Origin of the sequence: Pseudomonas sp. S12(2018) (assembly GCF_024355235.1) — a bacterium.
Taxonomy (GTDB): Bacteria; Pseudomonadota; Gammaproteobacteria; order Pseudomonadales; family Pseudomonadaceae; genus Aquipseudomonas; species Aquipseudomonas palmensis.
The window spans coordinates 1-226,050 of the sequence record NZ_QLAD01000006.1 but is presented as its reverse complement, the minus strand read 5'-3'; the positions used below and the strand labels follow the sequence as shown (position 1 = coordinate 226,050).

Below are 226,050 nucleotides of genomic sequence, written 5' to 3'. Positions count from 1 at the left end.
TGGTCTTGGCGGATACCCACCGGCGGGCCAAAGCGTTGACGCACCAGCACATCAGCACCACCGACCAATTGCTCGGCCTTGTCTTCGATCCAAGCCTGGATCGCTTCTTGATGCACAGAATCGTCTTCAGGCTCGGCGTTGTCGTAGAGCCACTGGGCTTTTCGTAGTGCTGACATTATCGCCTCCAGGGCGTGAGCAACCGCATTGGTCAGGAGCCAGGCGAAGGTGACCAAACCCACCGTGAACGGTGGCCTGGCGCCTGCCAATGCGGTCGATGTGAAGGGAAGGGGATGCAGAGGCCGGGCACTACCCCGGCAGCTGGCTTGGCGTGGACCCATCCAGCGGCGCAATTCGTTTACCCTCAGAGCGAGGGAAGGGACGTCCACAGGTGCTTCGGTAACCGCGCCCTGAGCTGGGCGCTTCTCTGCATCGGGGTGTGATCTGCACGAGGTCGTCACCTCTGGCATTGCCTGCCGCCGCACTACGTCGACGGTGCTCAGTGGCTGGCCCGATTACGAGTCGGGTGCCTTGCTCTGCTGCAGATCACACCCCGATGCAGCCTGCGATGGGGAGCAGGGCATCGGGCAGTTAACGTCAGGCTGACGTGGCGCTGGTTGTTCAGTCGTACAGGCCGTAGCTCAGGTCGTCCGGGTCGCAGTCGATCACCAGGATGGCGTTGCCGAAGTACAGGGAAGCCAGCATTCGCTCCCAGTCCGAGCGGACCCGCATGTTGATGGCCACTTTCTTTTCGTCGAGCTTGGCTGAATAGACCTCGCCGAACTCGTCGCACTTGCGCCAATGGTTTGCCGCATCGCGCTGGCCGGTGATGTGCACATGCATGCTGTGTTTCAACTGGTGGTTTTCGCGACGACGGTAGTAAGTGCTGCTTCGGTCTTCTGGTGCCGGATCGAAGTAGATATGCATCAACGTGGAGCCAGTACCGTAGCCGTCGCCCTCCTCGATGCGAATCTCTGGACGCTCCCACTGCTCTTCGGCGGCACTGTCTTTGTGGTCATCGATGAAGGCTGTAAGAAGCTTGTACAGCGAGACTTCGCCAGTGATGAGGCCTTTGCCGTCCAGTACTTCGGCGATAGATTTTTCGGCTTGCTCGATGATGGTCGAGTGTACGGCAGCTGCTTCCCAGCGCTGGCGAAGGGCATTGGCGACCAGGGCGTTGTAACGCTGGAGCTCGAAGACATCTGAGACGTTGGCCGGAAGAGCGGCTTTCACTGCCTCCTTGATGGCGCCGCCGAAGTCACCGTAGGAGCGGAACGTGTCGTTGACGACCTCTTTGAACAGCTTTTCGATGCCCTCGTCGATCAGCTCACGAGGGCGATCGGACTGGGCATATACGGCGACGCGTTCTGCGAGTAGCTCTTGCAGGGTTTGCTGGTTCATCTTGTGCTTGCTCCGTGCATTCGGTTGATTTCCCGTCTGGCCCTGTCGCCAAGGCCAGCCAGTGAAATCAGACGGCGCGCACCTTGCTGGCTCGCGCCTTTTTCTCCACGCCGTCCACGTCCACCACCAGATACTCACCGCCGCCCCGGCCATGGCCCAGGTTCTTGGTGCCCACGTACTTGCCCGGGCTTTCGGTACCGCGAGGGTTAGTGAAGATGACGGCCTGGCCTTTCGTGAATCCGCTCATGAGAGCTCCTTTCTGTTGGGGTGATTTCCCGGATGCCACTCGCTGAATGGCACCTGGTGAAATCCCGGCCTCGCTACTGGCGACAGGCCGGGGTACTGCGTCAGCGGTGTTGGCCAGCTTTCCGCTGTTGATTGCAGGGCTGGCCGGTCGTCTTCGTTGGTTTGGCGGTGAGCTTCCTCCCCATGGCGTCAATCAGCATCTGTTCGCCTTGGATCGCAGGTCCCTACAACATGCACGCTGCAGCTCGTTTGCCCGGTTGACTGGGCAGGGTGCATGAGGTCCGGCGCCCCTCAATGCCGAAGCTCGGGGCGCTAATTCAAATCGGCGTCTCTCCCTTCTTCCGCTGGGATTCGCGGGGCGCATTGCATGCCCGGGTCGTTCTCTCGGTTTAGGCGTTTCACCTTCGTCAGCCGTACAGGGTTCTCCCTGTCGTGGGCAGCCTTTCGGGGCTGTCTGATCGCCGGTCGCCGGTAGAGGCAATGCGGTCTGTTGGTTGTTGCGCTGGTTGTTAAAGAGCGGTGAGGCTTGAGGGCCTCCCGAGGGGCTGTGTAGCGCCTCGGTGGAATGAACGATAAGCCAATGCCTAATCCTTGTAAATAGGTAATGCCTAACTTTTTTCGTAAGTGCCTAATCCGCTTTCCGGGCTTGCATCGTTCGATAGCTCGGGTAAGCTCTGCCTAATACTGGATGGATGTACAGTTAGCGGAGGAAGGTATGGCCAAGCAGAAGAAGTCGACTCCACAAGCGCGCCAAGAAATGACAGCCCTCGAGCGGCTGGGCCTGCGGGTCTCGTCGATGATCAATCACCCGATCGCGCAATCGCAGCGCTGGGTGACGATCCATCGCATGGATACGGACGGGGATATGGAATGGGAGGAGGTGATGGGGCTGCTATCCGAGACGCCCGAGCTTGACCTTACCTTCAACGACGACGAAAGCGTGACGGTCAGGTGGGAGCAGCAAAATGCTGAAGATCGTGACGACCTGATCGTGGAGAAGGGCTGGGAGGTGGAGGTGCCTTTCTGATGGGCATGAAAAAGCCCGCCAAGGCGGGCTGTTGTTAAGCTGCTTCAGTCCCTCTGGCTCGCTGAGAGTCGCGCTTGAACAGTGTTTTCAGATCCCACACCCCTACTGCAAGTAAAGCGATGCCAGCCATGAAAAATGCAATGCTGGAATCAGCAAGCTTGGGCACATAAGTGCTGTCGACCGTGCAAAGTAGGAATGCAATACCATTGGGAAGGGCGCTCCAAGTAGCTGCTCGTGCCACACCATCGATGAGAGAGCTATCGAGGCTGCGCTTTACCCAGCACGACACAAAGAACGCAATGACGCCAGTAATCATAGTGATTGCTGGTAGCTTGGCGAAGTACCACACCGAGAACTCAGGCATGTCGGCGTGCTCCCGAGCGATCTGAAATGATTTTTCCCAGCACAAACCCGAGTAGAGCCGCCGGTATTGCAAGCTCTTTCGGGGTAGAAGAAGCGGAGAAAAGGCTCCACGCTACGCTCATCGCTGAGCCAGTGAAGCAGCCAAGTCCTACCATGATCGCCAAGTCATGAATACTCAGATCCAAGAACCTAGTCATGTAATCAGCCCTCCGATTGGCTTGAATGCATGCTGGACGTGTGACCACGATGACGGGATCCACCACGTCCACATTTATGATTCTACCAAAAACAGGAACGTCCCCTGTGGAATCTCCGGCTATTGAGCGAAATCTCATAGCGTTTTCAGATTTCACTGCGCTGGATCGATGAGTGGTTACCGTCGAAAAAACGTCAACGCACATCGTAAGAGCAACTGCCATGTCACTTTTCCAAAATTTTCGATGCCACGAAGGGTGCATGGAAGAAAATAGTATGCCCGCAGTTTAGGCAGGACGCCGAATAAAGCCACATTCCTAAGCCTTTGACGTGCGGAACCGGCGTCGAGACAAGGGGGGCGCACTCGCCACTCGGATCGGATGCTATCCCGTAGTCACCATGTTTACAGAAGGAGCAGGTGGCATCTTCGTTTTTGGAGTTAAGGTAATCCAGCAGCATCGCTGGCGTGACCGATCGCTCCTTTGGCGTGGGCTTCGCTTCGATCTGTGGAGCACCGGAATTCCGCTGTCCGTGCTTGTTTGTTGACATTCCCTTCTCCGCTAATATTTTGATCGTGCTGCATATTTTATTGCCATCACCGCTCTTGATACTCTGTCGCCGACGGAGGTGATGTCACAGAAATGTCTGTACCCAATTGGTCGGCTCAAACTAGGTGCGCATTCCAGACCAGCAACACCCGGGCTTGGATGTAGGTCATGTCCCGGCGGATCAGCCGATCCTTGTGCCGCGGGTTGTCAGAAATCATCTCGAAGTGCTCCTCATCTGCCACCTGCAGGCGCTTGATGTAGAGCAGGTCATCCCAGACGAATAGATAAACCCCATCACCCACGAAGTCGCGGACGTTGATATTCACGATCAGCGGGTCGCGATGCTTGATGGTGGGCTCCATCGACTGGCCCCAGCCGGTGACCACCTTCAGGTGGTAGTGCTCCTCGAACTCGACGCCTATTTCCCGCAGGTGGCTGGGGCTGACGCGAATGTCCTTGAGCATTTCCGGATAATCGTGCGGGATCTGGCCGCCACCCATTGCTGCACGAATATCGTAGTGGGCGATCCGGACCTCGTCGCCGACCAGTCCGGGCCGGGAGAAGTCCGCTGTAATCACATTTCCCTCATCGGTCGCTTCGGCGGCTGCGATCAACTGCGCGCGCGCCGAATCCGACAAGTTCTTGCCTTGTTTGGCGAGCATGGCGCGAACCATATCGGCAGCTGAGGTTGGCGCCGGCTCTGCAGCAGGCTCAGAAGTGACGTCCTGGATGCTCTCGTAGGAGAAGCCAGGGCGAAGCCCCCAGTGTTCAGGGCCAACCACGTCAGAAAAGTAAGCGATCACGTCCATCAGCTTGGACTTGTCGATCCGGCCGTTTTTCACCCAGCCCTGCACCGACGGAGGCTTCACCTGGAAGTCGTCTGCGAGCTGTTTCTTGGATACGCCCTTGGCGATCCGCGCAGCATCAATGGCTGCGCCTAGTTCTGGTCCGGTAAGCATTGCCTAATTAGGCCTATCGCTAGCACGGTTAGGCAATGGCTTGTGCGAGATAAGGTAATGCCTTATATTCATCGGTAAATCTCCAGGAGAGAACTCATGAAATCAGCAGAAGCAGCCAAAGAAGCATCCCGCGTGCTGGGCAGCCAGGCGGAATTGGCGCGCCGGCTGAATGTTGCGGCACCCACCGTCAATCAATGGTGTTCAGGAGAGCGCACGGTCCCAGCCAAGCGCGCATTACAGATTGAGGCGCTTACGAATGGCGTCGTGAATCGTGCCGATCTGTGCCCTTCGTTCCCATGGGGCCAGATCGACAGCAACCCGACCCACGCGCTTTCCGCCGCTTAACCACTTTCAACCACAAAGGAACCCACCGTGTCGTACTTCGACCCCGACCACCTGCACAACAAGCCCACCAAGGTTCGCTTGGATGAGGCTGCCGACGATCTGCTGTCGGCGATGGCTCGCTTCAAGCGCACGCAGAAGGCAGTTCTCGCCAGGGAAATTCTGGAGCGCGGTCTCGACCAGATGATGCAAGAGCTTAACGCGAACACTGACGCGGCCTGAAGTGGCCGAGGAGGCCCTGTGCCAGAAAGCAAAGAGCTGGGAATCCAGCTCGACGGGAAGGGCAATTCAGATCTGGAGTTTCTTGCCAGGCAGAAGGGCTTAACCCCTGAGCAACTGGCGGCACGAATCATCAACGAGGCTCTCGACCGGATGACGAGAACAGAGCCCGGCCGAAGCAATGTTCGGTCGTTTCGAAAGGGCTGATAAGCCCCTGAGGGACTCATGAGGAACTGCCGTTGAAAACACCAACACCCAAACCGCAGACGCAAAAAAGCCGGTGGCTAGACCGGCTTCTTGTACTGCATTCGTAACGCTTGTGTGAGGTCATCATATATGCACCAGACCATCCAAAGCAATACCGTGGCCCTCGCGCCACAAAATGCGAGCCACGATTTCGTGGCGCACACAGTAAACCTGTTCAATTTCGAGGGGTTCGGCGTTCGTGTCGTGCTCGTTGATGGTGAGCCCTGGTTCTCTCCCCGCGATGTTGCTGAAGGTCTCGGCTATTCCAATCCACAAAAAGCCGTGCGCGACCACTGCAAAAGCCCGCGCCCGGTGGGGGTGAACGATTCGTTCACCCTTGGCCCTTCGGCAAACATCATCCCCGAGCGTGACGTATACCGGCTGGTAATGCGCTCGAAGATGCCTCAAGCCGAACGCTTTGAGGAGTGGGTGGTGAGCGAAGTGCTGCCCAGCATTCGCAAAACGGGTGGCTATACCGCCCCCGCCCAGCCCGCCGACCTCAGCAAGCTGGAAATCCTCCAGATGGCCCTGGAGTCGGAGAAAGCCCGCGTGCTACTCACAGTCCAGGTCGAGGCCCAGGCCAAGAAGATCGACCACCTCGAGAACCTGTTCAAGGAGGGTATGAGCCACGTCCAGTTCTGCAAGGGCCTCAATGGGGTCAACGTCATGCAGATCGGCCACTACCTGGAAGACCGCAGCTGGCTCTACAACGAGAGCAAGACCAGCACCCGCTGGCGCGTCGGCTCGTACGCCCGCGACAAGTACATGACCGAGCATCAGCAGGAGATCACCCCGCACGGCCGGGAGCCCTTCATCAGCTTCACGCCGATCCTGCTGCGCAAGGGCGCCGTGCGCCTGTACGACCTGTACCTGGCCGGCGAGCTTCCCATGAAGAAGAACTGGGACGGCCTGCACACCCACGACAAGGCCGTGCGGGGTGCAGCATGAACCCAGAAGACCGCGATCGCATCCAGCAGCTTTTTGACGATCAGCGTGCCCAGACGATTGCCAACTTGATTCGCGCTCACAAGGCTGAGGGCGATGCGCGAATCTTCCGCACGCTCGCGCTGACAGGGTGGTTCATCGTGATTGGCCTGGCCCTTCAGTGGGGTATTTCGTCATGAGCATCATCCGCGCGCCTCGCCCCGAGGCCAATTTCTACATGCTCAACAAGTCGATCAGCGAGGACGGCCGCCTGAGCTGGGCTGCCCGTGGCCTGCTGGTCTTCCTGCTGGGCAAACCTGACCACTGGGCCGTGTCCGTAACCCACCTGCGCAACGAGACCGCCAAGTCGTCGAAGCCTACCGGTCGTGACGGCGTGTACGGCCTTCTGCAAGAGCTGATCGCTGCCGGTTACGTCGAGCGCCGGCAGGAACGCGGCGAGTCCGGTTTGCTGGGCGAAACCCACTACGTCGTGTCGGAAACACCGCTTCCGGCTTTGCCGTATCCGGTTGAACCGCTTCCGGCTCAGCCGTATCCGGCAAATCCGACACTAGTAAGTATTGATGGTGAGCAAGGACTGAAAAAGCGAGCAAGGACTGAAAAACCTTCGCCCGCGAAGGTCGCGGGTTTCGATCCGATTCAGGTATGCCCGGCCAATGTCAGTCCTGATACCTGGGCCGACTGGTGCCAGCACCGCAAAGAGATCCGCAAACCGCTGACCGCCACCACCTGCGCGAAGCAGGCCAAGACCCTGGCCGGCCACCACGCGCCTGACGCCGTGATCAACCAGTCGATCAGCAACGGCTGGACCGGCCTGTTCCCGGAGAAGGTGCTGCCGGGTGCACAGCAACGCGGTACCCGCTCCAACGAACCCGACTTCAACGACTCGACCTGGGCCGAAGGGCTGATGGTGCGCACATGAGATCAGCCAACCAACTGATGACGTCAATGAACAACCGGCCACCAGAGCTGCATGGCGGCCCCGTTGTGGTCTCCCTGGAGACCGCTGAGGTGGTTAACGGCCTGTTCAGGCGCCTACGGGGCATCTTCCCTGCTTGGCGCCAAGCCTGGCCCTCCACAGAGGCTCTGGCGGCCGCCAAGGAAGAATGGATCAAGGAGTTCGCCGCTCAAGGCATCCGCACCATCGAGCAGATCGAGTTCGGCATCGAGAAGTGCCGCAAGCTCAAGAAGCCTTTCGCGCCGAGCGTGGGCGAGTTCATCGCCATGTGCCAGCCGACGCCCGAGGACTTCGGTATGCCGGCGCCGGCCGACGCCTGGATTGAGGCGCTGATGGGCATGTACAGCCACGAGGGCGTGAAGATCGCCGCCGTGGCCACCGGCCTGTTCGACCTGCGCGCCGCCCAGCAAAGCGACAAGGGTCTGCAAGCGCGCTTCGACCGCGCCTACCAGATCGTGCTGCGCCGCGCCCAGGACGGCCAGCCACTGGACGGCAAGATCGCCACCGGCATCGGCCACGACAGCCAGAAGAGCGCCGCCGAGCTTGCCGAAGAGCATGCAAGGCAGAAGCAGGCCCGCCTGCTCGAAGTCCAGCAGATTCCCACTGGTGCCGCCGCGTGCCGTGCACACCTGCTGGCCAAGTTGAACATCAAGCGCGCCGGGCAGCCGGCAGGGGAGGGGGTGTGATGAATTCCCTATGGCTGGCCTTCGTCTTTGCGCTGTGCGGGCTTGGCGGCTGGGTTGGCGCTCACGAGAATCAAGAACGACTGCGACCGCATTGGTGGCTTCTACATCGGCAACACCACCTACAACTGCACCATCGGGAGGGCTAGGCCATGACGACTTCAATCCTGCTCTATGGATGGGTGCAAACCACCTTCTTCGGGCTTCTGGTTGGCCTGGCGGCCGAGGAAGCAAAAAACTGGAAGCACTACGCGTTCCTGCTGGTGCTGTCGTTCGGCTGGCCAGTGATCGTTGCCTGGAAGCTGCTGTGCAAGCGCGGGGAGAAGCACTGATGGACACCAACAAGATGCGCGACATCAGCCGCGAGCAATTCGAGGCTTGGCACCGCAGCGTGGTAGATGGCGAGCCACCGCACGAGAAGTACAGCAACGGCGACTACCGCAACCAGCACGTGCAGCGGTATTGGCTCGGTTGGCAGGCCTCCCGCGAGGCCGTGGTGGTGGAGCTGCCGCCCAAGATCAGCGCGCACAACACCACCGAAGGCGGTTTTATTCGGCCAGAGGCGGAGCACTACGACGAAGCCGTCGACGACTGCCGAGAGGCCATCGAGGCCCAAGGCCTGCGGGTGAAGCCATGACCATCGACAAAGCAAAGCTGAAAGCCCTGGCTCAGGCTGTTGCCGACCTTGAAGACATTCCCGAGCGCGAAGACGAGCACGCCGAAGCCGTCGATGCTCTCTGGCTGAACATTCACTGCCACACCATCCTGGCCCTGCTCGCGGAGATCGATCGGCTTTCGCCGCCGGCTGGCCAAGTCTCCTACCGGCAGCAAATGGAGGCATGGAAATCAGCGAGCAGTCAGGATCTGCGTGCACGGGGAGAACTGATGATCCAAGTGGACGAGCTCAAGGCCGAGAACGAGGCGCTGCGCAAGGATGCCGAGCGGTATCGTGCGATCCGTGACGAGATTCCCCACGTCGATCTCGGACGGGCAATCCTCGATGTGCAGACGGCAGACGAATACGACTCAGCTGTGGACGCAGCCATGGCCAAGGAGGCGAGCCATGGCTGACCTGATGCTTCGCACCGAGCAAGATCGCGCTCGCCTGATTGGCTACCTCACCGGCCTGGACCTGACCAAGCCGCGCCGCTTGACCATCGTTGAAGTGCGCAACAAGCGCAGCGACGCCCAGAACCGCCTGCTGTGGATGTGGAACGGGCTGATCCAGGCGCACCTGCGCGACTCGCACGGCCAGCTGGCCAGCGCCGAAGAGTGGCACGAGATCCTCGTGGCCAAGCTCTGGCCTGCCGAAGTGCATCCGGTGGAACTACCTGACGGCACCCGGTACCGCGTAGGCCGGGCCAAGACCCGCAAGTTCAACACCCAGCAGATGACCACCTACCTGGAGCTACTGGACGCCTACAGCGCCGAGCATCTGCAGCTCCTACTGCCGCACCCGGATGACCTGATGATGGCGATCTACGGCGAGCGCCGGGGGAGGGCCGCATGAGTCTCCCGGCCAAACAACCACGCCCGAAGAAGTGCAAGAACCCCGCGTGCGGCATCAGCTTCTCGCCGCGCCGCCTGGGCCAGGCCGTCTGTAGCCCAGCCTGCGGCCTGGCCATCGCGCCGGCGAACCTTGACAAGGCCCGCAAGGCCATCGACCAGCGCGAGCGCCGCGAGATCAAAGTGCGCAAGGAGAAGCTGAAGAGCAGGACGGATCACCTCAAGGAGGCGCAGGTGGTGGTCAATCAGTACATCCGCCTGCGTGACGCTGACCTGCCGTGCGTGAGTTGCGGCCGTTTCCATGACGGCCAATGGCACGCAGGGCATTTCAGATCGGCCGGCGGCCACCCGGAATTGCGTTTCGAGCCGCTCAATATCTGGCGCCAGTGCGCCCCATGCAATACCCACAAGTCGGGCGACCTAGTGAATTACCGGGCCGAGTTGGTGCGCCGCATAGGGGCCGAAAGGGTCGAGTGGTTGGAAGGACCTCATGAGGCCAAGCGCTACACCGTCGACGACCTCAAGGCCATCAAGGCCGAGTACCGGGCAAAGATCAAACAGCTGAAGGAGGCTGCATGAGCCAGATAGCGATGATCACTGGGCCTGCGAGCACAGCCGAGCGCGGTTGGCTAAAGCCTGCCTTTCCATTCTCTGTACGGGCGCACTACTTCATGCGGGAGCGGTCCGCCAAAGACGTTGATGGCGGCCAATGCTACGCCTGGAGGTCTCTCCGTGGCGTTGATGCATTCACCAGCGGACGGGCGCCGATGTTTGAGGCCGGAAACTGGACCCGCTGCAAGCGATGCGAAAACCAATTGAGCCGGAGGGCTGCAGCATGACTTGGACCATCACCGATACGGCCTGCATGTTCCTGCTGGCCATGGCAATCGGTTCCACCTGGTGCCTCGGTCGCGGTCAGTTGATCGCGATGAAGCGCAAGCGCGAGGAGGGCGGCCCATGCAACTGAACAGCGCGCGTCAGGCTTGGCACGATTGCCTCTACACGCCTTGGGATAGCCAGGGTGCATTCATCGAGCAACTGGGCCTGCTGGGCGCCATGGTGCAGACCACCGACAAGCAGCGCAGTGCGAGCCACGCGGTGCACCAGGCGCTGGCCGGGCGAGTGCAGTCGGCGATCGGCAAGCTGCACAGCCAGGTCCGCTCCTTTGGCAACTTCATGTACAACCCGCGCCTGGATGACGACACCCGAGAGACAGCAGAGGAAGTGATCTTCAGCCTGGTGCAGAGCAAGTCGCCGCGCATGACCGCCGCCAAGCGCGAAAAGCTCGAGTACGTAGTGAAGGGAGTCATGACCCGGTACCGCTACATGCACCAGGGCGGCCAGTCGGCCAACGATGACCCCCTGGCGTCGCCGGAAGGTTTCAGGGCCTGGCTGGATGCTCACTACGGGGTAAGACTGGAATCAGCCAACTGGGAGCGCGACTGGGGTGGGTTCGTGAGGCTGGCGTTCGACTGCTGTGAGGATGTGGATCGGATGGCGCTCGGACCAGTTGCGGCCGTAATTTACGAAATGAAGAGTGCCGCTTGAGGGCCTATTGCGTTCCCGTGCGGCTGGTGATACCGTATCGCCACTGTTAGAGTTTTGCCTATGGCAAATTACTCTTAAGATCCAACAAAGCCCAGCCGTCGTGCTGGGCTTTTCGTGCGGCTTGCAAGCGGAACGACACAGGCGAGCTCAGGCCTACAAGTCAGGGTTTTTTGTCATTGAGGGGCTCACTCTCACGTCTGAGATACCGAGCTCCTTCGCCAGCTGAATGTGATCCAGAGCTGAGGTGCGAGGCAGATCGACGCGCAACACCTGGTCCTCATAGGACATGTGGAGCGTGATGAGTGCGAGCAAAGCATCATCGAGCGATAGGGTGTCAGTTGATGCCTCGCAGCACCACCATCGCTCCTTTCCCCTCAGGAAATAGTCAATTCTAAATCTCATCACGATTCCTATCATGTCGGTCTGGGCTGCAGTCTAGGCAATGCCGAGGATCTTGGCTGTGTCGGCCGTCCCGTTTTATGCAGATGACACGCCCAAGCAGCTGGGCTAAGTCGGTAGTGGCATCGATCAAAGCCTTGCGCGCCCTGATCGGTTACGCGATGAGGGGCTGGGGTACGTGACCCAGCGATCCAGCCCATCAAGCCGGGTAAGCACCGGCCCTCTGCATCCCTTGAAGTCAACCAGCGAGTTGCCCACACATTTCACTGAGCGCAGAATGCAGCTTTGAGTGAAGGAGCGTTCAGCATGGTGTTGCGTGGCATGGCGCAGATGCATTTCGATGACTTGGCTGAGAGGTTCCAAGATCTGGTTCGCACTTTCGGTGGCTCTGAACCGGTAGAGTTCGTATGGGTTGTGTTCTACCAAGGTCGGGTGTTTGGCGCTTATCCGCTCGCAGAGCAGGCCCTCGTGAAGATCACCGAGATTGAGCACTGCATCAGCGTTGATGAAGTTCCCGCCCCGCAAGCGTGAAGCTCTATCTGCGTTGAGCTTTTGCGGTTCACCGGTGACGTGCGTCTCCAGCTGACGTGGCGGATGCAGCGATTACCTGGCAGTATGTATATCCGAACTGCACATGCTCGTGGCAACACGGGTCGGCAAGGCGGTTCGGGATACCCGGTCGAAAGGCCGGGTTTTTTATTGAAGCCTCGGCATTTGCCGGGGCTTTTTCGTTTCCGGAGTTAAGAATGGACCCTACCGACCTCGGCCCAGGCACAGCCACCTGGCTGGGCGGAACGGGCACCGTATTGCTGGGTGGCTTTCTGTGGCTGCGCAAGTTCCTCTCCAAGGATGCTGCTGACCGCGCGATGGATAACGCTGACATCGGCACCGTGCGCCGCCTGAACGAGCTGCTCGACTCCGAGCGTGAGGCTCGCAAGCTTGCCGAGGCCCGCGCCGACCAATTTGCCAAGGAGCGCAATGACCTGGCCGCAACCGTTGGCCGCATGGAAGGGAAGATCGAAGCCCTGACCAGTCAGGTCGCCAACCTCACAGAGCGGGTGACGCTGCAAAGCGACGAGATCGCCCGCCTGCGCATCAAGCTGGGAGGTACTACCTGATGGACAAGTGCGCAATCCAGTTCATGGCCCGCCACTGGTGGCGCCGCGTCGAGGTATGGTTCATCGCCATGCTGCTGGTGACCGGCGGGGTGTTCTTCGGCCTCCAGCTCGGACAGTGGGCGCTGGCTGATTCCTACCGTCAGCAGGTCGCAGAGATCCGAGCCGCCTACGACGAGGCAACCCGCCAGCGTGATCACCGTCTGGATGAGCTGACTCGCAAGACTAGCACGGCAGCCGAGAAGGCCACCAAGGCAGCCGATAAGGCTGATGAGGCCCTCAATCGGGTATCGCCGTAACCTCGCCGTTCTGACCACTCCTGCGAGCGCGGTACTCGGCCACGCCGAGCATGATCGCTGCAGTCAACCCGGGCATGAGGAATGTGAATAGGATCGTGAGATCCCAACTAATTGCCGCGCTGCATGGGAAAGCCCAGGCAGTAGCCACGATGACCGAGGTGATAACACGCCAGTCACGTGGGTGTTTGGGTACGCTCGCCATCGCTGCAGCATAGGCTTTCCAGCACCCCCATAGGCTCGGTACAGAGATGGCGATTATCGTCACTGGCAAGGCAAGCTTATCCATATAGACGATGGCTATCACCAAATAGAGTAGTCCCCAGAGGAAGATAAACGTCACCGGAACGATTCCGACGATCGCACCAAGCGTGAGGGCAATACGAATCTTGGTAAGTCTCGTCATCCCGATCCCTGTGGAGTAATTCCTTCGCGGATAGGATAAGTCCACCGCGCCACGAAATCGACATGCGCCATCTCGTGGCGCGGGAGTAGCTATGAGCAACGTCACCCGCATTCGCCAAGATCTGCCGGTGAGCATGGATATCGTCAATGCTGTGGCAGAGTTCGATGCGGCTCTCGTGAAAGCGATCGACGCTGCCAAGGAGGCCGGGCTGCCGCAGGGGTTGCTAGTTGGCCTGCTGCACGGTCACGCTCACGCTGAAACACACAAGATGGTCAGTGAATAGGAGCCAGCCATGGGTGATGTCGTTCAGATGGAAGACATGCGGCCCCATGTGGTAGTGCACGCCGCCGATGCTGCGCATGTCCTGCCCGTGTCTCTGCTGGAGGATGTCGCCAAGGGGGCCAAGCCATCAGCGATCCTCACCGAGCCGGTCATCCGGCGAATCATTGAAGAGTGGCTGGAGCTGACCAAGTGAATCGACAACAGATCGCAACAGCTGAAAGACTTTTCGGCGAGCGTGACCGCCTGGAAAGCCTATTCGACAAGGCGTCTGCAAAGGGCGGAATTACCCTTCAAGTTTGCGGCACCTACCAGGACGATGATGCTGTCGCCGCGGCCAGGGGGCCGGTGCTGGATCTTCTCCGCAAGAAAATCAACTCCATCAACGCCCAGCTTCAGCAGTTGGGTTGGGATGGCAAGTAGGAACAGCCATGACAACCAAGCAACCCGACTGGGAGGCGATCGAACGAGCCTACCGGGCCGGCGTGCTTTCCGTGCGAGAGATCGCAGCAGCCCATGAGGTTTCCCATACCGCGATCAACAAGCGCGCCAAGCGTGATGGTTGGGACCGAGACCTCAAGGCGAAGATCAAAGCCAAGGCCGATGCGCTGGTTTCCAAGCGTGAGGTTTCCACAGAGGTTTCCAGCAAACAGGCGGAAACCGAAAGGGAGATCATCGAGCTCAATGCCGAGGTCATCGCCAACATCCGGATGGCGCACCGGGGCGACATTTCACGCAGTCGCCGCCTGACCAACAAGCTGCTGGATGAGCTGGAGTCGCTGACGGACGAGCAGGGGACCATCAAGGAGCTGATCGACCAGCTCAAGGATGGCGGTCATGAAGACGGCGAGGCGATGGCTGACGTGCTGGCTCTGGCCAAGAAGATGAGCGCGCTGCCTGCTCGGACCAAGACCATGAAGGAGCTGGCCGAGACGCTGAAGACTCTCGTTGCTCTGGAGCGCCAGGCCTACGACCTCGATGTGAAGCAGGGTGGTAGCGAGGAAGAGACCCTATCCAAGCTAATGGATGAACTATCGAAGGATGCCTGACCATGAAGCCCGAGCACATGAAACTGCTCCGGGACCGGTTCTGGCGGCTGAACAACCTGTACTTCATCACGGACAAGCAGGGCAAGAAGGTCCGCTTCCGGATGACGCAGGAGCAGGTCGATTACTTCCAGGGGATGCACACCCGCAACATCATCCTCAAAGCCAGGCAGCTGGGCTTCACCACGCTGGTGTGTATCGTCCAGCTGGATGCCGCGTTGTTCGAGGCCGCCAAGTGCGCCCTGATCGCACACACCCTGAACGACGCCAAGCGCCTGTTCCGCGAGAAGATCAAGTATGCGTATGACCACCTTCCCAAGGAGATACGCGCCGCTAACCCTGCTCGCAACGATGCTGCTGGTGAGCTTGTGTTCAGCAAAGGTGGATCGCTCTACGTGTCCACATCCTTTCGGGGCGGGACTCTACGGTATCTGCACGTATCCGAGTTCGGGAAGATCTGTGCCAAGTTTCCGCACAAAGCCCGAGAGATCGTCACCGGCGCCTTTGAGGCTGTCGCCGCAGAATGCTTCGTTACGATTGAGTCGACGGCGGAGGGGCGGGCGGGCTACTTCTTCGATTACTCGCAGAGCGCAGAGAAGCAGCAGCTGGCCGGCGTGCCCCTGGGCTTGCTGGACTGGAAGTTCTTCTTCTTCAGCTGGTGGCGCAATCCGCTCTACTGGCTGGACCCGACCGACGTCACGATCCCGGATCGCCTGACCAAGTACTTCGACGAGCTGAGCGCTAAGCACGGCATCGTCACCAACCCAGGCCAGCGTGCCTGGTACAGCGCCAAGGAAAAGACCCTTGGCGACGACATGAAGCGCGAGTACCCGTCGATCCCTGCCGAAGCATTCCAGCAGACGATCGAAGGTGCCTACTACGCCAAGCAGTTCACCAAACTCTACGCCAGCCAGCGCATCGGCAAGCTGCCCGACAACAGCCACCAACCGGTGCACACGTTCTGGGATATCGGCGTGGGCGACTCTACGGCCATCTGGTTCGTCCGGATCGTCGGCGATGAGTACCACGTCATCGACTTCTACCAGAACAGCGGCGAGGGCCTGCGGCACTACATGAAGGTGCTGAAGGATCGCGGCTACGAGTACGGCGAGCACTGGGGCCCCCACGACATCGACAACCGGGAGTTTGGTAGCGACGGCAAGACTCGGCGCGAACTCGCGCGGGAGGGCTACGAGATCGACGGCCAGGTATATCGAATGACCTTCAAGGTAGTGCCAAAGCTCGGTGTAGACGAAGGCATCGAGCAAGCTCGGGAAATCCTCCCGAACTGCGCCTTCGACGAGGCCAAGTGCGAGGAGGGCATCACCGCCCTAGAAAGCTACCGCAAGGAGTGGGACGACAAGCGCGGGTGCTGGAAAGACAAGCCGCTTCACGACTGGTCATCCCACCCAGCCGACGGGTTCCGCTATTTCGCCGTTGCCATGGCTCGACGTAAACGCACAGGCGGCACCCGCCGCATCGGAGGTTTGGCGTAATGCCTGTTCAATCAACCAACCCAGACTACGACGCTCACATCGAAGAGTGGCGGATGATGGACGACGCCCTGGAGGGCGAATGCGCCATCAAGCGCAGCCCGCGCAATTTGCCGAAGCCAAGCGGTATGGTCGAGGCAGAGAAGCTGGACGGTGCGGGCAACGCCTACCTCTATCGTAACTACACCGACCGCGCCCAGTACGAGCACTGGGTGCGTGACTCGCTCCGCTCGATGATGGGCCTGGTATCGCGGTTGATCCCTGAAGTGAAGCTGCCCTCGGGGCTGAAGGGCCTGGAGGATAACGCCACGGCCGATGGCTTTGGCCTGACCCAGCTGTTCCTGCGGATCGTACGCCAGGCCATATCCCATGGCCGGGTACCACTGGTGGTCAACATCGATGATGCGGGCCAGCCGTACTTCGCCACCTACGCGGTGCGCAATGCGATCAACTGGGACACCGCCGATCAAGGCGGCCGGCAGGACCTGGTACTGTCAGTGTTCCGCGAGTTCAGACGCAAGGAGCAGGACCGCTACAGCCATGAATGCGAGACGGTCTATCGCGAGTTCTACATGGACGGCACGGTCTGCCGCACTGGCGTACGCAACGAGGCCGGAGAGCTGGTAGAGGCTGATCGGCCATTGGGTGTCGTAGACGGCAACGCCAAACTGGTACGGGGCCTGGGCTACATCCCGGTCATCTACTGCGGCTCGACCGACAACTCGCCGGACGTGGACGAGGTCCCGTTGCTGACCATGGCCCGGGCTGCGCTGAAGTCGTATCAGCTCAGTGCCGACTACTTCACCGCACTGCACCAGACCAGCCACCCGCAGCCGTGGATCTCTGGGTTGGACGAGAGTGTGGATCTCAGTGTGACGGGGCCGTCAGCGGCATGGGATCTCGGCCCCAGAGGCCAGTGTGGCTATCTGGAGTTTCAGGGCGCCGGCATCCAGGCAGTTCGCACCGCGATGGAAGACCAGAAGAACGCCGCGCTCGAAGCTGGCGCCAAGGTCATGGACGTCTCCGGCACTGAGTCGGGCGAGGCCCGCAAGACCCGGCAGAACGACCAGCATGCAACGCTGCATAGCATCGTGATCACCGCTGCAGAGGCCATCGAGCAGGCCCTGCGGTACGCCGCAGAGTGGACCGGCTTCAACCCGGACGAGGTGGTATTCACGGTCAAGCCTGAGTTCGTGATCCCTGAGGTCAGCGCCCAGGTGCTGGCCGAGCTGCAAAAGAGCGTCATGGCCGGCACCATCAGCGCCGAGACGTATTGGCAGTACCTCACCACTGGCAAGCTGCCCGAGCGGGCGTACGACGAAGAGGCCGAGCTGATCAGCGACGAGCGCGAGTCAGCCGGCATCAACCTGGACCAAGACGATGGCGACGACACCGACACAAACGGCGGACGAGATGCTGCTGGAGCAGGTCAGTCGGCACGCGGTTCTGCTGGAGCGACTGAAGGCGGGTGAGGTCAAGAAGTTCGAGACGGTCCTGCGCCAGGTGGATACGCAGGTGCGGGACCAGCTGACCCGCAAGGAACTGACGACGTACAGCCGATCCAGGCTTGAGGAGTTCCTGGGCCGGGTGGGCGGCAAGCTGCTGGGGCTCTACCAGGCGTTCGGCGACCGCATGCAGTCCGATCTGGTCGACATTGCGCTCTATGAGGCAGCATTCGAGCGCAGGAGCCTGGCCGAGTCGCTGCTGATCGACGCTATCATGCCGACCGATGCCCTGATCCGAACGGCGATCAACACGCAGCCGTTGCAGGTTTCGGGGATTGACGGCGGCACGCTGCTGAAATCCTTCCTCAACGGCTGGACGCGCACCGAGTCGACTCGGGTAACGAACGCCATACGGCTCGGCGTCGTGCAGGGTCAGACCAACGCCGAGATCACCCAGGCCATTCGCGGTACTGCGGCACAGAACTTCACTGACGGCGTATTGGCGGTAAGCAACCGCAACGCCCGCTCAATCGTTCAGACCGCAGTTCAGCATGTGTCCACCACGGCGCGCATGGAGACGCTCAAGGCGAACTCCGATGTCATCCCTGGCTATCGCTGGGTGTCAACGCTTGACCGCAAGACCAGCACCCTTTGCAAGAGCCTGGACGGTCAGGTGTTCGAGGTAGGGAAGGGCCCGTTGCCGCCGGCGCACGTCAACTGCCGCTCGACTACTGTGCCGGTAACCAGGCTGTCGGCGCTGTTTGCCGAAGGCGCAACGCGGGCGTCTGTGGGGGCTGGCGGCGGTGCGCAGGTATCGGCAGGGCTCGGCTACTACCAATGGCTGAAAACGCAGCCAGCGGCTTTTCAAGACGCCGCGCTGGGCCCCGTCCGCGCAAAGCTGTTCCGAGATGGCGGCCTGCCAGCTGAGCGCTTCGCCGCGCTGCAACTGGACAAGAACTTCAAGCCGCTGACGCTGGACCAGCTCAAGGAGTTGGAACCCTTGGCGTTCGCAAGAGCCGGTTTATAAGCCTGGCAACGTCGTATGCGAGTGAGGAGCCGAATGGCCTTAGTACTTGACGAAACCGGGCTGGGAAATGGCCTCTATGATTTCATCGGATAGCACTCTGCCGTTATGAAAACGATGGGCGCTATTAAGCTTCTCAAGCTCTACGAAATGGCGCTTTGTAGCATTTCGGTTGATGATGAATTGCTTTTCGATGACCAGAAACTTGTCATGCGGTTCGGCACGCGTATTGATGATCTGGCTGTCTAAGGAAATTGGTACCTCAGTATCACAGGGAGCATTGTCTCGATTGATCTCCTCAAGCCTCGCCATGTGACTCTCGGTGGCCCCGGTACTCATTATGTACTCGCCACCCTCCACATATCCGATGTGCTCAAATTCTCCAAGGGAGGGGGTTCCCTGAAACATCAAGATGTGCCCGTTCTGGTGCGAGCGGCCCACGATTAGCCCTCCATCGCGCGCGTCAACGATCCATCCGTTTACGAAGCATCGGGTGAAACCATCCTGAGATAGGGTGAAGCGTTCGTCGCTCATGTTCTCTCCGAAATGTAGATGGCGGTGCAGTCTGGAGGCATCGACATTAGCAAATTTCACAGCCTCGGCAACGCCGGGGCTTTTTTACGCCCGCCAGGCGGGCCAACCAATCCCCAGGGGATCGCCACATGCCTTTTGTCTTCGACCCGGCCGCCCACGGCCTCACCCTCGACGAAACCCAAACCGCCGCGCTGAAGGCAGCGCTGGGCGGCGAGGTGCAGAAATTCCTGGACGGTGAGGTCTCGGGCCTCAAGACCAAGAACCAGGAGCTGATCGGCTCCAACAAGACCATCAAGACCGAGCTGGACAAACTGAAGGGTCAGTTCGAAGGCCTGGATATCGAGGCAGTGAAGGGCCTGCTGGCCAAGGTTGGCCAGGACGAGGAGACCAAGCTGATAGCCGAGGGCAAGCTGGACGAGGTTATCACCCGCCGCACTGAGCGTTTGCGCACCGACCTGGACAAGCAGGTCAAGGCCGCCAACGAACGCGCGGATAAGGCCGAGGCCTTCGCTGCCAAGTACAGCGACAAGGTACTGGCCGACTCCATCCGCGCTGCCGCCATCAAGGCTGGCGCGCTGCCCGAGGCTGCCGAGGACATAATTCTCCGCGCCCGCGGCACCTTCAAATTGAGCGAAGACGGCGAACCAATCGCCACTGACCGTGCCGGCGAAGTCGTGTATGGGAAGGACGGCAAGACCCCGCTGTCTCCCCTCGAATGGGCGGAATCGCTGCGCGAAACCGCTACCCACCTGTGGCCAAGGGCTCAGGGTGCCGGGCAGACCGGCGACAACGGTGGCAAGGCCACGAAGAAGTGGGGTGAGTACACCGAGACCGAGCGCGCTGCGATCGCTCGCGACAACCCCGAAGCATTCAAAAAACTGCAAGCCACCCAAGGAACCTAATCCATGGCCACGACCCAGCTGTCGGACATCTTCGTCCGCGACTACTACGGCGCGCTGGCGCCGGTGAACACCCCTGAAAAAACTTCCGTCTTCGAATCGGGAATCGTGACCCGCTCGCCGACGCTCGACAATATCGCCAACAACGGCCAGGGCACCTCCGAGATCAGCTACTGGCAAGATCTCGACGCCGACGAGGCGCCGAATATCTCCAACGACAACCCGGATGACTTGGGTGAGGTCGGCAAGGCCGAGCAGGGCAGCATGCGGGCCCGTACGCTTTACCTCAACAAAGGCTACGGTGTTGCCGACCTCACTGCTGAGCTGGCCAATAGCGAGCCCATGCAGCACATCCGCAACCGCTTCGGCACGTACTGGACCCGCCAGTGGCAGCGTTATCTGCTGGGCGCTGCACGAGGCATCATCGCTTCGAACATTGCCAACAATGCCGGTGACATGGTCAAGGACGCAGGTGCCACCATCAGCGCCACCGCGTTTCAGGACGCTGCCTTCACTGCCGGTGATGCGGCTGACATGTTCGGAGCCATTGGCGTGCACTCGGTGGTCATGAACCAGATGGTCAAGCAGGACCTGATTGAGTACCTGCGCGATTCGACCGGCAAAATCATCCTGGCCACCTACCTCGGCAAGCCGGTGTTCATGGATGACAGCCTGACCTATGCGCCCGGTCAATTCCTGTCGGTATTCTTCGGCCAAGGCGCTTTCGGTTATGGCGAGGGTGCTCCGCATGTGCCGGTCGAGCTGCAGCGCAAGCCGGACGGTGGCAATGGCGGCGGTGCCGAAGTCCTGTGGGAACGCAAGACCTTCATCCTGCAGCCCGCAGGTTTCAGCTGGAAAGGCAGCAACAACCTTAACCTGAGCCCGAACGCCACCCAGTACGCCAGCGCTGCGAACTGGGAACGTGTGTTCGACCGCAAGCAGGTGCCGTTCGCCGCCGTCATCAGCGGCACCGCCACCCCTTGACCCATGATGCGGGGCGCCGACTTGGCGCCCTGCGCAGGAGATCACCATGAAAGTTATCTACACCGACAAGCCAGGCCGCGAGCGCGGCGTTTGTTACCGGCTCCTGAGTCAGTTCTTCGGGGTCATAGACGGCGCAACGCATGTTGTGGTCGAAGGCGAGGCGCCTGAGATCGTCGAGGCCTACGAGGCTGCGGGTATCAAGGTTGGCGAGCAAGACGGCCAAGAAGAGGCCGAGACTGACCCGCGCAAGATGAACGTTCCCGAACTGAAGGAATGGCTCACTGCCAAGGGCATCGACTTCGACGCCGGCGCGAAAAAGCCCGACCTGCAAGCCCTGATCCCCCAGGAGTGATCCATGACTGACTTCATCACTGTCGCTGACGTTGACGAAAAGCTCGGGCAGGGCTGGGCTGGCGCCGGTGATGCGGTCCTTGCCGTGGCCATGGCCAACGCCTGGCTGACGGCCAAGATAAAGCGAATGGTGCCAGACCCGGTGCCGGACGCCATCGTGAGTGCTGGCGCGCAGGTGGCCAAGTTGGCCGCCGCCGGCCAGCTCTACAAGGACACCCAGCGCGAGATCCAGAGCAAGACTGTGTCGGCCCAGGCTGGCACCTCGACCAGTAAGACCTACGTCGCGGGGTCTGTCGATCGCTCGACCGGCGAGAACTTCGCTCTCGACCTCATCGCACCCTGGACCCGCCGCGCCGGCACCGTAATGCTCAAGAGGATCTGACCCATGGGCATGCGCGAAGAACTCCAAGCGGAGCTGGCGGAAGCGTTCGATGATCCAGACGGCCTTGCTGACGCGGTGAAGCCTGTAGCCGGATCTCGCACCGTGAAGGGCGGATATGACCCCGAGATCGGCGGCACTGTCCCGGCCTCGACCATCAATTACGCCGGGCGCGGTGTGTTCGGTAGCTACCTGGCCAAGGAAATCGACGGCTCGCGCATCCAAACCGAGGACGTGAAGCTGTTGGTGCTGCAGAACGAACTGTTCGAAGGGCGGGCCGATGCGGTGGCCGCCACCCCGGCCGTGCCGAAGATCGGCGACCTGATCAGCGGGTTCCGGACGCTCAACGTATCCGAAGACCCAGCCCAAGCCACCTGGACCGTCCAACTGAGGAAGTGACATGCCCCGCGGATCACACATGACCCAGCGCTACGGCGGCTTGCAGGGCGGCTTTGCCGAGGCTATCCGGGCGTTCGCCGAGCAGGCCGAGCAAGCACTCGACGCTACCTTCCGCGAAATCGTGATCGAGATCGGCAGCAGCGTTATCCGCATGTCGCCGGTAGGCAACCCTGAGATATGGGCGGCCAACGTGGCCCATCGGGCCAAGGCAACCAGGGCCGCCGATGACTACGACTTCAAGGTCGCGGTCCGCAACACCATGATCAACCTGAACCAGGACAACTTCACCAAGGCCGGCAATCTGCGCAATGGCGTCAAGTACGCCAAGCCCCTGACCAAGACTGAGCGCGAGCAGAACTTCGCCGTGAACGGCCTGGTGGCGGGCCAGGGCTACGTCGGCGGACGGTTCGGGGGCAACTGGCAATTCTCCATCGATGCTCCGGCAACTGGCGAGCTCGACCGCATCGACCCGTCTGGCAGCCAGGCGATCGCTGACCTGCAGGCCCAGGTGCAGGCCCTGACCATTGGCCAGACGGCCTACATCGTGAACAACCTGCCTTACGCCATCCCCCTCGAATACGGCCACTCAACTCAGGCACCAAGCGGAATGGTTCGGGTGACGCTGGATCGCTTTCAGGGAATCGTTGACGAAGCTATCAGGAAAAATCGCGTATGAGCCATGCAAGAGCCCGCCAGGCCATCGAAATCAAGCTGGCCGCGTGGGCCGCGGCGCGCCCGATCCGGGTTGCGCACATGGAGGAGGACTTCGAGGCCGATCCGGGCGAAACCTACCTCCGGGCCTTCCTACTGCCGGCCAGCACCACGACCCAATACTTGGCTGCTGAGGCCTATGAGTACCGGGGTATCTACCAGATCAGCATCGTCTGCCCGGCAGGCCAGGCCATGGCTACTGCTGAGGCCCTGATCGACGAACTGAGCATCTTGTTCCGCGTCGACACCGAGCTCAGCCGCAACGGCTTCGAAGGCTTGATCGTCGAGCCGCTGGAGCAGGGGCCCACCATCACCGAGCTTGCGACCTACACGGTCCCGGCCAGCTTCACCTACCGCGGCGTCGCGGACCAATAGCCAGATGTAGATTGCCGGGAGAGCGGCGCCAACCATCTGGTCCATCTCAAGCCTCTGCATTTGCGGAGGCTTTTTTGTTTCTGGAGATCCACAAATGCGCGGCTCGATCCAATCCGTCAACTACACGCCCAAAACGCCATGCGGCAAGAAGGGTTCCGGCTGGAAGCTCGATCTGGCTTCAGGTGACTTCGAGATCAATTCTTGTGCCTTCGGCAGCGCCTCTGCCGCGCCCGAACGCCAGATGGTGTCGGTCGAGGTGGCCAGCTGGAGCAAGCACGACTTGCCCAAGAACGCTGCCAACCTGCTCCAGTTCTTGCAGGTCGAGCTGCAACGAGTTCCGGAAGAGTATCGCCACGCCGCAGAGTTCGAAGAGTTCGATGCGGGCTACGGCGATGAGTCGTTCAATGCTCGCTTGTTCCTTAGCTACTCCCGCCTTGAAACCGAGGAGGAGCTGGCTGATCGCCTGGAGAAGGCGAAGGTGGCCGGCACTCGGACAGTGCACGCCGGTGGTTGCACTACTGTGATTGTCGACGGAGTGGTTCGGTATCGTATTGGCAACTTAGACGCGCCGCTGCCAGAGCCTGAACAGCCAAAGACTTTCAAGGTTGAAGGCGGTCAGGTCTATATCAGCGAGGCGTTTATTGATGAAGGCTCGATCGGCATCGGTCCCGTCGCTATGCCGGGGTCGCAGTGCGTGGTGTCAGCTCACGGGTTCGCAGTGAAAATGCAGGTCAACGCCCAGGGCCACTATGTTGTTGCTGGTATTGGGGTAGGCGCAAATCAAGACGAGCCCTCACCAAATGAATGGGTCCGGCAGATCCTGCGCGAAGAGCTTCAACCTGGCGGAATGTTGCACCGCAACTGACTGTTTCATATTGCCCGCCTTGAGCGGGCTTTTTCGTTTCTACCCAAGAGGAAAACACCATGGCCGCACGCTTCCCGCTGCCTAACGGCGCTATCGTTGAGATCGCCATGACCCTGGGGACTGCCATCCCCTTCACTGCAATTTCCAACGCTGCGCCGCCAGTTCTGACCGCCGAGGACCATGGTCTCGACACGCAGGACGTGGTGCTGATCGACTCCGGCTGGGCCAAGCTCACCGACCGCGCCGCCCGGGTGGCCAACGCGCTGACTGACAGTTTCGCGCTGGGCGGTGTGAGCACCGCTGACGTCGATACCTTCACCCCCGGCGCCGGCCTGGGCTCCGTCATCCCCGTAACCGACTGGGTTCAAATCTCCAAGGTCACCGGCTTTACCCCATCTGGCGGTGAACAGCAGTTCCTGACCGTCGGCTACCTGGAGGACGACGATGACCGTCAGATGCCAACCAACCGCAACCCGATCAGCCTGGCAATTGTGGTCGAGGACCAGCCCACCGCCGCCTATGTTGGCGCTGTAGAGGGCTTCGACGAAACCAAGGAGCTGACTGTGGTGCGCCTGAAGCTGCGCAACGGTGACCAGATTCTCTATCCGGGCTATGTGAGTATCACCACCACCCCAACCATGGAGCGGAATAACCTGATGACCCGCACCATCAGCGTAGGCCTGTCCGGCCGCCCATTGCGCTACCTGAAAGCGGCCTAAGGAGACCCCCATGGCGAAGATCAAGATTGCGCAGAACCCGAAGTTCACTGCCCTGGTTCAGGTGCCGCGTATTGGCGGTGAGGCGGTGCCGGTGGAGTTCACTTTCCGCTACATGGATCGTGTCACCCTGGCCGAGATGTTCGACCGCTGGAACAAGGCGCGCGATGCCTGGGCGGAAAAGGCGAAGGAGGAGGGCGTCAGCTGGAAGGACGCCACTGACGCCGAGATCAAGCTTCAGGCTGATCAACTGAAGGATATCGTGGTCGGCTGGGATCTCGACGACGAGTTCAGCAACGACGCCATCCTTGACTTGGTGCGTACCTGCACTGGCGCTCCGAAGGCCGTCATTGATGCCTACCAGGCAGCCTATAGCCCGGCTCGCCTGGGAAACTGAGGGCGGCGGCACGGGCGCTGTACGAGCGGGGCCCGTCCGCCGAACAGTTGGGCGCACTGGGGCTGACGCCTGACGACATCGAAGCGGTCGGGGTGGAGGTCTGGCCCGATGCCTGGCTCGGCTTCTGCCTGTTCGAGGCAATTGGAACGCAGTGGCGCCTTGGGCCGGGCGGGCCTTCCGGGCTGGACTACACAGCGATTCCGGCCGCCGCATCAATGCTCGGCATCAAACGCCAAGAGCTCACCAATATTTTTCCTGACCTCCGCATCATGGAGCACGAAGCTCTGGCCGTTATGGCTGAGGCGGCGGAGTAGGGCAACGACTGAAGCGGCCATGCCGCAGGAGATACGCATGGGTGAGAATGTTGATCTACAAGAGAAAGCCGACCTGTTTGAGCGCCGGCTGTTTAATCTTGAGTCCGCAGTTGAAGGATTTCATCGCGCCGACGAAGAGATCGCGGCTCAGGCAGACAAGCTGCAAAAGCTCATCGGCGAACTTTCGGTTGCTCAGTGAGAATCAGGCATGACGACTTTGCCGTTTCGATGACTTGGTTGTAGGTTTTGTTTTTTCCGCTTTCGTCCTCCTGACGGCCTTCGCGTAACTTTTCCAGCAGTTCGTTGAACAACGTTAAGTCGAGTGCGTCCTTTTTTCGAACTGCTGCGATCAATGACGCAATGATGTCGTCATGTGCTATTACCATCTCTCTAAGCGCATCGTTTGACACATTGACCTCCAGGTCATAAGCGCCGACATTGGCGCAGCCCCGGCCCATGGGCTTTCCGGCAACGGACCGGGGCGGTTCGCTGGTTATTTCGTTTGAGTTCTGACAATCAGCTGCCACAGCACCTCAGCGGTTGAGTTGGGGTGCTGATGCTTATTTTGGGGTGGGAAATTATCACCCTTGTTGGAGGTGATCTCGTGGCCACATCCCGTGCAGCGGTAGATGCCGGAGGCGGGAACTGGAGCCCCGATACCATAAGCATTGCTCCACTCTGGATCGCCACCTATGAGCGTGGTGTTGACCTGTTTGACGTGCAGAGCTGTATTCGCAGTAACTTCAGCCATTGCCAACCCCTCTCGAGGATATTCAGGAGGCACAACGCTACTACGGTCTAGGCAAGCCTTGGTACTGGCTTTCCATCCAGCTCGGATGACCTAGGGGCGTTCGGCTATCCTAGGTCTTTCTCTTTTGGATCAAGCGGATGGAAATAGGGAAGGTTTCACTGGTCGACGCGATCACTTTGGGGATAGCACTTTTAAGCCTGTTCGTAGCGTGGTGGGCACTCAGAAGGACAAGGATGACGGAGCTCTTTACCCTTCGGCAGAGCGTAGTGATCAAGGCTGAGCAAGCACGATCGGAATGGCACAAGCTTAATAGGGAGAACGAATCCCTGATCAGGGATGTGAGACATCGATTCACTGCCGTATTGCCTGAGGTGGCTGCTCTGTTGGAATTCCTGATAGGTCAACGCGAGCATTTTGTGCTTTGCCTTCGAGATTCGGCTGCCCTAGCGGAGGATGTCCATGCCACTGTAGATACATTCAATGAGAAGAAATGCCGCCTCTATCTTCGGGATATCGAGCCCAGTCTCGAGATGCTGGCGCGCAATCAGGGCGTTTCGACAAAGAGGTACGAGGAGATAGTACTCCGAATGCAGGATGCCGTTCGTCCTGAGCCTAGAGCTTAGACTTTGATCCACTGGCTTTCCGTCCAGGGTGGATGGGCGAACAGGATGGTCGTCGTAATGACTTCGGAGGATGATGGCGCATTGCCTTTTTCAAGGAGTCGAGTCATGGCGTTGCGTTTTCGAAAGAGCTTTAAGGTCGCCCCGGGTGTGCGGATAAACCTCAGCAAAAGCGGAGTCAGTACTTCGGTTGGCGGCAAGGGTTTTACCGCCAATCTCGGCAAGCGTGGTACGCGGTTGACTGCCGGAATTCCTGGCTCGGGATTATCGGCATCCAAGCTCTATAGCTCTGGCAAGAAGGGCGCCGCCCCGGCCGCACCGACACCAATGTGGGCGCACGTCGTCACTTGGCTGATGATTGCAGGCGTTCTTTGGTGGGTTTTCAGCTGACTCCATAGACCAGCCCCGCGCTGGTTTTCTGCGTCTGAGCCAAGCGCCTTACTAGAGCTGGGCTTTGGCGCTTCCTGCTGACGGTGGTAGATTGCCCGCATCGACAAGGAGGGTAAGGAATGCTGGTGCGTGCTTCGATTTTGGTGTTGACGATACTGCCAACTGTTTGCCAAGCAGGATGGGTAAGCAGCGAAATTAAGGATGAGATGCGCTCGTCTAGCATCCAGATATACACACAAGAGGCCAGCCCTCTAAATGGTTCTGGGCCTAAGCTAACGGTTAGAGTTTTTGATAAGGGGGATGGCGCTCCCTCTGCAATGCTTGACCTTTCCGGGTCTCGGGTCGATGGATGTCCAGAGCGGGGTGAAACTACTTGCGAGCTTCAAGTTAGGTTTGGCGATGGGGCGGTGAAGAAAGTCCTGTTCTCAACGGAAGATGGTAAGCAGTTCATACCCACGGAAATGGGGGCATTTTTCGGCGCGGTATACCATGGGGACAAGCTATTCGTAGAAATGCATGTTGATGGTTACCCGTATCAGTACAGATACACTCTAGATAGCCTGCCGACAAAGTACGTCCAGCATCCCGAGGTTGAAATCTTAGGATTTAAGCTCGGGTCCAAGTATCAAGCAGAAAGACCAACCCTTGAAGCAAGCAAGGTCGATGGTGATAAAGAGTGCTTCTGGGGAGAGAATGCCCAGGACGTGTTCAAGGGAACGAAGGTCGAAAAGGTCTCGATGTGCTTCTACAAGGGGGTCTTTTATCAAGCGATCATTACCCCCGGGAACCAAGCCGCTTACCAGGCCGGCTACAGCCTCGTAGTGAAAGCATTTGGTAAGCCAGACCCAGATGGCGTCTACCCCCGCTGGCCAGATGATAAAGATCTTCGAATCAATAGAAACATCAGATCTGCAGCATATATGGCGATCAAAAAAGGCGACTATAAAGCACCATTCTTGATTACCGATGACTCATGGGATCTGCTGGTGCCAGCCTCCAAATAACTGTCGTAGGACTCATTAAACCGCCCAAGGGGCGGTTTTTTGTTGCCTGGAGAAAAACATGACCAACATCGCCTCTCTCGGCATCCAGGTCGAATCCGGCGATGCCGTAGAGGCCAAGGATAATCTCGAACAGCTGGCTCAGGCTGGCCAGAAAGCGGAAAAAGCTGCTGAAGGTCTGTCTGCCAGCTTCGACAAGGCATCTTCCTCCGCAGGAGCTTTGGCGTCGGCAGAAGGGCGGGTTGCCGAGTCTACTGATGAGGCGATGACTCGCCTCACGGCAATGGCCAAGGCATCCCTGGAAGCCAGCGATTACCACAAAAGCTTGGCGGCGAGCCTTACCAACACCTCCTCGGCAATGGGCTCTGCAAGCTCTGCAGCGACGGACTGGTCCGCGTACCAAGCCGAGATCAACGCTCGCGCTCGAACCTTGATGGAGACCGAGGAGCGTCTCGCCGACTCAGTCCGCCAGGCCGCAGTAGCTACCGGGGTGCAAGGAGAGGGCCTTCAGGCTCTACTGGGCAAGATCAATCCGACTTTGGCTGCTTTAGATAAGCTCGATCAGCAGCAAGCCGCTCTTCAGCAATACAAGAATACTGGTGCGCTTGATGCTGAGACATTCGGGGAGTATCGAGCAAAGATAGATCAGGCTCGAATAGCTCTTGGTAACGCCGATGCTGCGCTAGGGAAAACCGGCATGACTGCCAAAGCTACGGCTGCGGCGCTGCGTGGAGTTCCTGCACAGTTTACGGACATTTTTGTATCTCTACAGGGCGGCCAGGCACCGCTGACTGTGTTGCTGCAGCAGGGCGGACAGCTCAAGGATATGTTCGGCGGCATCGCGCCGGCGGCGAAGGCGCTGGGTGGCTATGTGCTTGGCCTGGTCAACCCGTTCACCGTCGCAGCAGCTGCCGCTGGCGCGCTGGCCCTAGCCTATTACAAGGGCAGCCAGGAGGCTGACGAGTACAACAAGGCAATCATCTTCACCGGAAACTCCGCGGGCACCAGCGCCGGGCAGTTGGCAGCTATGGCTCAGCAGGTGAGTGCCACTGTCGGCACAACTGGCGCAGCAGCTGAAGTGCTGGCCAAGCTCACCGGTAACAGCAAGATCGCCAGCGGGAGCTTCGAAGAGATCACTGAAGCAGCGCTCAGCATGGAAAAGGCCACTGGCCGCTCAATCGATGAAACGGTTGCCGAGTTCGCCAAGATCGCCAAGGACCCGGTCGCAGCCGCCAAAGAGCTGAACGACCAGTACAACTTCCTGACCGCGTCGGTCTACTCGCAGATCGTAGCCTTGAAGGACCAGGGTGACACCATCGGCGCGGCCAAGCTGCTAACTGATACCTACGCCGACACCATCAGGATCAGAACCGGCGAGGTCACCGAAAACCTCGGCCTGATCGAGAGCGCCTGGAAAGGAATCAAGAGCGCCGCTTCTGAAGCTCTCGACGCCACGCTGAGTGTCGGCCGGACACAGACCCTAGAACAACAAGCGGAGGTGATTCGCCAGCGGCTACAGACAAATCAGGGCCGTGGCGGGCGTGCTGCTGCCATGGGGATTGAGACCCGGGACACCGAGAACGACAAGAAGGAACTTGCCTACCTCGAGATGCAAATTGAGGCAGAGCGGAGTCGTACCAGGTTTGTAGCAGATCGGGTGCGGGTAGAGCGAGACGGTATCGATGCAGCTGCACGCCTCAAACAAATCAGCGATACCAACCTCACCAATGAAGAGAAGCGCAACAAGCTGATCAAAGAGTATCGGCGGGATGTCGAGGCGCTGCGAAGGGCCAACCCGAATGACCCGTTGGTGCAGGCTGATGTGGTCGCCAAGACCATTCAGAACATTAAGGACAAGAACAAAGACCCGGTGGTTCGGGCCGCAGCGGTAAACCTGTCGAGCTTCAATGACTCCAAGAACTCGCTCGCGGCGATACTCGCTGAGTACAAGAACGCCGAGAAGGAGCTGGATGCATCCCAGAAGGCCGGCATCATCTCCCAAGAGTCATACGCGGCCCAGCGCGCGGCTATCATCGAGCAGCGAAAGGACGAGGTGACCAACGCCTACCAGGCGGAGACCGCGGCGCTCGAAGCTGCCAAGGGCAAGGCCGGCACTTCGGCCGCCCAGCGCATCCAGCTGGACCAGAAGGTCGCCGATGCCCGCGCGAACATGGTCAAGGCGCAGAAGGATGCCGATTCGGAACTGGCCGTGCTGGCCACTAACGAAGAGGGGCGGCTGCGCAAGCAGGCCCAGGCGGTGCAGACCTACACCAGCGCGCTGGATCAGCAGGTGAAGGCTCTGCGCTTGCAGGGCCAGCGATCTGCCGAAGGACTCGGCCTGGGCGACCGGCAGCGCGGCCTGCAGGACCAGCAGAACGGCATCGCCGACCGGATCAACCAGCAGAAGCTGGACCTGGCCAACCAGTACGGTGACGGCTCCCGCGGCATGAGTCTCGACGAGTACAACCAGAAGCTCGCAGCGCTCGACAAAACCCAGCGTGATCTGCAGGAAACTGCGATCGCCAACTACAACGACATGACCACTGCCCAAGGCAGCTGGAGCGCCGGCGCTTCGTCGGCATTCCAAAACTACCTGGAGTCGGCCCGTGATGTCGCCGGCCAGACCAAGAGCCTGTTCACCAACACCTTCAGCTCGATGGAAGACTCCGTCGCGAACTTCGCCATATCCGGCAAGTTCTCGTTCGCCGACTTCACCAAGTCGATCCTGGCGGACATGGCGCGGATTGCCACCCGGCAGGCTACCTCAGGGCTGCTGTCGAGCATTGCCGGCAGTGCGCTGGGCGCCTGGTTCAGTGGCGGCAGCGCACCTACCTCTGCAGGCTCAACCCAGGCCGGCTACAGCCCGGAGATCATGGACAACTTCGTCTCCGGCCAGCGCGCTGCTGGTGGCCCGGTAGCGGCGAATTCACTGTACGAGGTCAACGAGCTGGGCCCGGAGCTGCTTAATCAGGGAGGGAAGACCTACCTGATGATGGGGGCCGAGGGCGGCACGATCACGCCGCTGGGGGCTGGGCCTACTTCAGCTGCTGCGGCTGGCGGTGGTGCCTCCACGTCCATCTCAGTCAATGCGCCCGTGAACATCAGTGTTCCGGATAGGAGCGGCGAGGGAATGGAGCTGGACCATGGCCTACTGCAGCAGAACATGCAGAAGCAGATGGAAATCGCTGCCCAGAAGGCCGTAGCAGAATCTTGGCGACCGGGCGGAATCAGCCACCGAAACGCAACGCGGAGAACCTGATGGCCATTGAAATCTTCCGCTGGGCTACTGAGCGCGGCGAGACCCCTGATATCCAGTACAGGGTGCGGGATTCTCGCTTCGGCGGTGGATACCGACAGGTCGTCGGCGATGGCCCGAACAACAAGGAAGACAGCTACCCGGTGACCATCACCGGCAGGAAGAGCCGGGTGCTGGAGGTCATGGCCTTCTTCGATCGGCATGCCGGCGCGAAGGCGTTCCTATGGAGTACCCCGCTCGGCGAGCTGGGCCTGTTCACCTGTGTCGATCCCAAGCCGACCCCGATGGGCGGCGAGCAGTTCAAGGTCACCGCCACCTTCCAGCGGGCCTTCCACCCGTAAGGAATCCTCATGTCACTGATCAAAGACATCCAGTTGCTCCAGCCGGGCAGCGAAGTGCTGCTGTTTGAGCTGGACGGCTCGGATTGGGGGGCTGATATTCTGCGCTTCCACGGCCACGCCATTCCCCATACACCTGAAGAGCTGGCGGCGGCCGGCGTCAACGCCGACCAACTGCCGGCCAAGTCGATCTGGTGGCAAGGCAATGAGTACGGTGCCTGGCCCATCCAGGTCGACGGTATCGAGGCAAACTCGGACGGGACTGCGGTACGCCCAACGATCTCGGTCGGCAACGTCAACGGTCGGATCACAGCGTTGTGCCTGGCCTTCGACAACCTGCTGGAGTTCAAGCTGACGATTCGGCAGACGATGAGGCGGTACCTGGACCCGATCAACTTCCCGGGAGGCAACCCAGAGGCAGACCCGACCGAGGAAGCGATTGAGGTCTGGTACATCGACCAGAAAGTGTCGGAAAACGGCACCACCGTGTCGTGGGAGCTGGCCAGCCCCGGTGATGTCGGCGGCGAGAGCATCGGCCGCCAGATGACTCAGCTGTGCCACTGGGCCATGACGAACGGCTACCGGGGGCCGAACTGCGGGTACACCGGGCCGTACTTCGACTTCGACGGCAACCGCACGGATGACCCGGCCAAGGACCAGTGCAACGGTTGTCTCGACACTGGCTGCGTGGTGCGCTTCGGCCAAGGCAACCAACTGCCCTTCGGCGGCTTCCCTGCCGTCTCCCTGATCGCCAGGAGCTGATCATGCTGAAACACATCCTTGCTGCCGTGCAGAAGCACGCTGCGGCGGAGTACCCGCGCGAGTGTTGCGGGCTAATCTTGGCCGTGGGCCGGAGGCAGGTGTACTTCCCCTGCGCGAACGTGGCAACCGAGCCGACCGAGGAGTTCCGCATTGCGCCGGAGCAGTACGCCGGCGCGGAAGACCAGGGGCAGGTGATCGGCGTCGTTCACTCTCACCCGGACGCCACCAGCAGGCCTTCGCCGCGTGACCTGGCCATGTGCGAGGCCACCGGGCTGCCTTGGCACATCCTGTCCTGGCCGGAAGGTGACCTGCGGACGATCACACCCACCGGCGAAACCCCGTTGCTGGGCCGGCCATTTGTGCACGGCGCCTGGGATTGCTGGCAAGTGTGCGCCGACTGGTACCAGCGGGAATGGGGCGTGGAGTTCCCAGCCTACGCCCGAGAGGATGGATGGTGGGAGCAGGCCGCGGGCCCGAGCCTTTACGAGCAGACCTACGAGTCTGCCGGGTTCTACCAGGTGGACAGGCCAGAGCGCGGCGACATGATCGTCATGGCCGTAGGGCGCACCGTGCACCCGAACCATGCCGGTATCTACCTCGCTGGCGACCCGAAATTGCCGGGTGAGCAGGCCGAACTGTACGGCCCCGGGCCATTTCTGCTGCACCACCTGTACGGCCGTCCATCCGAGATCATCATCTACGGCGGCCCCTGGCATGACCGCGCCCGCCTGATTCTGCGGCACAAGGAGGCCCGATGAGCACCATCGTCTATGCACCCATGACCATCATCAAGCTATCCGGATCGCTGGCCCAGAAGTTCGGGCGCACCCACCGCCGACAGATCGATAGCGGCGAGGTGTGGGAGGTATTCAAGGCCCTGAAGGCAACGCTGGAGGGGTTTGAGGCCGAGATCCAGCGCCTGGATGGAATGGGTTTGCGGTTCGCCGTGTTCCGCAACCGCAAGAACGTGGGCGCCGAAGACTTCGGCCGTGGCGGCACGCGCGAGGTGCGCATCGTTCCGGTGATCGGCGGCAGCAAGCGCGGCGGTCTTCTCCAGACTATCGTCGGCGTGGCCATGGTGGTAGCTGGCGCTGTTACAGGGCAGGCATGGGCTATGCAAATCGGCGCGGCCATGGCGCTCGGCGGTGTAATCCAAATGCTGAGTCCGCAGGCGAAGGGGCTGTCTCAGAGCGCAGCGCCCGAGAACAGACCTTCATACGCCTTCGGCAGTGCGAACAACACCACCGCCAGCGGAAACCCCGTGCCAATCTGCATCGGCGAGCGCCGGTGGGGTGGGGCGATCATTTCCGCGTCCATCTACGCCGAAGACAAGGCGTAGCCTTAGAACAGACGACAAGCCGCCTTCGGGCGGTTTTTTATTGCCCGGAGGAAAGCATGGGCGCAGCACTCCCACCTGACGTCACTGGCGCCAAAGGCGGCAGCAAGAAGCCCAAGGCTCCCTACGAGGCCCCCGACAGCCTGCGGTCAACCAACATCGCCAAGATACTTCTGGCGGTGGGCGAGGGCGAATTCGACGGAACGCCGACAGCGCGCGATATCTACCTCGACAACACACCAATCCAAGATGCCAGCGGCAATATGAACTTCCCGGGCGTGAAATGGGAGTTCCGTCGCGGCACTGTGGAGCAAAGCTACATCAAGGGTATTCCTGCGATCGAGAGCGAGACCTCGGTTGGCGTTGAACTGCGCAGCGAACAGCCATGGACGCGTGCGCTGAGCAACACTCAGTTGTCGGCAATACGCCTGCGTTTCAATTGGCCACGCCTGCTCAGCCAAGACACCAGCTCTGGCGACACCAACGGCTACACCATCGAGTATGCGATCGACATCGCCACCGATGGTGGCGCATTCGTTCAAGCACACCGCAACTCGGTAAGCGGCAAGACCAGCAATGGCTACCAACGGTCAGTGCGCGTGGATTTGCCGGCCGCGACCACAGGATGGGTTGTTCGCGTTCGCCGCCTCACACCCAATCGGAACGCTGGCAACATCGCCGACACCATGATGATTGCGGCTTACACCGAGATCATCGACCAGAAGCTGCGCTATCCGAACACTGCGTTGCTCTACATCGAGTTCGACGCTGAGCAGTTCCAGAACATCCCGTCTGTGACGGTGAAGTGCAAGGCGCGCCGCTGGCCAGTGCCTACCAACTACGACCCGATTGCCCGCACCTATACCGGTACATGGGACGGCACCTTCAAGCAGGCGTGGACCAACAACCCTGCATTCGTCACCTATGGCCTGTGCGTGGAAGACCGGTTCGGCCTGGGCAAGCGCATCAAGTCGTGGATGGTCGACAAGTGGGAAATGTACCGCATCGCCCAGTACTGCGACCAGCGGGTGCCAAACGGCGTCGGAGGGCAGGAACCTCGCTTCCTGTGCGACCTGAACCTGCAGGGCAAGGCCGAGGCCTGGACGCTGCTGCGTGATCTCTCTGCCATCTACCGAGGCATGGTGTACTGGGCGCAGGGCGCGCTGTTCATGCAGGCCGACATGCCACGCGCACAGGACTTCGACTATGTGTTCACTCGAGCGAACGTCATCGATGGCGAGTTCACCTATGGCGGCGCCGAGCGCAGCACGCACTACAGCCGGGCCCTGGTCAGCTACGACAACCCCGGCAACAACTACGACACGGACGTGATCCCGGTCACCGACCTGACGTTGCAGCGCCGCTTCCAGGATCGTCCGATCGAGATCTCGGCTATTGGTTGCACCAGGGCCAGCGAGGCCCAGCGCCGCGGCAAGTGGGCGCTGCTGAGCAACAACCAGGATCGGACTGTCACCTTCAAAACTGGCATGGAGGGACGCATTCCGCTGCCTGGGCACGTCATTCCGGTTGCGGATGAGCTTCTTTCTGGCCGCCCGAACGGCGGGCGCATCGCCGCGGCTGTCGGCAAGGTCGTGACCTTGGACCGCGACACCCAAATCAAGGCCGGCGACCGCCTGATTATCAACCTGCCAAACGGCAGTGCCCAAGGCCGTACCGTGCAGTCGGTTGCCGGACGCGCCGTGACCGTGACCACGGCCTACAGCGTGCAGCCGGAGCCTCAGTTGCAGTGGGCAATCGATGCCGACGACCTGGCCATCCAGCTGTTTCGCGTACTGAAGACTGCGCGCACCGCCGAGGGCGAGTACGAGATCACCGGGCTGGAATTCAACCCGAGCAAGTTTCCAGCGATCGACACCGGCGCCAAGCTTGAGGAGCGCCCAATCAGCGTCATCCCGGTGACCACTGTTCCGCCGCCGGCGAGCGTCACCCTGACCTCGGACTACGCGATCAGCCAGGGCCTGGCCGTCAGCACGATGACCATTGCCTGGCCTGCGGTGGAAGGGGCCGTGGGATACGACGTCGAGTGGCGCAAGGACAATGGCAACTGGATCAGGCTTCAACGCACCGGCCCCGCGTCAGTCGATGTGGTTGGCATCTACGCCGGTCAGTACCTCGCCCGGGTTCGCGCAGTCAGCGCGTTCGATATCTCGTCGATCTGGCGAGACTCGATACTCACTGACCTCAAGGGCAAGGAGGGGCTACCGCCGGCGGTGTCGTACCTGAACGCATCGAGCGAGCTTTTCGCCATCGGCCTGCGCTGGGGCTTCCCAGAAGGCGCAGAAGACACCCAACGCACAGAGATCTGGTACAGCCCAAGCAATGACCTGTCGGTGGCCACGAAACTCACCGACCTGGCCTACCCGCAGCGTGACTTCATGCTGCAGGGGCTGGCTGCGGGCGTGTCGTTCTTCTTCTGGGCACGCCTCGTCGACCGCACCGGCAACATCGGTCCATGGTATCCCGTGGACAACGGCGTACTGGGGCAGAGCGGCATGGATGCTTCGCCGATCCTCGACCTCATTGCAGGGCAAATTGGCGAGACTGAGCTGGGCAAGGAGCTCATCGACAAGATCGATGGCCTGCAAGACCAGATCGATGCGCTGGACGGGCTCAAGGCATACGACCCATGTGAGCCATACGTGAAAGACCAGATGGTCGTGGTCGATGGTCGGATCTACCAGGCAAAAGGCCCTGTTCCTGCCGATGCCTCGGGTGCAAATTCTCCGCCGAACGCGAACCTCTGGATCGATGTTGGTCAGTCTGTGCAAGCGGCCAACGGCCTTGCACAGCAGGTCACCGCCAACACGACGAAGATCGCTGAGGTTGACGGAAAGACCACGGCGACAGCCGAGAGCCTGCAAGCCCTGCGCGCGTCGGCTCGCGACGACGATGCCGAAGGCGATCTGGCCGGCGCGCTGCACCAGTGGGACGCGACTGCGGCATTTGCAGAGGAAGTGAAGGTCAGCGCCTCTCGCGATGAAGTCATCGTGCGCAAGACCGAGACGCTCGAAGCAACGATGAATGATACGACGGCGGCCGTGCAGACGATCAGCCAGGCCCAGGCCAATGCCGATGAAAAGGCCTCGACGATGTGGGCTGTGAAGATGCAGCTCAACTCGCAAGGCAAGTACGTTGTCGCCGGTATCGGCCTAGGCATCGAGAACGGACCAGCGGGCCTGCAGAGCCAGTTCATCATCAATGCCGACAGGTTTGCCGTGGTCAACGACATCAACGGCACTCCCGCATCGTTTTTCGCGATCCAGGATGGGCAGACGTTTATCCAGGCAGCCTTCATCGCTGACGGCACGATCACGAACGCCAAGATCGGGAGCTTCATCAGTTCGACGAACTACGTGCCGGGCGTCCAAGGCTGGCGACTGAACAAGGACGGAACGCTCGAGATCAACGGCGCTATCGCGGGGCAGGGACGGCTCACGATCACGCACCGTGCCGTGAAGGTTTTCGACAGCAATGACCGGCTGCGCGTGCAACTTGGAGATCTGACGGCATGAGCTACGGTCTAAGGACATTCAGTGAAGATGGTGTTGTAGAGCTTGATACCGACAGCTTCACCTATCAAGTGCTTCACAGCCAAACCTACACGCTGACGGGAAATGGGGCAGTCGTTTCTGTCCCCATTTCAGGGTTCAACCCGGCAACATGCACGGCCGTGATCCTTCCAACAACTGCACGCAAAAACGAGTTCAACGAAAACGCAATGCCCTATATGAGGGTGGCTGTAGGCAATGTGACCGTGCGATCAAAGCACCCGAACCAGCCCGGCACTGAGGATTCCGGCTCGCACATTCAATTTCGTCTTCTTGTAATGAGGTTCAAGAATTGAGCTTTGGACTTTACGTTAGAAATGACGATGACTACGTGCAGATCGACTCCGACAACCCCAGGCTGTGCGCGCTGTACAGCGGGACTTACTCCGCGACAAGCTCAAGCACTGTAGTCGTCTCATTCCCGGCCCCGATAAGAACGACCGAGCCGCCCTGCATCTTCATTCGTAACTCGCCGAGCCAGCCAGACATTCTCTATCGGGAAATGACAATTACCGGCTCTCCAGGCAACTGGACAGGCTTCAGGCTCGAGAGCGGCAATGTGACCTGGCGGCCCACCGGGAAGTGGTTTGCAGCTGTATTTGCCAGCCGCTCAGCAGCGAGTTGGGGGTTGAGGATGTGGGACGAGGCCGGAGTCATCATCTACGACTCCGGGTCAACTCCGATCATATTCACCAAGGCCACAAACTCATGGAGCTATCAGGGCATGGTCCAGCTGGCACTGGGGAATGCCTACTACTACCTGTGCGCCGCTGTGGGGGCTCTGGCTTCGGACGAGTACTTCATGATCAACCCGTTTTCTCGTGGGCTCATGGCGCCCAACCAGATCCTCACAAATTGGTGTGGTGCAAGATTCAATTACTCAATCAACCGGCTGCAAATCTATTCAGTCGGGACCACGGGCTGGAGTGATCTGGGTCAGCCCGGAGCTGTTTTTGCCCGCTTGCCAGGGACATAACAGTCGCATTCGAAAATCAACATTACCCGCCGCAGCGGGTTTTTTATTGCCTGGAGAATTTATGCCTTGGTACAGAGAAGGCAAGGTCGCAATCGCGGCAGGACAAACCACCGTAACCGGTGCCGGTACAAACTTCGCAGCGAACTCTCGCGTCGGCGATGCTTTGCAGGGGCCTGATGGCCGTTGGTATGAAGTAACGAACATCGCAAGCGGTACAGTGCTTTCAATTTATCCTGCCTATCAAGGTGCCACCATCGCGGCCGGCACCTACGGCCTCGCGCCCATGCAGGGGTATGTCAAAGAAGCAGCCGACCGCCTTCGGCAGATCGTCGAGCAGTTCGGCTCGACTCTGGCGGTGCTCGGCGTCGCCACGACTGCACCGAAGCTTCGGGAAAACATCGGCGCCGCGGCGCGCGGGGCCAACAACGACATCACCTCGCTGTCTGGCTTGACGACGGCGCTCAGCGTGGCCCAGGGCGGCACTGGCGGCACCACTGATGCGGCAGCAAGAGCCAACCTTGGCGTAGTAGGGGTGAGCACGACCCAGGACGTAGGCGGCCTTAAAACGTTCACCAACGCCATTCGAAGCAAGACCGGCGCGCCGGGCCTTTGGATGGAGGACACCACCGAAACCAACAACGGTGTCTACCAAGTACTCAACGGCAACGCCTTTCAGTTCCAGCAGCGTCTCACCGGTTTTGGCAGCGTTGTCAGTACGATGATGTCCTTTACCATCGCTGACTCGCTGGCGAGGTTCGCATTCAACCCTGTCCCCTCGGCGAACAACGGTGTGGGGTTGGGCAGTGCAACTTATAGATGGTCTCAGGTGTACGCTGTCAGCGGCACCATCAATACTTCTGACGCACGGAAGAAGACGCCTGTTGAGGGGCTCACCCCAGACGAGATCAGTGCCGCCAAGGCTCTGAGTAAAGAGATTGGCACCTACCGATGGTTGGAAATGGTGGAGCAGAAAGGATCTGATGCTCGTTTACATGTAGGCATGACGGTTCAGCGCGCCATCGAGATCATGCAGGATCACAATCTTGATCCGATGGCTTATGGCTTCATCTGTTACGACCAGTGGGATGCCGCTGAAGAGAACGTCCAGGTTGAGCGTGTGGGAAAACTGTACAGCGTCGACGAAGAAAGTGGCGCAAGGGCGCAGATTCGCGATGACGCCTTCGATTGGGAGGCAAACGAGGCTGATGGGCTTTTGTGGGAGTTCACTCACGAACGCTCCTGCGTCATTGCTGAAGCGGTTCCAGCTGGCGATCTCTACTCTTTCCGCTACGACGAACTGAGCCTGTTCATTGCCGCCGGCATCGAGGCACGCCTGGCTGCGCTTGAAGAGGCCATTGCAGAGCCCGACTGACCCGCGCGCACTCAACCCACCGACCGCCACCTGGCGGTATTTTTTTGCCTGGAGAAAACCATGGCCAAGATTTCCGATTCTCTGGCGGGCAGCAAGAACGCGCTCGCCTTCCTCGACATGCTCGCTTGGTCCGAAGGCACCTCGATCAGCAAGCACACCCGCGACGACGGCTATGACATTGTGGTTGGCGGCATCGACAGTCCGAACACCTTCAAGAGCTACAGCACCCATCCTGGCGTGCTGGTGACCGTGAACAACAAGGGCCTGAAGTCCACGGCCGCAGGCCGGTACCAGCAACTCCAGCGCTACTGGCCGCACTACCGCGACCTGCTCAAGCTGCCCGACTTCGGCCCAATCAGCCAGGACAAGCTGGCACTGCACCTGGTCAAGGAGCGCGGCGCCCTGGCGGACGTGCACGCCGGCCGCATCCAATCCGCGATCACGAAGTGCCGGAACATCTGGGCCAGCCTGCCGGGCGCCGGGTACGGGCAGCATGAGCGCAAGCTGGATGACCTGCTGGCGCACTACATCGCGGCCGGCGGGAGGCTGGTGTGATCGCCTGGGGCGCGCGCGCGCGGGCCTTGCTACTGGGGCTCGCGATGGGTGGCATTGGCGCATGGCTATGGCAGGCCAACGCTTACGAAACACTGCTGGCCAAGCAGGCCGAGACTTACGTGACTGAGCGCGAGGCAGCGGCGGTCGCTGTGCTCGATCAGTTGCAGCAGGATCAGGAGCGCCGTCGGGCCCTGGAGGACCGCCTGCAGGCGGATGAAAAAACCAAGCACAAGGAATTACGCGATGCACAAAAAGCCCGGGATCGCCTGCGTGATCGGCTGGCTACTGCTGATTTGCGGCTGTCAGTCCTACTCGCCGCCACCGCCCAGGGTAGTGGCGGTGGGGTGTCAGCCGCCACCGGCACCTGCGACGTGGTTCATGGAACCGCGCGAGCCGAACTTGACCCAGCGCATGCTCAACGAATTGTCGCCATCACCGGGGATGGTGACGACGGACTAATAGCCCTACGAGCGTGCCAAGCGTATGTCAGAGATATCGGACGGTGAACTGGGAGAGGCAAGTCCAGGCGGCCGCTTACGACCCAAAGCGGACCGTCACGACAATCAAGTCTTGGCTTGCTGCCTGTTGACGGGGTTGGAGGTTGGCGTAAAATCGCCGCCCCCAAAAAATAGCGCGTATGGCGAGAAGGAGCTTAGATGCAGCGGGTGATGATTATTGGTCAACCTGGGTCGGGCAAAAGCACTTTGGCGCGTGAGCTTGGTCTGCGCACGGGCTTACCTGTCGTTCATATAGACACTATCCACTGGCAGCCAGGGTGGGTTGAACGAAGCCGGGACGAGAAAACACGCCTTTGTTCCGAGATCGAGGCTCGTGCGCGCTGGATATTCGAAGGCGGCCATTCCGTTACTTGGGAGAATCGGGTAGCGCGCGCAGATCTTTTGATATGGATTGATCGTTCGGCGACGCTTCGATTTTGGCGCGTGCTGCTAAGAACGCTGATTCAGCGCGGCAGCTCTCGGCCCGATTTGCCGGACAACTGCCCCGAACTGCTGGCGAATCTGCCAGAGTTTTTGAGATTTATGTGGCGGACGAAAAAAACAGCGCGAGTGAATATGCAGCAGCTGGTGGCGACGGCGCCATCAACATGCCGCGTCGTTCGGCTGCGCTCTAATCGAGATACCAACGTGTTTCTTTCGAGCATTGGCTATTTGAGCGGTCAGATTCCACGAGATTGATCGACGGCTGACGGCTGCGGTATGGAAACTACCGATTGCGAGCGGCTGCTACTGGCCGGTTAGCGACGGCCTGACACCGACCGTCGCCATGCGGCCATTCACTTCCAAGGCTGATGGCTGCGTGTTGCAAAAATGTTCATGACTTATCCTCCGCGTTGAGTGAGAGCGAAGCTGGATAAGTGCGAAGCGGGCTTGCGCTGGTTCCGCGCTGTCATTGCCCGATGGGGTAATCGTATCGATCCTGTATGCGCTCCAATTCGCCCGAGTGGCGCAGTTGCTCTAGGGCGTGGGCCCAGGAGGCTACCAGTTCGTCGTCACAGTCGCGGCTGAAGGCGATGTACAGCGATGAGCGATAGAGCTCGATAGGAATCTGCCGCAGCGTGCCGGGGGCGATGTTCAACTGGCGGCTGTAGTAAACCACTCCCGCATCGGTGTCGCCTATGATGATATCGGTGCGCCCGGCTAGCAGCATGCGATAGAGCTGCAGGCTCTGGGTTGCACTTTTTTCGAGGTTGTTGAAGCCCCGCGACTGAAGAGTCTCGGGTATCAGGCCGGCATGTCTCGTCGTAATTTTTGGGGCGCGAAGTAGCTGCTCCAAGGAATTCACCGGCTGCTGCGCATTGGCTAACTGATAGGGGTGAATGGACTCTTCCACGATCGGTCCGACCCACTTGTATAGCGGTTCGCGCTCTGCCGTGCGGAATAGTGAATACATGATGGTCTTGGGCCGGGTCTTCAATGCACGGGCGCTTCGCATACTGGGCAGCAGCACCATCTCAAAGTCATCCCCGGTCCGCGCCATTATGGCTCGAACGATCTCCGTGGCCATGCCGGTGAGCTGATTTTTCTGCTGGTAGTTGTACGGCGCCCACTCTTCAGTAACGACCTGATACTGCTCGGCCCTGACGGGAGTGCCAAGTAATAGGCAGAGCAGCGCGGCAGTAAGTGTCGAATGTTTCACGTGTTCTGCCTGGTGGGCTGTGCGGTGATTAAGGGTGAATCTGATCAAAAGAGCGAAATTAGTATAGACGCTGACACACGTCAAACGCCTGATGCAGTCCCCTAAACCGTCAACACGGCGATTGATACATACGAACCAGTACGCATGGCATAGGTTTCTCAAGAGCGTTTAGGGGATTGCCTCTTATCGATATCAGTTGGAACATGTTGTGACCGTCCGGTTCTGGCCGTAAGCGGACATTGATGCTTTTGCCCTTTTGCAGAGCCCAATAGGCGTTGACCTATAGTGCTCTCACCGAAACCGGAGGACAGCATGGACGACTTGCAGGAGAAGATGGCGGCGGGTGAGCCGCTGATGCAGCAGGCGATGGATGCGGTGCGGCGCTATCACGAAGCGCTGGAATTACTTGCTCCTGCTGAGGATGTCGAGTGCCTGCGCCTTGAGGCAGAGTCACTTATGCAGGCTGTGAGCGAGTACCAGCTGAGCGCCTTGGGCGGGCGGCCCGCAACTCGTCATTGAGACGGCGTGTCCATGGGACAGTAGTGTGCGAAATATACGTCGAAGGATACTCGGTTGGAGAAGGTGCAGCAGAGTAAATCGTCGGCTCGCTTTGCAGCGGCCAAGCGAGATCGCCGAGCTTCTGCCGCTTAGATGAACCCCTGTTTTATCACGCAAGCTTGGTTCAGCTGACGCCTATAGAACGAGCGCGGCTTAGCTATGCTGAATTAGCTGGCTTTCTTTAAAAAACAATACTTAGCAACCATCCGATCAAGCCACTGCCCAATACAATTAACCAAGGAGGAGCCTTCCAGAACATTAAGGCAACAAGGGCTATCAGCGCCAACCCGAAGTCTTGGGGAGCTAGTATGGCACTCGTCCAGACCGGGTTGTACAAGGCCGCCAGGAGAAGCCCGACCACTCCCGCGTTGACCCCTGCAAGCGCCGCCTGAGTGCGAGAGCTATGCCGCAGTTGCTCCCAGAAAGGCAACGCGCCAATCACGAGGAGGAATGAAGGTGCAAAGATAGCGATGAGGCACACCGATGCGCCCACCCAGCCAGAAGGCTGGACGTTCATGGAGGCACCGAGAAATGCTGCAAAGCTAAAGAGTGGGCCCGGTACTGCCTGCGCTACGCCATACCCAGCCAGGAAAGTGTCGTTGGCTACCCAGCCGTTGGGTACCGTTGCCGCCTGAAGTAACGGCAGCACAACATGCCCCCCTCCGAAGACTAATGAACCGGCCTGGTAAAAGTCGTGCAGCATAGCTAGCGTTTGAGAGGGCCAAACCTGCATCAATAATGGAAGGCCAAACAACAAGCTGAAAAACACCACCAAGGAGATCGCACCCACCTTCTTGGTGATCGAGATCGCCAAAGATTCCGCGGCTTGGCGCTGTGTGGTTTTAAGCAGCATCAAGCCGACGAGGGCGGCGCAGACGATCACACCAATCTGTCCCAATGCATTGGGCCACAGGAGTGCAGCGCAGGCAGAGAATGCGGCGATAGTCACGCGAAGCACATCGGTACAAAGATTGCGGGCCATTCCCCAGACTGCTTGAGCGACGACAGCGACCGCGACGATTTTAAGGCCGTGCAATAGACCGCTTGGGAAAGCACTTCCCCAAGTGGACATACCCTTAGCGAACAGAACCAGCATTAGAGCCGATGGCAATGTGAAACCTGCCCATGCAGCAATAGCTCCAGAAAATCCGGCATGAGACAGTCCCAATCCTATGCCAACTTGGCTACTCGCAGGCCCCGGAAGGAATTGGCACAAAGCGACCAAATCGGCATAACTGCGGTCGCTAAGCCATTGGCGCCGGGCTACGAACTCTTCACGAAAGTACCCCAGATGGGCAACCGGGCCGCCGAAAGACGTTAGTCCCAAGCGCAAAAACACCAGAAAAACTGACCACGCGGAATCAGACGTAGCCATCTTGATGTGACTTTCTGGTGACAATACTCATGCTCCCAACGGTGACTGATATAGCGGGATTGACAAATATCATTCAAGCACAACTCGAGTATTCAATCAGCCCATTTGACGAGTGAGCAAGCTCAGTACCTGCTGGACACCCATTCAATTATGAAAGGTGCGTTGGGCGGACGCTCAGAATGCCGCACGCCAAAGCTTGTGAAGCTGCAGCAACAAAAGTTAATGAGAGTTGGGATGGAATTGTCGGCAGGACGCCAGTGGCACGTTGAAGTGATACCAATTCTGATACCAATCACCGAGTTTTGATGGGGTGTAGGGGGGGATTTGGCCCAATAAAACCGACCTATAAGCACCCTTTGAGCCCCATGCAGGACGGCATGGTGATGTTAGCGGTAGAAATCAAGTGCTTATCCTGCGGGGTGTCCAGAGGTGTGTTTAGGTGCCGCCGACCTTTGGGGGCCGATTTTGGGCCCGTCAGATACGGGACGGCAGCTTCTCCAGCTCCTTCCAATCCGAGGAGGAGCTGATCCATTTTGCGTAGGTAGAGAGCAACATCTCGACGCTGTGGCCGAGTTGGCTCGCGATGAACGCAGGGTTCATCCCAGCCATTAGGCACATAGTTGCGTAGGTGTGGCGCGTGTCGTACTGCCGACGTTCACGGATGCCCAGCGCCTTGAGCGCGAGCTTTAAGTGCCTGATTGTAACACCTGCCTGCCTGATCCACATCCCGCCTTTACCCGGCTGGAACACAAAAGGACTGGTGGGAGTGGCTGATTTCGATGCCATTTTGCGCAAACCCGGTACCACGGCCTGTTGCTCCTCAGCGTGCTCATCCCCGGGTTTCTTCCTTTTTGCCCGCATGCTTGTCTGCGGGCCGCTACTGCCGTCGTGCTTGCACGCCGCCACAGCGGCCCGGCCAGTTCTTCGTTGGCCACGGCAACAGTTCCCTAGGCCCGCGCCTTTCGGCGGACTGATGTGTTATAAAAAAGTATGTCAAACAGGAGGTTAGATATGGCCAATAAAGCCAAACCGTTCTACTACGCTGCGGCGCCACTGATTGCGATCGGCGCCGCGTTCGCCGCAGTCGGCGCCTCTGGGCAAGCTGCTTTTGGCTACACCGCGGTCGGCTTTCTGGTGCCTGGTGTAGTGCTGCTCGTTACCGGATATCGCCAGCGGGCTTGACGTGTGCGGTGGGGTCAAGCTGCAGGCCATTCATGGTGATCCCCAGCGACTTTTCGCGCTTGCCGGCCTTGTGACCTAACAGGGGCTTTTCATCTGTTTGGGGCCCACGTTGTATATCGGGTGGAATGCAACAAGTTCTCAGGGAAAGACTCTTATGCAAAGCCCCGTCGGTGTTGAAAACACAGAGAAGTTAATCGAAGCACTGGGCTACTGGCCCAGTTTTCATGATGCAGAAATCATAGAGATATCTGCCATCAGGGCTATGGCAGGGGAGCCGGCTGCCACGTCTGCAAGGCTACGCGTCAGTATTTGCGAGTACAAAGAAATTGGCGCAGGAACCGCAACCTACGAGATGGTGTGCTCGAAAAACCTCTTGATTGATTTCCTGTTCTACGATTTGCATTATCTTTGCTTTGAGGATTTCAACCATCAGAATGTGGTTGACGCTATCGCGTTCAATCTATTGGAGAACCAGTTAATCGAAGTCACTGTAGCCTCCATATTCGGAATAGGTGGTGTTATCAGGTGCGCGCGGGTCGAGGTAGGTGATGTCACCAGCCAGCTTTGAATTCTATGTGACTTGCAGCCAAAGCCTAAGCCTTTAGCGGCACATGCCTTCCAATGCCCCCTCAGTCATCATCTGCACTTGTTCGAAATAGGCGCCAAAGCCCGTGTACTGGGCTTTGGCGCCTTTTTAGCTTAATACTCCAGCACAATCGGGGTGTGCTTATATCAGCTCGGACAATGCCTTTGCTTTGCTTCGCGCCACATCTTTTTCGTAGCTACGACGAAGCTTTCCACGCAGCTCTCGAATTTTGGCAGGACTCTTCAAGTCGCCTTTGTAGTCGAATTGGTCACCCGCACTCTCAACCTCGAAGTTAAGGTCGATGATTAAGGAGTCTAAGACTTCTTCAATGGACTCCAAGAATTTTTTCAGATTCTTAGAGTCGAACAGCAGTCTTGGGTTTTTGACTATTTCCGCTGACTGTTGGTCGGAACGCATAAGGTCTGCAAGCGTTGATAGCAAAAAGAATCGTGTCAGTCCGTATTTTGATAGGGGCTTGTACTTGATTTTTTCACTGGCGCGAATAATCACTTCCATGATTTTCTGTAGGAAGATTATTCGGTGTGCCGTTACTGCTGGTCTTGCAAAGATATCGTTATATTTATCATCAAAGAGCTTATACACCTGATGGCATGATTCAGGTTCTAAAAGGTCGAACGCCAAGAGTAGGCGGCCAGCTTCCTCGTTAGTGATTACCTCTTTATCAGGCTTTATTTCTTGTCCGCGTTTGATTTCATAGGCGTATATCCCGCCTTCTACTTTTTGGAACTCTTCGAGGAGACGAACTTGGACCTCGTTGTTTGACTTAAGATCACGGGGTTTGATGGCGTTTTGATTGTTGCTATTGATCGTGATTTTTTTCGCAAGGCTTGAGTCTTCGATTTTTATAATCTTCGCGAGAACTCGCAAATCTTGGCTCAGATGGTTCATGGATTTTCTGAACGTTGAGATGCTCTGGGCGCCGTTAACGACTACATAGTTTGTGATAACTAATTTTTCACCATCAGAATGAGCGTCATTGCACAGGATGGTCACGCCGTTATGATAAAGAGTAAAGTTTTCGTGTTCGGATTTATCTAGAACGCTCTCGCGCAGTGCCTTGTTGACTTTAGTGTTTCCAAGGGAGTGACGCACGTTCTGAGAAAATAACGAACCGTCGTCAATACCTTCTAGTCGAACGAGCTCAATTGCCTGAACCGGAAGGATATAAGTAACTACTTCCGCGCCAGTGTTTATGGTCATCGGTGAAACGTAGGAGGTATCGAAGGAGAATGAGCCCTGAACGCCCCCCTCCTTGTTAATGTCAATGTATTCGCTAGCAATGACGTTTCGGTCGTAAACTCTCATTGCTTGGTGCTGCTTTAAAAATTCTTCGCCGTTAACGTCAAGAGGCTGATTGCAGATAAAGGCTCCCACCACAACATATCCGTTGGTGATAAGACTTTTAATGTCATTTCGGAGGAGAGCGGTTTTAAGCTCTTGGTTGGCCCCCCCATCAAGCAGAGCTTGTACCGATTCAGGGGTGTCGAGCTGGCTAATAGTTCCGGCCAGCTCGCGTAGGGGGGCGTCGCCGATCGATGATTCTTTTTGTTTTAGTTTGCCTTGTAGGATAATGATTTCTTGCTTTGTGTGATCCACATAGATCCCATCAATACCTCTGTCGTTAGGCCGGTCACAGATAGCGTCGTCTGCGTCAACGGGGTCAAGCCTAAAGATGTTCTCCAAGAACCAGTTCAGGAACGCTATTGATTCGCCCCTTTCTTTTGCCTCGTATGTGCCGAGTATTTTTTGAAGATTGGGGTACTGAAGTTCGTCTGGAGTCATAGCGCGTCCTCTGCAAGCTAGATGTTGCGAGCGAGCATAGCCTAGTCACAGGTAACAGTGAATCTAGGTTGGGGTGCGAGGCACGATTTTGTAGCTCAGGCTTACGTAGCACGGGTTAGCGTTCGTAGGCTGATCCAAGCAGTTGATGCAAAAATGGTACGGAGCTTAGATTGCTGGCTTGTAGCCCTTGATTGATGGGGCCTGAGATAAAACTGTGCCCAATCCATCATTGGCCGTGGTAATGACGAGCGATGCCCGGGATAGCATATGAGCGATGCGGCCAGTGGGGCCGAACCGGCATTAGGAATGGGCAAGGCTCACGGACCAGTTTTCGGTCCAAGAGGTGCGTTTCTGAGGGAGACCGCGGGGGATTTGGCCCAGCAAACACTACGCTTCAACCCCCGCCAACCCCCATGCCTTAGCGCATGTTGATGTTAGCGGTGGAGATCAAACGCTTATCCTGCGGAGTATCAAGAGGTGAGTGTAGATGCCGGCCAATGACAGTCGACAGCTTGTGCAGCGCCCCAAATCCAAGGAGGAGCCGATCCATCCGGGCAGGTAGAGGCCATATCTCGACCCACTTGCTCTGGCGTTCGCATGAACCATTAGCGACGAGCATTGCGCGACCGACCTTCAAATGCACGAATCAGATAGGCCTCAAGCGCTGAAGCCAAGTGGCTGTGCCGCGCCTCGAAGCCTATGGTGTGTATCGAGGTTATGGACTCCCAACCTGGGCGCAGCTTCAACCAGCCCGGGCCGCGCTCCTTGTCCAGGCGGTACACATGTGAGCTCAGCCGGCGTGATATCCCATGATCACAATACAATCCACCCCCTCGGCTGGCGCCCAGGCCGATGTACTCAAGATCGTCCCCGGCAAACAGCGCATAACAGCCCCCCAACTGATAGTTCGGTACAGACCCCTTGAACTCCCGCCAGACATGCCAGGCAGGCGGTTGAATGCCGAGCACGTCGGTGTTCCAGTGCATGCCAAAGAACGTTTCGGTTTCAGCTTCAAGCTGAGCCAGGGTGACTGGCTTTCGATCATTCATGCTCTTGATTCCTTTCAATCCGGTTGCGAGGCAAGCGTCGGCTTCCATCTTTGGCGTGCGGCCCCGGGCAGCAGTGTCGACGCTGGCGAACACATGTGCAATCGCTGCGATAGCCCGTGCAACCACAAAATGGAAAAAGACCGAATCGACCCAAGTGGGGTAAGCCAAGGCTGCGGTACTTGTAAGCGAACGCTGTTTGTCCCCTCAAATCTTGATTTCTGATATGTCCGTGCTTTATTGGCTGATGTTTGTCGTCATTGACGATCAAACACTATTTGTCATTACCGAGCCAGGTGCTTGCACGTTCGCTTGAAGGCCTGGGCTCGCGCGTGTTGATAATCAGTTTGGTCAAGGAAATCAAAGGAATGAAACTTTCACCCGCAGCAAAAGGAATTGCACTGGCCCTGGTCGGTTTCTGTTCATCGATACCCGTGGTGCACGCCTGCACGCGGCTGGTTTTTCTTGGAGATAACCAACAGATCATAACGGCACGCTCAATGGACTGGGCGAAGGATGTGGAAACCAACCTGTGGGTGTTCCCCCAGGGCATGAAGCGCCACGGTGAGGCAGGCCCCAATTCGGTTACCTGGACGTCGAAGTACGGCAGTGTCATTGCGTCCGGCTACGATACTTCCACCACCGACGGCATCAACGAAGCCGGGTTGTCTGCAAACCTGCTGTGGCTGGTGGAATCAGAATATCCAGCACTCGAACAGGGCAAGCCAGGGCTCAGTATCTCGGCATGGGCTCAGTACGTATTGGATAACTTCAAGACCGTGGCTGAAGCGGTCGAGGCGCTCAAGGCCGAACCGTTTCATGTGGTGACATCCAAGGTTCCGAAGGAAACCCGCCTGGCAACGCTCCACCTTTCAATGTCCGATGCCTCGGGTGATAGCGCAATCGTTGAATATATCGATGGCAAGCAAGTCATTCACCACGACAGAAAATATCAAGTGATGACGAACTCGCCGAAGTTCGACGAGCAGTTGGAAATGTATGCTTATTGGCAAGGCATTGACGGAACACAGATGTTGCCTGGCACCAACCGCTCGCCTGATCGCTTTGCGCGTGCGTCCTTCTACGTAAATGCCGTGCCCAAGCATGAGGATGCGCGGCTGTCACTGGCCAGTGTGTTCAGTGTGATTCGCAACGTCTCGGTGCCGTACGGCATTACAACGCCAGATCAGCCCAATATCTCATCCACGCGCTGGCGCACCGTGGCGGACCATAAACACAAGCAGTATTTTTTCGAGTCCGCAGTCACGCCCAATACGTTCTGGGTTGACTTGAAGAAGCTGGACCTCAGCCAGAAAACCGGCAAGGTGAAGAAGCTGGACCTGGGGCCGAACCAGGCAAACGTGTATGCCGGCGAAGTGTCCGCCCGCTTCGAAGAGTCAACACCGTTCAAATTCGAGGGGATTTGAATTGCACCAGCGACTTGATCCCTGACATTTACACTCAGGACGCAACAGCGCTCGCCTCGGCAATCATGAGGTCGAGCGCTTTTGTGTGCGTTGAACAAAAGGCGGCTCGGTCATCAGCCTGCCTGTGACAACCCAAATCCCAGACAAAGAAAAGCCCGCGATGGGGGGGAGCGGGCTTAAAGGTTTCTACTAGGAGCTGGGTCAACCATAAGCCTTCGAATGTGAAAGGCTTGTGAAAATTACGGGATTGGTCTGAATGATTGCTATTTCACCGTGCAGGTCCAGCGGTGATTGTGCCGGTAGGGCGCGCGCATGAAGGTGATGTCCGAGACGCGGGTCAGGCCGCGTTTGCGCAGGGCGTCGGTCAGTTGTACGAGTGTCTCTGCTTCGATAGTCATTGCTGTTACCTCGTCAGATTTACTGCGTTCATAGGTCTGGACCGGGCGGGTGTCGGGCTAATTCAATTTTTTTGCCCGTGTATCGACGACCGCAAACAGGCCAGGCAAAAAAGATGAACCACCCACGCCGCCACGCGCTCACATGAACAGCGGTACCTCAAACGCAGTTCCCGAAAAACAGAACGAGGATTTCATGATGAATACCCTGTTGCGAAGCAGCGCTTTTGCGCTGGCGTTTACCCTGGCAGGCGCGGTACACGCGGCCCAGGACGCCGACGATTTCGTGGAAGACGCCTCGGCCAAAGGCATCGCCGAAGTGGAAGCCGGCAAGCTGGCCCAGGAGAAGGGCAGCGCCAGCGACGTGAAGGCCTTTGCCGACATGATGGTCAAGGACCATACCGCAGCCAACGAGAAGCTCAAGGCCATCGCTGCCAGCAAAAAGCTGGAAGTCTCGGATGATGCCATGCTGGTGGACAAGGCCAAGGCGATGATTCTGGAGCTGCGTAGCGCCAAGTCGTTCGACCAGGCCTATGCCAACAACCAGGTCAAGGCGCACGAGGCCACCATCGAGCTGTTCGAGAACTATGTGAAGGACGGCACCGATGCCGAGCTCAAGGCGTTCGCCGAGAAAACCCTGCCCACGCTGAAAGAGCATCTGACCAAGGCCAGGGCACTTGCCAGCGCACATGGCGGTGATGCAGCCCAACCCTGAGTGAATGCCCGCTGGCCAGTGCGCAGGCGCTGGCCATTGGCAATGCAGTACGCACCGTTCCAGTCGTAGAGGAGAGGTGACGATGAACGACACGGACAAAAGGCAGGCGTTGCAGAACTGGCGACAGGCGTTGGTCCACGAGCATGCGTCACTGGACGCCGAGCAGCGTTACGACAAGGCGTTGATGGCCGCCGATGCACTCGAGGTGGCGGGCATCATCAGCAGTCGCGAGTGGCGCGAGCTGGTGAAGGAAGCCAATGCCTTTATCTTCCACTGAGGGGCGTTGCCAATGCCGGCAGTGCCTGGAGGTTAGCGTCATGAAACTGACCGCGTTGGCGTTGCTGGTCGCCAGCCTGTCGATGCTGCAAGGGTGCTTCAACGAGCCCGAGCATGTCGACAAGGATACCGATCGCAGCAAGTCTTCCCTGCAGATGCAAAAGCCCGACACGCCCCCTGCGGAGCCGGCGCCTCGGCAACCCCCCAACAACTAGCTTGAGCGAGCGTGCGCCCCAGTCAGCCGAGGCTTGGGGCGCAGAGCTCAGAAGGTGGGCGGGGTGATCACCCAGATCACCACCGCATCCACTTCACCCGGGTTGCCGTACTTGTGCGGCTCCTGGCTGGAGAAGCTGAAGCTGTCGCCTTCACCGAGTTCGAAATGGCGATCCCCCACCCACAGTTCGAAGCGGCCGGACAGCACGTACCCGGCTTCTTCGCCCTCATGGCTGTAGCTCTGCTGGCTGTAGGTGCCTGGCGGAAAGCGCGAATGGAGCATCTCCAGTTCGCGGTTGGGTTGCGGGGTGAGCAACTGGTCGACGATGCCGTCTTCGTAATGCACGCTCAGTCGGCTCTGCCGGCGCACCACGTAGCCGCTGTCCTCGGGGGCGGTGACCGCCTCGCTGGCGAAGAACCACTGGATGGTCACGCCCAGGCTGCGGGCGATATTGAACAGTGCCGGTATCGAGGGGTACGACAGGTTGCGTTCCAGCTGGCTGATATAGCCGGCGGTCAGCTCGCTCTGTTGCGCAAGCTCGGTCAGGGTCATGCCGCGACGCTTGCGAAGCCCGCGAATGCGCGTGCCCAGAAAGTGCGGCGCGGCGCTGCCGTCCTCGGCGGTGGGCGGCAGCTTGCTGTTGTTGCTCATGGCGTTATCCGATCAGCCCTGCAAAGGCCCGGAGTATAAACAGCCTCACAGGCTCGCGGCGACTTTAAGGCCTTCATAGATGGCTTCCTCGGCGGTACGTGCCGCCAGGCAATCGCCAATGCGGTGTACTGCGGCCAGGTCCTGGATCTCGCCGGCCAGGGTGTCGACCGGGTGATGGCCGTGGCACAGCACCAGGGTGTCGATGCCTTCGAAGATCATCGCCTCGCCGCTGGCGGTGTGCTGCAGGTAGACGCTGCTGTCGTCGCAGCCATACAGCCGCGCATAGGGCGTGATCGGGATGCCCAGCTTGTGCAGCTCGCCGGCCATCTGGTCACGCACATACAACGGCAGGCTCTCGCCACAGTGGGTACCGTTGACCGCCAGTTGCACCTGATGCCCGGCGCGGGTCAGGCGTTCGGCGATGCCCGGCCCGATCCAGTCGCAGCGCCAGTCCATCACCATCACCGAGCGACCGACCTGTACCTGCTCGCGCAGCACCTGCCAGGCGTCGACCACCTGCAACTCGCCGCCGCGCTCGAACGCCGGCCAGTAGGGCGCGGCACCGGTGGCGACGATCACGGCATCCGGCTGCTCGCGCGCGACCAGCGCGCGGTCGACCCGGGTATTGCGCACCACCTCCACGCCGGCCAACTGCATCTCGCGTTGCAAGTTGGTGCTGGCACCGCCGAATTCGCTGCGCCGTGGCAGCAGTTGCGCCAGCAGCACCTGGCCACCCAGTTGGGCGGCAGCCTCATACAGGGTGACCTGATGACCACGGGCCGCCGCTACTGCGGCAGCCTTCATGCCGGCCGGGCCGCCGCCCACCACCATCACCTTCTTGCGCAGCGTGGCAGGCTGCAGTTGGCCGAACTGCCGCTCGCGCCCGGTCTCCGGATGCTGGATGCACGAAATCGGCAGGCCCTTGTGGAAGTGCCCGATACAGGCCTGGTTGCAGGCGATGCAGGCACGCACGTCTTCGGCCCGGCCGCTGTCGGTCTTGTTCGGCATCTGCGGGTCGCAGATCAGCGCGCGGGTCATGCCACACACGTCGGCCTGGCCGCGGGCAAGTATCAGCTCGGCCTCCTGGGGCTGGTTGATGCGCCCGGTAACGAACAGCGGAATGTCCAGGCTGGCCTTGAAGGTGCCCGCCTCGCGGGCCAGATAGGCGGCCTCGATGGCCATCGGCGGCACGATATGCACCGCGCCGCCCAGGGACGCCGAGGTGCCGGCCACAATATGCACATAGTCCAGTTGCCCCTGCAGGGCCTTCACCGCGCCGAGCGATTCATCTTCGCTCAGGCCCTCGGCGTCGCGTTCATCGGCGCTGATGCGCAGGCCAATGATGAAGTGTTCGTCGGTGCTGGCACGCACCGCGGCGATGACCTCGCGCACAAAGCGCAAACGATGTTCAAGGTCGCCGTTGTAGCCGTCGCTACGCCGGTTGACCCGTGGGTTGATGAACTGGGCGGGCAGGTACCCGTGGCTGGCCACCACCTCCACGCCGTCCACGCCCGCCTGATGCAGGCGCCGCGCCGCCGCGGCATAGCCGGCCACTATCTCGTCGATCATGCCTTGGTCAAGCTCGCGCGGCATCACCCGGAATCGTTCGTTGGGCACCGCCGAGGCCGAGTAGGCCACCGCCAGCAAGCCGTCGCTGGACTCCATGATCTCGCGCCCCGGGTGAAAGATCTGCGACAGCACCACGGTGCCGTGGGCATGGCAGGTCTCGACCAGCCGGCGATACCCCTCGATGCAGGCGTCATCGGTGGCCATCAGCACGTGGGAGGTGTAGCGGGCGCTGTCGTGTACGCCGGCCACCTGCAGCACGATCAGCCCCACACCACCTTCGGCCCGGGCCTGGTGATAGGCGATCAGCTGTTCGTTGACCAGGTTGTCGGTGGGCATCGAGGTGTCGTGGCCGCTGGACATGATGCGGTTCTTGAGGCGCTTGCCACGGATCTGCAACGGGGTGAACAGGTGCGCGAAGGCGGTCGACATGGTGGTCAGGCTCCAGCGGGGGTGTTGTTATTATTTTTCTATGAAAGTGTACCGACAGTAAAAAATCAACTTGTTTTTTTACTTGGGTTTGATTAGCGTCGAGTCACCCCAGTGCAGGGGCTTACCTCACAAAAACAAGAAAGTGGACCACACCGGCGCCAGGCCGAGTGGTACCCGCAGGAGGATCCATCGATGAAAGCGTTCCCGCGTAAACCAGGCCTGTATGCAGTGCTGCTTGCCCTGGGCCTGGGCAGTGCCCAGGCAGCTCCGCAGATGGTCGTGGTGGGTTATGGCGGTGCCGGGCAGAAGGCCCAGGACGTGGCGTTCTTCCAGCCGTTCAGTGCCCAGGACAAGAGCAAGCTGATACAGAGCGAGTACAACGGTGAAATGGCCCGCATCAAGGTCATGGTCGACACTGGCAATGTGGACTGGGATGTGGTGCAGATCGAAGGGCCTGACTTGATGCGCGGGTGCGACGAAGGCATGTACGAACCCCTCGACTGGAAGCAGCTGGGGCATGCCGACGAGCTGATCCCGGACGCTGCCCAGGCGTGCGGCTCGGCGGCGCTGGTGTGGAGCGTGGCGATCGCCTATGACCGCGACAAACTGGCCCAGGCGCCCACCTCCTGGGCCGACTTCTGGGACGTGAACAAATACCCGGGCAAGCGCGGCCTGAGGAAGCGTGCGGTGTACAACCTGGAGTTCGCACTGCTGGCCGACGGCGTCAAGGTCGAGGACGTCTACAAGGTACTGGCCACCCCCGAGGGCGTGGACCGCGCCTTTGCCAAGCTGAGCGAGCTCAAGCCCAACATCCAGTGGTGGGAGGCAGGCGCCCAGCCGGCGCAGTGGCTGACGGCGGGTGACGTGGTGATGACCTCCACCTACAGCGGGCGCATCGCCAGTGCCGCGCAGGCCGGTGCGCCGTTGGCGGTGGTATGGCCCGGCAGCCTGTACGGCATGGACTACTGGGCCATCATCAAGGGCTCCAAACATGTCGACCAGGCCAAGCGGCTGATCGCCTACACCAACGACCCGGCAGCGCAGGTGCGCTATGTACAGCAGATTCCCTACGGCCCGACCAACACCCAGGCCGCGGCAAAGCTGGACCCGTCGCTGGCCAGCTGGGTGCCGACCTCGCCGCAGAACCTTCAAGGGGCGCTGTCGATGAACGTCGAGTTCTGGGTCGATCATGGTGACGAACTGGAGGAGCGGTTCAACGCCTGGGCTACCAAGTAGCCGTTGCAGCCCGTCTCCTGCACCGTTCTGCAGGAGCGGGCTCAGCTGTGAAGGGGCGCGCGGCGCCCCTTCAAAGTCTGGTTAAATACGCGCTTACCAGAACCGCCGGCGAGCCCGTTCCATGCACGATGACGACGATATCCACGAACCCGAGCACGACCACCTGCTCGACCACGAATTTCACGATCAATACATTGCCCCCGAGCCAGAGGCGGGCGGTATGGATGAGGATGACGAGGACGATGATGCCTGGGGTCTGCTCGACGATGACGATGACCAGCCCGAAGACCCATAGCCCTGCCGGCTTCACCATTCGTCGCGTGTGCTGCACCCTGGCCCCGGCCTGACCTCCAACTGACAGGGCCCGGATGTTCCGGGCCTTTGCTGGCGAGGTGTTCCATGACTGACCAAGTGACTGCCCAAGCCCAAGACCCCACCCAACCGACGACGGCTCCCGAAGACGTCGATCCGCTGGCACGCCCACCGGTGTTCACGCCAGATCGTCCCGAGGACTGGAAAGACCCGGCCAGCGGTGATGGCGTGCCCGATGACGAAGACATGCCGCTGCCCAATGATTGAGCGCAGGGGCGTCTGCCAGGGGGCTGGGGGGATCGCTGGCAGACACCCGGATGCCTGGCCCCATTCGACGACGTGGAGGTATTGATGACCGGTAATCAGCACAAACCAGAAGGACCGCATTCATCCGAGCACGCCTCTGAACGGGACACGCTGGACTTTGATCCCGATTCGCCAGACCTGGATGACCCGCAGGTGGATCCGGTAGGCCCGGCCAAGGCGCCCAAGGGCGGGCCAGAACCACGCAAGCCACCGCTTCTTGGCGAGTAGCCGCAAACAAAGGCCCGGCGCAATGCCGGGCCTTTTTGCAATCAGCCGTGCAATCAGCCGCCGGCTGCCTTGGCCGCGGTCACACCCGCCGCACTGAGCTTGATCGGGTAACGCACTGACGGTTCATCGTCGGCCCCAACGGTGACCGCACCGTCCTGGATCAACCCCTTGTCCTGCAGTTGCTTGAGCGTCTCGGCCACCGCCTTTTCGCCTTCGAAGTTGTCCAGCACTTCCTTGCCCAACCCGTTCGGGTGGGCGTGGTACAGCCGGGTGAGTACTTCGTTTTGCAGTGTTTGATTGGTCATTGCCTGCCTCGCAGTGTTCATGGGTATGAAGGGCGTTGCACAGCTTCCGACAGGCCAGGGCGGCAGGGATTCCACCGGATGTCGCGAGGGGGCGACCGGTTGCGTTACAGCAGGTTGCGGGGTGGGGGCGGGCAGCAGGGCCCTGAAACAGAACTGCCCCGGGCAACGCCGCGGGGCAGTGGGTCAAGCGCTACGCCGGGGCGTCAGGGCTTGTTGTTGAGCTTGCGCAGTTCTTCGTAGGTGGCCGACTGGACGAACCAGAAGCCGGAAACGATGCACCAGGTCAGCGTACCGACAATCAATGTGCCCAGGCCAGCCAGGAAGCTCTGGCTGAACATGAACAGGCCGGAAATCCAGATGACGGCCAGTGCCACGTACAGCACCACGTTGTTGACGCTGATAACAAAATCTTTCACGAGTAATCCTTCCCGAGTCATTGTCCACTGTCGCACGAACGGCGTGCGACAGGCCGCTATCATATTGATATTGCGACAACAATTCCATCGGAACGGGCGATGCGCCTGCCTGTCAGCGGCTAGCGAAAACGCGGCAGCGGTCGGTCCAGGGTGAGGGAGGTCAGGGTCTTCTTCACCAGCACCTCGTCGGCTTCGACGGCCTTGAGGGTGTCGCGGATCTTGCCCGCCACCGGTACATCGCCCTGGCGGTCGATCCAGTCGGCGATCTCCTTGCAGGCCACGGCCAGGCGGTCCTGACGGTGGTTGATCAGGGTCAGCAGGGTGGTGATCTCTTTGTCGGACATGGCGCATTCCTCCCTTCGGCGAATTAAGTGTAGCAGTGCGCCGGCAGTTGGCCCCCCCAGCCTCAATCGGGTTTGCCGCGCACGATGCGCCCGTCCTTGACCTCGTCGGCATAGGCCTTGAGCTTGTCCGAGTCCCGGTACAGGCGGTTCATCAGGTGCAGCACCGCCACCACGTCGACGTCCTTGATGCGCTCGGCCAGCTTGCTGATTTCACCGGCGGTACGCTCAAGGTCGGTGGCGACCAGCTTCAGGTCACGTTTGAGTTCTGCGGAGGACTTCTTGATACCCATGGATACCTCGGATGGGCTGATTGCGTTCAAATGGGTGCATTCTAGCAGGCGACACCATCGGCAACAGAAGAGGGGAGGCACAGCATGAGCGCCAGGGTGCAGGTACGGGCCAACCGTCGTGGCCGCGATATCGCGGTGGGCGATGTCCATGGGCACTTCCAGCGCCTGCAGCAGGCACTGGATGCCGTCGGGTTCGATCCGGCCATCGATCGGCTTTTCAGCGTGGGCGACCTGGTCGACCGTGGGCCCGACAGCGAACAGGCGCTGGCATGGCTCGATCAACCCTGGTTTCACGCGGTGCAAGGCAATCATGAAGCGTTGGCCATTGCCCACGTGCGGGGCCACTGGCTGGACCAGGCGATGTACCGCGCCAGTGGTGGCGGCTGGTTTCTCGACCTGGATGCGCAGGCCCAGGCCCGCTTTGTGGCCGCCTTCGAACAGATGCCCCTGGCGCTGGAGCTGCAAACCCCTGAAGGCCTGGTCGGCCTGCTGCACGCCGACTGCCCGTTCGCGCATTGGCAGACACTGTGCGAGCACCTGGCAGGCGAACCTTCAGCCGATGTTCAGGAAGTGTGCCAATGGTCGCGGCGACGCTTGCAGCAGGGCGACACTGGCGAGGTTCAGGGCTTGCGTGCGCTGATCGTCGGGCACACCACGCTGCGCGAGGTGATGGTGCTGGGCAATGTCTGGCACCTCGATACCGGCGGCTGGGCAAGCGGACACTTCAGCCTGCTTGATCTTGCCAGCCTTGAGTTACTGCAGACGCCTAGATGAACCACCACGGGTCACCGTTGGGCTTGGTGGGGGTTCGCCTGAGCTGGCGTATCGATACCCATGCCAACGCGATGCCAACCAGCAGCATCAGGCCACTGAACACCATCTTGAACAGGATCGCGGCATGAAACGCGTCGGGGTTGTCACGCAGCGTATGGGTCACGTGGTGGACTGGCCGGATACGGTTGCTGACCATACTGGTCACGCTGCCCGCCTGCAGGTCTTGCAGGTTCAGCAGGGCCATCGCCAGTGCACCCAGAATCAACAGGAAGCCAGCCATCAGCAAGACCATCATATGGCCGCTGCCCACGCTGTTCTGGCGCATGGTCGCCTCCTGGCAGATTTCGAGAAGCGCGCGATCATACATGACTTGACGCTGGCCGGCAGGGCATTTGAAACTCGTTGCCCCAGCCACCGGAGCCCCTCATGGACCTGACCACCCTCGCGTTATTCATCCCGGCCTGTTTCGCCCTGAACATGGCCCCTGGCCCCAACAACCTGCTGTCGCTGAACAACGCCAGCCGCTACGGCCTGCGCACGGCCTGCCTGGCTGGCGCCGGCCGCCTGCTGGCGTTTGCCGGCATGATCGTACTGGCCGCCATGGGCCTGGCGGTGGTGCTGCATACCAGTGAATACCTGTTCCTGCTGGTCAAGGTGCTGGGCGCCGGCTACCTGTTCTACATCGCCTGGCAGTTGTGGCGCGCACCGGTCGGCGAGGCCGCGCAGGTCGGTGCACGCGGCGTGGGTACCCTGCGCCTGGCGCGTCAGGAGTTCCTGGTGGCAGCCGGCAACCCCAAGGCCATCCTGATCTTCACCGCGTTCCTGCCCCAGTTCGTCAGTGTGACAAGCGCCACGCCGGTGGCCGAGCAGTTCGCCGTGCTGGGGGCGATGTTCCTGGTACTGGAGTGGCTGGCCATCGCCATCTACGGCTGGCTGGGGGCGTACATGCAGCGCTGGTTCAACCAGCCTGCACCGCGTCGGCTGTTCAACCGGGTCAGCGCATCGTTGCTGGGCCTGGCGGGGTTCGGCCTGCTCGCCGCACGCCGGGCCTGAGCCCTACCAGCTGATGCGCAGCCCCAGGGTGCCGCCAATCGATTCCTGCTGGCGGCTATCAAGGTTGGCGCTGTAGGTCATTGCGCCGTACACCGCCACGGCGGGGCTCAGCCGGGCGTCCAGGCCGGCGCCCACGTCCATCCAGGTGGCGGCCTGATCAGTCCTGATCGGCTCGCCCCCGTCGAACCGCAGGGTGTCGCGCCCGCCACTGCTGCGCCATACATTGCTGCGCAGGTAGGGCTCCAGCGGCACGCTGCCGGCCAGGTAGCTGCCCTTGATTCGTGCGCCAACGCGACCGGTCCAGTTGGTCTGGCTGTCCTGGGTGACCGTTGAAATGCCATCGCTGCGCGTATCGAAGTCGACCTTGCGGGCGATCACCTGCACCTGGGGCTCGACCACCCAGCGCGCGCTCAATGCCAGCGGATAGCCGGCCTCCACCGAGGCCGCCAGGGCATGCCCATCCAGATCGAGCTTCACGCCGCGATCGGAGCGGGCGCGGCCGTCCAGATCGGTGTACTGCAGCACTGTGTCCACGTACCACTGCCCGGGACCGATCAGCGTCCAGTAGGCGCCGACACTGTCGCCATCGAGGCGGACATCGCCCACCGCATTGTCTTCGAAACCCAGCGCGAAGCCTTTGACATCGCCATCGAGCCGGCTATGGCTGACATACACCCCGGCGTGCTGGCGATAACCGCCGTCGGTGTGCGTCGCATACAGGTCATGGCCCACCTCGAAACCGCTCAGGTTGCCGTCCAGGCTTGGCGACACCGTGCCGGACCACTGCTGGCGCAGGTGCTCGCCAAAGGTGCGGGCCCACCCGGCGGCCACCGGGCCTTGTTCGTCGAGCAGGCGTTGCTCGCCCTGGCGCTGGTGGAAGGTGCCCAGGGTCGACAGGCTGATGATGGCCGCGGCGCGGCTGGCCACCGCGTACACCGGCACTTCGGCGCGGTACAGCACGATGGCCTGCCCGGCGACCGGGGTGGGCAGTGGCGGGGTACCCGGGGCGGCCACGGGCGCCGGCACCACCGGTGGCGGTGGCTGGCCGGGCAGGGGCGGCGCCGATACCGGGGGCGCGACCACGCTCGAGCGCAGGTACCAGCTGTTCTCGCTGCCAGCGCTGACCCCGCCCTTGAACAGGTAGTACTGGTAGGCCCCGGCCGACAAGGGCTGGCCAAGGCTGAACGCCGTGCTGGTGCTGGTGGTGCCAGGGCCGGCCTCGACCACCTGGATGCCATCGGCCGCTGTCAGCGCGCCGCTGCCGCCCAGGTTGTTCACCTGCAGGGCGGTGCTGCCGGCCAGCGAGCCCTGGTTGACCACCAGCCGGTCGGAGGCGGCGCCGTCGCCTTCGAGCACGCTGTCGACCTTGAGCACGCCGTTGCTGCCTGCGTAATTCCCGTCGAGGGTCAGGCGGCCCAGCGCATTGGCGCCGGTGCTGAGGTCGATGAGCCCGGCGTTGTTCACGCTCACCGGTGTGCCGCCGGCAAACGCCGTCACCCGGCCGGTGCGCGCCACCAGCTGGCTGGTGGCATCGATCAGCAAGGTGCCGGTACCTGTGCCCTGGTCTCCAAGAACCAGGTGGTCATCCAGGTTGAAGACCGAGGCGTTGGTCAGGGCCATGCGCTCCCAACCGGTATAGCGCGCGCCCAGGCTGCTGCGGGTATGGTCCAGTACCAGGCTGTCGCTGCCCAGGCCGCCGTCCACCTGACGCACCAGCCCCAGGCGGCTTTCGTCGAGGTTGGCCAGCAGCGCCTGGTCGCTGCCGTCGCCCATCAGCACCGCACCGCGCACGATGCCGTCGTCGCGCCAGGTGAAGCTGTCGTCGCCGAAGCTGAGCAGCACATTGCCCACCACCTCGCCACCGCTGATGGTCACGCTGTCGTCGCCGCCGCTGACGCTGATGTTGCCGCCGATGCGTCCGCCACTGACGATGACCGTGTCGCGGTCAAAGCCTGTGACCAGGTTGGCGTCGATGATGCCGCCGGACATGTCGAACAGGTTGCGGTCCAGCTTCATGTCGACGCGCCCGATGCGCCCGCCGCTCATGTAGGCCACATCACCATCTTCGAAGGCGCCGATGATGCGTCCGCCGCTCATCTGGAACAGGTCGCGGCCGTTGCCCTGCTGCAAGGCCTGCAACTGCCCGCCGGTCATGATGAAGGTGTCGATGCCCGCGCCCTGATCGAGCACGCCGGTGATGATGCCCGACGCCATCTCGACGCGGTCGGCGCCGGGGCCGAAGGTCACGCTGCCGGTGAGGGTGCCGCTGCCCCCGGCCGGCAGTATCAGCGTGTTGTCACCGCCAGGGTCGACAAGGGAGGTGCCAATGCCGCTGTCGCAGACATAACGATCGTTGCCGCCGGTAGGGGCGAAGGTGCAGTCCGCCTGACTTGTCAGGGCCCACGGGCTCAGCAACGGCAGGCACGCCAGGGCAACGCGGCTGGGCGGGCTCATTTCGTCCTCCTTGGGCTAGCGATCGGCCCAAGCGATACAGGGCTGCGACGGCGGTCGCAACTGGCAGAAATGATAGGTGGTCATCGGAAATGTGCACATTGGCGCAAAAACGCCTGACCGATGGCACGCCTGTCGATCAGGGCAGAGGGCTCAATCGCGGTAGAACACCTGCACCAGGTGGTAACCGAATTTGCTCTTGATCGGGCCGTGTACCACCCGCAACGGCTTCTTGAAAATCACCTGGTCGATGGCGCCCACCATCTGTCCCGGGCGTACTTCGCCCAGGTCGCCGCCGCGTTTGCCCGACGGGCAGGTGGAGTACTTTTTCGCCAGCACATCGAAGGCTTCGCCCTTGGCGATGCGCTGCTTGAGCTGTTCGGCTTCTTCGGCGGTCTTGACCAGGATGTGACGGGCCTGTGCTTTCATGTTGCCTCTGTTACGGGTAAAACCGGCGATTATGCCTGATTCGGGGCAGGGCGGCTTGGCGCGCCGTGCCCCGAACCCACGCCTTGGCGGGTTACTCCACCGTGGCGCGTTTCACGTCGCTGGAAGCCGACCAGATGCGATAGCGCACTTCCACGTCCTTGGGGGTGTAGACCACCACCGGCAACTTGCTGTTGTAGCGCAGCAGGAAACCATCGCCGACCACCGGCACGAAGGCGTCGATCTTCTTGTTGTCGGGGCAGCCCATCAGGGTAGAGACAGGGCCCATCACCTTGTCCAGCCGGTAGTAGCTATAGCCCCAGCCTTCGAGGGTCTTCTCTTCGAGGTTGCCACCCAGGCGCTGCAGGTTGCAGTCCACCTTGAGGGTCTTGCCGGCCAGTACCTCGACCTTGAATGCCGACTCGTCCTTCTGCTCGGGCAGGTGGATCACCTGGCGCACAAAGCCGTTTTCGGCTTCGGGATAAGGGGCCACATCCTTGAGGCTGGCTGCGAGAACAGGGGCGCTGAAAGCCAGGGGCAGCATGAACAGGGCGGTCAGGGAAAGCGGTCGCATAAAAGCTCCTTGCGGTTTGAAAATGACAGTCGTAGCCGGCCAGCGGTACCTGCGCCCCAGGCCGATGGCTACTGGGCCAGCCAGCCGCCATCGATGTTCCAGGCGGCGCCGCGTACCTGGCTGCCGGCTTCGCTACACAGAAACAATACCAGCTCGCCCAGGTGTTGCGGTGTGACGAAGGCGTGCGAGGGCTGCTTTTCGGCCAGCAGGTCCTGCTGGGCCTGCTGCGGATCGACCCCGCTGGCGATGCGATCGTCGATCTGCTTCTGTACCAGCGGGGTGAGCACCCAGCCGGGGCAGATGGCGTTGCAGGTCACGTTGCTGGTGGCGGTCTCCAGGCCCACCACCTTGGTCAGCCCGACCACCCCGTGCTTGGCCGCCACATAGGCGGCCTTGCCTACCGAGCCGACCTGCCCGTGCACCGAGGCGATGTTGATCACCCGCCCCCAGTTGCGCTGGCGCATGCCGGGCAGTGCCAGGCGGGTGCTGTGAAACACCGCCGAAAGGTTGAGCGCGATGATCGCGTCCCAGCGTTCCACCGGGAACGCCTCCACCGGGGCGACATGCTGGATGCCGGCGTTGTTGACCAGGATATCGACCCCGCCGAACTCGCGTTCGGCATAGGCAAACAGGTCGCTCAGCTGTTCCACGCTGCCAAGGTCTGCCGCGTGGTGCCCCACCCGGGTGCCATGCCGGCCCACCTCGGCAAGCGCTGCACTGGCGTCGCCGAAGCCGTTGAGAATCACATCGGCGCCAGCGCCGGCCAATGCCTGGGCGATACCCAGGCCGATGCCACTGGTGGAACCGGTAACCAGTGCGACTTTTCCTGCAAGGCTCATGGAAGTCTCCTTAGACAATGCCTGTAGCGTAGAAGGTAGCGATCACCACGAAGACTGCCAGGGTCTTGATCAGGGTGATGCCGAAGATGTCCTTGTAGGCTTCGCGGTGGGTCAGGCCGGTCACCGCCAGCAGGGTGATCACCGCGCCGTTGTGCGGCAGGGTGTCCATGCCGCCGCTGGCCATCGCGGCCACTCGGTGCAGCACCTCCAGCGGAATGTTCGCCGCGTGCGCCGCACTGATGAAACTGTCGGCCATGGCCGCCAGCGCAATGCTCATGCCGCCGGATGCCGAGCCGGTGATGCCGGCCAGCAGGGTCACGGTGATGGCTTCGTTGACCAGCGGGTTGGGAATGTTGCGCAGCGCATCGGCCAATACCAGAAAGCCTGGCAGCGACGCGATCACCGCGCCGAAACCGTATTCCGACGCCGTGTTCATCGCCGCCAGCAGGGCACCATTGACCGCGCTCTTGCTGCCCTCTGCCAGGCGCGTGCGGATGGCGCCGAAGGCGCTGACCAGCACCAGCAGGATGCCCAGCAGCAGGGCGGCCTCGACTGCCCAGATGGCCGTCAGCTTGGCGATTTCGGTCTGTACCGGGGCGCTCATGCCGGGCAGGCTCAGGCTGTGGGTCTTGCCGTACCACGCCGGGATCCAGTGGGTGAACAGCAGGTTCATCACCCCCACCAGCAGCAGTGGCGACAACGCCAGCAGCGGGTGCGGCAGGGTCAGGTCGGCGGCGGTTTCGGGCTCGTTGCGCAAGTCGCTGCCGTAGCCTTCACCGGCGCGCTGCGCCTTGTTGCGCTGGCGCTGCAGGTACAGCATGCCGGTGCTGAACACGAACAGCGTACCGATCACGCCAAGCCATGGCGCGGCCCAGGCGGTGGTGTTGAAGAAGGTGCTGGGGATGATGTTCTGGATCTGCGGGGTGCCCGGCAGGGCGTCCATGGTGAACGAGAACGCACCCAGGGCAATGGTGGCTGGTATCAGACGTTTGGGGATATCGCTCTGGCGAAACATCTCGGCGGCGAACGGGTACACCGCGAACACCACCACGAACAGCGACACGCCGCCATAGGTGAGCAGCGCGCACACCAGCACGATCACCAGCATGGCCTGGCGTGTGCCTAGCAGGCGAATGGCGGCAGCCACGATCGAGCGCGAGAAACCCGAGAGCTCGATCAGCTTGCCGAACACGGCGCCGAGCAGGAACACCGGGAAATAGAGCTTGATGAACCCGACCATCTTTTCCATGAACACCCCGGTGAAGGCGGGCGCGACGGCGGAAGGGTCGGTAAGCAGCACCGCGCCGAGGGCGGCGATGGGGGCAAAAAGAATCACGCTGTAGCCACGGTAGGCCGCCAGCATCAGCAGCGCCAGGGCTGCCAGGGCAATGATCACACTCATCGAGTGTCTCCTTGGGTGCATCTTGTTTTTGTTGGGATGCAGCCCTTAGCGAAGACCGTGCCATGTTAATAAGCTATTGATTTATAAAAATAAATATTAATTCCAGTAGAATTTATCGAATGATTGTCTCTGGTTTGAGACTGGCTGTGCCGTGCGTGCGCTTGCAGCGCAGGAGGATCTGCACACGGGGTCTGCCTGACACACCGTGCACCCTAGTTTTACGACCGCTTCGCGCCCGTTCGCCGGCAAGGCCGGCTCCTACGCCTCTGGCCGGCAGGCCGTAGGAGAGGGCCTTGCCCCGCGATCTGGTGCGCAGCGCCAGTAAAACCTGCATATGCGGTCTGCCTGATACATCGCGCGTTCGGGCCTTGCGACCGCTTCGCGCTCGTTCGCCGGCAACGCCGGCTCCTACGCTTCTGGCCGCCAGGCCGTAGGAGCGGGCCTTGCCCCGCGATCTGGTGCGCAGCGCCAGCAAAACCTGCACATGCGGACTGCCTGACACACCGCGCAAACAGGTCTATGACCGCGTTGTGCCGATTCATCAGCAAGGCCGTCTCCAGGTTGAGATGCAAGTCTCTCTATTGAGACTTGATCCCCAGAGCCGCCAGCTTCTTGTACAGCGTCGAACGCCCCAACCCCAGCTCACGTGCGGCTTGCGGCACATTCCCGGCGCAGCGGGCAAGGGCGTTTTCCAGCAACTGGCGCTCGAATGCTTCGCACGCCTGCCTGTAGTCGGTTATGGGGTCGGTGTCGACTGTAAGGGGCGTCAACGGGCCCAATGCCGATTGCACCTGGGCGGCAGTCAGTTGCTGCTGGTCAGCCATCAGCGTGGCCCGCTCCAACACGTTGCGCAGCTCGCGAATGTTGCCCGGCCAGGCATGTCGGGCCAGCAGCGCCTGTGCCGGTGCCTGCAGCTCATGGCGGCTGCCCAGCTCCTCCAGAATCGCCTCGCTCAACGCCGGGAGGTCATCGAGCCGGGCACGCAATGGCGGCACCTCGATCGGCAGCACGTTCAGGCGGTAATACAGGTCGGCGCGAAACTCCCCGCGGGCCATCGCTGCCGAAAGGTCGCGCGAAGTGGCAGCAATCACCCGCACATCGCTCTGCAGCATCTGGTTGGAACCCACCGGCTCGTATTCCTTTTCCTGCAGCACGCGCAGCAGTTTGCTCTGCAGCGCCAGCGGCATGTCGCCGATCTCATCGAGAAACAGCGTGCCGCCTTCGGCCACCTGCAGCTTGCCCGGCCGGCCCTTGCGGTCGGCGCCGGTGAACGCACCCGGCGCGGTGCCGAAGAATTCGGCCTCCAGCAGATCGTGCGGGATGGCGGCGCTGTTGATGCTGACAAACGGCTTGTGGGCGCGGGGCGAGGCGGCGTGGATGGCATGGGCGAGCAACTCCTTGCCCGTGCCGGTCTCACCCAGTAGCAGCACCGGCGAATCGCTGCTGGCCCCACGCCGCGCGCGGCGTTTGACCTCAAGGCTTGCGGCGCTGGTACCGATGAACTGCGCAAAGCTGTACTTGGCCTGGCGCGCACGCAGCAGCGAACGGGTCGAGGCCAGTTCCTGCTGCATGCTGGCATAGCGCTTGAGCAGCGGCGAAAGGCTGTGCAACTCATCGAACAGGGCAAAGCCGATGGCGCCCATCACCGCGCCCTCGGCATCGTGGATCGGCAGGCGCATCACCACCAGCGGCTCCTTGGGCGTGTCGAGCATGTCCAGCAGAATCGGCCGGCCCTGGGTGATCACGTCGCGCATCTGGCTGCCGGGGATCACGCTTTCACACGGCTGACCAATCGCAGCACTGGCGTCCTCCAGGCCAAAGCGCCGTGCGTAGCGCTGGTTCATCCACACGATTCGTGCATCGCGATCGACGATGATCGTGCCCTCGCTGGATTGCTCGATGATCTCGAACAGCGAGCGGATCGCCAGTTGGCGCACGCGCTGGTAGTCCTTGAGGCTGTCACTGTCTTGCATGGGCCGCTCCGCCGTAATGAGGCTGCGATTATGCCCGTGGATCGAACGCCTCGCGCAATGCGTCGCCGATGAACACCAGCAGCGAAAGGATCAACGCCAGGGTGAAGAATGCGGTAAACCCCAGCCATGGCGCCTGCAGGTTCTGTTTGCCCTGGTTCACCAGCTCGCCCAGGGAGGCGCTGCCGGCGGGCATGCCGAAACCGAGAAAATCCAGTGCAGTGAGGGTCGAGATGGCCCCGGTGAGAATGAACGGAAGGTAGGTGAGCGTGGCGTTCATCGCATTGGGCAGAATGTGCCGCACGATCACCAGCCGGTCGGGCAGGCCCAGCGCCCTGGCGGCCTGCACGTATTCCAGGTTGCGCCCGCGCAGGAACTCCGCGCGCACCACGTCCACCAGTGCCAGCCATGAAAACAGCACCATGATTCCCAGCAGCCACCAGAAGCCGGGTTCCACAAAACCACTGAGAATGATCAGCAGGTACAGCACCGGCAGCCCCGACCACACTTCCAGCAGGCGCTGGCCGATCAGGTCCACCCAGCCGCCGTGGTAGCCCTGCAGGGCGCCGGCGGCCACGCCGATCACGGTGCTGATGGCGGTCAGCAGCAGGGCGAACAGTATCGACACACGGGTGCCGTACAGCACCCGCGCCAGCACGTCGCGCGCCTGGTCGTCGGTGCCCAGCCAGTTGGTGGCGGTGGGTGGGCTGGGGGTGGGTACCTGCAGGTCGTAGTTGGGGGTGTCGGCGCTGAAGGGGATCGGGGCAAACAGCATCCAGCCACCCTGGCCCTCGATCAGCTGGCGCACGTACTGGTTGCGGTAGTCGGGCTGGAACGGCAACTGGCCGCCGAACTGCTGTTCGGTGTAACGCTTGAAGACGGGGAAGTACAGGCTGCCCTGGTAGCCCAGCAGCAGCGGCTTGTCGTTGGCCACCAGCTCCGCCCCCAGGCTGAGCAGCAACAGCAGCCCGAACGCCCACAGCGAGAACCAGCCGCGGCGATTGCGCCGAAAATTCGCCAGCCGGCGCCTGGACAACGGCGACAGGCGCCGCATCAGTGTTGCCTCGTGGCAAAGTCGATACGCGGGTCGACCAGGGTGTAGCACAGGTCGCCCAGCAGGCGGATCAACAGGCCGAACAGGGTGAAGATGAACAGCGAACCGAACACCACCGGGTAATCCCGCGACACCGCCGCCTCGTAGCTCATGCGGCCCAGGCCGTCGAGCGAGAAGATCACTTCGATCAGCAGCGAGCCTGCGAAGAACACCGTGATCAGCGCCTGGGGAATGCCCGCCACCACCAGCAGCATCGCGTTGCGAAACACATGCCCGTACAGCACCCGACGCTCGCTCAGGCCCTTGGCCCGCGCGGTGACCACGTACTGGCGGGTGATCTCGTTGAGGAAGGCGTTCTTGGTCAGCAGGGTGAGGGTGGCGAAACCGCCGATCACCAGCGAGCCCACCGGCAGCACCAGGTGCCAGAAATAGTCGGCCAGCTTGCCGGCCAGGCTCAGCTCGGCAAAGTTTTCCGACACCAGCCCGCGCACCGGAAACCAGTTGAGCGAGGTCCCACCGGCAAACAGCACGATCAGCAACAGTGCGAACAGAAACGCTGGCAGCGCGTAGCCGATCACGATCAGCGCACTGCTCCAGGCATCGAAAGCGCTGCCGTGGCGTATGGCCTTGCGAATGCCCAGCGGGATCGACACCAGGTAGGTGATCAGGGTGGCCCATAGGCCCAGTGAGAGGGTGACCGGCAACTTGTCCAGGATCAGGTCGGTGACCTTGGCACCGCGAAAGAAGCTGCTGCCGAAATCCAGCTGGGCGTAGCGAGTGAGCATCAGCCACAGCCGCTCGTGGGCCGGCTTGTCGAAGCCGTACTGGCGTCTGATGGTCTCCAGCAGTTTGGGGTCCAGCCCGCGGCTGGCCCGCGAGTCGCTGTGCAGCGTGTCGCTGCCGGCCCCCGGCGCACCGCCGCCGATACCCTGCAGGCGCGCCACGGCCTGTTCTACCGGGCCGCCCGGTGCCGCCTGGATGATCACGAAGTTCACCAGCAGAATGATCAGCAGGGTGGGCAGTATCAGCAGCAGCCGGCGCAGGATGTACGCGGTCATGGCGCAGCCTCCAGCCGCTCGGCCATCTGCGCCGTGGTCAGCGGGGTGGGGCTGACCTCCCACCAGGTGTCCAGCGCCGGGTCATTGCTGGCTTGCACCCTGGGGATGCCGAAGCGGTTCCACCACACCGTGGAGGCGCCGGGCGGGTAGTAATTGGGGATCCAGTAGTAGTTCCATTGCAGCACCCGGTCCAGCGCATGGGCATGGCGCAGCATATCGGCCGGGCTCGCGGCCTTGACCAGGCCGTCGATCAGGCTGTCCACCGCCGGGTCCTGCAGGGCCATGTAGTTGTTCGAGCCAGGGTCGGTAGCCGCCGCCGAGCCGAAGTAGCTGTAAAGCTCCAGCCCGGGCGAGGGCGACACCGGGTAGCCAGTGACGATCATGTCGTAGTCACGGGCCATCAGCCGGTTGACGTACTGGGCCGCGTCGATGCGGCGTATGTCCAGGGTGATGCCGATCTGCGCCAGGTTGCGTTTCCACGGCAGCAGCAGGCGCTCCAGGCCCGACTGGCCATTGAGGAAGGTAAAGCTCAGCGGCTCGCCCCGGGCATTGACCAGTTGATCGCCCTGCGGGCGCCAGCCGGCCTGCTGCAGCAGAGCGAGGGCTTGCAGCTGCTTGTCACGGATCAGCCCCGAGCCGTCGGTGCGCGGCGCCTCGAACACCCGGTCGAATACCTCGGCCGGCACCTGTGCACGCAGGGGTTCGAGCAGGGCGAGCTCTGCGCGGTCGGGCAGGGCGCGGGCGGCCAGCGCACTGTTGGCGAAAAAGCTCTGCTGGCGGATGTACAGGTTGCGCATCATCTGCCGGTTGCTCCATTCGAAATCCCACAGCAGGCCCAGTGCCTGGCGCACGCGCCGGTCCTGGAACACCGGGCGCTGCAGGTTGAACACATAGCCCTGGGCATTCTGCGGCGCCCCTCGGGCCAGGTGCGCACGTTGCAGGCGCCCGTCGTCCAGGGCCGGGCCGTTGTAGCCGATCGAATAGCCGGTGGCGGAGAACTCGCGGTTGTAATCGTAACCGCCACCGCGCAGCACCTGGCGTGCCACGTCGGTGTCGCCGAAATACTCGATCTTCAGCTGGTCGAAGTTGTAGCGCCCACGATTGACCGGCAGGTCCCGTGCCCACCAGTCGCGGTTGCGCTCGAAGGTGATGCTGCGCCCGTTGTCGACCCGTGCGATGCGGTACGGGCCGCTACCCACCAGCGCCTGGAAGCCACCGCCGTTGGTGAATGTATCCTGGTCGAGCGCGTGCTCGGGCAATACCGGCAGCGACGCCAGGTCCAGGGCCAGGGTACGGTTCTGATTGTTCTTGAAGTCGAAGCGTACCTGCAGGGGCGTCTCGACCACCACAGCAGCCACGTCGGCAAACTGCGTGCGGTACTTGAGGTTGCCTTCACGCAGCAGCAGTTGGTAGGTGAAGCGCACATCCTCGGCACGCACTGGGCGGCCATCGGCAAAACGCGCACGCGGGTCGATGTAGAAGCGCAGCCACAGCCCATCGGCGCTGCGCTCGAGCTTTTGCGCGATCAGGCCGTACACGGTATAGGGCTCGTCCAGTGACCGAATGGCCAGCGGTGCATACAGCCAGCCGTCCACCTCGCTGACCCCGGTGCCCTTGTCGATGTAGGGCAGCACATGGTCGAAACCGCCGATTTCCAGCGCCGAGCGACGCAGGCTTCCACCTTTCGGGGCTTGCGGGTTGACGTAGTCGAAATGGCTGAACGAGGCGCGGTAGCGGGGGGCTTCACCATAGACGGTGAGGGCGTGGCTGGGGGCGGCGATCAGGGTTTGCCAGGGAGGCAGCAGAAACAGCAGCGGGGCAAGGACGAACAGCACAATGCGGGTCAAGCCCGCTCTCACAGGAGCGGGCCGACCCTCGACACGGCCGGCAGATGCGGCCAAGGCCGATCAGTCCTGGCGGCTGGTCACTTCCAGCAGGTGGTAGCCGAACTGGGTCTTCACCGGGCCTTGAACAGTGTTCACCGGTGCGCTGAACACCACGGTGTCGAACTCCTTGACCATCTGGCCGGGGCCGAACGAGCCCAGGTCACCGCCCTGGCGGCTGGAGGGGCAGGTGGAGTTGGCCTTGGCGATTTCGGCGAAGTCGGCGCCGGCTTCGATCTGTGCCTTGAGTTCGTTGCACTTGTCTTCGCTGGCGACAAGGATGTGACGGGCGGTGGCTTTTGCCATGGAGAATGCTCCTGGTGAGTAAAGGTGCAGCCTAGCGCAATCGGCGCGCGATTTCCTCCCCCGGTGTGCACGTGCCTTGGCCGGGCACCTGGTATTTGTGTCAGTTGTGCGCCTCGTACATTTTGCCTTTGAATCATTTCCAGCCCATTCCCCCGTTCAAACCTTTCGGGCTTCCTGGATTGGAGAAAACTTCATGACGAACAACTTGATTGTCCCCGGGACCCAATCGGGCTTGCAAACGATGATCGACCTGTTCAATGCCATAGTGGGAGGGCCGCCGGCATTCGGAGGATTTGCAGCCGGCACCCTGGCCCTGCGACGCATCTACATTCCAGGTTACATCACCCCGGTATACACCGAAGGCGCCCAGGTTGGCGTGAACAAGGGGATGGTCAATTCGGTGCGCGGAATGCAGGTATTCGTGCAGCCGTATCCGAACATGCTGGCGGGGGATCTGATCGAGGTGTTCTATGGCACCAGCAACATCGCGGCGGTGAAGGTCAGTGTCCGCGAGGAGCAGCTCGGCCAGAACATCGAAACCTACATCCCGGCCAAAAAGGTGCTGGAGGGCGTGCACGACCTCTACTACGTGATCACGCGTGCAGGCTCCACCAACAAGGAGTCTTCGCTGGTGCTCAAGGTACTGGCACGCCTCAAGTACCCCGGCGGAAACGACCCTGAACCCGATCGCGCCGGGCACTACAAGCTGCTGCCACCGTTTCTGACCAGCCCTCCAATCGGTGGCGTGGTGGGTGAAGAAGACATCAAGGACTTCCTTGATGGCGAGCTGTATGGCGTGGAAGTCACCGTACCGGCGTACCCGAACATGCGCGAGTACGACACAATTCGCCTGAGTTGGGGCGGCTCGATCGTCGAGTACATCGTGCAACCTGACGAGGTGGGCAACGACCTCGTCATCGAGGTGGATGCCGAGCTCATCTACGAGGCCGGCGACAGCGAAAAGCTGGTGCTTGTGTACTGGATCTGGGACGAAGTGTTCAATCCCGCAAGCGACTGGTCATTGCGCGGTTACATCGAGGTATCGATCGACCCCAACAAACTGTTGCCGCCCATCATCGTCAACCCAGACTCGCAAGCCGTGGAGGGCGACCCGATCGATGTGGCGCTGGTGGCGCAAGATGGCCTGGAAGTACAAGTGGCGGCGCTGTCGGTGTTCGGCTTCAAGGCAAGGGATGAGATTACCCTGTACTGGGTAGGCACCACGGCGCAAGGCCAGATCATTGCCCTGAATTACTCGCAAAAGTTGAGCAGCCCCCGGATATTGGTATTCAAGATTCCCTATGCCCACGTGCAGATGCTGGCGCGGGGTTCTGGCAGAACCTGGTTCACCAGAAAGCCTGATAAAAGCAACGTAGTACAGACCTCCCGGCGTGTGGGCGCAAACTTTATCGGCGCCGCCGTCAAGCTGCCAAGCCCGCAAGTGACCGAAGCGGTCGACGGCGTGCTGGAGGCCACACTGGCAACGGCGACCGTGGTGGTACCGGCAGCGGCCCAGCTGGAGAAGGACGACTTCATCGAGATCACCTGGCGAGGCACCGGTTCCGATGGCAGCACGTTGCTCTACAAGGACGCCAAAACGGTCACCAGCGCCAGCGCAGGAAAAGACATCTCGTTTGCCGTGAACGGGCCGCAGAACATTCAGCCGCTCAGCGGCGGTTCGCTCGAAGTCAGCTACACCGTAAGCCGGCAGGGCCTGGGGCGCCCTCTGGAATCACAGGCTCTCACGCTGCAAGTGGGCGTGGCGCAGTTGGAACTGCCGGCACCCCGTTGCCCGCAGGCACAAGACGGTGAACTGGATCCTGATGTCCTCGCCAGCGTCGATGTGATCATCGAGCCGTACACCGGAATGAAACTCGACCAGACCATCAGGGTGGTGTGGTCCGACGCGGGCGGTACCTTCTTCGACGATCTGATGAAGGTGACCAAGAACAATCTCGACAAGCAAGTGACGTTCACCTTCGAGCACGCCGAGTGGAGCAACTACCTGACAGTGGCAGCCGATGTGTACTACCAGGTCATCGAAGACCGCCAGCCGACTCGCGTGTCTGCCATGCTTTCGTTGCGTCGCAAAGAGCGCCAGTTACTGCTACCCGACCCGGTGGTGGAGGGCGCGGTCAATGGCACGCTGCGCCCTGTGGGCGATGCAGTGGTCACGATCCCAGCCGAGGCCCAGCTCAAACTTGGCGATGAAGTGGAACTGCTCTGGGATGGCGATGCCCCCCAAGGCTCGACGAGCGTCACCCTGTACATACTGGAAGATCAGACACGTGAGCTTAAGCAGTCTATCGATGCACGGTTCGTACTGGCCAACATCGATGCCAATGTACGGGTCAAGTATGTGGTGTACCGCTTCGATGGCCGCGAGCAGACGTCCGGCACCGTCACGCTGCGGGTACAGCGTGCGGCGCTGCCGCTGCCGATATTCGTGCAGGCGACCGCCAACAACCAGCTGAACCCGGACGATGTACGCAATGGTGCAACGTATCGGATCGACACCGTGGCCAGATTGCTGCGCGGTGACAGGGTGACCGTACGGGTGTACAGCGAGCTGCCGGCAGGCAACTTCAACCGCACGATCGTGGTAACGGCGGGCGACGAGGGCAAGGCCCTCGACGTGTCGGTACCCTATGCCACGATCAACGCCAGCAATCGCACCACGATCAAGCTCGAATACACGCTGCAGCGTAGCAGCGGCGGCCCGGAGGAACGCTCGCCGTCCAACAGCTATTTCGTAAACCGTGTGATAGGCAGCGGCAACCTGCGTATTTTCGGCGCCCGCTACGGCGCGAGCACCTACCGCGCCTCCAGTACCTCGCGAATTCTGAGCGCATTCAATGCGCAAAGCCTGCAGCCGATCCTCGCCGAATGGCGTTACCTGGACGAGCCCACCTGGACCGCAGGCACTACCTGGATGGACAAGCAGCCCTGGAAGGCGCTGCGCGTGCGCACGCAAACCGATGAGGTGCAGCTCAACCCGGCCAACATCATCGGCAACGGAATCGACGCCGCGGTCAATGGCAGTGCAGCGTTTGTCGCCCTGCGCAACGAACGCTCAGGGGGGGATCGCGATATCGTCGGGTGGGGCAGTATTGCCTATGGGGCAGTTATTCCGCAGACATTGGTGGGCCGCGACGACATCGCTGAAGTCAGTTGCACGCGCAGCGCGTATGCCGCACGCACGACCGATGGCACTGTGGTGTGCTGGGGCCAGGCGGGCGAGGGCGGTACCATGCCTAAAGGTGAAACCGGAAATTTCGTCGAAGTGCGCAGCAATGCCAGGGCGTTTGTCGGACGCAAAGCCGACGGTCGCCTCATTGGCTGGGGTGTGGGGCCCGAGGGTGCGACCATTCCGCCGGGGATCCTCAACCTGACGGATTTCACCGCTGTCTACGGTGCCGGCAGCGCTTTTGCAGCGCAGCGTGCCGACGGTTCGCTGGTAGCCTGGGGCAGTGCCGCCAACGGCGGCAACTTGCCCAAGAATATCGCCGACCTCAAGGACATCTACTACGTCAAGGGCAACTTTGCCGCCTTTGCCGCACGGCGCACCAACAATAGTGTCGTTGCCTGGGGAAATGCCGGATATGGCGGCACGTTACCGGCTGCAATCGCCGATTTCACCGATATCGTCACCCTGGAGGGGGCCACGGCCCAGGCATTCAGCGCCTTGCGTGCCACCGGCCAGGTGGTGGCCTGGGGGGCTGGCAGCCATGGCGGCTCGGTGCCGGAAGAAATTGCAGCTCTGACTGACATCGTGGAGGTCACCAGCACCTGGCATGCCTTCTGTGCCCGGCGCAGGAACGGTGCGGTGGTGGCCTGGGGCAACGCGAACAACGGCGGCAACATGCCAAAGGCTGTGGCCGACCTGCGCAATGTCATTCAGGTCACCGGCAGCGCATGGGCGTTCGCCGCCCTGTGCAGCGACGGTACCGTGGCGGTCTGGGGGCGTTCTGAAGCCGGCGGCGATATCAGCCGGGTGTCCGACCAACTGAAGCATGTGCGTGCGGTGTACGCCAACTCCAACGGCTTCGCCGCATTGACGTCAGACGGGCGCGTGGTGACGTGGGGCCAACCGCAGGGCGGTGGCGACAGTGCGGCGGTGCAGGCGGCGCTGCGCAACAAGGTGACCACCGGCCACCGGGTAGATGTCAATGCCGAGGCCGACGGCGAATGGGCTGGCGCGCCAGGCGCCTGAGGCCTTTGAGCGATATGACCCTGCAATCGGCGCTGCCTGGCGCCGGTTGCCTACCTGCGGGAGTTTGACGACATGACCGACTACACCGTGCCAAAGATGAACGACGTCAGCGAAGGGGCACTCGACCTCGGTACAGTGGGTGAATTCACCCGTGCAGAGGTACAAAGAAGTGCCAGCTGGCACAACAAAGTGCTGAAGCTGTTTGTGCTCGACGAGCAGAACAAGGTGCTCTACGACGAGGTAAGGCCCACCCCGAACAACGACCGACTGGCGGTTTGGGAAAATATTGCGAAAAGCACATTGCTTGGCCGTGAGGGCCAACAACTGCGCGTGTATTACGAGGTCGACGGGGTGAAGTCGCAGGTACTGACATTCACCATCAAGGCGAACTTCGCTGCGCCCCTGACAGTCGACCTCAGCGGCCACAACTACATCGTGTTCCGCACCGCCGCCGAGGAGCCCAGCCCGCCGCCAGAAGTGCCCGACTACGCACAGTTCACCCGCACCACCGCACAGGCCGTCAACTACGAAAGCAGCGACACCAAGGTTGCCCGTGTCGACAGCAGCGGCAAGGTCAGCCTGCTGGGCAATGCAGAGGATCCGCCGGTCACCATTACCGCACTGGACGCTGCCGGTGCCTCGGTCGGCAGCTACACACTGACGGTCCGAGGGGTCAGGGGGTTGTACCTGTTGAGCTACGACCACGAGCTGCAGGCCCCAGGCGCCGCACTAGCCGCCACCAGCTATGGCCTGGACGTGCCGACAGCCGACGACTTCAGTCGCTTCAGCGCTGTGTACGCGGCGGCAAAAGACGACCTCGCGGGCTATCTGAACGCGCAGAACCTGGGCCTGCCGGACATGACGGAAAAAGGCTTTCTGGGTGTTGTTACTGATACGAGCGGCTCGCCCACCTACCTGGACCTGGCAACGCTGCAGGTAAGCAGCGCCAGCCCAAGCCAGAAAGGCTACGCGATAGGCATCAGCCAGCCCCACTGACTCCATGGCAGGAGCAACCGTTGATGGACGCAATCAGACGTACCTATGCGGCACTGGTGTTATGCGTTTGCGCGAGCATGTTCAATGCGCATGCAGACACTACCCAACCTTCGGACCCAACCCTTCGCCTGCCCGAAGTGGCAGCCTTGCAGGGCGCCGAGCTGGACCCTGAAAAGGTACCGGCCACGGGGCTGAACATCACCGTCCAGGGGGTTGATAACGATAACGCGGTAGTACTGGCGTTCCAGACCACCTTGACGATCTACCTTGCCGATGCGCAAGGCCAGGCGATCACCACGATCAGTTGGCCGATCTCGGCGCGCAATGCCGGCAAACCCGTCACCTTGCCGATCGAAAAGCGCTATGTCGAGGCCAATGTCGGCAAGACCCTGCAGGTCTACTACACCGCGCAGGCGCCGCGCTCGGCGCCGCGCAGATCGGGCGTGGTCACCCTGCTGATCAAGGAAGGCTTCACTGCTGCACAGGCACTCAACCTGGCCAGCCGACGCTATGTCGTGTTCTTCGACGAGCACAACCTGGCCAGGACGCCACCGACCATCCCCGACTATGCCCGCTACACCCGTGCACAGCCAGGGGCCACCGGCTATAGCGTGGACAACACGGGCATTGCCAGGGTCGATCCCGATGGACAGGTCTCGGTATGGGGCAATGGCGACATCACCGTCACTGCGCAGAACGCGGCAGGGGCCAGTTCCAGCTACGTGCTCAGTGTGCGCGGCGTGCGTGAGCTGCGCCTGCTCAGCTCGGCGTATCGATCCACCTGGGCACAGGCGCAGGCCAAGGCCCGCGACGAGGGCTACACCCTGCCGAGCAACGAGGATTTCGAGGCGCTGGCACGGCTCTACCCATCGCCGGCCAACAGCCTCGCCCAGGCACTGAACCTGGCTCCGTACCGGGTGTGGGGCATAGGGTTGGGCGCACAGACGGCCGTGTACTTGGACCTCTACGACAACCTGGTCAGTTCCGAAGTCACGACAGAGTATGAGCTGGGCTACCCGGCCGGCATTCGTTGAACAGCGGCGCGCCATGGGAGGCGACCTGTATGAACGTTGCGAGCAAACTGATTTGTGGCATCGCATTGTGCGTTTTGCTGGGCAGCGCCCATGCCGTCGGGAGCCCGCAGGTAGCGATGCAGTTGAATGCGCGCTACAGCAGCACACCGGCACAGTGCTTAGGACGCGCACCGGCCTTTGCCTGCAGCGGCGTGTTGCTACGCGCAGTGCCAGCCAGCGACGTCGAAACGTTCTGGAAGAAAGACGATGCCGCGCAAATGAGTTTTCTGCGCAAGGACCGTGCCCTCGACGGGCTGGCAGCACCTTCGGGGTTCGTGCTGTTCGACCGGCTGACGGCCGTGGGCCTGGGCAAGCCGTATCAGGCCGGCAGCAGTGCCGGTGGCGTGGTGGTCAGTACCTGGAATGCCCAGGTGCCCGCGCAATTGCCCATCCAGGCCATCTTCTACGACGTCACCCGGGCCGGTGCCCTGGCGGCAGCCCAACGCAGCCAGCGCGCCTACTTCGACGCCACGGCCCAGTGGTTGCCGGTGGTGCGCCTGCACCTGGGCGATGGCAATGGTCTGGTGTTCGGTTTCAGCCAGCAGGATCAGCTGGACAATGGCTACAGGGTCACCCGGCGCCTCAACCAGCGTTACGCCGACACCCGGCCTGCCTGTATCAGCGGCCGCTCCGGGTTCGATTGCAACGGGGTGCTGTTGCGCTCGACAGGCACGGGCAACTTCAAGGCCTGGAATCCGGCCCCCCGTGCGCTGAAGAACGGCGGCGTGTCCTTCAGCTACCTGCGCAGTGACATGGCCATCAAGGTGGTGGTGTGGCCGCAAGGCTATCTGATTCGCGAAACCGCCGCCCCTGTAATACACACCCTGCCTGCCGCATGCCTGTACGTCGCCGACGGCGCCACGCACGATGCGGTGTCAACCAACACCTGCACCTTTCGTGGCTGGTGCGACGAAAAACAACCGCCCGTGAACAGCGTCGCCACCTGGTCCGCCTCCACTGCTGGCAATCGGTACAGAAGCTGCGCGTTCCGCGCCGACGCCACGGCCTTGCAACTGATGGTCGAGATTCGCCAGAAAGTCCCGGGGCTAACCGGTTGGAATGAAATCATGGTCCCTACCTGGCCGCAGGACATTGCAGCGCAATTGCCGATCGAAGCGTTCTTCTTCAGCGCCACTGCGCATTACCTGGGGCAGGTGGGGGGTACCAACGGCCTGGCCGGGGGGCAGTCGTTCCAGCAGGACTACTTCAAGGAGACCAGCCGCTGGCTACCGCTGGTCAAACTGGACGTGCAGGCCGCCAATCGGCAGCCCTTCACCTATGACCCCGCTGTGCAGCAGCTCAAGTGAGGTGCACACACATGGGCATCTTGAGACTGTGCGGTGTGCTGGCGCTGTGCGCCTGCCTTGCGCCGGTGCACGCGCAGGAAGGCACCCGCACGGCGCAGTGGCTCAATGCACGCTTCACCAACACGCCGGAACAGTGCGTGGGCAGAAGTCCTGCCTTCGCCTGCAGCGGCGTACTGGTGCGCAGCGTACCGCAGAGTGCGAACGCAGATTTCTGGACGCTCAAGGACGTTGCCGGCAGCGACCTGCGCTTTGTCTTCCTGCGCAACGACCGTAGCATGGCGGGCCTGGCGCTCGGGTGCGGCTACCTGTTGTTCGATGGTCTGAGCGCAGCAGCGCTTGGCAAGGCTTTTCAGGCTGTGCAAGACCCGGTATCGCCCGGGGCGGTCCTGGTGTCTGGCTGGCAGGCACAGGCGCCGGCGCAGCTTGCCATCCAGGCACTGTTCCATGACAGCGCGCAGGCCGGGGGCCTGCGCTGCGCTCAGCGCAATCAGTTGGCTTATTACCAGGCCACCGGCCTCTGGCTGCCGATCCTGCGGATTGCGCCTGGCGATCCGCAGGCACAGGTGTTCGGCTTCGCGCAGCAAGAGCAGCTCTACAATGGCAGGCGCGTGGCCGAGCGCCTTGAGCACCGCTATCGGGATGCCTTGAGCGAATGCCGCGACGGGCAGGCAGCCGCCTACTGTCGCGGGGTGCTGATCCGCGCAGTGAATGGCGCCTCCGGTTTTCACGCATGGAACCCCAGCAGCAACTCCGTGACACGCAACGGCGTGTCGTTCTCCTACATACGTGCCGATGTCGGCACGCAGCGCCTGGCCGGTACCGAAGGGCTCATCTACCGCGAGCTTGCAGCACCCGCACGCCAGACACTGGTAATGCGCTGTGCCTACCCGGCCAATGCCAGTAGCAGCGCCATCCCCAACAGCTGCCGGGCCAGCTGCGCCTCGCAGAACATCAACAGTGTCAGCGCCTGGCGCAGCCGCTATGGTGCCAGCCCCGTCAGCAGTTGCGCCTTCGACCCCAGTGCTGCGGCCTTCGAGTTGAACATCGAAGTGCGTGCCCATGGCGGCGCCTGGAACGAAATCATCATCGCGCCCTGGCCGCAGAACATCGGCCCGCAGCTCACACTCGAAGCTGCATTCCTTATCCGTGGCAGTGGCGGGCTGAACGGTGCCCGGTACATCCAGCGCGATTACTACCAACAGGCCGGCAAGGTCATTCCTGTGCTACGGGTCGATCTGACGGCGGCCAACGGCCAGGTGTTCACCTTCGACCCCCTGGACCAGAACCTGTGACAACGCAAGGCATAGGGCATGGAGGTAACCAGGGGGCTTCACTGCGACCGACAAGCGTGGCAGCACGGCGAGCTACGGAGTGAGGTGAGCAATCGTACCTGAAACCCTCTGCTGGCACTGCCTTCTCGGGGCGGGCGGGCGAGTACGAACCAGGCTATCCAAGCCGGTATCCACTGATCGCAGCCACGCTGCCAAGGAGTCGACGATGAGGAACCTGATGCGTTCACTGTGCCTGGGCTGCACCTTGTGCCTTGTACAGAGTGCAGCGTATGCCCTTGGGGGTGCACAAACCGCCGCGCTGCTGAATGCGCGCTACGCCAGTACCGCGTCCCAGTGCGTGGGGCGCGCACCTGCCTTTGCCTGCAGCGGCATCGTGCTGCGCACGCTGATGCCCAACCAGGCCGAGAAGTTCTGGGTGCCTGACGCCGCCGAAGGCACTGACATGCGCTTCATCTTTGTGCGCAAAGACCATGTGCCGACGACATTGGGCTCGGGCGCGGGGTTCTTGCTGTTTGATCGCTTTACGGCGCTGGCCCACGGCAAGCCGTACCAGGCCACCCAGCCAGCGGCCAACCTGGGCGAGGTGGTGGTGAACGGCTGGAATGCGCAGGCGCCGGGGCAACTCGCGATCCAGGGCGTGTTCTATGACCCCGGGCAAGCCGGCAGTCTGTTGCGCGCCCAGAGCAGCCAACGCGATTACTTCCAGGCCACCGGTACATGGCTGCCGCTACTGCGCTTGCAGCTTGGCGAACCGCAGGGGCAGGTCTTCGGTTTCAGTCAGCAAGACCAACTGGACAATGGCTACCGGGTGGCGGCACGGCTCAACACACGCTACCTCGACACCGGCAATGGCGACGACACCTGCCGGGGCAATCGGGGCGCCTTCTACTGCCGTGGTGTACTGCTGCGCACGACCGATGTCGGCAACTTCCGTGCGTGGAACCCGAGCTCCAATTCGGTACGCGGCAATGGCGTGTCCTTCAGTTATTTTCGCGCCGACAGCAAGGTGCTGCGTACCTACAAGGCGCAGGGGCTGGTGATACGTGAAGAAGCGGCACCGGCGACCAGACCCTTGTCTCTACGGTGCGTGTACCCCTTCGATGGTAGCACTGGCGGGCGGGCCGATATGTGCGACTTCCGGCTTTCTTGCGCCTCAGCGGGGATCGATTCGGCAGCGGCATGGTTGGCGCGCTTCCGTGGCAGCCCATACTCAGGTTGTTGGTTCTCCCCGGCGGCGCAACAATTTCGGGTGGCCAACGAGATCCGCCAACAGCTCAACGATGGCCTTGGCTGGAATGAAATGGTTGTAGCGGCCTGGCCCGCCGGTGCGCCGCTTGGATTGCCGCTTGAGGCGCTGCTCTACAGCAGGGCCAGTTACTTTGCGGGCGATGGCCTGGCAGGTGGCAAGCGGTTCCAGACCGACTACTTCGCCGATACGGGCCGTACCTTGCCGTTGCTTCAGTTGCGCCCGATGCCCACAGATGGACGCCTATTCATCTACGACCCGAACGATCAGGCCCTTCGGTAATCGACGCGACAGCGGCCAACCCACTGCCCCTGGGCAAGCTGGAACGGCAGGACCAGTACGTCTGACCTGCCTGCCCCTTAACATTCTGCCTATGTGAGGGGCGACAGGTGTCTACCCGCGTTGGCTAGTGGCCGCTTCGCTCAACAAGGCTTCTGTGGCCCCCCAGCCCAGGCAGCCATCGGTGATCGATACACCGTAGCGCAGGGGGGCCTTGCCCAGTGCCTGGCAACCCTCGAACAAATGGCTTTCGAGCATCATGCCGATGATCGAGCGGTCACCCTGCAAGCGTTGCTGCAGCACCTGATTGAACACTTGAGGTTGGCGCAGTGGGTCCTTGCCGCTGTTGGCATGGCTGCAGTCCACCATCAGGCGTGGGCGGATGCCGGCCTTGTGCAGGCCCTGGCGTGCCTGCTCCAGGCTGGCGGCATCGTAGTTGGGGCCCTGGTGGCCGCCGCGCAGCACCAGGTGGGTATCAGGATTGCCAAGGGTCTCGACGATCGCCGGATGCCCCTGGGCATCCAGCCCGAAGTGGCGGTGGGCATGCGCGGCACTGCGGATGGCGTCGCAAGCGATACCCACGCCGCCGTCGGTGCCATTCTTGAATCCGACCGGCAGCCCCAGGCCGCTGACCATCTCGCGGTGAATCTGCGATTCGGTGGTGCGTGCACCGATGGCCGCCCAGCTCAGCAGGTCATCGAAGTAGCCTGCTGCCATCGGCTGCAGCAGTTCGGTGGCCACCGGCAGGCCCCGTTCGAGCATGCCCAGCATCAGCTGGCGAGACAGCGCAAGGCCACCCTGCATGTCATCGCTGCCATCCAGGTGCGGGTCGTATGCCAGGCCTTTCCAGCCCACCGTGGTGCGGGGCTTTTCGACATAGGCACGCATCACCAGCAACAACTGGTCATCAACCTGGCGGGAGAGGGCAGCCAGGCGTTCGGCGTATTCAAGGGCAGCGTGGGGGTCGTGCAGCGAGCAGGGGCCGACAATCACCAGCAGGCGATCATCCTCGCCGTCGAGAATCGCCTTCACCGCCTGGCGGTGGCGCTCGACCTGGCCGCCAAGGGCGCTGGACAAGGGCAGTTGCTGCTTGAGCTGAAACGGGCTGGGCAGGCGCAGGTTGAGGCTACTGTTGGCTGCGATAGCCTGGGGTTGGGACAGGTTCAGGGCTTGGGTGGACGCTTGCATGGTCGGGTTTCCTTGGGCGGAAGGCGGGTTCGGTCCCGCGCCTTCGGCCCTAGCGAGATGTTCGATTTCGTGTCGGTGTTTGCGTGCCACCTGTACTGGACCGGTCGGAGGCGGCTGGCTGGCCCGAACGGCAGTGGCTAAATCGCCAGGCAAGGCTTTGGTAACGGTAATAGGTGCTGTGGTTCATGGTGCAATCCTCATCGATGTCGGTGGTGTACGGCGCCCAAAACAAAACCCCCGGTGGGCAGGGCCGACCGGGGGTTGAGTATTCTCGTGTTCGGCGGCCCTGGGAGTGGGCGCCGGTGTGGGTATCAGCGGCGCCTGTGGCTAAACCAATACCCAAAATAAAAGCCGCTGGCAGACAGTGCCGCGCACGCACGCACAGCCGCCAGGTGCGATACGCGACCTGTGTGCAGTGCTTGAGTGAGGGAAATAGACGACATGCTGTGCTCCAGTTGATTGCCCGAGCTTACTTCAGGCGCGCAACTGGATGCAACTGGCAAATGGCGTTAGGCTTGCGCCCGATTGCTGGCACCGGAGCGTTGTCAGCGCACGCCGCACAGACGTGCATACCACCACATGGAGTCTCCCGATGCATGTGAACGACTACACATCGGCCATTACCACCCGCACCACCGGTGCAAGCCCCCTCCCTACCAGCCTTGGCATCAACCATGGCAACAGCAGCAGCGCCAGGGCCCTGAATGCCTACGCCGGCCAGGACACCAGCAGTGTCTCCAACCTGGCCCGTCAACTGGCCGCAAGTGCCACCCGTGCCAGCGAGCGCGATACCGGCCTGAGCCATTCGGCACTCGGTGCGTTGGCCAGGTCGCTGCTCGACAAGATTACCGGCGCTGCGTATTCGGCCAACAAGGCCGCCCACGACAAGGAAGTACCGGCCACCGATGACCCCGAGCTGCTGGCCCGGGCCGAACAGGCCACTGCGTTCGTGAACGCGACGCTGACCGTGGGCAGCAAGACCGTTGAAAACCCGTTCGCCGGCCTGTCGCGCGAGCAGCTGGCGCTGATCACCTACGATGACAGCGGCACCTTCACGGTCAACGAACGGCGCGCCGCGTTCGAGGAGTCCACCCGCCAGGAGCAGGCGTGGCGTCGCGAGGTCAGCGACAAGGCGCAGCAGGAATACAACACCACCGGCCGCATGACGGACTTCTTCAAGCAAGTGCAGGCTCACTACAACAGCCTGCCGGCAATCGAGAAGGCTCAGTATCCGGCCGACTATGCGGCGCAGGTGCAACAGCACATCGATGCCGACATCAACTACAAGGCGCAGAACGCCAAGGACATGATCGTTCCCATGACCCTGGCCGAAACCCTGTTGACGATGGGGCCGGTGGGCAGCGGCAAGACCCTCGCGCTGCCCGGCGCCGGCTGATCAGCGCCGCAGGTAGGCGGTAAAGTCGATATCGCCGGCACTGAGAATCGCCTGCACCCGGTTGTGCACGTTGAGCTTGCGCAGAATCGCCGAGACATGGGCCTTGACCGTGGTCTCGGCGATATCCAGGTTGTAGGCGATCTGCTTGTTCGACTCCCCCTTGGTCATGCGCTCGAGCACCAGCAACTGCTTGCGGGTGAGCGCCTGCAGCAGCTCCGGGGCAAAGCCTGCATGCTCGCTCTGGTTGCGCCGGCCGGTGCTTTTTTGCGTGCGGATGATGTCGGGCGGCAGGTACACGTTGCCGTTGAGGATCTGCTCGATGGCATCGGTCATCTGCGAGCGCGGCGACGACTTGGTGATGAACCCCACCGCGCCATAGGTGATTGCCTGCAGCACCACCTGCTTGTCCTGCTCGGCCGAGACGATCACCACCGGGATCGTCGGCGCCTCGTTGCGCAGGTTGATCAGCCCGCCAAGGCCATGCATGCCGGGCATGTTCAGGTCCAGCAGGATCAGGTCCAGGTCGTCATGCTGGCCGGTCAGGCTCAGGGCGCTGTCCAGGTCGGCGGTTTCCATGACCTCGCTGCCAGGGAAGCCGTCAGTGATGACGTTGTGGATCGCTTCGCGAAACAGCGGGTGGTCGTCGGCGATCAGAATCTTGTACATGGCTTTGCACCTTATTGTTGTGGTTGACCGCTAGGCAGACAGTAGTCAGGGGAACGCTTCGGGTGTCGCGGGGTGTACCGGCAGCCCGGCATTCTCCCAGGCATCCAGGCCATCACGGTACCAGTACAGCCGCGTGTAGCCCAGTGCATCGGCGCGCTTGACCGCATTCCAGCTCAGCCAGCAATCGGAGCGACAGTAGAAGACGACGGCGCGCTGCTTGTCGCCATGGCTCAGGCGTTGCAGGTGGCGGCTGAAATAGCGGGCCCAGGCGTCGTCCAGCTGGCCATCGCCGGTGTTGGCCAGCCAGTGGCTGTGGGGGAGGTTGGCATGCGGCTCGCTGTCGATGAACCGTCCATGCAGCCAGGGGCGCTTGTACACGTCGATCAGCAACGGCGGTGGCTGCTGTTGCAGCAGAGCCTGCAGCTGCGCGGTATCGAGGGTCTGCGCCGGCGGCGCCTGATCGGGGGTAGGGCTGCGGTACAGGGTGGCGCGGTAGCCGTCGGCAGTGAACAGCGCCGTGTCGGCGCTGGCGGGCACCGCCAGGGTCAGGCAGGCAGAAGCGAACAAGGCACGCAGCAGCATGGTCGGCAGTCTCGTTTTTGTTATGCCTGGTATTACAGGCCAGTACTGGCGCTTTGTGAATGCGACCATCGACAGCGCGGGCAGTACCAAAGTAGTAGCGGCCGTGCTCGCCAGCGGCTCTAGCATGGGGTATAGCCACTACAGGAGTACTGCGCGATGGGCATCTTGCTGGTCGACGACCACCCGATGATTCGCCTGGGCCTGGCCCACTTTCTGGGCGAAGGGCTCAATGGCCTGCCAGTTCGCGAGGCCGGCAGCGGCGAGGAGGCCCTGCAGCAGGTGCAGGAGGAACTGCCCGGCCTGGTGATCATGGACTTCGACCTGCCCGGCATCAGCGGCCTGGAAACCACCCGGCGCCTGCGTCAGCGCCTGCCGCAACTGCGCGTGCTGTTTTTCAGCGAACACACCGAGCTGGGCCTGGTTCGCCAGGCACTGGACGCGGGGGCCTGCGGGTTTCTGTCCAAGGCGGCAGCGCCGGCGGTGGTGCTTGAAGCCGTGCGCCGGGTACTGGCGGGGCATGCCTACATCGAGCAACCGCTGGCCACCCAGCTGGCCTGCCAGCCGCACCCGGGGCAGGGTGGCGGCAATGCTCGGCTGCAGGGGCTGACCCAGCGCGAGATCGAAATCTTCCTGATGCTGGCCAAGGGCACCCCAACCCGGTTGATAGCCCAGCAGCTGTGCATCAGCGCCAAGACCGTCTCCAACTACCTGACCTTGCTCAAGAGCAAGCTGCAGGTCAGCTCCCATGCCGAACTGGTGCACCTGGCAATCGAAGCCGGCCTGCTGCGTATAGCGGCGTAGGCTGTGTACGCAGGCACCTAGTCCCAGGTGCTCGGGCAACCCTGGCAGCCTTCCATGTTGCTGTCCTGGAAGTTGGCGTAGTGCTGGCGAGTGCCGCGCAGGTCGGCTTTCTCCAGGTTGCTTTCACCGAACTTGGCTTCCTGCAGGTTGGCATCGGCCAGGTTCGCCCCCACAAGGTCGGCCCTGCTCAGCCAGGTCATTTCCAGGTCGGCGGCTTGCAGGTTGGTATTGTGCAGCTTGGCGCCGGACAGGCGGGCAAACTCCAGGTAGGCGGCGCTGAGGTTGGCACCATTGAAGTTGGCGCCCTGGGCGTACATGCCCCAGGCCTGGACCGCGATCAGCGTGGCATCGGTGAAGTTGGCCACGCGCAGGTTGGTTTGCTGCAGGCTGGCACGGGTGAGGTTGGCGCCTTGCAGGTTGGCTTTCTCCAGGTTGGCCAGGTCGAGCTTGGCGTGACGCAGGTTCGCGCCACGCAGGTCGGCACCGGCCAGGTTCATCTTGCGCATGTCCTGGTTGTTCAGGTCGGCATTCTGCAGGTTGGCGCCGGGGCACTGGCTTTCAGGCTGGATGATGCAGCCGTTGATCTTCAGCGGCTGTGGTTCCAGTTCGTCGTCGGCAGCAAAAGCCGGGGACAGGGCGACGGCGAGCACTAGGGGCAGATACTTCATGGGAATCTCCTTGGCAGTTTGAAAGCAGACGCGGGTCAAGCCCGCTCCCACAGGTTTGGTGATCCCTTGTGGTGGCGAACTTGACCCGCGAAAACGCTCAGATCAACGCTTGGCGGTCTTGGTATCCCAGGCCGGGATCTTGAACACCCAGAACGATCCACCCTGTGCCACCGGCTTGGTCAGCTCGGCCATGTCGCCACCCCACAGCGGTACTGCACCGCCGTAGCCGACGGTCACGCCGATGTACTGCTCGCCATCCTGTTCCCAGGTGATCGGTGGCGAAACGATGCCGCTGCCGGTCTGGAATTTCCACAGCTCTTCGCCGGTCTTGGCGTTGAAGGCCTTGAAGTAGCCGTCGCCGGTACCGGTGAACACCAGGTTGCCCTTGGTGGCCAGCACGCCGGCCCACAGCGGCAGGCGCTCGTTGTGCTCCCACACCACCTTGCCGGTGGTCGGGTCCATCGCACGCAGCGAACCTACGTGGTCCTCGTACATGCGCTTGATGCGGAAGCCCATGCCCAGGTAGGCCGACCCTTTCTTGTAGTTGACCTCTTCGGTCCAGTATTCCTCTTTCCAGTGGTTGGCCGGTACGTAGAACAGGCCGGTGTCCTGGCTGTAGGCCATCGGGTTCCAGTTCTTGCCGCCCAGGAACGGTGGCGAGACTTCCACCGGCTTGCCCTTGGTTTCGCCTGGCAATGGCTTGGCAGGGCGCTGGCCTTCGTTTTCGACCGGGCGACCGGTCTTGAGATCGATGTGGCTGGCCCAGGTGATGTTGTCCACGAACGGGAAGGCGTTTTTCAGCTTGCCGTTGGTGCGGTCCACCACATAGAAGAAGCCGTTGCGGTCAGCGTGCGCGGTGGCCTTGTACTGCTTGCCGTCCTTGTCCTTGTAGTCGAACAGCACCAGTTCGTTGTTGCCCGAGAAGTCCCAGGCATCGTTCGGGGTGTGCTGGTAGAACCACTTGACCTCACCGGTGGTCGGGTCGACGCCGACCTGGCCCGAGGTGTACAGGCTGTCGAAGTCGTGCGGGTTGCCGTCCTTGGAGGTACGTGCCCAGGTGTTCCACGGGCCAGGGTTGCCGGCGCCGACGATGATGGTGTTGGTTTCGGGGTCGAAGCTAGCGCTTTGCCATGGGGCGCCGCCACCGTGGCTCCAGGATTCGACCTTGCCGGTCTCGGTGGTCGGGTCGTCCGGCCAGGACGGGGCCTTGACGTCGCCGGTAGGGGTGCTGTCCTTGCCGTTCAGGCGGCCCATGTGGCCTTCGACGAACGGACGCATCCACACTTCTTCACCGGTTTCCGGGTCGCGGGCATACAGCTGGCCGACCACGCCGAATTCGTCACCGGAGCTGCCGTGAATCAGCAGCACCTTGCCGCTCTTCTGATCCTTGATCAGGGTCGGGGCGCCGGTCATGGTGTAGCCGGCGCTGTGATCGCCGAATTTCTTGTTCCATACCACTTTGCCGGTGTCTTTGTTCAGCGCGATCACGCGGGCATCGAGGGTGCCGAAGTAGATCTTGTCGCCGAAGATGGCAGCGCCACGGTTGACCACGTCACAGCACGGACGAATGTTGTCCGGCAGGCGATGGTTGTAGGTCCACAGACGCTTGCCGGTCTTGGCGTCCAGGGCGAACACCCGCGAATAGGAGCCGGTGACGTAGATCACGCCGTCGTTGATGATCGCCTGGGATTCCTGGCCGCGTTGCTTTTCGTCACCGAAGGAGTACGACCAGGCCGGGGTCAGCTTGAACACGTTCTTGTCGTTGACCATGGCCAGCGGGCTCCAGCGCTGGGCATTGGTGCCCATGCCGTACTGCAGCACGTTCTGGGTGTTGAGGTGGTCGTTGGCGATGTCTTCCCAGGTCACCGGCTTGGCGTTGGCCGCCGGTGCCAGGGCCAGGCTCGAGACCAGCAGGACGGCCTGCACAGCCATGGACAGTGGGGAAAGCGCGGCGGGTAACGATCTTATTGTCATAGTGGGTGTTCCCAATGGAGGTTTTGTGCCTGCCTAGACTGGATCGTCGCCGCCTGCGCAGATACGGAAAAACTCCCGCCCTGAGCGGGAAAATGTCCCAGTCGGCGCATGATTTGGCACTGCCCCACAAGCCCTACTACCAAGGGAGTAGCACGCGACCACCAAAGCAGCATGGGGGCGCTGGAGTGCGCTTTCTAAGATGCCCGGCAGCACCCCGGTATCGCGAGGTGCCTGCGTGCAAACCGTACAGACAAAGCAGTCGAGGGCAGAACAATGACAACAGTGAAAAACGCCTGGATGAGCGCCGTGCTGATGGCCGGCCTGATGAGTACCGGGGCGGTGTTCGCCCATGGCAACGTGACCCCGTCGGCGGTCAACACCGGCACCCTGGAAAAACTCGGTGACGAGTGGCGTGAAACCAACCCCTACCGCAACGGCCCCAACCATGACGAGGCAGTGTCCATCGGCGCCTCGGCTTACAACCAGAACTGCGCGGCCTGCCACGGCCTGGAAGCCAAGTCCGGCGGCATCGCCCCTGACCTGCGCCTGCTGGACGAGGGCGAGGCGGGCGATGAATGGTTCGTGGAGCGGGTACGCAACGGCGCGGTGCGTGACGGGCGCGTGTACATGCCCAAGATGGCCGACTACCTGAGCCAGGAAGCGTTGTGGGCGGTGCGTACCTACCTTGACAGCGTGCACATCGAGGAATAGGCCATGCGCCGGGTACCGTTGCTGTTGGCCGCGTTGCTGCTGGCCGGCCCGGCCTGTGCAATACAGCCGGGTGCCGATCCGGTGCCGTCGGTGATGTGGGAGTTCTATCGCAAACAGTGGCTCCAGGATGAGCCCTACGTCTTTGATGAGCGCGTGCGGGTGATTGCCCCGCCATTCGCCGAGGACGCCCGACAGGTGCCGTTGCAGGTCGATGCCCGGGCGTTGCCGGGCAAGGTGCAGCGTATACTCGTGTGGGCCGAACTCAACCCGATACCGCGGGTCGTCGATTTCCATCCCGGCCCGCAGGTTCTGCCGTGGCTGGCTGTGCGCATACGCATCGAGCAGGCCACCCCGCTGCGTGCGGCCGTGCTGACCGATGACGGTACCTGGCACATCGGTTCGAGCCTGATCGATGCCGCCGGCGGTGGCTGCACGGCGCCCAGCGTGGTGCGCAGCCAGCCCGGCTGGGAAGAGCGTCTGGGCCAGGTACTGGGTGCACGCTACCCGCGCGATGCCTTCAGCCGCGTGCGCCTGGACGTGTCGCACCCGATGGATAACGGCCTGACCGGCGGCATCCCCGAATTCTTCATCGAACACGCCGAGCTGTTCGATGCCAAGGGCCAGTCGCTGGCCACCCTCGAACTGTTTCCTGCCGTGAGCGAGAACCCCAGCCTGGGCTTCGACCTGCTCAACCAGGGGGCTACCCGCCTGGTGCTGCGTGACAACAACGGCAACCAGTTCGACGCTGCCATCGAGTGAGGACCGTGATGCGAGCACTGTTGCTGTTGCTGGCGTGTGTCAGCCTGCCGAGCCTGGCCGACCTGGACTACCGCCTGGCGCCGCGCCAGATCGCGGCCGACACCTATGTGCTGGAGGGCAGCACCGAGCACTTCTCCCGTACCAACGGCGGCAACATCGTCAATACCGGTTTCATCGTCACCGAGGCTGGCGTGGTGGTGATCGACAGCGGTCCGTCGCTGCGCTATGGGCAGGCCTTGCGCAAAGCCATCGAAAGCGTCACCGACCAGCCGGTGGTGCAGGTGCTGCTGACCCATCACCACCCCGATCACGCGCTGGGCAGCCAGGCCTTTGCCGGTGTGCCTGTCGGTGCACTGCCTGGTACCACGCAGTTGCTGGAGGAGCAGGGGGATGGCCTGGCCGAGAACATGTACCGCATGGTGGGTGACTGGATGCGTGGCACCCAGGTGCGCCTGCCCGACCAGCCGGTGGCGGCGGGTGAGCGTGCGTTTGGTTCGCACCGGTTGCGGCTGCTGGCCTTGACCGGTCACAGCGGCGCCGACCTGGCGGTGTTCGATGAAAAGACCGGAGTGTTGTTTGCCGGCGATCTGTTGTTCTACCAGCGTGCGCTGACCACGCCCAACACCCCTGGCCTGGCGGTGTGGCTACAGGATCTGCAGCGGCTAGAGGCGTTGCCGTGGAAGGTGCTGGTGCCGGGGCACGGCCCGCTGGCCACGGACCGTGCGCCGTTTGCACAGATGGTTGATTACCTGGGGTGGCTGGACAAGGTGATGCGTGAGAGTGCGGCGCAGGGGCTGGACATGACCGAGGTGATTGCCACGCCGATACCCCAGCGGTTTGCGGGCATAGCATTGAGCCAGTACGAGCTGATTCGCAGCGTGAGCCATCTGTACCCGCAGTATGAGCGGCAGGTGCTCAAACGGGTGGACCGCTAGAAGGTCTGGGGCCGGGCCAACAAGGCTGACAGGCCATGGTGGCCCGGCATCACATCAAACCGCGCCTTTACAACGGATAGTGCTTCAACTCCCGCGCAATCAGCATGCGCTGAATCTCGCTCGAGCCCTCATAGATCTGCGTGATCCGCGCATCGCGGTAGTATCGCTCCACGGGGTAGTCTTCCAGGTAACCATACCCACCATGCACCTGGATGGCCTTGGAACACACCCGTTCGGCCATCTCCGAAGCAAACAGCTTGGCCTGCGAAGCCTCGCTCAAACACGGCTTGCCCGCACTGCGCAAACGCGCCGCATGCAGTATCAACAACCGCGCCGCATTGAGCTGTACCTGCATGTCGGCCAGCAGGTTGGCCACACTCTGGTGCTCGTTGATCGGCTTGCCGAACTGGATGCGGTCACGCGAATACACCAGCGCCGCCTCGAACGCCGCACGCGCAATGCCCAGCGCCTGAGCCGCAATGCCGATACGCCCACCCTCAAGGTTGGACAGCGCGATCGCCAGGCCCTTGCCACGCTCGCCCAGCAGGTTGGCTGCCGGCACACGGCAGTTGTTCAAGGTCACCGCACAGGTGTCCGAGGCGCGAATGCCCATCTTGTGTTCGCTGCGATCGACCACGAAACCTTCGTTGTCGGTCGGCACCAGAAACGCCGATAGCCCTTTCTTGCCCAGCTCCGGGTCGGTCACCGCAAACACGATCGCCAGGCCCGCGCGCCGCGCATTGCTGACGAACTGCTTGGACCCGTTGATCACCCACTCGTCACCCACACGCTCGGCACGGGTGCGCAGGTTGTGCGCCTCGGAGCCGGCCTGGGGTTCGGTAAGGCAGAAGCAGCCGATCACCTGGCCGGTGGCCAGACGCTCCAGCCAGGTCTGCTGCTGCAGGTCGCTGCCATAGGCGAGCAGGGGGCCGCAGCCAACCGAGTTGTGGATGCTCATCAACGCCCCGGTGGCGCCATCGCCGGCGGCAATCTCTTCCACCGCCAGTGCATAGGCCACGTAGTCGGTGTAGCTGCCGCCCCATTGCTCGGGCACCACCATGCCCAGCAAGCCCAGCTCACCCATCCTGGCCACCACGCCATCGTCGATCCAGCCGGCCTTTTCCCAGGCCTGGGCATGCGGGGCGATCTCGTTACGGGCGAAGTCGCGCGCCATGTCGCGGATCATGATCTGTTCTTCAGTCAGTTCCAGGTCTTGCATGTGCGTACTCCGGCCCTCACAGGCCTTCGAAGAATTGATCCACCCGCGAGCGTGAAAGCTCGGCGACGGTGGCGGGGTTCCAGCGGGGCTGCTTGTCCTTGTCGATGATCAGCGCGCGTACACCTTCGATCAGGTCGCCGTGCTCGAACCATTGCCGGTCCAGGTGCAGCTCCATCGCAAAGCAGTCCTCCAGGTTCAGGTGGCGCCCGCGACGCAGCATCTCCAGGGTCACCGCCATCGCCAGGGGCGAGCGCGTGGCCAGCAGGTCGGCGGTCTTGAGTGCCCATTCGTGGCTGTCGCCGACGGTCACGGCACGCAGTTGCTCGATGATGCTGGCCACATCGGGCAACGCGAAGAAGTGGTCGATGGCCGGGCGCAGCGCAGCCAGGGGAGGGTTGTCCAGGGCCTGGGTGCCCAGCCTGGCCAGCACGCCCTGCAGGTCCTTGAGCGGGTGTTCGCTCCACTTGAGCGTGTTCAGGCGTTCATCCAGGGTGCTCAGCCTGGCGCTGTCGACATGCCAGTCGGCCAGCCCGCAGTACAGCGCGTCGGCCGCCTGGATCTGCACGCCGCTCACCCCCAGGTAGGTGCCCAGTTCGCCGGGGATGCGCGACAGGAAATAGCTGCCGCCCACGTCCGGAAAGTAGCCGATGCCGGTTTCGGGCATGGCCAGGCGGCTGCGCTCGGTGACCACACGCAGCTCCGCGCCCTGGGCCAGGCCCATGCCGCCGCCCAGGGTAAAGCCGTCCATCAGGGCAACGATGGGCTTGCGGTAGTGATGAATGCACAGGTCCAGCGCGTACTCCTCCACGAAGAAGTCGCGGTGCAGGCTGTCGCCTGCCTTGAAGCTGTCATGCAGCGAACGGATGTCGCCGCCGGCGCAGAAACCCTTGGGGCCTTCGCCACGCAGTACCACTGCGTGAACCTGCGGGTCGACGGCCCAGGCGTCGAGCTGCTGCTGCAGCTGACGCACCATCGGCAAGGTCAGGGCGTTGAGGCCGGCGGGGCGGTTGAGGGTCAGATGGCCTACATGGTTGCGTACGGTAGCCAGTACGTTGGTATCGACCGGGGAATGCGCTTGCGCGGTCATCGCTGTCTCCCTGCTTTGTTATTGATTTTCCACATGATTTGTCGCGCCGTGGAGATGAATTCAAGGATCGTCGGATCGTAACAGTGCAATTTTGCCCATTACAATCGACAAAACTGCAGTGCCTGTCTGCATTTTTGCATGGTGCTCTCGGCCATCCGGAGCGGGTGCTGGCACTTTAGCCTTGTGACACTGGCGGACACAGGATTAGTTCCCCGGTGCCTGGCACCTCGCGCCTCGCCAAAGCAGCAGCGCCTTGCCCCCAAGGCAGCGTAGGGCGCGCGGCGCCGCTTTTCGATAATCGCCTCCGACAACCGTCCACCCGTTTGCGGAGAGCGTCATGCACAACAATAAGAATGCCCATACACGTTTCCTGCCCTTGGTGGCGAGCCTTGCCGCGCTGGGCCTGACCCCGCTGGCCCAGGCCGAGATCATGCTGTACGACAAGGACGACACGACCTTTTCCACCGACGGCTACATCAACGCCTTCTACGTCAACAGCAAGGTCGACCGTGACGGCGAGCAGTTCGACCGTCGCCAGTCCCGGGTCAAGATGGGCTTTCTGCCCAACTACCTGGGTTTCAACATGACCCGTCAGATCGACGACCTCAAGCTGGGCGGGCGCGCTTCGTTCTGGGTCACCATCAACGACAGTGAAACCAACGGCACCGACACGGCCATCGACGTGCGTCAGTTCTACGGCACCGTGACCAATTCGGAGTGGGGCGAAGTACTGATCGGCAAGGACTTCGGCCTGTTCGCCCGTTCCAACATCCTGCTCGACGAGCTGCTGGCCGGCTATGGCCAGGTCAGTGACACCCTCGGCCTGGTGGACGGTGGCGGTGTATCGTTCGGCAACATCGGCACCGGCTACCCGTACCCGTTCCCCACTGCGCAGATCACCTACCGCACCCCGGTGATGGATGGCCTGCGCATCGCCGTGGGCATCATGGACCCGGTCGATACCAACGATGACAGCGCGGTGGGCAAGGCCTACCAGAAGAATCCGCGCACCGAGAGCGAGATCACCTACCAGTTCGACCTGGGGGGAGCCAAGATCTACAGCTGGATCAACGGTGGCTACCAGACCTCGGACAACACCGATCACAACGTCGACTCGGTGACCTCCAAGGGCCTGGGCTATGGCGTACAGGCCAAGATGGGCGCCTTCTCGCTGACCGGTTCCGGCTTCACCGCCAAGGGCATCAACCCGTTCTTCACCAACAACGCCGGGGAAGCCACCTTGCGCGAGGTCGACAGCAAGGGCTACCTGATGCAGGGCTCGTACAAGTTCGGCAAGAACCGCCTGGCGTTGTCGTACGGCAAGACCAAGGACGACGGCAACGGCGCGGTCAACACCGGCGCCGACTACGAGACCCGCGGCATCGCGCTGTTCCGCGACATCAATGCCAACCTCACCCTGGTAGCCGAATACAACCAGTTCGAAATCCGCGGGCATGAGGGCAGCAGCCAGAACGAAGACACCGATACGCTGGCCCTGGGTGCCGTGCTGACCTGGTAAACCGCGTCGCCCTCTTCGCTGGCAAGCCGGCGCCCACAGCGATGCCACTGTTCTTCACGTCAGTGGCAAACCTGTGGGCGCCGGCGTTCCAGCGAAAGGGCACCCCCCTTGCAAACCTACAACCAATGCCACCCCCACCCACTACCCAAGTAGCATTCGACCCTCTCCAGCCCCTTCGTACACTGGGCCCATCCGTTAAAGCCCCCGCCGGAGGCCGTCATGCACCACCCCCCCGCCGAGGGCATTGTCAGTGCCGTCTCGCGCGCCAGTGTCGCCGAAGAGGCCGCACAGGACCTGGCCCGTCAGCTGCTGCACCCGCACCTGGGCTTCGTGCTGTTCTTCTGCTCCGCCGAATACGACCTGCCAGCCTTGGCCCACTCGCTGCAACAGAGCCTGGGCGGCATCCGCCTTGCAGGCTGCACCAGCGCCGGCGAAATCACCCCCGAAGGCTACGGCCGCGGCTGCATCACCGCGCTGGGCTTCGATTACCGGATGTTCTCGATTGCCGCCGAACTCATCGCCCCCATGCAGTACTTCAGCCTGATCGACGCGCAGCAGATGGTCGAGCGCCTGGTCGGCGACTGTCGCAGCAACACCCTGGCCCCGATCAAGGGCCACAGCTTCGCCCTGACCCTGCTCGACGGGCTGTCCAGCCGTGAGGAAACCGTGCTTGCCGCCCTCAGTGCCGCCCTGGGCGACATCCCGCATTTCGGCGGCTCGGCCGGCGACGACAACTACCTGCACCACACCCATGTGTACTTCGACGGCGCCTTCCACAGCAGCGCTGCCGTGGTGCTGCTGGTCAATACCTGCCTGGATTTCGAGGTGTTCACCACCCACCACATCCAGCCGCGTCAGGAAAAGCTCGTGGTCACCCGCGCCGACAGTACCCTGCGCCGGGTCTACGAGCTCAATGCCGAACCCGCCGCTCAGGAATACGCCGCGCTGATCGGCGTGCCCCCCGAACAGCTCGACCACCGCACCTTCGCCGCCCACCCGCTGGCGGTGCGCATCAACGAGCGCTACTACGTGCGGGCCATCCAGCAGGTGCACGACGACGGCAGCCTGAGTTTCTACTGCGCGGTGGAGAACGGCATCGTGCTCACCGCCATGCGCCCCGGGCCCCTGCTGCCCAACCTGAGCGCGTTGTTCGACGGCTTGCGCGAACGCCTCGGGCCGTTGCTGCTGACCATCGGCTGCGACTGCTTCCTGCGCCGCCTGGAGCTGGAAGGCAGCGCCGAGTTCGAAGCCGTCGGCGCCTTTTTGCAGCAGCAGCCTGTGGTGGGGTTCAACTCCTATGGAGAACAGTTCAATGGCATGCACATCAACCAGACGTTCACCGGCGTCGCCATTGGCCAGCCCCGTGCACGCCGTGGACATTGACCAGGCCGCGCTGATCGCCCGCTTGCAGCATGAAAACCGCAAGCTCAGCCGTATCAACGCCGCCCTGATCGAACGCCAGGAATCGGGCGCCGCGCGCCCGGACGACTCGTATGCGGCGTTCCAGCACTCGGTGGTGCTGGCCGAGCAGGTGCGCGAGCGCACCGATGCGCTGAACCAGGCCATGGCCGAACTCAAGGCCAGCAACCACCTGCTCAGCGATGCGCGGCTGCGCGCCGAAACCGCGCACCAGTACCTGGTGGACGCCATCGAAAGCATTTCCGACGCCTTCGTGCTGTTCGACCCGCAGCAGCGCATCGTGCTGTTCAACCAGCGCTTCAAGGCGTTCTGGGCCAACAGCCGCATCCGCATCATCGGCGGCATGCGTCTGGCCGAGATCAAGCGGCTGATGCAGAGCACCGGGCTGTTCTGCGAAGAACAACGCGGCCCCAGCGCCGAGCACATGGTGTACCGCCTGCAGGGCGGGCGCTGGCTGCAGGTCAGCGAGCGGCCGACCCAGGGCGGCGGCTGCGTGATGCTGTTCACCGACATCACCCAGATCAAGCTCAGCGAAACCCAGCGCCGCGAACAGGCCGTGGCGCAGAAGTCGCACCTGCTGCAGCGTGCGGTCGACAACCTGTCCCAGGGCGTGGCCATGGTCAATGCCGACGGCGTGCTGGAGTTGTGGAACCGGCGCTTTCTGGAACTCAGCGGGCTGGCCCCGATTGCCGCCCATCGCGACTTTGCCGAGGTGATCGCCGACAGCGAGCTGGCCTTGCTCACCCCGGCCAGCACCGATGCCAACGGGCGCAGCATCCATGAACTGGAGCAGCGCCTGTTCGACGGGCGCATGCTCGAAATCCGTACCCATCCGCTGCCGGCCGGCGGTTTCGTCAACACCTTCACCGACATCACCGAGCGCTATCAGCATGCCGAGGCGCTGAGCGAGAGCGAGCGCTGGATCCGCCTGATCACCGACCACGTGCCGGCGCTGATCGCCTACCTCAACGCCGACCTGGTCTACGAGTTCACCAACAAGGTGTACGAGCAGTGGTACTGCTGGCCGCGCGGGGTAATGCTCGGCCAGAGCCTGCGCGAGGTGCACAGCGCCGAGCATTACCAGCGCCTGGAGAGTTACGTGGAGCGGGCACTGTCGGGCGAGAGCGTGACGTTCGAGTTCGCCGAAACCAACGCCCACGGCCAGGAGCGCTACATGCTGCGTTCCTATGTGCCCAACCAGCTGGCCAGCGGCGAGGTGGTGGGGATCTTCGTGCTGATCCGCGACATCACCGAACGCCGGCGTACCGCCGAAGCCCTGCACCAGGCCTACCAGAACCTGGAGTTGCGGGTGCGCGAGCGCACCGCCGAACTCACCCAGCTCAACCAGCAACTGCTGCGCGAAATCGAAGAGCGGCGCCGCGCCGAAGCGCGCCTGCGCGAGGCCAAGCAGGAGGCCGACCAGGCCAACCTGTCCAAGACCAAGTTCCTTGCCGCGGTCAGCCACGACCTGCTGCAACCGCTCAACGCCGCGCGCCTGTTCACCAGCGCGCTGCAGGAGCAGAACTGTGCAAGCCCGGCGCTGGTGCGCAACGTCAGCAATTCGCTGGATGACGTCGAAAGCCTGCTGGGCACCCTGGTCGACATCTCCAAGCTCGATGCCGGGGTGATCAAGGCCGATGTCGCGACCTTCGCGGTCAGCGACCTGCTCGACAACCTGGCCGCCGAGTACGCCCATGCCGCCGCCAGCGAAGGCTTGCGCATGAGCTACGTGCGCAGCAGCCTGCGGGTGCGCAGCGACATCCAGCTGCTGGCACGCATCCTGCGCAACCTGCTCAGCAATGCCATCCGCTACACCCCGCAGGGGCGCCTGATGCTCGGGTGCCGGCGGCGTGGGCAGCGGGTGTTCATCGAGGTATGGGACACCGGCATCGGCATCGCCCCCGACAAGTGCGCCGAGGTGTTCCAGGAGTTCAAGCGCGGCGACCTGCAGCGTCCCGACCAGGATCGCGGCCTGGGCCTGGGCCTGGCCATCGTCGACAAGATCGCCGGCATTCTCGGCCACCGCGTGCACCTGCGCTCCACGCCGGGCAAGGGCTCGGTGTTCTCCATCGAGGTGCCGCGCAGCAAGCGTGCGCCCCGGCGCGAGCCGCAACCGTCACAGGTCGAGCCGCTGACCGAACGCCTGGACGGCGCACGTATCTGGGTGGTGGACAACGATGCGGCGATCTGCGCGGGCATGCGCAGCCTGCTGGAGCAGTGGGGCTGCTCGGTGGTCACCGCCCTGAGCGAGCAGGACCTGGCCCGCCAGGTGGCACTGGACAGCGAGTGGGCCGACCTGCTGATCGTCGACTATCACCTGGACAACGACCGCAATGGCCTGGAGGCGGTCGGGTCGATCAATACGCAGCGGCACACGCCGTTGCCGGCCCTGATGATCACTGCCAACTACAGCGTGGAGCTCAAGCAGCAGGTGCGCGACCTGGGCCACAGCCTGCTGCACAAACCGGTGCGGCCGATGAAGCTCAAGGCCGCCATCAGCCACCTGATCGGTTGCGAACTCAGCGTGGCTGGCGCCCGCTGACGAAGTGCGCCGCGTCGTTGTAGCCGTGGGTGGAGGCATGCCCGGGGGTAACCAGCGAATCGATGAAAGCTTCGTCTTCGGCGGTGATCTTCACCTGCAGCGCACCGCCATAGGTGTCCCACTGCGCTTCGGTGCGCGGGCCGACGATGGCGGAGCTGACGTGCTGGTTGTTGAGCACCCAGGCAATGGCGAACTCGACCATGCCCACGCCCTTGGCCTGGGTATAGGCGTGGATCTTCTGCGCGATGGCCAGTGACTCGCTGCGCCATTCGGTCTCGAGGATGCGCTTGTCCTGGCGCCCGGCGCGGCTGTTGGCGTCCGGGGTGGCGTCGGGGGCGTACTTGCCGCTGAGCACCCCACGCGCCAGCGGGCTGTAGGGCACCACGCCCAGGCCGTGAAAGGCTGCAGCGGTGAACTGCTCGGTTTCGGCCTGGCGGTTGACGATGTTGTACAGCGGCTGGCTGATCACAGGCTTGGGGATACCCAGGCGTTCGGCCAGGTTGCACACCTCGGCGATGCGCCAGCCGCTAAAGTTCGACACGCCCCAGTGACGGATCTTGCCCTGGCGCAGCAGGTCGCCGATGGCTGCCACGCTGACCTCCAGCGGGGTGGCGTGGTCTTCGCGGTGCAGGTAGTAGATGTCCAGGTAATCGGTGCCCAGGCGCGTGAGGCTGGTGTCGATGGCATTGAAGATATGCTTGCGGCTCAGGCCGCTGCGGTTGGGCAGGCCGTCGACCGGGCCGAAGCCGACCTTGGAGGCCAGCACCCAGTCGTGACGGTGGCGGGCGATGGCTTCGCCGACGATTTCTTCGGAGCGGCCGGCGTTGTACACGTCGGCGGTATCGATGAAATTGATGCCCTGGTCCCAGGCCTTGTCGATGATACGCAGCGAGTCTTCGGTGCTGGTCTGCTCGCCGAACATCATGCTGCCCAGGGTGAGGGCGGAAACCTGCAGGCCACTGCGGCCCAGGGGACGGTAGATCATGTTCGAGCATCCTTTTGCGGGAGGGGGTCGAGCTGTTTTACAGGGTTGAAAGCTTCGTCGGCAAGGCCGGCTCCCGCACAATCGTGTGAACGGCCCTCAGGCCCGTAGGAGCCGGCCTTGCCGGCGAAGCGGTCGTCAGCTGGAGCGCGACACCCGCAGCGCCACCAGGCTGCCCACCACGATCAACCCCGCCAGCGAATACAACGCCACGTCGGTCGAGCCGGTCTGGTCCTTGATCCAGCCCACCAGGTACGGGCTGAGGAACCCGGCCATCTGGCCCACCGAGTTGATGATCGCCAGGCCCGCCACCGCAGTGCCCGCGGTGAGCAGGGCAGTGGGCATCGGCCAGAACATTGGCAGGCCGGTGAGCGCGCCCATGGTCGCGATGCTCAGGCCCAGTATCGCGATCACCGGGCTGTGGGCGAAGTTGACCGCCATCAGCAGCCCCACCGCGCCCATCAGCATCGGCACCACAAGGTGCCAGCGCCGCTCGTTGCGCAGGTCTGCCGAACGCCCCACCAGCAGCATGAACAGCCCGGCCAGCAGGTACGGGATGGCGCTCAGCCAGCCGATCAGCAGGGCATCGTCGAAACCCATGTTCTTGATGATCGATGGCAGCCAGAAGTTGATCGCATACACGCCGCTCTGGATGCAGAAGTAGATGAAGCCGAAGGTCCAGATCAACGGGTTGGCCAGCACCGACAGCAGGCTGTCGCTGGCGGTTTTCGGCTTGGCTGCCGCATCCGCATTCAGGTCGGCCTCAACCGCCTGGCGCTGCGCCGGGGTCAGCCAGCCGGCCTTGGCGTAGCCATCGCTGAGCAGCACGATCGCCAGACAGCCGAGCACCACGGTAGGCACGCCCTGGATCAGGAACATCCATTGCCAGCCGGCCAGGCCGCCCTGGCCGGCGGCGAAGTGGTTGAGAATCCACCCCGAGAACGGCCCGCCCAGCAGCCCCGACACCGGGATCGCCGACATGAACAGCGCCATGATGCGCCCGCGCCGCTGCGCTGGGAACCAACGCGAGAGGTACAGCACGATACCCGGGAAGAACCCCGCTTCGGCGGCGCCGGTGAACAGGCGCAGCACGTAGAACTCCATGGGGGTGGTGACGAACAGCAGGCAGGTCGACAGCGTGCCCCAGGCGATCATCATCAGCGCGATCCAGCGCCGTGGCCCGAAGCGGTTGAGCGCCAGGTTGCTGGGCAGGCCGCACAGCACGTAGCCGATGAAGAAGATGCCGGCACCCAGGCCGTAGATGGTTTCGCTGAACTTCAGCGCGTCGAGCATCTGCAACTTGGCGAAGCCGACGTTGACGCGGTCCAGGTAGTTGAACAGGTAGCAGATGAAGATGAACGGGATCAGCCGCAGGGTGATGCGCCGGTACAGCGCGTTGCGGTCGATGTCGTGGCCTTGGTCAGGGGCAGGGCGGTATGACATGATTCTCTCTCTGTTTTTATGTTTATCGCCGCAACTGCGTCGAGGCAGTTGTCATGACGAGTCTGTTTGAGCCAGAGGACGCTGTCTTTGTGCTTTTGCACAGCCTTTGCGCTGCACCGCTGTGCCCTCGACCAACCATTGCGACCACAAGGATCCGCCCATGTTCGAGCTCGACCACGACCTGGCACAGGATATCGTCGACCGTGCGATGGCCATTCTGCCCTACAACGTCAATGTCATGGACAGCCAGGGGTTGATCCTGGGCAGTGGCGAGGCGCAGCGTATCAACACTCGTCACGAAGGCGCGCAACTGGTGCTGGCCAACGCGCGCATCGTCGAGCTCGACGAAGAGGCCGCCAGATGCCTCAAGGGCGTGCAGCCGGGTGTGAACCTGCCGCTGCTGCTGGACGGGCGCCTGATCGGCGTGCTCGGCATCACCGGCGACCCGCAGCAGGTGCGCACCTACGCCGAACTGGTGCGCATGACCGCCGAGATGCTGCTGACCCAACGGCACCTGCAAGTGCAGCAGCAGTGGCGCAAGCAGCGCTGCGACGACCTGCTGGCCTTGCTGCTGGGCGGCAACGGCGACGCCACCCGGCTGGTGGACGAGGCTCGGCAACTGGGGCTCAAACCCCAGCTCACGCGTATCCCGTGCCTGTTCGAGCTGGAGGAGGGCCCGGCGGCCGAGCCGCTGGCGGCCTGGCTGATGCTGCGCTACCCCGACAGCTGGTGCGTGAGCCCGGCACGTCAGTCGTTGCTGTGGTGCCGCCCGGCGACGGTGGCGCTGGACGAACAGCGCCTGCTGGACAAGATGCAGGCCCAGGGCTGGACCGTGCAGCGCCTGGCAGTGGCTGGCCCGGCCGAAGGGCTGGACAACCTGCGCCGCGGTTATCGTCGGGTGCGCGACCTGCTTGCCTACGGGCGCGAGGTACTGCCCCGTCAGCGCCTGCTGACCCTGGCGCGCTATCGGCTGCCGGCGCTGTTGTGGCGTCATCGCAACGACGATGCACTGGACGAACTGCTGCAACCGCTGCAACGACTGCGTGCCAAGGACAGCAACGGGCAGCTGCTGGCCACCCTGCGGGCCTGGTGCGCCCACGACGGGCAGAGCCAGGCGTGCGCCGAGGCGCTTGGCATTCACCGCAACAGCTTGCGTTACCGACTGGAACGGGTGGCCGAGTTGAGCGGGGTGGACCCGATGCGGCTGGAAGGGATGCTGAGCCTGTACCTGGGGTTGCAGTTGTTGCCCGTGAACAGTTGATTGCCTGTGCGGGCCGCTTGGTCGGTTCATTGTCCAACTGAACAAATAACCCTGCGCCCGCCTGTGCATCCGACCGACGCCCGCCGCCGGCGCAACTGTCAGCATGCAGCTCATCTGGATAAGGAGCACACCACATGAAAATCGTCATCGCCCCCGACTCGTTCAAGGACAGCCTGAGCGCCGAAGACGTGGCCGCTGCCATCGCCCGGGGGCTGGCCGATGCCTTGCCACAGGCCGAGCTGGTCAGTTGCCCGATGGCCGATGGCGGCGAGGGCACCCTGCAGGCCCTGGTGGCGACCTGCAGCGGCGAACAGCGCAGCCTGCAGGTGCAGGGCCCGCTCGGCACACCGGTACTGGCCCACTGGGGCTGGCTGGCCGACAGCCACACCGCCATCATCGAAATGGCCCAGGCCAGCGGCCTGCAACTGCTCGGCCTCGCGCAGCGCGATGCTTGCCGCAGCAGCACCTATGGCACCGGGCAGCTGATCGGCGCGGCGCTGGATGCCGGGGCACAGCGCATCATCCTGGCCATCGGCGGCAGTGCCACCAACGACGCCGGCAGTGGCATGCTGCGAGCGCTGGGGCTGCGGCTGTTCGATGCCCAGGGCGCTGAACTGGCACCGGGCGGCCTGGCCCTGGCGCACCTGGCCCGGCTGGACAGCAGCGGGCTGGACCCGCGCCTGCTCGACGTGCAGGTGGAGGTGGCCGCAGACGTCGACAACCCGCTGTGCGGGGCCAATGGTGCCTCGGCGATCTTCGGCCCGCAAAAGGGGGCGAGCCCCGCCCAGGTCGCCTTGCTCGACCATGCACTGGGGCACTTTGCCGACCATTGCGCCGGCCTGCTGGAGGAAGACGTTCGGGCGTTTCCGGGCTGTGGCGCAGCGGGCGGCATGGGCTTTGCGGCCAAGGCCTTCATGGGCGCGCAGTTTCGTGCTGGGGTCGAAGTGGTGGCCGAGCTGGCCGGGCTGGAGGCGGCGGTACGCGGTGCCGACCTGGTGATCACCGGGGAGGGGCGCTTCGATGCGCAGACCCTGCGCGGCAAGACCCCGTTCGGTGTGGCGCGCATAGCCAGGCGTCACGGCGTGCCGGTGGTGGTGATTGCCGGCACCCTGGGCGAGGGCTACCAGGCGCTGTATGAGCATGGCATCGATGCGGCATTTGCGTTGACCAGCGGGCCGATGAGCCTTCAGCAGGCGTGCGAGCAGGCAGCGCCGCTGCTGCGCGACAGGGCGCGGGACATCGCGCGGCTGTGGGCCTTGCACCAGGGTCTGTAACAAGCCCACTACTGCTTCGCCGGCAAGGCCGGCGCCTACAGACAGCGGCCAACCTGTAGGCGCCGGCCTTGCCGGTTATATACATAGATCAGCAACTGGCAACTGTTCGCCTGGCAACACCCTCCCGACACTAGCCCTCGAATACAACACTCGATTACTTGCCGCTTTATAACTAAACCCCTTTAAACAAGGCACTTCGCCAGTTGGCACGCTCGCTGCAATAGTCCCTGTGAGATTGACTATACCAATAGAAACTCGCCTAATTTTAATCAGGTGGGGAGCAAGACCTTGAAACGCGTGCATTGGGCAACTTCGGCAGTATTGCGACATTCATCCCTGTTCGCTGTAAGCAGCGCACTATTAACATTCATCCCGTTGGCCTCGGCCGCCGACACCGACACCAGCGGCGACAAGCGCCTGGGTACGGTCACCGTGCAGGCCGCCAAACAGAGCCCTGTGCAGGCGGCGCAGAGCAAACTCGACGAGGTCGCCGGCGGTACCAGCCTGGTCACCCAGGCTGAAGTCGAAAAGGGCCGCTCGGCCACCCTGGAAGACACCCTGGCGTACCAGCCCGGCGTCTACGCCCAAGCTGCCGGTGGCAACGATGCCATCAAGATTTCCATTCGCGGCTCCGGCGCCAATACCTCGCCCGGCTATTTCCGCGAAGGCACCAAGTTTCTCTTCGACGGCCTTGCACTGACCGGCGCCGGTGGCACGCCCTATGAACTTCTGGATACCCAGGGCCTGAACTACACCGAAGTACTGCGCGGTGCCAACGCCTTCGAATACGGCGCACTTTCACTGGGGGGCGCGATCAACTTCGTGACCAACTCCGGGCTGACCGCACCGGGCAACCGCATCAAGCTCGAAGGCGGCAGTTTCGGCTGGCAGAAGCAGACCCTGAGCACCGGCGGCGTGGCCGGCAATGCCGACTACTACGTCAGCGTCGACAACGCTCGCCGCGATGGCTACCAGGACTTCACCTTCACCAAGGCCAAGGGGGTGGTCAGCAACTTCGGCTACCGCTTCAACCCCAAGCTCGAAACCCGTCTGTACATCCGCTACCGCGAGGAATACCACGAGAACTCGGGCACCCTGACCCTGGCGCAGCTCAAAAAGAACTCCAAACAGACCAACGCCGCCACCTACGCCACCCGTGGCGACTCCACCAAGCGCGGCTCGACCTGGGTCGGCAGCAAGACCACCTACACCTTCGATGACGATGCCACCCTCGAAGCCGGGCTGGTGTACCACAACTACCCGCAGATCCTCAGCCGCAAGAGCACCGTCAACCCCAACTACTGGGACTGGCGCGACATCAACTACTCGCTCAAGTACAGCCGCACCGACCAGCTGTTCGGCCTGCCCAGCACCACCACCGCGGGCTGGAGCAGCACCCAGCACATCCGTTCCGGCGCACGCACCTACAAGGGCGACAAGGACCTGGGCATTCTGCAGAAGCAGGTCGAGTACGACGGCTCGTTCGACCATGTGTTCACCCTGGGCAACGACCTGGGCCTGACCGACAACCTGTACCTGGCCACCGGCGTGTCGGCGATCGAGATCAAGCGTGACATCAACGTCACCTACAGCGACCGCCCCAACACCAGCGGCCTGCCCAGCCACTACAAGTACGACGAGTGGAAGCTGGCCCCGCGTATCGGCCTGCGCTACTACATCGCCCCGGACGTGCAGCTGTTCGCCAACGCCAGCCGCACCATCGACCCGCCAAGCTCCTGGTCCAGCTCCGGCTCCGGGGTCACCAGCAACTACGCCAAGCCACTGGTGCCGCAAGCGGCCAACACCGTGGAGTTCGGTATCAAGGGCAAGTCGGGGATCTTCGACGGCAGCCTGGCGTTCTACAAATCCTGGGTCAAGAACGAGCTGCTCAACGTCGAAGTGCTGCCGGCCACCGCCACCTCTGCTGCGGTGGTGTCCACCTCCAATGCCACGCCCACCATCCACCAGGGCATCGAGGCCGGCCTGAGCACCCGCCTGTGGGAAGGCGCCAACGGTGACAGCCTGACCTGGCGCCAGGCCTACACCCTCAACGACTTCCACTACGAGAACGACCCGCTGTTCAAGAAGAACGAACTGCCGGGCCTGCCCAAGCACGTGTATCAGGGCGAGCTGCAGTACCAGTGGGCCAGCGGTTTCTACGCCGGGGTCAACGTGCGCACCGCGTCCAAGACTTCGGTGGACTACGCCAACAGCTTCTACGCGCCGTCCTACACGCTGTGGGGCGCGCGCCTGGGTTACGACGACCCGGGCAAGACCTGGCAGGTGTACCTGGACCTGAAGAACATCACCGACCAGGACTACGTGACCGCCGTGCTGCCGACCTACAACTCCCAGGGCAGGGACGTCGCGTCGCTGTACCCGGGCGACGGCTTCGGCGCCTTCACCGGCGTGACCTACAACTTCTAAGCCAGCGCGGCCAGCACCGACGTGCACCTGCACGCGGTGCTGGCGGAGGAAGCACATGACCCTGATCACAAGGCTCGCACGCCTGGCCGTACTCGCCAGCGTGGTGGCGCTGGGCGCCTGCAAGCCGGCCAGCGAAGCGCCGCGCAACAGCGTATCGAGCGCCGACGGCGTGCTGCGCGACGGCAGCCTGAGCTACGCCGCCGAGGACTACCGCGAAGCCGCGCCAGGCAAGCCGGGCGGCACGCTGCGCATTTCCACGGCGTCCGACACCACCACCCTGGACGTGCATTCGATTTCCCACGGCAACGTGCAGTGGCTGGGGCGCATCCTGTTCGACTGCCTGCTGTACCAGGACGAGCAGGGCAACATCTCGCCGTGGCTGGCCAAGTCGTGGGACATCTCGCCGGACGGCAAGACCTACACCTTCCACCTGCGCGATGACGTGACCTTCAGCGACGGCGAGAAATTCAACGCCCGCGCCGTGCAGATCAACCTGGAGCACATGCGCGACCCGGCCACCAAGTCGCCGCTGGCCGCCGCGTACATCGCGCCCTACGTGGACGGGCGCATCGTCGACGAGTACACCTTCGAGGCGCACCTGCGCGAACCCTATTCGCCGTTCCTGGACGTGCTGGCGCAGTCCTGGCTGAGCATGATCTCGCCGCGCCAGATCCTCGAGGCGCCCAAGTCCATCGCCGAGCACGCCATCGGTTCGGGGCCCTTCGTGCTGGAAAGCTACACCCGCGACCAGGGCGCCACCTTCGTCAGGCGCAAGGGCTACAACTGGGCGCCCCCGGTGACCCGGCACAACGGCGAGGCCTACCTGGACCGCCTGGAGCTGAGCATCGTGCCCGAGCCGATGATCCGCTTCAGCGCGCTCGAGTCCGGCCAGTCGGACTTCACCGTGGACGCGCCGGCGCAGAACGCCAGGGCCATTCGCAGCAACCCCGACCTGCAGATGAGCAGCCGCATCCGCAAGGCCAACCCGTTTCGCAGCCTGACCTTCAACGTCGAGCAGTTCCCGTTCCAGGACGTGCAGGTGCGCCGCGCCGTGGCCAAGGCCATCGATCGCGACGGCCTGGCCTGGATCACCGGCTTTGGCGAGTACCAGCCCAAGGGCGATTTCCTGGCCGCCAACACCCGCTACTACGACCCCGCGTTCAAGGATGTGCTGGCTTATGACGTGGCCGAGGCCAACCGCATTCTCGACCAGGCCGGCTGGGGTGAACGTGACGCCAGGGGCTACCGGGTCAAGGACGGCCAGCGCCTGTCGGCGCGCCTGCTGATGTACGAGACCGGCGCCTTCCCCGGTAGCGTGGCAGTGGCCATCCAGGCCGACCTCAAGAAGGTCGGTTTCGAGCTGGCCATCGATCTGCTGCCCCTGGCCCAGGTCACCGAGCGCCGCTATGCCAGCAACTTTCAGGCAATCGCCGGCGGCTACTGGCACACCAACACCCCCGACGGGCTGTACATCCTCTACCACAGCAATGCGATCAGCACGCCCAAGCTCATCGGCCAGAACGCCGGGCGTTTTCGCGATGACGCCCTCGATGCGGCGCTGTCGGCGGCGCGCCGTTCCACCGACCCGGTGGAGCTGGCCGCGCTGTACCGCACCGCGCAGCAACGCCTGGTGGAAACCGTGCCGGCCGTACCGGTGTACGAGAGCCATGTGCTGGTGGCCTACCGCAAGGCGGTCAAGGGCGTGATCTTCGATACCTCGCACAACACCCCGTTCTTCACCAGCATATGGCTCGACCAGGAGGCCCGATGAACACCCTGCGCCTGATACTCCGTCGGCTGCTGGCCGGCATCGGCGTGCTCTGGGGCGCGGCGACCCTGACCTTCCTGGCCTTGAACCTGAGCGCCGGCGACCCGGCACTGGCCATCCTCGGCGGGCCGGAGGCGATGCCCAGTGCCGAGCTGATCGCCCAGGTGCGCGCCGAATACGGCCTGGACCAGCCGTTGATCGTGCAGTACGGCCATTACCTGGGGCGCCTGGCCCAGGGCGACCTGGGCGAGTCGTACCGCCTGCGCATCCCGGTGGGGCAGATCATCGCCGGGCAACTGGGCGCCACCGTGCAACTGTCGCTGGCTGCGGCGGTACTGGCGGTGCTGCTGGCCGTGCTGGTCGCGGTGCTCACCGCCAATCGCGCGCCATGGCTGCGCTCGCTGGTGTCGGGCACGGAGCTGGTGCTGTCGTCGGCGCCCTCGTTCGTGATCGGCCTGGGCCTGCTGCTGGTGTTCGCGTTCGGCTGGCACCTGCTGCCGCCGTCCGGCTCCAGCGGCTGGCAGGCGCTGATACTGCCGAGCGTGGCGCTGGCCTTGCCGGTGGCGGCGGTGCTCAGCCAGGTACTGCGCCAGGAACTGGAAGACATTCTCGAACAACCCTTCATCGCCATGGCGCGCGCCCGCGGCATGTCCGAAACCGGCGTGCGCCTCAAACACGCGCTGCGCCATGCACTGGTGTCGCTGGTGACCCTGTCCGGCTTCGTGTTCGCCAGCCTGCTCGGCGGTGCGGTGGTGATCGAGCTGCTGTTCTCGCGCCAGGGCATCGGCCGGCTGATGCTCGACGCCGCAACATCCAAGGACGTGCCGCTGCTGCTGGGCATCACCCTGCTGGCGGCGGCGATCTACGTGGTCGTGAACTTTCTCGTCGACCTGATCAATCACTGGGTGGACCCGCGTGCCAAGGCCGTGTGATGCCACCCCCAAGCAAGGACCTGTCATGACCCAATCCAATTCCTACGCTGCGCTGCAGGCGCGCTTCAAGCCGCTGTTCGCACAGATCGGCGAGGGCGCGGTGGCGCGTGAACAGCAGCGCGAACTGGCCTTCGAGGCCGTGGCGTTGCTGCGCGATGCCGGCTTCACGGCGCTGCGCGTGCCCCAGGCGCATGGGGGTGCCGGCATCAGCCTGCCGGTGCTGTTTGGCCTGCTGATCGACCTGGCCGAGGCCGACTCCAACCTGCCGCAGATCGTACGCGCGCACTTCGGTTTCGTCGAAGGGCGGCTGTCGGCCCGCGAACCGGCGTCCCAGGACTACTGGTTCGCCAAGGTGGTGGCCGGGCAGCTGTGGGGCGCGGCAATGGCCGAGCGCAGCGACAGCAGCACCAACTCGGTCAGCCTGGAGGCCGCCGAGGAGGGCTGGCGCCTGAACGGCGAGAAGTACTACTGCACCGGCACTATCTACGCCGACTGGGTGGCGGCCGTGGCCATGCACGACAAGGACTTCGTCAGCGTGGTGGTGGCAGTGGACGCCCCCGGCGTGACCCGTGAAGACGACTGGGACGGTTTCGGCCAGCGCCTGAGCGGCAGCGGCACCACACGCTTCGAGCAGGTGGCGGTGCCCGAGCAGCATGTGCTGCGCCGCTTCAAGCCCGGTGAGCTGCGCGCCGAGTCGTACATCTCGGCGTTCTACCAGCTGTTCCACCTCGCCACCCTGGCCGGCATCGCCCGCGCCGCGCTGCGTGATGCCACCGCCTTCGTCCAGGGCCGCACCCGCGCCTTCGGCGTGCCGGGCCAGTCCAGCCCCAAGGACGACCCGCTGGTGCAGCGGGTGATCGGACGCCTGTCGAGCCTGGCCTATGCCAGCGAAACCCTGGTGCTGGCTGCCGCCGAGGTACTCGAGCGGGTACACCAGGCCGAGCTGAACGACAGCGCCCAGGAAGCCGACTACGTCGAGGCCGATATCCGCACCTTCCAGGCCCAGCAGATCGTGCTGGAGCAGGTGCTGGAAGTCACCACCCTGCTGTTCGAGGTGGGCGGCGCGTCGGCCACCAGCCAGGCCCGGCGCCTGGACCGGCACTGGCGCAATGCGCGCACCCTGGCCTCACACAACCCGGCGATCTACCGCGAGCGCGCGCTGGGCAACTACTACCTCAACGGCGTCAGCCCCGGTGCTGCCTGGCGTGCGCTGCATGCCCAGGACGGCACCACCGTGCGCGACGAAGCCAGCGCGGTGTAACCGCCTTCATTCAGGAGCAGCAGCCATGAGCCAGACCGCAAGACAGATGAGCATCGGCATGAACATCCTCGGCTTCGGCGCGCATGCCAGCGCCTGGCGCAAGGCCGAAGTACCGGCCAACGCCTACCTCGACGTCGAGTACTACCGCAACATCGCGCGCATTTCCGAGCGGGGGTGCCTGGACGCGATCTTCCTCGCCGACGGCCCGGCGCTGGCGGGCGACATCGCCCAGCACCCGGCCGGGCGCCTGGAACCGACCGTGCTGCTGACGGCCGTGGCCCTGGCCACCCGGCACATCGGGGTGATCGCCACCGCGTCCAGCAGCTACAACGACCCGTTCAACCTGGCGCGGCGCTTCAGCTCGCTGGACCACATCAGTGGCGGCCGGGCGGCCTGGAACGTGGTGACCAACGCCGGCGACGCCGCCGCGCAGAACTTCGGCCTGGCCGGTGCGCCGCGCCATGTGGACCGCTATGCGCGGGCCGACGAGTTCATCGACGTGACCCTCAAGCTGTGGGACAGCTGGGAGGACGACGCGATCATCGGCAACGCCGCCAGCGGCCAGTTCGCCGACCCGCACAAGGTGCACAGCATCGATTTCGTGGGCGAGCATTTTTCGGTCAAGGGGCCGCTCAACCTGCCGCGCTCGCCGCAAGGCCGGCCGGTGCTGGTACAGGCCGGCTCGTCCGAGGGCGGCAAGGCCCTGGGCTCGCGCTATGCCGACGCGATCTTCACCACCCAGACCACCTTGCCCGACGGCCAGGCGTTCTATCAGGAGATGAAACAGCGCGCACGCCAGTGGGGCCGCAACCCCGATCACCTGAAGATCATGCCGGGGCTGTCCACCGTGATCGCCAGCACCGAGGCCGAAGCCCGTGCGCGCTTCGATGAACTGAACGCCTACAGCGGCGAGGCGGGGCTGGTGCAGCAACTGGCGTTTCGCATCGGCCTGCCCCCCGACGAACTGGACCTGGACGCGCCGCTGCCGTGGGAGCGTATTGGCCCGGTCAGCGAATTCGAGCGCGGCTCGCACGGTTTTCTCGAAGCCCAGTTGAACCTGGCACGGCGCGAGAACCTGACCATCCGCGAACTGTCGCGGCGCATCCTGGTGGGCCACCGCCTGCTGGTGGGCACCCCGGAACAGGTCGCCGACACCCTGGAGCACTGGTTCCGCGCCGGCGCCGCCGATGGCTTCAACATCATGCCCGACATGTTCCCCTCGGGGGTCGAGGTGTTCGTCGACCAGGTGGTGCCGCTGCTGCAGCAGCGCGGGGTGTTCCGCCGTGAATACACCGGCAGCACCCTGCGCGACCACCTGGGCCTGCCGTACCCGGCCAGCCAGTACCAACGTGCGGCAGAGGCCGTCTGAACCGATTAGCGAGGCACACCCCATGAACTACCGCACACTGGGCAACAGCGACATCAAGGTCAGCGTCATCGGCCTGGGCACCATGACCTGGGGCCACCAGAACAGCGAGCAGGACGCCCACCAGCAGCTGGACCTGGCGCTGGACCACGGTGTCAACCTGGTCGACACCGCCGAGATGTACCCGACCCCGACCCATGCCGACACCTGGGGCAGCACCGAGCGCTTCATCGGCACCTGGCTGGCCCGGACCGGCCGGCGCAGCGATATCGTGCTGGCCAGCAAGATCGTCGGCCCCACGCGCAACCCCGGCAGCGGCAGGCATATCCGCGATGGCCTCAGCCGCCACGACCGCGCCAACATCGTCGCCGCGCTGGACGGCAGCCTCAAGCGCCTGCAGACCGACCACCTGGACCTGTACCAGCTGCACTGGCCCGACCGCAGCACCAACTTCTTCGGCCAGCGCGAGTACCCGTATGTCGACGACCCGCAGGCCATTGCCATCGGCGAAACCCTGCAGGTGCTGGCCGAGCAGGTGCAGGCAGGCAAGGTCCGCCATATCGGCGTGTCCAACGAAACCCCGTGGGGGGTAGGGCAGTTCCTGCGCCAGGCCGAGGTGCTGGGGCTGCCGCGCATCGTCAGCATCCAGAACCCCTACAGCCTGCTCAACCGCCTGTACGAAGGCGGCCTGTCGGAATTCAGCCACCGCGAAGGGGTGGGCCTGCTGGCCTATTCGCCGCTGGCCTTCGGCGCGCTCACCGGCAAGTACCTGGGCGGCGCACGGCCTGAAGGTTCGCGCCTGTCGTCGGTGTACCGCACCTTCAACCGCTACGACAGCGCGTCGGCGCAGCAGGCCATTGCCGCCTACGTGGCACTGGCCCGCGAGCTGGACGTGAGCCCCGCGCAACTGGCCCTGGCTGCGGTGATCGGCAAGCCGTTCGTCAGCAGCACCCTGACCGGGCAGACGAGCCTGGCGCAACTGCGCGAGAACATCGGCGCGCTTGAGCTGCAACTGAGCAGCGAGACCCTGGCGCGCATCGAGCAGATCCACGCGCACACCCCGAACCCGGCGCCCTGAGCCGCAACCCCTAGCCTGTGGAGGTGCCCATGGCGCCCATCAATCAAAGCGCGAGCGTCGGCCTGATTGCCGCCGAGCCGCTGTTCGTGGCCCGGCGGCGCAAGGTGCGGCGCTGGGCCATCCGCCCGGGCCTGGTGCTGGCCGGGCTGTTCGTGCTGCTGCTGGTGATTGCGGCCATCCAGCCGCACTGGCTGGTGGCGGGCGACCCGCTGGAGGCCAGTGCGCGCCAGGCGTTTCGTGGCCCCGACAGCCTGTACTGGCTGGGTACCGACGAAAACGGCCGCGACATCCTCACCCGGCTGGTGTACGCGGTGCGCCCGTCGCTGGTGCTGGGCCTGTCGGCCACCGCCATCGGCCTGCTGCTGGGCACCCTGTTCGGCCTGGCGGCGGGGCTCGGCCCGCGCTGGCTGGACGGTGCGGTGATGCGCGGGGTGGATGTGCTGCTGGCATTCCCCGACCTGCTGCTGGCCCTGGTGATCATCACCTTCTTCGGCCAGGGCCAGTTGAACACCATCATTGCCGTGGGCATCGCCAGCGTGCCGCGCTATGCACGCCTGGTGCGCGCACAGGCCCTGGTGGTGCGCGGTGCCGGCTACGTCGAGGCCGCCACCACCCTGGGCCTGGGCCGGCACGCGGTGATCCTGCGCCATGTACTGCCCAATGCCATCAAGCCGATCCTGATCCTGGCCACCATCGGCATCGGCGGCAACATCGTCTCGGGCGCGGCCCTGAGCTTTCTGGGCTTTGGCGCGCCGCCGCCGGAGCCGGAGTGGGGCGGCATGCTCGCCGTGGGCCGCAACTACCTGGCCAACGCCTGGTGGCTGGTGGCCTGGCCCGCCCTGGCAATCACATTGACCGTGGTCTCGATCAGTACGATCGGCCGCGAACTGCTGCGCCGCAGCGAAGGTAAACGCCCATGAGTCGCGCACCGCTTATCGATGTACAGGACCTGCACGTGCGCTTTGGCGCCCAGGCCGTGCCCACCCTCAAGGGCATCAGCTTCCAGCTGCACCAGGGCGAGTGCCTGGCGCTGGTGGGCGAGTCGGGCTCGGGCAAGAGTGTCACCTCACGCACGCTGGCCGGGCTGACCGGCGCCCATGCCCAGGTGCAGGCCAGCCGCCTGGACTTTGCCGGGCACGACCTGCGCGAGTTCGACGAGCGCACCTGGCGCCAGGTGCGCGGCGCGCAGATCGGCTTCGTGATGCAGGATGCCCTGGGCGCGCTGGACCCCTTGCGCCCGGTGGGCAAGGAGATCGCCGAGCCGCTGCAGTTGCATACCGGGCTCGACCGCGCGCAGCGCCAGGCCAGGGTGATCGAGCTGCTGCGCGCCGTCGGCGTGCCGCAGCCGGAACTGCGCGCCCGCCAGTACCCGTATCAACTGTCGGGCGGGCTGCGCCAGCGGGCGCTGATCGCCTCGGCCATCGCCTGCAACCCGCGCCTGTTGATTGCCGACGAGCCGACCACCGCGCTGGACGCCACGGTACAGGCGCAGGTGCTGAGCCTGCTCGAATCGCTGCGTGGCGAGAACACCGCGATGCTGATCGTGAGCCACGACCTGGCGGTGGTGTCGCGCCTGGCCAACCGCGTGGCGGTGATGCACAACGGCGTGATCGTCGAGCAGGGCAGCGTCGAGGCGGTGCTGCACGACCCGCAGCACCCCTACACGCAGTTTCTGCTGCGTGCCGGCCGGGCGGTGCACTTTCGGCGCACGCCGGGGGCAGCACGAACGCCGTTGGCTATCGTGGCGCCGACCCAGGAGCCACCGCTGTTGCAGGTGCGCCAGCTGAGCAAGGCGTTCAAGGGCCCGGACGGGCAGATGCGCACCGTGGTCAACCAGGTGTCGCTGCAACTGCGCCGCGGCAAGACCCTGGGCATCGTCGGCGAGTCGGGCTCGGGCAAGACCACCCTGACGCGCATGATCCTGGGCCTGGAAACCCCCGACAGCGGCGATATCCAGATCAAGGGCCAGCCCTGGCTGAAGCTTTCCGAGGCGCACAAGCGTCAGTTGCGGCGCAGTATCCAGGTGGTGTTCCAGGACCCGCTGAGCTCCTTCGACCCACGCTACAACGTGCAGCGTGTGCTGTTCGAGGCGCTGGAGGTGGCCGGGCACAAGCGCGCCGACTGGCGCAGGCGGGCCGAAGAACTGCTGGGCCTGGTACGCCTGGACGCGGCGCTGCTCGACCGGCGCCCCATCGAGCTGTCGGGCGGGCAGCGCCAGCGCATCGCGATTGCCCGCGCGCTGGCCGCCGGGCCGCAGATTCTGGTGTGCGACGAGCCGGTGTCGGCGCTGGACGTGTCGGTGCAGGCGCAGATCCTCGAACTGCTCGACGACCTCAAGCAGCGCCTGGGCCTGGCGTGCCTGTTCATCTCCCACGACCTGGGGGTGATCAACCAGGTCAGCGACGAGGTGCTGGTGATGAAGGACGGCGTGGCGGTGGAGAGCGGGGCGGTGCGCGACGTGTTCGACCACCCGCAGCATCCCTACACCCTGGCCTTGCTGGAGGCCATTCCGCACCTGGAAAGCGGCCGTCGTACCTCGTTCGAATTCCTCAAGTTGGCGATCTGAACCATGAGCCTGCATTTCTCGACCCGCCACACGCCGCGACGACGGCTGCACCACTGGAAGATCGACCACCTGCCGGACACGCCGCTGGCCTTCGTGCGCCTGTGCATCGGCAATTACAAGGTCTGGTACTCAAGCATCCTGCTGTTGCAGTGCATCGCCGTGGTCAGCGCGGTGCTGATCCCCTGGGCGCTGGGCCTGATCACCCGGCAGGTGACCGAGGCCGCCTCGGTGCATGCCGCGCTGCCGGGGCTGGTGGCGCCCCTGAGCCTGTTCGGCACGCTGCTGGTGCTGGAACTGCTGAGCGCCCGCAGCGCCGCCGCCTGCCACATCAAGGTGCTGCCGCTGCAGCGGCGAACCGTGACCCATGCCTTGTTCGCCTACCTGCAACGCCATTCCCAGCGCTTTGTCAGCAGCGAGTTCGCCGGGGCGCTGGCGCACCGCATCGCCGAGGTGGCGCTGGGGGTCAACCAGACCCTGGGCATCCTGCTGTTCGACATGCTCGGCCTGGCGCTGACCCTGAGCCTGGCCACCGCCTTGCTGTGGAGCGCCTCGGGCCTGCTGGCCGCGTTCATGCTCGGCTGGTCGCTGCTGTTCATTGGCATTTGCTATGTCCTGGCGCGGCGCAGCCACCCGCTGGCGCAGCAGTATTCGGCGGCGCGCAGCACCAGCAACGGCAAGGTGGTGGACGCGGTGAGCAACCTCACCAACATCCGCCTGTTCGCCCGCCAGCCGTTCGAGCACGGCTACCTGGGGCACTACCTTGACCGCGAGGTGGACGCGGCCTACCGCTCGTTCTGGTACATGGAGAAGATCCGCTGGTTCCAGTCGGCCGGCGGCGTGGCCCTCAAGCTGGGCATGCTGGGGCTTGCGCTGCAGCAGTGGTACGTGGGGCGCATCGACATCGCCACCTTCGTCATGGCCACCAGCCTGTCGCTGCTGATCATCAATGACGTGAGCAACCTGTCGCGGCGCTTTCTGGAGTTCTTCGAGGCCACCGGCAACATCGCCAACGGCGTGCGCACCCTGGTGCGGCCCCACGAGGTGGTGGACCTTCCCGGCGCACGGGCGCTGCCGCCGGTGCGCGGCGACATCGAGTTTCGCGACGTGAGCTTCGGCTATGCGCCCGACAAGCCGATCTTCCAGCACCTGAACCTGGTGATCCCGGCGGGGCAGACCGTGGGCCTGGTGGGCACCTCGGGCTCGGGCAAGTCGAGCCTGCTCAACCTGCTGCTGCGCCTGTACGACGTCAACAGCGGCCAGGTGCTGGTGGATGGACGCGATGTGCGCGAAGTGACCCAGCATTCGCTGCACCAGCAGATCGGCCTGATCCCCCAGGAACCTGGCCTGTTCCACCGCAGCATCGGCGAGAACATCCACTACGGGCGCCTGGAGGCCAGCTTCGAGGACGTGGTGCATGCCAGCCGCCGCGCCGGCGCCGACGACTTCATCGACAGCATGGAACACGGCTACGACTCGCTGGTGGGCGAGCGCGGGGTCAAGTTGTCGGGTGGCCAGCGCCAGCGCATCGCGATTGCCCGGGTGCTGCTCAAGAACGCCCCGATTCTGGTGATGGACGAAGCCACCTCCAGCCTGGACTCGCTCACCGAGCGTTTCATCCAGGAAAAACTCGACGAAATCATGCACGGCAAGACCGTGCTGGTGGTCGCGCACCGTTTGTCCACGGTGGCGCACCTGGACCGCATCCTGGTGTTCGACAAGGGCCGCCTGATCGAGGACGGCAACCATGCACAACTGCTGCGCCAGCGCGGCCAGTACCACCGGTTGTGGAGTCGCCAGGCCGCTGGCCAGTTCGACGAAACACCCGCTACCGAATCTGCCTGAGAGTTTTCAAACGCCCAAGGAGGCGCCCATGCCGCATTTGTCCGAAGTCCCCAAACACGCCCCCCAACACGCACTGACCAGCGTTGCGCACCTGCATCAACGCCTGGATGCCTTGCTTCCCGAGATTGCGGCCGGTGCAGCCGAGCGTGAACGTGAGCGCCAGCTGCCGTATGACGCCATACGCCAGCTGGCCGCCGCAGGGCTCTATACCGTGCGCATCCCGCTCGCCTACGGTGGCCCCGGCGGCTCGGTGAGCGACGTGATCGGCCTGCTGCTGCGGGTGGCCTCGGTGGACTCCAATGTGGCCCAGGCCCTGCGCCCGGGCTTTGCCTTCGTCGAAGGGCTGCTGGCCGCCGACCATAGCGGTGCAGAGCAGGAACGCCAGCGCTGGTTCGCGCGCTACCTGGACGGCGCCGTGCTGGGCAACGCAGGCTGGGAGGTGGGCGGCGCCAATGGCGCGATCAGCGCACGCATCGTGCCCGATGGCGAGCACTTTCGCGTCAGCGGCAGCAAGTACTACAGCACGGGCGCGCTGTACGCCGACTGGGTCAGCGCCGTGGCGCTGGACGAACAGGACAGGCCGGTGTCGTTCGTGCTGCCGCGCGATCGCCAGGGCCTGGAGCTGGTGGACGACTTCGACGCCATGGGCCAGCGCCTGACCGCCAGTGGCACCACGCGTCTGAACGATGTGCAGGTGCTGGCCAGCGAGATTCGTCCGCGCACCGTGGAGGAGGGCAAGCGCACCATCGTCACCCCGTTTCTGCAGTTGTTCCTCGCCACCGTGGAGGCCGGCATCGCGCGCAATGCCCAGGAGGATGCAGTGCGCTTTGCCCGCGAGCATGCGCGACCGATCAAGCACAGCAGCGCCAGCCAGTCGGTGGACGACCCCTATGTGCAACTGAGCGTGGGCGAAGTGGCCGCGCGCGCCTTCACCGCCGAAGCGGTGGTGCTCAAGGCCGCAGCGGTGATCGACCGCGCCTGGGCCCTGCAACTGGACCCGCAGGCGGTGGATCAGGCCGCCATCGACGTGGCGCAGGCCCAGTACATTGCCGCCGAATCGGCGCTGCGGGCCGCCGAGCTGCTGTTCGATGTGGGCGGTGCGTCCACCACCGGGCGCAGCCACAACCTCGACCGGCACTGGCGCAACGCGCGTACGGTGGCCAACCACAACCCGCGCCACTGGAAGGCCTCGGCGGTCGGCACCTGGTACCTCAAGGGCACGCCGCCGCCGACCTCGGGGCTGTTCTGAGTGACCATGGCCGAACCCCTGCCGGCCTTGCGGCCGGTTTCGCGCAAGGTGCCGATGATCATCGGCTGCGCGCTGTGCATGGAACTGATCGACTCCACCGTGGTGATGACGGCCTTGCCGCAGATGGCCAGCGACTTCGGCGCGCCGAGCGTGCGCATGAACCTGGTGGTGTCGCTGTACATGCTGGCCGCCGCGCTGTGCGTGCCGGTCAGTGGCTGGGCCGCCGACCGCTTCGGCCCACGACGGCTGTTCGTGGTGGCGATCGTGCTGTTCATCGTGTCGTCGCTGGCCTGCGCGGCATCCACCTCGCTGCTGCAGCTGTGCCTGGCGCGCATGCTGCAGGGCGCGGCGGGGGCGATGATGGTGCCGGTGGGGCAGGTGATCCTGCTGCGCTGGTCGCCGCGCGAAGACCTGATGCGCAACCTGTCGTACCTGACCATTCCGGCGCTGATCGGGCCCATGATCGGGCCGCCGCTGGGCGGGCTGATGGTGACGTTCGTGTCGTGGCACTGGATCTTCCTGATCAACCTGCCCATCGGCCTGGTGGGCATCGTGCTGGTGCTGCGCCATGTACCGCATTATCCCGGGGTTCGTGCGCGGGCACTGGATGTGCGCGGGCTGCTGCTCAGCGGCACCGCGCTGGGGGCGCTGGTGTTCGGTTTCGAGGCGCTGGGCCACGGCCTGCTGCCGCGAGCGTGGGTGGCGGTGATGATCGGGGCGGGGCTGCTGTGCGGCGCGTGGTACATCCGCCATGCACGGCGCTGCGCCGAACCGCTGCTGGACTTGTCGCTGCTGCGCATTCCCAGCTACCGCATCAGCTTCTGGGGCGGCAACCTGCTGCGCCTGGGTACCTCGTCTGGCCCGTTCCTGCTGGTGCTGATGTTTCAGCTGTGCTTTGGCCTGAGCCCGCTGCATGCGGGGCTGCTGACCCTGGCGGGCGGCGCGGGGGCGTTTCTGATGAAGCTGCTGGCAGTGCGGGTGGTGCGCCGCTTCGGCATCCGTCGCACGCTCACCGGCAATGCGCTGCTCACCGGGCTGACCCTGGGGGCCTGTGCCAGCTTTACCAGCGATACGCCGTACTGGGTGATCGTGCTGATGCTGTTCGCCAGCGCAGTGATCCGTTCGCTGCAGTTCAGCACCCTGGGCGCGCTGACCTATGCGGATGTACCGGCGGCGCTGAGCAGCCGGGCCAGCAGCCTGTCGGCGATGACGGTGCAGTTGAGCATGAGCCTGTCGGTGGGGCTGGCCGCCTCGCTGCTGGGGGTGCTGATGAACCTGCGCGGGCACGCCACCCCCGTCACCAGCGACGTGGCCTGGGTGATGCTGCTGTGCGGGCTGGCGTGCATGGCCTCGGCACTGGTGTTCCGGCGCCTGGCAGCAGACGCCGGCAATGCGGTGTATGCCGCGCGTGGCTGATCAGATCGACAGGTTGAGCACCCGCTCGCCCTGGGTGGCGCCAGTGGGCCGGCGGCGATTGACCGCCAGTTCGCCGATCTTGATCAGGCGGGTACGCGTGACATTGCGGGTCAGGCCCAGCAGGTTGGCGGTGTGCACCTGGTTGTAGTGGCTGAAGCGGTAGGCCGCGCGCAACAGCGCGTCCTCGACCTGTTCGTGCAACGCGCCGGCCTGTTCCTCGAAGAGTTTCTGGAAGGCCCGCTCGAGCAGCGCCTGGGCCGAGTCGTCCTGGCTGGGGCTGTCGTCCTGGCGTTCGATGCGCATGTTCGACAGGCGCAGGTCGTCGTGCTCGATCAGGCCGTCGCGGCAGATCAGCAGGGTGTGGTGGATGACGTTTTCCAGCTCGCGGATGTTGCCCGGCCAGCCGTAGGTGCGCAGCTTGTGCTCGGCCTGGGCGCTCAGGCGCACCTGGCCGTAGCCCAGGCGCTGGCTGTAGGCATCGATGAAGTGGCGGGTCAGCGGCAGGATGTCGCCGGGGCGTTCGCGCAGCGGCACCAGCTCCAGGCTGACCACGTCCAGACGGTAATAGAGGTCTTCGCGAAAGTGCCCGGCATTGATCGCCTTTTCCAGCTGCACGTTGGTGGCGGCCAGTACCCGCACATCGATGGGAATGCTCTTGCGCGAGCCCAGGCGCACCACTTCGCGCTCCTGCAGCACGCGCAGCAGCTTGACCTGGATCGGCATCGGCAGGTCGCCGATCTCGTCGAGGAACAGGGTGCCGCCGTTGGCCTCTTCGAACCAGCCGGCCTTGGCCGCCAGGGCGCCGGTGAAGGCGCCTTTCTCGTGGCCGAACAGCTCGGCCTCGACCAGCGATTCGGAAAACGCGCCGCAGTTGACGGCCACGAACGGCTTGTCACGTCGCCCGCTCAGGTTGTGAATGTGGCGCGCCACCAGCTCTTTGCCGGTACCGGTCTCGCCGATGATCAGCACGCTGGCTTCGCTGGGCGCCACCTGTTGCAGGTGCGCCAGCAGCGCACGTGACTTGGGGTCTTCGAACACCTGCGCGGTGGCGCGGATCGAGGTGGCCAACGCGGGCGAGGGCGGTAGGGTCAACAATTGCATGGCAGTCACACTATGAATAGAACGTCGGAATCGGCAGGCGCTGGTTCAAGGCCCAGTCGCCCAGTTCGTGGAGTTTGTAATCCAGCGGGTCGTGCAGGCTCTGGGTGCGCAGGTTGCGCCAGTGCCGGTCGAGCCCCACCGAGGCCTGCGTGGCGCGGGCGCCGGTGACCTCGAAGACCTTGCTGCACAGCTCCAGGCCGTCGCGGCTGGCCGCCACCTTGGCGGTGGCGATGGCCACCGCCACGCGGCCGCGCTGGTCTGCGCCGAGCGCGGCGCCCTTGGCCCAGGCCCGGTCGAGTTCGCCGGCGGCGTTGTCGAGCAAAAGCCGGGCGCCTTGCAGGCGTACCCAGAAGTCGCCGAAGTGGCCCAGTACATAAGGATCGTCGCGGCTATCAAGGGCTGTGGACTTGAACCAGGGTCGGGTCTCGTTGAGGGTGTACTGGCGCGCTTCTTCGAACGCGCCTTCGGCGATGCCCAGGCAGATGTTGGCGAAATGCAGCTGGGCGATCAGCGGCCGCAGGCAGGCGAACGGCGTGCTCAGCGGGCCGGGGTCGAGCAGCAGGTCGCCTTCCTCCACGCGTACCCGTTCGAAGGTGGCGCTGCCGCTGTCGGTCTGGCGCTGGCCCATGTTGTGCCAGTCGTCGTGCAGGGTGATGCCGGTGCGACCGCTGGGTATCGCGGCAATCAGCAGCTTGCCCCCGGCCGCCTCGTCCACGGCCGAGGCAATCAGCATTTGTGAATCGCTGGCGCCCGAGCAGAAGCTCTTCTTGCCGGAGAATTCACGCCAGCTGCCGTGGTGCTTGACGATGGTGCGGGTGTCGAGGGGGTTGAGGGCATTGCCCCAGAACCAGTTCTTGCGCGCCGTCAGCTCGTACCAGGGCTGCCATTGCGAAGGTGCGCCGAACAGACGCACGGTGGCCAGCATCAGGTGGTGAAAGCCGAACACATGGGCAATCGAGCTGTCGACCCGGGCGAATTCGCGCACCACATCGAAGGTCTGGCTCCAGGTGGCGTTCAGCCCGCCGAACTCGCGGGGGATGCTCAGGGCCAGCAGGCCGCTGGCACGCAGGGCATCGCGTTCGGCCTTGGGCGTGCCGCCCTTGCGGTCGCGCTCTACCACGCTGCGGCTGAATGTCTGGGCCAGGTCGCGGGCAATCTGCAGCGGGGTCGATCGAGGGGTATGCAACGTGGCGCTCACGCGGGTTACCTGTGCAAAAAGGTTCGGGCCTCAAGGCCGGGCCCTGTCGATGCTAAATGATCTAAAAAACCTTAAATAAATAACGTTTAGGAATGTTGATATACAGCTTTTCATATTCCATACGGATCTATATTTGTCGTTATTTATTCTTTTTGATTTTTATCTTTGCGGTGCACTCTGCATTCACGCACTGCAACGACGGTGCTCCCAACTGCTAAGGAGCCACACCATGACCATCAAGGCGATCAACGTACGTAACCAGTTCAAGGGCACCATCAAGGAGATCATCGAGGGGCCGGTGGTCTCGGAAATCGACGTGCAGACCCAGGCCGGCATCGTCACCTCGGTGATCACCACGCGGTCGGTGCATGAGCTGGAACTGAGGATTGGCAGCGAGGTGATCGCGTTCGTGAAATCGACCGAGGTGTCGATCGCGAAGCTGTGAGAGGGGTGTGACGGTGAGCGCCGGGTGGCCTCACCGCAATGCTCAGTCGGCTGTCAGCACGTCCCTTCTGGCCGGCAACACTCCAGCTCCCCGAACGACACCGACGCATCCACGTAGCGCATCGCCGATTTCACGTCGCGCCAGCCCACGTGGGCCATCAGCGCTTTCATGTCCCAGCCATTGCCACTGGCCCAGGTGGCAAAGCCACGACGCAGCGAGTGGCTGCTGTAGAGGCTGGCGGGTAGCCCGGCATCTGCAAAAATCCGCCTCAGCAGTACGATCAGGCTGCCACTGTTGAGCGCCTGCTCGCCCAGGTTGCCCCAGCGATCGAGCTTGCGAAACACAGGCCCGCGGGCGATGCCCGCCACGCTGATCCAGTCGATGTAGGCCTGTACCGGGCACAGGCTCTTCAGGGCAGGGGTGCGATGACTGACCCCGCGGCCCTGCCGGTCCCCTTTGCTTTGCGCCAGGTACAGCTGCATGCCCACGCCCGCCTGGGCCTGAATGTGCTCCACGCGCAGGCGCGCCAGCTCATCGCCCCTGAACCCTCGCCAGAACCCGATCAGCAGCAGGGCGACATCGCGCCGTGCGCGCAGCAGCTCGGGCAGGCAGTGCGCCTGTTGCGCCTGTGCGGCTTTGGCGTGCAGTGCGTCGACCGTGCGCTGCAGGTGTTCCAGGGTCAGGGCTGCTGCCTGGCGCTCCTGCGCCGGATGCACCGCGCGTATGCCCTTGAGCATCTGGCGCACCAATGGCGCCTTGGTGGGGTCGGGAAAGCCCTGGCTGGTGTGCCACTGGCCCAGCGCGGCCAGGCGTTGGCGCAAGGTGTTGATCGAGTGCTGCTCGGCGTAATCGGCCAGGTAGCGCGCGATGCTGTCGGCCGTGGCCGGTAGAAAGCCACCCCAGCTCACCTCGAAATGCTCCACGGCCGCGCGATAGCTGCGCCGCGTGTTGTCCCTTACGGCTGCGTCCAGGTAGCGATCGAGCTTGTTCATCGGCAGGTTCTCCATCGGTGTACGGCTGAGCGACTGCAACCGGGCGTTTTTTGCCTATCACATGTGATAAGCCGTGATTATTTCATCTTTTATTCTGATTTCTATAGGCATTTTTTCAATTTCATTTAGTATGTATCTACATAGTACGTACCACATTACGAAATAGTAGGAGCACCCATGGCCCGTGGCGGTATCAACAAGGCAATCGTGCAGAAGGCGCGTCAGGCGCTATTGGCCCGTGGCGAACACCCCAGTATCGATGCCGTACGTATCGAGCTGGGCAACACCGGGTCCAAGACCACGATTCACCGCTACCTCAAGGAGCTGGACGCGCAGCAACCGACACTGGCAGCGGACAAGCCGGGCATGAGCGAAGCCCTGGCCAACCTGGTCAGTCAGCTGGCCCAGCAACTGGTGGAGGAGGGCGACGCACGTATCGAAGCGGCGCAGAACGTGTTCGACCATGAAAAGGCGGCGTTGCAGGGCGAACTGCAGGCGATCCAGCAGGCGCTGGCGACCCTGCAGCAGCAACACCAGATTCAGGCCGAGGCGCTGGCGGGTGAGTCGGCGCAGCTGGCCACGACCCGCAGTACCCTGCAGACCGAGCAGACGCGCAATGCCACCTTGAATCAGGCGGTAGGTGAGTTGAACCTGCGCCTGAACGACAAGGACGAGCAGATCCAGTCGCTGGAAGACAAGCACCAGCATGCCCGCGATGCGCTGGAGCATTACCGCACCGCCACCCGTGAGCAGCGCGAGCAGGATCAGCGCCGCCATGAGGCGCAGGTACAGCAGTTGCAGGTCGAGGTGCGTCAGTTGCAGCAGAGCCTGATCGTCAAGCAGGACGAACTGACGCGGCTCAACCGCGACAACGAGCGCTTGCTGGTGGAGGCGCGGCAGGTGCAGCGTGAGCGGCAGGCGCTGCAGGACCAGCAGGCGCAACAGGCACAGGAGATCAAGACCTTGATGGCCAGCCTGGCGCAGTCGTTGGGTGCGCGGGAGGAGCTGCTGCGGCAGAACCAGGTGCTGGGGCAGCAGGTGGAGCAGGGGGCGGGTGAACAACGCCAGCAACAGCAGGTGATTGAGCAATTGCAGGCGCAGGTCGAGCAGCGCGATGCAGAGCTGGAGGCCTTGAAGGCAAAGGAGCAAGCCTCAGACCGAGCTGAAGCCGAGCAGACAGGGCTGCCGACTCACCCCTGACAGGGCAGGGTGCGTTGCAGCGAATCTAGGAGCCGGCCTTGCCGGCGTCTTGGGGGGCGCCAGTTAGTCGCGCAATGACAAGCGCATCGCACACCGCCCCTGCAACCCTCGCGAAGCCTCGTACGCCATCTGCCGGCGCAACATACCGCTTAACGACGCCTCTTCCAGCCTCTCGAAACCCAACCGTGCATAAAACGGTGCATTCCACGGCACCGCCACAAAGGTGGTGAGGGTCAGGGCCGCGAAGCCCTGGGCCTCGGCATGCGCGCGCACGGCCGCAATCAATCGCCGACCCAGGCCCTGGCCTTGCTGCGCATGATCCACCGCCAGCTCTTCGATGTGCAGCGACTCATCGAACGCGCTGGCACACACGAACCCAATTGGGCGGTCCCGCCCATCCACCACCACCCACTCGAGCCCGGCAGCCACGAACTCCAGGTGCTCGACGCTGCTGAGCACCGTGTGCTCGGCAATCCACGCCAGTGCCGGCACTTGCACAAAGGCCTGGGCCGCAGAGCGCTCTATGTCAGGCAGCAGGGGAGCATCGGTAGGGGTGGCCAGGCGAATGGAAAAGGACATCGGGCACGCTCTGCAATGGGAACCCACGCAGTCTGTGCAAAGCACCAGGGTTGTGCAAGCGCCCCCGGCATGGGCAATACGGGGGCACGCTTTTTCCTTGCCAGTGGCGACATAAATCATAATTTCGCTAATACCCGGCGGCGCACAGAATGCGGGCAACCCCCTCATGCAGAAGCGCACAGCCATGACCGTTGAAAAAACCCGAATTGATACGCTTGTAGTAGGCGCCGGTCAGGCCGGCGTGGCCATGAGTGAGCACCTGGGCCGCCTCGGGGTGCAGCACCTGGTGCTGGAACGCAACCGCATCGCCGAAGCCTGGCGCACCGGTCGCTGGGACTCGCTGGTGGCCAACGGCCCGGCCTGGCACGACCGCTTCCCGGGCCTGGAATTCGAAGGCCTGGATGCCGACGCCTTCGCCGGCAAGGATCAGGTGGCGGCCTACTTCGAGACCTATGCCAAGAAGATCGACGCGCCCATTCGTACCGGTGTCGAAGTGCTCAAGGTCGAACGCAACGAAGGTCGCTCGGGCTTTACGGTGCAGACCTCCATGGGCCTGATCGAGGCCAACCAGGTGGTGGTGGCCACCGGGCCGTTCCAGCGCCCGGTGATCCCGCCCATCGCTCCGCAGCTTCCCGGCATTACCCAGCTGCATTCGGCCGACTACCACAACCCCCGGCAATTGCCCGAAGGCGCGGTGCTGGTGGTGGGCGCGGGCTCCTCGGGTGTGCAGATCGCCGATGAACTGCAGCGCGCCGGCAAGCAGGTGTACCTGTCGGTGGGCGCGCACGATCGCCCGCCACGTGCCTACCGCAATCGCGACTTCTGCTGGTGGCTGGGGGTGCTCGGCCTGTGGGACGCCGAAGGCGTGCAGCCCGGCAAGGAGCACGTGACCATCGCGGTCAGCGGTGCCCGTGGCGGACATACCGTGGACTTTCGCAAGCTGGCCCACCAGGGCATCACGCTGGTGGGCCTGACCCGCGCATTCGATCAAGGTGTGGTCAGCTTCGAGGCCAACCTGGCCGAGAACATCGCCCGCGGCGACGAGAACTACCTGGCGCTGCTCGATGCCGCCGACGACTACATTGCACGCAACGGCCTGGACCTGCCCGAAGAACCCGAAGCACGCCACATGCTGCCCGACCCGCAGTGCCTGACCCAACCGATTCTTGAGCTGGACCTGGCCAAGGCCGGTGTCAGCTCGATCATCTGGGCCACCGGCTACTCGACCGACTACAGCTGGCTGAAGGTCGATGCCTTCAAGCCCGACGGCAAGCCACAGCATCAGCGCGGTGTGTCCCGCGAACCGGGGATCTATTTCGTCGGCCTGCCGTGGCTGTCGCGCCGTGGCTCCGCCTTTATCTGGGGCGTGTGGCACGACGCCCGGCACATCGCCGAGCACATCGTGAAACAGCGCACCTATTTCGACTACCGCGACGCCGCGCAACGCGAGGCTGCCGCCCACTGTGATTCCAACGTCCAGAAACTGGGAGTACGTTGATGCCTACCCATACCCGCATCCGCATGTTCAACACCAAGGATACCTACCCCAACCAGACCCTGGACAACGATCTGTGCCAGGCCGTGCGTGCCGGCAACACGGTCTACGTGCGTGGCCAGGTGGGCACCGATTTCGACGGTCAACTGGTCGGCCTTGGCGACCCGCGGGCCCAGGCCGAGCAGGCCATGCGCAACGTCAAGCAACTGCTCGAAGAAGCCGGCAGCGACCTGAGCCACATCGTCAAGACCACCACCTACCTGATCGACCCGCGCTACCGCGAGCCGGTGTACCAGGAGGTCGGCAAGTGGCTCAAGGGCGTGTTTCCGATTTCCACCGGGCTGGTGGTCAGTGCCCTGGGCCAACCGCAATGGCTGATGGAAATCGACGTGATCGCGGTGATCCCCGAATAAGGAGCGGCACATGACTTTTTCTATCGTCGGACGCTGCGCCGAAACCGGTCAGCTGGGTATCGCCATCAGCTCGTCGAGCATCGCCGTGGGCGCGCGTTGCCCATGGCTGCGCGCCGGCGTGGGCGCGGTGTCGAGCCAGAACATCACCTTGCCGGCGCTGGGCCCGCAGATACTCGATGGCCTGGCCGACGGGCTGGCACCTGCCACGGCCTTGGACCAGGCGCTGTCGAGCAATGGCTATGGCCAGTACCGTCAGGTAGCGGTGGTGGATGCCCAGGGGCGCACCGCACTCTTCAGTGGCAGCCACGCACTGGGCACCCACAATGCAGTGGCAGGCGATCAATGCGTGGCCGCCGGCAACCTGCTGGCCAGCAGCGCGGTGATCGAACGCATGGTCGAGGCCTTCGAGCGCAGCGAGGGCTGCCTGGCCGCCCGGTTGCTCACGGCATTGCAGGCGGGGCAGGCCGCAGGCGGCGAGGCCGGGGCGGTGCACTCGGCGGCACTGTCGGTGGTCGGCGACCTGACCTGGCCGATCGTCGACCTACGGGTGGACTGGGCCGACGAGAATCCCATCGGCGAACTGCACAAACTGTGGACCGCCTATGAACCCCAGTTGCAAGACTACCTGACCCGCGCCCTGGACCCGACGCAGGCGCCCAGCTACGGAGTGCCCGGCGATGAGTGAATGGCGCAGCCGCACCCTGCTGGCGCAGCTGGTCGGCTTCGCCACGGTGAGCCGGGATTCGAACCTGGCGCTGATCGAGTTCGTGCGCGATTACCTGGACGATCTGGGGGTGGACTGCGAGCTGATCTACAACGCCGAACGCACCAAGGCCAACCTGCTGGCCAGCATCGGCCCGGGTGTGGAGGGTGGCGTGGTGCTGTCCGGACACACCGATGTGGTACCGGTGGACGGCCAGGCCTGGACGGTGCCGCCGTTCGACCTGAGCGAGCAGGACGGCAAGCTGTACGGCCGGGGCACTGCCGACATGAAAGGCTACCTGGCCTCGGTGCTGGCGGCGGTGCCGCTGTTTCTGGCAAGCCCGTTGCGCCGCCCGGTACACCTGGCGTTTTCGTATGACGAAGAGGTGGGTTGCCTGGGGGTACGCAGCCTGCTCGAGGTGTTGCCACGGCGTATCCCGATGCCGGCGCTGTGCCTGATCGGCGAACCCACCGAACTCAAGCCGGTGCTCGGGCACAAGGGCAAGCTGGCCATGCGCTGCCATGTGCACGGCGCGGCCTGTCATTCGGCCTACGCGCCCTATGGCGTCAACGCCATCGAGCAGGCGGCGCGGCTGATCGGCCAGCTGGGCGCAATCGGTAAGCGTCTGGCGGCGCCGGAGCTTCACGACGAACGATTTGACCCGGCATTTTCGACCGTGCAGGTGGGCACGATCCAGGGCGGCACGGCGCTGAACATCGTGCCGGCCGATTGCCGTTTCGATTTCGAGGTGCGGGCGCTGCCGGCGTTCGCCCCGCAAGCGGTGGCCGATGAATTGCAGGCGTTTGCCGCGCGTGAAGTAGTGCCGGCGATGCAGGCGGTCAATGCCGACAGCGGCATTCGTTTCGAAGCGCTGTCGAGCTACCCGGGGCTTGCCACGCCACCGGACAGCGCGGCGGCGCAGCTGATTGCCCGGCTGTGCGGCAGCGATGCCTTCAGCACGGTGGCCTTTGGCACCGAAGGCGGGCTGTTCGACCAGGCCGGGATACCGGCGGTGGTCTGCGGGCCGGGCAGCATGGACCAGGGACACAAGCCGAACGAATACGTCAGCGTCGAACAGCTGGCTGGTTGTGACCGGTTGATGGAGCGTCTGGCGGCGTTTTTGAGCGAGACATAACACACAGATCGGCATACGAGCCGGCCAACGTTGCACCTTTTACTGCCGTAGAGCAGGACGACCGTACCCGCGGTCGCCTAACAAAACCCCGCCGGCGCGCACGAGCGTGCCGGCCTAGTCGAGGAAGTGAGCCATGACCCGATCCTTGCGTTGCAGCGTTCCGTTTGCCCTGGCCCTGTTGAGCAGTGCCGTGTTTGCCGCCCCGCAGAACCTGACCGTCATCTCGTTTGGCGGCGCCACCAAGCAGGCACAGGAAAAGGCCTACTTCCAGCCATTCAATGCCAGCGGTGCGGGCACCGTGGTGGCAGGCGAGTACAACGGCGAGCTGTCGAAAATCAAGGCCATGGTCGACGTCGGCCACACCAGCTGGGATGTGGTCGAGGTCGAAAGCCCCGAGCTGTTGCGCGGCTGTGATGAAGGCCTGTTCGAGAAACTCGACCCGCAACGTTTCGGTGACCAGGCCAATTTTGTGCCCGGCACCTTCACCGAGTGCGGCGTGGCCACCTATGTATGGTCGATGGTGATGGCCTACGACCATGCCAAGCTGGCCAAGGGGCCGACCTCATGGGCGGACTTCTGGAACGTGAAGGACTTCCCCGGCAAGCGCGGCCTGCGCAAGGGAGCCAAGTACACCCTGGAGATCGCCTTGCTCGCCGACGGCGTCAAGCCCGATGAGTTGTACAAGGTGCTCGGCACCCCTGAAGGGGTGAGCCGCGCGTTCGCCAAGCTGGACCAGATCAAGTCCAACATCCAGTGGTGGGAAGCCGGGGCGCAACCTGCGCAGTGGTTGATTGCCGGCGATGTGGTGATGAGCGCGGCGTACAACGGGCGCATCGCGGCTGCGCAGAAGGAGGGCATGAAGCTGAGCATCGTATGGCCGCAGAGCCTGTTCGACCCTGAATACTGGGCGGTGGTGAAGGGTACGCCGAACAAGAAACTGGCCGAGGATTTCATTGCGTTCGCCAGCCTGCCACAGGCGCAGAAGGTGTTCTCGGAAAACATTCCGTATGGCCCGGTAAACAAGCAGACCCTGGGTTTGCTACCAGCCGAAGTACAGAAGCAGTTGCCCACTGCCGAAGCCAACCTGGCCCAGGCGCGAGCAGTGGATGCGGCGTTCTGGGTTGACCATGGCGAGGAGCTGGAACAACGCTTCAATGCCTGGGCGGCGCGCTGATTCGAGCCAATATCCCACCCAGGCCTTAGCCCCCGCTACTGATACTTCTGTCAGTAGCGGGCTGGTGTTGCTCACCGTTACTGTTTGCCTTGCCGTTGGGCAGACAGTGGGAGAGCGACATGAACACCTTGCGACATACGCTGGCCCGGCCTGTCCGTACCGAACAAGCCCCCCTGGAACATCGAGACGCGCCGCCCGTATGCGCGTCACCAGCCCGCAATGGCAGCCAACGGCAACCCCTGAAGTGTGATCGACATGGGCAATCCTGCCAAAGGAGCCGGTGATGCCCATCCATCTTGCCACCAGAGCTTGTTGTTTGCTGGCAGCAGTACTGCTGACTGGCTGCATCCATCCGAGCCAGCAGTCGACGCCTCATGCGCCAGGCACCCAGGCGTCGAGCAGCGAGCTTTCCTCCGTCGACGCTTCGCCTGGCGAAGCCGCTGCGCGCGCACGTTGCACGCGCTACTTCGAGTCGGGGCAGTGGAGCTACCGCTACGACCCAGGCATCCGCAAGAACGCCTGGACCCTGGAGCTCACGCCTACCTATTGCGGACGACGCATCCGCCAGGACGAAACCAACGCCGCCTACGCGGAACTGTACAAGCGCTACGGCAGTGACTGGCGCTGGCGCCTCGACAACGGGGGCGGCATGCGTCGTCAGTTGGTGTGCCACCTGGCCACCGCCCGCTACAAGAAAACCTGGAACCTGGAGCCTTTTCGACCCGATGTGTCTCATCGCGTATCGGTGGCTGCCGGTTGCAATCCGACGCCACGTTGACAGGCAGTTTCAGCACTGCAGCACAAGGAGTGGACCATGAACAGGTTAAAGATGTTGATGTTTCTGGGGTGCGTAGCAGCCAGTGCGCCGGGGTTGGCACAGTGGGCGCCTGGCTCACCACGCAGCTCGCTGGAGGACGGCAACGCCACCGTAGCCGACCTCAGGTACAACTACAGCGCAGGCAACTCGCATTGCGGTGATTCAGGCAAACCGCCGTTTCTATGCAGCGGTGTCCTGATGCGCGTCACCCAGCGGCCGCAGAACCCCGGGGCATTTCGCATCTGGGACCCTAGCCCGACCTCGGCGAGAAGTGGCGGAACGTCGTTCTCCTACATACGTTACGACGCAAGGTTCAGGTCAGTGGCGTGGGGCTTCAACGACGGTCTGATCATGTATCCCCAGGACCGCAGGCCAGCGGGCAAGGACCTGCTGATGGTGCAGTGCGCCTACAGCATGGATGGCTGGAACTGGTTCAGGAACACACCCTGCGGCACCATGGTCTACGAGGGAGTTGTTTACCCACACAGTCGGCCATGCCAGAGCCAGGGCGTTACCACGCCACAACAATGGCTCGGGATCTGGTACCAGCCCGCCAAGTACCGCCCGCTGAATCAATGCGGCTTCGACATGCGCAGGGGCGTTGCCAACAGTGCCGGTTACTTCATGCTCATGCTGCAGATGAAAAACATACTGGCCGCAGAAGGGTTCAGCGAGCAGAACGAACTTGTTGTTACGACATGGCCGGCGGGTCGTGCCAGAACCCTGCCCATCCAGGCATTCTTCTATATGCCAGTGGGTGTGCCTGCCCACTGGCCGGCAGGGGTACCGAACGGGCTGGCCGCTGCCAGGCTCAACCAGAAAGAGTTTCGGGCCGACACCGGCATCATCGTGCCCATTGTGCGGCTGACGCCACCTGCCAACATCAATGATCACTTTCGCTTCGACTTTATCGTTGCCGATCAAGCCGAAACAGGGTCGACCGGGGTCGTGCCTCCGAAACCGGTGCCAGGCCGCTGCCCGCGCTACATAGACTCGGTGAAATGGGGCGCGATCAATGGCAACCAGTGGAGCCTGGAAATCAAGCCTTCCGCCTGTACCCGCACTATCGCCGCAGACCAGACCGACCTGGCGTTCCAGGAGCTGCTGAACAAGGCCGGCAGTGACCGGCAGTGGAGCAACACCAACAGCATGCGTCGCCAGTTCGTCTGCCTGCTGACCACGTACCGAACCAAAGCATCCTGGTTCATCGAGCCGCATCGCCCTTATGTGTCCCACGAGGCGGCGGTCAAGGCCAACTGCAACCCCTAGGTTGTTGCAGGCCCGCACTTTATTGCGGCCGAGCACAGGTCGTGAGTTGTCGCTTTATTGATACCTGCTGAAACTAAGCACTTGGCAGGCAGACGCAGTTACAGCGTGCAGTGATCGGCCCGCTTTCACGCCAGCCACAGCCTGAACTGCTCCTTGCAGTAATCCACGAACAACTGCGCAGGCTTGGTCAGCTGCGCACGTTTGAGCCAGGCGGCCACCAGTGCCGAACCGGTCACGTCTTCGGCGATATCCACGCACACCAGTGGCTGGCCGTCATAGCTGATGGTGGAACGTGGCCGCGTCACCAGCAGTGCGAAACCGAAACCCTGGCCGACCATGCCGCGCACCATCTCGATAGAGGGCGAGCCGAACACGATGTTCGGGTTCAGGCCCAGTTCCTCGAAAATGCTCACGAAATAGGTACGGCTGGGTTGCACGTCCAGCAGGATCATCGGCTCAAGTACCAGGTCGCGCAGCGAGACCTGGGCTTGACCGGCGAAGCGATGGCCAGCAGGCAGCAGGGCGTAGGGCCTTTGCGGCGCGGTCAGCGGCTCGGTTTCGATGGTGCTGTCCAGGTCATGCTGGTAGAAGATCGCCAGGTCGAAGCGGCCGGCCGTCAGCCCCTGTACCAGCTCTTGCTGCTCGCCATCGCGCAGGCGAATTTCCACGCCCGGAAAGCGTTGGCGAAACCCGGCGATCAGCCGCGGCAGATAGAGTGGGGCGACGGTTTCGAAACAGCCGATGTCGATCTGCCCACTCACCACGTCGTTGTCCGCCAGGGCGTTCTGCTCGAACTCATGGGCCATGCGCAGCAGTTCCTGAGCCTTGCGGTAGAACCGCGCACCGCCCGGGGTCAGTGAAACCCCCTGGGCATGATGCCGAATCAGCAACTGTACGCCGAACCCGTCTTCGAGCCCCTTGATGGCCGTGGATATCGATGGCTGTGCGATGTACAGCTTGCGCGAGGCTTCGGCCACGCTGCCGCATTCGACCGTGGTGACGAAATATCTAAGCTGACGCAGGGTATAGGACGCCACGCAAACACCTCAGGTTGTAGTTTTTGCCTACCTTACCGCGTGCTGGCCTTGCGTGCCCCGCAGGTTGCAGCGGATTTTGCGGGGCACAGAGCATATTTTTCCTTCGCTGGCGGGTACGCGGCCCCTGACCATTGATCGGCTGGCTGGCACCTACCACGTCCAGGGGCCTCGAAAAACTGCAGGGCCCGCATTTGTCGGACCACGACCTGAGGTGACCGCCATGGCTATCGATCCACGCCCGCAGGATGACCCCCTGTGGAAGGACCCGCTCAACGACCCGCGACGCGAACACGACCCGGTGACTGACCCGAATGTGCGTGGCGACGACGATCGCCGCGAACACCCTAACGACGTCGAGGGTATTCCCGACACCAACCCGTCAGTGCCCGAACCTGACGAGCCGACGCCACTGTCGGATGAACGACGCTGAACCTGTACTGGAGGACGCCAAGCATGATTCATGACCCGCGCAACCGCGAGCCCGTTGCTGAAGACCAGCCACAACCGCTGCCGCAAACCTGGAAACGCCCGGACGATGGCAAGAGCCTGCCTGAACGCGATGTGGAGGTGCCGTTGCAGGATGCCGGACGCCCGGACGAAGGAGGGCAGGAGCAGAGCAATACACCCGAACCTCACAAGGAAAACCCCTACAGCCCTGACTTCAAGCCACAACGTGAGCGCAAGCCGCGCACTGATGCCGATATCGATACCGATGGTGGCTAGCACGCGATTTTGTGCTGCGATGATTTTAACGAACCGTTGAAAATTAAACTTTATGTTGATATTTTCTCGGTTCGTTTTTTCTTGTGGTGCGCTCGATGGCCCTCGATACAACCCCTGAACGCCAGCTGGTGCTGGGCGTACTGCACGCAACGGTGCAGATGCTTGGCACTGTGCTGGGACGCACCACCGAGGTGGTCCTGCACGACCTGACCCGGCCGGAACATTCGGTGATTGCCATTGCCAACGGGCATGTCAGTGGGCGTCAGATCGGCAGCCCGGTACTGGCCGGGCCTCGTGAAGACCAGGGGTTCAATGCGGTGCTGCAGGCCCTGCGCGACAAGGGCAGCCATACCCCGGTGGTGGTGGGCAACTACCCGAGCCTGGGCCGCGACGGCAAGACCCTGCGCAGTGCCACTGCGGTGTTCCGCGACGCCTTGGGCGAGCCCTATGCCAGCCTGTGCGTGAACACCGACTTCAGTGGCATCGCCGCCGCCCAGGCGTGCCTGGAACAACTGCTGCCCGGCACCGGGGCAGCCCCCGGCGAGCCCACCGAGAATCAACCCGACCTCGAGCAGTTGATGGCGCAGATCATTGATGCCGCCCTGCACGACGCACGCAGCCAGGGCCGGCGTATCGCCAAGGCGCAGAAGCTCGAGGCGGTGCGCCAGATGCACGATGGCGGACTGTTCATCGTCAAGGGCGCCGTCGAGAAAGCTGCCGCCGCACTCGGGGTGACACGCTACACCATCTACAACTACCTCGATGAAATCCGCAACCGCTGAGCAAGCGTTGAAATTCAATCGATCGTCGAACTGGCCTGACCTGGAGCCTGGTATGTCCCTGCATCTCGAAACCCCTTTGGTGCCTTCGCGCCCGCTCAGCCTGGCCAGCGGCCAGGACGTGTGGCTCAAGCTCGACGCCCTGCAGCCCTGTGGCTCGTTCAAGCTGCGTGGCGTGGGCCTGGCTTGCCAGGCCTATGCCAGGCAAGGCAAGCGCCGCTTCGTGTCCTCGTCGGGGGGCAACGCCGGTATTGCGGTGGCCTATGCGGGCCGCTGCCTGGGCTTGCCGGTGACCGTGGTGGTGCCGCAAACCACCACCGAGCGCGCCAGGCAGCTGATTCGCCAGGAGGACGCCGAGGTCATCGTGCACGGCAGCGCCTGGCACGAGGCCAATGCCTATGCGCAATCGCTGCTCACCGACGACGCGGCCTTCATCCACCCCTTCGACGATCCGCTGCTATGGCAAGGCCATGCCAGCCTGATCGACGAGGTGGTCATCAGTGGGTTCAAGCCCGATGCGATCGTGCTCTCGGTGGGCGGGGGCGGCCTGTTGGCCGGGGTGTGCGAGGGGTTGGCACGTAACGACTGGGCTGACGTGCCGGTATTTGCCGTGGAGACCGACGGCGCCGCCTCGCTGGCTGCCGCGATGGCCAGCAAGGCCCCGACGGCCCTGCCCGCAGTGACCAGCGTGGCGACCTCGCTGGGGGCCAAGCAGGTATGCCAGCAGGCCTTCGAACTCAGCCAGCAACGGCCGATTCACAGCCATGTGGTGACTGACGCTCAGGCGCTGGATGCCTGCGAACGTTTTCTGCTCGACCACCGTATCCTGGTGGAGCCGGCCTGTGGTGCAGCGCTGGCGCTGGCCTATGCACCGAGTGAGGCACTCAAGGCATATCAGTCGGTGCTGGTGGTGGTGTGCGGCGGGGTGACGGCCACCCACGAACAGATCCGCGAGTGGCGCGCCAGTTGCTGAAGCGGGTCAGTCCGACGCCAGCTCGAATACCTGCCAGCGTACCGAACTGACGCCTTTCTCAAGGCTCACCCGGCTGGCCAGGTGCTCGAGCTGCGAGGGCGCCTGCGGGTCGCCCATCAACTCGGCCCGCACCTCCAGCTTGGCCGGGTTGGGCAGGTCTTCACTGTGCAGTGATTGCAGGCGCAGGCCGCTGCTGCCAAAGCTGTGCAGCATCAGGCTGCGTACCTGGATCTCGTCTTCGGCGCGGCATACGATGCGCACCTCGTAACGCTGCTCGGCCTCGCTGGCCGGTAACACATCCTGCTGGTTCAGCCGCTGGGCGATGTCACGCAGCAGGATGTTGGCGCATAGCACCATCAGGCTGCCCAGGCTCGCCTCAAGCAGTAACCCCAGGCTGCACAGCACACCGACGGCGGCGGTACACCACAGCGTGGCAGCGGTGTTCAGGCCGCGCACGTTCATGCCGTCGCGCATGATTACGCCGCCGCCCAGAAAACCGATGCCCGACACCACATAGGCCGCCACCCGCGAAGCGTCGGCCGGGAGCATGCCCGGTACGGCCTGGGTCACCAGCACGAACAGGCAGGCGCCGGTGCTCACCAGCGCATTGGTGCGCAGCCCGGTGAGGCGCTGACGCAGTTGACGTTCAGCGCCGATCAGCGCCCCCAGTACCAGCGCGACAGCCACGCGCAGCAAGAATACTTTCCAATCCATGAACCACCTCAAGGCACCGGCAGACAGCCGGCGTCAGCGCACTTGTGCGCGTAAAGATTTCGGGGATGGCAACGGGTACGAGCAGCCGACACACCTCGTCACGATGAGGGGCGTCAAGCGGGGAGGGGAAATGAAGATGCGTCATCCCGCCAGGAATGCGGATCGCCACTGACCACCGTGTTCGGCGAGCAGTGGCAGAAGGGTCTGCTGGACTAGCTCGCCGGCTGTACCTGTCGCAATCGACTAGGGCAACTGTCCAATGCAGGACTCCTGTGCAGGCTTGCAAAAATGCGGGCGAGAACGTAACGCCATGGTGCGAGCCGGTCAAGGCTTTTGTTGCAAGTGAATGAGTGTGCCGGCCTGGGCAGAGGGTTCAGCACGCGTAACTTTCCCCGATGGCGTCAACTGGGCCAGCAATGGCATCCGCAGATCAACCTTGATCGATAGAGAAACCATGTGATTCTCGGCTTTTGCTTTGGAATAAATGATCAGGCATTGAGGTTCTACAAGAACCTGGCACCGGTGACGAGTTACGTACCGTAGGGTGCTGGGTATGGAAAACTAGGTACGTAACGGCAAATAGGGCAACAGGCGTTGGGTTTCACTGCGCACCACCGCATAGCATTCACAACTCAGTCGTTCCAGCTGCGGCCGATCGAGCACCTTGATGTGCCCGCGGCTGTACTCGATCACCCCCAGGCGCTGCAACTTGCCGGCCGCATCGGTGACGCCTTCGCGGCGCACGCCCAGCATGTTGGCGATCAGCTCCTGGGTCATGTTCAGCTCGTTACCGGTCAGGCGGTCCAGCGACAGCAGCAGCCAGCGGCACAACTGCTGATCGATCGAGTGGTGGCGATTGCACACGGCGGTCTGTGCCATCTGGGTGATCAGCGACTGGGTGTAGCGCAACATCAGCAGCAACAGCTCGCCATGGCGGTCGAACTCGTCCTTGAGCCGCTGGCCCGGCAAGCGGCAGGCAAGCCCGGCACTTTGCACCACGGCACGGTTGGAGGTGCTTTCGCCGCCCATGAACACCGCAATGCCCACCAGCCCCTCATTGCCCACCACGCAGATCTCCGCCGAGGCGCCGTTTTCCATGACGTACAGCAGCGAAACGATGGCATCGGTGGGAAAGTACACATGCGTCAGCCTGTCGCCCGGCTCGTAGATCACCTTGCCCAGCGGCAAGGCAACCTGCTCAAGGTGCGGCAGCAGCCGCTCGCGTACCGGGTCGGGCAGGGCGGCGAGCAGATGGTTCTGCCCGCTGGCTGGATCATGGGACATGGGGCCGGCATCCATAGGGTAAGGCCCTAGGGTACTCCCTTTAGCAAGGGTAACGTCGCGGTTGCCGATGCAGCGCACAGCAAGGTGACCTGATGCTCGGCGCCATCATCGACCAGCGACAGGCTTGTGCCGTCGATCACCCCGCCATCCAGGCTCAGCACCTGTACGGCCTGTGTGCCCCGGTGCACATCGATGTGATAAACGCTGGCGCCATACCGGTACTGCAGGCTGAAGCCCGACCATTCTGGCGGCAGCAGCGGTTGCAGCAGCAGGGTGTTGCCCTGGCGCTCCACCCCCAGCAGCGATTCGACGATCAGCCGGTACATCCATCCGGCCGCACCGGTGTACCAGCTCCAGCCGCCGCGCCCGGCATGGGGCGCCACACCGTAGACATCCGCCGCCATCACGTAGGGCTCCACCTTGTAGGTGTCGATGCGGGTGGCATGGCCCTGGCTCTGGGGGCTGATCATGCGCATCAGTTCCCAGGCGCGGGCGCCGTCGCCCAGGCGGGCGAATGCCATGCTCGCCCACACGGCGGCGTGGGTGTACTGGCCACCGTTTTCACGAACCCCCGGTACATAGCCCTTGATGTAGCCGGGGTCGAGCGTGCCCTTGTCGAACGGCGGGTCCAGCAGCAGCACGATGCCGATATCACGCCGCACCAGGTGGCGGTCCAGCGACGCCATGGCACTGCGGCAGTGATCCAGGGGCGCGGCGCCCGACAGCACCGACCAGCTCTGGGCGATGGAATCGATGCGGCACTCCTGGTTGCTGGCCGACCCCAGGGGCTGGCCATTGTCGAAGTACGCACGCCGGTACCAGGCGCCGTCCCAGGCATGGGCCTGCAGGTTGCTGCGCAGCCGCCGCGCCTGCTCGCCGCAGCGCTGGGCAAAGCGGGCATCGCCATGCAACTGCGCCGTTTCGGCGAACCGACGCAGCACCTCGTGGGCGAAAAAGCCCAGCCATACGCTTTCGCCGATGCCGTGCTCGCCCACCTTGTTCATGCCGTCGTTCCAGTCGCCGCTGCCCATCAACGGCAAGCCGTGGGCCCCGACGCAAAGGCCGTGCTCCAGCGCGCGCTGGCAATGCTGGTAGAGGGGCTCTTGCAGGGGCGAATGACCGGGCAGGTCGTAGTAGGACTCCTCGCCGTTGTTGAGTGCGCGACCGTCCAGATAGCCGACGGGCTCGTTCAGCACCGCAGTGTCGCCAGTGATCTGCACATAGCGGCTGGTGGCCAGGGCCAGCCAGAGCATGTCGTCGCTGCAACGGGTTCGCACGCCGCGATCCATCGGCGGGTGCCACCAGTGCTGCACGTCGCCCTGCACGTACTGGTGGCGGGCACACAGCAGCAGGTGGGCGCGGCTGCTGGCAGGGTCGGCGTGCACCATGGCCATGCTGTCCTGCAACTGGTCCCTGAAGCCAAATGCACCGCCGGACTGGTAATAGCCGCTGCGGGCATGGAAACGACAGGCAATCACCTGGTACATCAGCCAGCCGTTGACCAGCACGTCCAGCGCAGGCTCCGGGGTGTGGATGCGCAGGCTGCCCAGGGTGGTGCGCCAGTGCTGCGTGACCCGCGCCAGTTCGACGTTGGCGGCGCGTACTCCGCGGTACTGCTGCACCCGCCGAGTGGCGGCCTTGGCATCCTGCTCGGCGCCCAGGCGGAACACCACTTCGCGGCTTTCACCAGGCGCCAGCTCGACGCTTACCTGCAACGCACCACAGGGGTCCATGCCGCCGCCGAGGCGCCCCGAAAGGCGCGCCCGGCGCAGGGCTGCCGGGTCGGCCAGGGTACCGTTGCGCCCCAGAAACTCGACCCGGTCGCCACTGAGGCCGGCCTGGGGCCAGTCGCAGTCCAGAAACCCCACGCGGCCCGAGAATTCGATGGAGTAGGCGTTGCGCGCAAACAGTGCGCCACTGAACGGGTCGGCTTCGGTGACGACGTGCATGGCCGACTTGCTGCGCAAGTCCCCCAGCACCCATTCCACGTAGCAGGTCGCTGACAGGCGTCGCGCACGATCGCCGGTGTTGCGCAGCACCAGGCGCGAGAATTTGACCGGCGCATCCAGCGCCACGAACACCCACAGCTCACTGTGTATGGCGTCCTGCACATGCTCGAACACGCTGTAGCCAAAGCCGTGGCGGGTTCGGTAGGCGCCGCTGCCCGGGCAGGGCGCCGGGGTCGGCGACCAGACCTGCCCGGAATCTTCGTCGCGCAGGTACAGCACTTCGCCGCCGGGGTCGCTGACCGGGTCATTGTGCCAGGGGCTCAAACGGTACTCGTGGGCGTTTTCGTACCAGCTGTAGGCACCGCCGGTTTCCGAGACGATGCTGCCGAACCCGGGGTTGGCCAGCACGTTGACCCAGGGCGCCGGGGTCGGCTGGCCCGGGCGATGATTGATGATGTATTCACTGCCGTCGGCGCTGAAGCCGCCGTAGGCGTTGCCCAGCGTGGGCGCCATGGCCAGCGGCTGCAGCGTGTAGCCGGCACTCTGCGGCCCTTGCAGCAGGCTGGGGGTGAACGGCGCCAGGGCCGGCTCGATGCGCCGCCGGTGGACCTGCTCGGCCAGGCTGCCATGGCTGTCGTTGAGTATCAGGCGTGCCACCGAGCGCATCAGCGTGCGGTCTTCGCTGGACAGCTGCTGCGCAGGACGCACGAAGATGCCGCCCGGGCGGTCCAGCAGGGCCGCTTCGACCCCGGAGGTCACCAGGCCCATGATCAGGTCCTGCAGTTGCTGGCGGTAGCCGGCCTGGTCTTCGTTCCAGATCACCAGGTCCACCACCAGGCCTTTCTGGCGCCAGTAGGCATGGGCCTGGACCATCTGCTGCACCAGCTCGATGTTGGCCGGGTCGGCGATCTGCACCAGCACGATGGGCAGGTCCCCGGAGATCGCCTGGCCCCACAGCCCCGACTGGCTGCGCCGGTTGCTGGCCAGCACGGCGCTTTCGGCGCGCAATGCAGGGTTGGCATACAGCACCGAGGCCGCCATCTGCTCGAACAGCCGGGCATCGGCCATCGAGGTGTTGAGCTGGCGCAACAGCACCTGGCTGTGGGTCCAGGCCAGGTCGAACACCCGGTCGGCCAGGTGCCGGTCGCGGTATTTGTCGATCAGGTGCAGGCAGGCCTCGCGGCTGTCGGCCACCCCGGTGACCAGGTCGATGGTGGCGCTCTGGCCAGGCTCCAGGCTGATACGGCAGCGGATGGCCACGACCGGGTCGAGCACCGCACCGGCAGTGCCGGACAGCTGCTCGCAGGTGTCAGTCAGCGCGGCCGGCGCCTGCAGGGTGCGGCCGCGGCCGATGAAGCGCGCACGGTCGGTTTCGTAGGAGATCTGCTCGATGTCCGCCCCGTGGGCTGCCAGCAGGTGGCACATCCACGGCACGGCTTCGTCACTGGCACGCGGACGCCGGCTGCACAGGATCGCCTGCAGCGGTCGCACCAGCTCGGTTTGCACGAACAGCTTGCTGAACGCCGGGTGCAGCGCATCGCTGATGGCCGAGGCCAGCACCACTTCGGCGTAGCTGGTCAGCTCCAGGGTGCGCCGGGTACGGGCGCGGTTGGTCAGGTGCAGGCGACGCAGCTCGATATCGTCCTCGGGGGACACCACGATCTCGGTGTGGCAGTCGAAGTTGAACTCGCGCACGCGAAACTCGGCGCGGGCATCGGTGAACACGGTTTCCTGGCTGTGCGCGCGATGCTGGGTGGGCTGGTAGGTCGTGGACCAGAAATGCCCGCTGGCCACGTCGCGCAGGTAACAGAAGGTGCCAAGGCTGTCGCTGGCGATGTCTTCGCGCCAGCGCGTCACCGCCATGTCGTTGCAGCGGCTGTAGCCGCCACCGGCATTGCTGACCATGACGTGGTAGCGCCCGTTGGACAGCAGTTGCACGGCCGGCCGACGACGGTCCGGGTCGGTGAACACGCGCAGCTTGGTTTCATTGCCCTGGCTGGCATCGTCGACGGTAGGCGCCTGGGCTGCATGCAGGTATTGCGTGGCGCGTTTGGGCACGCGCTCCTGCAGCAGCAGGGCACAGGCCTGGAAGGCCGGCTCGGCGGCAAAGCGCCGCTGCATGGGCTGACCCAGCAGCAGCGAGGTCAGGGCCAGCAGGCTCATGCCCTGGTGGTGTGCCATGAACGAGCGCACCACGGCAGCATCGGAGCCAGGGGGCAGGCGTGCCGGGGTGTAGTCGACCGCCTCGTACAGCCCGAACCGCCCGGCCACCCCCTGCCTGGCCAGGCGCCGCAGGTTGTGGCAGGCGGCCGCGGGCGCGACCATCAGTGCCAGGGCACTGGCGTAGGGCGCGACCACGTTGTCCTCGCCCAGGCCACGCTTGAGGCCCAGCCCCGGCACGCCGAAGGCGCGGTACTGGTAGTTCAAGTGCGCATCGACGGTGTTGTAGCCGGACTCCGAAACGCGCCAGGGCGTGCCCAGCTGGCTGGCATGCTCGATCTGGCGGGTGACGGCCGCCTGGCAGGTCTGGTCGAGCAGTGTGCCTTCGTAGCTGGGCATCACCAGCATCGGCATCAGGTACTCGAACATCGAGCCGGACCACGACAGCAGCACCGGCACCCCGGCATTGCTGGTCAGCAGGCGCCCCAGGGCAAACCAGCTTTCCTGAGGCACCTGGCCCTGGGCGACGACCACGAAACTGGTCAGGCGAACTTCGGATGCCAGCAGGTCGTAGAAGGCGCTGTCCAGGCGTCGCTCATCGACGTTGTAGCCGATCACGAACAACTCGCGGCGGGCATCGTAGAGAAAGCCGAAGTCCATGTCGGCCATGGCCTCGACGCGCTGGGCAAGCTGCGCCGCCTGCTGCATGCGCTGGCGGGCCAGGGCCTGTACCTGCAGCACCTGCGGGCGATCGGCAGCGCACCACTGCTCGGCGTCCAGCCGCGCCAGGTCGCGCCAGCAACCGGTCGGCGGCCGCTTGCCCGGTTCGTTGGTGGCAGGCAGGGCAAAACGCAGCAGTTCGTCGCGCTGCTCGGTGCACTGACGTTGCAGGCTGTCGAACCAGAAGCGCGCATCCGGATCGTCGGCGGGCGCCGGCAGGTCGAGTGCGTCCTGCAGCAGTTGCAGCAGATCGTGCGGCTGAGGTGCCAGCAGACGCCGGCATAACGCCTGTACCTCGGTGGCGGGCAGGCCGGCACTGGTCAAGGCCTGGCCGAAGACTTCCAGGGTATCGAGCAGCCCCTGGGCCTGGCGCGGGTCATCCAGCGGTGTGTCGGCCAGGCCCAGCAGGCCGGGCTTCAAGGTCAGCAGCAGACCGGCAAGATTGCCGCTGTCCACCGTGGAGACGTACAGCGGTGGCAGGGGTTTCAGGGTGAGGGTGTCGTACCAGTTGTAGAAGTGGCGCTGGTGACGCTCCAGCCCGTCCATGCTGTCGAGCATGGACTGCAGGCGCTCGAGCAGCCGCCCGCCGCCCAGGTAACCGAAATCGTGGGCGGCCAGGTGGGCCAGCAAGGCCATGCCCATGTTGGTGGGCGAGGTGCGGTGGGCAATGCGGGCAACCGGCAGTTCCTGCACGTTGTCGGGGGGCAGCCAGTGGTCGTCGGGGCCGACGTATTGCTCGAAAAACGCCCATGTCTGGCGCGCAAGGTTGCGCAGAAAGCGCAGGTCTTCGGCAGTGGGGTCGAAGTGCGCGCGCGGGGAGGGGCGGCTGATCCACCAGGCCAGTGCCGGGCTGGCCAGCCATGCCAGCAGCAAGGGCGCCGCCAGGGCCAGGGTCATGGGGCTTGGCAGCAGGCACAGGCCCACGACCAGGGCCAGTATCGGGGCGCTGCACATGCTGCGGTACAAGGCCCCCAGGCGATTGACACTGGTGCGTTCGACTTCCCGTGACGGGCTCCATTGCAACAGGCGCTGCTTGCTGACCAGCATGCGCCACAGCGTGCGCACGATGGCGTCAAGGCTGTAGTAGGCCTCGTACGGCAGCCAGGCCAGGTGCAGGCCGGCGCGCGCAAAGTGCAGGGCGCAGCCGCGCAGCGCCGCCCACAGGTGCTGCGCTAGGGGTACGTCGACAGGCTTGCGCAGCATCTCCAGCAGGGTGGCGAGCACCGCGTGGGTCAATACCAGCAACAGCGCGGCAAGGGTCCACAGCCCGGGCCGGCCCGAGGCCAGCCAGCCCCACAGCAACAGGCACAGCAATGCACCGGGCTCCAGGCTGCGGCGCAGGTTGTCGAACAGCTTCCAGCGGGCCAGGGCATCCAGCCGGTTGCGCGCATAGGTGCCGCCAGCGGTGGGCGCCCAGGGCAACACCCACGGCAGCAGTTGCCAGTCCCCGCGAATCCAGCGGTGGCGGCGCTTGACGTCGGCGCTGTAGCGGGCCGGGTACTCTTCGAACACCTGAACATCGCTGAGCAACCCGCTGCGGGCGTAGCAGCCCTCGATCAGGTCGTGGCTGAGGATGCGGTTGTCCGGCAGGCAGCCTTGCAGCGCCTGCTCGAACGCATCCACGTCGTAGATACCCTTGCCGATGAACGAGCCTTGTTCGAACAGGTCCTGGTACACGTCCGACACTGCGCGGGTGTACGGGTCGACGCCGGCGTCGCTGCCGAACAGTCGCGCATACAGCGAGCGCGCCGCGCTGGGCAGGCTGATGCCGACCCGCGGTTGCAGGATGGCGTAGCCGCGGCCAGCCTGGGCGCGGTTGAGCGGGTGCTGCATGGCCCCGACGAACTGGCGGGCCGCATTTCGCGGCAGCTGGGTGTCGGTGTCCAGGGTGATGACGTAACGTACCGCCTCCAGCACCTGGACATCCCCCACCTGCAACATGAAGCGCCCCTGACCATGCCCGCGCAGCAGTGCATTGAGATCGGCCAGCTTGCCACGCTTGCGTTCCACGCCCATCCACACCTGCTCGGCGGGGTTCCAGCGCCGCGGACGATGCAGCAGCACGAAGCGCGCATCGTTCGGGTACTTGTGGTTCAGGCCCTCGATCAGGCTGGCGGCCAGGGCCATCAGCGCGGCGTCTTCAGGCAGGGTTTCGCTGGGCGCATCGAGAAAATCGGTCAGCAGGGCAAAGTGCAGATAATCGTCACGATTGGCCAGAAAGCGCACTTCCAGCCCCTCTGCCAACTCCTCGATATCGGCGGCATTGGCCATCAGCGTGGGCACCACCACCAAAGTACGCGCCTCAGCGGGCAGGCCCTCGCTGAAATCCAGGCGCGGCAGCAGGCGGGGCGTCACGCTCAGGGTCACCAGCCAGTTGACCAGGTCGATGGCCAGGCGGCTGGTCATCACCAGCGTGGGCAGGGCCAGCGCAAGCAACACTGCCAGTGGCCAGCCATCGCGCAGCGTGGTGTACAGCAGCGGTGCGCTCAGGCCCAGCGTGAGCAGCGCCACCGGGCCGAGGAAGAACGTGAGTGGCGCGCGATGCAGCAGGCGCCGCCAACGCTCGCCCAGCGCCACGCCGGCGTGCACGCGGCGCTCGAGCTGCGCTCGCCCGGCGCCGACCAGGTAGAACCCCACATGGGTGGTGGCGCTGGCGTGTGGCAGCGGGCTGGGTGCACCGGCGGCCAGTTCGACGGCGGCGCGGGCGATTGCCGCCTGCGACTGTGCGCTGTGCCGGGACAGGCGTTCGATGACATGCCGGTAATGATCGCGGCTGGCGAAGTCCATGGCTGGGTAGATGCCGGCAGGATCGCTGCGCAGCACCCGTTCGACGTGGCTCATGTGCTCGACGAATTCGCGCCAGTCGCTGGTGGCGAGCAGCCGCAGGCTGGCAATGCTGTTGCTGACCGAGACCTGGTCGGCTGCCTGCTGCTGGGCATCGAGCTGCACCTGACGCTCGATGCTCAGGCCGGATTCGGCGAGCATCTGCTCCACCCAGGTCAGCGGCTGGATCAGCGCGGCGCTCTGGCCTTGCAGGCGGCGTGCGAGCTCGGCGACGAAGGCGGCGGTCATCGGCGGCTGCGAGCGCGCCATGTCGGCCAGCACCAGCACCACGCTCTTGGCGTCGCGCCCGGCGGTCTCGCGCAGGCGGTCGGCCCAGTCGTTGGCCAGGTTGCGGTCGGCCCAGCTGGCCATGACCCGCGAGGCAACCCGGCGCAGGTTTTCGATCAGCGCCAGGCGCAGCATGATCGGAATGGCCCACAGCTCGCCCAGCGCCAGGGAGGTGACGCTCTGGTAGGCCTCGACGAAGTGGCTCAGGCTGTCCACGTCGACGCGTCCATCGCCATGGGCGATGGTTTCCAGGGCGATGTCATACACCCGCGGCAGCCCGCTGGACACGCCGTTGGCCAGGCGTGGCAGCTCCCGGCTGTAGCCTTTGGGCAGGTGGGTCTTGGCGATGCGGATGTGTTCTTCGACCAGGTAGTAGTTGTCCAGCAGCCATTCGGCCGCCGGCGTGACCCGTCGTGCGGTGGGCTGTTCGGCGATCAGCACCGCGCAGCTGCTGGCCAGGGTCCGTTCGTTGTCGGCCAGCCGTGCCAGCAGGGTGTCCTTGCCGCTGCGGGGGCTGAGGGCGTGATGCTGGGCCAGAAAGGTGCCGTGGGCGGCCATCTGCTCGGCGCTGAACAGTTCGGAGCGCAGGATGGCTTCGTATTCGAACTTGCGGGGTGTGGTGCGCCAAAGGCCTGCGTTGCGCAGGCTGGCGCGTGCACGGCTCCAGTAATTATCCATAAAGGCCTGTAGGTGCTCGCGTCGCGGGGTCTGGCCCCCAGTGTGGCGACACATGGCGCAGGCGTCTGTTCGCTAGCGAACACAGTGGGCTTTGTGCCCTGCAACCCGGTAGGCGCAGGCCATGCCAGCGAAGGGCAGCGCGCACCTTGCGGCAACGGCGTCGGTGCCTTCGCCGGCAAGGCCGGCTCCTACAGGGCGCCGGTAACGCCGCTCAGCTGTCGGGAAACTCGACCGACAGCAGCCACTGGGTGAACGCCTGCAGCGCTGGCAACTGCTGATAGCGCGTGGCGTAGGTGAGGTAGTAGCCACGCCCGCTGTCCACCGGCTCGAACAAGGCCACCAGCTCACCGCTGGCGATCTCGTCCTGCACCAGGATGCGTGGCACCAGCCCGATGCCGATACCGGCCACCGCCGCCTGGATCAGGTGGGCAGTCAGCTCGAAGCCCGGCCCCATGCGCATGGCCCGGTGCTGCAGGCCGTTCTGTTCGAACCAGTCGGCCCAGGCATGGGGGCGTGACACCACGCTTAGCAGAGCCTGCTGCGAGATGTCCGCCGGCGTCAGGCTGGCGTAGCCGGGCAGGGCGCCAGGGCTGGCCACCACCACCAGCGTCTCGGACAGCAGCCGATGCGCCACATGACCGGGCCAATGCCCGGTGCCGACACTGATGAAGGCGTGCATCTGATCCTTGTCCTGCTCGGCCGGGGCAATGCGCGAATGCATGTGCACCAGCACGCCGGGGTGGCGGCGGTAGAAGTCATTCATGCGCGGCAGCAGCCACTTGGAGCCGAACGTGGGCAGCACCGCCAGGTGCAGCGGCCCGTCGCCGGCCTTGTGGGCGATGGTCTGCAGCGTCGCGTTGCGAATGCGGGCCAGGGCCGCGGCCAGCTCGTGGTGATACAGGGCGCCGGCGGCGGTGAGCTCGATATGCCGGCCCACGCGGCTGAACAACGCCACCTCCAGTTGCGCCTCCAGCGCCTGCACCTGGCGACTGACCGCACTCTGGGTCAGTGCCAGTTCTTCGGCCGCCTTGGTGAAGCTGCCATGGCGCGCCGAGGCCTCAAACGCGATAAGCACCGACATGGAAGGGGTGAGTCGTCTTGGATTCATTCATAAAGCTCATGCAAAAGTCACACGAAATTCAGTTGTAGGCCCGCGCCGCACACGGGAACATAGCCCCATAAAGCATGCGGCAGACCTTGCCTGGCTGCCAAGCATACGTGTTTTGAATGTGACGCTGCGTCATATATCGCCTCAGGATCCCTTGTCATGATTGCTCTGCTTGCCCCCGACCGTGTCCCCGCCAGCCATTACCAGCGTTTTCTCGATGCACTGCAGAGCGAGGGCTTCAGGGGCGAGGTCGCGCGCGACATGGGCCTGCGTACCGTGCTGGCCACCGACAACTCCATCTACCAGCGCCTGCCCCAGGCGGCCGTGTTCCCCCGTGACGCGCAGGATGTCGAGTTGCTGGCACGCCTGGTCGCCCAGCCGCAGCATCGCTCGGTGGTGCTCACGCCGCGTGGCGGCGGTACCGGTACCAATGGCCAGTCGTTGACCGACGGGATCATCGTCGACCTGTCGCGGCACATGAACAACATCCTCGAGATCAACGTCGAGCAGCGCTGGGTGCGGGTGCAGAGCGGGGTGGTCAAGGACCAGTTGAACGCCGCGCTCAAGCCCCACGGCCTGTTCTTCGCGCCGGAACTGTCCACCTCCAACCGTGCCACCGTGGGCGGCATGATCAACACCGATGCCAGCGGGCAGGGCAGTTGCACCTATGGCAAGACCCGCGACCACGTGCTCGAACTGAGCACCGTGCTGCTGGGTGGCGCTCGCCTGGACACCGCACCGATCGACAACCCGCAGTTGCAGGCCTGTACCGCCCGTACCGACAAGGTCGGCGAAGTCTATCGCTGCGCCCAGGCCATTGCCGACGGCAAGGCGGCGCTGATCGAGGCGATCTTCCCCAAGCTCAACCGCTGCCTGACCGGCTACGACCTGGCGCACCTGCGCGAAACCCCGGACAGCTTCAACCTCAACAGCGTGCTGTGCGGTTCGGAAGGCTCGCTGGGCTTCATCGTCGAAGCCAGGCTCAATGTGCTGCCCATCCCCAAGCACTCGATCCTGGTCAACGTGCAGTACGCCGCGTTCATGGATGCACTGCGCGACGCCAAGGCGCTGATGGCGCACAGCCCGCTGTCGATCGAGACGGTGGACTCCAAGGTATTGATGCTGGCGATGAAGGACATCGTGTGGCACGGCGTGGCCCAGTACTTCCCGCCGCACCCCGACACCCAGACCCTGGGCATCAACCTGATCGAGTTCAGCGGCGACGACCTGGATGCCCTTGAACAGACCGTCGACGCCTTCATCCAGCACCTGCAGCGCGACACCTCGGTGGTGCGCCTGGGCCATACCCTGGCGGTGGGTGCCCAGGCGGTGAACCAGGTGTACACCATGCGCAAGCGCTCGGTCGGTCTGCTGGGCAACGTGCAGGGCGAGGCACGCCCGCAGCCCTTTGTGGAAGACACCGCCGTGCCGCCGGAGAACCTTGCCGACTACATCTTCGAGTTTCGCGCCTTGCTCGACAGCCACGGCCTGCAGTACGGCATGTTCGGCCATGTGGATGCTGGCGTGCTGCACGTGCGGCCGATCCTGGACATGAAGGACCCGGCCCAGGCCCAGCTGATCCGGCCGATTTCCGACGCGGTCGCGGCGCTTACGCACAAGTACGGGGGCCTGCTGTGGGGCGAGCACGGCAAGGGCCTGCGCTCGCAGTACGTGCCGGACTTCTTCGGTGAGCTGTACCCGGCGCTGCAGGACCTCAAGGCCGCGTTCGACCCGTTCAACCAGCTCAACCCCGGCAAGATCGCCACCCCGTCGAGCGTGCCGGCGGCGCGCCTGACCGAGGTGGACGCGGTTACCCTGCGCGGCGACCTGGACCGCACCATCGACGAGCGCGTGTGGCAACACTATGAAAGCGCCGTGCACTGCAACGGCAACGGCGCGTGCTACAACTTCGACCCCAACGACGCCATGTGCCCGTCGTGGAAGGCCACGCGCAACCGCATCCACTCGCCCAAGGGCCGTGCCTCGCTGATTCGCGAATGGCTGCGCCGCCAGGGCGAGGCGGGGGTGGACGTGCTGAACCTGGCGGGAGCGGGCAGGGTAACCGGTGTAGCGCAGCGCACCTGGAACTCCCTGGCGCGCCTGGTTGGGCGCAAGGACTTCTCACATGAGGTGTACGAGGCGATGTCCGGTTGCCTGGCGTGCAAGTCGTGCGCAGGGCAATGCCCGATCAAGGTCAACGTACCGGAATTTCGCTCGCGCTTTCTGGAGCTGTACCACAGTCGTTACCTGCGCCCGATGAAGGACTACCTGATCGGCTCGCTGGAGTTCAGCATCCCGCACCTGGCGCGCTTGCCGCGACTGTACAACGCGATCATGGCCGCCACACCGGTGCGCTACGCGCTGCAGCACATGGCCGGCATGGTCGACAGCCCGCTGCTGAGCACCCATGACTTCGAAGCCGAGTGCAAGCGCTGGAACGTCAAGCAGGCAAGTGTGGGCGCCCTGGCCGCGTTGTCCGACGAACAGCGCAAGCGCAGCGTGATCCTGGTGCAGGACGCGTTCACCCGTTTCTTCGAAACGCCTCTGGCAGCCCAGTGGCTGGAGCTGATCAGCCGCCTCGGCTATCAGGTGTACCTGGCACCGTTTGTACCCAATGGCAAGCCGTTGCAGGTGCAGGGCTTTCTGGGGGCGTTCGCCAAGGCTGCGCAGTTCAACGCCAAGTCGCTGCTGCTGTTGCAGGCCTCGGGCGTACCCCTGGTGGGCCTGGACCCGGCGATGACCCTGGTATATCGCCAGGAATACCGCAAGACCCTGGGCAACGACGGTGCCCCGACCGTGGCCTTGCCGCAGGAGTGGCTGGTGTCGGTGCTGCCAGAATCGGCAGCGGTGGTCGACGAAGAGGTCTACCAGTTCCTGCCGCACTGCACCGAAAAGACCAACGAGCCGGCGGCGATCGCGCTGTGGCAGAAGGTGTTCGAACGCATGGGGCTCAAGCTTCAAGTGCTTGCGAGCGGTTGCTGCGGGATGTCTGGCACCTATGGTCACGAGACCCGTAACGTGGCCACCTCCGCGATCATCTACCAGCAGTCCTGGCAACCGATCGTGGCCCGGCATGGGCAGGGTGGCCGGCTGCTGGCCGATGGTTATTCTTGCCGCAGCCAGGTCAAGCGCCAGGAGGGGCAGGGGTTGCAGCACCCGCTTGAGGTGTTGCTGGCGCGGGTAGCCCGGCAAGTGTGATGATGGCCTGGCCTTCCATTGACCGAAACGAGGAGCCATGACTGTAGCGACACGGCGCGATATCCCGCTGGACCTGATCAAGTGGCTGGCCATGCTGACCATGCTGTTGGATCATCTGCGCCTGTTGTGGCCCGACGCCCACGCCCTGTTCATACCCGGACGGCTGGCGTTCCCGCTGTTCTGCCTGGCGATCGCCGCCAACGTCGCGCGTTCGCGCCCTGGCCAGTTGCTCAGCCAAAGCAACACGCGCTACCTGGGCTGGATGCTGGTGTTCAGCGTGATATCCGAAGGGGTTTACCGCCCCATCAGTGCGCTGGGCACCCTCAATGTGATGTTCACCCTGACCCTAGGGCTGCTGATTGCCTGGGGCTTTCAGCATCGCAACACGCTCAGTGCTGCCTTGGCCGTGGGCGCCGCTGTCGCGGCCGCCTGGCTGGACGAGCGGCTGATGTACGGATTTCTCGGCTGCCTGCTGCCGGCGGCCCTGCTGTTGGCCATCAAGCGGCCGGGGCCGATATGGCTGGTGCCGGCCTTGCTCAGCGTAGCGGTCAATACCCGCAGCAGTTTGTGGGCGAGGGCGATGGAAGTGGACGCCTACTCACTGGCGGTACTCGGCACCGCGGTCCTTGCACCGCTGTTCGGCCTGTGGCTGTTACGCATGCCTCTCACCACCGGCATCTGGCCGGTACGCCATTGGGCGTACTGGTTCTACCCGGTGCATCTTGGCGCGCTGCAGGTCATACGCAAACTTATGTGAGTGCCGGGCCTTGCGTTGCACTTGCGAGCACTGCGCAAGGCTAGGCATCATTCGCGCCTTCTTTTTATTCGGTGACAAGGACCGTTCGCATGCCCATCTACCTCGCAGCAGAGCAGGAACTCATCGTAGGCCAAGCCACTGTAATCGAGGCGCCCGCACAGGAGGGGGCCTTTGTTGTGGTGTTCGAGGACGACGAGGAGACCGGCTACTTCTATGCACTTGACACCACCGCTACCGATAACCCGATTCAGGATGCGTTGCACATCTACAACGTGGACGAGGTAACTGATCGGCAAAAGCCTTCGACAGTGAAGGTCGGCTGGTCCATGGACCATAGCAAGGCGGTATTGCTGATCAACGATCGCCCTCATGCCGTGTTTGATTTCACGGGCAAGCAGGGCTATTGCCATACCGCATTTCCACTACCTGTGGGTAACGGCTGGTCGGAGCAGGGCCATGAGTGGAATGATGATGCGCTGAAATTGTTTGCCTGATGAGGCAGCAAATTGACCAGGAGGGGGCAGGGTACAGGTAGGCGTGACCAGCTGCTTTCCACATTTCAATATAACTCAACTAAATAGTCCTTTAGTTGAGTTATAAGAAGAGGCTAGTTTAGCGGGGAGCAGGGGCACACTTGAACCGCTGCGAATCCAACCTCACGAACGCTACTAGAAGAGCCGCATTTTTGCAGCAACTTCGACGGTTTTACTGAGGTTGTAGCCGACAACGCGCCACTGTTCGTTTTCTTCAACCAGCAGCACAGCCTCGGTGACGGTGAGGTTCGAAAAAGCCGATTGGGTCTGAACTGCAGCGTAATGCCCAGGCGGCGCATCAGGCAGCTGTTTGGTGAAGGTGATCTGTGCTCGATCACGTTGCTTCAGCTCGCCCAGGCCCATGCGCAACGTCCCGATGCCTTTTACCCAGTTCGACTCGGTCGTGGTTGCCTTGAGCGCGGAGCCCGCTGTGACCCAGGTCATGTCGGTTCTTCCGGCATCGAGCAACATCAGGAACTGCACAGCGGTATCGACCACCAGGCGTTGCTGTTGCGCAGAGCCTGGATCGGAGACTACGACTGCGGACGCCTGTGTACCGCTGGCGTTTGTGTTGAATGAAACATCGCAACCGGCAATCAGTAACAGGCTGCTTAGAACGGCGAAACATTGCTTCATGCAAAAACCTCGAAGGTTGAGGGGTCCAACGGACGAATGTGGCGTCCAGACGTTTAAAGGTGGCTCTTGTAGCTCATCAGGTACTCGGCATGGCCTGTCTGCGGATCAATCTGCTCCTTGATCACTGTAAAACCCTGGGACTGGTAAAAAGCGATGCTGCGTGAATTCTCCTTGTAAACCCCCAGGCTCAATTCGGTACGCAACGATTTGACGTGTTCGAGCAATTGACGACCCAGCCCACGGCCTTGCTGGTCAGGGTCCACGAACAGTGCCGCCAGTTGGTTGTCCAGCAACGAGCAAAATCCCTGAACCGCCGATTTGTCTTCGATGACAATTGTCTGTGATGCAGGGATATAGAGTTCGCGCATTGCCACGACATTGGATTGCCAATACGACGCGTCGATAAAGTCATGGGCCTTGATCGAAGCGCGTAACCAGATGTCGAGGACGCGTTCCATGTCTTGCGGTTCAAATGTTCTTACCATGTCGTCCCTTGAAGTGCGTGCAAGCGGTGCAAAGCTTGTGAGTATGCCGCAAAGCGATTCGTGGTTGGAAAGCACGGGGTGCTCAGGGTTGAAATCTGGCCTGGCGTAGTCTTGAGCGGATGATACGATAGTACGCATAATGTATATTATGTTAAATAATGTGTAGCGTTGGTAGTTCATGTACGTGATGATTCGTACTGCCGGCACACTGCTTCATGACCTGGACATGTGTGAACGTTGAAACCATAACGGAACTCTGTCGCATCACCGGAAACAATCCCTTCTCAACGCGTTGCTCTCGACAGCTCATGTGAAACCTGAGCTGCGGCCGGCCACTGTCGAATCCAGGACGGATTGTTAAACGGCTTGGGACTCGTCTTTATGCGTTCTGGCCTGTCGGAACCAAAACGGAAAAATGTTAAGACCTCCGCCTCTGTCGAACCTAACCTGCTGAAATATATGCCTTTATTTAAAGTGCATTTTTTACTCCAGCTAATCGCTGTCGGAGCCAAATCGGCTAAAAAATACGCTTCGCAATGCGTTTGTCTTCAAGGTTTGCCAAGCCTAGATGCTCAGCTACTGTAGTGGTCAACTGATCCCGGACACTGAATTGAGTTTTTCCTCTGCGACCGCAGGCGGTAGCCCTTCGTTGAATTGATGCGGTCGCCGCCAGTTGTACCGCTCCATCAAAAACCGACTGATATCTTGCTGTGCCAGCACAGCGCTCATGTAGCCCACCGTCGGTATCCATTCAGTCTTCAGGCTGCGAAATAGCCGCTCCATCGGCGCGTTGTCGTGGCAGTTGCCGCGCCGACTCATGCTCTGCGTGAAGCGGTATCTCCATAGTCTCTGGCGGAAACTCCGGCTGCCGTATTGGCTGCCCTGGTCGCTGTGAAACAGCACATTCTGAGGCCGGCCACGCTGCTCATAGGCCATATCCGATGCCTTGATCACCAGGTCGGCATCAGGCTTGGCTGAGAACGCCCAACCTACAACACGCCGGGCACAAAGGTCGATGACAGCCGCCAGATAGTGCCATTGGCCTTCAGCCCAGACGTACGTAATGTCACCGCACCAGACTGTGTTCGGGGATGCCACGCTGAGCCCGCGATCAAGCACGTTCGGGATATCAGGCCGCTCCACGGTAGCCTTTTTGTAGGCATGGGAGCCCGGCTGTTTGCTGATCAAGTTCAGCTCGCGCATCAACCTACGTACCTTGAATCGCCCGATCTGCATGCCGTCCTCTTTCATCATCAGCATGATGCTCCGGCTGCCCGCAGCGCTTCGGCTTTGCGTAAACAACTCGTTCACGCGGCTACGCAAGACTACTCGTTCGGCATCCGGATACCGACGTTTCCGGCAGTACGCGTAGTAGCAAGATCGGGTGACATCAAATACCGAGCACAACAGATCAACAGGCTCTTGAGCCCGCAGTTGATCGATTAACGCGAACGCTCGTGTTCCTCGGCCATCAAGAGCGCGGTGGCCTTTTTTAAGATCGATTTTTCCCGTTCTAGCCGATTGATACGGGCTTCGAGTTCCTGGATTTTTTGCTGCTCAGGTGTCAGAGCCTTGCTGGTGGGAGTAACACCGCTACGTTCTTGCTGAAGCTGGCTCACCCATCGACGAAGCGCCGATTCGACCAATCCGAGCGAACGGGCGGCTTCGATATGGCTGTAGCCTTGGTCGAGCACCAGGCACGCAGCCTCGCGCTTGAACTCAGGGGTAAAGGTACGACGTTGCTTGGTCATCAGACACCTCTCTATGGCGAGCATTCTCGCCTAAATGGGTGTCCGGTTTCATTAGACCACTACACTATGAATCCTAAATGTGATAGGAGCACAAATGTTCTCCTAGAAGAATGAAGGCTAGGACTGTATATTTCAACAGTTCTCGCTCACCACTGAGCGGTTTGATCGACCGTGCTGGTACGGTGAAAATCGACTCCGCTGGAGTGGCTGTTAAGGGGGTTTAGGCATCAAATGCTGGAATCCGGGCACCAAGGAAGATCCAGAGTCATGCGTGATGATCATCTCGATGCGAGGAAGGCCTCATGGCACTGAAGTCGTCATTTGCTGTCGTGCTTCGAGCGCTGCGCAGCAAGCGGAACATCACCCAACGTGAATTCGCGGACACAACGAGCAGGACATACTTGTCGAAGCTAGAGAGCGGAAAATCCAGCATCACCCTGGACAAGCTTGAGCAACTGAGCGAACGGCTTGATCTCTCCCCACTGGCGTTGCTCGCTTTGACGATTAGTGAGGAGACCGGTGAGCCAGCGGCAGCTTTACTCGACAAATTAGGGGTCGAGCTGCGCGAGCTGGCCCGTGATGGAGGCATGCCTGGCCTTAAGGCATTGATACCCGTTCCCGAGGTAACTAAATCGCCAACCAGGATGCAGCGCCGACCTTCCAGGCCGACTGCAGGGCAAACAGAGCTTCCCTTCTAGGCTGATGCCTTGAAGATGCCAGCCCACTTCTGTTGACGCTCATACAGATCAGCTTGGCTGATTCTGAGTGATCAGTTCTACCCCGTTATCCAACAGCTCCCGCAGATAGCTTTCTCTGGGTTGTTTAGCCTGGCTCGCGAACTGAACGACCGCCGTCGCTACTGCAGCCGCCAAGCGTCGTGCTTCAACACGCCTGAACGTTGAGATTTTTTCCATGCTCTCGCGTCCATGGATGAAGGCGCTCCGCAAATCGAACAGCTCGGTGTAAAGGCCGGCAGCTGAAGCATCATCCAGGATCGATGCCACTCGTGCACCCACTCGCCTGGTGGCCCACCATCCTGGATGGTGAAGACTCCGGGCTTTACGATCGTGATCAGCATGAAGACCAAGAGCAGCCTCAATCGTCGTCATATGAGCCATGAACTCATCAATGCCGTCGGATAGAAATGCCCTCACCAAAAAATGCATGATCGGTGGTTTCAACAGATCGGATCTGAGGGCGGTTTGGAAGCTGTTCCATCGCGCCTGACAAAACTGAGACATCTCGCGCTCCGCAGAAGCTGTCAGCGGGAATTCGATAGGACGCTCTGTTTCAACACACTCTCCATATTCATTTGTGTAGATATGCGGCTGCCATGCAAGGGTATCTGCGCTAGGAGGCGGCGCCGGCGGGACGAACAAGTCATCGTTTTGGGTGTAAATCCAAGGCACTCGGAAGCCACGCCAATCTACCTCGTTCATAGTTGACCATCGCTCCCAAGGAGCTAGCAGTAGGAAAAACAAAGCTGTCTCAACTGCTTGGGGAAAGCGGCCTTCGTGGGGGTCAATAGCGCCATTGTCCCTATCCATGAGCCCGAAAAAATCCGGTAATGCTCGCCTCCCGGCGCTTTCCGCGACAGGCCGGCTTTCCTTGACCACAAGCCAGTGAAATTGCGACAGCCGCGCAGCGTCAAGCGAGCGATCAGGATAGTGCCTGGCGAGCCTGGGCAGATCGAAAAGGGCTTCGAGTTCAGTCTCACTAAATCGCCCAAGCTTGATCGGGCCGAATTTGAGAGATGGCAAATCCTCTGCGTAATCAAGCGGACAGATGTGCGTGTAGCTCGCGTGCGTCTGCCTGAAGGCTTTATCGATTGCCTTTGCAGATGCCGCTACATCGCCAATGTTTCCCTGGCCCCCTTGAGTCTGTAAGCACGGGGCGCCAAGAGATCTCAATGCATGATTGAGTGCGAAAGTACGCCCAAGATTACGATGCCCTCCCTCGTACAGATCAGCGCAAACCTGCTCAAGCCGCTTGAATTCAGGTTCTGCAAATACTCCTTTCTGAGAGCTGCGCATGCTCCACAGATCACACATGGCTTGAAAAAGCCGGGCATCAACCGCTGCCATTTCAGTCCTCCATTGACTTCGAGCTGGATGTTATCCCTCACCTCCTCAACATATTCAAGCCAGATCTACAGCTAGCGCATGCGAGCGCCAGCGCACTCACGGCCCAGGTAGACACTGGTCTTCGTTCGTTGCTGAAATTAGCTTCGCATTTAGCGAAGCCTCCTTTTTTAAAAGCTCAATTTCTCACTGCTCCTCTTACGGGCAGGCCGTCACTTCACGCTCACAATATGAGAAGCCTGCCAGGTAATCAGTTAGGAGAAGTCCAGCCCGCTCCAGCCCAATCGAGACTCTCGGGAATCAGGTATTGATTGCTCAGCTCCGCCAGCCTCTGGTTGGCAACCTTATTGGCGGCATCATAAAGCGGACGTGACGACTCAATAGAGGCCGTCTGGGCACTGAAATGAGCCGGCTGCATCAGCCAGTCACTGACTGCCCCAGAATTGACTTTGGCCCCCTCTTGACCCGTCAGGATGGTCAAAAACTCCTGACGTACGCGATTCCCCTGCGGCCCCTGCCACCTCAACATGGCACCGAACAATGCGCCGCTGCCCTCACCCAAGTTCGGCGCGCAAATAGATCCCGCCAAGCCCCCGAAGTCATATAAGCATGCTTTGGCGAGAAGGTACTGCATCAGTGATGAGGTCAAGTCCAACATTCGGGTATCAGGGCGACGAGCAGCGAGCGCCCTGTCGACCGTGACGTCCATACGCGAAGAAGATCTTTTGCTAAGCCCAAGCTCTTGCATCACGAGGTCTGGCAAGCGAATCCGTAGAAGGCGAGGTTCGTTACTGGGGACGGAGGTCTCAATACCTAGCTGGCCAAACATCCCGATGACAAAGCTCTGAAGATGATCAATGGTGATTGCCACCTGATCCCCCAGTTCATTGACGTCGTTTGTGGCGGCGTGGGCAAAAATTTCCCTCTGCAACTCCGCAGCCTTCTTGGCCTCCTCCAGCGCAGCGCCAATGCGCTCGCTGGTTCGCTCGATGCCAAGTTTCGTGGCTTGCTGGAGAATGTCTTCCACGTCGATGAGATCCGCTAACTCCCCAAGGATCTCATCTTTCAACCCTTCGTTGAATTCATGCTCCTGAACGTTTGCCAGGTCATCCACAACGCTGTCAATTCGCCGGTACATCAAGTCAACGATGTCCTGATCGAGACTGTCTGATTGCTGGATGTTGAAGACTACGACTTTCAGCTTCTGACCATAGCGATACAGCCTGCCGATCCGCTGGACAAGCCGCATCGGGTTCCAAGGCAGATCATAATTGACCATCATGTGGCACTGCCGCTGCAGGTTGATACCCTCGCCACCTGCCTCGGTGGAGATGAGGAATCGACCGTGTGTTTCAAACTGAGAGATCGCCTCACGACGCTCAGCGTGCTGCATGGAGCCATTGATGAGCGCGACCTTGTCATCACCGAATCGGGCGGCCAAGGCGTCTCTGAGATAGCGTTGCGTCGTACGGTACTCGGTAAAGATCAGCACCTTCGCTTCAGGGTTGCTCGCATTGATCGGCCCGATCACGTTGTCAATGAACACCGTGAGCTTTAAGTCATTGGCCATGAGCAACGAAGCGTCGTCAATGAGCTGCTTGAGAAGTTGAATTTCGCCTGCGAAAAACTCTTCTGCCTCACCCCTCACCTGCTCTTCCCACTCACCGACGTAACGCTGATCAGTCGGCTCGCTGGGTAGCGTGTCGTCACCATAATCGTCCAGCAACCGCTGGAGGCGATTACGGAGGGCTTGATGGATCGCAGCAGCACTGGACACTGCGAGTTTGCGATAAACCGTCATCACAAAACCAATGGCGTTCCCCGTCCGGCCCAAGGCTTCGCCTGCGGCATAGCCCTTACGCAGGTAAGCCTGCAAGGTCTGGTCGAAATCGATCGACTTCGGACTGCTTGGCACCTTAAGCGCGGAGGTGATTTTGCCTTGAAAAATGAACTGGCCGTCTGCATCGGTGACGTCCGCTTTATGGTTACGGTAAACCATGTCACGCAAAATCTCAGGCTTGAGGCTGAGCATCAAAAGCTCCTGCCGCCGGTCTGGGCGGAGCAACTCAAGCAATGCTACGAACTTGTCCTGCATGCCCTGGTGAGGCGTGGCACTGAGAAGCAGCATGTGCTGCGTGCGGCCCCGGAGCGCTTTGGCAAGATCGTAACGCTCAGAGCTGTCAAACTTCAGACCGTATTGTCGACGACTGAGTCGGTGGCCTTCGTCAAAAATGACCAGATCCCAGGGTTCTGCCTGAAGCAAGCTTTCCAAGTGATCAGGTTGCTTGAGGCGATCCAGCGAGCCAATCACACAGTCGTGCATTTTCCACTGACGGGGTTCGTTGACGGAGAAATCCTCGTGATAAATCTCAAATTCTTCGAGCTTGAACTTATGGTACAGCTCATCCTGCCATTGCTTGGTTAAGCCCGCGGGGGTGATCAGGAGGATACGTTTCACACGGTTCCGCTGGATCAGCGCGTGCAGCAGCATCCCCGTTTCGATGGTTTTGCCCAAACCCACGTCATCTGCGATCAACCAGCTCAGGTTGTCCGAGGCCAGGATGTGGTGCACCAAATTAATCTGATGAGGCAGCGGGTCAATTTCCAAGTGCGAGAGAGATCCTGTGTTCTCGTTCCATACCTTGATGGCATGGGCGAGTAACCGCAATCGCAACCGTTCGACGTCCGTGTCCTGTCCCAGGTGAGCTCTCAAAAACCGGTGTCTCACCCCTTTAACCTGGCGCAGGTATTGGTAAGGTAACCAGTGTCGCTCTCGCTTATCTGGGAAGTCCACAAGCGCCTGCTCGCTGCCAGCCAACACCCTCTGCTGCATGATTACGCCCAGGCCTAGGGAACGCACACCCGTCCCAGGAGTGCAGTCCAACACATCTTGGCCATTCTGAAAGCCTGAACTTACCGTGGCAGCATCAACGAAGCTTGCTCGGTCTGACCGGATCCAGTGCACCTGAATCTCTCCGGTCTCAGCGATCGCCATCTTGACTACGCCAAGCTCTTCCTGACCGCTGGGGGTCAAGCGCTTAACCCAACAACCCTGTACGTGAGCAAGTCTAAGCGGCTTCATTCAATAGTCCCTGTGATTCCGATCAACTAGTTACTGACACGCAGCGATTGGGCGGAGTCTTCGATCGCTGAGCCGAGTGTGGGTACCGAGCATTGCCGCTCTGAGAAGTCAAAGGTGGTTTGCGATGCGACCTTCGCGAGTGGCACATCTGCCGCATGCTCAGTGCTTTCAACGTTGCCAGTGGTTGATTCGGCTGGCTCATCACTGCCCTGTCCTTCCACCCGAGCGACCTCCTCCGCTTCCGATTTGATGGGAAGATCACTGAAGTAGCAGCCAGGCACTTGCGGGTCTTTGATGTTGGGTACGCCATGCGACCGAAGCTTCTGGAGCTCCTGAATTCCCAGGTCATCCGGGACGCCAAGGTCGCTGTACTCTTCTTTTGGCCAACGATAGGGTGAATCGAAGTCCCAAAAGACGCTTGGTGGAAGGACGCCTTCTATATCACCAAAGCGGTACCAGAGGTATCTAGCGAAAGCCTTGAAGACGCGCCGAAGCGTCGGGTTTTCATACCAGTACTCGAACAGCTGCTCCAACAGGACATCGATCTCCTCTACCTGCGGAATCGACTCAAATGACCGGACAATCAGCAGCGCCGTACGCCAGGAGAGAGCGTGGTATGACAAGCGAGTACTGCCAGTGCTGTCGAACGCGATCCAATACAAGTCATTGTCTGCCCAAATCACCTTGATGTGTGCAGCTAGGACGAGCTCCTCTGGCGTCAGTCCTTCATCAATCGCTCGCTCCAAAGCAAGCCTGGTGGCCCCCCACCCGCTCATCACGAAAATCTGTTGGATCAGGAAACGCGTAGCGTGCGGCCAGTCATATCTCACTATGAGCGCAACCGCCTTTTGGAGCGCACGCTCCTCGCGGGTTAGCTGATACTCTGATGCGGCCTCTTTAGGTTCAACCTTAAAGTCATCGTCTTCCAACAGCGAGTCTGGATCGAAGGCGTAGATAGCAAACTCATCTTCAGACTCAGGATGGTATGCACCGCTGGCCGGAAGAATGCCTTCCAGTTCTCCCACCGAGTCATAGAGCGCCAAATCGGAGAAGTCGTCCGCGGCGTTCGGGTCAAAGCTGGAGTATTCCGAGTACGATTCGGCATCCAGCATAATGGACTCATCGATGCCATCGATTTGGTCGAGGTGGAAAGCACCCTGGTCGCGAGGGGCCACCAACACGTCAGAGACAGGCGGATCGGTGAAGAAATCCGTAGATGAGCCAAGCGAAACCCTTACGTCAACCTGAGAGTCCAGCTGCTCGGGGGCGTGCGCTGCTGTATGGTCAGAAGCGTTGAGTGAAGTGGCGAATGATCGCGATGTCTTACTGACAACCCGGGGCTGAGCGCCGTCTTCGCTGTAGGGCTTGATAGCTTTCGATGGGTTCAGGTTCAGGCTGAGCCTGCGCTTAGGCTCTTTTGGAGCGTCCTCCCGATGCGGCTGTGCTCTGTTTACAGTGGTGAGCACTTCAGTTCTTGGGTTGACCGCCGTATGCACCGACGAGCCTTCACCTTGAGGCACGGGTTTCGGCTCGTCAGCTTCCCACTCTAGAGGCGCAAACTGGCGAGCGTTTACTTGGATGAACTCTAAGTCGTCTGCGCTCAGCTGATCGTCCTGGCTAGACGAGTAGCCACGGGAGAATGCCCCTTGCTGACGTCGGATGGCATCGGCTGTTTGCATCGCCTTGGCACCTTCAACGAGCCGATGCTGAAGCGTGAAGACCCGCCCCAGCAACATCAGATAGTCAGGGTCTTGGCCATCTTCAAGGGTGTCGAGCAGCAAACGCTCTGCTGCTGGCAGATCGGAAGCGGACACAAGGGCATTGAGCTCTCTGAGGAGTGCATCCTTGTTCCTGGGTTTTCTCGACGAGAGTTCGCCACCCTGGGTCTGCCGCTCCACACGGAGCCTTTTGAGTCGCCCCTGGACTCGCAAAAAAGCACCTGGGCGTGCTGCGACTTCTCTGATCACCGATCCCAGGGCTGAGTGTTCGGACGACCGCAGATGAGCAGTGATCGCCACCAACTCATTGTCCCTTGCTAGCCCTTCAAAGAGCTCCTGGACTGCGGCCTCCAGTGACCCCGGCTCAGCAGCCACATAGCGACGTAGGTCGTCCAGCAGTTGATCGCAATCCATTGCTCACTTTCCAGTCTATCGCGGCACAAAAATGTGACTCATGGCACACTTTAGCCGATCATCCGTCATCAAGTTAAGCGAATGTTGAGGCCGGTCGACAAGGGTGAGCGGTTGACTGCACCCGTTCCTCCACACCCCTTGGCGATGCCATGCCTACGCACTTTCATCCGACCTTTCAGAGAACTCGTCTTCGAGGTCGTATGCGTAATACAGTGAGTCGAGATAGAAGCCACCTCTGTAGTTTACACGTTCAAAATGATCCTTCAGCTCTTTACCACTGACTTTAGGCAGGTGCTCGGTTGGAATATCGAATCCGAACGAGGCAGATTTGGGGCTATAAGACGACTCATTCATGGAAATTTCATCTGCAAAAAAACGTTCAGATTTGGGGAGTCGATCTCTGCGGGGAACTTTGCTGCGAACCTGAGCGCTGAATGAAAGCTCGGAGTAAATCCAAGGCGACAAGGTCTGATTCCTACCAGCACTTCTCAGGGGTACCGACCTACTGGTATTCAAGAAGATAAAACATTCCGTCTGGTCGATCATCCTGTGAAGCTCTGTCATCAAAATGACGTAAGCTGCCGCTGCAGCCTCATCACATTTTCTGTGCGAGTAATATTTCTGATCGCCGACGATTTCAGATTCTGAGTACTGCTCATTCACGGCATCCAAAAGCTCGTCAACGCTCCCCCAAACACATGAGTCGATGAATACCTCGACCCCCCTCCTCTCCATCGCAACGGCAAATTTTATGGCGTTTTCTTCATCGCCATGGGAATGAGAGAGAAAAATGTGTGCCTGGCCAGTGGGGAATAAGATTTGAGAAATCTCTCTAGCACCTAATACGTCCTTACCTCCCAGCTGTGCGACAATGGCATTCGTGAGCTTGTTGATATTTAGCTTGCCAGAATTCGCCTTATAATTATCAATCTCTTGCCGCGTCACAGTGTCAAGTGACTTGAAGCCCTCTAACTCAAACCCTAAATACATTAATGCTCCTTCACTAAAATCTTTCGTCCTACGCCGCATCTCGATGCGCCACACGGATCGGAACGGCTTCCGCATGATCGCTCACGAATACGCCAGCCCATCCGGATGCACCTACCTGGGAGATGTCACCTGCAACCCTAGTTAAGCACCTGCCAAGCATGATGACTTGGCAGCTTACCCACGATTAATGGGCAGACAAAAACCGGTTGAATAACGATGCAAAATCTATGTCCTCAAGCTCGGAACCAGTGAAATAGTCTTTATCCCTGGCGAGGTTGAGCGCTGCACCTCCTGGTGCGGCAACTGGTAGAATGAAAGCGTCTGGATTGAGCTGCCTGAAGATATCGTATTCGACCTCAACACCGTCCATCCCGCCAATGAACACAGCACCGATTAGATCTGGCCGAGAGAGCATCTGTTCGCGCATCAATAGCAAGCTGCCTTGGAGATTGTTTGGCACGGCATTTGTGTAGATCACGTTGTCAAATCGCTGGTTCTCTTCTGGGAAGCTCCCTTCAAAAAATCGGCTTTGATACAGAACCACAGAGCTTGCGTAATCAACACCGAGATCTTCACAAATGCTCCAGATCATTGGGGTGATTGCTGGATGGCCGCCCCATACAATCTTGTGCTGGCGAACGGCAGCGATGGCGAACTCGCGAACGGCACACTGGATAAGAAACGGGTCAGCAGTCTCAAAATACTGACCTCGCCCAGCCACTGGGATACTTGCCGATAGAAAAATCGCCCCCATTTCTACACCCTCCAGTCTGCAAATTGCCAGCTCGCTTCGCAGGCCTTAACCCATCGCGTCAGTTGGATGTGCTGGCCGAGCCAGTCCAAATGACTCAGCCACTGCGGATGTAGGCCTACATGGTCATAGAGTACGGCCACAGACTTATCAGGAGAGTTCATTGAAGCTTCGTGCATAGTCGTGGAGGTCGGCACGCCCACCGTTGGATAAACCACAACCATTCGGTCATCGGGCAGTCGTACCTGTATTCCGCGGCCGGCGCCCATGCCAATTACCTCGCCACCAATGGTCTCGATGCCGATTCGCAGATTACTAACCAGGTTAACAGTTCGCACCGCATGGCTCTTGCTGCGGACTTCTTCAAGCTGGAGACAAATCCGGTCAATCGCTTGGTCAGTAATCTTTCCAGATTCGACATCTAGCTCGCTCGCATGGAGCTCAGCGAGGCTTGCGGTGGCCAAGCGCGCGGAACGCTGGGCTTCGGGCCACCCTACCCGAAGCACGCTGATTCCCTTGGCAAGCGCCCTCCCGAACTCGGCCGATGTCCATCGACTGCTGAAGTAGTCAGGCGTATCGAGCATCAATAGCACGTCAGAGTCGCAAAGCCGATGCCATAGCATGGTCTGAAACTCTTCGGCCGGCGCAATGCTGTGGGTATCCAGGAAAACGTCAAAATGCCTGGTAGATAGCGCATCGAACATCTGCAGTGCAGCCTGCCTGGCCTCCTCTCTCCGATAGCTGACAAAAACCCGTCTCTGCTTTGGTAGCAACCCGGCACATTCCAATAGCGCCGTGGCGACACGTTTTGCCCCGCCATTGGCGTAACACAAGCAATTCAACGGGCGCAGAATTTCTGGGACTTCAGTCGCGACTCGGCCCAGGTCGGACACGACGGGGACGACTGGAACACCGCCTCGTAACAGGCTTTGCAAGCTGGCGTGATCTGCTCCTGCCCCGCCAAAAAACACCGCAGCAGCTGACCGTTGCTGATTAGGGGCGAACGCGGCTGGATCAACCTCCCAGCCAATCTCTGCGCCCAAGTGCAAATCAAACATGCCCACCGCTTCGGCGACGGCAGTTTCCAGGTCAGATATTTGCGCAGCCGTTGGTGCCCCTAAGACGGCCAGATGATATATGAAAGACATGAAACACCCACACAAGCCGACTAAGGGTTTATGATGCCACTACTGTCCCGTTTTGAATCTGGGTGCGGACAGCTGAGACTCTTCAATACCGAGAGCCCTGTAAAGGTTATCTAGATGCATTAACCCTCTGATGCGCCCTGGCAGATCTTTTTCAGCGCGACCACCTTTGCTTAACCAAGTAGAGAACTCATCAAAACTTACTTGATGTGTTAGCTTTGGGAGCTTGAAACTAAATTCGACTTCAGGAGCACTTCTTACACCGTCCATCGCAATAAAACTCTCATTAGACTCCTCGAAAGTTTTGCGCGCCGAACGCTCAACGCTCTTGGCAAACATGAGTTCTGAAAAAATCCATGGCGACGAAAGGCGCCCATCCCCCGACATATAATCATCGATTTTAATTGCATTTTCAGTGCCCAGGAATATAAACAACTCTGATCGCTTTATCATTTGCTGCAACGCAGCACTGAGAATCAAATGCACATTCGTCGTCGTTTTGTTGCGCAAGTTGTAGCTGTAGTTACCCCAGCCTTCAGAAATACAAAATTTATTATCAATTTTCTGCAATAACTCGTCAGCATGCCCCCAGACACAGGAGTCAACGAAAGCTGTGAGGCCGATGTCTTCCATGCTGAGCGCGATCCTGATCGCCTCGTCTTCATCCGCATGAGCGTGCGAGATAAAAACATCAATGTCGCGCTCCGGGAAGACTGACTTCTGAATTTTGTTAGCGTCTAGCACGTTACTTCCGTCGAGCAGAAACTGTTCGAGCTTAATTAATACGTCGCCTTTCCTCTCCTTGTATGCTTGGATTTCGTCTTTGCTCCATCGGGATGTGGAGTAGACGTCTTTAACAGCTAAGTCAATGAACATAAATCCCCTCGACTAATATGCTACGCAAAATGGATGTCTGGAGGGCTGTCGCCAATACATCCGTGCTTTATTAAAAACCTTTCCATTTATCAACCAATTGCCCATCAAAAAATCTGGAGCGCACCTCAGCAAAGTGCGTTATCCCAGCCTCATTACCTCGTTCCGCCATGTCCTGAATGGCCTCGGCGTCATCCATCTTGATTTCGACAGGGGTTTGCTGATTGACGCGTACGTGTCGCGTTGGGCCCAGGAAGCTCTCGGCTAACGCCAGCGCACCATGCTCTTGGGCGGCAAAAAAGAGATCAACACTGTGGGGGGCCCAGCCAGCCTTGCCCTTGCCGAGCTGGTCGGTGAAGTCACTTTCGCTACTGAGCGTGCCGATGCTCAGCACATCGATCCTGTCTAGAGGGATTTTCAGGTAGCGAACCGCTTCCGCCAGCGCCGGGAGGATAGGGTTATTAGCCCAGACGCCTCCATCGAGGAACGTCTCCAACGCAATAGGGCCATCGAAGGTGGCTTCATCGAAATAGGTAGGTGCAGCTGAGGAAGCCAAGGCGGCATCGACGGCTGAGATATTTCGGTAAGCTGTACGATCTGGGCTATGAGGAGTAACGATCGCCTCTGCCTGACCATGCTTAGCCCTGACAGTGGGAATCACCAGACGGCACAGGGAGTCAGCAGCCAGCGTTTTGTCGCCATAAACCTCTTGTAGCAGGCCCCGGAGCGTTGCTGAGTCGTGCTTGGATTTAAGCCAGTGTCTTAACTTACGATCCGCCGGGAAAATCTGGGGGCCTTTCTCCTTGTAAAAAGTAAGGATTTCACTAGGCTTCAGCCCCATGGCGAGACCAATGGCGAGAATCGCTCCGGTGGAGGTGCCCGCTACCAGGTCGAAATGCGAAATGAGGTCGTTACCACCACCGGCCTTCAACATTTCGTCCCACTTGGCCAAGACTGCCGCGGTGAAGGTACCTCTCAGCCCTCCTCCGTCGAGCGCCAAAATGCGGAAGTTGCGGCCGCGCGAAATGTTGCGGCGAGTAAGAGGGAGGTTTTTCAACTGTTCGACAATCAGATCCACGAGCTGGTCTACAGACGTGCTTTCAGCAATGACCTTATTGGCATCCTCAGACAGCCCATTGCGCAGGCGAGACAGCAGCGACTGATCTTCCTTGAGATAGCCTGCGATTGCCCCGCCGAAGCCCGCGACGACAAAACCAGGCTTACCGAGCTCAAGCATTGCATCGAGCTCATTGGGAACGCCCGCTTTTGCTTTGTTGACGTCCCACCATGCGCCCCCCACACAGATGACGGCGTCGGAACGGTCGGCCATCCAATCACGCATCGGGGTCAGACCGTCTGCCGCTGTGCCAGTGTTATCTGCGGGCACGATCTCTACAGAAGCGAAAGCTCTCTGCTCTTCAATTTCAGTGGTGTATTCGTCGGTTGAGAAGCTTTTCGCTCGAACTAGAGTAAGTGCACCTTTGCTACCACCCGCCTGAATGAAATCCTCTGCAGCCTTCTGCAGTGGCGCAGTGAATGAGGGATGACTTCCATGGACAATGGAGCCTCCTTCGCTGAAGACCTTCGCTGCGAGTTTCTGAACGAAAGCAGCGATCTCTGCTCTCGATTCTTTGTTTGATCCGGACAGGTGGATCCTAACGCCAGCCAGGCGCTGCGTGACTGCCATGTGTAATACCTTGGTGATCTGAAACGTCGAATTCTGCCGGCCATTACGGCGAGAGTCGTATTACTTACGGCCAGCGAGGCCAGCCGCGGTTTCGATCCAGTCAGCGATGTTGTCTCTGCCATTTTCAGCCGTGAAGTCGTATCTTTTGTAGTGCGCGGACAGTTTGACAACCGTGTTCTCGGTGGTTGGAGCGTCAAACCGCAGATCAGAGGCCGGGATGGGGGAAACATAGTCGGAGTACGGTACCCACTTACCGTCGTTGAGTTCCGCGAAATAAATTTTGTTTTTGGAGAGGTACACACCCACTTGAGCCAGTGGGTCTGCGCCTTTCACGCAGAGCTGCTCGTCCTTGTTTTTCACACCATGGATATCAATGGTGAGCAGCCCATTGCCCTTCAAAACGCTGCGCACGATCTCATAACGTACCCACCGCCTGGTAGAGGTGTGCTGGCCAGCGAGCACGCACGTCACAGAGGTATTTTTGAGACCGTCACGAAGAAAATTCTTGAGCGCTTCGTCGCTTTCCCTCTTGGACGCTTCGAACACACTGCCGTCAAAAAAACCATCTGCTTCTCGATCTTTGTCGATAGCCCAGCATTTCCGGACGTTCCAAACTCGCCACACGTCTTCCTGATAATGGAAGGAGAAAAACGTTCTTCGTGCCATCCCTTGCTCCTTGTCTTTGGTACCCACCGTTGCCATCACTCCCGATGCCTGAGGATCCGGGAGGCATGCCTGCCGTGGCCTTGGAAAGTGGGGCCATCAGGCAGCGTGGGTAAGAGAGGCAAGAAGATACCACCAAGCCCCGCGGATGGCATCATCATGATGGCAACCCTGCCGGTTCGGAGTGATAGGGGTACTCAGGCTGCCGCAAATCCAGCCTAAGCTTGGGTCGCGGGCACCCGGTAGGACGATGGAAATCGGCAGGGTTCGTTCAGCTCAGCCGATAACTCCGTAGTCAAGGCGCATGAGGAATCCGTAGATGTCCTCATACCCTGATGGGGTGCAAAGTAGGCTGCAGAGCGCACCATGGCCTAATCCACCTGCAGACCTCTCCAGCCAATTTTCTGCGGTGGTTTGGCTTCCGAACACGCGGTGCGCGATCTCCAAAATTTGGTCGTATTGGCTCTTGAAGCAACGATGCTGAGCGCTCCAGCAACTGAGTGACGAGCGTGCACATGGCCCAATGATATGAAGTTCACTCATCCGACTCTCCCCATCCTCGCTTCAATCAGTAGAACACAAAGAATGTCTGTCTAACCCATGATCCAGCTCTGAAACTGGCCACAGGGGCCGGTGCGGCCCTCTTCGACAGAAGGCCTCTGTGGCTTATCGAACAATAATTCCGTGACCTGCAAGCTCGTCGACAAGTGTTTTCCGACGCAGCATCCCTGGGATCTTAAATACTCCCCTGTATGCATAATAAAACGCTGCTGGAATGAACAACAAACCGATGCCATAGGTGGCGACACCGATGACCACTCCAGCAAGAACGGCAGCCAGCGCCATTAGAATTCCTTTTAGAATGCTGGACTTCGCAACCAGGGGCGATTCAGAGCGCTTTTGAAGAAAGCGATCTGAGCCTGATTCGTCAGCCCATGATTATCGCAACACCCAGGGTCGCATTCATTTCACGGAACAGAATAGATAGCTTGGCGCAGCAGGCTTTGAAATCCATTTCATACAACCGGGGAGAGGTCGATCTTACTAAGCTAGTGTCCAGGGAAGCTGATGTCAGTGGACTTTCTGTGAGCTTCATTGAGGACTCGAGCTCAGCCCTCGGCAGTATCACGTTCAACCCGCTTGAGATCAAAATCTTCGGGGCAGATAGCCAATCCCACTTGGCCCGATTCACACTCGCCCATGAGTTGGGACATCACTTTCTAAATCACAAGCGCTACATGACACGAGAAGCTATCCGAGCGCAGGACATTGACCAGAGCCAACTCATCACTATTCCTAAGGGGGAAGCCGAGCGGCTGGAGTGGCAAGCAAATACTTTCGCTTCGTGTCTTTTGATGCCCACAGAAGAATTCCAGACCGCTTTTGGTTTGTTACTACAGCATCTTGGCATCCGGAACCGCGGCCACGGCCCTCTGTACCTAGACAGTCAGAAGGACAACGTCATCCAGTTTCATGCTGTGTGCAATTCCCTGAGCAATTATTTTAACGTTTCGAAGACAGCGATCCGTTTGCGCATGCGGGTATTGGGATTGCTGGTAGAGGTTTGTCGGCAAGATTGATTGATCTGCATCTGCATGGAAGTCTATGTCGCATTGTCGGCGGGTGCTTAGTCGCTGACTGAGCTGAGTGGCGCCCAAAGACCGTTGAGCCTTGGGAGCACCAGACTTAATGGATAAGGCGATCAAACGCATTGCAGTTTCGCAATCATTCGAACGGGACGTAGAGGCTGCCATTTGTGCAGTGCGAGGCCTGGTTTATCGGTCGAAAGCCTCAGTCATCAACGAGAAACGTGAGGACTCGATCAGAGTCAACCGGCCCCGTGTATCAGACCGATCAGTTGTCTAGCATTGAATTCGAGAGTCATTGCCACCTCACCCACTGGCACGTCCCATGCCTGAGCCAGCAGCTCAGCCGTTTGGCCTGAGCTCCACGGCATGACTGTGGCACCATTGACCTGGGCGAACGGCCCGTCGCTTTCAGGAACCACGCGATCACGAGGCAGCTTCTTGGCAATCGCCTTACCAGATGCCGAGTTGAATGCTGCCGGCCCGACGCTGAACCAGCATCCCATATCTGAGGCGGATTTAAGCTCAGCAGGCGTACCCGTAAACCAATGAAGAACTGCTGTACCAAAACCCGGGTGGTCATCGAGAATCGCCAGCACGTCTCTCACGGCCTGGCGCGAGTGAATGCTAAGCACGCGCCCACCGACGCTGGCGCATTGCGCGACCACAGCAGTGAACACTTCACGCTGAGCGTCGAAGCTGTGCTTGAACCGTTTGGAACCATCCAATCCCACCTCACCGACAGCAGATATGTACTTGATCTGCTCAATCAGAGTGTCGAGCTCAGCGTAACGCTCATGGACGATTTCCGGATGCAGTCCCGGCGTAATGAGCACATTTTCATGACCGCCAAGCACTTTGCTAGTTGCGGAAAATGCACGGGGGCTGGTGGTGACCAGCCAGGTGAACATGTTCCTCTCCACCGCTTGCGCGAAGACCTCCCGTGCATTGGGATAGAGGTCGAGATGGCAGTGAAAATCCATCAAAGCAATCCGTCTCCGGTCAAAAGTGCCTCCAGCTCATGGATGCCTTGGGTAAGCATAGATCGATACTGAGGTCGTTCAGGAATAGGGGCAAACGCTAGTGATGCCCCCAGGAACCTGTCGATGCCCCTATCACGCGCCGTAAGTACCGCCAATGCTACAGCCATTGGATCATCTGGCCCGCTGGATTTATCGCTGCCTACCAACCTTGGGAAGACGTAGCGGGTTGCATCGGCCCCCGATGTCCAGGCACCGAAAGCAGCCCTGCGAATCATACAAGGCACGCAGCGACCGCAGTGAGTTCGATTGTACGTACGGAATCGCCCGCAGCTGGTCGTGTCGGACGCTAGCGCTTGTAGGCGCGGCTGATCAAGGCACTCATTCATCATCTGCCCTTTGGTCTTGAACCGGTAGGGCAAGTCCAGCTGCACCGAGACGCCAATGCCGTCGAGAACCTGCTGCAGTTTGTTGATGAACAGAGGGTGAGTCGTGCGAGTACTCAGGCTCGATACTCGTCCAGGAACCAGTGGAGGGTTCACGCAAATGAATCCGTTTTCTGGGATGTAAATTGTCGGGCGCGCGGCACCGAGCCTGGACGCGGCCAGCACGGCGAAGGCATAGAACGCCAGTGAACGACCACGCGTCGACGGTTCACGCGGGCCTTTGAAGCTGATTCCATGACTCCACTGATAGTGGGCATCAGCACCACCTAGCAGGGTTGCATAGCGACGCTGGCGTTCAGAGTCCTCGTGAGCCAGCTGAGAAACAAACAGAGGCCGCCGACCCCGGGCCACGAGATCCAGGCCGCCGATAAGGCTGTCGAGGCCACCAGATAACAAGGAAACGCAATCTTGATTCTTGGCGGTGAAGCGTCCTTGAGGGGGTGGCAGGCCTGCATCCGTGAAGATCAGAGTCCAATAGTCCCCGGTCAGCACCCTCAGCAGTTGCTCAAGCTCCACCTTCCACGGATCCCATCGCAATGGCTCATGAAGCCCAACACTCAGCTCGATTGTACGAGTCCAGCCATCAGCACTTGTACTTCGCATCGCGCAAAGGTCGGTCGCACAGACGGCCAAGCAGAACTGAACGAAGTCCCAAGCCGCAGGGGTTGGGCGGAACCCTTTGCGCTTCAGGGAACCGTGCCAACTCTTGGCGATGGTACCGACACCCTCACGCCTGGCGCTTTTGAAATAGGTGAAGGCGCGCTCCCCTTCGGCGAGTTGTGCGGGAAGACGAGCAACGCTAGTACAAATGACCTTGATCATTCTGCAAATACCTCCAGCGCGGTCTGCAGCACACGATGCGCAAGGGTCTGAGGATTGATTCTCTGCGCCGCAAGACCTTCCATGATTCGCTGCACCTCTCCGTGAACCCATTGCTTGATGTCATTACGAAACGCCTGGATCTCAACTGGCGAATACTTAAGCTTTTCATAAGTCTGGCCCAGCTGTAGATCCATCCGGTTGCAGACTTCGTTGGCGATCGTGAACCCAATGACCGCCGTGATCTGCTGATCATCAAGCTGAAAAATATCGACATTGGGATCCTGCTCGTACAGCTGCGCTAACGCATCGGCAGCGGCGTTTCTCAATGACTCATCGTCGACACTGCCGGTGTCCGGCATGACTTCCTTGATGAGCTCCAGAGCAAGATCGCTTGCTGAAAGGTTCTGGCCGCGAACCCTCTGAATCCAGTCGACTACATGAGGATCGGTGCCGGCCCTGACCGCTTCGAGAAACGATCCCAGTCGGCCGGCGCCTTGAGCAACCCCACGCATGGTGTTGCTCGCGCGCCCTGCTCCACCCATACCCTTTTTGATCATGCTGCTGGCAGCGCCGCGAAGCGCGTCACGACCACCTCCAGACAAGTATTTGCCCATCTGTGAGCGGGCCGGCATAAACCTGCGATCTGGCGCAATATCCTGATCTTGGGCGGGTTCTAAACCGGCCTCACCATTTTCAGGTGCATCCTGGGGAACACCCTCATTACCATTTGGAGCATCTTCCGGCGCTCCGCCATCTGGCGATGGGGCACCGGCAGCATCGCCCTGATCTAACCATTCCGGGTCAAACGGAGAACCCGCCTTTCCGCCACCACTTGATGTAGAGGTTCCCATCAGACTCCACTCCTTAGCGCTGCCTTGATTGCCCTTTTGGTATGACCGCTCACGGCAGGATCATCTCCCCAAGATCTCAATACTTCCGCCGCCCAGGATTGGCCAGCAAGGGCGGGTATGATGCCTGGCCCCAATGCATTCAGAGGAGCAAGACTCAACAGCCCTGCTGCACGCCTTCCGAGCGCTGGATAAACCTTGCAGGGTTCAATCAGGATGATCATCTCGACGGTGGCTTTCCATGTCCGCGACGATGCAGTCGCCTGCCAGGCCTTCACCATCGCAAGCTCTGCTTGGTCGCTGTCGACGGCGGTAATAGCATTTGTCAGCGGTTCATTGGCGCTGGTGGCCACCTTCAAAACATCACGAAGAACACGCGCAGGGGGGGTCATGTTATCGTCGCCGAAATCGCGCGTCGCGGTATCTCGACTCAGGTGAAGCAGGGGGCGCAAGTCCGTCGCACCAAGCGCCGGCGCTAACTGCAGCCACTCTTTGATGAATGGCTCGTCAAAAGGCTTGGACAATGCTCCTCCATCGCGGGCGAGCTCCTCGGCCTGCAGCAACTCCGCCACTTGCCCGTCATTTTCAGAACTGACCATAGATGACAACGTGTCGGCCAGCTCCTCTTTGTAGCGCTCCAACAAATGCCACTTAGCCAATGCCGGAATGTCCAGGGTGATTCCTTGAGGTTGCGCCAAGGACTCCCTCAGATAGACAGTATTCAGAAAGCGCTTCATGAGTCGTGGATTCGCGCTGATGCTGGAGGACTTGAACATCAGCGTTGCCAACCCTTGCGCCAGTTCCATCAATGCCTGAAGACGTGTATCGGCTCCCACAAGCTCGTTGAGGAACGAAGACGTAATCGTCTCGCCGAGCCAGCTTCGGGCCAGGCGTTGCGGTATATCCAGCTTCGCCTGATCAAATTTGTCTTGTGGAAACATCCCCGACCTGGCCTCGCGTTCGAGCAGGAGCAGCACAAGGTATGCCTTGGCTTCGTTCACGCCGATACGGGGTACATGCAGAGGCACTTGGATCAGCTTGTCAAAGTAGTTAGTGGCAATGTCGCTCGTGATGCCGGTGCCTTCGAAATGTTTCTTCACCGCCCCGTGGATAAATTCATTGTCGGCAGCAATCACGAAAGCCGTTCGCTTTAGGAATAAGAGCAGCCTGATGGATTCGAGGGTCGAAATCGCTGTCTCCGGTAAGCATCGATCCAAGTCGTCGACAAACACCACCAAGGTGATGCCAAGCTCTTCCAGTAGCTTTTCAAGTGCGGATCTGAAGGCATGAATTTCGTTAGGCAGCGACAGAGGCTTCGCCGGATTCAACAGACCATCGGCCTTGAGATCCAGCGACTCCTCTTCTTTCTTCTCCCCCCCCTCAGCCGCATCGCCGTCTGAGCTGAAGGCGCTCCAGAGACCTGAAACCTTTCCGATCGCCTTGCCGATCGTCCCGACGGGCACGCCCGTGGTTATCGTGATCGCTGCCTCACCCCCGAACTGGGCCAACCGCAGCAGGTTGATGCGTTTCAGGAGGTCGAGGGCTTTCTTCAGTAGCGTTTCATCGTCTTTGGCCAGCTTCAGCACTTCATCACCGACGATCTGCAGCAATGCACTTCGAGCGCTTTCGAAGTCTTGATACAGCCACGGGTTGAAGGTGATGACAACGTATCGGTGTTCGGGTTGGGCACCTGTGGCAACAGGTGGTGACGGGGCTGCAGAAGCCACCGGGGTTTCGAGGCGGGCAGCGATCATTTTGACCAGCGAGGACTTACCCGCCCCCCAACCACCTGACACACCTATCGAAATCGGCTCGCCACGACTCTGCCGCAAAAGGCTGGCGCAGGCATCAGCCACCACGCCAAAGTTCAGATAGTCGACCGTCGTCTCGTTGTCATGCCACATGGATTGAAGTCCGTTTCGGGTTTTGTGCGAGGAACGTTTGGCCACTTAATGCTGCCGGCAGCAGCGCCTAAGCAGGGCTGAGAAAACGTCCGTGTAATGAATTGACTGCGCTGAGTTACGTCCAGTGGTGAGGCCGGCAATGGGCCAACTCCCCTTGGGAGCTCCACAGAACGTAAATAGGATCCCAAAGATTCTAAGTCGCTTTGATGGCAACACGCCATACCGAAACCTGATGAATTCGGGCCGTCTACAGCCTCTCCATCACCCTAGATGCAGGCCGAGGCCAATGAATACGGCACTCAGTCGCACTTGGTTCGGTATGCAAATACACACGGTGTCGCAATTTCCCGTCCTTAGAGGGTCGCACAATCAAAAAACGGACAAGGATCCAATCCTGACGGTGGCAACGGATTTCCTGTGAACGCTCTCAATAATTAACAGATCAGAAATACAGCATTGTTAGGTCTGATGAAATTTTGACCCAAGTTACCGGACTCGATTGACCTACCCTAATGCACTCTAGCGATTGCCTTGTCTGTTATCGCATAGTCTGCAGACAGACCATTCAAAATCAGCCACCTGGGTCAAAATCGTATCGGCATCAACAATATGGACTCCACTGAAGAGCTCTTCATCCGACCTCATAGCAGTCCAATCGCGGCACGATGCTCGTAGTAAAAAAGTCCGGCACTCTGCTCATGTTTTTTTGCCATCTCGGATTTGGTTAGTCTTCAGACATCAACGATGTTTGGGGGACGATCATGGACAACCAACTACGAAAGCATTCGAAAGAGCTCCGCGAGGCTGCCGGTGTCAGCGTCAATCTTGCCGCGATGTGGGCCAACGTTGCTGAGAGAACCTGGAGATCCTGGGAAACCGATAGCGGCAACGTAACCTCACGCTTACCCTCCCCTGCTGCGCTGTGGAGCTTCCTAGCTCGCTCAGGGATCAACCTACGAAAACTGGATCTTGAGATTGATGTAAAACCACGTGGGCTAGCGCTGGCTATCGCCTGCTACAAAGGGGGTGTTGGAAAGACATCCATCACTGTGAACCTTGCAGTCGCACTAGCTGAGTTGGGATTTCGGGTAGCAGTCGTGACGAATGACTATAACCACCGTTACGCATGCGAAGATGGCGAACAACCGGTCCAAGGCAGTTGGGCAAGTCGAGTAGGGTTCTTCGATGAGCGCGACCTCATCACATTCCCATCGGCGGTGAAGCAGCGTCGCAAGCGGATTCGCGATCAACTGGCGGCTTTGCCCCCAAACGAACAAGCGAAGTACCAGTTCGTTCATGCCGATGAATTAGAAGCACTGGAACGAAAACAGCGAGCTACGGAAAAACTCTGCGAACTGATCGCGCGTCATGATTACGTGTTGCTTGATGTGAACGCTGAGCTCGAACTGGTACGGCGATTTGCAAATCTGGTTGCCGTGGTTGTGGACACCAATTGTTCGATGGCTGTGCGCAGCGCTGGGAGATTCGTCTCGGCGCTGAAGAACATCAAATGCCGCGAGACAGCACCAAGCTACTTCGGCTTGCTGACAAACTGTGATGTCGGAGGCGTCAGCAGTGAGCTCGAAGAATTTTTCGGCGATTTTGTGAAGCTGAGTGATGAACAGTATCAGGACATCATCGACTCGAAATACTCGACCTGCCGGCGCCGCGAGCGCGTGCTTGAGCTGGTAGACTCACTGGAGTTTCCTCCTCTGCATACTGAGCTGACCGGCGCTTACCGGATCGCCATCGATATGCTGGAGGACGCCCCTCTCCCGGGACAGGAATACGGGTATTTCAGCGCATTCGTAGATTTCGCGCCGCGCTCACATGCCGCTCGGGAGATGCGTCGCCTGGCAGATGAACTCATCCATTGGCGGCTTCCCAACAACTGGAGGTGATATAAATTTGGTTTGCAGGGCATCCCGCTCAACTCTGCTCCGCCAAGGGAAGCGCAGCGACCGGGCAGTTGAATAGCGCTTGGATTGTTCAGCTTGATACTCAGACAAGGTAGGCCTGGCGAGCGGACGGAAAGATATCCGACATTCTGAGGGCGTACCAGATCCGCAGATATATCCGGATATTTAGAGTCTGTATCGGGCTGAAACCTTTACACCGCAGGGGCTCCATGGTTCTGGAAAATCCGCGATCCGATGCCGGATTTTTCTTCCGCCTGAGCCCCGACCTGCTGATAGCCCCATCTAGAACGATCTTGATATCCAACAGAGCTAACGCGGCTTCTTAGAGGCCTTGTCTTGCCCCCAATGGGTATCGCCCTCCATTTCACGCGTGGTGCCAGACGAAAGCATCAGGGTCTGCCGTGGGTAGAGATCCATGAGGTTAGGAGCACGGGCGAAATCCTGCGTGGTTTCAGCCCACTGGTAGCCACTCTCCAATGGGTAGTAGTTCACAGCGTGCAAGAGAACGCCTGCCACCGTTGTACCGGACGCATCGTAGTTCGCGATGTTGTCGATGTTCTTCGCCCTTCTCATCTCCTCGATCGCAATGCCATCACTGGTTTCATAGAACAAGTGGATGACACCAGGTTTATCAGGTGGGATCTGGGTCACCGCGTCGTTGATCAGGCTCTTGAAGTGCTTCGAGCGTAGCCCGAGCGAGACCTCATAGTCACAGCGCCACTGAGCCGCGACGCAATTCGCAACGTTTTCGACAAAGATGTTGAGAATGCTATCAGGAGGGCCAGCGCGAACGATACCTCCCGCGATCGTCGCAATGCTGCGCTTCTCATTGCTGTCGACGTCGCCGAATACCAGTGACTCATGCTGCGGGCAGTTGGGGCGGACGAAGAAGCGGCGGTAATGACGCTCAAGTGGCCCCCGATCAACCCAACGCAGTTCGACACTGATCGATCCGATTTTTGCCTGACCCGCACCCTTCTCAAGCACTACATCCACCACCCTGATCACGTCCTCTACCGACGCCTGTGCGACCTGGTCATGGAACGTGACATCAACAATGCTCCAGGGCGCAACCTTCAGCAGGTGAAGGCTAAGTCTAGCCCAGATCCGAGCCCAAGCTTGCCGCTCTTCCAACGAGTGCCTAGTTTGGTGGGCAGCTCGCTTGCACTCGACATAGAAGCTGGCGTCACCTGCTTGGACGAGCAGATCGGGGGTCTTCTTGGTCTTTCCGTCCGGCCAGGTGATGCCCATCTCCGGAAGGAAGGAAACCTGGTAGCCGTTTTTCAGGTAGAACGCGGCGGTCAGCAGCTCAAAGAGCTGGGTGTCAGGCTGGTTGTTGTTCGCCAACATTTTGTCCAGAACACCACCGATATTTGGGATGTTGCGAACCTGCTCAGCGACAGAGCCAATGGCCATGGCATAGGGATAAACGCGCTTGCTGCTGTAGGCGGAATCGCTTTGCTGCACGTCATAGGCCTGCTCGCATGCCAAGATGTACCAGTCCACATCGCCGTCTTCTGGCTCGAAGAGCTGAGGCTCGATCGGCAATGCAAGATTCAGGTTGTCTTCCTTCTCGCGTACGCGCGCCTCATAGGCAGCCTTGCGCTTAGCCCAGGCTTGCTCGCCAAGCCTATCGACCAGCAGCTGGTAGAACGCCTTGATATGCGAGCGCTCCATTTGACGAATCAGATCCATAGCAGTTTTCTCCATATATTGCACAGAGGGTAAGCTCTGCACGATCAAGCTGCCACCAGCTTTAAAGGCCGATCCCCTTACCCAAGTACGCGTCCACCAATGACTCTATCGTCTTGCCCACTGGATCAGCCTGCTGGCAAAAACGACAAAACCCAGCGGTGAGGCCGGGCTTTGCAGGTGGGGTACAGCGGAGGCGTTTTTAGGTCTTGCGACGGGCGAAGGTCGAGATGATCGCCGGGGCCTTCTCACCACCCTCGACGTTGGGGTGGTGAACTTGCCCGTACGCGAACGTGCTGCCGGTTCGATTCCAGCGGGACACTTTTACATCGTAGACCTCAATGCCTACAGGCCCGAACACGTACTTGTCGTAGTCCGCTTTCTGGGTCTCGAAGAACTCCTCGTCGATGAAGAAGGTCGCGATCGTGCCCCGGTTCACCAGATAACTTGCCGACATTGAGTCAGCAGGAGAAGCCGCGCTCATCTACCGTTTAAATGAACGGGATGTACGTGTGAGCCAGATTTTTGGGGAGAGCTGCCAGCGTGTCCCAATCCCCCAGCCCGGCAGCTACGCCCACAGATAACGTACCCACGAGAACGAAAGGCGCAGATGGCAAAAGCAGCCGCAAGCGCCGGGACAGACTCATGCTCCTGCATATCGCCTTGTACATCAAGCGATACTCGGTGCCAGCCCAGCGACCGGCTAACATCAAGGGCACAGCAATGAGAAAAGCGGTGACAGGCGTCATCGTCAACCATTCGGAAACAGAGAAAGCCGTTGAGCCAAGGCCACCCATGACCAAGGCGTAATTCCTTGTGATCTTATGTTCTCTCCCTTCCAGCGACGGATCGAACCAACGAACGTTTTCCATGGACACCCCTAGGTTGTTTGACCGGTTGGTCGAAGCCTAGATGATAGTGCCATATGCCCCATTGATACTTCCACGCCAGGCTGGTAGGTACTCCCTTGATAGACATGGCCGAGAGCCACTTCCGATTGCTATATGGCATGGGTCGACCGCTATTGGGTGTACGCAGATCCGTCCAACATCGACGGAGAAGGTGCTGACTCAGTCGTGAAGTTTGTTGGGCGCGCATTGCGCAAAGAGCTGCGTACGTAGGTGATTTTCCACCTTGCCACCGCTGAGCGATGGAGGAGTTAGCTGTCATGAACACCGTGGAGTTTTGGGGAAAGACTTGGCACAAGGATTTCTTGCGATTCCAGCTATTTAAAATTAAGGCGGCGGCGTCGCAATTGAGTAACGGAACCTTGGATCCCATGAGCTTAGAGGGGCTTCCTGTGACACTGCACGTTCTCAATTGATGGCCTTGGAGCTCTCGCCCCATGATCGTGGTCATGTTGATCGCGGGCTTTACAACGATCAACCGAGTGTCTTGCTCGGACAGATTTTCGCAGCCGTGAATCTGATCCGTTTGCTTCGTCTTCCTGATGCAGCCGACTAGCGTAGGGAACTCGAACGGCCATTCACGAATGTTGTAACCTTGCTTTTGCGCGAGCAAAGCAGCGCCTTTGACGCTCCATCTGCATCAGGTAAACCATGGGCTCACTTATCTTCGGGATAGTTGGCCACCGCTAGATTACCTTCGATTGCTTTGGCCGCAGCCTGCCCTCCACGCTTGGTAAGGTCGATGCCAATAACCTCGATGTCCTCAACGTTTGGAAACTTCGGAGCGATCGTCAGCCAGTAATCCTGTAAAGCTGTGACCAGATCCTCGAAGTTTACCAGGCCACTGCTTGGCGACGCCCAGGTGGCTTGACCACCATGGTTCACCAGCAAAAAGATGCCGCAGCTCGAATTGATGCCTCGCAGGTAATCACCGCATAGCTGGTTCTCGAGCCGTTCGAAATGCGCAGGGCCACTCCAGTTTTGCGAAAGCTTCAGTTCGACAGGCACCGGCTCGTAGAAGTCGCTGTTCTGGATCCTATAATCAGGACGCTTGTCATCGGCTAGCTGCTCCTCCTGAGGAACGACGTAGCGCCCTGCCGCATGATCTCTCAACCAGTTCCCGATGAATTTACGGATCGAAGTCTCTTGGTTCGTCTTCAGGAGTATCTCGGCATAGCTCGAGTCGCCGTCCTCCAGGTCGTGCTTCAAGTCCAGAAGCCGATCGACAACCAGACTCCAGAGCTCACGGTGTGTGGAGGGCGTGCTTTCCAGATTCTTATGGAATTCGATGACCTTTTCCGGCTCCCAGGGTGGTGTTTGCGAGTCAGCGATGGCTTTCTGCTGCGCATAGAACGCGCTCCACGGTCGGAGGCTCTCAGCGGGGTGAGACTCTGCAATTTCTTGAAGGGCCAGGAATGACGCTTTACCAGGTGTCTCTCGAATGATGGCGAGAAGCCCGTCACGAGCATGCTGGGCATCATCACGAAGGCCAGGTGAATATACTCCTCCGCCTGTACGATCAATGTCGTCTGCGATGCGAACATATCGGTGTATCAGCAGATAAAGAGCCTTGGCATGTTCAACAGTTTTGTAGTGCTGCCTGCAGCGACTGGCCGTGCGGCTACCCACCAGAGCGATGAGGCAGAGCATTGCGAATTTAGCTTTCTCATCATCGGATGGAAGCGATTCGATACGAGCCGCCAGGGCCGGTATGGCGAGAGAAGGTTGGGTACCAATCCACACTGCATACCAAGTAGGTGCAATCTCCGAACTCCCCTCTTCAATCACCCGTCTGCTCGCGAGGGAACCTAGCAAGTCATCACTGATCGACGACGCTTGGACGATCGTGAGAGCAAGCTGAACAGACTCTAAGTTGCCAACAGGTTGCTTCAACCGGGCCAAGAGTGGGGCTGCTAGCTCCTCGTACATCCACTCCCCTGCCCAGCGCAATTTTTGCAACACGCGGTTCCCTCCAGGTTCGGATTGAGGGCTGTCTAGCTCGTATTGAATTTCTTGAGCGACTATTTCTTGAACCAGCTGCGGACGATGTGCGAGCAGCCCGGGAAGCCACTCTGGGAAGCCATTCAGTTCAAGCAGACCATAACGCGCTGCATTTCGAGCATCCTCTGCGGACATCTGGCCAAAGCGAGAGGGTTCTTCTTTGCCTTCGATAGCAAGACCTGTGAGCCCAAAAATCACCTGATACGGCGTTGAGTTGGGAGTGGCTCCCTCAGAAAGTAGCATTGGGCGATATCCACGCCAGAAGCTCATCGCGCCATCGCGGAACGCCTGGGCTACAGGCAGGCCGAACTCAGCAATGAGCGAAGGCCAGTCGCTTTTTCCCCAAGTAGTTGATGACGAGGAGCTTTCGCGCACATGCTCTAGCAGGTAAGCCTGGCTGCGGGTCATCACTCCTGGTTCTGGACTATTAATGCGATCTACGTCAGCAGCGAGGCCCTCGCGCCAAGAGCGGCGACGCTCTGCCTCTTCGGCTTTACGCTGAGCAGATTTTTCTTCCCACTCAGCTTTTTTGATCTCCCACTCCTGTACTTCAAGCGTGGGAGGATTCAAAAATGTCTCGAGTTGAGAACGGAGCTCGCTATGGCTATCGGTGGCTTGTTTGAGCTGGTTTAACCAAGAGAGTGATTTACCATGCTCCGTGAAAATTCTGAACGCCATGCTGAGCGCCATGAGACGATCTTGCAGTTCCGTTAGATTCATGATGTCGTCGCAGGCAACGTTGAAGCTTTCTTTGTTCAACGACCAAAATGGTTGGAAGCCCAGTAACTGCGAGACGTGAATAACGGAGTCGCGATGCACGCGCCCTTCACGGGCCACAGCAACGTCATACCAGAATAGTTTGTAATCGAGCTCAGGCCACGCCGGTACGCCCTCTTTCAGCCACTCTTCAATTTCTCGATTATCACGCTCATCATAGTCATGCCCCTGGGCCAGCTTGCTTAGAATCGACAGCACCGACTCGTCAAACGCAAAACGATCACGCGCGTCGAGCAGACGGAGCACTGCTATGCCAGCGATTTCCGCAAGCCATCGAAATCTCTTGGAGATAGCGCTGAAACCTTGCTCTTTGAGTGGTGGCTTATCCAGTAGTCCGGCAAGGCCACGAATCAGGGCTGGAAGCTGTTCCAGAGGGCTCTCTTCCGCCAACGAAGACAGCTTCATCACCAGCGTATCCCGACCGCTGAAACGCTCCTTTTTGGAGGTTCTCTCGATCGCTTGAAGAAGCCATGGCAGCCAGACGTCATCGAGAATAAGTCCATCAATCACTTCGGCTAACCACTCCCGGTTAACCTTGGTCTCCCCGGCCAACAGCCCGTGTCGTACATCAGCAATATCTTGAGCCGTTCCCAGATCAATAATGGCTCGCATTGCGGCTAGACGCGTGTGTTTGTGCTGAGCATGGAGGGAAAACTGTTTGACCTCCGCAATCGCACCTACCACTTCGCCGTGCCAAACCATCCTTAACAGGAACCAGACGATGTCGTCGTTGGAGCGATAAAGCACCAACAGCTCGTTGATGTCATCTGTGAGGTCGCTGTGTGCGAAGCGCTGCACAGCCGTATAGTCTGTCATCGCCCAGCTATGAGCAGGCTGAGCTAACTGTTCGCACGCCTTGCGCAAAATGTTTTGGCGAGTGCTTAGTGGGAGCTCACTAGGATCGCCCCCTTCAAAGAAGACTTCTGGGGCCAGTTCTTCGAGCCGCGTGCGGATACGCTCGTCCAAGATTGCCAACCAAGGCAATATAGGACGCATGGAAGGATTGATAACCCGCAGCCCGTACTGCGTGCGGAAAAACAAATTCTCGATTTTGACCCGCGAGGAGGCGCCACGAATAAGCTCATGGAGCCATTCTGCGGCTAGGTACTCTCGGACAGTTCGGTGGTGGAACCGAACGGTGCCATAGATCCCAGGCTCGAAAATGGGGCGGCTCAGCAAAGCTCCCGCGTCTGCGTCGTTCCAGCCTATCAGTACGGAACGAACTGGAACTCCCTTTTTATTTGCGTCTCCATCGGGGACACGGATTGCGGCGTTGTGTCCCAGCGTCGTTGCCGCCGCAAGTAAGCGCACACCCTCACGCAATCGCTCTGGTGCGATGGGCTTTAATTCGGCTCGATCCTGATCGCGCTCTTCAAGCCGGCGATTGATGCTGCTTTTCATCAGCTCCAGCCGTGTACCGATTCGATGGTGCTCATGCCAGAAATCGACGAGTTCCAAGAAATCTAACGGACGGGTGGTCAGCGATTCCGCCTCCTTTCGCTCTACAGCGGTGCGAAACGCTCTGACGTTTTTGACACCAGTAGCCTCGAGGAACCGATCGATCTGTTCGCCATGAATATCATCCAAGGTCACCACGAGGAACGATGAATCTGGCACAGTTTCATTTGCGGTCGTTTGCACAGTGCCTTCGACGCCACCGTCTTCAGCGGGTAGAGCCTGGCGAGGGTTAGCGTCGAACTCAAAAGCCCGTTCGCAGGTCGCTAGATCTGTCACCGCACGCCAAGCAGTGCTGCGTCCTGTAATGAGGATGTGCGCTTTAGCGCGAATATCTTTGGTCAACCGCCCAAGCTTTCTTATCGCGTTTTCAAATTCTCTTGGATCACCCAGCCTGGCCTCGTCCACCGAATCCAAAAGCAGCCAACCTTCAGTGTCCGAAATGCGCCAGCGCTCAAACTCGTCGTACGAGCCATCTTCCTCAAACGCATCCTCCAATTGAGCCATAACGTGTTCAATCCGGAGGAAGAACGCGGTTTTTCCCTCAGCCCGAAGCCGGCGGGTCGCATTCCGAATTTCAGCTGTCTTTCCAGACCCCGCTTCCGAGAGCAGCACCACTCGGTGATGGTTGAGCAAATCTGGCCAACATAGATCCCCGCTTTTGCCATGCCGACTGCTTAAATCGGTATCATCGGAAATATCACTATCCATACGGATTTTTGAGAAGGTTCGGTCAAGATCAATGAAGGCGTCCAATTGCCTGGTCATAGCGAGTCTCAAACTGGTCTGGGGCAGTCCCGACATGGTCTGCAGCGGTTAAGGCATCCTACCGCATATCGGCCTTGATCTTGTCAAACGAGGCTCTTGAAACTTGGATCTAGTGGCGCGTTGGAGAGGGGCCACCCAAAGCCTCAAGTCGGTACCGGCGCGCATGTCTATCGGTTCGGTGGCGAGCCAGATGGTGTCGATGCGGATCATTTGGCAAGACCACGAATGAAGCGTGCACAAGCGTCAGGATCGGAGGCTGGCTACACACGCAGCCCCTCGGATAGCGGCGCGAGGTGAGACACGCAGGGCAAACGTCTGTGAATTATTTAAATTATTGGCCAGCCATAATTATTGCCCTGCCATAATTCTCAATAATTTTGCGCTTATCAAAGTAGGAAAATAGCAGGCTGTTTGGGTCGCCAGTCATAGGCGGGCACAAGGCCCGAAGGGACGACGGCACCACGTACGGCCCAGTGATTACGACGCGTCTCTCTAGTACGGAAGACGCCATGATGTCATGCGCCGACCAGCTTCCCTCCCTGCTTAATTAGCAGCTCGCTCTGGATGCAAGCGATAATGGAGTTCACTGGATCGAGCTTTCAGAAGTCTTTATGCCACCCCATCACCACTACCCTAATCCAGCCATGCCCCTAGCAACGCTACTGGTATCGTGTGTCGGCGAAACGACAGGTAAGCCAACGAAGAATGTCAGGCTAGTGCGTCATGGAGAAAGCGCAGCCAATGCCGGTGCAGCTACCCTTGATCACGCAAGTATCCCGCTCACCGAAAAGGGCATCGAACAAGCTAAACGAGTGGCGCAATCCGTCGGCCGTGCACCTGAGTTAATCGTTGTTTCCCCTTTCTCTCGGGCTCGAGCGACTGCGGATGCGACCATCTCCGTATTTCCTGAAGCACTAATCGAAACATGGCCAATCGAGGAGTTCACCTACCTAGATCCGACCAGGTGCGTGAACACCACCGTAGCGCAACGGAAGGCATGGGTCGACCAGTATTGGGCGAACGCAAATCCGTCCTACATTGATGGAGAAGGGGCTGAGTCGTTTCTGAAGTTTGTTGGTCGCGCACGATCGTTCCTAGATCGCCTCACCACGCTCCTGTAGTGGTCAACTAATCCCGGACACTGCGTTAAGTTTTTCCTCGGCCACAGCGGGCGCCAGCCCGCTGTTAAATTGATGTGGCCGTTGCCAGTTGTAGCGCTGCATCAAAAACCGGCCGATATCCTGCTGTGCTAACGAAGCGCTCATGTAGCCCACGGTCGGTATCCATTCCGTTTTCAGGCTGCGAAACAACCGTTCCATCGGTGCATTGTCGTGGCAGTTTCCACGTCGACTCATGCTCTGGTTGAAGCGATAGCGCCACAGTCGCTGACGGAAGCCTCGGCTGCCGTACTGGCTTCCTTGGTCGCTGTGAAACAGAACGTTTTGAGGCCGACCACGCTGCTCATAGGCCATATCCAAAGCCTTGATAACCAGGTCAGCGTCAGGCTTCGATGAAAACGCCCAGCCCAGCCCACCACGCGACGGGCGAAGAGATCGATCACAGCCGCCAAATAGTGCCAGCGACCTTGAGCCCAGACATACGTGATGTCACCGCACCAGACCTCATTCGGCGCCGACACGGTGAACTCTCGATCCAACACGTTCGGGATATCCGGCCGCTCCACCGTCGCCTTTTTATAGGCATGTGAGCCAGGTTGCTTGCTGATCAATTTCATTTCGCTCATCAGCTTGCGCACCTTGAATCGCCCAATCTCTATGCCGTCCGCGCGCATCATGAGCATGATGCTTCGGCTGCCCGCGGCGCTGCGGCTTTGAGTGAACAGCTCGTTCACTCGGCAGCGTAAAACCAATCGCTCAACGTCCGGAGATCGGCGCTTGCGGCAGTGCGTGTAATAGCAAGACCGGGTGACTTCAAATACCGAGCACAACAGATCAACAGGCTCTTCAGAACGAAGTTGATCAATTAACGCGAACGCTCGTGCTCCTCGGCCATCAAGAGCGCGGTGGCCTTTTTTAAGATCGATTTTTCCCGTTCCAGCCGATTGATTCGGGCTTCTAATTCCTGGATTTTTTGCTGCTCGGGCGTCAGCGCCTTGCTGGTCGGAGTGACACCGCCTCGCTCTTGCTGGAGCTGGTTGACCCATCGACGCAGGGCCGACTCCACCAGCCCAAGTGAACGGGCGGCATCGATATAGCTATAGCCTTGGTCGAGCACCAGGCTGGCAGCTTCGCGCTTGAATTCTGGGGTAAAGGTACGACGTTGCTTGGTCATCAGACACCTCTCTATGGCGAGCATTTTCGCCTCAATGGGTGTCCGGAATCATTAGACCACTACAGTGAGCAACCTGAACAAGCAGGCAATATGGGCAATTGCGGCAGTTGGCCGAAACTTCGCAGCCCATGAAATCGCGACGCAGATCGACGCACAGCGTTGTGCTCCCAGATTTTTCCAGGCCACGGATGCTGCAGACACCTTCTTTACCTGCGTGGCCCCCCCGGTAGCCCACGAGCGAAGGAATGCCGCGCCCGCAACGCACCTGCAGCGAGGCAAAAAAAGATCGTGGCCATTTGCTATATCGCCGAGTGCCTACTACTTTTCCAAGCGCCACCGTCGCGTCACCAGGAAGGTGGCCACCTCCCCCCCCAGTCCATGCAGCAAGGAGCTCTCAGAATGGGTATCAGTGCCAAAGTAAATGCTGAGTTTTTGATCGACAACAAGACCTACAAAGCTTCGCTCAACATCCCCAACTCCGCACCGACTGCCGATAAGCCGTTCATCTTCACTGTCACCTCCAAAGGCGAAGCCGCAGACGCGGTACTGCAGACACTTCTCGAAGTCGCTGTCGGCGCCACCGACCAGGTATACGTTGCAGTTGCACCCCCCATGGACCTGATCTCCGACGCCATTGGTGGTGACGCCAAGGTCGTCCAGGCGCTCAACGTTGAAGTCTCCGAAGGCAAATACAAAGACGGGAAATTCGAAGTCTAGGCCTGACTCCTCCACGGTGGGGCATGTCACTATGCCCCACCGCATTGATGTACCTGCCTGCGGGAGGGCCCCTCGCCCATGGATATCCGCGTTACGGCGCACTTTGCCTGGTCGGAGATTTTTGGTCGCAAGATCGCCGCCCGAAGCAAGTGCCAGCTGGACCTGTCACGCCAGTACAGCCTGATCTATGCAGACCTGGGAACAGAGGATGCACAGGGGTGGAATGTTCTCGCTGAACTCAACAAAGCCTTCGATATCAAGCTTCCGGCCGAATATCTGAGGGTGATGGATGCCGGGTTCTTCACATTCAGTCATTTCGGCAACGGGGCGGTCCCCCCGAACACCTCTTTGGACAAGATTTTCCCGCAATCGCCGGTTCCACTCAGTGTCTCCAGGGCCACCGAGCCGATGACCAATACAGCGGGGTTTTGGCTGACGGTAAGCCTCGACGATATCAAGCTGTTCGGCAGCCTGATCGAAATAGGGTACGCCTCGCCCTCTGGCGACGGTGACAAGCTCTCACTCTCCGCGGTGCTGGCTAGAGGGACTGTCGCCGGCAAGGCGGTGAGTGACGCGATCTACTTGGCCAGCTTGCCGAACATCCGCTTGTTCAAGCTGTTCGGCTTTGAAGAGGTCGAGGTTCGATATCGCTTCAAGGAAGCCAGACAGCTCAATGTCAAAGGCAAGCTGCGTGTGTCCCTTTTTGATGAGAAGCAGTATCTGTTCGAAGGGGTACTGAACTCGGACGAGGTCAACAGAACCTTCTCAGCCTGCTTGAAAAGTGCCGAACCCGATCAAAGCGTTACCAGGCTCTTCGGCGACCAGATGCGTGGCATTTCCTTCCAGCGCCTGGTGTTCGGGATATTCGCTCGCTATGGCGACAACGAAGATCAACGAACATTCCAGGTCCAGGGTACGGTCAGAGTCGGCTCAGCCCAGCTGACCGGGTACATCTACCTGCACAACGGCAAACCCCAGGTGGCCAGCATAAAAGTCGACAAGGCACTGTCGATCGGTGATGTGTTCAACCAATGCATCCCCGGGGCCCCGTGGCCGACCTCGCTCATCGACATCACCTTCAAGGCAGGCAGCGAGCTGTATTACCGCTCGGCCGCTGGAAGCCAACTCGCAAGACTGGAGACATTCTCATGCCCTGCCGAGGGGGACCTACCCGATCGTCAACTTAGCGCCAGCATCGACTACCAGAATGGGTTCAACATAAGGGCGCTGTTCGACCTGACACTCGTCAAGACTCTGGAAGTGGTCGGCACGATCCAGATTGCCCAGGATGGCGTCACTGCCGATATCAGCCTGGGCAAGCCCATCGACCTCTTCATCGTGACCATCGCGGCATCACGCGCCTCACAGCCCATCGGCGGGCCTGCGTTCGAGCTGTCTACCGTCGAGAAGAAATCCTCTATGGGTTTCGTTGGCAGCCTATGGTTCATGCAGGAACAATTTGGCGTCGACGTCCGCGTGAAAGCCACCAGAAACGCGAAGGGAAACACCCAGGTCGACGGTACGCTCACGGCGCTATCGAACTACCCACCGTTCCTGCCCGCTGGCACATCCCTGGGGCTTCGGTACAGCAAGGACGGTGGCTTCCAGGTGACGAACTGGCCAAGTTTCGAGTATCTGACCAACGCCATCGATTTCATCAAGACACTGCAGAAACTCTCCGACCAGGGCAGCGCCGGGTGCGGCAAACTCGTCGGGTTCGCCTTCGAGAAGCTTCTACAGTCGAAATTCCGCGTGAATGTCTCGTTTGGTACCCAGGAAAATGATGAGGGGGTAACGCTGGTCCTCGATGGGTCCTATACGCTCTGCGTCGCGCAGACCTCCCTCACCGCGGTAGCGATTCCATTTCCAGGGTTGGTGTCGATCCCCCTACCCAACTCGATCAGCTTTTCCGAGTTGGGCAACTACATCGAACGTGCTCTGGCTGCAGCAGCTGAATCATTTGTCAAAGCCCTGGTGAAAAACCGAGAGGCCATTGCTGCCGTCATTGGCCTCACCGCGGGAAAAGCCGCGGCCTCCTATGCCGCTACTCTTGCCTGCCAGGCCTTGATCGACGGTGTAGCAGCAGATGCTGTTGTTGCGACAGCTGCAGAGACCCTTGCCGCAGCCACGGCCGCAGAGGCGGGGGCCGGCGCTGCTGGGGCCCTGGTCGCCGGGGCCGTAGTCGCGGTTGCAGATTTCTTTGCTGGCACAGGCACAGGGACTGGCACTGGCACTGGCGGCACAGGAACAGGAACAGGAACCGCGACACAGAGCCCGCCTGTTGATCCGCGAGTCACCATCACCAACCGTGTGGTCACTCTGACCTGGGGGGGTGGCCAGGGCAATGCGCGCTATCACGCGCAATTGCTCGACAGTGCCGCGACCATCCTGCTAAACAACCCGGACCTGGCGGGTGCGGCCCGGCAGACCCAGTTCGAGTTTGGCCCAGAGTGGCCTTCAGGCCCTTACACGGCCCAGGTCCAGGGTGTTCATGAACAATCGGCCACCCGCTGGGCGGCGGCTCCCTTCAACCGGCTGACAGCGCCGGCCCAACCCAGCGCTCAAGCAGACACCACGGTCCCGGCGCCAGCATATGGAGTGCAGCTGAGTTGGCCACCGATTGCCGGGGCCTCCTCGTACGAGCTCTCTACCCGCCTGCCCGGGAGTGCGACCGATAGGGTCCAGATCGAGCCCGGCGCAGATCAGTCGCTCCCACCTGCGACATACGCATTCATTTTCGAAGAGGCTTCCCCAGCGGGGGATTATCGCTTCAGCGTAACGGCCAAGGGTGGGCATGCATCCGTAGCGAGTCCAGACAGCGAGCCGCTGACGCTTGTACGTCCAGGCCAGCCCCAGGACTTCCAGGCCAGCAGTATCGGCAGCAATGTTGCGTTGCGCTGGCGTTCGGTTGCCGGTGCATTGCGCTACCAGGCATTGGCGCAGAAGAAAGGGGCTGCCCCTCTGGTTATTGAGCTGCACGCCCGGGAGGAAAGCGGCGTCGAGCATGCAGACTTCGCTCTACCCTGCCCTTCGCATTCGCCTTCCGTTTACCAGGTGCAGGTCTGGGCGCTGCCTGGCGCCGACCAGGTGAACTACGTAGCGGGCGTGCCGTCGGCCGTCGTCGAGGTGACGATTACGCCCTATGCAACCGCATCAGAAATGGCCACCGCGCTGCATGCCCTCATTATCGAGGGGAGCGCGTGCGGTACACAGTTGATAGCGGCATTCCCGAACCTGACACCGGACACTTTGGCCATCGCCATGGCGCAAGGCGGCTACCCGGCCATTGAGACCAGCAATGGCCTGCTTGCTGTGTGGCCTGATACCCCACCTCTTGAGCTGGCGACCGTACTTGCCCTGGCGTATCCCGATCCGTTGCAGTTTGCCGCCTCCCAGCGTGACCTGGGCGTGCCTGGAGAGCTGTGCGCAGTCAATCTGTTGAAGGCATTCCCACAGCTTGGCGTATCAGAGATGGCGCGCGCCATGGCAAAGGCAGGTTACCCCGCAACGGACACCGCGACAGGCCTCAAGGTGGCGTACCCCGCCATCTCGCCTGTGGAGCTATCAACTGCGCTGGTGCTCGCTTATCAGTGACGCCGCCATGCCGAGCAAGAAGATCCACCGTTCAACTGCATCATTCACCCCATTACAAACAGCGACTACGAGAGGTAAACAGCATGAGCACCGAAACCCTGATCAGCATCCTGCAGTCTCTTAAGCAACAAGGGCTGAGCCCCCTTGAGGCGGTCAAAGAGGCACTGGCCCAGCTCCAGTCACGTGCCCGAGGGGCTACCACCGACAACACCGCAGTGGCCGAAGCCGTGATCGAGGTTTTCTCGCCCCTGACCGCGACCCAACTCGCAATCATCCTGCACACCACCTATCCGGACCTGACCGCGCTTGACGTCGGGAAAACCATTCTCAACCCGAAAGTGCTGCCAGCCACACCGGCCACCGAGATGAATGAAGCCCTTGGCAAGGCGGGTTTCGACGCCTCCAGCGTCAGTGATGCAGTGAACATCCTCTATCCGGTTACCGTGACCATTCAGGCCAATCAAGCCTGGCAGCAAAGCGGCCTGACAGTGACTGGCCGCCAGGTCACCCTGATTGCAGCGCAAGGCTCCTGGACTTCCAACCCGGCAACAGGGAAAACAGGCCCGGCCGGCAACACGAACTATCGCGCCAAGCAAGGCTATACCCTGCCCGGCCAGTTCGAGGGGGCCCTGATCGGCCGCATTGGCGACAACGCACCGTTTCTGGTTGGGCCTCAGGTCAAGGTGCCGGCAGGACAGTCGGGGGTCTTGCAACTGTGCATCAACGATGACCTCAACGGGATTTATGGTGCGGGCCTGACGGACAACGTCGGTAGCATGCAGGTAGACATCCGCACGCAAGGCGAATAGCCGATGCTGCCAGCCCGGTGGCTACCTCACCGGGCTGGCAGCCTCATTGCCCCGGCGCGCTGCCACGCTCCCCGAAGAGCAGCGTCACATTGACCCGTTGATTGAGGTAGCCCGGCCGGAAAGCCAGTGGCGCGGTGGCATGGAACAGATCTGAGTTGAAAATCACAGCGCGATTGCACCTGTAAGGGATGACTGTGCGCCGGGCTCCAGCCTCCTTCAGAAAGGCAGCAATTCGATCACCTTGGCGATTGTAGGTTTCGAAATCCCAGTCAGAGGGCGCCTCGACGTCGTAGACCACAAGCCCTCCCGAGTCGCGGTCAAGGTTTGCCTCGTCCGGCGTGATCCAGAAGTTCACGTTCACAGCGGCAAAGTCTGCATGGGGGTGTGTCGCAGGCTGGTCATGCTGATACTTGAACCCCCACATCTGAAGCAATGGGTGATGCTTGCCGATAAGCTGGGGGAAGCAACGCCGAATCTCATCGGCAACCTGCAGCAGAAGCGGGCAATTGAAACCCTCCCTGAAGAACGCGCCGAGCCGACCATGGGCATATCGGTCGGTATGCCAGATGGTGGACTGCAAACAGAACGCCTGCACAAGCGCCAGTGCATCAGCAGACAGGAAGTCGTCGATCACGACCAGGCCCAGGGGGCTCTCCAGGTAATCGCGTTCAGCTCGCAGCAGCGCCTGGCTCATCTTCAAGGCCCCTTCTTGCAGTCGCGGAGCCTGCAACTGGTGCACATTACGCCCGTAGCTCGGGGGCAGCGCAGCGACGTTGGCCGGGGGTGTTGCCAAACTGTTGGGCTGTTCGAATGGTTGGAGAGCTGCCTCATAGCTAGCAATCTCCGCCTCAAGACGCGGACCAATCAGCTGGTGGTCTCGCAAATAGCGTAACTGCTCCAGGTCGTGGGCCAGCTTCGCCCGCGAAGCCCTCGGTACAGCACCACGCCCTTCGCAGGCACCGGGTTGAGACAGGCTGGGCTCGTCACCACGAACTACAGAGGCATAGTGCGCAGCCCACAGGCCCGCAGCGTCAAGGTCGTGAGTACGCAATGAAGTGCTGACGAGTTGCTCCAGGATCTCTGGATCGCGCGGGTACAGTTCGCGGAGGACCTTCCACATGCCACGGGCCGAATCGTGCTGGCCCATGTGGCCATACAGCGTGGCCAGCAAAAAGGCCAGGTTGGCCCTGGCCAGGTCGAAGGCAGGCTGCAGGCTGATCGCAGCCTTGTAGCTCGAAATTGCGTCCTCGTTGCGCCCCGATTGCTGCAAGGCCCAACCCAGGTTGTTATGGCCAACAGCCCAGTCAGGACACTGCTGCACAGCGGCACGGAAGCATGCCTGTGCGGCATCGAACTCGCCCTGATCGCACAGGGTACAGCCTTCCTCCAGCAGCACCGATACGGTCTGCTGCGCGCAACCATTGCCTGCAGCCTCTGGCGTGGTGCGCAGGGCACCATATTTCGCCATCCAGACTTGCGCACTCACGCAAAGCCTCTGAACGGGTCAAGGGCAGCCTTCATCTTCATGGCGCGGCCGAAAGCGTCCTTGTCGGTACTTTCAGCAGCCTCATTCCCGTCATCGCCAATCGCGGCGCTCGCACCGCCAGTGTCATTCAATGCAGCCCAGGCAGGCTCGGTCTCAAGAGACCTTGCGCCGTAGGCTCTAATCACACCGGTTATGTTTGTACTATCCCTTTCAGCGTGCATGGTCCGTCCTTGGAATCGAGCATCAGGTGGCTCGTGGAGCCGGGTTGCGAAACGCCAAGCATAGCCACTGTATCGCCACCATCCACTGAAAGTGCAACTACAGGTGGAAATGCCCCGCAGCCTCGGGCTGATAGAGCACCTTCCGGATCTCGATCCGGCGGGTTCGATCAGCGATTCGCCAGTCGATGGCGTCCCCCTCCTGATAGCCGAGGATGGCGGCGCCGATGTCGGAACACACCGAATGCTTGCCGGTGCTGCTGTCCGCGTCTTCGGGGTAGACCAACGCCACTTCGATCTCCTCGTCGTCCAGCTGCAACAAGGCCCTGGAGTTCATCGTGACGACATTGCGCGCCACCTGCTGCGGCTTCACGACGATGGCCCGCTCGAGCTCATGCTCGAGTTCCACCACGGTCGGGCCTTCCTCTAGCGCGATCAGGCCCTCGAGCCTGGCCTTGTCGATTTCTGTGATGTAGATCCCGGTGGAGTCGCCCACGGCACCTTCGCGCAAGAGCGTGAGGTAGCGCCCCATCGTCATGGCAAATGACTTCAATGTCGGCGTTTCGCTCTCCAGCACAAAGCCGCTGCGTACAAAGGCTTTCAGCGAGCGCGTGTTGTCCGGGTGGATCTTGGCGATGAGCTTCTTGGCCCGCATGTCGAGGAAGGCCAGTTTCATGCCTTCACGAATCGTACGGGCGCCAAGGTTTCGGCCCCACTTGTCGCTGTCTCCGATGACCAGGACGATCTCGCAGTTGGAGCCAGTCTTGACGAGGCGGACAAAGCCGACGGGGGCGTCATGTCGGTCATAGGCCATGAAGAATCGGCCGCCCCGATTGAATAGATGGGTCAGGATCGGCAATTGAGTCCGATCGATGGCTTGTTCGATGGAGCGAGAAACATCACGCGAATCACTCAGATAGCAGGTAACACGTTCGTCTTCCAACCAGTCCATCAACGTCAGCGCATGTGCCCGGGTAATTTCAGGGCACAGCGAAATGAAAGGCCTGTTCATCTTCACCACACTTGATATGCAAAGGATGAAAGCCCTTCATGGCGATTGCCATGACGGTTCTTTCGGCAACCGGCCATCCTAAGAGATAACGCCAGAATGCCAAGCCGTTCAGGCCCGCCGAACCTGCGACATTTCGGCGCACCAGCTGGGCAAGACTGCACGCGACAACCCCGCCCATCATTCAACCCAAGGCACGATTCGTTACGCTGGCATTAACCATCCGAACATTGATTACTGTGTGCCCGCCCATCCATCATGCACGGGCTATTCCACTCACAGCCTGTGGTTCAACTTTCGCTAGGGGCCCGATCATGCTGATCGATGAAGAGCTCACCCTGAAAAAGCTCGAAGTGTTTCTCGCATTCATGCGCACTGGCAACCTGTCCCGGGCAGCGGCCGAGCTGCAAACCAGCAATGTGAGCGTACACAGGGCCATCCATTCGCTGGAAAGCGCCCTGCGCTGCCCGCTGTTCAAGCATGAGGGGCGCAACCTCACGCCGCTGGAAAGCGCCTATGTGCTCGAGGAACGTACGCAAAAGCTGGTGCAGGATGTGGTCGATACGGTGCGCCTGACCCGCGAGGCCGCAGGCTTTTCCGCTGAACGATTCAAGCTGGGCTCGTTGTACTCCTTGACGGTCAAGACGGTGCCGCAGCTGATCATGGGCCTGAAGATCCGCCGTAGCGAGCTCAACATCGACCTGATCCTGGGCTCCAACTTCGACCTGCTGTACAAGCTCAAGAACATGGAGGCCGATGCGATTCTGGTTTCACTGGACGAAACCACCCATGACCCGGACTGCGAGTCGATCGAGCTGTTCAGCGACGATATCTTTCTCGCCACCTCGGTCGACTCGCCCTTCGCTTCCCACGCCGATGTCGACCTGGCCGAGCTGCGCGACTCGACCTTCATTACCCTGACCCAGGGCTTTGCCACGCACCGCGATGGCGTCAGGGTGTTCGATCAGGCGGGATTCGCGCCGAAGGTGGCGATGCAGGTGAACGATATCTTCACCTTGCTCAGCATGGTCAGCTCCGGGGTGGGCTATGCCCTGCTGCCAGGACGGATTGCCGCGGTGTATGAGAACCGGGTGAAGTTGATACCGCTGCAGGCGCGCTACAGCCTGCAGCAGCGAATCGGCGTGGTGTTTCTCAAGGCCAAGGAGCGTGATCCGAACCTGCTGGCCCTGTTGGCCGAATGCCGCCTGTATGCTGGCCGTCACGCCCAGGGTTGAGCCCCCTGCCCTGTCGGGCAAGGGGCGCAGGCTCATGCCCCGACCAGGCCGCGAACCACGAAATACAGCAGCGATGGCCCCAGCAGGCAACCCAGCCCGGTATGGAACGTGGCTGTCAGCGCGCCGTAGGGCACCAGCCGCCGATCCGTCGCCGCCAGCCCCGCCGTCACACCGCTGACCGTACCCGCCAGGCCACCGAACACCATGGCCGAGCGTGGATTGTCCAGCCCCATCCAGCGCGCCGCGAAGGGCGTGCAGACCATCACCAGAATCGCCTTGATCAGCCCCGTGGCAATCGACAGCGCAACCACCTCGGAGCTGGCCCCAATCGCGGCACCGGTCACCGGCCCCACGATATAGGTCACCGCGCCGGCGCCGATGGTCGAGATGCTCACCGCATCACGGTAGCCGAACGCCCAGGCAACGCAGGCGCCGACGATAAAGGGCAGTAGGGTGCCCAGCACCAGGGCCAGCGCCCCGACCATGCCGGCCTTGCGCGCCTCGGTGGCCTGCACCTCGAACGCGGTGGCCACGATGGCGAAGTCGCGCAGCATGGCGCCGCCCATCAGGCCGATGCCGGAAAACAGCGCCAGGTCCGCCAGACCCTTCTGCCCACCGGTCAGGGTGCCACCCACCCAGGCCAGCACCAGGCCTATCACGATGGCGATTGCCGAGCCGTGAACGCGGCCAAAGGTCAGGCGCCTGGACAGCACCACCGAGACCCACATGATAACCCCGACAAACGCGAAGGCCGTGATCAGGCCATTGTGTTCCAGGCCCTTGATGATGACGTCCAACATATCAATGCCCCCCGTTGGTCGATGGCAGTACATCCAGCGGTTCGGCCGGCAACGGCTCGCCCTTGTGCGTGCGGCTGATCAGCGCGATGGTCGCGCCGCACAGCAGCACCGAGCCGATGGCCGCCAGCACCGCCATCGGTCCGCCGTGCAGGGCCGTGACAACGTTCTGTTGCGCCGCCATGGCCACCACCACCGGAATGTACATTGCGCCCCAGAAGCCCACGCCCAGCTCGCACTCCTTGCTCAAGCCACCATGACGATGCATGTACAGGCGCACGAAGATCAGCAGCAGCATCGCGATACCGACCCCGCCGACGTTCGATTGCACGCCCATCAACGCGCCCAGCAGATCACCTGCCACAATGCCCACCAGCGTGCAGATCGCCAGTAAAGCCACACCGTAAATAATCATTGTTGTTGTCCTCCAGGGTATACCGCCTTCAATTGTTGTTTTTGTATCGGGCAAAACAGTGCAGGTTCAGAGGTGGCGCCGGCCCTCCCGTTGCATGAGGGAAACAAGGGTATCCAGGCGGGTACCTTCAAAGCACAGGGTGGTGCCCTGGCTGAACACGCGCCGGGCAAGACCGGTGAGGACCTGCCCCGGCGGCAGTTCGATCTGCAGGCGTACACCGCGTTCGTAGGCGCCTTGCAGCGTTGCGCGCCAGTCGACGATCCGGCACATGTTGAAGGCCAGTTCATCGCGAATGCTTTCGCCGCTGTACAGCGGCCTGGCCCGACTGCTGCTCAGGTAACCCAGCTGCGGTGCGCGCACGTTCACCTGTTCGAACGCTGCGGCCAGCAACCGGGCGGCGGACTCCAGCAACGGGCAATGCGACGGCACGCTCACGGCCAGGCGCTTGCCGATCACCACGCCGGCGCTGCGCGCGCGGTCGACAACATCGGCCATGGCCGCATCGCTGCCGGCGATCACCACCTGGTTATCGGCATTGATGTTGGCCAGGTACACCGGTGTCGCCGCGCTGTGCACCTGCGCCAGCAACGCTTCGACGCGCGCAGGCTCCAGGCCGATGAGGGCGGTCATGCCATAGCCATGGGGCCAGGCCTGCTGCATCAACTCTGCGCGCAGGCTGACCAGCTTCAGGGCATCGGCAAAACTCAACGCACCCGCCACCACAGCCGCCGGATACGCCCCGATCGACAGCCCCGCCACATAGGCCGGTGCGGGTGCCTGTTGCAACAGCAATCGGGCACAGGCCACCCCGGCCACCAGCAGGCACAGCTGCACTGCACGGGTAGACGCCAGCGCCGCTGCCGAATCCAGCTGCATCACGTCCTCGCCGAGTACCGCCGAGGCCTCGGCGATGCTCTCGCGCACCAGTGGTTCATCGGCCAGGCCATGCAGCATCCCCGGCTTCTGCGCGCCCTGCCCCGGGAACACCAGCCAGCAGCTCATGCCCGGCGCTCCGTTATCTGCCACGGGTCAGCCGCCAGGCAGGCGCCGGTGCTGGCCTTGAGCAGTACCTGGCGCGCATCGCCGGCCCACTCGCCCAGGGCTACGGCGCCGCCGGGTGTCTGCAGTTGAACATCGATGCGGCACAGCGGAGTCCGCAGACGCTCCAGCAGTTGCCGCGCCGCCAGCCGCGACATCGGCACGGGGGTACGCAGAATCAGGTCGAGGTCACTGTGCTGATGCAGAACCGCCACCCCGCAGGCGAGCTCATAACCCGCGCTGCCGCTGACGCCCCACACCAGCCCCGTCGCGTCGAGCACCGGCCTAAGTTGCGCCAGGGCCTGCAGCGCCGGCCATTGCCGGGTGCCTGTCGGGTACGCCGCGAGCTGTTCAGGGCTCACCTGACGCTGCACGCTGCTTGCCGGTATCCAGCTCGCGTAACGCTGTTCGCGGTTGCTGCCACGCAGGCCCACGGCCACCTGGCCCGGCGCACCCTCGGCCCGCCGCACCACCACCGGTCGCCCCTGCTGCAGCACGTTCACCGCCCAGACCGGCGCATCGGCCGGCAACCCGTCCAGGGCGGTGGTCCAGAGCAGGTCGTGAGGCAAGTACGGGTTCATGGCCGTTACCACTGGGCGCGCAACAATTCGCGCACCCGGCTCGACGCGGCGCGATTGCTGGCACCAAGCCGGCAACTGAGGTCGGGGCCGCTGCGCTGGATGTCCTTGACCGCCTCGATCAGGCATTCCACCACCCGCCCGAGATCGGCCATCGAAGGGTGCTCGGCATCGCTGACAGTCAGGGTTCGCCACAACAGCCCCAGGCTTGCGTAACTGTCGATGTCATAGGCCATCGGCGGCACGCTGGCAGCCAGGGCTTCGAGTTCCTCGACACTGCGCAGCGTGACCCGCGCCGCCGAGGCCTTGCCCATGGCATGCACCATGACTCCGTCATCGGCCAGCGCGATCAGCCGATTGGCCTGGTAGCCATGGGCCAGAAACGCCCCGGACATCGCCTTGCCTACCAGCAGCGCGATCACCGGGTGCCCGGCCAGGCGAGCACGGGCATAGCTGTCGGCGGCAGCGGCCAGGGCCTGATGAATGCCTAGCGCTTCTTCGCGCCGACCATAGGCCTGGCTCGGCACATCGACAATCGCGACCAGCACCCGCTTGCAAGACTGGTCGCGGTCAGCGGCGATGGCCTGCTCCACCGCCTGGGCCAGTCCCCAGCCTTCCACCAGGCCGACTTCGCCCTGGCGTGCGCGAACAAAGCGGTTATGCGCATCGGCCACCACGGCCAGATAGCGCACCGGCCACTCCCCCAGCCGACCATCGGCGACCCTCAACGAAGGCGGTACGTCGTTGGCCTCGACGGCGTCGCGGCCCAGGGCCTGGAACCAGTGCAGGCCACGCAGTGAACAGGCAGTCATCAGCGTTCTCCTTGATACAGGTGGCGAACCGTCGCGGGGTCGATTGGCGCCGTGGTGTCCAGCGCTTTCAGGCGCTGCAGGTAATAGCCAGACTGCTGACTGCGCGGCACAGGCGGCAGGCCTTGCTGCAACAGCGCACTGACCTCGCTGCGAATCTGGCTGACCTCGTCGGCCACATAGCGGTCGGCCAACTGGCAGGCAACACGTTGTTCGCCTCCGGTCAGGCTCCAGATGAACGGCCGGTCTCGCGAGTCGTACTCCTCCACACCCGCCTCCTGCTCGATCACCAGCGGCCCGTTCAGGCCCAGGCGTGCCTCCTGGGTAACCACCAGGTAACTGCACAGGCCGGCGGCAATCGACATGCCGCCAAAGCAGCCGACACTGCCGGCAATCACGCCGATCACCGGCTGGTACTGGCGCAGGTCGACGATGGCGGCATGAATCTCGGCAATCGCCGCCAGGCCGAGGTTGGCTTCCTGCAGGCGCACGCCGCCGGTCTCCAGCAACAGCAGGGCGCGGGTGGCAATGCCTTTGCGGTTGTCGTCGGCAGCCAGCTCCAGCGCGCCGGCGATCTTGGCGCCCCCCACCTCGCCCAGGCTACCGCCCTGAAAAGCACCTTCGATGGCCGCAACCACCACCGGCAGGCCGTCGACCAGGCCCTTGGCAATCACCACCCCGTCGTCGGCCTGGGGCACCACCCCCTGCTTGGCCAGCCAAGGCGACATCAGCCGTTCGAACGGGTCGATCAGCTCGCGAAAGCTGCCACTGTCGAGCAGCGCTCGAGCGCGCTGGCGAGCACTCAGCTCGACGAAGCTGCGCTTGTGCAGCAACTGGGTAGGGTCAGTCATGGTCGATCTCCTCCAGGCCCTGCTCCAGACGCAGGCGAACCACACCGGGGGTGGCGCCGAAGTCATGGATATCGATGCGCAGCGCCGGTGGCGTACGCCCTTCGAAAATTCGCGCAAACACCTGCTGCCAGCGCGTCGCGCTGCCATCGACGGATGTCTGCACGGCGATGCTCAAGGTGCCGGCAGGGCCAGGCTCTATCAGCACTTCCAGGTCCCCGGAGCCGACACAGCCCACCAACGTGCGCCCGCGGCCAGGCTGGCCGGCGGGGAATTCAAAACTCAAGGTTTCCATCAGCATGCTCCCTGAACATTCAGCTCGCCCTGCTCCAGGCGATCGATCAACAGGCACGCCGCGAGCAGATCGGCGGCGCCACCGGGCGAGGCATTGCACTGCAGCAGTTGCCGGTCCAGCGCCAGCAGACGCCGCCGCCCGGCCAGGCTTGCGCTGCCCCCGGCATCCAGCACGGCCTGGGCACCGTCCTGCATCAGTGCCAGGCCGTGCAGGCCAGCGCGGTACAGCACGCAGGTGTCCTGCAGCCGGGCCATGATCGCCAGCAAGGCATCGAGCCGGGCGTTCTGCTCGCCATGGCCTGCAGCGCGGCTGCGCTTGAGTTGCGGCAAACCGTGCAGCAGCACCGCTGGAAACCCCTGTTGCGCCTGTTCACGGGCCCCACCGGTGCCGTACCGCTGGCTGACCTGCCGGCCGTGACTGGCAACGCAAGGGGCATGGCGATCATCGAGCAAGGCCAGGCGCGCGGCACGGGTGCACACCGCCGAGGCGCCCAGTTGGCCTGGCGCCAGGGCGGCTGCAGTCACCAGCAGGCCCAGCGCCCAGATGCCGCCACGGTGGGTATTGACGCCGGCGGTGGTTGCCAGCATCGCCTGTTCGCCTTCGCGGCCCACGGCGCCGATGGCCTCACGCAGCGCCAGGCCGATCTCGCCCAGGCCCTGGGCTGCATCGGCCATGGCCTTGAAGGCCGGCCACAGCGTCAGCGCCGACGCGTGCATCAGGCCCAGGTCAAGGTCGCTGTGCGCGCCACTGCCGCGCCGGTCCACCAGGGCCGGCTTGGGTGACAGGTCCGCTTCGTCGATCAGCGCATCAACGGCAAAGTCGGCCAATTGTTCGCTGAGCGACACCGGGCGGGTGTTCAGATTGAGTGCGTGCATTACCAGCTCCTGAATTTGGCGGGCGGGGCGTACAGGCCGCCCGACCATTGCACCAGGTCGGCGACGCTCTTGGCCGCCAGCAGCTCGCGGGTGGCATCGGTGCGCCGGATGCCCAGGTCTTCGGGCCAGGCGATCAGCCCTTCGCGGCGCATGCGCTGGGTGTCCTTGGGGTCGTGTTGCTGGCCAATGGCGGTCACCCCGGCCACGGCGGCAATCATGGCCTGGCGCTCCTGCAGCGAACGCGCCTTGTACAGGTAGGCGATGCCTTCTTCGGTAAGCAGGTGGGTGACGTCGTCGCCGTAGATCATGATCGGCGCCAGCGGCATGCCGCATTTTCTGGCGACGTCGATGGCGTCCAGGGTCGGCACGAAGGTCGGCTTGCCGCCCTCCTGGTAGGTTTCGACCATCTGTACCACCAGCTTTCTGCCGCGCTCCAGCAGTGCTTGCGGGGCGCCATCCTGCTCAAGGCGCATGTCCAGCCAGGCTGGGGTGGCATGCCGCCGGCCACGCGGGTCGTGGCCCATGTTCGGCGCACCGCCAAAGCCGGCCAGGCGGCCGCGGGTGACGGTGGAGGAATGGCCGTCGCCGTCCACTTGCAGGGTAGCGCCGATGAACAGGTCCACGGCGTACTGCCCGGCCAGCTGGCAGAGCATGCGGTTGGACCGCAGCGAGCCATCGCGCCCGGTGAAAAACACGTCCGGGCGCGCGGCGATGTACTGTTCCATGCCCAGCTCGGTACCGAAGCAGTGCACGCTTTGGACCCAGCCGCTCTCGATTGCCGGTATCAGCGTGGGGTGGGGGTTGAGGGTCCAGTTACGGCAGATCTTGCCCTTGAGGCCCAGGGATTCGCCATAAGTCGGCAGGATCAGCTCGATGGCAGCGGTGTTGAAGCCGATGCCGTGGTTCAGCGACTGCACGTTGTGCTTCTCGTAGATGCCGCGGATCGCCATCATCGCCATCAACACATGCACCGGCTTGATGTGCCGGGGGTCGCGGGTAAACAGCGGCTCGATATAGAACGGCTGGTCGGCGACCACCACGAAATCGACCCAGGAGGCCGGGATGTCCACCCGTGGCAGATCGCTCGCATCCTCTACCAGCTGGTTGACCTGGACGATGACGATGCCATCGCTGAACGCCGCCGGCTCGATCAGCGCCGGGGTGTCTTCGGTGCTCGGGCCGGTGTAGATGTTGCCCTGGCGATCGGCCATGAACCCTGCCGACAGCACCACGTTGGGGGTCAGGTCGACCACCAGCCGGGCATACAGCTCGATGTAGGTATGGATCGCGCCGATTTCCAGCAGCCCGTCTTCGAGCAACTGGCTGATGCGCAGGCTCTGGGTGCCCGCGAACGAAAAGTCGAGTTTGCGCGCAATGCCGCGCTCGAACAGGTCCAGGTGCTCGGGGCGCCCGACGCTGGGCATGATCATGTGCAGATCATGCAGCTTGGCGGGGTCGACCCTGGCCAGCGCGCGAGACAGAAAATCGGCCTGTTTCTGGTTGTTGCCTTCGAGCACCACCCGGTCGCCGGGCAACATCAGCGCCTCAAGGGCCTCGACGATCCGTTCGGTGGGCAATACCACGCCATCGGCGAACGCTTGCACGCTTTGCAATCGCTGCTGCTTGGCAGCGCGGCGACTCGACCAGCGCGGGTCGGGGTAGATTGTTGTTGTCATGCTCACTCCACGCGTCTTCGCTGTAGTGGGCACACTGTGAAACTACACGGCCAGAGCATCAATCAAGCAGGCTGACGAATCATTACGCTCAGGTTAACAAATCACACCATCGAAACGTTGCCCACTACCCTGTGCGTTTGACAATGAACGCTGCAATCATCGTTCACAAAACAGGACGCTCACGTGCAAATTACGCGTCTACCGGCCCTATCGTTCCGTATCTAGACTCCCTCTCACACCACTACCCCAGAGGAGAGTCCAAATGAGCACACCCGCCAACTTCAACAATCAGGCCCCTGTCATCGACCCGACCGATGTCGCCATGCTGTTGATCGACCATCAGAGTGGGCTGTTCCAGACAGTGCACGACATGCCCTTCACCACCTTGCGCCGCCTGGCCAGCACCTTGGCCAGGATCGCGACCTTGTCCAACATCCCCGTGATCACCACCGCCTCGGTACCGCAAGGCCCCAACGGCCCGTTGATTCCCGAAATTCATGAGAACGCCCCGCATGCCCGCTACATCGCACGCAAAGGCGAAATCAACGCCTGGGACAATCCGGAGTTTGTCGCCGCCGTGAAGGCCACCGGCAAGAAGCAGCTCATCATTGCCGGCACCATCACCAGCGTGTGCATGGCCTTTCCGTCCATTGCGGCGGTGGCTGCAGGCTATCAGGTGTTTGCCGTGATCGACGCCTCCGGTACCTACTCGAAGATGGCGCAGGAAATCACCCTTGCGCGAATGGTCCAGGCAGGTGTCGTGCCCATCGACGTGGCGGCGGTGGCTTCCGAACTGCAAAAGACATGGAACCGGCAAGACGCGGCTGAGTGGGCGCAGGCCTATACCGGCATCTTCCCCAACTATCAGTTGTTGATCGAAAGCTACGCAAAGGCACAGGAAGTGGCGAAGAACAACGAAGCGCTGGACTCCCAGCGCAGCTGATTCACCCGCCGACGGTTCCCATCGCAAGGTGGGGACTGTTGGCGGCACCCGCAATTCATGGAGCTGACACGGCGTGCTCGGCCCGAGAGTCGCCCAGCACGCCGTTGATCTCGGCCACCAGTTGCCCCACCGCCTCCTCAACCGTGCCTTCATTACGGCACAGCACCCACCCGTTATCCGCAACCGCCTGCTCGAATGCCTGCGTGGCAGCAACCTGCTCCTCCAGGCTGAACATCACGGTACTGCCCAGCCCTCGGGTTCTGGCCGCCGCCCTCGCCCACGAAATCTGCGGGCTGGTAACCACCCCTACGTGCAGGTCCGGCACACTCACCTCGCGCTCGAGGTTCAACCGCAGAATCTCGGCAAACGGCACTATCCAGCGAAACGCCGCATCCGATGGATACCAGCGGTCGATCAGGATGATGCTGTTGGGCGGCTGCCTGGTCAGCACCTGCCGGGAAATCCAGGCCCGGCTCTCGGCAAGGCGTTCGCAAACCGCCCACTCCAGCGACCGGCTGGGGTTTCTGACCAGTGCGTTGACGAGCGCCATCGTCTCGCCCCGGCCGGGGTCGCTGTTTTTCTCGGACAGCCGGACCACCTTTCTGCCGTCAGCCCGCAGTGCCTGGGTCACGGCTTCCAGCAGCGTGGTCTTGCCGGTTCCCTTGGGGCCATCCAGAGAAACGAAAAGCGGACGGTTCATTGTTGTTGCGCCTCTGGTTGTGTCCATCAGTCATGAGCCGGCATTCTTGCACACCCGCTCCCCAGCAGACACCGAGGCACCTCCGTCAATGGACCCGACACTCACCCAGGCCCTTGCGCAACTGCGCAGCGCCCTGCCCATCGGCCTACGTCACGCCCGGGCCCTGCTGCAACGCTGCGCCGGCAACCCGCAGCAGGCCGCCGAGCTGTACAAGGCCGAACTGCTGCAGGTGCTGATGGAAAAATCCGGTCTGCCACACCACCAGGCCCGCCAGTACCTGCACAGTGCGGGCTACGACCTGAGCCGCGCCTTGACCGCCCTGGACGAAGCGCGTTTCACCCTGACCCAGCGCATTCTGCGCCACCATCACCAGGACAAGCCACGCGCCCTGGACCTGATCGCCCAGGCCATCGAAACCGCCGAACAGCTGCCCCGCCAGTACTGGCTGGATTTCGAGTGCCTGGATCAACTGCCCCCGGCGCTGCGCTGCTTCATGGTGATCCACGAATGGCTGGCCTTCGAGCAATGGGAAGGCTTTGACAGTGCCCTGCACTTTCACCTGCCCCAGGCCATCGCCCAACTCAGGCACCTGCAGCTCGATGCCCTGGCGCACACACTGGAGCAGGCCGATCAGCGCCAGCAGCACCTGCGCCAGGCCCATGCCGATGAACGCCACGTCGAGCTGGCCATACGGGTCCAGCATGACCCGCTCTTCGACGCCTGCCAAACCCGCTTCAACCAGCAGCGCACGCAGCTCGACGAGCAGCTGTACGCGTGGGTGGAGCGGCACATGGCGCAGTTTCCCGCCTGAGCCGCGCCCCTGCAGCGCGCAAGCCGGTAGACTGCCGCCCTCCCCGACGGACCTCGGATTCCCCCTCATGGAACTGCACTACCGCATCACCCCCGACCACCTCCAGTCCTTGATCGCCGAACCGCTGAAGCAGGAACTGCTCAGGCAGGACGCGCAACAGGCCCGCGCCCTGGCCACCTTCGCCAGGTGGCAGAGCCGCCTGATCGGCCCGCTGATGTTCGCCCTGTGCCTGATCGGCGCCCTGCTGGCGGTGTATCTCCCGGAGCGACGCATCACCCCGGAGAAAGCCATCGCCCTGCTGCTGTTCGCACTGGTGTTCATCCCGCTGTGGTGGCGCTTTTCCGGGCGCTGGGTCGGCCACCTGCAAGCGCGGATCGCCGCCAACCACGCCAAGCCCCGGGCACCGGTACGCGGGCTCAACCAGCGCCTGATCGAGGCCAGGCTTCGGGCACCCCTGAAATCGGCCCAGGACACGTACAAGCTGAGCTTCGATGATCAGGGCTTCACGCTGGACAAGGCCCGGGGCGGCAAGACGGTCCTGGCCTGGGAGCAAGTCGTACACCTGCTGGAAACGCCGGATTTCTACCACGTGGCGAGCGCAGACATGCGCGCCAAGGGCATGGCCTGCCTGATTGCCAGGCACAGCGAGCTGATGCCGGCGCAGGACTATCAGCAAGGTCTGCAGGCGTTTCTGAGCCACTGCCCGGTCACGGCTAGCGCCCCGGCCACGTCTTGCCCATCAACCCCGAAGTAGCCCTCGGCCGGCCTGGGCGCAGGTGGTAATTCGGCCAAAGCACAGGGAAGCAATGCCATGGCAACGCTCCGGTGCTGCATGCAGCCACGGCGAACGTATAAGGTAGGCCGCACAACAATCCAACTGCCAAGGAGACAGCCATGACCCTGTTCTGCCGGCTTAGCCTGCTGTTGCTGATCGTGGGAATGCTGCTGGGCGAGATCGTGCTCGCCAGCGTGGGGCTGGTGGGCGTGTGCGGTGCGGCGCTGTACATCAGCATCCGCGAGGATACCCCGCAGGCGCCCCCCGCCGAGCCGGAGTTTCTCGCCTAGCCGTTCAAGGCTGCAGCGGTTCGGCGCCCTTGACGAACATCTGCGCCGTGACAATGCAGCACTTCTCGGCCTTCTTCGAACTGAAAGCCTTGTGGTCGAGCGCCCATTCCAGCCAGAAGCCGTCGATCAGCGCGGTGATGGTCAACGCCGCGCTTTTGGCGTCTATCTGCGTGCCCTGTGCCTTGCCGATGGCCTTGAACACCGACTCCAGTTCCTTGCGATAGTCGGCATAGAGCTTTTTGTTCAAGGCGCGCAGCTGCTCCGACGATACCGCCGCCCCCCAGAACCCCAGCCAGGTGGTGAGGATGAACTCGTTGAAGATCTGCCCACGAAACGAGGAGCGGATGATCGCCAGCAGACGGTCCTCGGGGGTGCCGCCCTGCACCGCCAGGTACTTGCGGGTTTCTTCGCGCAGCTGGTCGGTGAGTTCCTGGTAGGTCGACAGCATCAGCTCTTCCTTGCTGGAAAAGTGATGGCCGATCAGCCCGATGGACACCCCGGCCTGCGCGCAGATGCGCTCCAGGGTACTGCCACTGTGGCCATAGCGGGTGATGCACTGCATCGTCGCCTCGATGATGGCCTTGCGGCGCGTCTCGGGGTCGATGCGGGTTCGACGCTTCCTGGGTTGGGTTACTTCGGGCTCACTGCTCATACGTCAACAACCTGTGCACTGCGGGGCATGGCCCCGGTCTCCGGACAGCGGCTACATCTCAGTCGCCAAGCGAGGCGACAATTTAGCAACTTTTGCCCGGGCAAGTGACAGGAAATGGCGATTGCCCCGGCGTGCGTTGCGCACGCCAGGGCAATCGTCGACAGGCTCAGTTGGCGGTCAGGCCGCGCTCCAGGTCCTTGTCCAGTTCATCGATGCGCGACAGCTCCGCCGCGATGTCCTGGGTGCGGCACAGCCACCCGTAGACCAGCGCCGACACCACCAGACCCACCAGCATGCTGATGTCGGCGCCATCGAGCAGCGTGGTCACGTAGCCGGTATACAGCCCGGTGCTGGAGAACGGCAGCATGGCCACGAAGCCTGCCACGTAGGCGCCGATGCCGCGCCAGTTCCAGCGCCCGTAGATCCCGTTGGGCTTGAAGATCTCGGTAATCGAAAACTTGCCGTGGCGTACCTTGTAGAAGTCCACCAGGTTGATCGCCGTCCACGGGGTGAACAGGTACAGCAGGATGGCCAGGAAGTCGCCGAAGTCCTTCACGAAGTTGTCCGAGGCGGTCATCGCGATGGCGATCGCGGTCCCGCCCACCAGCAACATCGAAACGATGCGCTTGAACAAGGTGGAGGTCTGGGTCTTCACCGTGTCGGCGATACTCAGCAAGGTGATCGAGGCGCCGTAGAAGTTCTGCGCCGCGCTGGTCACCAGGCTCAGCACCGCCAGGATCAGCAGGCATTCGCCGAAGCCGCCGAACAGTGTGTTGCCCAGCATCACCAGGCCCTTGGCCAGGTTCTGCCCCGGGCTCAGTGCCGCGGCCAGGGCGCCGATCAGCATCATCCACACCCCGCCGATCATCGCGCCCATGTAGGTCCACCAGAACGACGAGCGCACGCTGACATTGGCCGGCAGGTAGCGCGAGTAGTCCGACACGTAGATCGCCCAGCTCAGCTGATACGCGGCGGCCACGAAGAACTGCGCCAGGAACGGCGTTGCCTTGAAGTCCGAGACGCTCAGCTGATCGGCTGGCAGCTTGACGAAGAAGAACAGCCCCACGGTGAACACCAGCATCACCGCGATCAGCACGAACGCCAGCAGCCGCTGCACCTTGTGGAAGGTGTTGTAGCCGGCAATCGCCATGACGATCGCCAGCAGCGAGAAGGCGATGGCCGAGCCGTTTTCGGGAACGTCGAACAGTTCGTGCAGCGTCTGGCCCACCAGCAACTGGTTGAAGGCGTTGTAGCCCACGTAGGTGGCGATGGCCACCACATACACCAGCAACGCGCCCAGGTAGCCGAACTGCGGGCGCGACTGGATCAGTTGCGGCAGGCCCATCTGCGGGCCCTGGGTGGAATGGCCGGCCATGAACAGCGTGCCGAAGGCGCAGCCCAGGAAGATCGCCACCGCCGACCAGAACAGGTTGGCGCCCATGCCGACCCCGATGATGCCCACCGCCAGGGTGGTCAGGTGCGCTTCCCCGCAGAACCAGATGGGCCACAGGTGCCACGCCTTGCCGTGGCGCTCTGCGAGCGGGACGTAATCGATGGAGCGTGTTTCAAGGTTCAGGCGTCCCTTGGACGCCGAGTGGGAGGCAGACATGGCAGTTGCACCTTTTTTTATTGGTCTGGTTGCACGGCTAAGCGGAAAACAGCGGGTTCATCAATCGCGGGCGTGGTTGATCGCCTGGGTCAACAGCGCCTCCAGTTGCGCCTGGGTGCTGTCGCGCGGGTTGGTCAGCCGCGCCGGGTCGCCCATGGCCTTGCGTGCCACGGCGCCGACATCGGCCTGGCGGACCCCGAGCTCGGCCAGCGACCTGGGAATCTCCAGGCGGTCGAGCAAGGCGCACACGGCGTTGTAGAAGGTCTCGAACTCGGCGTCCGGCAAGCCCAGGGCCTGCGCCACCGGCATCAGGCGCGGGGTGATCTGCGCCTGGTTGTAGCGCAGCACCACCGGCAGGATGACCGCGTTGGTCAACCCATGGTGGGTGTTGTAGGTGGCGCCCACCATATGGCTCAGTGCGTGCACCAGCCCCAGGCCCTTGAGAAACGCCACGCCGGCCAGGCACGAGCCGATCAGCATGTTGCCCCGCGCCTCCAGGTCGTGACCGCGTTCGACGGCGGTGTCGATCGAGCCCCACAGCAGCGTCAATGCCTGCAACGCGGCGCCATCGCTGAGCGGGTTGAAGCTGGGCACGAAGTAGGCTTCCAGGGCATGGATGATCGCATCGCACCCGGTCCATGCGGTCAGGTTGGCCGGCAGGCTCTGGGTCAGCTCCGGGTCCAGGATCACCGCCGCCGGGCGCGCCCGTGGGTGCCACACGCAGCCCTTGATGCCGCGCCCGGTGTCGGTGAGCATCGCGGTGCTCTCGGTTTCGGCGCCGGTGCCGGCGGTGGTGGGAATCGCGATCACCGGCGCAAAGTCCGCCGCACTGAAACCTGCCGGCACCGGCTTGTCGAAGTCGAAGGCCCACAGCTCGCTGCGCTGCTGACGGGCGACCAGGGCCACCGCCTTGCCGCCGTCCAGGCCACTGCCGCCCCCCAGCGCGATGATGCCGTCGGCGCCCCAGGCCCGATAGGCTGCGGCACCGGCCAGTACCGACTGGTCGGTGGGGTTGGGCTCGATGCCGCTGTACAGGCCGCAGGCAAGCCCCGCCTCGGTCAGGCTGCGCTGCAGTTCATCCACGAAGGGCAGGCGCAGCGAGCCCTGATCGGTGATGATAATCGGTCGGCTGATGTTGAAGTCCCGGCACAGCCTGGCCAGGTGATGACGCGCACCCGGGCCGTACTCGATGGGCAGTGGCACGGTCCATTGTTGCGGGTTCAAGGCTGAAAGCGTGTTTTGCATGGGGTTGACCTCAACGGCAGCGCAGGATGGTGGATTTCAATTCGGTGTACTTGCCCAGCGCATGGGCCGAATTGTCCCGGCCATTGCCGGACTCCTTGAACCCGCCAAACGGGAAGTTCATGTCCACCAGTTCGTCATAGCAGTTGACCCACACCGTGCCGGCCCTGAGCTGGCGGGTGGCGCGGTGAATGGTTCCAAGGTCGGATGACCACACCGCCGCCGCCAGGCCGAACTCGGTCTGGTTGGCGATGGCGATGGCCTCATCGAGGGTGTCGAAGGGAATCACCACCAGCACCGGGCCGAAGATTTCCTCGTTGGCGATACGCGCGGTTGCGTCCGGGGCAAGGAAGATCGTCGGCTCCAGGTAGGCGCCTGCCCCCACCGGCGAGAGCGCCTGGCCGCCCTTGAGCAACTGCGCCTCGTGCCGGCCTGTTTCGATGTAGCGCTGGACGCGCTCGAACTGCACCGCGTCGATGATCGCACCCGTGACGCTGGCCGGGTCCAGGGGGTGCCCCGGGTAGTAGCTGTCGGTGGCCACGAGCAGTTCGCGCAGCAGCGGCTCGATCACCGAGCGCTGCACCAGCAGACGCGACCCGGCGCTGCACACCTGGCCCATGTTGGCGAAGATCGCCGCCGCTGCCGACTGCGCGGCCTGGGTGAGATCCGCGCAATCGGCCATGACGATATTGGCCGACTTGCCGCCCAGCTCCAGCCATACACGCTTGAGATTGGAGGCGGCGGCGTTCTGCGCGATCTGCCGCCCCACCGCGCCGGAGCCGGTGAAGGCGATACAGTCAACGTCGCCATGCAGGCTCAGCTCGCGCCCTACCGCGCCATCACCGGGGAGCACGTTGAACACCCCAGCCGGAACACCCGCTTCCATCGCCAGGGCGGCGATGCGCAAGGCGCTCAACGGGGTTTTCTCCGACGGCTTGAGCAGCACGCTGTTGCCGGCTGCCAGGGCCGGGGCGAACTTCCAGGCGGCCATCAGCAGCGGGTAGTTCCAGGGCACCACCGCCGCCACCACGCCCAGCGGCTGCTGGGTAACGGTGCCGAAGAACTGCGGGTCGGTGGCCGGCACCTCACCGTGCACCTTGTCGATCAGTTCGGCAAACCAGCGCAGGCAGTAGATCGTGCCCGGCAGGTCGGCACCAATGGTATCGGCAATCGGCTTGCCGCTGTCCAGGGTCTCCAGCAGCGCCAGCTCGTCGGTATGCGCCTCGAGCAGTGCGGCCCACCTCAGCAGCACCGCCTTGCGCTCGCGGGCCGCCAGCTCGCTCCACACGCCGGCCTCGAAGCTGCGCCGCGCAGCAGCCACGGCCAGGTCCACATCGGCCTTCGCGCACTGGGCCACCGCCGCGAGCACGGCGTCGTCAACCGGGCTGCGGGTGCAGAAGGTCGCCCCGTCTTGCGCGTCCACATAGCGCCCGTCGATGAATGCCCTGCCCTCCAGCGGCAACGTTGCTGCCTTGTCGAGCCAATAGGCCCTGTCTTTGAGTCGTGTCACTGCAATACCCCGTCTTGTTCTTGTCAGGCTGGGGCAATCCTAGGCGATACTGAAAATATCTTCAATAACGATCAAGACCGTTACTGAATTTATTTTCAATAAAAAATGCCCGCATGAGCGGGCATTGTTCCAGGCGATGCATGGGCAGCAGCGTGCAGTCAGTCCGTCCAGGTCAGCGAGGGCGCCCCCCGCCGGCGCATCACCCAGGCAATCAGCAGGCCGCCGAGCATCCAGGCGGCGCCCAGCACCTTGGCGTGCACGTTGGTGCTCCACAGCGCATAGCTCAACAGCAGCACGCCCAGCACCGGGGACACCCCATGGCTGAACAGCTGCGCCTGGCCGATCTTCCTGAAGTAGATCATCACCGACACGTGCAACAGGATGTAGGCGGTCAGCGCGCCGAACGTGACCAGGGTCACCATCACATCCAGGTAGCCGGCCCCGGCGAACGCCACCACGAACGAAACCAGCGCAACCGTGACGATGGCGTTGGCAGGCACGTTGGTGCGGGCACTGATGCGGCTCAGGTACGCGGGCAGGCGCTTGTCCCGCGACATGCTGAACAGCACCCGCGCCGTGGTCGCCTGGGACACCAGGGTGTTGGCCATCAGCGCGATGATGCCGCTGGTCAGGGTGATCACCGGCAGAAACCAGGCCCCGACGATCTCGGCACTGAGGGTATAGAACGCGGTGTCGGCAGCGGCGCCCTGGTACACCGTGCCCAGCGGCACGAACACTGCCGCCAGGTACACCTGACCCACGAACAGCACCGTGACCAGCATCAGCAGCATCATCGTGGCCCTGGAGACCGTCTCCCCGCCCCCCTTGGCCTCTTCGTTCAGGGTCGACACCGCGTCGAATCCGATGTAGCTGAGAGCTGCAATCGGTACGGCGGCGAACACCATGGCCATGGAGAAGTCGGAGCGGTTGTAGAACGGCGCGATGAAGTGCTCCAGGGTCGGCTTGAGTTCGATGATGCGAGAGGTGGCAAAGGCGGCGAACAGAAACAGCACCACCAGCTGGATCAGCAGCAGCACCTTGCTCAACCTGGCATTCATCTCGATGCCCATCAGGTTGACCGCCGTGGGCACCGCAACGAAGGTGACCAGCCACACCGTGGTCGGCACCTGCGGGAACTGCGCCGACAGCGCCGCCGCCCCCAGCACCGCCAGCAGTGCCGGCAGCAGCAGGTAATCGAGCAGAATCGCCCAGCCGGCCACGAAGCCCAGGCTGCTGTTGGTGCCGTGGGTGACATAGGAATAGACCGAGCCGGCCAGGGGGATCTTCCTGGCCATCTGGCTGTAGCTGATGGCGCTGAAGATCATCGCGACGGCGGCCACCAGGTACACCAGCGCCACCATGCCGGCGGAGGTGTTGTAGATAAGCCCGAACACGCTGACCGGGGCGATGGGCACGAAATACAGCAGGCCGTAGGCGAGCACATCGGAAAAGCTCAGTACCCGTTTGAGCCCTGCCTGCTCCGGGTCTTGTGTACTGGGGGTGTCTGACGCATTGGCAATCGACATGGGCAATCTCCGAAGCAATAGATCGTCGAGGCGCAACCCCCTGCTTCGCCAGGGGCCTGGGTCGACTTGTTTTTTATAGTTTTATCCATGACTTCAAGGGTCGGTACAGCGCGCGCGGGGCTGCGTGCGCTGTACCGGGGCTGCTTCCTGCAAGGGGCAAGTATCAAAGTGGGCCACCAGGCGAACAAGCGACCATTGCGCATGCAATCAGTCGTCGGCGGAATGATCCCCAGCGGTGCCGCCCTGGCTGTGCATCGACCCGACGGCATTCAGGTGCGCGGGGTCGCCTTGGCAATGAAGGCGCGCAGGTGCCTGAAGAAGGGTTCGGGGTTTTCGATATGCGGCATGTGGGAGGCCTCGGGTATGCAGCAGAACTCGGCGCCCCTGACCATCGCCGCGAAGGCCCGGCCCGATTCGGGGGTGCCTTCGTCGTGGGCCCCGCACATGAACAGCGTGGGCACCTCGATCGACGCCAGCTTCGGGGTCAGGTCCAGGTCCGCCAGTGTGCCGGTGCCGAAGAACTCGGTGGGGCCCCACATGTAGCCGTACAGTTCGGTCGCGCAATTGTCCATCGTGTCGACCACGATCTGCGGCCAGGGCTGCACGCGGCACAGGTGACGCACATAGAACGCGTTGACCGCCTCCAGGTACTCGGGGCTGGTGAAGTCGCGCTGCGCCTCGCACCGGCGCATCACCGCCTGCAGGTGGTCGGGCAACTGCGCCTTCAATCGCTCGCAGTCCGCCATCCAGCGCTTGGCATCGACCAACGGCCCCGACAGCGCCAGCGAGCACAGCCCGGCCGGCTGCCGGGCCGCATAGTTGATGGCGATGCTGCAGCCCCACGAGCTGGCAAACAGATGCACCTGGCCCAGGCCCAGGTGCTCGCGAACGGCATCTATCTCGTCGGTAAAACGCTCCAGCGTCCAGTTGCGTGTGTCGCCCACCCGCTGCGAGCGTCCGCAATCGAGCTGGTCGTACAGCACCACGCTGCGGTCAGGCACCAGTTCCAGCAGCGGCAGCAGGTAGTCATGGGAGTTGCCGGGGCCGCCATGCAGCACGATCAGCGGCACGGCACCGCTGTTGGCCGAGCGGTTGAGCCGGTACCAGACCTTCCCACCCGGCACATCGATATGGCCGCTTTCATCTGGCACAGCAGCGTAGTCACTCACGAGCACCTCCAACCTTGTGATTGTTATTCTGTTGGCGCACGCCCCCGAACCCGCAAGCCCGGTACTGACGCGGGAACAGGCGGTCGTCGCCCTGCTCGAGTCTTAGGGCACGAAGGGGCTGGCACAAGCGAAAAAAAATGGGCTGGTCCTGAATTATTTTCCTGACCTGCCGTGGCGCTGCGGCACGCTCAGGGCGGCGGCGCGAACAGCACGGGCCGCGCTGCATCGGCGCCCAGTACACAGGCCACGTCATGCGCGCAACCTGGCACGATGACCATGCGCCTGGGCGTGCGCGGCTTGAGCACGGCCTGTTCATAGGCGGCATACGCCAGCCCTCGCTGCAATCGGAAAGGCCCCTGCAACATGGCCGCGCAGGATTTGTCGAGAATCGGGTAGAACGTGCCCTTGTCGGCACTGCTGTCGAGGGCACCTTCCAGGTAATCGACCTGGGCCGCCGCATAGTGTGCGCGGGCCTGTGCGCCGGTACGCGGCAGATAGCCAGGCAGCGACTGGGTGCCGTACTTCCAGTGGTCATAGGCACAGGCCGGAGACGTCGCCGGCACGTCGAAGCGCCAGGTGCAGCCCCCCGTACCACAGGCCTCCCACGGTACCGTTCGCTCGCCCCGCAGGGGCACGGGGCGAACCGGGTCGAAGTACAGCCAGCTGCCCGGGTCGGCGATCACATAGCGCAGCGCCACACCCGCCGGCGGGTCGGCGGCAAAACCGATGCTGTGCTGGAGCATCTGCGCACCGGCCGAAAATCCCACCAGGGTCACACTGCGCAGGCTCGGCCACTGCCGGGCCAGTTCGCCCAGCAAGGCGTCCAGTGCCGCAAAGGCGCCAAGCGGATGGCCGCCCAGCGAGGGAGCCCCCGCCAGCCAGCCGGCACAGCTCCACAGCGCGTCGCCCGGTTGAGCGCCGGGCGTGTCCGGCATGCTGCAACGCCCGGCCTGCGCCGGCGCCACCTGATACAGCGGCGCCACCACCAGGGTACGCGGCAACCGGCCCGCAGCACGTGCCGCCTGCAAGCCGGCCTCGAAGCTGCGCCCGACATCGCGCGGATGCCCGTGCAGTATCAGCAGTGCCGTCTGCGGGCCGTGGGGGTCGCCGGGCCTTGGCGCGCGCGATGCGTAGTAATGCATCTGGCCTGCACCTGCCGGCAACGCGAAGCTGTGCAGGCACTGCGGGCCGGCCTGGCGCCCGCAGTGGCCGCGCTCGGCGGCGAGCGCGCCACTGGCCGTCAGCCACAGCACTGTCAACCACATAACGCTGCGCCAGAGGCGCCTTGGCGTGTGCATCGTCGCCTCCATCAGGCTTGGCCTGTCACTCCGGCGAGGTCAGTTCCCCGTACGCCACCACCCGGTTCCGGCCGCCCTGCTTGGCCTGGTACATGGCCTGGTCGGCCTGTCGCAGCAGGTGCTGGTAGTCGGGGTGGCCGTTGTAGGTGGCCATGCCGATGCTCACGGTGACCTGGTGCCTGCGGCCTTCGGTCAGTTGCAGCTTTTCCGCTTCGACCTTGCGCCGCAACTTCTGCGCCACCTTCATGGCGTTGGCGCTGTCGATGTCCACCAGGATCATCAGGAACTCCTCGCCCCCCATGCGGAACACGTAGTCCCCCGCGCGGCTGTGGCTGCTGAGGATCTCGGCGATCTGCTGCAGAATCGCGTCGCCGGCTTCGTGACCGAAGTTGTCGTTGATCGACTTGAAGTTGTCGATATCCACCGAGAACACCGAAAACGTCTGCCCGGTCTTCTGCGCGATGGCGATCTCGTTGCCGATCACCACCGGCAGGAACTTGCGGTTGAGCATGCGTGTGAGCACGTCGCGACCGCTTTCCAGCTCGTTGGCAGTGTTGAACAGGTTGTCGAGGTTGAACATCAGGCTCTTGGTCTGGTCGCGAATGTCGCGCAGCAGGCGCATGCGCGTCTCCTGCTCGTGCATCGAGGCAAGAAACATGGGCAGCAACACGTCATCCATGTGACGGATGATCTTCAGGATCTGATCGCTTTCGCTGGTGTTCTGGAAGGCGTAGGCGCCCTTGTGACGGAACCACAGGCCGAAATCAGAGGCCGCGAGCCTGGGCAGGTTCACGCCGTTGGAGCCCATGGCCAGGTCGAACATCAGGCTGTTTTCCCAGTCCAGCAAGGCGCCACGCTGACGCTCGCGCTCGGTGCTGATGTTCTGCAGCACCGAGAACAGCCGGTAGCCTTCCTCGTTGCGCGAGTTGCGGTCATGGGACCGCGAATAGGCGTGGCTCATGATTTCCATGGCCAGGTCCATGGTTTCGCTGGCCAGGCGCAATGCCTGCGCCTCGCTGGCCCACTGCTGTTCGAGAATCAGCTGGAACAGCAACTTCTTCAGGTGCCGCGCACCACTGAGCACCAGGTGCAGCGGCACGTCGATGCGCGCATGCACTTCCCCCACCTGTTTCTGCAGGGCAACCAGCGGCATGCAGTCATCGGTGGGCGACACCGAATAGACCCGCACCAGCCAGGCCTGCATCGAACTGCCCAGGCGGCTCTTGACCTCGTCGTGGGACAGGATCAGCGAAGCATTGGGGTCGGCCAGCATGTGTTCATAGAACCGCGCGGCCAGCATGACCTTGTTGCGCTCGACAAGGCCCTGCAACGATTGGGTCAGCGTGCATGGGTACTGGGAAACCATGCTGTGCCATTCTTTGGCTTGTACTTCCGGGGAAACGCTTGGCATGTGTGGCCTATTTTCAATTCAGCAAGAAGCCTGATGCCTACACGAATCACAAGAGGCTTCGGCACTGGACGAACCAACCGGGTTCGCCCGCCGGGTATTCTATTGCACGCTGCGCGGGAAGTCTTTGAACGCGAGCGCTGCGTACCCGGCTCAATACTTGCGCGGCCCTGCCGATAGCCTGCGCAAGGCATTTTTTCAGAGGGAGCAAGCGTCGATGAACCATAAAGGCATGGCCTTGGCCAGCAAATACTGTCAGGGCCGCGGCCTGGAGATCGGTGCCGCCGCGCATAATGCGTTCTACCTGCCGGACTGCATCAACCTGGCCCCCTGCGATGGCGAGGCATTCCTGTACCCGCAGGACCTGGAAGACTACACGCACTACAAGCAGGAACAGGCCAACTACCACGCCGAGCCCGCCAGGGTCGACGCGCTGGGCGACTTCCTGGATATCCCCTTTGCCGACCAGACCTTCGACTACCTGATCACTTCCCACGTCATCGAGCATGTGCCCAACCTGCTGGCGGCCTACGTGGAGTCATCCCGGGTGGTGAAGGACGGTGGCGTGTTCTTCTGCATCTTCCCCAACCGCAACGCCGAGCCCACCGACCGCATCCGCGCGCTGACCACCCTGGAACAGATGATCGACGCCTACGAAAAGCGCGTCGACATGAGCACGATCGACGCGCACCTGTGGCGTGGCCATCACCTGGTGTTCTCCCTGCAGAGCATGCTGCGGGCCGTCAACCTGATCAACAACGTCGGGCTGGGGCACTGGCTGGTCGAAAGCGTCGAGCAGACCGACTCCAAGGTCGGCAACGGCCATACGGTTGTACTGCGCAAGCAGGTCGGCCTGGCGAACCTGATGATCAAGGATGGCGCCCAGTTGAATCACGAGATCGGCGCGCGCCTGCGGGCCCAGGACCTGACCGGCGCCCTGCACCTGGTGAAGGTGGCGCTGTCGTTCGACTTCTTCAACGCCTATCACCTGTACCTGGCCTTTGCCCTCAGCTGCCAGCTGGACAACGCTCGCGAGGGGCTGGAGTTCCTGCGTCAGGCACTGATCATCGACCCGGAAAACGAAGAGTACCGCCAGCTGTTCGTGCAGTTCACCGGCGGCCCGTTCATCAACCCTGTGCCCTGACCCCGCCGAGCCGGCCGCACGCAGGCCGGTTCAGGCGTGCCAGCAGCGGTACCAGCCATCCTGTTCGCTGATGCGCAGCTGCGTCTGGTACAGCTGCGACAGTGCCGCGCTGGTCAGCACCTCGGCCTTGGGCCCGTCGGCCACGATGCGCCCCTGGCTAAGCAGCACCACACGTTCGATTTCCGGGATGATCTCGTCGATATGGTGGGTGGTGATGATCATGGCGTGCTCCTCGGCGCAGAAGCTGCGCAGCAACCTCAGCATGCCCAGGCTCGCCCCCATGTCCAGGCCGTTGGCCGGCTCGTCGAGAATCAGCGCACTGGGCCGGTGAACCAGCGCGCGGGCCAGCAGCAGGCGGCGCTTCTGCCCGGTGGACAGGCGCTGGAACATGGTGCTTTCGTACCCGGCCATTTCCACCTCGGCCAGCAGCGCACGCGCCTGCGCCAGTTGCTCGTCATCGGGCTGCAGATGGCCATGGGCACCGATGGCGCCGAAAAAGCCCGACGCCACCACATCCAGCGCCTGGGTGTGCGGGGTGTAGTCTTCCTGCAGGTCCTGGGACACGAACCCCAGGCGACTGCGCAGTGCCCACAGGTTGACGGTGTCGCTGCCGAACAGCTTCAGGTGGCTGCCTTCGCGCTCCACCGGGTACAGCTCGCGGGTGATCAGCTTGAGCAGGGTGCTTTTGCCGGCCCCGTTGGGGCCCAGGATGGCGACCTTCTCGCCGGCACCGATGTGCAGGGAGAAACCGTCCAGCACACGGTTGTGCTGCTGGTAGGCGGTGACATTGTGGAAATCGATCATGGCTTGCTCGTCAGTGCGGCACGGAAAAGAACCCGGATCTTTCCACAGCACGCAGCCACTGGCTACAGGGCACGGCCAGGTGCCCATGAATGCCGGGAGCGACGTGTGCCTGGCGCCAGATTACCGACAGCCGCCCCGCGTCAAACAATCGTTTGAAAAAAATCGTCGAAATACCCATTTTCAGTGATGGCAATGCGTCACTACCTCGCCTAGCATCAACCCACCTCCCGAGGGCCGCTTCGCCGGACCCTCTGCCTGTTATCGCAACCATGGAAGGAACGCTCATGAAGAAGCGCAGATGGAAGCTGGAACGGCCACAAGCCGTGATCGATAACCGCCTTACCTAGCTAGTCAGCTCTGCCGTGATTGTCACTCACTTGCCTGCAAGTGGGTTTTTTTTGGTGCCTGAGAAACATGATGGAGGTTTGTTCATATGGAACCTTTCGTGGGTGAAATCCGCCTGTTCCCGTACAACTTCGTGCCCAAGGGTTGGCTGCCGTGCGACGGACGCCTGTTATCCACCCAAACCAACGCTGCACTGTTTTCCTTGCTCGGCACCCAGTTCGGCAGCTCCGGCAACAACCTGTTTGCCCTGCCTGACCTGCGTGGGCGCACCGCGCTGGCCCGGAACAGCACCGGCACCCCTGACCCCGGCCTGAGCAATCATACCCAGGGCCAGTCAGCCGGCACCGAGAAAGAAACACTGCCCGCCGCCGCACTCGCCCAGCATACCCATGAGGTCTATGTATCCGATGCCCTGGGCAACAGCGGGCCGGCCGGTGCGTTCCCGGCCACCAGTGCCAACCTGGCAACCCCACCGGTCGCTTCGCGCAGCACCTACGTCAAGTTCGACAGTAGCAAGCAGCAAGCGCTCAACCCGGCAACGATTCAGCCCACGCCACCCCAACAGCCCCTGGACAACATGCAGCCTTCGCTGGTGCTGCAGTACTGCATCGCCAGTGTTGGCGTTTACCCACCGCGCCCGTGAACACGCTCCTTCACATCAAGGAATGAACCATGTCTGAAGCCTTTATCGGGGAAATCCGTCTGTTCGCAGGCAACTACGAGCCACAGGACTGGGCACTGTGCAATGGCCAGCTGTTGTCGATCCAGCAGAACCAGGTGTTGTTCACGCTGTTGGGCACCACCTATGGCGGTGATGGGGTCAACACCTTCGCCCTGCCCGACCTGCGCGGCCGGGTACCGGTAGGCGCCGGCGCAGGCCCCGGCCTCACGCAGCGCAACCTAGGCCAGGCAATGGGCAGTGCACAGACCTCCATTGGCGTGCAACACATGCCCGCTCACTCGCATACCTTTTACGCCAGCACGCAGTTGGCCGATGCCGCCTCGCCGGTCGACACCCAGGCACCGGCCTCGCGCACGCTCGGGGTGTTCACCGCGCAAAGCTCGACCAAGGGGCTGTACAGCAACGGCGGCACCAACCCCAACGTCACACTGAATTCCGCGGCAGTGTCGGTGGCGCCAGGCGGCGGGCAACCACATGCCAACCTGATGGGCAGCATGGCGCTCAACTACATCATCGCGCTGGCCGGGATCTACCCGTCGCAGCAGTAAGCCCACCCCTCTCTGAATCAAGGAAAGAGCATTCCATGGACGCTTTCTATGGTGAAATCAGGCTTCTGCCCTACAGTTTCGTACCGCAGAATTTTCTTCCCTGCGACGGGCGTTCGTTGTTGATCCAGCAGTACAGCGTGCTGTTTTCGGTGATCGGCAACCGATTCGGCGGCGATGGCAAGACCACATTCATGCTGCCCAATCTCAATGGTCGTGTGGTGATGGGAGCCGGCCAGGGTACCGGGTTGCCAAACGCAGCCTTCGCCAGTACCGCTGGCGCCGACAAGGTAGCGCTCAATTCCTTGAACTACCCGCCACACAACCATGGGTTCACCGCGCGCGATGGTACCGAGCCGGACCAGAGGGTCGACATCCCGAGCACCACCACCTACCTGGCCCAGCCACGCAACATCAACCTGTACAACACTGTGGGCACCACGCAGACGCTGGCCGAAGGCAGCATGACTGACGCCGGCACTGGCAACGGCAACATCGAGCGCAACCTGATGCAACCCTACCTGGCGCTGGCGTACTGCATCTGCGTCGAAGGGGAGTACCCGATCCGCAATGACTAGCCTCGAGCGCCTGGCCCGCCTGTTGCCATCGTCGTTCGATCCCGGCCTGCGCCTGCAGGCCGAGGCGGATGACGGGTTTCTGCGCGCGCTGTTCGTGACGCGCCGCTGGGAAGAGGTGCGTGCCGCACCAGGGTGGACCGACGCGCAGCGGGTCGCGTTTCTGCACGCCCAAGCCGAGCTGCAGCAACGCCACTACGCCCTGCACTATCGCTCGGCCGAATTCCTGTTGCTGGAGCACCAGGGGCAACCGATCGGCAGGTTGTGCCTGCAGGTGGACGCCAGCGAAGTGCGGGTGGTCGATATCGCCTTGCTGCCTGCCTGGCAGGGCAAGGGGCTGGGCAGCACCCTGCTGGCCGCGGTGCTCGCGCTGGCCGACGGCCAGCACACGCGCTGTGCCCTGAGTGTGGAGCCGTTCAACCCGGCGCGCCGGCTGTATGCGCGCCTGGGCTTCGAGGTAGTTGGCGAGCAGGGCTTGTACCTGCAGATGCAACGGCCACTGATGCAGACCTGTGCCGAGGGTGCCCCCATGGAACCCTGACCACGCCGCCGCCGTTACCTCAACGCTGCAAAACCCGCACTGCCAGTCACGGCATACGGGTTGTTCCGATGACTCTTGACCCGCGCCGCAAGCGAGTAATACCGCTACCTGGCAGGAAGCCCCATGAACAGATCCCTGATTGACCTTCGTCACCGCATGGCCCGCAGCATTGCATTGCTGGGCCTGATGCTCGTCTCGCTGCTGCTGTGCGGCCAGGCCAGTGCCGCCCCGACCCTTTCCCCCGCCAGTGGCACCGCCCTGCCGGATGTGGCGGTCAACACACCGATAGACACTTTCACTATCACCGCCACCGGCGGCGCCATCTTCGAGTGGTACGAATGTGACCAGGATGACACCAGCATGCCGACCAACTGCCTGCCGCCCGGTCTGGTTCTGGAAACGTCGCCTGGAAGCGCGACCACCACCCTGCATGGCACCCCCACAGCCATCGGCAACTACGATTTCTGGATTTCGGCCCTTGACAGCAACGATGTCGTGGGCAAGGCCCGTTACACCCTCAAGGTCACAGGCGCAACACCGCCCCTGACCCTGACCGCCGTATCGCCCGGCAGCGGCCCCGCCATCGGCGGCACCTCTGTGACCCTGACCGGCACCAATTTTGTCGGCGTCACCGACGTGACATTCGCTGGTGTGCCCGCTACCAACATCATCGTCGTTTCCCCGACCTCGATAACCGCCACCGTCCCCGCCCACACGGCAGGCCCGGTCAACGTGACGGTCACAACGGCAAGCGGTACGAGCACGCTGACCAATGGTTTCACCTACCTCGCCGTACCGACCCTGACCATCGCTACGCCCAATTCCGGCGCCACCACCGGCGGCAATCAAGTGTTTATCTCAGGCACAGGCCTGACCGGCACCACCAGCCTCACCTTTGGCGGCACACCGGCAAGCAGCTTCACCGTCAACAGTTCGACATCGATCACCGCCATTGCGCCCGCGCATGCCGCCGGGCCCGTCAATGTCGTGGCCACCACGCCGGGGGGCAGTGCCACTTCGGTCAATGCCTATACCTACCTCGCCGTGCCGACCCTGAACACCGTCACCCCCAACTCAGGCCCCATCGGCGGTGGCACCAGCGTGACCCTCACGGGCACCGGCCTGACCGGCGCCAGCAGCGTCACCTTTGGCGGGGTATCGGCAACCGGCTGGACCATCAACAGCCCCACCCAGATCACCGCCACAATCCCGGCCGGCAACGCCGGCGTGGTCAACGTGAGTGTCACCACTGCCGCCGGCTCGGCGTCGTTGACCAATGCCTTCACCTACATTGCACCGCCGGTTGCCGGCCCGGTCAGCGCCTCTGTCGGCCACAACAGCAGCGCGAACCCTGTCACACTCAGCCTCTCGGGGGGCGTCGCCAGCAGCGTGGCCATCAGTACCTCAGCAAGCCACGGCACAGTAACGGCCAGCGGCACCAGCGTCACCTACACACCCACGGTCGGTTATGCAGGCACGGACAGCTTCACCTATACCGCCACCAACAGTGCAGGCACCTCTGCCCCGGCGACCGTGACCGTTACCGTCGGTTCCCCGACCATCAGCATCGCCCCTGCATCACTGCCTGCGGGTACTGCCGGTATCGCCTACAGCACCACCTCGCTGGCTGCCCGCGGGGGTAACGCGCCCTACGCCTTTTCGCTTGCATCTGGAGCCTTGCCCAGCGGCCTGACCCTGGCATCCAACGGCACGCTCAGCGGCACGCCGACCAGCAGCGGCAACTTCAGCTTCACGGCCAAGGTCACCGACGCGTTCAGCTACACCGGCACGCGCAGCTATACACTGACCATCGTTGCCGGCAGCATGGCCATCACCCCGGCGACATTGCCGGCCCCCATTTACAGCAGCAGCTACAGCCAACAGCTCACCGTCAGTGGGGGTGTCGCGCCCTACACCTTCAGCATCAACGGTGGCAGCCTACCGACCGGAATCGCCCTTTCCAGTACCGGTACCCTGACCGGAAGCCCCTCCAAAGCCGGTACTTACACCTTCAGCGTCACGGCGGTCGACAGCTCCAGCAACCTCACCAGCGTCAGTCAGACCTATACCCTCACCATTGCCACGCCCTTCATAGACATCACGCCGATTACCTTGCCCGCAGCTACGGTGGGCACGGGGTACAGCACGTCGATCAGCGCCAGCGGTGGGGTTGCACCCTTCGACTACGGTATCGCCTTCGGCGCGCTGCCTGCAGGAATGAGCCTTACCAGCACAGGCACCCTGAGTGGCACACCAACCACCGCCGGTACGTTCACTTTCGGGGTGCGGGCCAGTGATACCAACAGATTCACCGGAGTGCGTCCCTATTCCTTCGTGGTTGGCCAGCAAGCGCCGGTAGCCGCCAATATCAACCAAACCCTCGCAGCCAACAGCGGCGCCAGCACGATCAGCGCAAGCCTCAGCGGGGGGCCGACCACCAGCCTAGCCGTGGTGACACCCCCTGCACATGGCACCGTCAACATCACCGGGGCCACGGGTTTCACCTATACCCCGACCCCAGGCTATGCCGGCGTCGACAGCTTTACCTATACCGCCACCGGCCCGGGGGGGACTTCGGCGCCTGCCACCGTCAACCTCGCCATCACGCCGCCCACCGTGGTTATCGGCACGACCACACTGGCCAACGCCACCCAGAACGTGCCCTACACGGCCAGTATCAGTGCCAGTGGCGGCACCGCGCCGTACAGCTACACCATCGTTTCGGGCGCCCTGCCGTCCGGCATGACCCTGGCCCCGACCGGCAGCCTGGCCGGTACGCCAACCGCACCCGGCACCACCAGCTTTACCGTCAGGGTGACTGACAGCCAGAATTTCCAGGCAAGCCAGGCGCTGAGCCTGACAGTCGTGGCGCAGGCGCCCGTGGTCGGCAACGTGTCGGCCAGTGTGGCCGCCAACACCAGCAACAACCCGCTGACCCTGAACCTGGGCAGTGCCCCGGTCACCAGCGTGGCCGTGGCCAGCAACCCACAGCACGGTACTGCGCAGGTCAGTGGCACCAGCATCACCTACACCCCGACTGCCGGTTACTCGGGCATTGACAGCTTCACCTACACCGCCACCGGCCCGGGCGGCACCTCGGCACCTGCCACGGTGAACGTTACCGTTACCCCGCCAACCCTGGTGCTAAGCCCAGCGTCAGGCTCGCTGCCGCCAGGCACCGTGGGCACCGCCTACAGCTTCGGCCTGGGTGCCAGCGGCGGGATGGCGCCGTACAGCTATGCCATCGGCGGCAGTCTGCCCAATGGGTTGACACTCAACACCT

General features: G+C 61.9%; 217 protein-coding genes and 3 pseudogenes (1 of these 220 only partly in view). 126 read left to right on the top strand and 94 right to left on the bottom strand.

All coding sequences use genetic code 11. From position 1 onward, the window contains the following. From DN388_RS16115 to DN388_RS16105, 3 genes are all read right to left on the bottom strand, one after another. Positions 1–176: the start of a hypothetical protein gene (locus tag DN388_RS16115; protein WP_255001129.1), read on the bottom strand. The gene continues 241 nt to the left of window position 1, outside the view; only the first 176 of its 417 coding nucleotides appear in the window; the start codon lies at positions 174–176; its stop codon lies off the left edge, out of view. A 442-nt stretch (positions 177–618) separates the two neighbouring features. After that, positions 619–1,398 carry a hypothetical protein gene (locus tag DN388_RS16110; RefSeq protein WP_255001127.1) on the bottom strand — a complete coding sequence of 260 codons (780 nt, stop codon included), beginning with the start codon at positions 1,396–1,398 and terminating at the stop codon, positions 619–621. Positions 1,399–1,465: 67 nt separating this feature from the next. After that, complete coding sequence (locus DN388_RS16105) at positions 1,466–1,645, bottom strand: hypothetical protein (RefSeq protein ID WP_255001125.1); 180 nt, start codon at positions 1,643–1,645, stop codon at positions 1,466–1,468. Positions 1,646–2,359: 714 nt separating this feature from the next. Here DN388_RS16105 and DN388_RS16100 point away from each other — a divergent pair. Then, entirely contained in the window at positions 2,360–2,671 is a 312-nt protein-coding gene (locus tag DN388_RS16100) for a DUF1654 domain-containing protein (RefSeq protein WP_255001123.1), read from the top strand. A 34-nt stretch (positions 2,672–2,705) separates the two neighbouring features. Here DN388_RS16100 and DN388_RS16095 read toward each other — a convergent pair whose 3' ends face one another. From DN388_RS16095 to DN388_RS16085, 3 genes are all read right to left on the bottom strand, one after another. Further along, positions 2,706–3,035, bottom strand: a complete 330-nt coding sequence (locus tag DN388_RS16095) for a hypothetical protein (protein ID WP_255001121.1) — start codon at positions 3,033–3,035, stop codon at positions 2,706–2,708. 419 nt (positions 3,036–3,454) lie between these two features. Next, complete coding sequence (locus DN388_RS16090) at positions 3,455–3,778, bottom strand: hypothetical protein (RefSeq protein WP_255001119.1); 324 nt, start codon at positions 3,776–3,778, stop codon at positions 3,455–3,457. Positions 3,779–3,893: 115 nt separating this feature from the next. After that, complete coding sequence (locus tag DN388_RS16085) at positions 3,894–4,736, bottom strand: S24 family peptidase (RefSeq protein ID WP_255001118.1); 843 nt, start codon at positions 4,734–4,736, stop codon at positions 3,894–3,896. Between the two features lie 96 nt (positions 4,737–4,832). Between DN388_RS16085 and DN388_RS16080 the strand changes: the two genes are divergently transcribed. The 16 genes from DN388_RS16080 (at position 4,833) to DN388_RS16005 (ending at position 12,993) form a co-directional block, all read left to right on the top strand. Continuing rightward, positions 4,833–5,081: a Cro/CI family transcriptional regulator gene (locus DN388_RS16080; RefSeq protein WP_210015055.1), complete on the top strand. Its 249-nt coding sequence runs from the start codon at positions 4,833–4,835 to the stop codon at positions 5,079–5,081. A 27-nt stretch (positions 5,082–5,108) separates the two neighbouring features. After that, the gene (locus DN388_RS16075) at positions 5,109–5,300 is read left to right on the top strand and encodes a hypothetical protein (protein WP_024718054.1); all 192 of its coding nucleotides are present in this window, start codon (positions 5,109–5,111) and stop codon (positions 5,298–5,300) included. Between the two features lie 333 nt (positions 5,301–5,633). Further along, on the top strand, positions 5,634–6,491 hold the full coding sequence (locus DN388_RS16070; RefSeq protein ID WP_255001117.1) for a BRO family protein: 858 nt from the start codon (positions 5,634–5,636) through the stop codon (positions 6,489–6,491). Beyond that, a complete protein-coding gene (locus DN388_RS16065; protein ID WP_255001116.1) occupies positions 6,488–6,667 on the top strand; it encodes a hypothetical protein in 180 nt (59 codons plus the stop codon). Before DN388_RS16070 ends, DN388_RS16065 begins: the two co-directional genes overlap by 4 nt. Then, a complete protein-coding gene (locus DN388_RS16060) occupies positions 6,664–7,407 on the top strand; it encodes a DNA-binding domain-containing protein (RefSeq protein ID WP_255001115.1) in 744 nt (247 codons plus the stop codon). The genes DN388_RS16065 and DN388_RS16060 overlap by 4 nt, the downstream gene beginning before the upstream one ends. Next, entirely contained in the window at positions 7,404–8,129 is a 726-nt protein-coding gene (locus DN388_RS16055; RefSeq protein WP_255001114.1) for a replication protein P, read from the top strand. Before DN388_RS16060 ends, DN388_RS16055 begins: the two co-directional genes overlap by 4 nt. Positions 8,130–8,278: 149 nt before the next feature. After that, a complete protein-coding gene (locus DN388_RS16050; RefSeq protein ID WP_255001113.1) occupies positions 8,279–8,458 on the top strand; it encodes a hypothetical protein in 180 nt (59 codons plus the stop codon). After that, positions 8,458–8,763 (top strand): hypothetical protein, encoded by a 306-nt coding sequence (locus DN388_RS16045; RefSeq protein ID WP_255001112.1) that lies wholly within the window; start codon positions 8,458–8,460, stop codon positions 8,761–8,763. Before DN388_RS16050 ends, DN388_RS16045 begins: the two co-directional genes overlap by 1 nt. After that, positions 8,760–9,197: a hypothetical protein gene (locus DN388_RS16040; protein ID WP_255001111.1), complete on the top strand. Its 438-nt coding sequence runs from the start codon at positions 8,760–8,762 to the stop codon at positions 9,195–9,197. The genes DN388_RS16045 and DN388_RS16040 overlap by 4 nt, the downstream gene beginning before the upstream one ends. After that, a complete protein-coding gene (locus DN388_RS16035; protein WP_255001110.1) occupies positions 9,190–9,636 on the top strand; it encodes a recombination protein NinB in 447 nt (148 codons plus the stop codon). Before DN388_RS16040 ends, DN388_RS16035 begins: the two co-directional genes overlap by 8 nt. Then, on the top strand, positions 9,633–10,211 hold the full coding sequence (locus tag DN388_RS16030; RefSeq protein ID WP_255001109.1) for a recombination protein NinG: 579 nt from the start codon (positions 9,633–9,635) through the stop codon (positions 10,209–10,211). Before DN388_RS16035 ends, DN388_RS16030 begins: the two co-directional genes overlap by 4 nt. A gap of 256 nt (positions 10,212–10,467) precedes the next feature. Further along, positions 10,468–10,599 carry a hypothetical protein gene (locus DN388_RS16025; protein ID WP_255001108.1) on the top strand — a complete coding sequence of 44 codons (132 nt, stop codon included), beginning with the start codon at positions 10,468–10,470 and terminating at the stop codon, positions 10,597–10,599. Continuing rightward, complete coding sequence (locus DN388_RS16020; protein ID WP_255001107.1) at positions 10,590–11,180, top strand: hypothetical protein; 591 nt, start codon at positions 10,590–10,592, stop codon at positions 11,178–11,180. The genes DN388_RS16025 and DN388_RS16020 overlap by 10 nt, the downstream gene beginning before the upstream one ends. Positions 11,181–11,885: 705 nt before the next feature. Then, positions 11,886–12,110, top strand: coding sequence for a hypothetical protein (locus tag DN388_RS16015; RefSeq protein WP_054915224.1), 225 nt, complete (start codon positions 11,886–11,888; stop codon positions 12,108–12,110). Positions 12,111–12,325: 215 nt separating this feature from the next. Further along, the gene (locus DN388_RS16010; protein ID WP_054915223.1) at positions 12,326–12,697 is read left to right on the top strand and encodes a hypothetical protein; all 372 of its coding nucleotides are present in this window, start codon (positions 12,326–12,328) and stop codon (positions 12,695–12,697) included. Then, complete coding sequence (locus DN388_RS16005) at positions 12,697–12,993, top strand: hypothetical protein (RefSeq protein WP_255001106.1); 297 nt, start codon at positions 12,697–12,699, stop codon at positions 12,991–12,993. The genes DN388_RS16010 and DN388_RS16005 overlap by 1 nt, the downstream gene beginning before the upstream one ends. Here DN388_RS16005 and DN388_RS16000 read toward each other — a convergent pair. Continuing rightward, positions 12,974–13,396: a hypothetical protein gene (locus DN388_RS16000; protein WP_255001105.1), complete on the bottom strand. Its 423-nt coding sequence runs from the start codon at positions 13,394–13,396 to the stop codon at positions 12,974–12,976. The two genes, DN388_RS16005 and DN388_RS16000, sit on opposite strands and share 20 nt — an antisense overlap. Positions 13,397–13,487: 91 nt before the next feature. Here DN388_RS16000 and DN388_RS15995 point away from each other — a divergent pair, with 91 nt between their 5' ends. The 7 genes from DN388_RS15995 to DN388_RS15965 are packed head-to-tail and all read left to right on the top strand — an operon-like array spanning position 13,488 to position 18,686. Continuing rightward, positions 13,488–13,679 (top strand): hypothetical protein, encoded by a 192-nt coding sequence (locus DN388_RS15995; RefSeq protein WP_255001103.1) that lies wholly within the window; start codon positions 13,488–13,490, stop codon positions 13,677–13,679. Positions 13,680–13,688: 9 nt separating this feature from the next. Then, a complete protein-coding gene (locus DN388_RS15990; RefSeq protein ID WP_255001101.1) occupies positions 13,689–13,871 on the top strand; it encodes a hypothetical protein in 183 nt (60 codons plus the stop codon). Then, positions 13,868–14,098 (top strand): hypothetical protein, encoded by a 231-nt coding sequence (locus tag DN388_RS15985; protein ID WP_255001099.1) that lies wholly within the window; start codon positions 13,868–13,870, stop codon positions 14,096–14,098. The genes DN388_RS15990 and DN388_RS15985 overlap by 4 nt, the downstream gene beginning before the upstream one ends. Positions 14,099–14,106: 8 nt before the next feature. Next, entirely contained in the window at positions 14,107–14,724 is a 618-nt protein-coding gene (locus DN388_RS15980; protein ID WP_255001096.1) for a hypothetical protein, read from the top strand. A 2-nt stretch (positions 14,725–14,726) separates the two neighbouring features. Next, positions 14,727–16,217, top strand: coding sequence for a terminase (locus tag DN388_RS15975; RefSeq protein ID WP_255001094.1), 1,491 nt, complete (start codon positions 14,727–14,729; stop codon positions 16,215–16,217). Positions 16,218–16,273: 56 nt separating this feature from the next. Further along, positions 16,274–17,686 carry a DUF4055 domain-containing protein gene (locus DN388_RS15970; protein ID WP_255001092.1) on the top strand — a complete coding sequence of 471 codons (1,413 nt, stop codon included), beginning with the start codon at positions 16,274–16,276 and terminating at the stop codon, positions 17,684–17,686. Continuing rightward, on the top strand, positions 17,628–18,686 hold the full coding sequence (locus DN388_RS15965; RefSeq protein ID WP_255001091.1) for a minor capsid protein: 1,059 nt from the start codon (positions 17,628–17,630) through the stop codon (positions 18,684–18,686). Before DN388_RS15970 ends, DN388_RS15965 begins: the two co-directional genes overlap by 59 nt. A 39-nt stretch (positions 18,687–18,725) precedes the next feature. Here DN388_RS15965 and DN388_RS15960 read toward each other — a convergent pair whose 3' ends face one another. After that, positions 18,726–19,217 (bottom strand): hypothetical protein, encoded by a 492-nt coding sequence (locus DN388_RS15960; protein ID WP_255001089.1) that lies wholly within the window; start codon positions 19,215–19,217, stop codon positions 18,726–18,728. Between the two features lie 128 nt (positions 19,218–19,345). Here DN388_RS15960 and DN388_RS15955 point away from each other — a divergent pair, with 128 nt between their 5' ends. From DN388_RS15955 to DN388_RS15900, 12 genes are all read left to right on the top strand, one after another. Then, positions 19,346–20,119: a hypothetical protein gene (locus tag DN388_RS15955; RefSeq protein ID WP_255001087.1), complete on the top strand. Its 774-nt coding sequence runs from the start codon at positions 19,346–19,348 to the stop codon at positions 20,117–20,119. A 3-nt stretch (positions 20,120–20,122) separates the two neighbouring features. Next, entirely contained in the window at positions 20,123–21,100 is a 978-nt protein-coding gene (locus DN388_RS15950) for a major capsid protein (RefSeq protein WP_088514735.1), read from the top strand. Between the two features lie 46 nt (positions 21,101–21,146). Next, positions 21,147–21,452: a HeH/LEM domain-containing protein gene (locus DN388_RS15945; protein WP_088514734.1), complete on the top strand. Its 306-nt coding sequence runs from the start codon at positions 21,147–21,149 to the stop codon at positions 21,450–21,452. Between the two features lie 3 nt (positions 21,453–21,455). Further along, the gene (locus DN388_RS15940; protein WP_088514733.1) at positions 21,456–21,833 is read left to right on the top strand and encodes a hypothetical protein; all 378 of its coding nucleotides are present in this window, start codon (positions 21,456–21,458) and stop codon (positions 21,831–21,833) included. Positions 21,834–21,836: 3 nt separating this feature from the next. After that, the gene (locus DN388_RS15935) at positions 21,837–22,229 is read left to right on the top strand and encodes a hypothetical protein (RefSeq protein WP_088514732.1); all 393 of its coding nucleotides are present in this window, start codon (positions 21,837–21,839) and stop codon (positions 22,227–22,229) included. 1 nt (position 22,230) lies between these two features. Then, complete coding sequence (locus DN388_RS15930) at positions 22,231–22,905, top strand: hypothetical protein (protein ID WP_255001081.1); 675 nt, start codon at positions 22,231–22,233, stop codon at positions 22,903–22,905. After that, positions 22,902–23,315: a phage tail terminator-like protein gene (locus tag DN388_RS15925; protein WP_255001079.1), complete on the top strand. Its 414-nt coding sequence runs from the start codon at positions 22,902–22,904 to the stop codon at positions 23,313–23,315. Before DN388_RS15930 ends, DN388_RS15925 begins: the two co-directional genes overlap by 4 nt. A 94-nt stretch (positions 23,316–23,409) precedes the next feature. Next, a complete protein-coding gene (locus tag DN388_RS15920) occupies positions 23,410–24,180 on the top strand; it encodes a hypothetical protein (RefSeq protein WP_058540455.1) in 771 nt (256 codons plus the stop codon). A 59-nt stretch (positions 24,181–24,239) separates the two neighbouring features. Continuing rightward, on the top strand, positions 24,240–24,899 hold the full coding sequence (locus tag DN388_RS15915; protein WP_255001076.1) for a phage tail protein: 660 nt from the start codon (positions 24,240–24,242) through the stop codon (positions 24,897–24,899). 10 nt (positions 24,900–24,909) lie between these two features. Further along, positions 24,910–25,293: a phage tail assembly chaperone gene (locus DN388_RS15910; RefSeq protein WP_255001075.1), complete on the top strand. Its 384-nt coding sequence runs from the start codon at positions 24,910–24,912 to the stop codon at positions 25,291–25,293. Positions 25,294–25,340: 47 nt separating this feature from the next. Then, the gene (locus DN388_RS15905) at positions 25,341–25,607 is read left to right on the top strand and encodes a DUF1799 domain-containing protein (protein ID WP_255001074.1); all 267 of its coding nucleotides are present in this window, start codon (positions 25,341–25,343) and stop codon (positions 25,605–25,607) included. 37 nt (positions 25,608–25,644) lie between these two features. After that, entirely contained in the window at positions 25,645–25,806 is a 162-nt protein-coding gene (locus DN388_RS15900; protein ID WP_213607064.1) for a hypothetical protein, read from the top strand. Here DN388_RS15900 and DN388_RS15895 read toward each other — a convergent pair. Beyond that, on the bottom strand, positions 25,778–26,065 hold the full coding sequence (locus tag DN388_RS15895) for a hypothetical protein (protein WP_213607065.1): 288 nt from the start codon (positions 26,063–26,065) through the stop codon (positions 25,778–25,780). The two genes, DN388_RS15900 and DN388_RS15895, sit on opposite strands and share 29 nt — an antisense overlap. Before the next feature lie 35 nt (positions 26,066–26,100). Then, the gene (locus DN388_RS15890) at positions 26,101–26,358 is read right to left on the bottom strand and encodes a protein L (protein ID WP_255001073.1); all 258 of its coding nucleotides are present in this window, start codon (positions 26,356–26,358) and stop codon (positions 26,101–26,103) included. A 728-nt stretch (positions 26,359–27,086) separates the two neighbouring features. Between DN388_RS15890 and DN388_RS15885 the strand changes: the two genes are divergently transcribed. The 14 genes from DN388_RS15885 (at position 27,087) to DN388_RS15820 (ending at position 41,729) form a co-directional block, all read left to right on the top strand. Next, positions 27,087–27,368, top strand: coding sequence for a DUF4236 domain-containing protein (locus DN388_RS15885; protein WP_255001072.1), 282 nt, complete (start codon positions 27,087–27,089; stop codon positions 27,366–27,368). Between the two features lie 119 nt (positions 27,369–27,487). Further along, complete coding sequence (locus DN388_RS15880; RefSeq protein WP_255001069.1) at positions 27,488–28,372, top strand: hypothetical protein; 885 nt, start codon at positions 27,488–27,490, stop codon at positions 28,370–28,372. A gap of 58 nt (positions 28,373–28,430) precedes the next feature. Further along, entirely contained in the window at positions 28,431–31,628 is a 3,198-nt protein-coding gene (locus tag DN388_RS15875; protein ID WP_255001066.1) for a phage tail tape measure protein, read from the top strand. Beyond that, complete coding sequence (locus DN388_RS15870; protein WP_255001065.1) at positions 31,628–31,966, top strand: phage tail protein; 339 nt, start codon at positions 31,628–31,630, stop codon at positions 31,964–31,966. Before DN388_RS15875 ends, DN388_RS15870 begins: the two co-directional genes overlap by 1 nt. Before the next feature lie 9 nt (positions 31,967–31,975). Beyond that, positions 31,976–32,725: a phage minor tail protein L gene (locus tag DN388_RS15865; protein ID WP_255001063.1), complete on the top strand. Its 750-nt coding sequence runs from the start codon at positions 31,976–31,978 to the stop codon at positions 32,723–32,725. Positions 32,726–32,727: 2 nt separating this feature from the next. Next, on the top strand, positions 32,728–33,483 hold the full coding sequence (locus DN388_RS15860; protein ID WP_255001062.1) for a C40 family peptidase: 756 nt from the start codon (positions 32,728–32,730) through the stop codon (positions 33,481–33,483). Beyond that, positions 33,480–34,064 (top strand): tail assembly protein, encoded by a 585-nt coding sequence (locus tag DN388_RS15855; RefSeq protein ID WP_213607071.1) that lies wholly within the window; start codon positions 33,480–33,482, stop codon positions 34,062–34,064. Before DN388_RS15860 ends, DN388_RS15855 begins: the two co-directional genes overlap by 4 nt. 56 nt (positions 34,065–34,120) lie before the next feature. Continuing rightward, positions 34,121–37,594 carry a host specificity protein J gene (locus DN388_RS15850; protein WP_255001059.1) on the top strand — a complete coding sequence of 1,158 codons (3,474 nt, stop codon included), beginning with the start codon at positions 34,121–34,123 and terminating at the stop codon, positions 37,592–37,594. Next, on the top strand, positions 37,591–37,926 hold the full coding sequence (locus DN388_RS15845) for a hypothetical protein (protein WP_255001057.1): 336 nt from the start codon (positions 37,591–37,593) through the stop codon (positions 37,924–37,926). The genes DN388_RS15850 and DN388_RS15845 overlap by 4 nt, the downstream gene beginning before the upstream one ends. 35 nt (positions 37,927–37,961) lie before the next feature. Beyond that, complete coding sequence (locus DN388_RS15840) at positions 37,962–38,606, top strand: hypothetical protein (protein WP_196932260.1); 645 nt, start codon at positions 37,962–37,964, stop codon at positions 38,604–38,606. 61 nt (positions 38,607–38,667) lie between these two features. Further along, positions 38,668–39,978, top strand: coding sequence for a tail fiber domain-containing protein (locus DN388_RS15835; RefSeq protein ID WP_255001318.1), 1,311 nt, complete (start codon positions 38,668–38,670; stop codon positions 39,976–39,978). Between the two features lie 60 nt (positions 39,979–40,038). Further along, on the top strand, positions 40,039–40,533 hold the full coding sequence (locus DN388_RS15830; RefSeq protein WP_229590071.1) for a glycoside hydrolase family 104 protein: 495 nt from the start codon (positions 40,039–40,041) through the stop codon (positions 40,531–40,533). 44 nt (positions 40,534–40,577) lie between these two features. Continuing rightward, positions 40,578–41,039, top strand: coding sequence for a lysis system i-spanin subunit Rz (locus DN388_RS15825; RefSeq protein ID WP_229590257.1), 462 nt, complete (start codon positions 40,578–40,580; stop codon positions 41,037–41,039). 150 nt (positions 41,040–41,189) lie between these two features. After that, on the top strand, positions 41,190–41,729 hold the full coding sequence (locus DN388_RS15820) for an AAA family ATPase (RefSeq protein ID WP_229590072.1): 540 nt from the start codon (positions 41,190–41,192) through the stop codon (positions 41,727–41,729). A 211-nt stretch (positions 41,730–41,940) separates the two neighbouring features. On the opposite strand, the gene DN388_RS15815 is transcribed toward DN388_RS15820, so the two are convergent. After that, entirely contained in the window at positions 41,941–42,690 is a 750-nt protein-coding gene (locus DN388_RS15815) for a transporter substrate-binding domain-containing protein (protein ID WP_255001053.1), read from the bottom strand. A 312-nt stretch (positions 42,691–43,002) separates the two neighbouring features. Between DN388_RS15815 and DN388_RS15810 the strand changes: the two genes are divergently transcribed. Continuing rightward, entirely contained in the window at positions 43,003–43,209 is a 207-nt protein-coding gene (locus tag DN388_RS15810; protein WP_123752658.1) for a hypothetical protein, read from the top strand. Between the two features lie 220 nt (positions 43,210–43,429). Here DN388_RS15810 and chrA read toward each other — a convergent pair whose 3' ends face one another. Together chrA and DN388_RS15800 are read right to left on the bottom strand one after the other, a co-directional pair. Next, the gene (gene chrA / locus DN388_RS15805; RefSeq protein ID WP_229590258.1) at positions 43,430–44,623 is read right to left on the bottom strand and encodes a chromate efflux transporter; all 1,194 of its coding nucleotides are present in this window, start codon (positions 44,621–44,623) and stop codon (positions 43,430–43,432) included. A gap of 474 nt (positions 44,624–45,097) precedes the next feature. Next, on the bottom strand, positions 45,098–45,409 hold the full coding sequence (locus DN388_RS15800) for an integrase (protein ID WP_255001316.1): 312 nt from the start codon (positions 45,407–45,409) through the stop codon (positions 45,098–45,100). Between the two features lie 225 nt (positions 45,410–45,634). Here DN388_RS15800 and DN388_RS15795 point away from each other — a divergent pair, with 225 nt between their 5' ends. Continuing rightward, positions 45,635–45,805 carry a hypothetical protein gene (locus DN388_RS15795; RefSeq protein WP_177346323.1) on the top strand — a complete coding sequence of 57 codons (171 nt, stop codon included), beginning with the start codon at positions 45,635–45,637 and terminating at the stop codon, positions 45,803–45,805. Positions 45,806–45,959: 154 nt separating this feature from the next. Next, positions 45,960–46,373, top strand: coding sequence for an Imm50 family immunity protein (locus tag DN388_RS15790; protein ID WP_123752660.1), 414 nt, complete (start codon positions 45,960–45,962; stop codon positions 46,371–46,373). A gap of 159 nt (positions 46,374–46,532) precedes the next feature. On the opposite strand, the gene DN388_RS15785 is transcribed toward DN388_RS15790, so the two are convergent. Together DN388_RS15785 and DN388_RS15780 are read right to left on the bottom strand one after the other, a co-directional pair. Beyond that, positions 46,533–48,194 (bottom strand): AIPR family protein, encoded by a 1,662-nt coding sequence (locus tag DN388_RS15785; protein WP_123752661.1) that lies wholly within the window; start codon positions 48,192–48,194, stop codon positions 46,533–46,535. 605 nt (positions 48,195–48,799) lie between these two features. Continuing rightward, complete coding sequence (locus tag DN388_RS15780) at positions 48,800–49,411, bottom strand: hypothetical protein (RefSeq protein ID WP_148071529.1); 612 nt, start codon at positions 49,409–49,411, stop codon at positions 48,800–48,802. A 197-nt stretch (positions 49,412–49,608) separates the two neighbouring features. On the opposite strand from DN388_RS15780, the gene DN388_RS15775 reads away from it, so the two are divergent. Beyond that, on the top strand, positions 49,609–50,667 hold the full coding sequence (locus tag DN388_RS15775; RefSeq protein WP_255001045.1) for a linear amide C-N hydrolase: 1,059 nt from the start codon (positions 49,609–49,611) through the stop codon (positions 50,665–50,667). 263 nt (positions 50,668–50,930) lie between these two features. Here the strand turns inward: DN388_RS15775 and DN388_RS15770 are convergent, their stop codons facing one another. Continuing rightward, complete coding sequence (locus DN388_RS15770) at positions 50,931–51,065, bottom strand: hypothetical protein (RefSeq protein WP_255001044.1); 135 nt, start codon at positions 51,063–51,065, stop codon at positions 50,931–50,933. 196 nt (positions 51,066–51,261) lie between these two features. Here DN388_RS15770 and DN388_RS15765 point away from each other — a divergent pair, with 196 nt between their 5' ends. The 3 genes from DN388_RS15765 (at position 51,262) to DN388_RS15755 (ending at position 52,268) form a co-directional block, all read left to right on the top strand. Continuing rightward, positions 51,262–51,777 carry a DUF4142 domain-containing protein gene (locus DN388_RS15765; protein WP_210014535.1) on the top strand — a complete coding sequence of 172 codons (516 nt, stop codon included), beginning with the start codon at positions 51,262–51,264 and terminating at the stop codon, positions 51,775–51,777. Positions 51,778–51,859: 82 nt separating this feature from the next. After that, positions 51,860–52,054, top strand: a complete 195-nt coding sequence (locus DN388_RS15760) for a hypothetical protein (protein ID WP_054914550.1) — start codon at positions 51,860–51,862, stop codon at positions 52,052–52,054. A gap of 40 nt (positions 52,055–52,094) precedes the next feature. Further along, entirely contained in the window at positions 52,095–52,268 is a 174-nt protein-coding gene (locus tag DN388_RS15755) for a hypothetical protein (protein WP_167400191.1), read from the top strand. Between the two features lie 47 nt (positions 52,269–52,315). On the opposite strand, the gene DN388_RS15750 is transcribed toward DN388_RS15755, so the two are convergent. Both DN388_RS15750 and DN388_RS15745 read right to left on the bottom strand, forming a co-directional pair. Further along, on the bottom strand, positions 52,316–52,918 hold the full coding sequence (locus tag DN388_RS15750; RefSeq protein WP_043861479.1) for a helix-turn-helix domain-containing protein: 603 nt from the start codon (positions 52,916–52,918) through the stop codon (positions 52,316–52,318). 45 nt (positions 52,919–52,963) lie between these two features. After that, the gene (locus tag DN388_RS15745; protein ID WP_255001043.1) at positions 52,964–54,916 is read right to left on the bottom strand and encodes an FAD-dependent oxidoreductase; all 1,953 of its coding nucleotides are present in this window, start codon (positions 54,914–54,916) and stop codon (positions 52,964–52,966) included. 192 nt (positions 54,917–55,108) lie between these two features. On the opposite strand from DN388_RS15745, the gene DN388_RS15740 reads away from it, so the two are divergent. The 4 genes from DN388_RS15740 to DN388_RS15725 all read left to right on the top strand — a co-directional run bounded on the left by DN388_RS15740 (position 55,109) and on the right by DN388_RS15725 (position 56,998). Continuing rightward, entirely contained in the window at positions 55,109–56,152 is a 1,044-nt protein-coding gene (locus DN388_RS15740) for an ABC transporter substrate-binding protein (RefSeq protein ID WP_054914548.1), read from the top strand. A gap of 121 nt (positions 56,153–56,273) precedes the next feature. Next, positions 56,274–56,447 carry a hypothetical protein gene (locus tag DN388_RS15735; protein ID WP_167400190.1) on the top strand — a complete coding sequence of 58 codons (174 nt, stop codon included), beginning with the start codon at positions 56,274–56,276 and terminating at the stop codon, positions 56,445–56,447. Between the two features lie 104 nt (positions 56,448–56,551). Continuing rightward, complete coding sequence (locus DN388_RS15730) at positions 56,552–56,731, top strand: hypothetical protein (RefSeq protein ID WP_080922870.1); 180 nt, start codon at positions 56,552–56,554, stop codon at positions 56,729–56,731. An 84-nt stretch (positions 56,732–56,815) separates the two neighbouring features. Continuing rightward, complete coding sequence (locus DN388_RS15725; RefSeq protein WP_078480403.1) at positions 56,816–56,998, top strand: DUF6021 family protein; 183 nt, start codon at positions 56,816–56,818, stop codon at positions 56,996–56,998. 53 nt (positions 56,999–57,051) lie between these two features. On the opposite strand, the gene DN388_RS15720 is transcribed toward DN388_RS15725, so the two are convergent. From DN388_RS15720 to DN388_RS15705, 4 genes are all read right to left on the bottom strand, one after another. Next, the gene (locus DN388_RS15720) at positions 57,052–57,303 is read right to left on the bottom strand and encodes a hypothetical protein (RefSeq protein ID WP_043861483.1); all 252 of its coding nucleotides are present in this window, start codon (positions 57,301–57,303) and stop codon (positions 57,052–57,054) included. 203 nt (positions 57,304–57,506) lie between these two features. Beyond that, positions 57,507–57,719: a hypothetical protein gene (locus DN388_RS15715; protein WP_043861484.1), complete on the bottom strand. Its 213-nt coding sequence runs from the start codon at positions 57,717–57,719 to the stop codon at positions 57,507–57,509. A 119-nt stretch (positions 57,720–57,838) separates the two neighbouring features. Further along, entirely contained in the window at positions 57,839–58,063 is a 225-nt protein-coding gene (locus tag DN388_RS15710) for a hypothetical protein (protein ID WP_043861485.1), read from the bottom strand. A gap of 62 nt (positions 58,064–58,125) precedes the next feature. After that, complete coding sequence (locus tag DN388_RS15705) at positions 58,126–58,353, bottom strand: hypothetical protein (RefSeq protein ID WP_043861486.1); 228 nt, start codon at positions 58,351–58,353, stop codon at positions 58,126–58,128. A gap of 84 nt (positions 58,354–58,437) precedes the next feature. Between DN388_RS15705 and DN388_RS15700 the strand changes: the two genes are divergently transcribed. Next, on the top strand, positions 58,438–59,127 hold the full coding sequence (locus DN388_RS15700; protein WP_255001035.1) for a metallophosphoesterase: 690 nt from the start codon (positions 58,438–58,440) through the stop codon (positions 59,125–59,127). Here the strand turns inward: DN388_RS15700 and DN388_RS15695 are convergent. Beyond that, positions 59,120–59,452, bottom strand: coding sequence for a hypothetical protein (locus DN388_RS15695; RefSeq protein WP_196932254.1), 333 nt, complete (start codon positions 59,450–59,452; stop codon positions 59,120–59,122). The genes DN388_RS15700 and DN388_RS15695 overlap by 8 nt on opposite strands. Positions 59,453–59,553: 101 nt before the next feature. On the opposite strand from DN388_RS15695, the gene DN388_RS15690 reads away from it, so the two are divergent. Beyond that, entirely contained in the window at positions 59,554–60,180 is a 627-nt protein-coding gene (locus DN388_RS15690) for a LysE family translocator (RefSeq protein ID WP_043861489.1), read from the top strand. 3 nt (positions 60,181–60,183) lie between these two features. On the opposite strand, the gene DN388_RS15685 is transcribed toward DN388_RS15690, so the two are convergent. From DN388_RS15685 to DN388_RS15640, 10 genes are all read right to left on the bottom strand, one after another. Next, positions 60,184–62,634, bottom strand: coding sequence for an autotransporter outer membrane beta-barrel domain-containing protein (locus DN388_RS15685; RefSeq protein ID WP_255001029.1), 2,451 nt, complete (start codon positions 62,632–62,634; stop codon positions 60,184–60,186). A gap of 150 nt (positions 62,635–62,784) precedes the next feature. After that, positions 62,785–63,060 (bottom strand): peptidylprolyl isomerase, encoded by a 276-nt coding sequence (locus tag DN388_RS15680; RefSeq protein WP_038611202.1) that lies wholly within the window; start codon positions 63,058–63,060, stop codon positions 62,785–62,787. 91 nt (positions 63,061–63,151) lie between these two features. Beyond that, entirely contained in the window at positions 63,152–63,631 is a 480-nt protein-coding gene (eco, locus tag DN388_RS15675) for a serine protease inhibitor ecotin (protein WP_078480411.1), read from the bottom strand. A gap of 68 nt (positions 63,632–63,699) precedes the next feature. After that, entirely contained in the window at positions 63,700–64,470 is a 771-nt protein-coding gene (gene hbdH, locus DN388_RS15670) for a 3-hydroxybutyrate dehydrogenase (RefSeq protein ID WP_104572437.1), read from the bottom strand. A gap of 10 nt (positions 64,471–64,480) precedes the next feature. Next, the gene (locus tag DN388_RS15665) at positions 64,481–65,872 is read right to left on the bottom strand and encodes a GntP family permease (protein ID WP_255001019.1); all 1,392 of its coding nucleotides are present in this window, start codon (positions 65,870–65,872) and stop codon (positions 64,481–64,483) included. 578 nt (positions 65,873–66,450) lie between these two features. After that, positions 66,451–67,845, bottom strand: a complete 1,395-nt coding sequence (locus DN388_RS15660) for a sigma-54-dependent Fis family transcriptional regulator (protein ID WP_058540164.1) — start codon at positions 67,843–67,845, stop codon at positions 66,451–66,453. A 28-nt stretch (positions 67,846–67,873) separates the two neighbouring features. After that, complete coding sequence (locus DN388_RS15655) at positions 67,874–68,896, bottom strand: ABC transporter permease (protein WP_255001016.1); 1,023 nt, start codon at positions 68,894–68,896, stop codon at positions 67,874–67,876. Next, positions 68,896–69,954 (bottom strand): microcin C ABC transporter permease YejB, encoded by a 1,059-nt coding sequence (gene yejB, locus DN388_RS15650; RefSeq protein ID WP_043860172.1) that lies wholly within the window; start codon positions 69,952–69,954, stop codon positions 68,896–68,898. The genes DN388_RS15655 and yejB overlap by 1 nt, the downstream gene beginning before the upstream one ends. Beyond that, positions 69,951–71,792 (bottom strand): extracellular solute-binding protein, encoded by a 1,842-nt coding sequence (locus DN388_RS15645; RefSeq protein WP_255001314.1) that lies wholly within the window; start codon positions 71,790–71,792, stop codon positions 69,951–69,953. The genes yejB and DN388_RS15645 overlap by 4 nt, the downstream gene beginning before the upstream one ends. A gap of 69 nt (positions 71,793–71,861) precedes the next feature. Then, a complete protein-coding gene (locus DN388_RS15640; RefSeq protein ID WP_043860171.1) occupies positions 71,862–72,143 on the bottom strand; it encodes a peptidylprolyl isomerase in 282 nt (93 codons plus the stop codon). A gap of 193 nt (positions 72,144–72,336) precedes the next feature. Here DN388_RS15640 and DN388_RS15635 point away from each other — a divergent pair, with 193 nt between their 5' ends. The 6 genes from DN388_RS15635 (at position 72,337) to DN388_RS15610 (ending at position 82,552) form a co-directional block, all read left to right on the top strand. Continuing rightward, entirely contained in the window at positions 72,337–76,356 is a 4,020-nt protein-coding gene (locus DN388_RS15635; RefSeq protein WP_255001012.1) for a hypothetical protein, read from the top strand. Positions 76,357–76,428: 72 nt separating this feature from the next. Beyond that, positions 76,429–77,352, top strand: a complete 924-nt coding sequence (locus tag DN388_RS15630; RefSeq protein WP_255001010.1) for a hypothetical protein — start codon at positions 76,429–76,431, stop codon at positions 77,350–77,352. 23 nt (positions 77,353–77,375) lie between these two features. Then, positions 77,376–78,386, top strand: a complete 1,011-nt coding sequence (locus DN388_RS15625) for a hypothetical protein (protein ID WP_255001009.1) — start codon at positions 77,376–77,378, stop codon at positions 78,384–78,386. 116 nt (positions 78,387–78,502) lie between these two features. After that, the gene (locus DN388_RS15620) at positions 78,503–79,732 is read left to right on the top strand and encodes a hypothetical protein (protein ID WP_255001007.1); all 1,230 of its coding nucleotides are present in this window, start codon (positions 78,503–78,505) and stop codon (positions 79,730–79,732) included. Between the two features lie 11 nt (positions 79,733–79,743). Continuing rightward, on the top strand, positions 79,744–81,024 hold the full coding sequence (locus DN388_RS15615; protein ID WP_255001005.1) for a hypothetical protein: 1,281 nt from the start codon (positions 79,744–79,746) through the stop codon (positions 81,022–81,024). A gap of 373 nt (positions 81,025–81,397) precedes the next feature. After that, the gene (locus DN388_RS15610; RefSeq protein WP_213607476.1) at positions 81,398–82,552 is read left to right on the top strand and encodes a hypothetical protein; all 1,155 of its coding nucleotides are present in this window, start codon (positions 81,398–81,400) and stop codon (positions 82,550–82,552) included. A 111-nt stretch (positions 82,553–82,663) separates the two neighbouring features. Here DN388_RS15610 and DN388_RS15605 read toward each other — a convergent pair whose 3' ends face one another. Then, positions 82,664–83,737: a 3-deoxy-7-phosphoheptulonate synthase gene (locus DN388_RS15605; protein WP_255001001.1), complete on the bottom strand. Its 1,074-nt coding sequence runs from the start codon at positions 83,735–83,737 to the stop codon at positions 82,664–82,666. Between the two features lie 592 nt (positions 83,738–84,329). Between DN388_RS15605 and DN388_RS15600 the strand changes: the two genes are divergently transcribed. Further along, complete coding sequence (locus tag DN388_RS15600; protein WP_052504202.1) at positions 84,330–85,133, top strand: hypothetical protein; 804 nt, start codon at positions 84,330–84,332, stop codon at positions 85,131–85,133. Here the strand turns inward: DN388_RS15600 and DN388_RS15595 are convergent, their stop codons facing one another. Beyond that, positions 85,134–85,799: a response regulator transcription factor gene (locus tag DN388_RS15595; RefSeq protein ID WP_043860164.1), complete on the bottom strand. Its 666-nt coding sequence runs from the start codon at positions 85,797–85,799 to the stop codon at positions 85,134–85,136. Positions 85,800–85,844: 45 nt separating this feature from the next. Then, entirely contained in the window at positions 85,845–86,381 is a 537-nt protein-coding gene (locus DN388_RS15590; RefSeq protein WP_255000998.1) for a PQQ-dependent catabolism-associated CXXCW motif protein, read from the bottom strand. A 156-nt stretch (positions 86,382–86,537) separates the two neighbouring features. On the opposite strand from DN388_RS15590, the gene DN388_RS15585 reads away from it, so the two are divergent. Then, positions 86,538–87,182, top strand: a complete 645-nt coding sequence (locus DN388_RS15585; RefSeq protein WP_043860162.1) for a response regulator transcription factor — start codon at positions 86,538–86,540, stop codon at positions 87,180–87,182. 17 nt (positions 87,183–87,199) lie between these two features. Here DN388_RS15585 and DN388_RS15580 read toward each other — a convergent pair whose 3' ends face one another. Then, on the bottom strand, positions 87,200–87,850 hold the full coding sequence (locus DN388_RS15580) for a pentapeptide repeat-containing protein (RefSeq protein ID WP_043860161.1): 651 nt from the start codon (positions 87,848–87,850) through the stop codon (positions 87,200–87,202). 102 nt (positions 87,851–87,952) lie between these two features. Continuing rightward, positions 87,953–89,782: a quinoprotein ethanol dehydrogenase gene (gene exaA / locus DN388_RS15575; RefSeq protein WP_231390602.1), complete on the bottom strand. Its 1,830-nt coding sequence runs from the start codon at positions 89,780–89,782 to the stop codon at positions 87,953–87,955. A 315-nt stretch (positions 89,783–90,097) separates the two neighbouring features. On the opposite strand from exaA, the gene pedF reads away from it, so the two are divergent. The 3 genes from pedF to DN388_RS15560 are packed head-to-tail and all read left to right on the top strand — an operon-like array spanning position 90,098 to position 92,229. Next, positions 90,098–90,535 (top strand): cytochrome c-550 PedF, encoded by a 438-nt coding sequence (gene pedF / locus DN388_RS15570; RefSeq protein WP_043860159.1) that lies wholly within the window; start codon positions 90,098–90,100, stop codon positions 90,533–90,535. A 3-nt stretch (positions 90,536–90,538) separates the two neighbouring features. Further along, a complete protein-coding gene (locus DN388_RS15565; protein ID WP_255000991.1) occupies positions 90,539–91,294 on the top strand; it encodes a quinoprotein dehydrogenase-associated SoxYZ-like carrier in 756 nt (251 codons plus the stop codon). 8 nt (positions 91,295–91,302) lie between these two features. Continuing rightward, the gene (locus DN388_RS15560; protein ID WP_210015304.1) at positions 91,303–92,229 is read left to right on the top strand and encodes a quinoprotein relay system zinc metallohydrolase 1; all 927 of its coding nucleotides are present in this window, start codon (positions 91,303–91,305) and stop codon (positions 92,227–92,229) included. 67 nt (positions 92,230–92,296) lie between these two features. On the opposite strand, the gene DN388_RS15555 is transcribed toward DN388_RS15560, so the two are convergent. Both DN388_RS15555 and DN388_RS15550 read right to left on the bottom strand, forming a co-directional pair. Continuing rightward, positions 92,297–93,448 (bottom strand): acyl-CoA dehydrogenase family protein, encoded by a 1,152-nt coding sequence (locus DN388_RS15555; protein ID WP_043860156.1) that lies wholly within the window; start codon positions 93,446–93,448, stop codon positions 92,297–92,299. Positions 93,449–93,464: 16 nt separating this feature from the next. Continuing rightward, complete coding sequence (locus tag DN388_RS15550; protein ID WP_255000986.1) at positions 93,465–94,535, bottom strand: enoyl-CoA hydratase/isomerase family protein; 1,071 nt, start codon at positions 94,533–94,535, stop codon at positions 93,465–93,467. 337 nt (positions 94,536–94,872) lie between these two features. Between DN388_RS15550 and DN388_RS15545 the strand changes: the two genes are divergently transcribed. From DN388_RS15545 to nahK, 3 genes are all read left to right on the top strand, one after another. Next, positions 94,873–96,054 (top strand): porin, encoded by a 1,182-nt coding sequence (locus DN388_RS15545; RefSeq protein WP_043860154.1) that lies wholly within the window; start codon positions 94,873–94,875, stop codon positions 96,052–96,054. Between the two features lie 219 nt (positions 96,055–96,273). After that, positions 96,274–97,437 (top strand): nitric oxide-sensing protein NosP, encoded by a 1,164-nt coding sequence (gene nosP / locus DN388_RS15540; protein ID WP_054914528.1) that lies wholly within the window; start codon positions 96,274–96,276, stop codon positions 97,435–97,437. Beyond that, positions 97,367–100,015 (top strand): hybrid sensor histidine kinase/response regulator NahK/ErcS', encoded by a 2,649-nt coding sequence (nahK, locus tag DN388_RS15535; protein WP_078481000.1) that lies wholly within the window; start codon positions 97,367–97,369, stop codon positions 100,013–100,015. The genes nosP and nahK overlap by 71 nt, the downstream gene beginning before the upstream one ends. On the opposite strand, the gene DN388_RS15530 is transcribed toward nahK, so the two are convergent. Both DN388_RS15530 and DN388_RS15525 read right to left on the bottom strand, forming a co-directional pair. Further along, positions 99,993–101,000 (bottom strand): aldo/keto reductase, encoded by a 1,008-nt coding sequence (locus DN388_RS15530; RefSeq protein WP_255000975.1) that lies wholly within the window; start codon positions 100,998–101,000, stop codon positions 99,993–99,995. The two genes, nahK and DN388_RS15530, sit on opposite strands and share 23 nt — an antisense overlap. Before the next feature lie 135 nt (positions 101,001–101,135). After that, positions 101,136–102,440, bottom strand: a complete 1,305-nt coding sequence (locus DN388_RS15525) for an MFS transporter (protein ID WP_078480999.1) — start codon at positions 102,438–102,440, stop codon at positions 101,136–101,138. 160 nt (positions 102,441–102,600) lie between these two features. On the opposite strand from DN388_RS15525, the gene DN388_RS15520 reads away from it, so the two are divergent. The 13 genes from DN388_RS15520 to DN388_RS15460 all read left to right on the top strand — a co-directional run bounded on the left by DN388_RS15520 (position 102,601) and on the right by DN388_RS15460 (position 120,880). After that, positions 102,601–103,701, top strand: coding sequence for a sugar diacid recognition domain-containing protein (locus tag DN388_RS15520; protein WP_255000972.1), 1,101 nt, complete (start codon positions 102,601–102,603; stop codon positions 103,699–103,701). Positions 103,702–103,835: 134 nt separating this feature from the next. Continuing rightward, a complete protein-coding gene (locus DN388_RS15515; protein WP_054914526.1) occupies positions 103,836–104,975 on the top strand; it encodes a glycerate kinase in 1,140 nt (379 codons plus the stop codon). Positions 104,976–105,272: 297 nt separating this feature from the next. Continuing rightward, positions 105,273–107,402: a TonB-dependent receptor gene (locus tag DN388_RS15510; protein WP_229590261.1), complete on the top strand. Its 2,130-nt coding sequence runs from the start codon at positions 105,273–105,275 to the stop codon at positions 107,400–107,402. 55 nt (positions 107,403–107,457) lie between these two features. Next, the gene (locus DN388_RS15505; protein ID WP_255000964.1) at positions 107,458–109,173 is read left to right on the top strand and encodes an ABC transporter substrate-binding protein; all 1,716 of its coding nucleotides are present in this window, start codon (positions 107,458–107,460) and stop codon (positions 109,171–109,173) included. Continuing rightward, a complete protein-coding gene (locus DN388_RS15500; protein WP_054914524.1) occupies positions 109,170–110,102 on the top strand; it encodes an ABC transporter permease in 933 nt (310 codons plus the stop codon). The genes DN388_RS15505 and DN388_RS15500 overlap by 4 nt, the downstream gene beginning before the upstream one ends. A gap of 25 nt (positions 110,103–110,127) precedes the next feature. Continuing rightward, a complete protein-coding gene (locus tag DN388_RS15495) occupies positions 110,128–111,363 on the top strand; it encodes an acyl-CoA dehydrogenase family protein (protein WP_100632765.1) in 1,236 nt (411 codons plus the stop codon). Positions 111,364–111,388: 25 nt separating this feature from the next. After that, the gene (locus tag DN388_RS15490) at positions 111,389–112,732 is read left to right on the top strand and encodes an LLM class flavin-dependent oxidoreductase (protein WP_054914522.1); all 1,344 of its coding nucleotides are present in this window, start codon (positions 111,389–111,391) and stop codon (positions 112,730–112,732) included. A 22-nt stretch (positions 112,733–112,754) separates the two neighbouring features. Further along, on the top strand, positions 112,755–113,807 hold the full coding sequence (locus DN388_RS15485; protein ID WP_255000961.1) for an NADP(H)-dependent aldo-keto reductase: 1,053 nt from the start codon (positions 112,755–112,757) through the stop codon (positions 113,805–113,807). A 29-nt stretch (positions 113,808–113,836) separates the two neighbouring features. Next, positions 113,837–114,727 carry an ABC transporter permease gene (locus DN388_RS15480; RefSeq protein WP_255000960.1) on the top strand — a complete coding sequence of 297 codons (891 nt, stop codon included), beginning with the start codon at positions 113,837–113,839 and terminating at the stop codon, positions 114,725–114,727. Then, a complete protein-coding gene (locus tag DN388_RS15475) occupies positions 114,724–116,373 on the top strand; it encodes an ABC transporter ATP-binding protein (RefSeq protein WP_058540182.1) in 1,650 nt (549 codons plus the stop codon). Before DN388_RS15480 ends, DN388_RS15475 begins: the two co-directional genes overlap by 4 nt. Before the next feature lie 3 nt (positions 116,374–116,376). Further along, entirely contained in the window at positions 116,377–118,215 is a 1,839-nt protein-coding gene (locus DN388_RS15470) for an ABC transporter ATP-binding protein (RefSeq protein ID WP_078480991.1), read from the top strand. Between the two features lie 28 nt (positions 118,216–118,243). Continuing rightward, entirely contained in the window at positions 118,244–119,464 is a 1,221-nt protein-coding gene (locus DN388_RS15465) for an acyl-CoA dehydrogenase family protein (RefSeq protein WP_255000956.1), read from the top strand. 6 nt (positions 119,465–119,470) lie between these two features. Beyond that, positions 119,471–120,880 carry an MFS transporter gene (locus DN388_RS15460; RefSeq protein WP_043862770.1) on the top strand — a complete coding sequence of 470 codons (1,410 nt, stop codon included), beginning with the start codon at positions 119,471–119,473 and terminating at the stop codon, positions 120,878–120,880. Here the strand turns inward: DN388_RS15460 and DN388_RS15455 are convergent, their stop codons facing one another. Both DN388_RS15455 and DN388_RS15450 read right to left on the bottom strand, forming a co-directional pair. Next, positions 120,881–121,981 (bottom strand): sigma-54-dependent Fis family transcriptional regulator, encoded by a 1,101-nt coding sequence (locus DN388_RS15455; RefSeq protein WP_043862771.1) that lies wholly within the window; start codon positions 121,979–121,981, stop codon positions 120,881–120,883. Between the two features lie 10 nt (positions 121,982–121,991). Then, positions 121,992–123,179, bottom strand: a complete 1,188-nt coding sequence (locus DN388_RS15450) for an acyl-CoA dehydrogenase family protein (protein WP_043862772.1) — start codon at positions 123,177–123,179, stop codon at positions 121,992–121,994. A gap of 229 nt (positions 123,180–123,408) precedes the next feature. Here DN388_RS15450 and DN388_RS15445 point away from each other — a divergent pair, with 229 nt between their 5' ends. After that, positions 123,409–123,624 (top strand): molybdopterin-binding protein, encoded by a 216-nt coding sequence (locus tag DN388_RS15445; protein WP_043862773.1) that lies wholly within the window; start codon positions 123,409–123,411, stop codon positions 123,622–123,624. Between the two features lie 53 nt (positions 123,625–123,677). On the opposite strand, the gene DN388_RS15440 is transcribed toward DN388_RS15445, so the two are convergent. Further along, positions 123,678–124,616, bottom strand: coding sequence for a site-specific integrase (locus tag DN388_RS15440; RefSeq protein ID WP_255000947.1), 939 nt, complete (start codon positions 124,614–124,616; stop codon positions 123,678–123,680). A 177-nt stretch (positions 124,617–124,793) separates the two neighbouring features. On the opposite strand from DN388_RS15440, the gene DN388_RS15435 reads away from it, so the two are divergent. Continuing rightward, positions 124,794–125,816, top strand: coding sequence for a DNA-binding protein (locus DN388_RS15435; RefSeq protein WP_043862775.1), 1,023 nt, complete (start codon positions 124,794–124,796; stop codon positions 125,814–125,816). Between the two features lie 63 nt (positions 125,817–125,879). Here DN388_RS15435 and DN388_RS15430 read toward each other — a convergent pair whose 3' ends face one another. After that, a complete protein-coding gene (locus DN388_RS15430) occupies positions 125,880–126,395 on the bottom strand; it encodes a GNAT family N-acetyltransferase (protein ID WP_058540185.1) in 516 nt (171 codons plus the stop codon). A 184-nt stretch (positions 126,396–126,579) separates the two neighbouring features. On the opposite strand from DN388_RS15430, the gene DN388_RS15425 reads away from it, so the two are divergent. From DN388_RS15425 to DN388_RS15395, 7 genes are all read left to right on the top strand, one after another. Then, positions 126,580–127,893 carry an NAD(P)/FAD-dependent oxidoreductase gene (locus DN388_RS15425; protein ID WP_255000942.1) on the top strand — a complete coding sequence of 438 codons (1,314 nt, stop codon included), beginning with the start codon at positions 126,580–126,582 and terminating at the stop codon, positions 127,891–127,893. Continuing rightward, positions 127,893–128,303: a RidA family protein gene (locus DN388_RS15420; RefSeq protein ID WP_003182257.1), complete on the top strand. Its 411-nt coding sequence runs from the start codon at positions 127,893–127,895 to the stop codon at positions 128,301–128,303. Before DN388_RS15425 ends, DN388_RS15420 begins: the two co-directional genes overlap by 1 nt. A gap of 10 nt (positions 128,304–128,313) precedes the next feature. Next, positions 128,314–128,988 carry a DUF1028 domain-containing protein gene (locus tag DN388_RS15415; protein WP_043862778.1) on the top strand — a complete coding sequence of 225 codons (675 nt, stop codon included), beginning with the start codon at positions 128,314–128,316 and terminating at the stop codon, positions 128,986–128,988. Then, positions 128,981–130,141, top strand: a complete 1,161-nt coding sequence (gene argE / locus DN388_RS15410; RefSeq protein WP_255000930.1) for an acetylornithine deacetylase — start codon at positions 128,981–128,983, stop codon at positions 130,139–130,141. The genes DN388_RS15415 and argE overlap by 8 nt, the downstream gene beginning before the upstream one ends. 133 nt (positions 130,142–130,274) lie before the next feature. Further along, positions 130,275–131,315, top strand: a complete 1,041-nt coding sequence (locus DN388_RS15405; protein ID WP_255000927.1) for an ABC transporter substrate-binding protein — start codon at positions 130,275–130,277, stop codon at positions 131,313–131,315. A gap of 283 nt (positions 131,316–131,598) precedes the next feature. Then, positions 131,599–132,093 (top strand): DUF2599 domain-containing protein, encoded by a 495-nt coding sequence (locus tag DN388_RS15400; RefSeq protein WP_078480985.1) that lies wholly within the window; start codon positions 131,599–131,601, stop codon positions 132,091–132,093. Positions 132,094–132,129: 36 nt separating this feature from the next. Then, positions 132,130–133,401: a DUF2599 domain-containing protein gene (locus DN388_RS15395; protein ID WP_078480984.1), complete on the top strand. Its 1,272-nt coding sequence runs from the start codon at positions 132,130–132,132 to the stop codon at positions 133,399–133,401. A gap of 125 nt (positions 133,402–133,526) precedes the next feature. Here the strand turns inward: DN388_RS15395 and DN388_RS15390 are convergent, their stop codons facing one another. Further along, positions 133,527–134,438, bottom strand: a complete 912-nt coding sequence (locus DN388_RS15390; protein WP_043862783.1) for a LysR substrate-binding domain-containing protein — start codon at positions 134,436–134,438, stop codon at positions 133,527–133,529. A gap of 220 nt (positions 134,439–134,658) precedes the next feature. Between DN388_RS15390 and DN388_RS15385 the strand changes: the two genes are divergently transcribed. The 4 genes from DN388_RS15385 to DN388_RS15370 all read left to right on the top strand — a co-directional run bounded on the left by DN388_RS15385 (position 134,659) and on the right by DN388_RS15370 (position 136,913). Beyond that, a complete protein-coding gene (locus tag DN388_RS15385; RefSeq protein WP_043862784.1) occupies positions 134,659–134,868 on the top strand; it encodes a hypothetical protein in 210 nt (69 codons plus the stop codon). Between the two features lie 23 nt (positions 134,869–134,891). Continuing rightward, entirely contained in the window at positions 134,892–135,161 is a 270-nt protein-coding gene (locus tag DN388_RS15380) for a hypothetical protein (RefSeq protein WP_043862785.1), read from the top strand. Positions 135,162–135,256: 95 nt separating this feature from the next. Continuing rightward, a complete protein-coding gene (locus tag DN388_RS15375; protein ID WP_054914513.1) occupies positions 135,257–135,943 on the top strand; it encodes a transcriptional regulator in 687 nt (228 codons plus the stop codon). Between the two features lie 52 nt (positions 135,944–135,995). Beyond that, positions 135,996–136,913 (top strand): pyridoxal-phosphate dependent enzyme, encoded by a 918-nt coding sequence (locus DN388_RS15370; RefSeq protein WP_054914512.1) that lies wholly within the window; start codon positions 135,996–135,998, stop codon positions 136,911–136,913. A gap of 6 nt (positions 136,914–136,919) precedes the next feature. On the opposite strand, the gene DN388_RS15365 is transcribed toward DN388_RS15370, so the two are convergent. Further along, entirely contained in the window at positions 136,920–137,627 is a 708-nt protein-coding gene (locus DN388_RS15365) for an MgtC/SapB family protein (RefSeq protein WP_043862787.1), read from the bottom strand. A gap of 456 nt (positions 137,628–138,083) precedes the next feature. Between DN388_RS15365 and DN388_RS25415 the strand changes: the two genes are divergently transcribed. Beyond that, positions 138,084–138,170, top strand: coding sequence for a hypothetical protein (locus DN388_RS25415; protein ID WP_081315094.1), 87 nt, complete (start codon positions 138,084–138,086; stop codon positions 138,168–138,170). Positions 138,171–138,188: 18 nt separating this feature from the next. Here DN388_RS25415 and DN388_RS15360 read toward each other — a convergent pair whose 3' ends face one another. The 3 genes from DN388_RS15360 to DN388_RS15350 form a co-directional block, all read right to left on the bottom strand. Next, complete coding sequence (locus DN388_RS15360) at positions 138,189–138,911, bottom strand: Crp/Fnr family transcriptional regulator (protein WP_255000920.1); 723 nt, start codon at positions 138,909–138,911, stop codon at positions 138,189–138,191. Between the two features lie 26 nt (positions 138,912–138,937). Further along, a complete protein-coding gene (locus DN388_RS15355; protein WP_255000918.1) occupies positions 138,938–147,529 on the bottom strand; it encodes a glycoside hydrolase family 94 protein in 8,592 nt (2,863 codons plus the stop codon). A 211-nt stretch (positions 147,530–147,740) separates the two neighbouring features. Further along, a complete protein-coding gene (locus DN388_RS15350; protein WP_078480977.1) occupies positions 147,741–148,637 on the bottom strand; it encodes a LysR substrate-binding domain-containing protein in 897 nt (298 codons plus the stop codon). 159 nt (positions 148,638–148,796) lie between these two features. On the opposite strand from DN388_RS15350, the gene DN388_RS15345 reads away from it, so the two are divergent. The 3 genes from DN388_RS15345 (at position 148,797) to DN388_RS15335 (ending at position 153,086) form a co-directional block, all read left to right on the top strand. Further along, entirely contained in the window at positions 148,797–151,835 is a 3,039-nt protein-coding gene (locus DN388_RS15345; RefSeq protein WP_255000915.1) for an FAD-binding and (Fe-S)-binding domain-containing protein, read from the top strand. A 37-nt stretch (positions 151,836–151,872) separates the two neighbouring features. Further along, positions 151,873–152,592 (top strand): TraX family protein, encoded by a 720-nt coding sequence (locus DN388_RS15340; RefSeq protein ID WP_255000912.1) that lies wholly within the window; start codon positions 151,873–151,875, stop codon positions 152,590–152,592. 89 nt (positions 152,593–152,681) lie between these two features. Next, a complete protein-coding gene (locus tag DN388_RS15335) occupies positions 152,682–153,086 on the top strand; it encodes a DUF2251 domain-containing protein (protein ID WP_255000910.1) in 405 nt (134 codons plus the stop codon). A 174-nt stretch (positions 153,087–153,260) separates the two neighbouring features. Here DN388_RS15335 and DN388_RS15330 read toward each other — a convergent pair whose 3' ends face one another. The 3 genes from DN388_RS15330 to DN388_RS15320 all read right to left on the bottom strand — a co-directional run bounded on the left by DN388_RS15330 (position 153,261) and on the right by DN388_RS15320 (position 155,997). Continuing rightward, positions 153,261–153,761 (bottom strand): DUF4019 domain-containing protein, encoded by a 501-nt coding sequence (locus DN388_RS15330; protein WP_255000909.1) that lies wholly within the window; start codon positions 153,759–153,761, stop codon positions 153,261–153,263. Positions 153,762–153,814: 53 nt separating this feature from the next. Then, positions 153,815–154,246 carry an N-acetyltransferase gene (locus tag DN388_RS15325; RefSeq protein ID WP_043862798.1) on the bottom strand — a complete coding sequence of 144 codons (432 nt, stop codon included), beginning with the start codon at positions 154,244–154,246 and terminating at the stop codon, positions 153,815–153,817. Positions 154,247–154,834: 588 nt separating this feature from the next. Beyond that, positions 154,835–155,997, bottom strand: a protein-coding gene (locus DN388_RS15320; RefSeq protein ID WP_255000907.1) for an IS3 family transposase whose coding sequence is annotated in 2 segments (ribosomal slippage) — positions 154,835–155,745 and positions 155,745–155,997 — 1,164 coding nt in all. Because the reading frame shifts where the segments join, the coding sequence is not laid out codon by codon here. A 302-nt stretch (positions 155,998–156,299) separates the two neighbouring features. Here DN388_RS15320 and DN388_RS15315 point away from each other — a divergent pair. Continuing rightward, complete coding sequence (locus DN388_RS15315) at positions 156,300–156,695, top strand: helix-turn-helix domain-containing protein (protein ID WP_255000905.1); 396 nt, start codon at positions 156,300–156,302, stop codon at positions 156,693–156,695. A gap of 48 nt (positions 156,696–156,743) precedes the next feature. Here the strand turns inward: DN388_RS15315 and DN388_RS15310 are convergent, their stop codons facing one another. The 10 genes from DN388_RS15310 to DN388_RS15265 form a co-directional block, all read right to left on the bottom strand. Further along, a complete protein-coding gene (locus tag DN388_RS15310; RefSeq protein WP_255000903.1) occupies positions 156,744–158,081 on the bottom strand; it encodes a hypothetical protein in 1,338 nt (445 codons plus the stop codon). Positions 158,082–158,328: 247 nt separating this feature from the next. Next, positions 158,329–161,160: a DEAD/DEAH box helicase gene (locus DN388_RS15305; protein ID WP_255000902.1), complete on the bottom strand. Its 2,832-nt coding sequence runs from the start codon at positions 161,158–161,160 to the stop codon at positions 158,329–158,331. Positions 161,161–161,186: 26 nt separating this feature from the next. Then, positions 161,187–163,292 carry a hypothetical protein gene (locus DN388_RS15300; protein WP_255000900.1) on the bottom strand — a complete coding sequence of 702 codons (2,106 nt, stop codon included), beginning with the start codon at positions 163,290–163,292 and terminating at the stop codon, positions 161,187–161,189. Positions 163,293–163,445: 153 nt separating this feature from the next. Then, positions 163,446–164,282: a toll/interleukin-1 receptor domain-containing protein gene (locus DN388_RS15295; RefSeq protein ID WP_255000899.1), complete on the bottom strand. Its 837-nt coding sequence runs from the start codon at positions 164,280–164,282 to the stop codon at positions 163,446–163,448. Between the two features lie 184 nt (positions 164,283–164,466). Then, positions 164,467–165,036, bottom strand: a complete 570-nt coding sequence (locus tag DN388_RS15290; RefSeq protein ID WP_255000897.1) for a hypothetical protein — start codon at positions 165,034–165,036, stop codon at positions 164,467–164,469. Positions 165,037–165,038: 2 nt separating this feature from the next. Then, the gene (locus DN388_RS15285; protein WP_255000895.1) at positions 165,039–166,091 is read right to left on the bottom strand and encodes a toll/interleukin-1 receptor domain-containing protein; all 1,053 of its coding nucleotides are present in this window, start codon (positions 166,089–166,091) and stop codon (positions 165,039–165,041) included. Positions 166,092–166,220: 129 nt separating this feature from the next. After that, the gene (locus tag DN388_RS15280) at positions 166,221–167,054 is read right to left on the bottom strand and encodes a hypothetical protein (RefSeq protein WP_255000893.1); all 834 of its coding nucleotides are present in this window, start codon (positions 167,052–167,054) and stop codon (positions 166,221–166,223) included. A 70-nt stretch (positions 167,055–167,124) separates the two neighbouring features. Continuing rightward, on the bottom strand, positions 167,125–168,738 hold the full coding sequence (locus DN388_RS15275; protein ID WP_255000890.1) for a CBASS cGAMP-activated phospholipase: 1,614 nt from the start codon (positions 168,736–168,738) through the stop codon (positions 167,125–167,127). Positions 168,739–168,798: 60 nt separating this feature from the next. Next, positions 168,799–169,431: a TIR domain-containing protein gene (locus DN388_RS15270; protein WP_255000888.1), complete on the bottom strand. Its 633-nt coding sequence runs from the start codon at positions 169,429–169,431 to the stop codon at positions 168,799–168,801. 636 nt (positions 169,432–170,067) lie between these two features. Next, the gene (locus DN388_RS15265; RefSeq protein WP_255000885.1) at positions 170,068–170,247 is read right to left on the bottom strand and encodes a hypothetical protein; all 180 of its coding nucleotides are present in this window, start codon (positions 170,245–170,247) and stop codon (positions 170,068–170,070) included. Between the two features lie 143 nt (positions 170,248–170,390). Between DN388_RS15265 and DN388_RS15260 the strand changes: the two genes are divergently transcribed. Next, on the top strand, positions 170,391–170,981 hold the full coding sequence (locus tag DN388_RS15260; protein WP_255000882.1) for an ImmA/IrrE family metallo-endopeptidase: 591 nt from the start codon (positions 170,391–170,393) through the stop codon (positions 170,979–170,981). A 248-nt stretch (positions 170,982–171,229) separates the two neighbouring features. On the opposite strand, the gene qatD is transcribed toward DN388_RS15260, so the two are convergent. The 4 genes from qatD to DN388_RS15240 are packed head-to-tail and all read right to left on the bottom strand — an operon-like array spanning position 171,230 to position 175,987. Beyond that, the gene (gene qatD / locus DN388_RS15255) at positions 171,230–171,970 is read right to left on the bottom strand and encodes a Qat anti-phage system TatD family nuclease QatD (RefSeq protein ID WP_255000881.1); all 741 of its coding nucleotides are present in this window, start codon (positions 171,968–171,970) and stop codon (positions 171,230–171,232) included. Beyond that, positions 171,970–173,235 carry a Qat anti-phage system QueC-like protein QatC gene (qatC, locus tag DN388_RS15250; protein WP_255000872.1) on the bottom strand — a complete coding sequence of 422 codons (1,266 nt, stop codon included), beginning with the start codon at positions 173,233–173,235 and terminating at the stop codon, positions 171,970–171,972. Before qatC ends, qatD begins: the two co-directional genes overlap by 1 nt. Further along, a complete protein-coding gene (locus DN388_RS15245) occupies positions 173,232–174,086 on the bottom strand; it encodes a hypothetical protein (protein ID WP_255000871.1) in 855 nt (284 codons plus the stop codon). The genes qatC and DN388_RS15245 overlap by 4 nt, the downstream gene beginning before the upstream one ends. Beyond that, positions 174,086–175,987 carry a P-loop NTPase fold protein gene (locus DN388_RS15240; RefSeq protein ID WP_255000869.1) on the bottom strand — a complete coding sequence of 634 codons (1,902 nt, stop codon included), beginning with the start codon at positions 175,985–175,987 and terminating at the stop codon, positions 174,086–174,088. Before DN388_RS15240 ends, DN388_RS15245 begins: the two co-directional genes overlap by 1 nt. Positions 175,988–176,748: 761 nt before the next feature. On the opposite strand from DN388_RS15240, the gene DN388_RS15235 reads away from it, so the two are divergent. Next, a complete protein-coding gene (locus DN388_RS15235; RefSeq protein ID WP_255000867.1) occupies positions 176,749–177,888 on the top strand; it encodes an AAA family ATPase in 1,140 nt (379 codons plus the stop codon). A 327-nt stretch (positions 177,889–178,215) separates the two neighbouring features. Here the strand turns inward: DN388_RS15235 and DN388_RS15230 are convergent, their stop codons facing one another. The 3 genes from DN388_RS15230 to DN388_RS15220 form a co-directional block, all read right to left on the bottom strand. Then, positions 178,216–179,601 (bottom strand): hypothetical protein, encoded by a 1,386-nt coding sequence (locus DN388_RS15230; RefSeq protein WP_255000866.1) that lies wholly within the window; start codon positions 179,599–179,601, stop codon positions 178,216–178,218. A 199-nt stretch (positions 179,602–179,800) separates the two neighbouring features. Then, on the bottom strand, positions 179,801–180,082 hold the full coding sequence (locus tag DN388_RS15225; RefSeq protein WP_255000864.1) for a hypothetical protein: 282 nt from the start codon (positions 180,080–180,082) through the stop codon (positions 179,801–179,803). Between the two features lie 7 nt (positions 180,083–180,089). Continuing rightward, positions 180,090–180,470 (bottom strand): hypothetical protein, encoded by a 381-nt coding sequence (locus tag DN388_RS15220; protein ID WP_255000863.1) that lies wholly within the window; start codon positions 180,468–180,470, stop codon positions 180,090–180,092. Positions 180,471–180,766: 296 nt separating this feature from the next. Between DN388_RS15220 and DN388_RS15215 the strand changes: the two genes are divergently transcribed. After that, complete coding sequence (locus DN388_RS15215) at positions 180,767–180,922, top strand: hypothetical protein (protein ID WP_255000861.1); 156 nt, start codon at positions 180,767–180,769, stop codon at positions 180,920–180,922. 241 nt (positions 180,923–181,163) lie between these two features. Here DN388_RS15215 and DN388_RS15210 read toward each other — a convergent pair whose 3' ends face one another. Next, complete coding sequence (locus tag DN388_RS15210; RefSeq protein ID WP_255000859.1) at positions 181,164–185,507, bottom strand: NACHT domain-containing NTPase; 4,344 nt, start codon at positions 185,505–185,507, stop codon at positions 181,164–181,166. A 644-nt stretch (positions 185,508–186,151) separates the two neighbouring features. On the opposite strand from DN388_RS15210, the pseudogene DN388_RS15205 reads away from it, so the two are divergent. After that, positions 186,152–186,613, top strand: a pseudogene (locus tag DN388_RS15205) (phosphoglycerate mutase family protein); the annotation flags it as partial. Positions 186,614–186,631: 18 nt separating this feature from the next. Here DN388_RS15205 and DN388_RS15200 read toward each other — a convergent pair. After that, positions 186,632–187,799 (bottom strand): annotated as a pseudogene (locus tag DN388_RS15200) (IS3 family transposase). Positions 187,800–188,198: 399 nt separating this feature from the next. Here DN388_RS15200 and DN388_RS15195 point away from each other — a divergent pair. The 3 genes from DN388_RS15195 to DN388_RS15185 all read left to right on the top strand — a co-directional run bounded on the left by DN388_RS15195 (position 188,199) and on the right by DN388_RS15185 (position 192,919). Next, positions 188,199–188,516, top strand: coding sequence for a hypothetical protein (locus DN388_RS15195; protein ID WP_054914501.1), 318 nt, complete (start codon positions 188,199–188,201; stop codon positions 188,514–188,516). A gap of 78 nt (positions 188,517–188,594) precedes the next feature. Beyond that, positions 188,595–192,110: a hypothetical protein gene (locus DN388_RS15190; protein ID WP_255000856.1), complete on the top strand. Its 3,516-nt coding sequence runs from the start codon at positions 188,595–188,597 to the stop codon at positions 192,108–192,110. An 83-nt stretch (positions 192,111–192,193) separates the two neighbouring features. Then, complete coding sequence (locus DN388_RS15185; protein WP_100632749.1) at positions 192,194–192,919, top strand: hypothetical protein; 726 nt, start codon at positions 192,194–192,196, stop codon at positions 192,917–192,919. Positions 192,920–192,962: 43 nt separating this feature from the next. Here the strand turns inward: DN388_RS15185 and DN388_RS15180 are convergent, their stop codons facing one another. Beyond that, positions 192,963–194,405, bottom strand: coding sequence for a tetratricopeptide repeat protein (locus DN388_RS15180; RefSeq protein ID WP_255000854.1), 1,443 nt, complete (start codon positions 194,403–194,405; stop codon positions 192,963–192,965). A 318-nt stretch (positions 194,406–194,723) separates the two neighbouring features. Beyond that, positions 194,724–195,687, bottom strand: a pseudogene (locus DN388_RS15175) (GNAT family N-acetyltransferase). A gap of 259 nt (positions 195,688–195,946) precedes the next feature. Between DN388_RS15175 and DN388_RS15170 the strand changes: the two are divergent. After that, positions 195,947–196,867, top strand: coding sequence for a LysR substrate-binding domain-containing protein (locus tag DN388_RS15170; RefSeq protein ID WP_255000843.1), 921 nt, complete (start codon positions 195,947–195,949; stop codon positions 196,865–196,867). Positions 196,868–196,899: 32 nt separating this feature from the next. Here the strand turns inward: DN388_RS15170 and madM are convergent, their stop codons facing one another. The 9 genes from madM to mdcA all read right to left on the bottom strand — a co-directional run bounded on the left by madM (position 196,900) and on the right by mdcA (position 204,198). Next, positions 196,900–197,667 carry a malonate transporter subunit MadM gene (gene madM, locus DN388_RS15165; RefSeq protein WP_088515030.1) on the bottom strand — a complete coding sequence of 256 codons (768 nt, stop codon included), beginning with the start codon at positions 197,665–197,667 and terminating at the stop codon, positions 196,900–196,902. Between the two features lies 1 nt (position 197,668). Continuing rightward, entirely contained in the window at positions 197,669–198,079 is a 411-nt protein-coding gene (gene madL, locus DN388_RS15160) for a malonate transporter subunit MadL (protein ID WP_088515031.1), read from the bottom strand. 66 nt (positions 198,080–198,145) lie between these two features. After that, entirely contained in the window at positions 198,146–199,081 is a 936-nt protein-coding gene (mdcH, locus tag DN388_RS15155) for a malonate decarboxylase subunit epsilon (protein WP_255000840.1), read from the bottom strand. Further along, positions 199,078–199,698 carry a malonate decarboxylase holo-ACP synthase gene (locus DN388_RS15150; RefSeq protein WP_255000832.1) on the bottom strand — a complete coding sequence of 207 codons (621 nt, stop codon included), beginning with the start codon at positions 199,696–199,698 and terminating at the stop codon, positions 199,078–199,080. Before DN388_RS15150 ends, mdcH begins: the two co-directional genes overlap by 4 nt. A 5-nt stretch (positions 199,699–199,703) precedes the next feature. Next, positions 199,704–200,507, bottom strand: a complete 804-nt coding sequence (gene mdcE, locus DN388_RS15145; RefSeq protein ID WP_043861254.1) for a biotin-independent malonate decarboxylase subunit gamma — start codon at positions 200,505–200,507, stop codon at positions 199,704–199,706. Further along, a complete protein-coding gene (locus DN388_RS15140) occupies positions 200,507–201,355 on the bottom strand; it encodes a biotin-independent malonate decarboxylase subunit beta (protein WP_043861253.1) in 849 nt (282 codons plus the stop codon). Before DN388_RS15140 ends, mdcE begins: the two co-directional genes overlap by 1 nt. Next, positions 201,348–201,647: a malonate decarboxylase subunit delta gene (locus DN388_RS15135; protein WP_088515130.1), complete on the bottom strand. Its 300-nt coding sequence runs from the start codon at positions 201,645–201,647 to the stop codon at positions 201,348–201,350. Before DN388_RS15135 ends, DN388_RS15140 begins: the two co-directional genes overlap by 8 nt. After that, entirely contained in the window at positions 201,647–202,522 is an 876-nt protein-coding gene (locus DN388_RS15130; protein ID WP_043861252.1) for a triphosphoribosyl-dephospho-CoA synthase, read from the bottom strand. Before DN388_RS15130 ends, DN388_RS15135 begins: the two co-directional genes overlap by 1 nt. Beyond that, the gene (mdcA, locus tag DN388_RS15125) at positions 202,522–204,198 is read right to left on the bottom strand and encodes a malonate decarboxylase subunit alpha (protein WP_255000827.1); all 1,677 of its coding nucleotides are present in this window, start codon (positions 204,196–204,198) and stop codon (positions 202,522–202,524) included. Before mdcA ends, DN388_RS15130 begins: the two co-directional genes overlap by 1 nt. Positions 204,199–204,460: 262 nt before the next feature. On the opposite strand from mdcA, the gene DN388_RS15120 reads away from it, so the two are divergent. Beyond that, positions 204,461–205,141 (top strand): hydrolase, encoded by a 681-nt coding sequence (locus DN388_RS15120; RefSeq protein WP_255000825.1) that lies wholly within the window; start codon positions 204,461–204,463, stop codon positions 205,139–205,141. A gap of 55 nt (positions 205,142–205,196) precedes the next feature. On the opposite strand, the gene DN388_RS15115 is transcribed toward DN388_RS15120, so the two are convergent. Continuing rightward, positions 205,197–205,841, bottom strand: coding sequence for a dTMP kinase (locus DN388_RS15115; protein ID WP_255000819.1), 645 nt, complete (start codon positions 205,839–205,841; stop codon positions 205,197–205,199). 88 nt (positions 205,842–205,929) lie between these two features. On the opposite strand from DN388_RS15115, the gene DN388_RS15110 reads away from it, so the two are divergent. The 3 genes from DN388_RS15110 (at position 205,930) to DN388_RS15100 (ending at position 207,717) form a co-directional block, all read left to right on the top strand. Beyond that, positions 205,930–206,652 carry a hypothetical protein gene (locus DN388_RS15110; protein WP_255000817.1) on the top strand — a complete coding sequence of 241 codons (723 nt, stop codon included), beginning with the start codon at positions 205,930–205,932 and terminating at the stop codon, positions 206,650–206,652. A 67-nt stretch (positions 206,653–206,719) separates the two neighbouring features. Then, positions 206,720–207,406: a hypothetical protein gene (locus DN388_RS15105; protein WP_255000815.1), complete on the top strand. Its 687-nt coding sequence runs from the start codon at positions 206,720–206,722 to the stop codon at positions 207,404–207,406. 140 nt (positions 207,407–207,546) lie between these two features. Further along, positions 207,547–207,717 carry a hypothetical protein gene (locus DN388_RS15100; RefSeq protein WP_167400189.1) on the top strand — a complete coding sequence of 57 codons (171 nt, stop codon included), beginning with the start codon at positions 207,547–207,549 and terminating at the stop codon, positions 207,715–207,717. Positions 207,718–207,721: 4 nt separating this feature from the next. Here the strand turns inward: DN388_RS15100 and betI are convergent, their stop codons facing one another. The 8 genes from betI to DN388_RS15060 all read right to left on the bottom strand — a co-directional run bounded on the left by betI (position 207,722) and on the right by DN388_RS15060 (position 218,089). Beyond that, positions 207,722–208,369, bottom strand: a complete 648-nt coding sequence (gene betI / locus DN388_RS15095; protein ID WP_052504246.1) for a transcriptional regulator BetI — start codon at positions 208,367–208,369, stop codon at positions 207,722–207,724. A gap of 166 nt (positions 208,370–208,535) precedes the next feature. Then, positions 208,536–209,978: a cytosine permease gene (locus tag DN388_RS15090; RefSeq protein ID WP_253086660.1), complete on the bottom strand. Its 1,443-nt coding sequence runs from the start codon at positions 209,976–209,978 to the stop codon at positions 208,536–208,538. Between the two features lie 60 nt (positions 209,979–210,038). Further along, positions 210,039–211,223, bottom strand: coding sequence for an iron-containing alcohol dehydrogenase (locus DN388_RS15085; protein ID WP_255000811.1), 1,185 nt, complete (start codon positions 211,221–211,223; stop codon positions 210,039–210,041). Positions 211,224–211,233: 10 nt separating this feature from the next. Then, positions 211,234–212,730, bottom strand: a complete 1,497-nt coding sequence (locus DN388_RS15080) for an aldehyde dehydrogenase family protein (protein WP_236176252.1) — start codon at positions 212,728–212,730, stop codon at positions 211,234–211,236. Between the two features lie 158 nt (positions 212,731–212,888). Then, on the bottom strand, positions 212,889–214,256 hold the full coding sequence (locus DN388_RS15075; RefSeq protein WP_058540203.1) for an APC family permease: 1,368 nt from the start codon (positions 214,254–214,256) through the stop codon (positions 212,889–212,891). Positions 214,257–214,525: 269 nt separating this feature from the next. Continuing rightward, positions 214,526–215,425: a proline iminopeptidase-family hydrolase gene (locus tag DN388_RS15070; protein WP_054914489.1), complete on the bottom strand. Its 900-nt coding sequence runs from the start codon at positions 215,423–215,425 to the stop codon at positions 214,526–214,528. A 188-nt stretch (positions 215,426–215,613) separates the two neighbouring features. Further along, a complete protein-coding gene (locus DN388_RS15065) occupies positions 215,614–216,690 on the bottom strand; it encodes a hypothetical protein (RefSeq protein ID WP_218195173.1) in 1,077 nt (358 codons plus the stop codon). A 58-nt stretch (positions 216,691–216,748) separates the two neighbouring features. Beyond that, positions 216,749–218,089 carry a diguanylate cyclase gene (locus DN388_RS15060; protein ID WP_173925049.1) on the bottom strand — a complete coding sequence of 447 codons (1,341 nt, stop codon included), beginning with the start codon at positions 218,087–218,089 and terminating at the stop codon, positions 216,749–216,751. Between the two features lie 259 nt (positions 218,090–218,348). Between DN388_RS15060 and DN388_RS15055 the strand changes: the two genes are divergently transcribed. After that, positions 218,349–219,275: a bifunctional 2-polyprenyl-6-hydroxyphenol methylase/3-demethylubiquinol 3-O-methyltransferase UbiG gene (locus tag DN388_RS15055; protein WP_255000803.1), complete on the top strand. Its 927-nt coding sequence runs from the start codon at positions 218,349–218,351 to the stop codon at positions 219,273–219,275. A 30-nt stretch (positions 219,276–219,305) separates the two neighbouring features. Here the strand turns inward: DN388_RS15055 and DN388_RS15050 are convergent, their stop codons facing one another. After that, the gene (locus DN388_RS15050) at positions 219,306–220,079 is read right to left on the bottom strand and encodes an ABC transporter ATP-binding protein (protein ID WP_043861240.1); all 774 of its coding nucleotides are present in this window, start codon (positions 220,077–220,079) and stop codon (positions 219,306–219,308) included. 433 nt (positions 220,080–220,512) lie between these two features. Between DN388_RS15050 and DN388_RS15045 the strand changes: the two genes are divergently transcribed. The 5 genes from DN388_RS15045 to DN388_RS15025 form a co-directional block, all read left to right on the top strand. Continuing rightward, positions 220,513–221,067: a phage tail protein gene (locus tag DN388_RS15045; protein ID WP_054914486.1), complete on the top strand. Its 555-nt coding sequence runs from the start codon at positions 220,513–220,515 to the stop codon at positions 221,065–221,067. 29 nt (positions 221,068–221,096) lie between these two features. Further along, on the top strand, positions 221,097–221,654 hold the full coding sequence (locus DN388_RS15040; protein WP_116053949.1) for a phage tail protein: 558 nt from the start codon (positions 221,097–221,099) through the stop codon (positions 221,652–221,654). Positions 221,655–221,689: 35 nt separating this feature from the next. Next, entirely contained in the window at positions 221,690–222,229 is a 540-nt protein-coding gene (locus DN388_RS15035) for a phage tail protein (protein ID WP_043861237.1), read from the top strand. Continuing rightward, positions 222,222–222,767, top strand: coding sequence for a GNAT family N-acetyltransferase (locus DN388_RS15030; protein ID WP_255000797.1), 546 nt, complete (start codon positions 222,222–222,224; stop codon positions 222,765–222,767). Before DN388_RS15035 ends, DN388_RS15030 begins: the two co-directional genes overlap by 8 nt. A 123-nt stretch (positions 222,768–222,890) precedes the next feature. Further along, positions 222,891–226,050: putative Ig domain-containing protein (locus DN388_RS15025; RefSeq protein ID WP_255000795.1), on the top strand; the 3,160-nt coding region annotated here is incomplete at its 3' end.

What these genes read in the sequence shown, in the direction of transcription:
- DN388_RS15170 (WP_255000843.1), top strand. Translation starts at nt 195,947, where the DNA reads ATGCTGATCGATGAAGAGCTCACCCTGAAAAAGCTCGAAGTGTTTCTC.
- DN388_RS15340 (WP_255000912.1), top strand. Translation starts at nt 151,873, where the DNA reads ATGACTGTAGCGACACGGCGCGATATCCCGCTGGACCTGATCAAGTGG.
- DN388_RS16105 (WP_255001125.1), bottom strand. Translation starts at nt 1,645, where the DNA reads ATGAGCGGATTCACGAAAGGCCAGGCCGTCATCTTCACTAACCCTCGC.
- DN388_RS15420 (WP_003182257.1), top strand. Translation starts at nt 127,893, where the DNA reads ATGCCTACCCATACCCGCATCCGCATGTTCAACACCAAGGATACCTAC.
- DN388_RS15470 (WP_078480991.1), top strand. Translation starts at nt 116,377, where the DNA reads ATGAGCCTGCATTTCTCGACCCGCCACACGCCGCGACGACGGCTGCAC.
- DN388_RS15215 (WP_255000861.1), top strand. Translation starts at nt 180,767, where the DNA reads ATGAACACCGTGGAGTTTTGGGGAAAGACTTGGCACAAGGATTTCTTG.
- pedF (WP_043860159.1), top strand. Translation starts at nt 90,098, where the DNA reads ATGACAACAGTGAAAAACGCCTGGATGAGCGCCGTGCTGATGGCCGGC.
- DN388_RS15750 (WP_043861479.1), bottom strand. Translation starts at nt 52,918, where the DNA reads ATGAGCAACAACAGCAAGCTGCCGCCCACCGCCGAGGACGGCAGCGCC.
- DN388_RS15740 (WP_054914548.1), top strand. Translation starts at nt 55,109, where the DNA reads ATGAAAGCGTTCCCGCGTAAACCAGGCCTGTATGCAGTGCTGCTTGCC.
- DN388_RS15910 (WP_255001075.1), top strand. Translation starts at nt 24,910, where the DNA reads ATGGCGAAGATCAAGATTGCGCAGAACCCGAAGTTCACTGCCCTGGTT.
- DN388_RS15195 (WP_054914501.1), top strand. Translation starts at nt 188,199, where the DNA reads ATGGGTATCAGTGCCAAAGTAAATGCTGAGTTTTTGATCGACAACAAG.
- DN388_RS15770 (WP_255001044.1), bottom strand. Translation starts at nt 51,065, where the DNA reads ATGACTATCGAAGCAGAGACACTCGTACAACTGACCGACGCCCTGCGC.
- DN388_RS15190 (WP_255000856.1), top strand. Translation starts at nt 188,595, where the DNA reads ATGGATATCCGCGTTACGGCGCACTTTGCCTGGTCGGAGATTTTTGGT.
- qatC (WP_255000872.1), bottom strand. Translation starts at nt 173,235, where the DNA reads ATGATCAAGGTCATTTGTACTAGCGTTGCTCGTCTTCCCGCACAACTC.
- DN388_RS15500 (WP_054914524.1), top strand. Translation starts at nt 109,170, where the DNA reads ATGAACACCCTGCGCCTGATACTCCGTCGGCTGCTGGCCGGCATCGGC.
- DN388_RS15210 (WP_255000859.1), bottom strand. Translation starts at nt 185,507, where the DNA reads ATGACCAGGCAATTGGACGCCTTCATTGATCTTGACCGAACCTTCTCA.
- DN388_RS15990 (WP_255001101.1), top strand. Translation starts at nt 13,689, where the DNA reads ATGGGTGATGTCGTTCAGATGGAAGACATGCGGCCCCATGTGGTAGTG.
- DN388_RS16110 (WP_255001127.1), bottom strand. Translation starts at nt 1,398, where the DNA reads ATGAACCAGCAAACCCTGCAAGAGCTACTCGCAGAACGCGTCGCCGTA.
- DN388_RS16095 (WP_255001121.1), bottom strand. Translation starts at nt 3,035, where the DNA reads ATGCCTGAGTTCTCGGTGTGGTACTTCGCCAAGCTACCAGCAATCACT.
- DN388_RS15915 (WP_255001076.1), top strand. Translation starts at nt 24,240, where the DNA reads ATGGCCGCACGCTTCCCGCTGCCTAACGGCGCTATCGTTGAGATCGCC.
- DN388_RS15960 (WP_255001089.1), bottom strand. Translation starts at nt 19,217, where the DNA reads ATGAGCGACGAACGCTTCACCCTATCTCAGGATGGTTTCACCCGATGC.
- DN388_RS15605 (WP_255001001.1), bottom strand. Translation starts at nt 83,737, where the DNA reads ATGCAAGCGTCCACCCAAGCCCTGAACCTGTCCCAACCCCAGGCTATC.
- DN388_RS15030 (WP_255000797.1), top strand. Translation starts at nt 222,222, where the DNA reads ATGACTAGCCTCGAGCGCCTGGCCCGCCTGTTGCCATCGTCGTTCGAT.
- DN388_RS15265 (WP_255000885.1), bottom strand. Translation starts at nt 170,247, where the DNA reads ATGGCGCTGGCTGCCGTTCTTGCTGGAGTGGTCATCGGTGTCGCCACC.
- DN388_RS15935 (WP_088514732.1), top strand. Translation starts at nt 21,837, where the DNA reads ATGGGCATGCGCGAAGAACTCCAAGCGGAGCTGGCGGAAGCGTTCGAT.
- hbdH (WP_104572437.1), bottom strand. Translation starts at nt 64,470, where the DNA reads ATGAGCCTTGCAGGAAAAGTCGCACTGGTTACCGGTTCCACCAGTGGC.
- DN388_RS15240 (WP_255000869.1), bottom strand. Translation starts at nt 175,987, where the DNA reads ATGTGGCATGACAACGAGACGACGGTCGACTATCTGAACTTTGGCGTG.
- DN388_RS15560 (WP_210015304.1), top strand. Translation starts at nt 91,303, where the DNA reads ATGCGAGCACTGTTGCTGTTGCTGGCGTGTGTCAGCCTGCCGAGCCTG.
- DN388_RS16005 (WP_255001106.1), top strand. Translation starts at nt 12,697, where the DNA reads ATGGACAAGTGCGCAATCCAGTTCATGGCCCGCCACTGGTGGCGCCGC.
- DN388_RS15940 (WP_088514733.1), top strand. Translation starts at nt 21,456, where the DNA reads ATGACTGACTTCATCACTGTCGCTGACGTTGACGAAAAGCTCGGGCAG.
- DN388_RS15765 (WP_210014535.1), top strand. Translation starts at nt 51,262, where the DNA reads ATGAATACCCTGTTGCGAAGCAGCGCTTTTGCGCTGGCGTTTACCCTG.
- DN388_RS16025 (WP_255001108.1), top strand. Translation starts at nt 10,468, where the DNA reads ATGACTTGGACCATCACCGATACGGCCTGCATGTTCCTGCTGGCCATG.
- DN388_RS16100 (WP_255001123.1), top strand. Translation starts at nt 2,360, where the DNA reads ATGGCCAAGCAGAAGAAGTCGACTCCACAAGCGCGCCAAGAAATGACA.
- DN388_RS15855 (WP_213607071.1), top strand. Translation starts at nt 33,480, where the DNA reads ATGAGCACCATCGTCTATGCACCCATGACCATCATCAAGCTATCCGGA.
- DN388_RS16030 (WP_255001109.1), top strand. Translation starts at nt 9,633, where the DNA reads ATGAGTCTCCCGGCCAAACAACCACGCCCGAAGAAGTGCAAGAACCCC.
- mdcE (WP_043861254.1), bottom strand. Translation starts at nt 200,507, where the DNA reads ATGACTGCCTGTTCACTGCGTGGCCTGCACTGGTTCCAGGCCCTGGGC.
- DN388_RS15370 (WP_054914512.1), top strand. Translation starts at nt 135,996, where the DNA reads ATGTCCCTGCATCTCGAAACCCCTTTGGTGCCTTCGCGCCCGCTCAGC.
- DN388_RS15580 (WP_043860161.1), bottom strand. Translation starts at nt 87,850, where the DNA reads ATGAAGTATCTGCCCCTAGTGCTCGCCGTCGCCCTGTCCCCGGCTTTT.
- mdcH (WP_255000840.1), bottom strand. Translation starts at nt 199,081, where the DNA reads ATGAGCTGCTGGCTGGTGTTCCCGGGGCAGGGCGCGCAGAAGCCGGGG.
- DN388_RS15335 (WP_255000910.1), top strand. Translation starts at nt 152,682, where the DNA reads ATGCCCATCTACCTCGCAGCAGAGCAGGAACTCATCGTAGGCCAAGCC.
- DN388_RS16090 (WP_255001119.1), bottom strand. Translation starts at nt 3,778, where the DNA reads ATGTCAACAAACAAGCACGGACAGCGGAATTCCGGTGCTCCACAGATC.
- DN388_RS15520 (WP_255000972.1), top strand. Translation starts at nt 102,601, where the DNA reads ATGTTCGAGCTCGACCACGACCTGGCACAGGATATCGTCGACCGTGCG.
- DN388_RS15830 (WP_229590071.1), top strand. Translation starts at nt 40,039, where the DNA reads ATGGCCAAGATTTCCGATTCTCTGGCGGGCAGCAAGAACGCGCTCGCC.
- DN388_RS15290 (WP_255000897.1), bottom strand. Translation starts at nt 165,036, where the DNA reads ATGGGGGCGATTTTTCTATCGGCAAGTATCCCAGTGGCTGGGCGAGGT.
- DN388_RS15965 (WP_255001091.1), top strand. Translation starts at nt 17,628, where the DNA reads ATGCTGCTGGAGCAGGTCAGTCGGCACGCGGTTCTGCTGGAGCGACTG.
- DN388_RS15685 (WP_255001029.1), bottom strand. Translation starts at nt 62,634, where the DNA reads ATGAGCCCGCCCAGCCGCGTTGCCCTGGCGTGCCTGCCGTTGCTGAGC.
- DN388_RS15040 (WP_116053949.1), top strand. Translation starts at nt 221,097, where the DNA reads ATGTCTGAAGCCTTTATCGGGGAAATCCGTCTGTTCGCAGGCAACTAC.
- DN388_RS15285 (WP_255000895.1), bottom strand. Translation starts at nt 166,091, where the DNA reads ATGTTTGATTTGCACTTGGGCGCAGAGATTGGCTGGGAGGTTGATCCA.
- DN388_RS15050 (WP_043861240.1), bottom strand. Translation starts at nt 220,079, where the DNA reads ATGATCGATTTCCACAATGTCACCGCCTACCAGCAGCACAACCGTGTG.
- DN388_RS15925 (WP_255001079.1), top strand. Translation starts at nt 22,902, where the DNA reads ATGAGCCATGCAAGAGCCCGCCAGGCCATCGAAATCAAGCTGGCCGCG.
- DN388_RS15185 (WP_100632749.1), top strand. Translation starts at nt 192,194, where the DNA reads ATGAGCACCGAAACCCTGATCAGCATCCTGCAGTCTCTTAAGCAACAA.
- DN388_RS15600 (WP_052504202.1), top strand. Translation starts at nt 84,330, where the DNA reads ATGCATGTGAACGACTACACATCGGCCATTACCACCCGCACCACCGGT.
- DN388_RS15415 (WP_043862778.1), top strand. Translation starts at nt 128,314, where the DNA reads ATGACTTTTTCTATCGTCGGACGCTGCGCCGAAACCGGTCAGCTGGGT.
- nosP (WP_054914528.1), top strand. Translation starts at nt 96,274, where the DNA reads ATGCACCACCCCCCCGCCGAGGGCATTGTCAGTGCCGTCTCGCGCGCC.
- DN388_RS15760 (WP_054914550.1), top strand. Translation starts at nt 51,860, where the DNA reads ATGAACGACACGGACAAAAGGCAGGCGTTGCAGAACTGGCGACAGGCG.
- DN388_RS15595 (WP_043860164.1), bottom strand. Translation starts at nt 85,799, where the DNA reads ATGTACAAGATTCTGATCGCCGACGACCACCCGCTGTTTCGCGAAGCG.
- DN388_RS15660 (WP_058540164.1), bottom strand. Translation starts at nt 67,845, where the DNA reads ATGCAAGACAGTGACAGCCTCAAGGACTACCAGCGCGTGCGCCAACTG.
- DN388_RS15035 (WP_043861237.1), top strand. Translation starts at nt 221,690, where the DNA reads ATGGACGCTTTCTATGGTGAAATCAGGCTTCTGCCCTACAGTTTCGTA.
- DN388_RS15110 (WP_255000817.1), top strand. Translation starts at nt 205,930, where the DNA reads ATGGACCCGACACTCACCCAGGCCCTTGCGCAACTGCGCAGCGCCCTG.
- DN388_RS15755 (WP_167400191.1), top strand. Translation starts at nt 52,095, where the DNA reads ATGAAACTGACCGCGTTGGCGTTGCTGGTCGCCAGCCTGTCGATGCTG.
- DN388_RS15445 (WP_043862773.1), top strand. Translation starts at nt 123,409, where the DNA reads ATGACCATCAAGGCGATCAACGTACGTAACCAGTTCAAGGGCACCATC.
- DN388_RS15230 (WP_255000866.1), bottom strand. Translation starts at nt 179,601, where the DNA reads ATGGATCTGATTCGTCAAATGGAGCGCTCGCATATCAAGGCGTTCTAC.
- DN388_RS15465 (WP_255000956.1), top strand. Translation starts at nt 118,244, where the DNA reads ATGCCGCATTTGTCCGAAGTCCCCAAACACGCCCCCCAACACGCACTG.
- DN388_RS16080 (WP_210015055.1), top strand. Translation starts at nt 4,833, where the DNA reads ATGAAATCAGCAGAAGCAGCCAAAGAAGCATCCCGCGTGCTGGGCAGC.
- DN388_RS16000 (WP_255001105.1), bottom strand. Translation starts at nt 13,396, where the DNA reads ATGACGAGACTTACCAAGATTCGTATTGCCCTCACGCTTGGTGCGATC.
- qatD (WP_255000881.1), bottom strand. Translation starts at nt 171,970, where the DNA reads ATGGATTTTCACTGCCATCTCGACCTCTATCCCAATGCACGGGAGGTC.
- DN388_RS15475 (WP_058540182.1), top strand. Translation starts at nt 114,724, where the DNA reads ATGAGTCGCGCACCGCTTATCGATGTACAGGACCTGCACGTGCGCTTT.
- DN388_RS15425 (WP_255000942.1), top strand. Translation starts at nt 126,580, where the DNA reads ATGACCGTTGAAAAAACCCGAATTGATACGCTTGTAGTAGGCGCCGGT.
- DN388_RS16065 (WP_255001116.1), top strand. Translation starts at nt 6,488, where the DNA reads ATGAACCCAGAAGACCGCGATCGCATCCAGCAGCTTTTTGACGATCAG.
- DN388_RS15680 (WP_038611202.1), bottom strand. Translation starts at nt 63,060, where the DNA reads ATGAAAGCACAGGCCCGTCACATCCTGGTCAAGACCGCCGAAGAAGCC.
- DN388_RS15380 (WP_043862785.1), top strand. Translation starts at nt 134,892, where the DNA reads ATGATTCATGACCCGCGCAACCGCGAGCCCGTTGCTGAAGACCAGCCA.
- DN388_RS15635 (WP_255001012.1), top strand. Translation starts at nt 72,337, where the DNA reads ATGACGAACAACTTGATTGTCCCCGGGACCCAATCGGGCTTGCAAACG.
- DN388_RS15995 (WP_255001103.1), top strand. Translation starts at nt 13,488, where the DNA reads ATGAGCAACGTCACCCGCATTCGCCAAGATCTGCCGGTGAGCATGGAT.
- DN388_RS15430 (WP_058540185.1), bottom strand. Translation starts at nt 126,395, where the DNA reads ATGTCCTTTTCCATTCGCCTGGCCACCCCTACCGATGCTCCCCTGCTG.
- DN388_RS15350 (WP_078480977.1), bottom strand. Translation starts at nt 148,637, where the DNA reads ATGAATCCAAGACGACTCACCCCTTCCATGTCGGTGCTTATCGCGTTT.
- DN388_RS15085 (WP_255000811.1), bottom strand. Translation starts at nt 211,223, where the DNA reads ATGCAAAACACGCTTTCAGCCTTGAACCCGCAACAATGGACCGTGCCA.
- DN388_RS16060 (WP_255001115.1), top strand. Translation starts at nt 6,664, where the DNA reads ATGAGCATCATCCGCGCGCCTCGCCCCGAGGCCAATTTCTACATGCTC.
- DN388_RS15695 (WP_196932254.1), bottom strand. Translation starts at nt 59,452, where the DNA reads ATGCGCCAGAACAGCGTGGGCAGCGGCCATATGATGGTCTTGCTGATG.
- DN388_RS15435 (WP_043862775.1), top strand. Translation starts at nt 124,794, where the DNA reads ATGGCCCGTGGCGGTATCAACAAGGCAATCGTGCAGAAGGCGCGTCAG.
- DN388_RS15365 (WP_043862787.1), bottom strand. Translation starts at nt 137,627, where the DNA reads ATGGATTGGAAAGTATTCTTGCTGCGCGTGGCTGTCGCGCTGGTACTG.
- DN388_RS15720 (WP_043861483.1), bottom strand. Translation starts at nt 57,303, where the DNA reads ATGACCAATCAAACACTGCAAAACGAAGTACTCACCCGGCTGTACCAC.
- DN388_RS15355 (WP_255000918.1), bottom strand. Translation starts at nt 147,529, where the DNA reads ATGGATAATTACTGGAGCCGTGCACGCGCCAGCCTGCGCAACGCAGGC.
- DN388_RS15115 (WP_255000819.1), bottom strand. Translation starts at nt 205,841, where the DNA reads ATGAACCGTCCGCTTTTCGTTTCTCTGGATGGCCCCAAGGGAACCGGC.
- DN388_RS15245 (WP_255000871.1), bottom strand. Translation starts at nt 174,086, where the DNA reads ATGGGAACCTCTACATCAAGTGGTGGCGGAAAGGCGGGTTCTCCGTTT.
- DN388_RS15530 (WP_255000975.1), bottom strand. Translation starts at nt 101,000, where the DNA reads ATGATCTACCGTCCCCTGGGCCGCAGTGGCCTGCAGGTTTCCGCCCTC.
- DN388_RS15545 (WP_043860154.1), top strand. Translation starts at nt 94,873, where the DNA reads ATGCACAACAATAAGAATGCCCATACACGTTTCCTGCCCTTGGTGGCG.
- DN388_RS15630 (WP_255001010.1), top strand. Translation starts at nt 76,429, where the DNA reads ATGACCGACTACACCGTGCCAAAGATGAACGACGTCAGCGAAGGGGCA.
- DN388_RS15490 (WP_054914522.1), top strand. Translation starts at nt 111,389, where the DNA reads ATGAGCCAGACCGCAAGACAGATGAGCATCGGCATGAACATCCTCGGC.
- DN388_RS15800 (WP_255001316.1), bottom strand. Translation starts at nt 45,409, where the DNA reads ATGGCATCGAAATCAGCCACTCCCACCAGTCCTTTTGTGTTCCAGCCG.
- DN388_RS15975 (WP_255001094.1), top strand. Translation starts at nt 14,727, where the DNA reads ATGAAGCCCGAGCACATGAAACTGCTCCGGGACCGGTTCTGGCGGCTG.
- DN388_RS15890 (WP_255001073.1), bottom strand. Translation starts at nt 26,358, where the DNA reads ATGGCTGAAGTTACTGCGAATACAGCTCTGCACGTCAAACAGGTCAAC.
- DN388_RS16010 (WP_054915223.1), top strand. Translation starts at nt 12,326, where the DNA reads ATGGACCCTACCGACCTCGGCCCAGGCACAGCCACCTGGCTGGGCGGA.
- eco (WP_078480411.1), bottom strand. Translation starts at nt 63,631, where the DNA reads ATGCGACCGCTTTCCCTGACCGCCCTGTTCATGCTGCCCCTGGCTTTC.
- DN388_RS15150 (WP_255000832.1), bottom strand. Translation starts at nt 199,698, where the DNA reads ATGAACCCGTACTTGCCTCACGACCTGCTCTGGACCACCGCCCTGGAC.
- DN388_RS15235 (WP_255000867.1), top strand. Translation starts at nt 176,749, where the DNA reads ATGGACAACCAACTACGAAAGCATTCGAAAGAGCTCCGCGAGGCTGCC.
- DN388_RS15725 (WP_078480403.1), top strand. Translation starts at nt 56,816, where the DNA reads ATGACCGGTAATCAGCACAAACCAGAAGGACCGCATTCATCCGAGCAC.
- DN388_RS15120 (WP_255000825.1), top strand. Translation starts at nt 204,461, where the DNA reads ATGAGCACACCCGCCAACTTCAACAATCAGGCCCCTGTCATCGACCCG.
- DN388_RS16055 (WP_255001114.1), top strand. Translation starts at nt 7,404, where the DNA reads ATGAGATCAGCCAACCAACTGATGACGTCAATGAACAACCGGCCACCA.
- DN388_RS15885 (WP_255001072.1), top strand. Translation starts at nt 27,087, where the DNA reads ATGGCGTTGCGTTTTCGAAAGAGCTTTAAGGTCGCCCCGGGTGTGCGG.
- exaA (WP_231390602.1), bottom strand. Translation starts at nt 89,782, where the DNA reads ATGGCTGTGCAGGCCGTCCTGCTGGTCTCGAGCCTGGCCCTGGCACCG.
- DN388_RS15665 (WP_255001019.1), bottom strand. Translation starts at nt 65,872, where the DNA reads ATGAGTGTGATCATTGCCCTGGCAGCCCTGGCGCTGCTGATGCTGGCG.
- DN388_RS15690 (WP_043861489.1), top strand. Translation starts at nt 59,554, where the DNA reads ATGGACCTGACCACCCTCGCGTTATTCATCCCGGCCTGTTTCGCCCTG.
- DN388_RS15345 (WP_255000915.1), top strand. Translation starts at nt 148,797, where the DNA reads ATGATTGCTCTGCTTGCCCCCGACCGTGTCCCCGCCAGCCATTACCAG.
- DN388_RS15955 (WP_255001087.1), top strand. Translation starts at nt 19,346, where the DNA reads ATGCCTTTTGTCTTCGACCCGGCCGCCCACGGCCTCACCCTCGACGAA.
- betI (WP_052504246.1), bottom strand. Translation starts at nt 208,369, where the DNA reads ATGAGCAGTGAGCCCGAAGTAACCCAACCCAGGAAGCGTCGAACCCGC.
- DN388_RS15065 (WP_218195173.1), bottom strand. Translation starts at nt 216,690, where the DNA reads ATGTGGTTGACAGTGCTGTGGCTGACGGCCAGTGGCGCGCTCGCCGCC.
- DN388_RS15550 (WP_255000986.1), bottom strand. Translation starts at nt 94,535, where the DNA reads ATGACCGCGCAAGCGCATTCCCCGGTCGATACCAACGTACTGGCTACC.
- DN388_RS15620 (WP_255001007.1), top strand. Translation starts at nt 78,503, where the DNA reads ATGCAGTTGAATGCGCGCTACAGCAGCACACCGGCACAGTGCTTAGGA.
- DN388_RS15140 (WP_043861253.1), bottom strand. Translation starts at nt 201,355, where the DNA reads ATGACTGACCCTACCCAGTTGCTGCACAAGCGCAGCTTCGTCGAGCTG.
- DN388_RS15135 (WP_088515130.1), bottom strand. Translation starts at nt 201,647, where the DNA reads ATGGAAACCTTGAGTTTTGAATTCCCCGCCGGCCAGCCTGGCCGCGGG.
- DN388_RS15555 (WP_043860156.1), bottom strand. Translation starts at nt 93,448, where the DNA reads ATGCAAGACCTGGAACTGACTGAAGAACAGATCATGATCCGCGACATG.
- DN388_RS15045 (WP_054914486.1), top strand. Translation starts at nt 220,513, where the DNA reads ATGGAACCTTTCGTGGGTGAAATCCGCCTGTTCCCGTACAACTTCGTG.
- DN388_RS15330 (WP_255000909.1), bottom strand. Translation starts at nt 153,761, where the DNA reads ATGAAGCAATGTTTCGCCGTTCTAAGCAGCCTGTTACTGATTGCCGGT.
- DN388_RS15325 (WP_043862798.1), bottom strand. Translation starts at nt 154,246, where the DNA reads ATGGTAAGAACATTTGAACCGCAAGACATGGAACGCGTCCTCGACATC.
- DN388_RS15220 (WP_255000863.1), bottom strand. Translation starts at nt 180,470, where the DNA reads ATGGAAAACGTTCGTTGGTTCGATCCGTCGCTGGAAGGGAGAGAACAT.
- DN388_RS15590 (WP_255000998.1), bottom strand. Translation starts at nt 86,381, where the DNA reads ATGCTGCTGCGTGCCTTGTTCGCTTCTGCCTGCCTGACCCTGGCGGTG.
- DN388_RS15400 (WP_078480985.1), top strand. Translation starts at nt 131,599, where the DNA reads ATGCCCATCCATCTTGCCACCAGAGCTTGTTGTTTGCTGGCAGCAGTA.
- mdcA (WP_255000827.1), bottom strand. Translation starts at nt 204,198, where the DNA reads ATGACAACAACAATCTACCCCGACCCGCGCTGGTCGAGTCGCCGCGCT.
- DN388_RS15280 (WP_255000893.1), bottom strand. Translation starts at nt 167,054, where the DNA reads ATGTTCATTGACTTAGCTGTTAAAGACGTCTACTCCACATCCCGATGG.
- DN388_RS15895 (WP_213607065.1), bottom strand. Translation starts at nt 26,065, where the DNA reads ATGGGCCGGGGCTGCGCCAATGTCGGCGCTTATGACCTGGAGGTCAAT.
- DN388_RS16050 (WP_255001113.1), top strand. Translation starts at nt 8,279, where the DNA reads ATGACGACTTCAATCCTGCTCTATGGATGGGTGCAAACCACCTTCTTC.
- DN388_RS15775 (WP_255001045.1), top strand. Translation starts at nt 49,609, where the DNA reads ATGAAACTTTCACCCGCAGCAAAAGGAATTGCACTGGCCCTGGTCGGT.
- DN388_RS16035 (WP_255001110.1), top strand. Translation starts at nt 9,190, where the DNA reads ATGGCTGACCTGATGCTTCGCACCGAGCAAGATCGCGCTCGCCTGATT.
- DN388_RS15705 (WP_043861486.1), bottom strand. Translation starts at nt 58,353, where the DNA reads ATGGGTATCAAGAAGTCCTCCGCAGAACTCAAACGTGACCTGAAGCTG.
- DN388_RS15090 (WP_253086660.1), bottom strand. Translation starts at nt 209,978, where the DNA reads ATGTCTGCCTCCCACTCGGCGTCCAAGGGACGCCTGAACCTTGAAACA.
- DN388_RS15820 (WP_229590072.1), top strand. Translation starts at nt 41,190, where the DNA reads ATGCAGCGGGTGATGATTATTGGTCAACCTGGGTCGGGCAAAAGCACT.
- DN388_RS15795 (WP_177346323.1), top strand. Translation starts at nt 45,635, where the DNA reads ATGGCCAATAAAGCCAAACCGTTCTACTACGCTGCGGCGCCACTGATT.
- DN388_RS16040 (WP_255001111.1), top strand. Translation starts at nt 8,760, where the DNA reads ATGACCATCGACAAAGCAAAGCTGAAAGCCCTGGCTCAGGCTGTTGCC.
- DN388_RS15405 (WP_255000927.1), top strand. Translation starts at nt 130,275, where the DNA reads ATGACCCGATCCTTGCGTTGCAGCGTTCCGTTTGCCCTGGCCCTGTTG.
- DN388_RS15060 (WP_173925049.1), bottom strand. Translation starts at nt 218,089, where the DNA reads ATGGTTTCCCAGTACCCATGCACGCTGACCCAATCGTTGCAGGGCCTT.
- DN388_RS15860 (WP_255001062.1), top strand. Translation starts at nt 32,728, where the DNA reads ATGCTGAAACACATCCTTGCTGCCGTGCAGAAGCACGCTGCGGCGGAG.
- DN388_RS15305 (WP_255000902.1), bottom strand. Translation starts at nt 161,160, where the DNA reads ATGAAGCCGCTTAGACTTGCTCACGTACAGGGTTGTTGGGTTAAGCGC.
- DN388_RS15315 (WP_255000905.1), top strand. Translation starts at nt 156,300, where the DNA reads ATGGCACTGAAGTCGTCATTTGCTGTCGTGCTTCGAGCGCTGCGCAGC.
- DN388_RS15515 (WP_054914526.1), top strand. Translation starts at nt 103,836, where the DNA reads ATGAAAATCGTCATCGCCCCCGACTCGTTCAAGGACAGCCTGAGCGCC.
- DN388_RS15875 (WP_255001066.1), top strand. Translation starts at nt 28,431, where the DNA reads ATGACCAACATCGCCTCTCTCGGCATCCAGGTCGAATCCGGCGATGCC.
- DN388_RS15565 (WP_255000991.1), top strand. Translation starts at nt 90,539, where the DNA reads ATGCGCCGGGTACCGTTGCTGTTGGCCGCGTTGCTGCTGGCCGGCCCG.
- DN388_RS15480 (WP_255000960.1), top strand. Translation starts at nt 113,837, where the DNA reads ATGGCGCCCATCAATCAAAGCGCGAGCGTCGGCCTGATTGCCGCCGAG.
- DN388_RS15455 (WP_043862771.1), bottom strand. Translation starts at nt 121,981, where the DNA reads ATGCAATTGTTGACCCTACCGCCCTCGCCCGCGTTGGCCACCTCGATC.
- DN388_RS15845 (WP_255001057.1), top strand. Translation starts at nt 37,591, where the DNA reads ATGAGCTACGGTCTAAGGACATTCAGTGAAGATGGTGTTGTAGAGCTT.
- madM (WP_088515030.1), bottom strand. Translation starts at nt 197,667, where the DNA reads ATGTTGGACGTCATCATCAAGGGCCTGGAACACAATGGCCTGATCACG.
- DN388_RS15710 (WP_043861485.1), bottom strand. Translation starts at nt 58,063, where the DNA reads ATGTCCGACAAAGAGATCACCACCCTGCTGACCCTGATCAACCACCGT.
- DN388_RS15745 (WP_255001043.1), bottom strand. Translation starts at nt 54,916, where the DNA reads ATGTCGACCGCCTTCGCGCACCTGTTCACCCCGTTGCAGATCCGTGGC.
- DN388_RS15105 (WP_255000815.1), top strand. Translation starts at nt 206,720, where the DNA reads ATGGAACTGCACTACCGCATCACCCCCGACCACCTCCAGTCCTTGATC.
- DN388_RS15075 (WP_058540203.1), bottom strand. Translation starts at nt 214,256, where the DNA reads ATGTCGATTGCCAATGCGTCAGACACCCCCAGTACACAAGACCCGGAG.
- chrA (WP_229590258.1), bottom strand. Translation starts at nt 44,623, where the DNA reads ATGGCTACGTCTGATTCCGCGTGGTCAGTTTTTCTGGTGTTTTTGCGC.
- DN388_RS15835 (WP_255001318.1), top strand. Translation starts at nt 38,668, where the DNA reads ATGCCTTGGTACAGAGAAGGCAAGGTCGCAATCGCGGCAGGACAAACC.
- DN388_RS15225 (WP_255000864.1), bottom strand. Translation starts at nt 180,082, where the DNA reads ATGAGCGCGGCTTCTCCTGCTGACTCAATGTCGGCAAGTTATCTGGTG.
- nahK (WP_078481000.1), top strand. Translation starts at nt 97,367, where the DNA reads ATGGCATGCACATCAACCAGACGTTCACCGGCGTCGCCATTGGCCAGC.
- DN388_RS15495 (WP_100632765.1), top strand. Translation starts at nt 110,128, where the DNA reads ATGACCCAATCCAATTCCTACGCTGCGCTGCAGGCGCGCTTCAAGCCG.
- DN388_RS15930 (WP_255001081.1), top strand. Translation starts at nt 22,231, where the DNA reads ATGCCCCGCGGATCACACATGACCCAGCGCTACGGCGGCTTGCAGGGC.
- DN388_RS15055 (WP_255000803.1), top strand. Translation starts at nt 218,349, where the DNA reads ATGAACCATAAAGGCATGGCCTTGGCCAGCAAATACTGTCAGGGCCGC.
- DN388_RS15460 (WP_043862770.1), top strand. Translation starts at nt 119,471, where the DNA reads ATGGCCGAACCCCTGCCGGCCTTGCGGCCGGTTTCGCGCAAGGTGCCG.
- DN388_RS15920 (WP_058540455.1), top strand. Translation starts at nt 23,410, where the DNA reads ATGCGCGGCTCGATCCAATCCGTCAACTACACGCCCAAAACGCCATGC.
- DN388_RS15810 (WP_123752658.1), top strand. Translation starts at nt 43,003, where the DNA reads ATGGACGACTTGCAGGAGAAGATGGCGGCGGGTGAGCCGCTGATGCAG.
- DN388_RS15870 (WP_255001065.1), top strand. Translation starts at nt 31,628, where the DNA reads ATGGCCATTGAAATCTTCCGCTGGGCTACTGAGCGCGGCGAGACCCCT.
- DN388_RS16070 (WP_255001117.1), top strand. Translation starts at nt 5,634, where the DNA reads ATGCACCAGACCATCCAAAGCAATACCGTGGCCCTCGCGCCACAAAAT.
- DN388_RS15310 (WP_255000903.1), bottom strand. Translation starts at nt 158,081, where the DNA reads ATGGCAGCGGTTGATGCCCGGCTTTTTCAAGCCATGTGTGATCTGTGG.
- DN388_RS16045 (WP_255001112.1), top strand. Translation starts at nt 8,458, where the DNA reads ATGGACACCAACAAGATGCGCGACATCAGCCGCGAGCAATTCGAGGCT.
- DN388_RS15585 (WP_043860162.1), top strand. Translation starts at nt 86,538, where the DNA reads ATGGGCATCTTGCTGGTCGACGACCACCCGATGATTCGCCTGGGCCTG.
- DN388_RS15395 (WP_078480984.1), top strand. Translation starts at nt 132,130, where the DNA reads ATGAACAGGTTAAAGATGTTGATGTTTCTGGGGTGCGTAGCAGCCAGT.
- DN388_RS15385 (WP_043862784.1), top strand. Translation starts at nt 134,659, where the DNA reads ATGGCTATCGATCCACGCCCGCAGGATGACCCCCTGTGGAAGGACCCG.
- DN388_RS15790 (WP_123752660.1), top strand. Translation starts at nt 45,960, where the DNA reads ATGCAAAGCCCCGTCGGTGTTGAAAACACAGAGAAGTTAATCGAAGCA.
- DN388_RS15300 (WP_255000900.1), bottom strand. Translation starts at nt 163,292, where the DNA reads ATGGATTGCGATCAACTGCTGGACGACCTACGTCGCTATGTGGCTGCT.
- DN388_RS15625 (WP_255001009.1), top strand. Translation starts at nt 77,376, where the DNA reads ATGGACGCAATCAGACGTACCTATGCGGCACTGGTGTTATGCGTTTGC.
- DN388_RS15375 (WP_054914513.1), top strand. Translation starts at nt 135,257, where the DNA reads ATGGCCCTCGATACAACCCCTGAACGCCAGCTGGTGCTGGGCGTACTG.
- DN388_RS15295 (WP_255000899.1), bottom strand. Translation starts at nt 164,282, where the DNA reads ATGTATTTAGGGTTTGAGTTAGAGGGCTTCAAGTCACTTGACACTGTG.
- DN388_RS15615 (WP_255001005.1), top strand. Translation starts at nt 79,744, where the DNA reads ATGGGCATCTTGAGACTGTGCGGTGTGCTGGCGCTGTGCGCCTGCCTT.
- DN388_RS15130 (WP_043861252.1), bottom strand. Translation starts at nt 202,522, where the DNA reads ATGCACGCACTCAATCTGAACACCCGCCCGGTGTCGCTCAGCGAACAA.
- DN388_RS15700 (WP_255001035.1), top strand. Translation starts at nt 58,438, where the DNA reads ATGAGCGCCAGGGTGCAGGTACGGGCCAACCGTCGTGGCCGCGATATC.
- yejB (WP_043860172.1), bottom strand. Translation starts at nt 69,954, where the DNA reads ATGACCGCGTACATCCTGCGCCGGCTGCTGCTGATACTGCCCACCCTG.
- DN388_RS16015 (WP_054915224.1), top strand. Translation starts at nt 11,886, where the DNA reads ATGGTGTTGCGTGGCATGGCGCAGATGCATTTCGATGACTTGGCTGAG.
- DN388_RS15865 (WP_255001063.1), top strand. Translation starts at nt 31,976, where the DNA reads ATGTCACTGATCAAAGACATCCAGTTGCTCCAGCCGGGCAGCGAAGTG.
- DN388_RS15980 (WP_255001096.1), top strand. Translation starts at nt 14,107, where the DNA reads ATGACAACCAAGCAACCCGACTGGGAGGCGATCGAACGAGCCTACCGG.
- DN388_RS15950 (WP_088514735.1), top strand. Translation starts at nt 20,123, where the DNA reads ATGGCCACGACCCAGCTGTCGGACATCTTCGTCCGCGACTACTACGGC.
- DN388_RS15360 (WP_255000920.1), bottom strand. Translation starts at nt 138,911, where the DNA reads ATGTCCCATGATCCAGCCAGCGGGCAGAACCATCTGCTCGCCGCCCTG.
- DN388_RS16020 (WP_255001107.1), top strand. Translation starts at nt 10,590, where the DNA reads ATGCAACTGAACAGCGCGCGTCAGGCTTGGCACGATTGCCTCTACACG.
- DN388_RS15100 (WP_167400189.1), top strand. Translation starts at nt 207,547, where the DNA reads ATGACCCTGTTCTGCCGGCTTAGCCTGCTGTTGCTGATCGTGGGAATG.
- DN388_RS15640 (WP_043860171.1), bottom strand. Translation starts at nt 72,143, where the DNA reads ATGGCAAAAGCCACCGCCCGTCACATCCTTGTCGCCAGCGAAGACAAG.
- DN388_RS15785 (WP_123752661.1), bottom strand. Translation starts at nt 48,194, where the DNA reads ATGACTCCAGACGAACTTCAGTACCCCAATCTTCAAAAAATACTCGGC.
- DN388_RS15505 (WP_255000964.1), top strand. Translation starts at nt 107,458, where the DNA reads ATGACCCTGATCACAAGGCTCGCACGCCTGGCCGTACTCGCCAGCGTG.
- DN388_RS15485 (WP_255000961.1), top strand. Translation starts at nt 112,755, where the DNA reads ATGAACTACCGCACACTGGGCAACAGCGACATCAAGGTCAGCGTCATC.
- DN388_RS15440 (WP_255000947.1), bottom strand. Translation starts at nt 124,616, where the DNA reads ATGAACAAGCTCGATCGCTACCTGGACGCAGCCGTAAGGGACAACACG.
- DN388_RS15945 (WP_088514734.1), top strand. Translation starts at nt 21,147, where the DNA reads ATGAAAGTTATCTACACCGACAAGCCAGGCCGCGAGCGCGGCGTTTGT.
- DN388_RS15900 (WP_213607064.1), top strand. Translation starts at nt 25,645, where the DNA reads ATGGGTGAGAATGTTGATCTACAAGAGAAAGCCGACCTGTTTGAGCGC.
- DN388_RS15275 (WP_255000890.1), bottom strand. Translation starts at nt 168,738, where the DNA reads ATGGCAGTCACGCAGCGCCTGGCTGGCGTTAGGATCCACCTGTCCGGA.
- madL (WP_088515031.1), bottom strand. Translation starts at nt 198,079, where the DNA reads ATGATTATTTACGGTGTGGCTTTACTGGCGATCTGCACGCTGGTGGGC.
- DN388_RS15970 (WP_255001092.1), top strand. Translation starts at nt 16,274, where the DNA reads ATGGACGACGCCCTGGAGGGCGAATGCGCCATCAAGCGCAGCCCGCGC.
- DN388_RS15730 (WP_080922870.1), top strand. Translation starts at nt 56,552, where the DNA reads ATGACTGACCAAGTGACTGCCCAAGCCCAAGACCCCACCCAACCGACG.
- argE (WP_255000930.1), top strand. Translation starts at nt 128,981, where the DNA reads ATGAGTGAATGGCGCAGCCGCACCCTGCTGGCGCAGCTGGTCGGCTTC.
- DN388_RS15525 (WP_078480999.1), bottom strand. Translation starts at nt 102,440, where the DNA reads ATGTCATACCGCCCTGCCCCTGACCAAGGCCACGACATCGACCGCAAC.
- DN388_RS15825 (WP_229590257.1), top strand. Translation starts at nt 40,578, where the DNA reads ATGGGTGGCATTGGCGCATGGCTATGGCAGGCCAACGCTTACGAAACA.
- DN388_RS16085 (WP_255001118.1), bottom strand. Translation starts at nt 4,736, where the DNA reads ATGCTTACCGGACCAGAACTAGGCGCAGCCATTGATGCTGCGCGGATC.
- DN388_RS15850 (WP_255001059.1), top strand. Translation starts at nt 34,121, where the DNA reads ATGGGCGCAGCACTCCCACCTGACGTCACTGGCGCCAAAGGCGGCAGC.
- DN388_RS15655 (WP_255001016.1), bottom strand. Translation starts at nt 68,896, where the DNA reads ATGCGGCGCCTGTCGCCGTTGTCCAGGCGCCGGCTGGCGAATTTTCGG.
- DN388_RS15880 (WP_255001069.1), top strand. Translation starts at nt 27,488, where the DNA reads ATGCTGGTGCGTGCTTCGATTTTGGTGTTGACGATACTGCCAACTGTT.
- DN388_RS15735 (WP_167400190.1), top strand. Translation starts at nt 56,274, where the DNA reads ATGCACGATGACGACGATATCCACGAACCCGAGCACGACCACCTGCTC.